210 protein-coding genes, 1 tRNA gene, 1 other RNA gene, 14 pseudogenes and 3 riboswitches (1 of these 229 running past the window's edge) are annotated in these 230,686 nt (G+C 36.3%); of the genes and pseudogenes, 162 read left to right on the top strand and 64 right to left on the bottom strand.

From position 1 onward, the window contains the following. The 5 genes from AN957_RS23735 to AN957_RS23715 all read left to right on the top strand — a co-directional run. Nucleotides 1-439: the 3' portion of an 8-oxo-dGTP diphosphatase gene (locus AN957_RS23735; RefSeq protein ID WP_053478810.1), read on the top strand. Its footprint begins 20 nt before the window's first position; only the last 439 of its 459 coding nucleotides appear in the window; its start codon lies beyond the left edge, outside the window; it ends in the stop codon at nucleotides 437-439. Between the two features lie 105 nt (nucleotides 440-544). Beyond that, entirely contained in the window at nucleotides 545-1,438 is an 894-nt protein-coding gene (gene rapZ, locus AN957_RS23730; protein ID WP_053478811.1) for an RNase adapter RapZ, read from the top strand. Further along, the gene (locus tag AN957_RS23725; protein WP_056686424.1) at nucleotides 1,435-2,415 is read left to right on the top strand and encodes a gluconeogenesis factor YvcK family protein; all 981 of its coding nucleotides are present in this window, start codon (nucleotides 1,435-1,437) and stop codon (nucleotides 2,413-2,415) included. The genes rapZ and AN957_RS23725 overlap by 4 nt, the downstream gene beginning before the upstream one ends. A 169-nt stretch (nucleotides 2,416-2,584) precedes the next feature. Then, nucleotides 2,585-3,526 (top strand): DNA-binding protein WhiA, encoded by a 942-nt coding sequence (gene whiA, locus AN957_RS23720; RefSeq protein ID WP_053478813.1) that lies wholly within the window; start codon nucleotides 2,585-2,587, stop codon nucleotides 3,524-3,526. A 35-nt stretch (nucleotides 3,527-3,561) separates the two neighbouring features. Then, nucleotides 3,562-3,819: an HPr family phosphocarrier protein gene (locus AN957_RS23715; protein WP_053478867.1), complete on the top strand. Its 258-nt coding sequence runs from the start codon at nucleotides 3,562-3,564 to the stop codon at nucleotides 3,817-3,819. A 181-nt stretch (nucleotides 3,820-4,000) separates the two neighbouring features. Here AN957_RS23715 and clpP read toward each other — a convergent pair whose 3' ends face one another. Continuing rightward, complete coding sequence (gene clpP, locus AN957_RS23710; RefSeq protein ID WP_053478814.1) at nucleotides 4,001-4,606, bottom strand: ATP-dependent Clp endopeptidase proteolytic subunit ClpP; 606 nt, start codon at nucleotides 4,604-4,606, stop codon at nucleotides 4,001-4,003. A 270-nt stretch (nucleotides 4,607-4,876) separates the two neighbouring features. Here clpP and AN957_RS23705 point away from each other — a divergent pair. Next, nucleotides 4,877-4,948: transfer RNA gene (locus AN957_RS23705), tRNA-Arg, on the top strand. A gap of 90 nt (nucleotides 4,949-5,038) precedes the next feature. On the opposite strand, the gene AN957_RS23700 is transcribed toward AN957_RS23705, so the two are convergent. Further along, on the bottom strand, nucleotides 5,039-5,593 hold the full coding sequence (locus AN957_RS23700; RefSeq protein ID WP_082446724.1) for a site-specific integrase: 555 nt from the start codon (nucleotides 5,591-5,593) through the stop codon (nucleotides 5,039-5,041). A gap of 238 nt (nucleotides 5,594-5,831) precedes the next feature. Between AN957_RS23700 and AN957_RS27920 the strand changes: the two are divergent. Further along, a pseudogene (locus tag AN957_RS27920) lies at nucleotides 5,832-5,984 on the top strand (DUF1064 domain-containing protein); the annotation flags it as partial. Nucleotides 5,985-6,066: 82 nt separating this feature from the next. After that, nucleotides 6,067-6,324 carry a tyrosine-type recombinase/integrase gene (locus AN957_RS29255; protein WP_082446722.1) on the top strand — a complete coding sequence of 86 codons (258 nt, stop codon included), beginning with the start codon at nucleotides 6,067-6,069 and terminating at the stop codon, nucleotides 6,322-6,324. 57 nt (nucleotides 6,325-6,381) lie between these two features. Here the strand turns inward: AN957_RS29255 and AN957_RS27915 are convergent, their stop codons facing one another. Further along, a complete protein-coding gene (locus tag AN957_RS27915) occupies nucleotides 6,382-6,558 on the bottom strand; it encodes a hypothetical protein (RefSeq protein ID WP_156319181.1) in 177 nt (58 codons plus the stop codon). Between the two features lie 730 nt (nucleotides 6,559-7,288). On the opposite strand from AN957_RS27915, the gene AN957_RS23690 reads away from it, so the two are divergent. The 6 genes and pseudogenes from AN957_RS23690 (at nucleotide 7,289) to AN957_RS23670 (ending at nucleotide 13,702) form a co-directional block, all read left to right on the top strand. Next, the gene (locus AN957_RS23690) at nucleotides 7,289-7,552 is read left to right on the top strand and encodes a hypothetical protein (protein WP_053478817.1); all 264 of its coding nucleotides are present in this window, start codon (nucleotides 7,289-7,291) and stop codon (nucleotides 7,550-7,552) included. Between the two features lie 819 nt (nucleotides 7,553-8,371). Beyond that, nucleotides 8,372-10,195, top strand: a complete 1,824-nt coding sequence (locus AN957_RS23685; protein WP_053477617.1) for a reverse transcriptase/maturase family protein — start codon at nucleotides 8,372-8,374, stop codon at nucleotides 10,193-10,195. Nucleotides 10,196-10,828: 633 nt separating this feature from the next. Further along, nucleotides 10,829-10,978: a hypothetical protein gene (locus AN957_RS29040; protein WP_321172084.1), complete on the top strand. Its 150-nt coding sequence runs from the start codon at nucleotides 10,829-10,831 to the stop codon at nucleotides 10,976-10,978. A 15-nt stretch (nucleotides 10,979-10,993) separates the two neighbouring features. After that, nucleotides 10,994-11,236, top strand: a pseudogene (locus tag AN957_RS29035) (phage holin family protein); the annotation flags it as partial. Between the two features lie 6 nt (nucleotides 11,237-11,242). Then, the gene (locus AN957_RS23675) at nucleotides 11,243-12,154 is read left to right on the top strand and encodes a GH25 family lysozyme (protein WP_053478818.1); all 912 of its coding nucleotides are present in this window, start codon (nucleotides 11,243-11,245) and stop codon (nucleotides 12,152-12,154) included. A gap of 309 nt (nucleotides 12,155-12,463) precedes the next feature. Next, nucleotides 12,464-13,702, top strand: coding sequence for an IS110 family RNA-guided transposase (locus tag AN957_RS23670; protein WP_056686422.1), 1,239 nt, complete (start codon nucleotides 12,464-12,466; stop codon nucleotides 13,700-13,702). Nucleotides 13,703-14,020: 318 nt separating this feature from the next. Here the strand turns inward: AN957_RS23670 and AN957_RS23660 are convergent, their stop codons facing one another. Both AN957_RS23660 and AN957_RS23655 read right to left on the bottom strand, forming a co-directional pair. Continuing rightward, nucleotides 14,021-14,926: an anti-sigma factor family protein gene (locus AN957_RS23660; protein ID WP_053477618.1), complete on the bottom strand. Its 906-nt coding sequence runs from the start codon at nucleotides 14,924-14,926 to the stop codon at nucleotides 14,021-14,023. After that, the gene (locus tag AN957_RS23655) at nucleotides 14,923-15,411 is read right to left on the bottom strand and encodes an RNA polymerase sigma factor (protein ID WP_212139252.1); all 489 of its coding nucleotides are present in this window, start codon (nucleotides 15,409-15,411) and stop codon (nucleotides 14,923-14,925) included. Before AN957_RS23655 ends, AN957_RS23660 begins: the two co-directional genes overlap by 4 nt. 525 nt (nucleotides 15,412-15,936) lie before the next feature. On the opposite strand from AN957_RS23655, the pseudogene AN957_RS23650 reads away from it, so the two are divergent. The 3 genes and pseudogenes from AN957_RS23650 to AN957_RS23640 all read left to right on the top strand — a co-directional run. Continuing rightward, nucleotides 15,937-16,704: pseudogene (locus AN957_RS23650) on the top strand (IS110 family transposase); the annotation flags it as partial. 245 nt (nucleotides 16,705-16,949) lie between these two features. Further along, nucleotides 16,950-17,414 (top strand): GNAT family N-acetyltransferase, encoded by a 465-nt coding sequence (locus AN957_RS23645; RefSeq protein WP_053477620.1) that lies wholly within the window; start codon nucleotides 16,950-16,952, stop codon nucleotides 17,412-17,414. A 295-nt stretch (nucleotides 17,415-17,709) separates the two neighbouring features. Further along, nucleotides 17,710-18,114: pseudogene (locus tag AN957_RS23640) on the top strand (transposase); the annotation flags it as partial. A gap of 28 nt (nucleotides 18,115-18,142) precedes the next feature. Here the strand turns inward: AN957_RS23640 and AN957_RS23635 are convergent. Next, nucleotides 18,143-18,583, bottom strand: coding sequence for a cytidine deaminase (locus AN957_RS23635; RefSeq protein WP_053477621.1), 441 nt, complete (start codon nucleotides 18,581-18,583; stop codon nucleotides 18,143-18,145). Nucleotides 18,584-18,792: 209 nt separating this feature from the next. Then, the gene (locus tag AN957_RS28255) at nucleotides 18,793-18,966 is read right to left on the bottom strand and encodes a hypothetical protein (RefSeq protein ID WP_180320708.1); all 174 of its coding nucleotides are present in this window, start codon (nucleotides 18,964-18,966) and stop codon (nucleotides 18,793-18,795) included. Nucleotides 18,967-19,070: 104 nt separating this feature from the next. On the opposite strand from AN957_RS28255, the gene AN957_RS23630 reads away from it, so the two are divergent. The 3 genes from AN957_RS23630 (at nucleotide 19,071) to AN957_RS27905 (ending at nucleotide 20,001) form a co-directional block, all read left to right on the top strand. After that, nucleotides 19,071-19,289, top strand: a complete 219-nt coding sequence (locus AN957_RS23630) for a hypothetical protein (RefSeq protein WP_053477622.1) — start codon at nucleotides 19,071-19,073, stop codon at nucleotides 19,287-19,289. Nucleotides 19,290-19,291: 2 nt separating this feature from the next. Continuing rightward, nucleotides 19,292-19,531: a YolD-like family protein gene (locus tag AN957_RS23625; protein ID WP_053477623.1), complete on the top strand. Its 240-nt coding sequence runs from the start codon at nucleotides 19,292-19,294 to the stop codon at nucleotides 19,529-19,531. 317 nt (nucleotides 19,532-19,848) lie between these two features. After that, nucleotides 19,849-20,001, top strand: coding sequence for a hypothetical protein (locus AN957_RS27905; protein WP_156319152.1), 153 nt, complete (start codon nucleotides 19,849-19,851; stop codon nucleotides 19,999-20,001). Nucleotides 20,002-20,099: 98 nt separating this feature from the next. Here the strand turns inward: AN957_RS27905 and AN957_RS23620 are convergent, their stop codons facing one another. Beyond that, complete coding sequence (locus tag AN957_RS23620; protein WP_053477624.1) at nucleotides 20,100-21,077, bottom strand: exonuclease domain-containing protein; 978 nt, start codon at nucleotides 21,075-21,077, stop codon at nucleotides 20,100-20,102. A gap of 289 nt (nucleotides 21,078-21,366) precedes the next feature. On the opposite strand from AN957_RS23620, the gene rpoN reads away from it, so the two are divergent. The 8 genes from rpoN (at nucleotide 21,367) to eno (ending at nucleotide 30,429) form a co-directional block, all read left to right on the top strand. After that, nucleotides 21,367-22,698 (top strand): RNA polymerase factor sigma-54, encoded by a 1,332-nt coding sequence (rpoN, locus tag AN957_RS23615; protein ID WP_053477625.1) that lies wholly within the window; start codon nucleotides 21,367-21,369, stop codon nucleotides 22,696-22,698. 13 nt (nucleotides 22,699-22,711) lie between these two features. Continuing rightward, a complete protein-coding gene (locus AN957_RS23610) occupies nucleotides 22,712-22,969 on the top strand; it encodes a glutaredoxin family protein (protein ID WP_056686411.1) in 258 nt (85 codons plus the stop codon). Between the two features lie 116 nt (nucleotides 22,970-23,085). Beyond that, nucleotides 23,086-24,108: a sugar-binding transcriptional regulator gene (locus tag AN957_RS23605; RefSeq protein WP_053477627.1), complete on the top strand. Its 1,023-nt coding sequence runs from the start codon at nucleotides 23,086-23,088 to the stop codon at nucleotides 24,106-24,108. Between the two features lie 46 nt (nucleotides 24,109-24,154). Beyond that, nucleotides 24,155-25,162: a type I glyceraldehyde-3-phosphate dehydrogenase gene (gene gap / locus AN957_RS23600; protein ID WP_053477628.1), complete on the top strand. Its 1,008-nt coding sequence runs from the start codon at nucleotides 24,155-24,157 to the stop codon at nucleotides 25,160-25,162. A gap of 197 nt (nucleotides 25,163-25,359) precedes the next feature. Then, nucleotides 25,360-26,544 (top strand): phosphoglycerate kinase, encoded by a 1,185-nt coding sequence (locus AN957_RS23595; protein ID WP_056686408.1) that lies wholly within the window; start codon nucleotides 25,360-25,362, stop codon nucleotides 26,542-26,544. A gap of 286 nt (nucleotides 26,545-26,830) precedes the next feature. Then, a complete protein-coding gene (gene tpiA, locus AN957_RS23590; protein ID WP_053477630.1) occupies nucleotides 26,831-27,580 on the top strand; it encodes a triose-phosphate isomerase in 750 nt (249 codons plus the stop codon). Next, nucleotides 27,573-29,108: a 2,3-bisphosphoglycerate-independent phosphoglycerate mutase gene (gpmI, locus tag AN957_RS23585; RefSeq protein ID WP_056686405.1), complete on the top strand. Its 1,536-nt coding sequence runs from the start codon at nucleotides 27,573-27,575 to the stop codon at nucleotides 29,106-29,108. Before tpiA ends, gpmI begins: the two co-directional genes overlap by 8 nt. Nucleotides 29,109-29,133: 25 nt before the next feature. After that, the gene (eno, locus tag AN957_RS23580; RefSeq protein WP_053477632.1) at nucleotides 29,134-30,429 is read left to right on the top strand and encodes a phosphopyruvate hydratase; all 1,296 of its coding nucleotides are present in this window, start codon (nucleotides 29,134-29,136) and stop codon (nucleotides 30,427-30,429) included. Between the two features lie 155 nt (nucleotides 30,430-30,584). Here the strand turns inward: eno and AN957_RS23575 are convergent, their stop codons facing one another. Beyond that, the gene (locus AN957_RS23575; protein WP_056686402.1) at nucleotides 30,585-31,544 is read right to left on the bottom strand and encodes a nuclease-related domain-containing protein; all 960 of its coding nucleotides are present in this window, start codon (nucleotides 31,542-31,544) and stop codon (nucleotides 30,585-30,587) included. A 150-nt stretch (nucleotides 31,545-31,694) separates the two neighbouring features. On the opposite strand from AN957_RS23575, the gene secG reads away from it, so the two are divergent. The 6 genes from secG (at nucleotide 31,695) to AN957_RS27470 (ending at nucleotide 38,233) form a co-directional block, all read left to right on the top strand. Then, a complete protein-coding gene (gene secG, locus AN957_RS23570) occupies nucleotides 31,695-31,928 on the top strand; it encodes a preprotein translocase subunit SecG (RefSeq protein ID WP_053477634.1) in 234 nt (77 codons plus the stop codon). 111 nt (nucleotides 31,929-32,039) lie between these two features. After that, nucleotides 32,040-32,786, top strand: a complete 747-nt coding sequence (locus AN957_RS23565; protein WP_053477635.1) for an alpha/beta hydrolase — start codon at nucleotides 32,040-32,042, stop codon at nucleotides 32,784-32,786. Between the two features lie 21 nt (nucleotides 32,787-32,807). Beyond that, entirely contained in the window at nucleotides 32,808-35,156 is a 2,349-nt protein-coding gene (rnr, locus tag AN957_RS23560) for a ribonuclease R (RefSeq protein ID WP_056686399.1), read from the top strand. 474 nt (nucleotides 35,157-35,630) lie between these two features. After that, on the top strand, nucleotides 35,631-36,098 hold the full coding sequence (gene smpB / locus AN957_RS23555) for an SsrA-binding protein SmpB (RefSeq protein WP_053477637.1): 468 nt from the start codon (nucleotides 35,631-35,633) through the stop codon (nucleotides 36,096-36,098). A gap of 149 nt (nucleotides 36,099-36,247) precedes the next feature. After that, nucleotides 36,248-36,607, top strand: a transfer-messenger RNA (tmRNA) gene (ssrA, locus tag AN957_RS27205). 268 nt (nucleotides 36,608-36,875) lie between these two features. After that, a protein-coding gene (locus tag AN957_RS27470; RefSeq protein WP_156341160.1) for an IS3 family transposase occupies nucleotides 36,876-38,233 on the top strand; the annotation gives its coding sequence in 2 pieces (ribosomal slippage) (nucleotides 36,876-37,329 and nucleotides 37,329-38,233; 1,359 coding nt in all). A 245-nt stretch (nucleotides 38,234-38,478) separates the two neighbouring features. Here AN957_RS27470 and AN957_RS23540 read toward each other — a convergent pair. Beyond that, a complete protein-coding gene (locus AN957_RS23540) occupies nucleotides 38,479-39,705 on the bottom strand; it encodes a PIN domain-containing protein (protein WP_056686384.1) in 1,227 nt (408 codons plus the stop codon). A gap of 546 nt (nucleotides 39,706-40,251) precedes the next feature. After that, a complete protein-coding gene (locus AN957_RS23535; RefSeq protein WP_056686382.1) occupies nucleotides 40,252-40,449 on the bottom strand; it encodes a helix-turn-helix domain-containing protein in 198 nt (65 codons plus the stop codon). Between the two features lie 206 nt (nucleotides 40,450-40,655). Between AN957_RS23535 and AN957_RS23530 the strand changes: the two genes are divergently transcribed. The 7 genes from AN957_RS23530 to AN957_RS23500 all read left to right on the top strand — a co-directional run bounded on the left by AN957_RS23530 (nucleotide 40,656) and on the right by AN957_RS23500 (nucleotide 51,829). Beyond that, entirely contained in the window at nucleotides 40,656-41,966 is a 1,311-nt protein-coding gene (locus tag AN957_RS23530; RefSeq protein WP_172797674.1) for a helix-turn-helix domain-containing protein, read from the top strand. Nucleotides 41,967-42,325: 359 nt separating this feature from the next. Further along, nucleotides 42,326-43,156, top strand: a complete 831-nt coding sequence (locus tag AN957_RS23525) for a Mu transposase C-terminal domain-containing protein (RefSeq protein ID WP_056686378.1) — start codon at nucleotides 42,326-42,328, stop codon at nucleotides 43,154-43,156. Continuing rightward, nucleotides 43,149-45,872: a TnsA endonuclease N-terminal domain-containing protein gene (locus tag AN957_RS23520; RefSeq protein ID WP_075209235.1), complete on the top strand. Its 2,724-nt coding sequence runs from the start codon at nucleotides 43,149-43,151 to the stop codon at nucleotides 45,870-45,872. The genes AN957_RS23525 and AN957_RS23520 overlap by 8 nt, the downstream gene beginning before the upstream one ends. After that, nucleotides 45,872-46,993: an AAA family ATPase gene (locus tag AN957_RS23515; RefSeq protein ID WP_056686377.1), complete on the top strand. Its 1,122-nt coding sequence runs from the start codon at nucleotides 45,872-45,874 to the stop codon at nucleotides 46,991-46,993. The genes AN957_RS23520 and AN957_RS23515 overlap by 1 nt, the downstream gene beginning before the upstream one ends. A gap of 40 nt (nucleotides 46,994-47,033) precedes the next feature. After that, nucleotides 47,034-48,557, top strand: coding sequence for a TniQ family protein (locus AN957_RS23510; RefSeq protein WP_056686376.1), 1,524 nt, complete (start codon nucleotides 47,034-47,036; stop codon nucleotides 48,555-48,557). Between the two features lie 706 nt (nucleotides 48,558-49,263). Beyond that, nucleotides 49,264-50,526 (top strand): hypothetical protein, encoded by a 1,263-nt coding sequence (locus AN957_RS23505; RefSeq protein ID WP_056686373.1) that lies wholly within the window; start codon nucleotides 49,264-49,266, stop codon nucleotides 50,524-50,526. A 52-nt stretch (nucleotides 50,527-50,578) separates the two neighbouring features. Beyond that, nucleotides 50,579-51,829 (top strand): HEPN/Toprim-associated domain-containing protein, encoded by a 1,251-nt coding sequence (locus AN957_RS23500; protein ID WP_056686370.1) that lies wholly within the window; start codon nucleotides 50,579-50,581, stop codon nucleotides 51,827-51,829. A gap of 216 nt (nucleotides 51,830-52,045) precedes the next feature. On the opposite strand, the gene AN957_RS23495 is transcribed toward AN957_RS23500, so the two are convergent. Then, nucleotides 52,046-52,318, bottom strand: a complete 273-nt coding sequence (locus AN957_RS23495; RefSeq protein WP_056686367.1) for a hypothetical protein — start codon at nucleotides 52,316-52,318, stop codon at nucleotides 52,046-52,048. A gap of 216 nt (nucleotides 52,319-52,534) precedes the next feature. On the opposite strand from AN957_RS23495, the gene AN957_RS23490 reads away from it, so the two are divergent. Together AN957_RS23490 and AN957_RS23485 are read left to right on the top strand one after the other, a co-directional pair. Continuing rightward, nucleotides 52,535-54,133: an ATP-dependent nuclease gene (locus tag AN957_RS23490; RefSeq protein WP_056686364.1), complete on the top strand. Its 1,599-nt coding sequence runs from the start codon at nucleotides 52,535-52,537 to the stop codon at nucleotides 54,131-54,133. Beyond that, on the top strand, nucleotides 54,120-55,205 hold the full coding sequence (locus AN957_RS23485; protein WP_056686363.1) for a UvrD-helicase domain-containing protein: 1,086 nt from the start codon (nucleotides 54,120-54,122) through the stop codon (nucleotides 55,203-55,205). The genes AN957_RS23490 and AN957_RS23485 overlap by 14 nt, the downstream gene beginning before the upstream one ends. Nucleotides 55,206-55,372: 167 nt before the next feature. On the opposite strand, the gene AN957_RS29250 is transcribed toward AN957_RS23485, so the two are convergent. Further along, nucleotides 55,373-55,594 (bottom strand): DUF6980 family protein, encoded by a 222-nt coding sequence (locus tag AN957_RS29250; protein ID WP_425388948.1) that lies wholly within the window; start codon nucleotides 55,592-55,594, stop codon nucleotides 55,373-55,375. A 274-nt stretch (nucleotides 55,595-55,868) separates the two neighbouring features. Here AN957_RS29250 and AN957_RS23475 point away from each other — a divergent pair, with 274 nt between their 5' ends. The 15 genes and pseudogenes from AN957_RS23475 to AN957_RS23420 all read left to right on the top strand — a co-directional run bounded on the left by AN957_RS23475 (nucleotide 55,869) and on the right by AN957_RS23420 (nucleotide 73,076). Continuing rightward, entirely contained in the window at nucleotides 55,869-56,912 is a 1,044-nt protein-coding gene (locus AN957_RS23475) for a Wadjet anti-phage system protein JetD domain-containing protein (RefSeq protein WP_056686358.1), read from the top strand. Next, a complete protein-coding gene (locus AN957_RS23470; protein ID WP_056686356.1) occupies nucleotides 56,890-58,455 on the top strand; it encodes a hypothetical protein in 1,566 nt (521 codons plus the stop codon). Before AN957_RS23475 ends, AN957_RS23470 begins: the two co-directional genes overlap by 23 nt. Beyond that, a complete protein-coding gene (locus AN957_RS23465; protein ID WP_056686354.1) occupies nucleotides 58,452-59,207 on the top strand; it encodes a DUF6063 family protein in 756 nt (251 codons plus the stop codon). Before AN957_RS23470 ends, AN957_RS23465 begins: the two co-directional genes overlap by 4 nt. Beyond that, nucleotides 59,191-63,534, top strand: a complete 4,344-nt coding sequence (locus AN957_RS23460) for a coiled-coil domain-containing protein (RefSeq protein WP_056686350.1) — start codon at nucleotides 59,191-59,193, stop codon at nucleotides 63,532-63,534. The genes AN957_RS23465 and AN957_RS23460 overlap by 17 nt, the downstream gene beginning before the upstream one ends. Nucleotides 63,535-65,104: 1,570 nt before the next feature. Continuing rightward, nucleotides 65,105-65,671, top strand: coding sequence for a DUF2441 domain-containing protein (locus AN957_RS23455; protein ID WP_053477649.1), 567 nt, complete (start codon nucleotides 65,105-65,107; stop codon nucleotides 65,669-65,671). Between the two features lie 44 nt (nucleotides 65,672-65,715). After that, a complete protein-coding gene (locus AN957_RS28200; protein ID WP_172797673.1) occupies nucleotides 65,716-65,892 on the top strand; it encodes a hypothetical protein in 177 nt (58 codons plus the stop codon). Between the two features lie 482 nt (nucleotides 65,893-66,374). Beyond that, the gene (locus AN957_RS23450; RefSeq protein ID WP_053477650.1) at nucleotides 66,375-67,235 is read left to right on the top strand and encodes an alpha/beta fold hydrolase; all 861 of its coding nucleotides are present in this window, start codon (nucleotides 66,375-66,377) and stop codon (nucleotides 67,233-67,235) included. 345 nt (nucleotides 67,236-67,580) lie between these two features. Beyond that, entirely contained in the window at nucleotides 67,581-67,670 is a 90-nt protein-coding gene (locus tag AN957_RS28700; RefSeq protein WP_231690137.1) for a hypothetical protein, read from the top strand. A gap of 515 nt (nucleotides 67,671-68,185) precedes the next feature. Beyond that, a complete protein-coding gene (locus tag AN957_RS23445; RefSeq protein ID WP_053477651.1) occupies nucleotides 68,186-69,001 on the top strand; it encodes a TrmB family transcriptional regulator in 816 nt (271 codons plus the stop codon). Between the two features lie 61 nt (nucleotides 69,002-69,062). Continuing rightward, on the top strand, nucleotides 69,063-69,785 hold the full coding sequence (locus AN957_RS23440; RefSeq protein WP_053477652.1) for an alanyl-tRNA editing protein: 723 nt from the start codon (nucleotides 69,063-69,065) through the stop codon (nucleotides 69,783-69,785). A gap of 44 nt (nucleotides 69,786-69,829) precedes the next feature. Continuing rightward, entirely contained in the window at nucleotides 69,830-70,570 is a 741-nt protein-coding gene (locus AN957_RS23435) for an AzlC family ABC transporter permease (RefSeq protein WP_053477653.1), read from the top strand. Beyond that, a complete protein-coding gene (locus AN957_RS23430; protein WP_053477654.1) occupies nucleotides 70,543-70,863 on the top strand; it encodes an AzlD domain-containing protein in 321 nt (106 codons plus the stop codon). The genes AN957_RS23435 and AN957_RS23430 overlap by 28 nt, the downstream gene beginning before the upstream one ends. A 3-nt stretch (nucleotides 70,864-70,866) precedes the next feature. Beyond that, nucleotides 70,867-71,037 (top strand): Tn3 family transposase, encoded by a 171-nt coding sequence (locus AN957_RS29245; protein ID WP_142108462.1) that lies wholly within the window; start codon nucleotides 70,867-70,869, stop codon nucleotides 71,035-71,037. Nucleotides 71,038-71,167: 130 nt separating this feature from the next. Next, nucleotides 71,168-71,554 carry a DUF1801 domain-containing protein gene (locus AN957_RS23425; RefSeq protein WP_231690139.1) on the top strand — a complete coding sequence of 129 codons (387 nt, stop codon included), beginning with the start codon at nucleotides 71,168-71,170 and terminating at the stop codon, nucleotides 71,552-71,554. 226 nt (nucleotides 71,555-71,780) lie between these two features. Further along, nucleotides 71,781-73,076, top strand: a pseudogene (locus AN957_RS23420) (IS110 family RNA-guided transposase). Between the two features lie 560 nt (nucleotides 73,077-73,636). Here AN957_RS23420 and AN957_RS23415 read toward each other — a convergent pair. The 4 genes from AN957_RS23415 to AN957_RS23400 are packed head-to-tail and all read right to left on the bottom strand — an operon-like array spanning nucleotide 73,637 to nucleotide 75,994. Then, a complete protein-coding gene (locus tag AN957_RS23415; protein ID WP_053477656.1) occupies nucleotides 73,637-74,362 on the bottom strand; it encodes an ABC transporter permease in 726 nt (241 codons plus the stop codon). Beyond that, nucleotides 74,359-75,084 (bottom strand): ABC transporter ATP-binding protein, encoded by a 726-nt coding sequence (locus AN957_RS23410; RefSeq protein WP_053477657.1) that lies wholly within the window; start codon nucleotides 75,082-75,084, stop codon nucleotides 74,359-74,361. The genes AN957_RS23415 and AN957_RS23410 overlap by 4 nt, the downstream gene beginning before the upstream one ends. Then, entirely contained in the window at nucleotides 75,085-75,549 is a 465-nt protein-coding gene (locus AN957_RS23405; protein WP_056687291.1) for a DUF3021 domain-containing protein, read from the bottom strand. Nucleotides 75,550-75,559: 10 nt separating this feature from the next. Beyond that, a complete protein-coding gene (locus AN957_RS23400) occupies nucleotides 75,560-75,994 on the bottom strand; it encodes a LytTR family DNA-binding domain-containing protein (RefSeq protein ID WP_053477659.1) in 435 nt (144 codons plus the stop codon). 820 nt (nucleotides 75,995-76,814) lie between these two features. Between AN957_RS23400 and AN957_RS23395 the strand changes: the two genes are divergently transcribed. Continuing rightward, the gene (locus AN957_RS23395) at nucleotides 76,815-77,135 is read left to right on the top strand and encodes a hypothetical protein (RefSeq protein WP_053477660.1); all 321 of its coding nucleotides are present in this window, start codon (nucleotides 76,815-76,817) and stop codon (nucleotides 77,133-77,135) included. A 327-nt stretch (nucleotides 77,136-77,462) separates the two neighbouring features. Further along, nucleotides 77,463-78,053: a histidine phosphatase family protein gene (locus tag AN957_RS23390; RefSeq protein WP_056686346.1), complete on the top strand. Its 591-nt coding sequence runs from the start codon at nucleotides 77,463-77,465 to the stop codon at nucleotides 78,051-78,053. A 109-nt stretch (nucleotides 78,054-78,162) separates the two neighbouring features. On the opposite strand, the pseudogene AN957_RS27465 reads toward AN957_RS23390, so the two are convergent. Continuing rightward, nucleotides 78,163-79,506 (bottom strand): annotated as a pseudogene (locus tag AN957_RS27465) (IS3 family transposase). A 237-nt stretch (nucleotides 79,507-79,743) separates the two neighbouring features. On the opposite strand from AN957_RS27465, the gene AN957_RS23375 reads away from it, so the two are divergent. The 5 genes from AN957_RS23375 to AN957_RS23355 all read left to right on the top strand — a co-directional run bounded on the left by AN957_RS23375 (nucleotide 79,744) and on the right by AN957_RS23355 (nucleotide 84,717). Further along, a complete protein-coding gene (locus tag AN957_RS23375) occupies nucleotides 79,744-80,328 on the top strand; it encodes a TetR/AcrR family transcriptional regulator (protein WP_053477663.1) in 585 nt (194 codons plus the stop codon). 15 nt (nucleotides 80,329-80,343) lie between these two features. After that, a complete protein-coding gene (locus AN957_RS23370; protein WP_056686340.1) occupies nucleotides 80,344-81,123 on the top strand; it encodes an aminoglycoside adenylyltransferase domain-containing protein in 780 nt (259 codons plus the stop codon). 886 nt (nucleotides 81,124-82,009) lie between these two features. Beyond that, nucleotides 82,010-82,687 (top strand): hypothetical protein, encoded by a 678-nt coding sequence (locus tag AN957_RS23365; RefSeq protein WP_056686338.1) that lies wholly within the window; start codon nucleotides 82,010-82,012, stop codon nucleotides 82,685-82,687. A 267-nt stretch (nucleotides 82,688-82,954) separates the two neighbouring features. Next, on the top strand, nucleotides 82,955-83,515 hold the full coding sequence (locus AN957_RS23360) for a hypothetical protein (protein WP_053477666.1): 561 nt from the start codon (nucleotides 82,955-82,957) through the stop codon (nucleotides 83,513-83,515). Nucleotides 83,516-83,694: 179 nt separating this feature from the next. After that, nucleotides 83,695-84,717: a Gfo/Idh/MocA family protein gene (locus AN957_RS23355; RefSeq protein WP_056686335.1), complete on the top strand. Its 1,023-nt coding sequence runs from the start codon at nucleotides 83,695-83,697 to the stop codon at nucleotides 84,715-84,717. A gap of 152 nt (nucleotides 84,718-84,869) precedes the next feature. On the opposite strand, the pseudogene AN957_RS27460 reads toward AN957_RS23355, so the two are convergent. Then, nucleotides 84,870-85,184 (bottom strand): annotated as a pseudogene (locus AN957_RS27460) (transposase); the annotation flags it as partial. A gap of 288 nt (nucleotides 85,185-85,472) precedes the next feature. Between AN957_RS27460 and AN957_RS23345 the strand changes: the two are divergent. The 3 genes from AN957_RS23345 to AN957_RS23335 all read left to right on the top strand — a co-directional run bounded on the left by AN957_RS23345 (nucleotide 85,473) and on the right by AN957_RS23335 (nucleotide 88,025). Continuing rightward, nucleotides 85,473-86,096: an SGNH/GDSL hydrolase family protein gene (locus tag AN957_RS23345; RefSeq protein ID WP_056686332.1), complete on the top strand. Its 624-nt coding sequence runs from the start codon at nucleotides 85,473-85,475 to the stop codon at nucleotides 86,094-86,096. 71 nt (nucleotides 86,097-86,167) lie between these two features. Further along, complete coding sequence (locus tag AN957_RS23340) at nucleotides 86,168-86,896, top strand: SGNH/GDSL hydrolase family protein (RefSeq protein ID WP_056686329.1); 729 nt, start codon at nucleotides 86,168-86,170, stop codon at nucleotides 86,894-86,896. A 184-nt stretch (nucleotides 86,897-87,080) separates the two neighbouring features. Next, nucleotides 87,081-88,025 (top strand): LCP family glycopolymer transferase, encoded by a 945-nt coding sequence (locus tag AN957_RS23335; RefSeq protein WP_056686326.1) that lies wholly within the window; start codon nucleotides 87,081-87,083, stop codon nucleotides 88,023-88,025. 1,000 nt (nucleotides 88,026-89,025) lie between these two features. On the opposite strand, the gene AN957_RS23330 is transcribed toward AN957_RS23335, so the two are convergent. Then, on the bottom strand, nucleotides 89,026-89,544 hold the full coding sequence (locus tag AN957_RS23330) for a GrpB family protein (protein WP_056686324.1): 519 nt from the start codon (nucleotides 89,542-89,544) through the stop codon (nucleotides 89,026-89,028). Between the two features lie 262 nt (nucleotides 89,545-89,806). On the opposite strand from AN957_RS23330, the gene AN957_RS23325 reads away from it, so the two are divergent. From AN957_RS23325 to AN957_RS23310, 4 genes are all read left to right on the top strand, one after another. Continuing rightward, a complete protein-coding gene (locus AN957_RS23325; protein WP_053479329.1) occupies nucleotides 89,807-91,102 on the top strand; it encodes an IS110 family RNA-guided transposase in 1,296 nt (431 codons plus the stop codon). A 1,163-nt stretch (nucleotides 91,103-92,265) separates the two neighbouring features. Then, nucleotides 92,266-92,883, top strand: a complete 618-nt coding sequence (locus tag AN957_RS23320) for a GNAT family N-acetyltransferase (protein ID WP_245637808.1) — start codon at nucleotides 92,266-92,268, stop codon at nucleotides 92,881-92,883. A 406-nt stretch (nucleotides 92,884-93,289) separates the two neighbouring features. Then, nucleotides 93,290-93,688 (top strand): cytidine deaminase family protein, encoded by a 399-nt coding sequence (locus AN957_RS23315; RefSeq protein ID WP_056686321.1) that lies wholly within the window; start codon nucleotides 93,290-93,292, stop codon nucleotides 93,686-93,688. Next, on the top strand, nucleotides 93,654-93,833 hold the full coding sequence (locus AN957_RS23310; RefSeq protein ID WP_056686318.1) for a hypothetical protein: 180 nt from the start codon (nucleotides 93,654-93,656) through the stop codon (nucleotides 93,831-93,833). The genes AN957_RS23315 and AN957_RS23310 overlap by 35 nt, the downstream gene beginning before the upstream one ends. Before the next feature lie 529 nt (nucleotides 93,834-94,362). On the opposite strand, the pseudogene AN957_RS27895 reads toward AN957_RS23310, so the two are convergent. Next, nucleotides 94,363-94,535 (bottom strand): annotated as a pseudogene (locus tag AN957_RS27895) (IS110 family transposase); the annotation flags it as partial. Nucleotides 94,536-94,827: 292 nt separating this feature from the next. Beyond that, complete coding sequence (locus AN957_RS23305) at nucleotides 94,828-95,724, bottom strand: helix-turn-helix transcriptional regulator (protein WP_056686315.1); 897 nt, start codon at nucleotides 95,722-95,724, stop codon at nucleotides 94,828-94,830. 96 nt (nucleotides 95,725-95,820) lie between these two features. Here AN957_RS23305 and AN957_RS23300 point away from each other — a divergent pair, with 96 nt between their 5' ends. Beyond that, entirely contained in the window at nucleotides 95,821-96,276 is a 456-nt protein-coding gene (locus AN957_RS23300) for an effector binding domain-containing protein (RefSeq protein WP_056686313.1), read from the top strand. 440 nt (nucleotides 96,277-96,716) lie between these two features. After that, nucleotides 96,717-96,941: a GNAT family N-acetyltransferase gene (locus AN957_RS29240; protein WP_082446714.1), complete on the top strand. Its 225-nt coding sequence runs from the start codon at nucleotides 96,717-96,719 to the stop codon at nucleotides 96,939-96,941. An 81-nt stretch (nucleotides 96,942-97,022) separates the two neighbouring features. On the opposite strand, the pseudogene AN957_RS23295 reads toward AN957_RS29240, so the two are convergent. Both AN957_RS23295 and AN957_RS23290 read right to left on the bottom strand, forming a co-directional pair. After that, a pseudogene (locus tag AN957_RS23295) lies at nucleotides 97,023-98,254 on the bottom strand (IS110 family RNA-guided transposase). 247 nt (nucleotides 98,255-98,501) lie between these two features. Next, nucleotides 98,502-99,101: a helix-turn-helix domain-containing protein gene (locus AN957_RS23290; RefSeq protein ID WP_075209231.1), complete on the bottom strand. Its 600-nt coding sequence runs from the start codon at nucleotides 99,099-99,101 to the stop codon at nucleotides 98,502-98,504. Nucleotides 99,102-99,230: 129 nt separating this feature from the next. Between AN957_RS23290 and AN957_RS23285 the strand changes: the two genes are divergently transcribed. The 4 genes and pseudogenes from AN957_RS23285 (at nucleotide 99,231) to AN957_RS23270 (ending at nucleotide 103,468) form a co-directional block, all read left to right on the top strand. Next, entirely contained in the window at nucleotides 99,231-100,112 is an 882-nt protein-coding gene (locus AN957_RS23285) for a DMT family transporter (RefSeq protein WP_056686309.1), read from the top strand. A 233-nt stretch (nucleotides 100,113-100,345) separates the two neighbouring features. Further along, a pseudogene (locus AN957_RS23280) lies at nucleotides 100,346-101,184 on the top strand (tyrosine-type recombinase/integrase). Between the two features lie 292 nt (nucleotides 101,185-101,476). Then, entirely contained in the window at nucleotides 101,477-102,490 is a 1,014-nt protein-coding gene (locus AN957_RS23275) for an ornithine cyclodeaminase family protein (RefSeq protein WP_056686306.1), read from the top strand. Nucleotides 102,491-102,505: 15 nt separating this feature from the next. Then, nucleotides 102,506-103,468 carry a threonine ammonia-lyase gene (locus tag AN957_RS23270; RefSeq protein ID WP_056686303.1) on the top strand — a complete coding sequence of 321 codons (963 nt, stop codon included), beginning with the start codon at nucleotides 102,506-102,508 and terminating at the stop codon, nucleotides 103,466-103,468. A 1,109-nt stretch (nucleotides 103,469-104,577) separates the two neighbouring features. Here the strand turns inward: AN957_RS23270 and AN957_RS23265 are convergent. Beyond that, nucleotides 104,578-105,834, bottom strand: coding sequence for an MFS transporter (locus AN957_RS23265; RefSeq protein ID WP_380000388.1), 1,257 nt, complete (start codon nucleotides 105,832-105,834; stop codon nucleotides 104,578-104,580). A gap of 393 nt (nucleotides 105,835-106,227) precedes the next feature. Here AN957_RS23265 and AN957_RS23260 point away from each other — a divergent pair, with 393 nt between their 5' ends. The 3 genes and pseudogenes from AN957_RS23260 to AN957_RS23250 form a co-directional block, all read left to right on the top strand. Further along, nucleotides 106,228-106,650: an ester cyclase gene (locus AN957_RS23260; protein ID WP_053477842.1), complete on the top strand. Its 423-nt coding sequence runs from the start codon at nucleotides 106,228-106,230 to the stop codon at nucleotides 106,648-106,650. 48 nt (nucleotides 106,651-106,698) lie between these two features. Then, nucleotides 106,699-107,280 carry a TetR/AcrR family transcriptional regulator gene (locus AN957_RS23255; protein WP_053477674.1) on the top strand — a complete coding sequence of 194 codons (582 nt, stop codon included), beginning with the start codon at nucleotides 106,699-106,701 and terminating at the stop codon, nucleotides 107,278-107,280. 305 nt (nucleotides 107,281-107,585) lie between these two features. Continuing rightward, a pseudogene (locus AN957_RS23250) lies at nucleotides 107,586-107,826 on the top strand (MOSC domain-containing protein); the annotation flags it as partial. A gap of 101 nt (nucleotides 107,827-107,927) precedes the next feature. Here the strand turns inward: AN957_RS23250 and AN957_RS27185 are convergent. After that, the gene (locus tag AN957_RS27185) at nucleotides 107,928-109,193 is read right to left on the bottom strand and encodes an MDR family MFS transporter (RefSeq protein ID WP_075209229.1); all 1,266 of its coding nucleotides are present in this window, start codon (nucleotides 109,191-109,193) and stop codon (nucleotides 107,928-107,930) included. A gap of 1 nt (nucleotide 109,194) precedes the next feature. Beyond that, complete coding sequence (locus AN957_RS23240; protein ID WP_053477676.1) at nucleotides 109,195-110,118, bottom strand: ArsR/SmtB family transcription factor; 924 nt, start codon at nucleotides 110,116-110,118, stop codon at nucleotides 109,195-109,197. Nucleotides 110,119-110,465: 347 nt separating this feature from the next. Between AN957_RS23240 and AN957_RS29235 the strand changes: the two are divergent. The 5 genes and pseudogenes from AN957_RS29235 to AN957_RS23220 all read left to right on the top strand — a co-directional run. After that, a pseudogene (locus AN957_RS29235) lies at nucleotides 110,466-110,901 on the top strand (tyrosine-type recombinase/integrase); the annotation flags it as partial. A 266-nt stretch (nucleotides 110,902-111,167) separates the two neighbouring features. Beyond that, a complete protein-coding gene (locus tag AN957_RS23235) occupies nucleotides 111,168-111,644 on the top strand; it encodes a CarD family transcriptional regulator (RefSeq protein ID WP_053477677.1) in 477 nt (158 codons plus the stop codon). A 1,094-nt stretch (nucleotides 111,645-112,738) separates the two neighbouring features. Further along, entirely contained in the window at nucleotides 112,739-113,194 is a 456-nt protein-coding gene (locus AN957_RS23230) for a VOC family protein (RefSeq protein ID WP_053477678.1), read from the top strand. 206 nt (nucleotides 113,195-113,400) lie between these two features. After that, on the top strand, nucleotides 113,401-113,778 hold the full coding sequence (locus AN957_RS23225) for a VOC family protein (protein WP_053477679.1): 378 nt from the start codon (nucleotides 113,401-113,403) through the stop codon (nucleotides 113,776-113,778). Between the two features lie 357 nt (nucleotides 113,779-114,135). Continuing rightward, the gene (locus AN957_RS23220) at nucleotides 114,136-114,597 is read left to right on the top strand and encodes an NUDIX hydrolase (protein ID WP_053477680.1); all 462 of its coding nucleotides are present in this window, start codon (nucleotides 114,136-114,138) and stop codon (nucleotides 114,595-114,597) included. A 308-nt stretch (nucleotides 114,598-114,905) separates the two neighbouring features. Here AN957_RS23220 and AN957_RS23215 read toward each other — a convergent pair whose 3' ends face one another. Further along, nucleotides 114,906-115,574, bottom strand: coding sequence for a Crp/Fnr family transcriptional regulator (locus tag AN957_RS23215; RefSeq protein WP_053477681.1), 669 nt, complete (start codon nucleotides 115,572-115,574; stop codon nucleotides 114,906-114,908). Between the two features lie 69 nt (nucleotides 115,575-115,643). Between AN957_RS23215 and AN957_RS23210 the strand changes: the two genes are divergently transcribed. Next, on the top strand, nucleotides 115,644-116,378 hold the full coding sequence (locus tag AN957_RS23210; RefSeq protein ID WP_053477682.1) for an HAD-IIB family hydrolase: 735 nt from the start codon (nucleotides 115,644-115,646) through the stop codon (nucleotides 116,376-116,378). Nucleotides 116,379-116,876: 498 nt separating this feature from the next. Here the strand turns inward: AN957_RS23210 and AN957_RS23205 are convergent, their stop codons facing one another. Continuing rightward, nucleotides 116,877-117,392 carry an undecaprenyl-diphosphatase gene (locus AN957_RS23205; RefSeq protein ID WP_053477683.1) on the bottom strand — a complete coding sequence of 172 codons (516 nt, stop codon included), beginning with the start codon at nucleotides 117,390-117,392 and terminating at the stop codon, nucleotides 116,877-116,879. Nucleotides 117,393-117,645: 253 nt separating this feature from the next. After that, nucleotides 117,646-119,208, bottom strand: a complete 1,563-nt coding sequence (locus AN957_RS23200) for an alkaline phosphatase family protein (RefSeq protein ID WP_056686300.1) — start codon at nucleotides 119,206-119,208, stop codon at nucleotides 117,646-117,648. A gap of 224 nt (nucleotides 119,209-119,432) precedes the next feature. Here AN957_RS23200 and AN957_RS23195 point away from each other — a divergent pair, with 224 nt between their 5' ends. From AN957_RS23195 to AN957_RS23185, 3 genes are all read left to right on the top strand, one after another. Next, nucleotides 119,433-119,657, top strand: coding sequence for a hypothetical protein (locus AN957_RS23195; RefSeq protein ID WP_056686293.1), 225 nt, complete (start codon nucleotides 119,433-119,435; stop codon nucleotides 119,655-119,657). Between the two features lie 402 nt (nucleotides 119,658-120,059). After that, nucleotides 120,060-120,533 (top strand): GNAT family N-acetyltransferase, encoded by a 474-nt coding sequence (locus AN957_RS23190; protein WP_056686290.1) that lies wholly within the window; start codon nucleotides 120,060-120,062, stop codon nucleotides 120,531-120,533. Nucleotides 120,534-120,744: 211 nt separating this feature from the next. Further along, nucleotides 120,745-121,185 carry a YrvL family regulatory protein gene (locus AN957_RS23185; RefSeq protein WP_053477687.1) on the top strand — a complete coding sequence of 147 codons (441 nt, stop codon included), beginning with the start codon at nucleotides 120,745-120,747 and terminating at the stop codon, nucleotides 121,183-121,185. 347 nt (nucleotides 121,186-121,532) lie between these two features. Here AN957_RS23185 and AN957_RS23180 read toward each other — a convergent pair whose 3' ends face one another. Then, on the bottom strand, nucleotides 121,533-122,003 hold the full coding sequence (locus tag AN957_RS23180; protein ID WP_053477688.1) for a CD3072 family TudS-related putative desulfidase: 471 nt from the start codon (nucleotides 122,001-122,003) through the stop codon (nucleotides 121,533-121,535). Continuing rightward, the gene (locus tag AN957_RS23175) at nucleotides 121,993-122,568 is read right to left on the bottom strand and encodes a CD3073 family putative ECF transporter S component (protein WP_056686288.1); all 576 of its coding nucleotides are present in this window, start codon (nucleotides 122,566-122,568) and stop codon (nucleotides 121,993-121,995) included. Before AN957_RS23175 ends, AN957_RS23180 begins: the two co-directional genes overlap by 11 nt. A gap of 291 nt (nucleotides 122,569-122,859) precedes the next feature. Between AN957_RS23175 and AN957_RS23170 the strand changes: the two genes are divergently transcribed. Together AN957_RS23170 and AN957_RS23165 are read left to right on the top strand one after the other, a co-directional pair. Continuing rightward, nucleotides 122,860-123,159: a GNAT family N-acetyltransferase gene (locus AN957_RS23170; RefSeq protein WP_075209225.1), complete on the top strand. Its 300-nt coding sequence runs from the start codon at nucleotides 122,860-122,862 to the stop codon at nucleotides 123,157-123,159. A 311-nt stretch (nucleotides 123,160-123,470) separates the two neighbouring features. After that, complete coding sequence (locus tag AN957_RS23165; RefSeq protein WP_056686279.1) at nucleotides 123,471-124,523, top strand: NosD domain-containing protein; 1,053 nt, start codon at nucleotides 123,471-123,473, stop codon at nucleotides 124,521-124,523. A gap of 363 nt (nucleotides 124,524-124,886) precedes the next feature. Here the strand turns inward: AN957_RS23165 and AN957_RS23160 are convergent, their stop codons facing one another. Beyond that, nucleotides 124,887-126,506, bottom strand: a complete 1,620-nt coding sequence (locus AN957_RS23160) for a PucR family transcriptional regulator (RefSeq protein ID WP_056686277.1) — start codon at nucleotides 126,504-126,506, stop codon at nucleotides 124,887-124,889. A gap of 1,241 nt (nucleotides 126,507-127,747) precedes the next feature. On the opposite strand from AN957_RS23160, the gene AN957_RS23150 reads away from it, so the two are divergent. The 9 genes and pseudogenes from AN957_RS23150 to pdxR all read left to right on the top strand — a co-directional run bounded on the left by AN957_RS23150 (nucleotide 127,748) and on the right by pdxR (nucleotide 139,090). Next, entirely contained in the window at nucleotides 127,748-129,115 is a 1,368-nt protein-coding gene (locus AN957_RS23150; protein ID WP_056686268.1) for a hypothetical protein, read from the top strand. A gap of 25 nt (nucleotides 129,116-129,140) precedes the next feature. Beyond that, nucleotides 129,141-130,364: an amidohydrolase family protein gene (locus tag AN957_RS23145; RefSeq protein ID WP_053477693.1), complete on the top strand. Its 1,224-nt coding sequence runs from the start codon at nucleotides 129,141-129,143 to the stop codon at nucleotides 130,362-130,364. A gap of 148 nt (nucleotides 130,365-130,512) precedes the next feature. Then, nucleotides 130,513-132,294: pseudogene (fdrA, locus tag AN957_RS28695) on the top strand (acyl-CoA synthetase FdrA); the annotation flags it as partial. A 30-nt stretch (nucleotides 132,295-132,324) separates the two neighbouring features. Further along, the gene (locus AN957_RS28690; RefSeq protein WP_380000472.1) at nucleotides 132,325-133,575 is read left to right on the top strand and encodes a YlbE family protein; all 1,251 of its coding nucleotides are present in this window, start codon (nucleotides 132,325-132,327) and stop codon (nucleotides 133,573-133,575) included. Continuing rightward, nucleotides 133,575-134,429 carry an oxamate carbamoyltransferase subunit AllH family protein gene (locus AN957_RS23130; RefSeq protein ID WP_056686258.1) on the top strand — a complete coding sequence of 285 codons (855 nt, stop codon included), beginning with the start codon at nucleotides 133,575-133,577 and terminating at the stop codon, nucleotides 134,427-134,429. The genes AN957_RS28690 and AN957_RS23130 overlap by 1 nt, the downstream gene beginning before the upstream one ends. A 22-nt stretch (nucleotides 134,430-134,451) precedes the next feature. Further along, nucleotides 134,452-135,414: a carbamate kinase gene (gene arcC, locus AN957_RS23125; RefSeq protein ID WP_053477695.1), complete on the top strand. Its 963-nt coding sequence runs from the start codon at nucleotides 134,452-134,454 to the stop codon at nucleotides 135,412-135,414. A gap of 220 nt (nucleotides 135,415-135,634) precedes the next feature. Beyond that, nucleotides 135,635-136,855, top strand: a complete 1,221-nt coding sequence (locus AN957_RS23120) for a dicarboxylate/amino acid:cation symporter (RefSeq protein WP_053477696.1) — start codon at nucleotides 135,635-135,637, stop codon at nucleotides 136,853-136,855. Nucleotides 136,856-137,335: 480 nt separating this feature from the next. Continuing rightward, nucleotides 137,336-137,536 carry a hypothetical protein gene (locus AN957_RS23115; protein WP_231690140.1) on the top strand — a complete coding sequence of 67 codons (201 nt, stop codon included), beginning with the start codon at nucleotides 137,336-137,338 and terminating at the stop codon, nucleotides 137,534-137,536. A 120-nt stretch (nucleotides 137,537-137,656) separates the two neighbouring features. Then, nucleotides 137,657-139,090 carry a MocR-like pyridoxine biosynthesis transcription factor PdxR gene (gene pdxR / locus AN957_RS23110; RefSeq protein WP_053477698.1) on the top strand — a complete coding sequence of 478 codons (1,434 nt, stop codon included), beginning with the start codon at nucleotides 137,657-137,659 and terminating at the stop codon, nucleotides 139,088-139,090. A gap of 85 nt (nucleotides 139,091-139,175) precedes the next feature. Here the strand turns inward: pdxR and AN957_RS23105 are convergent, their stop codons facing one another. After that, nucleotides 139,176-139,937: a MerR family transcriptional regulator gene (locus AN957_RS23105; protein ID WP_056686255.1), complete on the bottom strand. Its 762-nt coding sequence runs from the start codon at nucleotides 139,935-139,937 to the stop codon at nucleotides 139,176-139,178. Nucleotides 139,938-140,254: 317 nt separating this feature from the next. On the opposite strand from AN957_RS23105, the gene AN957_RS23100 reads away from it, so the two are divergent. After that, a complete protein-coding gene (locus tag AN957_RS23100; RefSeq protein WP_156319153.1) occupies nucleotides 140,255-140,545 on the top strand; it encodes a hypothetical protein in 291 nt (96 codons plus the stop codon). Nucleotides 140,546-140,589: 44 nt separating this feature from the next. Continuing rightward, nucleotides 140,590-141,126, top strand: coding sequence for a PadR family transcriptional regulator (locus AN957_RS23095; protein WP_056686252.1), 537 nt, complete (start codon nucleotides 140,590-140,592; stop codon nucleotides 141,124-141,126). Between the two features lie 158 nt (nucleotides 141,127-141,284). Here the strand turns inward: AN957_RS23095 and AN957_RS23090 are convergent, their stop codons facing one another. After that, nucleotides 141,285-142,154, bottom strand: a complete 870-nt coding sequence (locus tag AN957_RS23090; protein WP_056686249.1) for a cation diffusion facilitator family transporter — start codon at nucleotides 142,152-142,154, stop codon at nucleotides 141,285-141,287. Between the two features lie 210 nt (nucleotides 142,155-142,364). Here AN957_RS23090 and AN957_RS23085 point away from each other — a divergent pair, with 210 nt between their 5' ends. The 3 genes from AN957_RS23085 (at nucleotide 142,365) to AN957_RS23075 (ending at nucleotide 144,844) form a co-directional block, all read left to right on the top strand. Then, complete coding sequence (locus AN957_RS23085) at nucleotides 142,365-142,856, top strand: arsinothricin resistance N-acetyltransferase ArsN1 family A (RefSeq protein ID WP_380000407.1); 492 nt, start codon at nucleotides 142,365-142,367, stop codon at nucleotides 142,854-142,856. Nucleotides 142,857-142,879: 23 nt separating this feature from the next. After that, the gene (locus tag AN957_RS23080) at nucleotides 142,880-143,329 is read left to right on the top strand and encodes a MarR family winged helix-turn-helix transcriptional regulator (RefSeq protein ID WP_053477704.1); all 450 of its coding nucleotides are present in this window, start codon (nucleotides 142,880-142,882) and stop codon (nucleotides 143,327-143,329) included. 150 nt (nucleotides 143,330-143,479) lie between these two features. Next, nucleotides 143,480-144,844: an FAD-dependent oxidoreductase gene (locus AN957_RS23075; protein ID WP_245637807.1), complete on the top strand. Its 1,365-nt coding sequence runs from the start codon at nucleotides 143,480-143,482 to the stop codon at nucleotides 144,842-144,844. 51 nt (nucleotides 144,845-144,895) lie between these two features. On the opposite strand, the gene AN957_RS23070 is transcribed toward AN957_RS23075, so the two are convergent. After that, a complete protein-coding gene (locus AN957_RS23070; RefSeq protein WP_425388947.1) occupies nucleotides 144,896-145,366 on the bottom strand; it encodes a VanZ family protein in 471 nt (156 codons plus the stop codon). Nucleotides 145,367-145,633: 267 nt separating this feature from the next. Here AN957_RS23070 and AN957_RS23065 point away from each other — a divergent pair, with 267 nt between their 5' ends. Genes AN957_RS23065 through AN957_RS23055 form a run of 3 tightly spaced genes read left to right on the top strand, consistent with a single transcriptional unit; the run spans nucleotide 145,634 to nucleotide 148,149 of the window. Further along, nucleotides 145,634-146,341 (top strand): ABC transporter ATP-binding protein, encoded by a 708-nt coding sequence (locus AN957_RS23065; protein WP_056686239.1) that lies wholly within the window; start codon nucleotides 145,634-145,636, stop codon nucleotides 146,339-146,341. 1 nt (nucleotide 146,342) lies between these two features. After that, entirely contained in the window at nucleotides 146,343-147,404 is a 1,062-nt protein-coding gene (locus AN957_RS23060; RefSeq protein WP_056686236.1) for an ABC transporter substrate-binding protein, read from the top strand. Beyond that, nucleotides 147,379-148,149: an ABC transporter permease gene (locus AN957_RS23055; RefSeq protein WP_053477709.1), complete on the top strand. Its 771-nt coding sequence runs from the start codon at nucleotides 147,379-147,381 to the stop codon at nucleotides 148,147-148,149. The genes AN957_RS23060 and AN957_RS23055 overlap by 26 nt, the downstream gene beginning before the upstream one ends. Nucleotides 148,150-148,204: 55 nt before the next feature. Here AN957_RS23055 and AN957_RS23050 read toward each other — a convergent pair whose 3' ends face one another. The 9 genes from AN957_RS23050 to AN957_RS23010 all read right to left on the bottom strand — a co-directional run bounded on the left by AN957_RS23050 (nucleotide 148,205) and on the right by AN957_RS23010 (nucleotide 158,242). Continuing rightward, nucleotides 148,205-148,888, bottom strand: coding sequence for a response regulator transcription factor (locus AN957_RS23050; RefSeq protein WP_056686233.1), 684 nt, complete (start codon nucleotides 148,886-148,888; stop codon nucleotides 148,205-148,207). Then, entirely contained in the window at nucleotides 148,885-150,261 is a 1,377-nt protein-coding gene (locus tag AN957_RS23045) for a HAMP domain-containing sensor histidine kinase (protein ID WP_056686230.1), read from the bottom strand. The genes AN957_RS23050 and AN957_RS23045 overlap by 4 nt, the downstream gene beginning before the upstream one ends. Nucleotides 150,262-150,426: 165 nt before the next feature. Then, nucleotides 150,427-151,794: a guanine deaminase gene (guaD, locus tag AN957_RS23040; protein WP_056686227.1), complete on the bottom strand. Its 1,368-nt coding sequence runs from the start codon at nucleotides 151,792-151,794 to the stop codon at nucleotides 150,427-150,429. Nucleotides 151,795-152,028: 234 nt separating this feature from the next. Next, nucleotides 152,029-153,117: a GerAB/ArcD/ProY family transporter gene (locus tag AN957_RS23035; protein WP_056686224.1), complete on the bottom strand. Its 1,089-nt coding sequence runs from the start codon at nucleotides 153,115-153,117 to the stop codon at nucleotides 152,029-152,031. 25 nt (nucleotides 153,118-153,142) lie between these two features. Further along, nucleotides 153,143-154,237 (bottom strand): GerAB/ArcD/ProY family transporter, encoded by a 1,095-nt coding sequence (locus tag AN957_RS23030; protein ID WP_056686221.1) that lies wholly within the window; start codon nucleotides 154,235-154,237, stop codon nucleotides 153,143-153,145. Nucleotides 154,238-154,277: 40 nt separating this feature from the next. After that, on the bottom strand, nucleotides 154,278-154,502 hold the full coding sequence (locus AN957_RS23025) for a hypothetical protein (RefSeq protein ID WP_053477715.1): 225 nt from the start codon (nucleotides 154,500-154,502) through the stop codon (nucleotides 154,278-154,280). Continuing rightward, nucleotides 154,502-155,677: a Ger(x)C family spore germination protein gene (locus AN957_RS23020; protein WP_056686218.1), complete on the bottom strand. Its 1,176-nt coding sequence runs from the start codon at nucleotides 155,675-155,677 to the stop codon at nucleotides 154,502-154,504. Before AN957_RS23020 ends, AN957_RS23025 begins: the two co-directional genes overlap by 1 nt. Before the next feature lie 32 nt (nucleotides 155,678-155,709). Next, nucleotides 155,710-157,269 carry a spore germination protein gene (locus AN957_RS23015; protein ID WP_053477717.1) on the bottom strand — a complete coding sequence of 520 codons (1,560 nt, stop codon included), beginning with the start codon at nucleotides 157,267-157,269 and terminating at the stop codon, nucleotides 155,710-155,712. Nucleotides 157,270-157,453: 184 nt separating this feature from the next. Next, nucleotides 157,454-158,242: an ABC transporter ATP-binding protein gene (locus AN957_RS23010; RefSeq protein ID WP_053477718.1), complete on the bottom strand. Its 789-nt coding sequence runs from the start codon at nucleotides 158,240-158,242 to the stop codon at nucleotides 157,454-157,456. A 120-nt stretch (nucleotides 158,243-158,362) separates the two neighbouring features. Here AN957_RS23010 and AN957_RS23005 point away from each other — a divergent pair, with 120 nt between their 5' ends. After that, nucleotides 158,363-159,376 carry an NAD(P)/FAD-dependent oxidoreductase gene (locus AN957_RS23005; RefSeq protein ID WP_053477719.1) on the top strand — a complete coding sequence of 338 codons (1,014 nt, stop codon included), beginning with the start codon at nucleotides 158,363-158,365 and terminating at the stop codon, nucleotides 159,374-159,376. Between the two features lie 42 nt (nucleotides 159,377-159,418). On the opposite strand, the gene AN957_RS23000 is transcribed toward AN957_RS23005, so the two are convergent. Then, the gene (locus AN957_RS23000; RefSeq protein ID WP_053477720.1) at nucleotides 159,419-160,414 is read right to left on the bottom strand and encodes an ABC transporter substrate-binding protein; all 996 of its coding nucleotides are present in this window, start codon (nucleotides 160,412-160,414) and stop codon (nucleotides 159,419-159,421) included. Nucleotides 160,415-160,564: 150 nt separating this feature from the next. Here AN957_RS23000 and AN957_RS22995 point away from each other — a divergent pair, with 150 nt between their 5' ends. Beyond that, nucleotides 160,565-161,611, top strand: a complete 1,047-nt coding sequence (locus AN957_RS22995; protein ID WP_082446703.1) for a FecCD family ABC transporter permease — start codon at nucleotides 160,565-160,567, stop codon at nucleotides 161,609-161,611. Beyond that, complete coding sequence (locus AN957_RS22990) at nucleotides 161,611-162,630, top strand: FecCD family ABC transporter permease (protein WP_053477721.1); 1,020 nt, start codon at nucleotides 161,611-161,613, stop codon at nucleotides 162,628-162,630. Before AN957_RS22995 ends, AN957_RS22990 begins: the two co-directional genes overlap by 1 nt. Nucleotides 162,631-162,781: 151 nt before the next feature. Here the strand turns inward: AN957_RS22990 and AN957_RS27890 are convergent, their stop codons facing one another. From AN957_RS27890 to AN957_RS22975, 3 genes are all read right to left on the bottom strand, one after another. Further along, a complete protein-coding gene (locus tag AN957_RS27890) occupies nucleotides 162,782-162,919 on the bottom strand; it encodes a hypothetical protein (protein WP_156319154.1) in 138 nt (45 codons plus the stop codon). A 536-nt stretch (nucleotides 162,920-163,455) separates the two neighbouring features. Then, nucleotides 163,456-165,570, bottom strand: coding sequence for an MMPL family transporter (locus AN957_RS22980; protein ID WP_053477723.1), 2,115 nt, complete (start codon nucleotides 165,568-165,570; stop codon nucleotides 163,456-163,458). 115 nt (nucleotides 165,571-165,685) lie between these two features. Further along, complete coding sequence (locus AN957_RS22975; protein ID WP_056686215.1) at nucleotides 165,686-166,261, bottom strand: TetR/AcrR family transcriptional regulator; 576 nt, start codon at nucleotides 166,259-166,261, stop codon at nucleotides 165,686-165,688. A 256-nt stretch (nucleotides 166,262-166,517) separates the two neighbouring features. Here AN957_RS22975 and AN957_RS22970 point away from each other — a divergent pair, with 256 nt between their 5' ends. The 4 genes from AN957_RS22970 (at nucleotide 166,518) to AN957_RS22960 (ending at nucleotide 171,271) form a co-directional block, all read left to right on the top strand. Continuing rightward, complete coding sequence (locus tag AN957_RS22970; RefSeq protein WP_056686213.1) at nucleotides 166,518-167,117, top strand: TetR/AcrR family transcriptional regulator; 600 nt, start codon at nucleotides 166,518-166,520, stop codon at nucleotides 167,115-167,117. Between the two features lie 29 nt (nucleotides 167,118-167,146). Then, on the top strand, nucleotides 167,147-167,302 hold the full coding sequence (locus AN957_RS27165; RefSeq protein WP_082446701.1) for an anti-repressor SinI family protein: 156 nt from the start codon (nucleotides 167,147-167,149) through the stop codon (nucleotides 167,300-167,302). Nucleotides 167,303-167,360: 58 nt separating this feature from the next. Further along, complete coding sequence (locus AN957_RS22965) at nucleotides 167,361-167,747, top strand: PilZ domain-containing protein (protein ID WP_053477726.1); 387 nt, start codon at nucleotides 167,361-167,363, stop codon at nucleotides 167,745-167,747. A gap of 116 nt (nucleotides 167,748-167,863) precedes the next feature. Further along, entirely contained in the window at nucleotides 167,864-171,271 is a 3,408-nt protein-coding gene (locus AN957_RS22960) for an MHYT domain-containing protein (protein WP_056686211.1), read from the top strand. Between the two features lie 196 nt (nucleotides 171,272-171,467). Here AN957_RS22960 and AN957_RS22955 read toward each other — a convergent pair whose 3' ends face one another. Continuing rightward, nucleotides 171,468-172,043, bottom strand: coding sequence for a helix-turn-helix domain-containing protein (locus AN957_RS22955; protein WP_056686208.1), 576 nt, complete (start codon nucleotides 172,041-172,043; stop codon nucleotides 171,468-171,470). 16 nt (nucleotides 172,044-172,059) lie between these two features. Continuing rightward, complete coding sequence (locus tag AN957_RS22950; RefSeq protein ID WP_053477729.1) at nucleotides 172,060-172,779, bottom strand: EAL domain-containing protein; 720 nt, start codon at nucleotides 172,777-172,779, stop codon at nucleotides 172,060-172,062. 346 nt (nucleotides 172,780-173,125) lie between these two features. Between AN957_RS22950 and AN957_RS22945 the strand changes: the two genes are divergently transcribed. From AN957_RS22945 to AN957_RS22930, 4 genes and pseudogenes are all read left to right on the top strand, one after another. After that, nucleotides 173,126-173,851: a LytR/AlgR family response regulator transcription factor gene (locus AN957_RS22945; protein WP_053477730.1), complete on the top strand. Its 726-nt coding sequence runs from the start codon at nucleotides 173,126-173,128 to the stop codon at nucleotides 173,849-173,851. A 60-nt stretch (nucleotides 173,852-173,911) separates the two neighbouring features. After that, nucleotides 173,912-174,202: pseudogene (locus tag AN957_RS27160) on the top strand (BCCT family transporter); the annotation flags it as partial. Between the two features lie 99 nt (nucleotides 174,203-174,301). After that, nucleotides 174,302-174,760 (top strand): MarR family winged helix-turn-helix transcriptional regulator, encoded by a 459-nt coding sequence (locus tag AN957_RS22935; protein WP_053477732.1) that lies wholly within the window; start codon nucleotides 174,302-174,304, stop codon nucleotides 174,758-174,760. A gap of 2 nt (nucleotides 174,761-174,762) precedes the next feature. Next, nucleotides 174,763-177,900, top strand: coding sequence for an MMPL family transporter (locus tag AN957_RS22930; RefSeq protein WP_056686202.1), 3,138 nt, complete (start codon nucleotides 174,763-174,765; stop codon nucleotides 177,898-177,900). A 48-nt stretch (nucleotides 177,901-177,948) separates the two neighbouring features. Here AN957_RS22930 and liaG read toward each other — a convergent pair whose 3' ends face one another. Further along, the gene (liaG, locus tag AN957_RS22925; protein ID WP_053477734.1) at nucleotides 177,949-178,794 is read right to left on the bottom strand and encodes a LiaG family protein; all 846 of its coding nucleotides are present in this window, start codon (nucleotides 178,792-178,794) and stop codon (nucleotides 177,949-177,951) included. Nucleotides 178,795-179,016: 222 nt separating this feature from the next. On the opposite strand from liaG, the gene AN957_RS22920 reads away from it, so the two are divergent. Beyond that, nucleotides 179,017-179,538 carry a sigma-70 family RNA polymerase sigma factor gene (locus AN957_RS22920; protein ID WP_056686199.1) on the top strand — a complete coding sequence of 174 codons (522 nt, stop codon included), beginning with the start codon at nucleotides 179,017-179,019 and terminating at the stop codon, nucleotides 179,536-179,538. Next, nucleotides 179,531-180,853 carry a DUF4179 domain-containing protein gene (locus AN957_RS22915; RefSeq protein WP_056686196.1) on the top strand — a complete coding sequence of 441 codons (1,323 nt, stop codon included), beginning with the start codon at nucleotides 179,531-179,533 and terminating at the stop codon, nucleotides 180,851-180,853. Before AN957_RS22920 ends, AN957_RS22915 begins: the two co-directional genes overlap by 8 nt. Before the next feature lie 34 nt (nucleotides 180,854-180,887). Here AN957_RS22915 and AN957_RS28940 read toward each other — a convergent pair whose 3' ends face one another. Further along, entirely contained in the window at nucleotides 180,888-181,019 is a 132-nt protein-coding gene (locus AN957_RS28940) for a hypothetical protein (RefSeq protein WP_269745974.1), read from the bottom strand. Between the two features lie 187 nt (nucleotides 181,020-181,206). Here AN957_RS28940 and AN957_RS22910 point away from each other — a divergent pair, with 187 nt between their 5' ends. The 3 genes from AN957_RS22910 to AN957_RS22900 all read left to right on the top strand — a co-directional run bounded on the left by AN957_RS22910 (nucleotide 181,207) and on the right by AN957_RS22900 (nucleotide 183,658). Then, entirely contained in the window at nucleotides 181,207-182,034 is an 828-nt protein-coding gene (locus AN957_RS22910; RefSeq protein ID WP_056686193.1) for an amino acid ABC transporter substrate-binding protein, read from the top strand. Then, nucleotides 182,021-182,719: an amino acid ABC transporter permease gene (locus AN957_RS22905; RefSeq protein WP_053477738.1), complete on the top strand. Its 699-nt coding sequence runs from the start codon at nucleotides 182,021-182,023 to the stop codon at nucleotides 182,717-182,719. Before AN957_RS22910 ends, AN957_RS22905 begins: the two co-directional genes overlap by 14 nt. 204 nt (nucleotides 182,720-182,923) lie before the next feature. Next, nucleotides 182,924-183,658 (top strand): amino acid ABC transporter ATP-binding protein, encoded by a 735-nt coding sequence (locus AN957_RS22900; protein ID WP_056686190.1) that lies wholly within the window; start codon nucleotides 182,924-182,926, stop codon nucleotides 183,656-183,658. 46 nt (nucleotides 183,659-183,704) lie between these two features. Here the strand turns inward: AN957_RS22900 and AN957_RS22895 are convergent, their stop codons facing one another. The 5 genes from AN957_RS22895 to AN957_RS22875 form a co-directional block, all read right to left on the bottom strand. Next, nucleotides 183,705-183,905 (bottom strand): hypothetical protein, encoded by a 201-nt coding sequence (locus AN957_RS22895; protein WP_056686187.1) that lies wholly within the window; start codon nucleotides 183,903-183,905, stop codon nucleotides 183,705-183,707. Between the two features lie 59 nt (nucleotides 183,906-183,964). Next, nucleotides 183,965-184,699, bottom strand: a complete 735-nt coding sequence (locus AN957_RS22890) for an ABC transporter ATP-binding protein (RefSeq protein WP_056686184.1) — start codon at nucleotides 184,697-184,699, stop codon at nucleotides 183,965-183,967. Then, a complete protein-coding gene (locus AN957_RS22885) occupies nucleotides 184,696-185,394 on the bottom strand; it encodes an ABC transporter permease (RefSeq protein WP_056686180.1) in 699 nt (232 codons plus the stop codon). Before AN957_RS22885 ends, AN957_RS22890 begins: the two co-directional genes overlap by 4 nt. Nucleotides 185,395-185,473: 79 nt before the next feature. Beyond that, nucleotides 185,474-186,343 (bottom strand): ABC transporter substrate-binding protein, encoded by an 870-nt coding sequence (locus AN957_RS22880; RefSeq protein ID WP_056686177.1) that lies wholly within the window; start codon nucleotides 186,341-186,343, stop codon nucleotides 185,474-185,476. Continuing rightward, a complete protein-coding gene (locus tag AN957_RS22875) occupies nucleotides 186,340-187,275 on the bottom strand; it encodes a helix-turn-helix transcriptional regulator (RefSeq protein WP_245637806.1) in 936 nt (311 codons plus the stop codon). The genes AN957_RS22880 and AN957_RS22875 overlap by 4 nt, the downstream gene beginning before the upstream one ends. A gap of 221 nt (nucleotides 187,276-187,496) precedes the next feature. Between AN957_RS22875 and AN957_RS22870 the strand changes: the two genes are divergently transcribed. The 3 genes from AN957_RS22870 to AN957_RS22860 all read left to right on the top strand — a co-directional run bounded on the left by AN957_RS22870 (nucleotide 187,497) and on the right by AN957_RS22860 (nucleotide 190,481). Continuing rightward, nucleotides 187,497-188,246, top strand: a complete 750-nt coding sequence (locus AN957_RS22870) for a FixH family protein (protein WP_056686174.1) — start codon at nucleotides 187,497-187,499, stop codon at nucleotides 188,244-188,246. A 152-nt stretch (nucleotides 188,247-188,398) separates the two neighbouring features. Next, on the top strand, nucleotides 188,399-189,163 hold the full coding sequence (locus AN957_RS22865) for a DUF4931 domain-containing protein (protein ID WP_056686170.1): 765 nt from the start codon (nucleotides 188,399-188,401) through the stop codon (nucleotides 189,161-189,163). Nucleotides 189,164-189,305: 142 nt separating this feature from the next. After that, nucleotides 189,306-190,481: an FtsW/RodA/SpoVE family cell cycle protein gene (locus AN957_RS22860; RefSeq protein ID WP_053477746.1), complete on the top strand. Its 1,176-nt coding sequence runs from the start codon at nucleotides 189,306-189,308 to the stop codon at nucleotides 190,479-190,481. A 28-nt stretch (nucleotides 190,482-190,509) separates the two neighbouring features. On the opposite strand, the gene AN957_RS22855 is transcribed toward AN957_RS22860, so the two are convergent. From AN957_RS22855 to AN957_RS22840, 4 genes are all read right to left on the bottom strand, one after another. Beyond that, nucleotides 190,510-191,577, bottom strand: coding sequence for a Ger(x)C family spore germination protein (locus AN957_RS22855; RefSeq protein WP_053477747.1), 1,068 nt, complete (start codon nucleotides 191,575-191,577; stop codon nucleotides 190,510-190,512). Further along, the gene (locus AN957_RS22850) at nucleotides 191,574-192,665 is read right to left on the bottom strand and encodes a GerAB/ArcD/ProY family transporter (protein WP_053477748.1); all 1,092 of its coding nucleotides are present in this window, start codon (nucleotides 192,663-192,665) and stop codon (nucleotides 191,574-191,576) included. The genes AN957_RS22855 and AN957_RS22850 overlap by 4 nt, the downstream gene beginning before the upstream one ends. 18 nt (nucleotides 192,666-192,683) lie before the next feature. Further along, nucleotides 192,684-194,177: a spore germination protein gene (locus AN957_RS22845; RefSeq protein WP_053477749.1), complete on the bottom strand. Its 1,494-nt coding sequence runs from the start codon at nucleotides 194,175-194,177 to the stop codon at nucleotides 192,684-192,686. Nucleotides 194,178-194,310: 133 nt separating this feature from the next. Next, the gene (locus tag AN957_RS22840; protein WP_056687286.1) at nucleotides 194,311-195,237 is read right to left on the bottom strand and encodes an ABC transporter substrate-binding protein; all 927 of its coding nucleotides are present in this window, start codon (nucleotides 195,235-195,237) and stop codon (nucleotides 194,311-194,313) included. Nucleotides 195,238-195,462: 225 nt separating this feature from the next. Here AN957_RS22840 and AN957_RS22835 point away from each other — a divergent pair, with 225 nt between their 5' ends. The 5 genes from AN957_RS22835 to AN957_RS22815 all read left to right on the top strand — a co-directional run bounded on the left by AN957_RS22835 (nucleotide 195,463) and on the right by AN957_RS22815 (nucleotide 199,476). After that, a complete protein-coding gene (locus AN957_RS22835) occupies nucleotides 195,463-196,464 on the top strand; it encodes a FecCD family ABC transporter permease (RefSeq protein ID WP_056686168.1) in 1,002 nt (333 codons plus the stop codon). Then, nucleotides 196,464-197,519, top strand: a complete 1,056-nt coding sequence (locus AN957_RS22830) for a FecCD family ABC transporter permease (RefSeq protein WP_056686165.1) — start codon at nucleotides 196,464-196,466, stop codon at nucleotides 197,517-197,519. The genes AN957_RS22835 and AN957_RS22830 overlap by 1 nt, the downstream gene beginning before the upstream one ends. A gap of 95 nt (nucleotides 197,520-197,614) precedes the next feature. Continuing rightward, nucleotides 197,615-198,445, top strand: a complete 831-nt coding sequence (locus tag AN957_RS22825) for an ABC transporter ATP-binding protein (protein ID WP_053477752.1) — start codon at nucleotides 197,615-197,617, stop codon at nucleotides 198,443-198,445. Beyond that, nucleotides 198,438-199,238: an IucA/IucC family C-terminal-domain containing protein gene (locus AN957_RS22820; protein WP_056686162.1), complete on the top strand. Its 801-nt coding sequence runs from the start codon at nucleotides 198,438-198,440 to the stop codon at nucleotides 199,236-199,238. The genes AN957_RS22825 and AN957_RS22820 overlap by 8 nt, the downstream gene beginning before the upstream one ends. Then, nucleotides 199,231-199,476, top strand: coding sequence for a YusU family protein (locus AN957_RS22815; RefSeq protein WP_056686159.1), 246 nt, complete (start codon nucleotides 199,231-199,233; stop codon nucleotides 199,474-199,476). Before AN957_RS22820 ends, AN957_RS22815 begins: the two co-directional genes overlap by 8 nt. 66 nt (nucleotides 199,477-199,542) lie before the next feature. Here the strand turns inward: AN957_RS22815 and AN957_RS27155 are convergent, their stop codons facing one another. Beyond that, nucleotides 199,543-199,674, bottom strand: coding sequence for a YuzL family protein (locus AN957_RS27155; protein ID WP_075209222.1), 132 nt, complete (start codon nucleotides 199,672-199,674; stop codon nucleotides 199,543-199,545). Nucleotides 199,675-199,888: 214 nt separating this feature from the next. On the opposite strand from AN957_RS27155, the gene AN957_RS22810 reads away from it, so the two are divergent. The 29 genes from AN957_RS22810 (at nucleotide 199,889) to AN957_RS22665 (ending at nucleotide 229,544) form a co-directional block, all read left to right on the top strand. Then, nucleotides 199,889-202,270 (top strand): 3-hydroxyacyl-CoA dehydrogenase/enoyl-CoA hydratase family protein, encoded by a 2,382-nt coding sequence (locus AN957_RS22810; protein WP_056687283.1) that lies wholly within the window; start codon nucleotides 199,889-199,891, stop codon nucleotides 202,268-202,270. A 56-nt stretch (nucleotides 202,271-202,326) separates the two neighbouring features. Next, nucleotides 202,327-203,502 (top strand): acetyl-CoA C-acetyltransferase, encoded by a 1,176-nt coding sequence (locus AN957_RS22805; protein WP_056686156.1) that lies wholly within the window; start codon nucleotides 202,327-202,329, stop codon nucleotides 203,500-203,502. Nucleotides 203,503-203,708: 206 nt separating this feature from the next. Further along, on the top strand, nucleotides 203,709-205,493 hold the full coding sequence (locus AN957_RS22800) for an acyl-CoA dehydrogenase family protein (protein WP_053477756.1): 1,785 nt from the start codon (nucleotides 203,709-203,711) through the stop codon (nucleotides 205,491-205,493). Between the two features lie 338 nt (nucleotides 205,494-205,831). After that, nucleotides 205,832-206,191 carry an arsenate reductase family protein gene (locus tag AN957_RS22795; protein ID WP_053477757.1) on the top strand — a complete coding sequence of 120 codons (360 nt, stop codon included), beginning with the start codon at nucleotides 205,832-205,834 and terminating at the stop codon, nucleotides 206,189-206,191. A 69-nt stretch (nucleotides 206,192-206,260) separates the two neighbouring features. Further along, entirely contained in the window at nucleotides 206,261-206,644 is a 384-nt protein-coding gene (gcvH, locus tag AN957_RS22790) for a glycine cleavage system protein GcvH (protein WP_053477758.1), read from the top strand. Between the two features lie 104 nt (nucleotides 206,645-206,748). Then, nucleotides 206,749-206,988: a YusG family protein gene (locus tag AN957_RS22785; protein WP_245637805.1), complete on the top strand. Its 240-nt coding sequence runs from the start codon at nucleotides 206,749-206,751 to the stop codon at nucleotides 206,986-206,988. Nucleotides 206,989-207,222: 234 nt separating this feature from the next. Then, nucleotides 207,223-207,579, top strand: a complete 357-nt coding sequence (locus AN957_RS22780; protein WP_075209220.1) for a toprim domain-containing protein — start codon at nucleotides 207,223-207,225, stop codon at nucleotides 207,577-207,579. Between the two features lie 6 nt (nucleotides 207,580-207,585). Next, complete coding sequence (locus tag AN957_RS22775; protein WP_056686153.1) at nucleotides 207,586-207,894, top strand: thioredoxin family protein; 309 nt, start codon at nucleotides 207,586-207,588, stop codon at nucleotides 207,892-207,894. 129 nt (nucleotides 207,895-208,023) lie between these two features. Then, a complete protein-coding gene (locus tag AN957_RS22770) occupies nucleotides 208,024-209,295 on the top strand; it encodes an MFS transporter (RefSeq protein ID WP_053477848.1) in 1,272 nt (423 codons plus the stop codon). A 150-nt stretch (nucleotides 209,296-209,445) separates the two neighbouring features. Then, the gene (locus AN957_RS22765) at nucleotides 209,446-209,784 is read left to right on the top strand and encodes a hypothetical protein (RefSeq protein ID WP_053477762.1); all 339 of its coding nucleotides are present in this window, start codon (nucleotides 209,446-209,448) and stop codon (nucleotides 209,782-209,784) included. A gap of 88 nt (nucleotides 209,785-209,872) precedes the next feature. Further along, a riboswitch (SAM riboswitch) is annotated at nucleotides 209,873-209,975 on the top strand. A gap of 151 nt (nucleotides 209,976-210,126) precedes the next feature. After that, the gene (locus AN957_RS22760) at nucleotides 210,127-211,443 is read left to right on the top strand and encodes an O-acetylhomoserine aminocarboxypropyltransferase/cysteine synthase family protein (protein WP_056686150.1); all 1,317 of its coding nucleotides are present in this window, start codon (nucleotides 210,127-210,129) and stop codon (nucleotides 211,441-211,443) included. A gap of 165 nt (nucleotides 211,444-211,608) precedes the next feature. Beyond that, nucleotides 211,609-211,716, top strand: a riboswitch (SAM riboswitch). A gap of 150 nt (nucleotides 211,717-211,866) precedes the next feature. Then, the gene (locus tag AN957_RS22755; RefSeq protein WP_053477849.1) at nucleotides 211,867-212,892 is read left to right on the top strand and encodes a methionine ABC transporter ATP-binding protein; all 1,026 of its coding nucleotides are present in this window, start codon (nucleotides 211,867-211,869) and stop codon (nucleotides 212,890-212,892) included. Next, nucleotides 212,885-213,550 (top strand): methionine ABC transporter permease, encoded by a 666-nt coding sequence (locus AN957_RS22750; RefSeq protein WP_056686148.1) that lies wholly within the window; start codon nucleotides 212,885-212,887, stop codon nucleotides 213,548-213,550. Before AN957_RS22755 ends, AN957_RS22750 begins: the two co-directional genes overlap by 8 nt. Before the next feature lie 16 nt (nucleotides 213,551-213,566). After that, a complete protein-coding gene (locus tag AN957_RS22745) occupies nucleotides 213,567-214,406 on the top strand; it encodes a MetQ/NlpA family ABC transporter substrate-binding protein (protein WP_053477765.1) in 840 nt (279 codons plus the stop codon). A gap of 230 nt (nucleotides 214,407-214,636) precedes the next feature. Then, nucleotides 214,637-214,831: a YuzK family famiily protein gene (locus AN957_RS22740; RefSeq protein ID WP_053477766.1), complete on the top strand. Its 195-nt coding sequence runs from the start codon at nucleotides 214,637-214,639 to the stop codon at nucleotides 214,829-214,831. 460 nt (nucleotides 214,832-215,291) lie between these two features. Next, the gene (gene sufC / locus AN957_RS22730; RefSeq protein WP_053477768.1) at nucleotides 215,292-216,077 is read left to right on the top strand and encodes a Fe-S cluster assembly ATPase SufC; all 786 of its coding nucleotides are present in this window, start codon (nucleotides 215,292-215,294) and stop codon (nucleotides 216,075-216,077) included. Between the two features lie 18 nt (nucleotides 216,078-216,095). Further along, a complete protein-coding gene (gene sufD, locus AN957_RS22725) occupies nucleotides 216,096-217,406 on the top strand; it encodes a Fe-S cluster assembly protein SufD (RefSeq protein WP_056686145.1) in 1,311 nt (436 codons plus the stop codon). Next, nucleotides 217,406-218,635, top strand: coding sequence for a cysteine desulfurase (locus tag AN957_RS22720; protein ID WP_053477770.1), 1,230 nt, complete (start codon nucleotides 217,406-217,408; stop codon nucleotides 218,633-218,635). Before sufD ends, AN957_RS22720 begins: the two co-directional genes overlap by 1 nt. Then, the gene (gene sufU / locus AN957_RS22715) at nucleotides 218,625-219,056 is read left to right on the top strand and encodes a Fe-S cluster assembly sulfur transfer protein SufU (protein WP_053477771.1); all 432 of its coding nucleotides are present in this window, start codon (nucleotides 218,625-218,627) and stop codon (nucleotides 219,054-219,056) included. Before AN957_RS22720 ends, sufU begins: the two co-directional genes overlap by 11 nt. 95 nt (nucleotides 219,057-219,151) lie before the next feature. After that, nucleotides 219,152-220,549, top strand: coding sequence for a Fe-S cluster assembly protein SufB (gene sufB, locus AN957_RS22710; protein ID WP_053477772.1), 1,398 nt, complete (start codon nucleotides 219,152-219,154; stop codon nucleotides 220,547-220,549). A 268-nt stretch (nucleotides 220,550-220,817) separates the two neighbouring features. Then, nucleotides 220,818-221,657, top strand: coding sequence for a DUF72 domain-containing protein (locus tag AN957_RS22705; protein WP_053477773.1), 840 nt, complete (start codon nucleotides 220,818-220,820; stop codon nucleotides 221,655-221,657). Nucleotides 221,658-221,722: 65 nt separating this feature from the next. Then, nucleotides 221,723-222,025 (top strand): YunC family protein, encoded by a 303-nt coding sequence (locus tag AN957_RS22700; RefSeq protein ID WP_053477774.1) that lies wholly within the window; start codon nucleotides 221,723-221,725, stop codon nucleotides 222,023-222,025. A 200-nt stretch (nucleotides 222,026-222,225) separates the two neighbouring features. After that, nucleotides 222,226-223,311, top strand: coding sequence for an HD-GYP domain-containing protein (locus AN957_RS22695; RefSeq protein WP_053477775.1), 1,086 nt, complete (start codon nucleotides 222,226-222,228; stop codon nucleotides 223,309-223,311). A gap of 147 nt (nucleotides 223,312-223,458) precedes the next feature. Further along, nucleotides 223,459-223,665, top strand: a riboswitch (Lysine riboswitch). A 29-nt stretch (nucleotides 223,666-223,694) separates the two neighbouring features. Further along, nucleotides 223,695-224,462 (top strand): Na+/H+ antiporter NhaC family protein, encoded by a 768-nt coding sequence (locus AN957_RS22690; protein ID WP_082446693.1) that lies wholly within the window; start codon nucleotides 223,695-223,697, stop codon nucleotides 224,460-224,462. Between the two features lie 308 nt (nucleotides 224,463-224,770). Beyond that, nucleotides 224,771-225,973 (top strand): ABC transporter substrate-binding protein, encoded by a 1,203-nt coding sequence (locus tag AN957_RS22685; protein WP_053477776.1) that lies wholly within the window; start codon nucleotides 224,771-224,773, stop codon nucleotides 225,971-225,973. 245 nt (nucleotides 225,974-226,218) lie between these two features. Continuing rightward, on the top strand, nucleotides 226,219-227,094 hold the full coding sequence (locus AN957_RS22680; RefSeq protein WP_053477777.1) for a branched-chain amino acid ABC transporter permease: 876 nt from the start codon (nucleotides 226,219-226,221) through the stop codon (nucleotides 227,092-227,094). A gap of 12 nt (nucleotides 227,095-227,106) precedes the next feature. After that, entirely contained in the window at nucleotides 227,107-228,054 is a 948-nt protein-coding gene (locus AN957_RS22675; protein WP_053477778.1) for a branched-chain amino acid ABC transporter permease, read from the top strand. 1 nt (nucleotide 228,055) lies between these two features. Further along, the gene (locus tag AN957_RS22670; RefSeq protein WP_056686142.1) at nucleotides 228,056-228,844 is read left to right on the top strand and encodes an ABC transporter ATP-binding protein; all 789 of its coding nucleotides are present in this window, start codon (nucleotides 228,056-228,058) and stop codon (nucleotides 228,842-228,844) included. Continuing rightward, a complete protein-coding gene (locus AN957_RS22665) occupies nucleotides 228,837-229,544 on the top strand; it encodes an ABC transporter ATP-binding protein (protein WP_053477780.1) in 708 nt (235 codons plus the stop codon). The genes AN957_RS22670 and AN957_RS22665 overlap by 8 nt, the downstream gene beginning before the upstream one ends. A gap of 40 nt (nucleotides 229,545-229,584) precedes the next feature. Here AN957_RS22665 and AN957_RS22660 read toward each other — a convergent pair whose 3' ends face one another. Then, complete coding sequence (locus AN957_RS22660) at nucleotides 229,585-230,532, bottom strand: M23 family metallopeptidase (RefSeq protein ID WP_245637835.1); 948 nt, start codon at nucleotides 230,530-230,532, stop codon at nucleotides 229,585-229,587. Between the last annotated feature and the right edge of the window lie 154 nt (nucleotides 230,533-230,686).

Here is a 230,686-nt window from a genome sequence, read left to right as displayed (position 1 = left end):
TGTATTGTTGAAAGATGATCAAGTATTGCTTTTGCAAAAACCGAGTCGAGGCTGGTGGGTAGCTCCTGGAGGAAAAATGGAGCCTGGAGAATCAGTTAGAGATTCATGTATCCGGGAATTCAGAGAGGAAACGGGGGTATACTTGCGCAATCCGAATATAAAGGGGATCTTTACCTTTATTATGAAAGAGGGCGAAAAAGTTCTTTCTGAATGGATGATGTTCACCTTTTTAGCGACAGAGGCTGATGGACTGAACCTAGATGAGTCGGAAGAAGGGAAAATTCTGTGGCACCCATTTGAGGAAATCAAGAACCTTCCAATGGCTGCAGGTGACTATCATATTCTCGAATACATGATTCATGGAAAAGGAATGATTTATGGTACGTTCACTTATACACCAAATTTTGAACTACTAAGCTATAGATTAGATCCGAGTTAAAGCCTCGGCGAGCCTAAAGATTTTCAGAGGAATGGTATCGAGCTAGTGATTCATTCCGGGCGCAAATACGCCAAGGCGATTTTGTTATACAGGGGGAAAATAAAAATGAGTACAGGCGCAGTGAATGAAACGCAAATGGTCATTATTACGGGGATGTCAGGTGCTGGAAAGACAGTTGCCATTCAAAGCTTTGAAGATCTAGGATTCTTCTGTGTGGATAACCTGCCGCCAACACTCTTGCCTAAATTCCTTGAATTGATGAAGGAATCGGGGAATAAGATGAATAAGGTTGCATTAGTCATGGACCTTAGGGGACGTGAATTCTTTGACCATTTGTTCAAAGCACTTGATGACCTTTCAGAGACTTCATGGATCACACCGCAAATTCTTTTCTTAGATGCGGATGATTCTACGTTAGTTAGAAGGTATAAGGAGACGAGGCGGTTTCACCCACTCGCTCCATCTGGTCTTCCTCTTGAAGGAATTAAGCTTGAACGTGAGCTTTTAGAGGAATTAAAAGGAAGAGCACAGCTCATTTATAATACAACACGATTAAAGCCAAGAGAACTTCGTGAAAAAATACTTACGGAATTCTCAGTAAATAAGTCAACTTTATTTACTGTCAACTTGATGTCCTTTGGTTTTAAACATGGATTGCCGATTGATGCTGACCTTGTTTTTGATGTGCGATTTCTTCCAAATCCTCACTATATTGAACATATGCGGCCAAAAACGGGATTGGATGAAGAAGTCTCTACCTATGTATTAAAGTGGTCAGAAACACAGAAGTTTCTTGAAAAGGTAACAGAGCTCCTTAGCTTTATGCTTCCTCATTATAAAAGAGAAGGGAAAGCGCAGCTCGTTATTGCTATCGGATGTACGGGCGGCCAGCATCGTTCAGTAGCCTTGACTGAATATATTGGGGAGTACTTCAAGAACGAGTATCATACCCGAATTACGCATCGTGATATTAAGGGGAGAAGGGAAAAAGAGAAATGAAAAACAGACAGCCAAGAATTGTCATCATCGGAGGGGGAACAGGATTGCCTGTTCTATTAAGAGGACTGAAGCAGTATCCTGTTGATATAACTGCTATAGTAACTGTTGCTGATGATGGAGGCAGTTCAGGGAGACTGAGAAATGATTTACACATTCCTCCTCCCGGTGATATACGCAATGTTTTGGCAGCACTGTCTGATGTGGAGCCACTAATCGAAGAAATGTTTCAGCATCGTTTTAAGACGTCGACTGAACTTTCAGGTCATTCGCTGGGAAATTTAATTCTTGCAGCCATGACCTCGATTACGGGGAATTTCGTTCATGCGATTCAGGAAATGAGTAAAGTATTGAACGTAAGAGGGAAGGTCTTGCCCGCTGCGAATCAAAGTGTCGTTCTACATGCGGAGATGGAAGACGGGACAGTCGTTTCTGGAGAATCCAAGATTCCTTACTCCGGGAAAAAAATTAAGAAAGTATTTTTAACACCTAAGCATATTAAACCTCTTCCTGAAACGATTTCTGCAATAAGGAAGGCCGATTTAATCATCATTGGCCCAGGAAGTTTATATACGAGTATTCTACCAAATCTTCTCGTGCCAAAGCTCGGGCATGAGGTTTGCCGCGCCAAGGCAAAAACGGTATATATTTGCAATCTTATGACCCAGGCGGGAGAAACATTTAACTATACAGCAAGCGACCATGTAAAAGCGATTTATGATCACATGAGCTGTGCGTTTATGAACACGATTCTTGTCAATAGTGAGGATATCCCTGACGATATTCAGGAGCGATACAGTGAAGAAATGTCAAAGCCGGTAATCTTTGATACAGAACGCCTTCAGGACTTAGGTCTGGAAGTGATTCCTGGAGAAATCGCGAGTGAAAAAGACGGTGTGATTCGTCATGATACAAAAGTGGTCGCAGAAATGTTATATTCATTACTTATAGATGAAATGAAAAAACGAAATAACAATTAGATGGTTTAGCGGAGATGCGCTTTTCTATCTGTCTAGCTGCAGCGCCTAGGGCTCGAGGTCATAAGTCAATCCGTCCAGAAGGTTAAAGAACAACCTTCCAGCCGGCTCGCCTTATGCTTGTCGCCGATAAGCGGGCGCCCTGCGCTTTCCTAATAAGGGTGGTGAGAATATGTCTTTCGCTTCGGAAACGAAAAAGGAATTAACGAATCTGGAGGCAAAGGATTGCTGTGGAAAAGCGGAATTATCAGCGCTTATACGGATGAATGGCTCGCTTTCATTTTCCAACAGAAAATTAATCGTTGATATTCAAACAGAAAATGCAGCGATAGCAAGAAGAATTTATATCCTGATTAAAAAAAATTATCATGTACAAGTAGAACTGCTCGTTCGAAAGAAAATGAGGCTAAAAAAGAATAATGTCTATATTGTTCGTTTATCAGAGAAAGCCAGTGAAATTCTGGACGACTTAAAAATAATAAGCGAGGGCTTTGTTTTTACACACAATATTTCGGAAGCATTGATTAAAAAGAAATGTTGTAAGCGCTCTTATCTTCGTGGTGCCTTTCTGGCCGGGGGATCTGTTAATAACCCAGAAACTTCATCGTATCATTTAGAAATTTCTTCACTTTATAAGGAACATAACGACTCTTTATGTGAATTGATGAATACATTTAATTTAAATAGTAAAACGCTTGAGCGAAAAAAAGGCTTCATCACGTATTTAAAGGAAGCTGAAAAAATTACCGAGTTTTTGAGTGTCATTGGTGCTCATAATGCATTGCTTCGATTTGAAGATATACGGATTGTCCGTGATATGAGAAATTCAGTGAACCGACTTGTCAATTGTGAAACAGCGAACTTAAATAAAACGATTGGTGCAGCCATACGTCAGGTCGAAAATATACGATTTATTGATGAAACAGTTGGCCTTCATATTTTGCCAGATAAGCTAAGGGAAATTGCTGAGCTGCGGGTAGCCTACCAGGATGTTACGTTAAAAGAGCTTGGTGAAATGGTTTCAGGAGGAAATATAAGTAAATCAGGTATTAATCATCGTTTAAGAAAAATAGATGAAATTGCTGATAAACTGCGAGCAGGGGAATCGCTTTAAAAAAATTATGATTCGATATGGGAGGAAAGGAAGAAATGTTGGAAAAACAGGTTGAAGTAAAATTAAAAACAGGATTGCAGGCACGGCCTGCCGCACTTTTTGTGCAGGAAGCCAATCGATTTTCATCGGATGTCTTTCTTGAGAAAGATGGAAAAAAAGTAAATGCTAAAAGCATCATGGGCTTGATGAGCCTTGCTGTTAGCTCAGGGTCAGTCATTACGTTAATTGTAGACGGTAAGGATGAAGCAGAAGCACTTGAAGAACTGTCTAAGTATATTCAAAAGGAAAATTAATCGAAATCGCGAAGAGTCTGGAGCTTTATTCCAGGCTTTTTTTTTGGATAAAAAGCAAAATGCTCGATAAAATAAAAAATCTGCTTGATAAAATGAAAAGCATCTTCATGAAAGGAATGATAAAAAAACACATGAGATTTCGCAAACGAAATCTCATGTGTTCTCAATTATCAAACCTATTTTACTTCTCTTTCTTATCTGCAGCAGGCTTGCGTGTAATAATTTTATCAACTAATCCGTATTCTAATGCTTTTTCAGCAGTCATGAAGTTGTCACGATCTGTATCTCTCGCAATCACTTCAAGTGGCTGACCAGTACGTTCGGAAAGAATTGTGTTTAGCTTATCACGAAGGAAGAGAATGCGTTTAGCAGCAATTTCAATTTCAGTTGCTTGCCCTTGAGCTCCACCTAGTGGTTGGTGAATCATTACTTCACTGTTTGGAAGAACGTAACGCTTGCCTTTTTCACCAGCTGCAAGCAGGAATGCACCCATAGAAGCAGCCATACCTGTACAAATCGTTGATACATCTGCTTTAATGTACTGCATTGTATCATAGATCGCCATACCAGCAGTAATGCTTCCGCCTGGGCTGTTAATGTATAATGTAATATCTTTCTCAGGGTTTTCAGCTTCCAAGAATAATAATTGTGCAACAATCGAGTTGGCAACATTATCATCGATCGCACTTCCAAGCATGATAATACGATCTTTTAATAGACGGGAGTAAATATCGTAAGCGCGCTCTCCACGGTTTGTTTGTTCAATAACTGTAGGGATTAGGTTCATCTCATTATTCCTCCTTTAATTAAGTAAGGGTAACATACAAATGCCATATATTTTTCCATTGATGTATGTAATCTCATGATACACTGTTGGTCAATAAAGGTCAAACAATACACTTCCACAAAACAGGATTATTATTCGACATCTTCCTTCTAATATATATCTCCGTTTCCATCATTCCCGCTCTTCCGGTTTTTAAACAAAAGATTCCTTGCAAAGTTTGAAAAAATCGCATATAATCTATATTTGTAACGCAAATGCATATTACACAATGCCCTCGTGGTGCAACGGATAGCACGTGAGATTCCGGTTCTTAAGATGTGGGTTCGATTCCTGCCGAGGGCGCTAAATTATTGATAAAGATGGGTTTTTCAAGTATTTCGGTTGAGAGTGTCCAACTTTTGTCCGAATACATTGAAAAACCCATCTTTTATTTCACTCAATTTTCTCTAACCAAGCACTCATAAAATGATTAACTTTTTCATTGCTAAGTTGCTCAGAACGCTTGGACATATGGCCATAAGTATTTAATAAAATTGTTTTATCTGTATCTCCAAGACGTTCACCAATATAATTTATATCTGCAATTCCAGATTCCAACAAAATAGCTTCATGAGTATGCCTAAACATATGCGGAGTAACATGCATTAGTTCGTGTCGCCTACATAACGTTCTAAGCATATCAGCGTAGTTTGGCATTTTTACCAATTCTCCTAAAAATTTAGGTCTCTCTTTCATTTTCATAACCCACTCAGAGCGAATTCTATTCCATTCTTTTAATCTCTCAATAGTAAAGTCAAGTACAATCACTCGTTCCCCACTTTTCCCTATCTTGGTAGTTGGTTTTACAACATATACCTCAGACACCCTAAAAAGTGTTTTATCGATATTTAATGTATTAGCGTCCAAATCTATATCATTTAACGTAAGTTCGCAAATCTCCCCAATACGGGCTCCTGTAGCGACTAAAAGATGAAGTAGTGAGGATATTCAACTAGCCAGTCCTTTTTTGCATGCTGGATTAATTCAAGATATTGTTCTAACTCAAGAAAAGGGCAGATAGGATCACATTTGATTCACAAGCAGAGTCCATCTACTACAACTAACTAAAATACTTAAAACACGCTAACCATATCAAAGTCTTTAAGCTTTAACCAAGACATTTGCTTCAGGAAGGGTTTAAAAAAATGGAAAGACATAAAGCCCCATTTATTAAAAAGCTGACTTTGAAGTGACAAAACTGGATGGCAGTACTCAAATAATTGTTGTAAAAGGTGCAATCACAAAAGAATTTGCAATCAAACAAAATCTTTTTGAACTAAAGTACATGGATTCAATTACTCTTTTGAAATATGAATATGGTCAATTTGTGGAGGTGTAAAGAGTAATCCGATGAATGCCAAGCACTTTAAAGCTCCAGGAGCACATTAGTAAATTTACGATCGATAAAGAACTAGCAGCATATCTTTTCCAATCAAGGAGAGGGCAGGACCGAATACACAGGGTTCAGGCCTGGAAGATACTTAACGCAAGAAGTAGGGCTTGAAGAGATAGGCACTCACACATTGAGGAAGACGTTCGGATATTATTTTTACAAGCAATATAAGGATGTGGCTGCGCTGCAGGAGATATTTAATCATAGCAGTCCGGCAGTTGCGGTGAGATATATAGGTATTACGCAGGATATCATCGACGAAAAGGTGTATGGGTTTAGTTTATAGACTTTGTATTATGTTTCCTAAAAAAAATCCCTTCTTTATGAAGAGATTCTAGTAACTTTATTTTTTCTTCAGCAATTCTATAATTCTCATTTGCATTACGATCACGATTGATATTAAGAAAATAAAAACAAATGACACTCCAAAAATGGCTGTTGGATCAATGAGAACAAGCAGATATAACATGATAAAGGCACCAAAAGTAATTAATAAAGTACTGGCAATATATTTACTCAAATTTACCCCTCCGAACTGGTTTATATCATAATTATAACAGTTTGGAGGAAGTGCATATTATGAATTATTATTGAGTTTACTGTTGAGAAAATAGAATCAATTGGATATCCAATCAACTCTTTAGTTTTTGATACTTACAAATTTCGAATCCTGCATTAAAAATTGAAATTACCATAATGAAGAAAAATAGGATTTGAATAAACGAGTTAGCAGACCAATATCCTATGAAGTTCATAAAAACCAGAATTAAAAACAACAGGGCTGTAGTAACAGAAATTATAGATCGAAGTTTGTTATTCATAAAATGCTCCTCACAAATCAAATATGTAAACAATATATAATGTAAAGTTAACATAAATAAACGAGGATTTAAACCTAAAATTTAACAAAAAGACTTATGAAACAAAAGAATTATTATGTTTCCAATTTATTAAATGAAAAAACAGACTAAATTAGTCTGTTTACAAAAAAGTACTCCATATAGCCTTAAAAAAGATTCCTAGTCCACCTAAGAATACACCTAAACAAGCTAAACTCAATGGGGATCCCCATTTAATTTCTGGCATAGATTTAACCTCATTTCCTTGTAGTTCCAGTTGTAGTTATAGGAAATTATACCATAATTTTCATAATAGGGAAGTTGTTTGTAAAAGAATTATTAAGTTTATTAGGTTAGGAGGGAGTTTATTTGGAGAAAAAGAACGTTTAGAAGGATTGATGACAGCAATTTTTGAATCTACTCGCCAACAAAGGCTATGGAATTTATGATCGAGTCGATATTGATATGGATGATTTCATGTTTTTACATCGTTTGGCTGAAAAAACAAATCAACTGCAGAAGGAAATTTCTCATTGGAAAAAGGCATTCGATAATGAAAATAAAATTGCTGGTCATCTCCAGAAGAAAGTTGAATGCTTAGAAAAGGAACTTAGATCGTATCAAGAAATTGCCGATATAAGTGAAATCGGAATTGCAGGAGCTGAAAGAAATTAATAATTTAGCAATTTGTTAAAAGAAAGGGTTATAACATTGCATCATATTAAGGTAAAAGAGTGCAAAAGGTGGTTAAAATAACTAGTCTAGACAGAAATTCAACCATCAACCTAACTCCTTTCAAATTCAGTATTTCAATAATCTAATAATAAATTTTGATTATTTACCTAGTATATCTGAACTGTAAATTCATTGTTAATTATCATGAAGCAAATTGTTAGATGAATCGATCGTCTACTTAATAAGCATTATGTTGTGCGCCCATAAGGGCAGATAAGAATTCGCTGTGTGGCAACAGCGTAGGTTAAAATTCACAATCTATACCTATCATCAATCATCTTATCCGAAAGGGAAACCAGACGGGGAGTGTAGCATGGTGAATAATGCCATAAGTTGGCGAGATTCTACGTCACGACTGAATGGCTAGATGAAATATGTAAATAAGGAAGAAAGCTATACTGCTTGAATGATAGTCTAAGGACGATGATGCTTGCGCATGAAGAATGGAATCTGAAACTTCATGAGAATATGGGGGAGGTGTTGGAACACTGCACCAAACCAAGTGAATCATATTCTTCCATCTACCATCAGTAGAAACAGACGAAAGTCACTTCCGACATTACAATAAGCTATGTTTTTATCTGTCTAAATGGGGATTACCTAAGTTGGAAAGCCTTTTGAGGCTATGATAGTTGTATCTGAATATCCAATAGGGTAACGGAGTTTCCGTAGTAGTCTGAGATAGGGAAAGCCTATTACATGGCGAAGGGAAACAGTTTGTCGAGTTTGATACGAAAATGGGTCAATGCGGGAGGCATTATGAGAAATCCGATATTAGTGTTAAACACTCTATCTTCCAAAGCGAAAATAAAAGGATATCAATTTGAACGCTTGTATAGGAATCTATACAATCCTGAATTTTTTCTCAAAGCTTATGGGAAAATATATGCCAAAACAGGGAATATGACTGCTGGTTCTGATGGAAAGACAGTTGATGGTATGAGCATTGAAAGAATTGAACGTATTATCGAGAGCCTAAGAAATCAAACCTATAGTCCAGTGCCTGCAAAACGTGTGTATATTCCCAAGAGTAACGGAGGAAAAAGACCTCTAGGAATTCCGTCTTTTGAAGATAAGCTTGTTCAAGAGGTAGTTAGAAACTTATTGGAAGAGATATATGAACCTGCTTTTTCACCCAATTCACATGGATTTAGACCAAGAAGAAGCTGTCACACAGCACTTCTACAATGTAAAAATACTTTAACACATACAAAGTGGTTTGTAGAAGGTGACATCAAAGGATTCTTTGATAATATTGACCACCATATTTTAATAAACATTCTTCGCAAAAGAATAAAGGACGAAAAGTTTATTAATCTAATATGGAAGTTCTTAAAAGCTGGCTATCTTGAGGATTGGAAATTTCACCAAACATACAGTGGAACCCCACAAGGTGGGATAATCAGCCCAATATTATCTAATATCTATTTAAACGAATTGGACATTTATATCGAGGAATATAAAGCTTCCTTCGATAAAGGAACCAAAAGAGCAGCTAATAAGGAGTACATGAAAATAAGCAAAAAAATACATGAACTCAAGAAAACACTTCACAACGAATGGCAAAATCTTACGGAAGAAAATAGGTTTAATTACAAACAGGAAATCAAAAACCTGTACAACTTACGAGGTACTATGCGGAGAACGGTTCAGAATGACCCTAATTTCCGAAGAATACAGTACGTAAGATATGCCGATGATTTCCTTATAGGAATTATAGGAAGTAAACAGGACGCCGAAAAGGTTAAGGAAGACCTAACAAGATATCTAAAGGAAAAGCTTAACTTAGAGCTATCACAAGAGAAAACCCTAATTACCCATAACAAGAAGAAAGCACGTTTCTTAGGATATGACATCATGATTTCGCAGGATGAATCCCTCAAAGGAGGTACTTTCAAGGGACAGAAAATTACTCGCAAATCTGCAAAAGGTAAATGCTATCTCAGTCTACCTAGAGAGAAATGGATTAACAAATTATTATCTCTAGGTGCGCTTAGAGTGTCCTTCGGACATATCTGGAAGCCAATACACCGTACCTACTTAAGTAATCTTGAAGATATTGAAATAATCAGTACGTACAACAGCGAAATTGAAGGACTATATAATTATTACAGAATGGCTTTCAATGTTAGCAATCTTCATAGCTATTATTATGTAATGAAATTTAGCTTTCTTAGAACAATGGCTCAGAAATATAAGTCATCGGTAGGTAAAATGGCTAGTAAATACAGAGTTCATAAGGATTTGGGTGTAAAATTTGAAACCAAACAGGGTGTTAAAATCCGACTATTTTATAGCAAAGGTTTTAAATACAACCTATCCGTTTTAAGAGAAGAAGGAATGGATTTTAGAGAGCAAACAGCTATGTACGGTGGAAGGACTAGCTTAGTAGAGCGCCTACTTGCGAATAAATGTGAATGGTGCGGAGCTGAGAACGTACCCATCGAAGTTCACCATGTGAGGAAAATAAAAGACCTTAAAGGCAAAAAGTTATGGGAGCAAAATATGATAGCGAGAAGAAGAAAAACCATGACACTGTGTAAAGAGTGCCATGTAGACTTACACGCTGGAAGACTAGATTGACAAATGGAGAGCCGTATACATCGAGAGGTGTACGTACGGTTCGGAGGAGAGCGTTTGGAAACCTATCATAGCAATATGACAAGGCGCTGGGCGCTTATCCTACGCCGAGCAAGCGACTAGCATCCACCATTGCCATGTGAACAAGGTATGTTTTATCCAAAGCTCCAACCTAAGATCTGTTAATTGGTTAGAAACTTTATCAATTTTTCCCCCTAATTGGTCCAATGTTAACACCACTTCATAATTTTTAATAATAGAGTACCCATGGAAAAAAATTTATGATATCGGTTTAAAAAATGTGATAAGTTATATATTTTTTGTCGTAATACGATTTTTAAAATGATAGTATTGATTCCTTTTAGGTATAATATTAGTCGATTGATATTTCATATGGTGCTAAGCGAGTATGTTTAATCAATTTTACTGTTGGACCATAAGGAAGTTGATATGTTAAACGGTCTTTTCTAGTTGAAACATGATGTCCAGTTGAAGGCTCTATATCGAATGTAATCTTATGATAAAGCCACGGAAGCCATTAACTCTTTTAGTCTCAATTACATCAACTTTCCAAAGTTCAATCTCTGGAGAGAACGTTGTGAAAATACCGCTCTGGGATAATTTTATGAGAGTATGGTGGAAATATGGAGAAACTTTTCAATTTGTAACAGCATTATTGCAGGAGCAGTCCAATTCCTATATGGGAATTGGACTATTTTATTGACTATTTTACTTGTTTTAGCCATTCTTGATTTTATAAGTGGAATGGCTGCTGGCTTTGTTTAAGGAAATTTAAAAAACAAAGTGGGCATGATTGGGATTGTAAGGAAAGTTTTCATCTTTGTAATGGTAGCTGTTGCGCATTTAATAGATCTATTGCTAATTGAAAGCGGTTTAGAAACAAAAGCATTGGTAATGACTATGGTTATTGTGTTTTACGCAGTAAACGAGATTTTATCAATAACAGAAAATGCAGGACGGATTGGTCTTCCAGTGCCAGAGCAAATTAAGAGTGCAATCGTTGTCCTTAAAAGGAAAGGATGATAGAAAATGACAAAGAAATTAATCGTTGATATTTCTCATCATCAACCTAATAGTAAAATCAATTGGGAGCAGGCTGCCAAAGAGGTTGCGCTATTTGTTATTCGTACACAATATGGCACCTCTACGATTGATCGAGAGTATAAAAAGCACGTTGCTTCTTGCAAGCAGTATGGGATTCCATTTGGACATTATATTTACACGCTATTTAAAGATAAGAATGATGCTATCCGTGAAGCAAAAGACTTCCTAAGTAGATGCGACAAAGATGCAAAATTTTTAGTTGTTGATGTAGAGGTACAGACCACAAAAACAAAAGCTGAAATGGCTCCAGCTACTCAAGTATTTATTGACTATTTAAAGGCTAACGATAGCAGACCAGTTGGGTTATATACTGGACACCATTTTTACAAGCCATATGGCATGGATAAAGTAAAAGCAGACTTCCTGTGGATTCCACGTTATGGCAAAAATGACGGAACCCCATCCAAAAAGCCTGATTACGCTTGCGACCTATGGCAATACACTGAAAAGGGTCGTGTGAACTGGTATGGAGGATATTTAGATCTGAACCAATTAAACGGTAGTAGATCATTGGAGTGGTTTATTGGAGTTGAAAGTATGCCACCAGCTCCTACAGAAAAACTAATGTGGGGTAAAACTGAATTTAAAAAGGGGCAAATTGGTCGTGTAACAATCCTCAAACCAATAAATTTATGGATTGATAATGAAGAAGGGAAGCTTGAAATGGTGCGTATCTTAAAACCTGATGATCAGTTTAGGGTATATGGATATCGTGATAAATATGGCGGGCAGTATGATGTTGGCGGGGGACATTGGGTCACAAAGATGGATGGTTATATCAAGTATGAGACTCCATCTAAAGCTTTGTTAGCCCAGGCAGCAGAAGTTTATAGTTGAATACAAAAAGCCCATCTCAAACGAAATGGGCTTTTTATGTCTTACTTAAGAAAAGCGCCCGATCGTAATATAAGTTTAACCAGTTTTTACTGGTTGAATTTTTTTTATTTAGTTTTATTATAGCGGTAGTCGGAGTAGAACGTAGCGCCCGTGGGACTTGATCCCGTCCGCAAAACTGTTCACTCCCTACTTGTATAAGCATGTTTCAGGCTGGTTGGGACAATGATCCCGTTTAACAAGCGAACCTATGACAGTACAAGCAGCTCTAGGGACAACCGACTAATCTTAATTTCCAAGGAGGAGATGATGATGAATCCAGTAGTAGGGCTGGATGTTTCTAAGGGGGAAAGTCAGGTACAAGCATTCTTGGATAAGGGTCAGCCTTTTCGTAAAAGTTTTAGTATAAAACATACAGTGGAGGGCTTTGAGAATTTATTAGGATTCTTAAAAGAGATTGAAAGAGTAGCTGATGGTAAGCAACCTTCGGTTATATTAGAATCAACAGGACATTACCACTCTCCTGTTATTCAATTTTTGGAGGAACAGCAATATGTTTATATTATTGTGAATCCCCTTATCTCTCATCGTGCAAGGAGTACAAGTTTAAGAAAGGTAAAAACAGACGCTGTCGATGCCTATCTTCTTTGCGAACTATACTACAAAGAAGAAGTTGAGCCGTATAAGAAAAGAGGTATTCAACTCTTATACCTTCGTAATCTTACAAGGCAACAAGAGACAATTTCAAGTATCTCTGCACAAACCAAGGTACAGCTTCTAACAGTGCTAGATCAAATATTCCCTGAATATAGAGGTGTCTTTGGTAATTTATATTCAAAAGTCTCATTACAGACTCTTTTCTTATTTCCTACTTCTGAACTTGTACTAAATACTACCGAATCCGTTTTAACTGAAAAGATTGTATCGTTATGTACCAGACGTTCAGAAAAGTGGGCAAAAGAAAAAGCACAAAAGCTTATTGAGGCTGCAGTACGAAATCCATTTCAAAGCAATTTGTATGAAAGCCATATATTTAACCTAAAGATGTTTATTACCATTGTTCTTCAATATCAAGAGCATCTATCACAACTAGAAACTGAAATAGATGCCCTCGCTAAAGAAATTGAAGAATATAAGATTATCCAATCTATCCCTGGTATCGGAGAAAAGATTGCGGCAACAAACATTTCCGAAATTGGAGGAATAGATCGGTTTAATCATCCTAAAAAGTTAGTTGCCTTTGCAGGAATAGATCCTAGTGTTTACTCTTCTGGAAGGTTTACAGCGACCAACAATCGCATAACGAAAAGAGGATCTAGAAGGTTAAGGCAAGCATTATATATGGCTGTATACTGTGGAATTCGAGATGCCCGTAAACAAAAGACGAGCGATACCGTTATACCTCGAAACAAAAGATTAAGAGAGTTTTACGATAAAAAACGCGATGAAGGTAAACCCTATAGAGTAGCAATAATTGCTTGTGCTAATAAGCTTTTACACTTGATTTATGCACTTTTAAAGAACAAAACCATCTTCCAAGAGTTAGCTTAAAAACTATATTTAACAACATAAAACAAAACCTTCCAATAATGAAAATCAGGAAGGTTATTTGGCATACTCATCTTTAGTATATCATCTAATTTTTCATTTTTTATTGAAAAATGTTGACAACTATTAGCTGGTTTTGTTGAAGATGGACTCTGATCAGTAGAATTTGGGGTTTCAACCAATTCAAAGGATACTTTTTGGCCATGTTTTAGAAATCTGAATCCATCAGGAAACCTTTCCGTATCAAGTAATATAGAACTGAAATTAAGAAAAGAATCGCTGATTGGTGAGTCTATTATAAACAAGTGAAAGCAACAACTATTATAAAGTGCTTTTCGGCTTCTTGATTGATAATTTTTTTAATATGCTCCTTCCAGCTAACAACGCAAAATATAAAGAAATTGTGACTAGTAATATTGCATAAAAGTCTCGTCTAGCAAGGTAAGTTGTAGAGTGAAGACCTTTTATAAGTAAGTGAGCAAACAGGTAGGAGATAGGCAATAGAATAATTTTTTCTAGTCCATTTCTTATTTTTTCGTTCTTACGGAATATGGCCAATCCAATTCCACAAATAAGTAAAAATACTATAGCAAACAACACATAGTAGCTTAAAACTAGCCGAGGTAACGTAATGACAGAACCATCCGTTATTGGATCTCCATAAATTAAAATATTTTCACTTCCATCGGTATTGTAATAATAGATTGAAGCGACCGTTTCTCCATTCGGGTTTAAGACAGTATTTTCTAGGTTGTTTTTGCTTATTTTCTGGTGCCAGATCGTTTCCCATGTAGTTATATCATAGACATAACCTGAATTGTCTGCTACTGGATATTGTTCTACATGGAATCCAGAGACTTCTTCACTAAATTTCAAAAGTACAGTTCCGTCATCCTTCTTAATGATTGAAACCGCATTTTCATTATAAGAAATGTATGCTGGCGCTGTCAGATAAGCCATTGTAACCACTGCAAAAACCAATGTTACCATGACTGAAAGAATAATCGTTAGCAGCTTTTCCCTTCGCAATGTATTTTGTATGTTTCTTAAGGGAGCTATATCGGTATCTACTGGCAGTTCTTCAAGAGTCCTCATTTCTTCAAGTCGTTTTTTGCAGTTTTCACAAGAAGCTATATGTTCTTCAACTATATCTCTAGTATCTTGACTTGCCATATTCTCGACATATAACGGCAGTATATCCCTAATCATATTACAGCTAATTTTCATTGATAATCCCCCAATCGCGCTTTAATCTTTTCTCTAGCACGGTGATAAGTAACACAAGCCCAATTATCACTTTTTGCAAACAATTTGCCAATTTGCTTAAATGACAGTTCTCCAAATACACGGAGCGTAAAGACCTTTTTATATGGCTCTTTTAAATTCTGGATAATTTCATGTACCTTCATAGACGCTTCTGAAGTGGTTATTTCTTGTTCTACATTGTCTCCACTAGCTGGTTCTGGAACCGACTCAAAATCTACAAAGCTTTTTTTCTTACGCAAATAAGAGTAATAACTGTTTTTGGCAATTTGGCATAACCAAACACGGATATCACTATCCCCTCTGAAACTGTCTAGCGATGTTAATGCCTTCATAAAAGTTTCCGAAGTGACATCTTCAGCGATATGCTTATCGCCAGATAAACTATACACATATAAAAATACATCTTTAAAGTATGTATTATAAATATCCTCAAGCTGTGTCACCATCTCACCTCCTTACATATAAGACGCGATAAACTCAAATATCTTACAAAAATATAAGAAAAACCGAACAAAGTACGCCCGATCCTTTTTTCTTCTACCATAATTATTGGGTCCTGTAGTCGATACTTCTTCCCATGTATTCCTTTATAATATTCAGGGACCATTTCTCCTCCACATTGTTCACAATGAAATCGGTTTAGTTTAAGTGAAATATATACAATCTTTATACTAACTAATATCTTATTACCAAGCGATCTTCAACAATCTGGCCCGTTCGTATTATAAGGTCAATCAGAAAAGAAAATATTTCTGGTTGACCATTTTTTATATCGATATATGATTACGGTAGCCGAGGTAGAACGTAAGCGCCCTTGGGACTTGATCCCATCCGTTAAACAGTTCACCCCCTACTTGTAGAAACTTGATTGAGGCTGGTTGGGACAATGATCTCGTATAACAAGCGAAGCTATGATACTACATGGAGGAATAGGGGTTACCGGTTAATCGATTTTCAGGAGGAGATAAATGATGAATCCAGTCATAGGTCTGGATGTGGCAAAAGGTGAAAGTCAGGTTCAGGCATTTTTGGATAAAAAGCAACCGTACAAAAAGAGCTTCAAAGTAGCTCATACTCTTGAAGGGTTAAGTAATCTTCTTGATTTTATTAGAGAAGTAGAAGATATATCAGGGGGGCGTCCTCCTATTGTGTTAGAATCCACTGGACATTATCACACACCAATTGTCCAGTATTTCGAGGTCAGAGGATATTTGTTAATTATCGTGAATCCTCTCCTATCGTATCGGGCTAAGAGTTCTAGTTTACGCAAGGTAAAGACTGATATCATAGACGCTTATCACCTCTGCGAGCTGTACTATAAAGAGGACTTAGAGCCTTATAAACAAAGAGGAATCCAGCTCTTAAACCTTCGTAATCTTACAAGACACGAAAATATTACAGGCATGTTTGTACAAACCAAACTGCAATTTCAGGCAGTTCTCGATCAAGTATTTCCTGAATACAATGGAGTTTTCGGAGCCTTATATTCGGATGTTTCTTTACTAACTTTACAGGCATTTCCCACTTCAGAGGAAGTTTTGGAAGCAAGCAAAGAAACCATCGCTAACAAAATAAAAGAGTTCTGTAAAAGTCGTTCACAACAATGGGCAAACAGTCAGGCAGAAAAACTAATGGCTGCCGCAGCACAAAACCCATTTCAGAAAACTTTATATCATAGTCTTTCTTTAAGTTTGAACATGTATATTAATATGCTTCTTGAATACAAAAAACATCTATCTGTAGCTTTGAAATAAAGACGTACTGTTTATAAAAAAGATGTACCGTTTTAAAGAAAGTCATACCGTTTATAAAAATGATGAGTCGGAATTATCTACACTTCAGTTTTTCTTATTGAACTAACACGGCAGGTTAGCGTAATAAATATCAGATTTTGAATAGTTAATTTTAAATTTAGAAATATGTTATTATTTCACATAAGAGTATATTGCTTTAAATAATTTTAAAAGAACTTTGGAGGAACAATATGAATATAAAGTTAGCTACGCTAGAGCAAGTTAATCAAATAGAAATTTTATATCAAGAGCTTTTTTTTAAAATGTCAAACTTTCAGCCCAAATATATAAAGCCTGCAAAGCAGGATGTAGAGTTTATAAGGAAAACAATCAATGAAAAGGATTCGGATATTTTATTAGCTGAAATTGATAACTGTACTATAGGTTTTTTACTTATTCAAGAACTAATCACACCATCATATACGTGTTTGGTTGAACACAAATACGCATTTATTCCAGATATAATTGTTGGAACCAAATATCAATCTCAAGGAATTGGTTCAGCTTTGTTATTAGAAGCAAAAAAATGGGCTGAAAATCGAAATTTAGATTACTTAGAGTTGAATGTACTGTCTGAAAATATTGGTGCTATTACTTTATATGAAAAGCAAGGATTTATAGATGTGAGCCATACAATGCGCTATGAATTTAATTGAAAAGACATAGGGAGTATTAGTGTGTTAAGAAACTAATTAATTCTGTTCAGTAATTGGGTCGTATTGTTAAAAATCAGAAGGAATTTTTGAGAAGGAAGTTGAAATTAATGATATTCTTCAACTAACGGGGGCTTTTGTTGAAGAAGGAACAAAAAATGATCAAACTTTTTTATAAAAGAATCTTTCAATTTAACACAAGAAGAGCATGTTTTGATTAATCTTTTTTTCAAAACATGCTCTTTTCTTTTGTTCGTTTATCAAGGTTAATAACATTTTTTTAATTAAACTTTATTTCAAAGCTACACTATCCACGCTTGAAGACGAGATAGATGCTTTAGCAAAGCATATTGAAGAGTGTAAGATTATCCGGTCCATCCCCGGCATCGGTGAAAAAATCGCTGCCACGATTATTTCTGAGATTGGGGAAATTGATCGGTTTAATCATCCTAAGAAACTAGTAGCATTTGCCGGAATCGATCCGAGTATCTTTGAATCTGGTACATTCAAAGGTACTTTAAATCGAATTACCAAAAGAGGCTCTAGCAGACTAAGACAGGCCTTGTATATGGCAGTTAAATGTGCCATTCGAGATTGTCGCAAGCAGAAAACGACAGATGAAATTATTCCCCGTAATAAGCGATTACGAGAGTATTACGATAAGAAACGTGAAGAAGGAAAACCCTTTAAAGTAGCTGTGATATAAATATTTCTATATTAATTGGTATAACTTAATCCTTAGAGTAATGCTCAAGGGTTTCAAAAGGATAAGCGTTTGTCCAATGATAAGGTTGTAAGTTTTCTAATGTTACAAACTTCAAGCAATTATCTGGAGTTGTAACGCCTACTTTTACATCTGTCCCCCAAAATCTAAGTCTTTCTTGACAAACACCACAAGGTGAAAGTACTTTAAATGGACTATTTTCGTCATCTCTTACTACACATAAGCAATGTGATACACAAGAATTAAATTTATGTGCTTCACACATTGCTCCAACCTCAATGCATAAATCAACGCTACTATTTGCTGTTTCTATAGAGACACTTGTTAAAAATTTACCATCATCAGTATGAATTACTGCTACACCACCCCAACCTGTAGGATATCTCTTGGTTATAAATTCCGTCGCTATATTATACATTTCCGTCTCTATACTTTTTACTTGGTTCATACTCTCACTCTCCGATTTATATGTTTATGGTAATTATAAGATAATTATCATTGTTACGCTAACCTCTTCGTATGCTCTATAACCCTTACTCCATTAAATGGCCCGAATGTTGAACAAAGCTAATGACGATTTTTCCACTAAACTGCTGTGTTAGATAAACAATCCAAATTAATGAGCCCTTCCGGTTGGAGGGGCTATATACAAATATTTTATTCTCCATTCATTATCTTAACTAGTCGTAAATTCTTTTTAGACGGGGTTTCGTATATAACCTTTGAAGTGTCTTTTTGAATGAACATACCTACCAGTGCATCTTTTAAACTCTGTACATGTTCTGGTAGCATCATGACAGTCAACTTTATAGTTTCACGGTCTTTTTTCATTAATTCCATCTCCTTTTCGTATATTATATGCGAACGTTAGTTCTTTATTCAACTTGAAACCGAATGAACGTTCGTATAAAATGATGGTAAAGGAGGTCAGATTGATGAGAAGTTTACTATTAAAGGCGGCAGCAAGTGGGGCATTATTAGAAATGATTTACCAGGACTGTAAGGGGAATATTAGCCAGCGAAAAATTAAGGTGTTATCAGTAAACGAGGAGTCATTTAAAGCCTATTGCTATATTCGGAAACAGCAGAGAACCTTTAAAATAAGTAACATCTTATCAGTCGGGCAAGTAAACAGCCTAAGTAGAGGGGCATAATTATGGCTAAAGTTAAGAGAAAACGACCAACAAGGGATGAATTCGAGTTAGAGGAGATTGGAAATACACTTGTAGAGGCATATGATGAAAAAACAGAAGTAATTTTAGATGTTTGGGAAAAAGGAACCGTTCAGGGGAATATTATAAAAATGGATAGCCGCACAAAATTAATTTATATCGAAAAGGATTCAAAGGTTACTAAAGTTCCTTTTATGGACATAATGAAAGTTTCGGTATTATAAAGTGGAGCTCCTCTCATTTGAGAAGAGCTTTATTTATTCCACCAAATCTCCCCAGAGATTTTTCTCTGTACCGTTAGTGCTCTTGCGATTCGTAGCAGACGTAGTCTTCATCTCCAACAAACTCCACCATTTATTGAGATCGATTACAAACAAACCATGGCAAAAAACATTCAAAAAGTCAAAAGATATACAAAGTTATCCACATATAATCCACAATTTGCACTTATTTGGGTGACAAATCCACCTTATCGAAAGAAAAAGCTTTAGCAGCTATGTGAAGGTCTGAAAAACCAAATCTACCTATGGGAGGACTTAAAATGAGTGTTCAGACAATGTCGATTAAGGAATTCATGGCTGGGAACAGTATAAATAGAAGGAAACAGAAAAAGGCTGGTAAATTGGTTAGAAGAATCGGTACATCTATTGCGATGCAGGATTGGGTTCGTTTCCTGCAGAGGGCGCTACTTTAATTTAGAAATATCATAGCGAAAAGCCGTAAGCCCAAACGTTTCATGGGTTTACGGCTTTTTTTCAGCTACAAGCCCGTAGGCCTCTTTCTCCATTAAAACTAGTTCAGTACATATTTTTTGCGTACGATAGATGTTAGAATTAATCGGCAATCTAGCAGTTTTCTAAACTTAGTTTCCGTGAGAATTTCAATATTCCTTCCTGCTTCAATTAGCTCATAAGCTTTTCTTTCCTTTGAGCTTAATCCGCTGCTTCCAACAAGTAAATGATCCTGTTTTCCAACGACAAGATAATTTGTTTTAGAACTTACTCCACTTTTAATGATTCCTCCTAGGTTAACTACTCTTTGCATGGCTTCCTCACGATCCATTGTTAATTCACCAGTAAAAACAAAATTTTTACTATAAAAAGGGTGGTGAATATCAAAATCGTTAGTAGATGGAATCATGTCTTTTGTGGATATTTTGGCGAAATTCTTTTTTCTCTTCTTAAATTCCGTTTGAATCTTTAATTCTGAGAATCGTTTTATCGGTATTGAACTATAGGTACTAATATAGGTATGGATGGATTTCCTTCTTTTTGTTTCCATGCATTTTAAAACTAATTCCGCACATGCTCTCGCATCATCTAAGGCGTTGTGGTGATTATTAAGAGTTATGCCAAACCTTTCTGCACGGTCTTTTAATGAGCTGCCGATACCTTCCCCACTACACGCGCGAGTACTTATTGGAATACTGCACACATAGTCGAATTCAGGAACTTCAATTGAATAGGTTTTCAAGCAATTTCTCAATACATTCATATCGAACTGAGCATTATGTGCGACAAATAAACTCTCATTATGAAAATAATGGCTAATCTCCCCCCACACTTCATCAAATTTTGGTGCGTTCTTTAAATCATCAAAAGAAAGACCATGTATTTTTGACATCTCTTGATCGAGTTCGAGGGTAGGAGGCTGAATCAGATAATACTTTTCGTCAATGATTTTATTGTTCTGGATGAATACCATTCCTAAAGAGCATGCACTGTTCATATGGTTATTGGCTATTTCAAAATCAATCGTTATGAAATCCATTTGGCTTCCCCCTTTTAGTTTAAAAAATAATTAAAGTTATAATAATCCCACATGGATTTAGAAAATGACAGGACAAGATTTAAACTTATCATAGTTGAAATAAAAAGTTAAAATGAATGGCTTGTATGCTTAAATCATTGAAGAATCTTCTCTATTATTATAAAGTGATTGAAGCATTCACTTCATCCCTTTTTTGTTTTGAACAGTACTGCAAGACTTCCCTATGACAATATTTTTCCATACAACATTCCTTCCCGTTATTGTAAAATGAACACGAGGGGGGATTAAGATGAACTTACAAGCAGGGTTATGGCAGCAGCAGACTTTAAAGCTAACGATGACGCAAGAGCTTACTCAGGCGATTGCCTTGCTGCAATATAATACACAGGAGCTTTCTGCATTTTTAGAGAATAAAGCTTTGGAAAACCCCTTATTGCAGATTGAGCCTGGCAATGTGCAAGCCATGGACCCCCGGAAGGATCGAGTGAAGCCAACTCGCAAGAAAGTGGATAAAGATAAGCAAAACTGGATTGAACAGATTGGGGAAACGGTGACTTATCTAGATGAATATTTAAAGTCACAGGTAGATCTCAATCGATTAACTATAAATGGAAAAAAAGTATTTGACTATTTAATTGAGTGTATCGATGAAAACGGTTACTTTCGTGCAGAGGTAAGTGAAGTAGCCGCTCATTTTAAACTATCGGACGAAGAAGTCTATGAACATCTTAAACTATTGCAAGGATTAGAGCCCGCTGGGATCGGTGCCCGGAATTTGCAAGAATGCCTCTTATTGCAATTACGGCGCTGTGAGAAGAGGAATGTACTCGCAGAAGAAATCATAGAAAAGCATTTCCTTCCTTTTGCTGAAAAGAAATGGAAGGATATATCAAAATTGCTCAATGTAAAATTGAATGAGATTCAAGAGGTATTCGATTTCATTCAAACATTAAATCCAAGACCAGCTTCCTCCTTTCAACACGAAAAATCTGCTTACATAGTGCCAGATGTTGTGATTAAGTGGGATGGGGAATCCTTTACAGTAAGTATATTTGATGAGGCATTGCCGAAAATTAGCTTTAACAGCGCGTACTATGAAAAGTTCTCGTCTAACAATGATAAGTCAGTCAATCGCTTTATTCAGGAAAATCAGCAGGATTATCAATGGATCATGAAGAGCATTGAGCAAAGAAAAGAAACATTAACAAAGGTTTCTTTGAAGATAGTAGAAAAACAGCGGGACTTTTTTATGAATGGACCTGCATACTTACGACCAATGACAATGAAGGAGATTGCGGACGAACTTGAAATTCATGAGTCAACGGTCAGTCGTGCCGTTAGAGAGAAGTATGCGCAAACCCCTTTTGGAACGTACGAATTAAGATCCTTCTTCTCAAGCACGATAAAGACTACATCAGATGAGAATACCTCATCCAAGCAAGTAAAGACGATCATTAGCCAATTGGTAGAAGGCGAAAACAAACAAAAGCCATTATCTGATCAGGAAATCGTTCATTTGTTAAAAGAGCAAGAGGGGATGGTTGTTTCGCGTAGAACAATTGCGAAATACCGGGATCAGCTCGGTATTCCTTCTTCATCAAAACGAAAACGCTATGAATGAAGGGAGAATAGCAATGAACAAAAGTACACTTGTGCTCTATACACGCAGCCGTTGTTCATTATGTGATAAAGCGAAAAAGATCATCCTAGAATTACAGGAAGAATGGGATTTTATTCTGGAAGAAATTGATATTGATACGAGCGATGAATTAACTGAAAAATATGGAATCATGATTCCGGTTGTTGAAATCGATGGAGAAGAAATTCAATTCGGACAAATTGATCATCTAACCATTAGTGAAGCGTTTTCAGAAAAAAGTAAATCTTTTTAATTGAATTCACTTATTACTCCTGTTAAAATGTAGTTATAGCAGGAGTGATTTTTTTTGCTTCAATCGGGACATAATATGTCTACGGGGGACAAAAAATGTCCAGGAGGATAAAATCAATGGATTCATTAATTGATGTTCAAAAAAGATTATTGCCTGATTTATTAACCATTATGCAAAAGCGCTATCATATTCTTCACTACATTGGGCTAATGGAACCTGTTGGGAGAAGGAGCTTAAGTCTCAGTTTAGGCTTAACGGAAAGGGTATTAAGAAGTGAGGTTGAATTTTTAAAAGACCAAAATCTGATTGCCTCTTCAACCGCAGGGATGAGCTTGACTTCTGATGGTAAAGATTTACTTGATAAATTAAGCGCTGTCATTAGAGAAATCTCAGGAATTAGTGCCATGGAGGAGAATCTGCAGCGTAAGCTTGGCATTCAGAAGGTCATCATCGTCTCTGGTGATTGTGATGATTCACCATGGGTGAAAACGGAATTGGGCAGAGCTGCTGCCAATCGGATGAAGTCCAATCTTACAGGGGAAAATATTATTGCTGTAACAGGCGGCTCAACTATTGCAGCCGTGGCAGATATGTTAACCCCATTAGACGCTTCGCAAAGCTGTCTTTTTGTCCCCGCAAGAGGCGGAATAGGTGAGGATGTAAAAAATCAAGCCAACTCCATCTGTGCGGCAATGGCTGACCGGACGGATTCCAAGCATCGTGTCCTGTATATCCCAGATCAAGTGAGCCAGGAGATGTATGAATCCATTATTAAGGAACGGGAAATTAGCGAAGTTCTGAAAATGATCAAGTCAGCAAGCATGGTTTTACATGGGATTGGAGACGCTATTACAATGGCAGAACGCCGAAAATCAAGCAGCGAAGATCTAGCAAAAATTAAAGGTGCACAGGCAGAAGGGGAAGCTTTCGGCTATTATTTCAATAAAAATGGCGAGGTCGTTCATAAAGTTCAAACGATTGGACTCCAGCTGCAGGATCTTTCTGCTATTCCGGATGTCATTGCAGTTGCAGGAGGAAAAACGAAGGCAAAGGCGATTGCCGCTTATATGAAACAAGCACCGCAATCAACCGTACTCGTAACGGATGAAGGTGCAGCAAAATGTTTATTAAAAGGGTAAATACCCTTTTTCAATACAATTTTATCCGACAAGGGAGGAAGTTAAAATGGCAGTAAAAGTTGGTATTAATGGATTTGGAAGAATTGGTCGTGTAGTTTTTCGTGCAGCATTAAAGAACCCTAATATAGAGATTGTCGCAGTAAATGATTTAACAGATGCAAACATGCTTGCACATCTTTTAAAATATGATTCTGTGCATGGAACATTAAATGAAAATGTATCTGTTGATGGAGATTATCTTGTAGTTGGCGGACATAAAGTAAAAGTAATCGCAGAACGTGATCCTGCTCAGCTTGGATGGGGAGACTTAGGTGTTGAAGTGGTTATTGAATCAACAGGTCGTTTTACGAAGCGTGAAGATGCAGCGAAGCATTTAGAAGCGGGGGCAAAGAAAGTCATTATTTCTGCACCTGCTACGAATGAGGATATTACAGTAGTTATGGGTGTAAACCATGAAAGCTATGATCCTGCAAACCACCATGTCATTTCAAATGCGTCATGTACAACAAACTGTCTTGCACCTTTTGCTAAAGTTCTGAATGATAAGTTTGGCATCAAGCGTGGAATGATGACAACGATCCACTCTTATACAAATGATCAGCAAATTCTTGACTTGCCGCATAAAGATTATCGTCGTGCACGTGCGGCAGCGGAGAATATCATTCCAACGACAACTGGGGCTGCCAAAGCTGTTTCCCTTGTGTTGCCTGAGTTAAAGGGCAAATTAAACGGTGGAGCTGTACGTGTACCAACTCCAAACGTTTCTTTAGTTGATTTAGTTGCTGAGCTTGAAAAAGAAGTAACAGCTGAAGATGTAAACGCAGCATTTAAAGCAGCGGCTGAAGGAGAATTAAAAGGCATTTTAGCATATAGCGAGGAGCCATTAGTTTCTAGTGATTACAATGGAGATCCTGCATCATCTACGATCGATGCCCTTTCTACAATGATTATGGAAGGCAATATGGTAAAAGTCATTTCTTGGTATGACAACGAAAGCGGCTATTCTAATCGCGTTATAGATCTTGTAGATTATATCGCACAAAAAGGCTTTTAAAATCTTAATAAAATTCCTTGGAAAGTTTTAAACATATTGGAAATTGAAAGTGCAAACGTCTATAATGATATATGGTAAAGGGGAGCGGGGAACAAACCCCTCTCCTTTTTCTATGAAGAGTTTTCGCAATTATTTTTGCATTGGTGTAAGCCTAAGCAAGTACTACTTATTTGTAAACATGTGGGGGTCATTTTGCGATGAACAAAAAAAGCGTTAAAGATGTGGATTTAAAAGGGAAAAAGGTATTTTGCCGTGTGGATTTCAATGTACCGATGAAAGATGGCAAAGTGACTGATGAAACACGAATCCGCGCTGCACTGCCAACGATTCAATACTTAACAGACCAAGGAGCAAAAGTAATTCTAGCCAGTCATCTTGGACGTCCAAAGGGACAGGCAGTCGAGGAATTGCGCCTGACACCGGTCGCAGCTCGTTTGTCTGAGCTTCTTGGAAAAGAAGTGAAAAAAGCAGATGAAGCATATGGAGATGAGGTTAAAGAAATGATAGGAACAATGAACGAGGGAGATGTCATGCTTCTTGAAAATGTTCGTTTCTATCCTGGCGAGGAAAAAAATGATCCTGAGCTAGCGAAGGCTTTTGCTGAATTAGCCGATCTTTATGTGAACGATGCGTTCGGAGCAGCACACCGTGCCCATGCTTCAACAGAGGGAATTGCTCATTATCTTCCAGCTGTATCAGGACTTTTAATGGAGAAGGAGCTAGAGGTGTTAGGAAAAGCTCTATCTAATCCAGAGCGCCCATTTACAGCGATTATTGGCGGGGCAAAAGTAAAGGATAAAATTGGCGTGATTGAAAATCTGCTTGATAAGGTAGATAACTTAATCATTGGCGGCGGCTTGGCTTATACGTTCGTAAAGGCAAATGGACATGAAATAGGAAAATCACTTTTAGAAGAAGATAAAATAGATTTAGCAAAATCATTTATGAAGAAAGCGCAAGAAAAGGGAGTTAACTTCTATATGCCAGTTGACGCTGTCATTGCTGATGACTTCTCCGTGGAAGCAAACACAAAAACGGTTGCAATTGAGGAAATTCCAGCCGATTGGCAAGCGCTTGATATCGGACCGAAAACGGCTGAAATTTACAGCGATGTGATCCAAAATTCAAAGCTAGTCATCTGGAATGGACCGATGGGTGTGTTTGAATGGGATAAATTTGCTGGCGGAACAAGGGCTGTGGCTGAAGCATTAGCAGAAGCTAACGATACATATTCCGTCATTGGCGGCGGGGACTCTGCAGCAGCTGTAGAAAAATTCTATCTTGCAGACCGCATGAGCCATATTTCCACGGGCGGCGGTGCTTCCCTAGAGTTTATGGAAGGCAAGGCTTTACCTGGTGTAGTTGCGTTGAATGATAAATAGAAAAGCGGAAGCGGCTTGTTAGCCCGACAAGCATAAGACGGGTCCAAGTAGAAGGCGTTCTTTGCCTTCAACTTGGGAACGGCTAATGACCTCGAGGGTCTAGGCGCTGGAGCTGGACAGAGAAAAGCGGAAGCGGCTTGATCAGGGGCGACAAGCATAAGGCAGTCCAGCAGGAAGGTTGTACTTTAACCTTCTTGATGGAATGACTAATGACCTCGAGGGTCTAGGCGCTGGAGCTGGACAGAGAAAAGCGAAATAAAAATATTGCATGAAAGGATGTACCATTATGCGTAAACCAATCATTGCAGGAAACTGGAAAATGCATAAAACCCTTCCGGAGGCGAGAGCATTTTTAGGAGAAATTAAAGGCTCAATTCCAGATGTGGATAAAGTTGAAACGGTTATATGTGCCCCAGCTTTATTTTTGGAGCGCTTAGTAGGCTCTAATGTAGGTATTGGTGCACAAAATATGCATTTTGAAGAAAGCGGTGCTTTTACAGGGGAGATCAGTCCTGTGGCACTAGAAGATATTGGTGTAAAATATGTGATTCTCGGTCATTCTGAACGCCGTGAAATGTTTAATGAAACAGATGATGCAGTGAACAAAAAAACATTGGCAGCTTTCAAGCACAACCTAACTCCGATTGTATGCTGTGGAGAAACGCTTGAACAACGGGAGAATGGCGAAACAATGGCATTTGTAGGCTCACAAATAGAAAAGGCATTGCAAGGCTTAACTGAGGAACAAGTGAAACAAACGGTTATTGCGTATGAACCAATCTGGGCAATTGGCACAGGAAAATCTTCTACTGCTGAAGATGCAAATGAAGTATGTGCACATATTCGCCAAGTGGTGAAGGAGCAATTTTCTCAAGCTGTAGCAGATGCTGTCCGAATTCAATATGGCGGCAGTGTGAAGCCTGGAAATATTAAAGAATATATGTCTCAGCCTGATATCGATGGCGCTTTAGTAGGAGGCGCTAGCTTAGAAGCACAATCGTTCCTGCAATTATTGGAGGCAGGGCAATATGAGTAAATCACCTGTTGCATTAATCATCCTAGATGGCTTCGGGTTAAGAAATGTGCAAAAGGGAAATGCAGTATCTCATGCGAAGAAGCCAAACTTTGACCGTTATTGGAATGAGTTTCCTCATGCGACCTTAACAGCTTGCGGGGAAGCGGTCGGTTTGCCTGAAGGACAAATGGGGAACTCAGAGGTTGGACACCTGAATATTGGTGCTGGTCGTGTGGTTTATCAAAGCCTGACAAGAGTAAATGTGGCGATTCGTGAAGGCAAGTTTGAGAAGAATGAAACCTTTTTAAAGGCTATTAACCATGTAAAAGAAAATGGGACAAATCTTCATTTGATGGGCTTACTTTCAGATGGAGGCGTCCACAGCCATATTAATCACCTTTATGCGCTGCTTCATTTAGCGGCAGAAGAGGGCGTTAAAAACGTCTATGTTCATGGGTTTTTAGATGGACGGGATGTGGGACCACAAACGGCTGAAGGGTATATAAAAGCAGCTGAGGAAAAAATGAAGGAATATGGTGTCGGTGAATTTGCGACGATTTCTGGCCGTTACTACTCTATGGATCGGGATAAGCGATGGGAGCGTGTAGAAAAATCATACCGCTCGATGGTTTACGGGGATGGCCCAACCTATTCGAATGCGATTGATTTAGTAGAGGATAACTATCGGCATGGGATTTTTGATGAGTTCGTCATTCCATCAGTAATTACTAGAGAAAATGGGGAGCCTGTTGCAACCATTCAGGATAATGATGCTGTTATTTTCTATAACTTCCGACCGGATCGGGCAATCCAAATATCAAACACGTTTACAAATAAAGATTTCCGTTCGTTCGATAGAGGGTCAAAGCATCCTGATCACCTATTTTTCGTTTGCTTGACTCATTTTAGTGAAACGGTTGATGGCTATGTGGCGTTTGAACCAAGCAATTTGGATAATACACTTGGCGAGGTACTATCCCAAAATGGCTTAAAACAGCTGCGAATTGCAGAAACTGAGAAATATCCGCATGTCACCTTTTTTATGAGCGGGGGACGTGAAGCGGAATTTCCAGGTGAAAAGCGGATTTTAATCAACTCCCCAAAGGTCGCTACATATGATTTAAAGCCAGAAATGAGTGCATACGAAGTGACGGATGCCTTACTAAAGGAAATCGAAGCGGACCAGCAGGATGCGATTATTCTTAACTTTGCTAATCCTGATATGGTCGGCCATTCTGGGATGCTTGAGCCTACCATTAAGGCGGTAGAGACTGTTGACGAATGCCTTGGGAAAATTGTTGATCTCATCGTTAAAAAAGGTGGAAAAGCAATTATTACTGCTGACCACGGGAATGCGGATGAAGTTGTTACGTTAGATGGGCAGCCGATGACCGCCCATACGACCAATCCGGTACCTGTGATTATTACGGAAAATGGTGTAAAACTTCGAGAAGACGGCATTCTTGGTGATCTTGCGCCAACCGTGCTGGATCTTCTTGGACTTGAAAAACCAGCTGAAATGACAGGAACAACATTAATAAAAAAATAAGTTGAATTTAAAGGAGAGAATAAATATGCCATTTATCCAACATGTATATGCTCGTGAAGTTTTAGATTCTCGCGGAAACCCAACAGTTGAAGTAGAAGTGTTAACAGAATCAGGATTCTTTGGCCGTGCAATGGTTCCATCTGGTGCATCAACTGGTGAATACGAAGCAGTTGAGCTTCGTGATGGCGACAAGTCACGCTACCTTGGAAAAGGTGTTCAAAAAGCAGTAGACAACGTAAATAACTTAATTGCTGACGTTGTAATCGGTATGGATGTAACGGATCAAGTCGGCATCGACCGCACGATGATCGAATTAGATGGAACAGAAAACAAAGGCAAACTTGGTGCCAATGCAATCCTTGGTGTTTCAATGGCATGTGCACATGCAGCTGCTGAGTCTGTAGGTCTTCCTTTGTACCGTTACCTTGGCGGATTCAATGCGAAGCAGCTTCCAACACCAATGATGAACATTATTAATGGTGGATCTCATGCTGATAATAACGTGGATTTCCAAGAATTCATGATTATGCCTGTAGGCGCGCCTACTTTTAAAGAAGCGATCCGCATGGGTGCGGAAGTATTCCATTCTTTGAAGAAAGTTTTATCTGGCAAAGGCTTGAATACAGCTGTAGGTGATGAAGGCGGATTCGCTCCAAACCTTGGTTCAAACCGTGAAGCATTAGAGGTTATTATTGAGGCAATTTCCAATGCTGGCTACGAAGCGGGCAAAGACATTTACCTTGCAATGGATGTTGCTTCATCCGAGTTCTTTAACAAAGAAACTGGCAAATACGATCTTGCAGGTGAAGGCCGCACAGGCTTAACTTCAGAAGATATGGTTAACTTCTACGAAGAGCTTGTGAATGAATTCCCGATCATCTCGATTGAAGACGGCTTAGATGAAAACGACTGGGAGGGCCACAAGCTTCTTACTGAACGGATCGGCGGAAAAGTACAGCTTGTTGGGGATGACCTATTCGTTACAAATACAAAGAAATTAGCACAGGGAATTGAGCAAGGCGTTGGCAACTCAATCCTTATCAAAGTAAACCAAATCGGTACGTTAACAGAAACATTTGATGCCATCGAAATGGCGAAGCGTGCAGGCTATACGGCTGTCGTTTCTCATCGTTCTGGTGAAACAGAAGATGCAACTATTGCTGACATCGCTGTTGCAACAAATGCAGGCCAAATCAAGACAGGATCTATGTCCCGTACTGATCGTATCGCAAAATACAACCAGCTTCTTCGCATCGAGGATGAGCTTGGGGATTTAGCGGTTTATGATGGATTGAAGTCTTTCTATAATTTGAAGAAATAAGTTTGTCAGGGCGGCCATTGTGGCCGCCCCTTTTGGTGGTTTGGCGAATATAATTGGGGTAACGGCGAATATATTTCATTTTTGTCCAATATAATGTGGCTGACGGCGAATATATCATTTTTTTGTCCAATAAAATCAATCTGACGGCGAATATCTCACTGAGGATGGTATACTCTCCCTTTGTTAGCCCCTGAACTTGGCAGATTCATTCGCATAAGCAGCTTGGATGCCATATCTACGGATGATAAATGAGTAAATTCACGAAATTGCTTGTTAGACATCGTTGAATTTAATGAGAGAAAGTAATCTTTTACTGCCTCAACATGTGCATTTTTATCAAAACACCCACATTTTTCACAAAACCATTTTTTCCGTAAGCGAACCATCCCAAATGATAGGCAATTTGGACACTGCACCCCTGTTTTCACATCTGATTTAGTCAATACGTATTTCTGCGAAATATTCTGATCACTTGGAACATGGCTTTTTAAAAGCAATTTACACAGTTTCCGCAAGTGCTTCATTTCAATTACATCTTTTTTATACGCCTTTCCAATTTCATTTAGACGATCTAGCAGATTATATCCATGCACGATCCTTTTCAAAAGTGATTGACTGCGAGAATTGGTTTTTAAAATGGTTGAGGGGCTGCTGAAAGCAACTAAATAATCGATGGGAATCTGAGAGTAGCCATAACTGTTGAGAAATGTGCTTAATTGCTGCTGATGCCATTTGGTTTGAGAAATGGGATTTTGGAAGCCCTCTTCTTTATCATTAGCTGTGCGAATAAGTTGGTTAAACGAATCTTCAAGAAGCAGTGTACCGTAGAAATTCTTGCATTCGAGGATAAAAGCTAGATGGCGGCTGAGGACTAGATAATCGATTTGAAAATGGTGAGGACCATTAGGAAGACACAAATCATGAAAAATAAAGTAATCTTTATCCGGGAGGAAATCTAAGTAGTAGGATAATGCTCGTTCCCCGTTATAACCAGCTAATCTTTTTCTTAAATCCTCCTTTATCTCGGCATATTTGGCATGATCTATAGGTATACGCCGCATTAATGCCTCCAATTTTAAAATGCTGCTTGGTTTCGATAACTCTTTTACAATCAAAATAATCACTCCTTTCCCGATAAATTCGATCTCGAGTAGAACCATTCCTTCTACGAACTATGACCAAATTCTGAATTCTATTGCCAATAAAACACAACTATGATAAAATTAGTGATACTGTAAAAGGTTCGTTTCAGGAGGTGGGCTTTTATGCATGCACTATTAATCACGCTATTGGTTATTGTATCTGTCGGACTTATTGTTGTCGTACTTCTGCAATCAGGTAAAAGTGCTGGTTTATCCGGTGCCATTTCTGGGGGAGCAGAACAGCTTTTTGGAAAACAAAAAGCACGCGGGCTGGATCTGATTCTTCACCGTATTACAATTGTTCTTGCAGTCCTATTCTTTATTTTAACTATTGGAGTATCCTATTTCGCGTTATAAAAAATTGCCTGGCCTTCATTAGGTCAGGTTTTTTTCGTTTGCTTTGTTAAAAATAACTATTAATCAAACGTTTGATTAAACGAATTTTACATAAAAAGGGGTATCATATAGATGAAAATTGTTACACCGAAGCCGTTTACTTTTGGTAATGGGAAGCGAGCGGTGCTGTTGCTGCACGGTTTTACAGGAAATACAGCGGATGTACGCATGATGGGCCGTTTTTTAGAAGGGAAAGGCTATACATGCCATGCACCGCAATACAAAGGGCATGGTGTGCCGCCAGAGGAGCTTGTTCATACGGGGCCAGAAGACTGGTGGAAAGACGTCATGGATGGCTATGAATACTTGAAAAATAAGGGTCATCAAGAAATTGCTGTGGCAGGACTATCATTGGGAGGCGTATTTTCCTTGAAATTAGGTTACACTGTACCTGTTAAGGGAATTATCCCCATGTGTGCACCGATGCATATTAAGAGTGAAGAAGTGATGTATGAAGGGATTCTTCAGTATGCCCAACAATATAAGCAGCTAGAAGGGAAAACTGAGGTGCAAATAGAACAAGAGATGGCTGAATTTCAAAAAACACCGATGAATACATTAAAAGCACTTCAAGAATTAATTGCTGATGTTCGCAATCATGTGGATATGATTTATTCTCCAACTTTCGTTGTTCAAGCAAGAGAGGATCATATGATCAATACGGACAGCGCGAACATTATTTATAATGAAGTGGAGTCAGATTTGAAAGAAATCAAATGGTTTGAGGAATCAGGACACGTAATTACGCTTGATAAAGAACGAGATCAGCTTCATGAAGATGTGTTTCAGTTTTTAGAAAAGCTAGATTGGGAAGAATAGAAGAAAAGGAGGGGATATTGAATGGAAAATAATATCCAACAAATTATAGATAAGCTCCTGTACTATATGAAGGATGAGGCTTATAAGCCGCTTACCGTACAGGAAATGGAATCCGCATTTGGAATTGAGGATTCTTCCGATTTTAAAGATTTTGTAAAAGCGCTTGTGATGATGGAGGAAAAAGGTCTCGTTGTACGAACAAGAAGCAATCGGTACGGCCTGCCAGAGAAGATGAATCTCATACGCGGGAAGTTAACTGGGCATGCTAAAGGCTTTGCCTTTGTCATTCCAGATGAGCCGGGAATGGATGATATTTTTATCCCGCCAAATGAAACGAATAACGCGATGCACGGAGATATCGTTCTTGCACGTGTTAGTTCAGAGACATCTGGCCAGAGACGAGAAGGCACTGTTATACGCGTTTTAGAGCGTGGAATCACGCAGATTGTCGGGACATATACAGAAAGTAAAAATTTTGGATTTGTGCTTCCTGATGATAAGAAATTCACCAGTGATATATTCATCCCGAAAGCAGCTTCTCTTGGCGCAGTTGAAGGTCATAAAGTAGTCGTTAAGCTGACAACTTATCCGGAAGGAAGAAAAAGTGCAGAAGGGGAAGTCGTACAAATCCTCGGTCATAAAAACGATCCAGGTGTTGATATTCTTTCTGTTATCCATAAGCATGGTCTGCCAATGGAGTTTCCGGATGAAGTACTTGAACAGGCAACAAACACGCCTGAAACAATTGATCCAAATGATCTGGCAAACCGCCGGGATTTAAGGGATCAAACAATCGTCACGATTGATGGGGCAGACGCTAAGGATTTGGATGACGCTGTTACTGTCACGAAGCTTGAAAATGGCAACTACAAACTTGGTGTACATATCGCAGATGTTACCCATTATGTTCGTGAGGATTCACCGATTGACCGTGAAGCAGAAGAGCGCGCAACAAGTATTTATTTAGTTGATCGCGTTATTCCAATGATTCCTCATCGCTTGTCCAATGGGATCTGCTCATTGAATCCGAAGGTTGACAGGCTAACACTTTCATGTGAAATGGAAATAGCTCCTAGTGGAGAGGTCGTTTCGCATGAAATTTTCCAAAGTGTGATTAAAACAACGGAGCGAATGACTTATTCGGATGTGAATAAAATTCTCGAGGACCAAGATGAGGAGCTCATGAACCGTTATGAGCCACTTGTACCAATGTTTCAGTTAATGGAAGAGCTCGCACAAATTTTACGAAATAAGCGAATGAAGCGTGGAGCGATTGACTTCGATTTTAAAGAGGCAAAAGTGATTGTTGATGAGGAAGGCAAGCCAAATGATGTTGTTATTCGTGAACGTTCAGTTGCTGAAAGGTTAATCGAAGAATTCATGCTAGCAGCAAATGAAACGGTAGCCGAGCATTTTCATTGGATGGAGGTACCATTTATCTATCGAATCCACGAGGATCCGAAGGAAGATAAGCTAAGAAGATTCTTTGAATTTATCATCAATTTCGGTTATATCGTGAGAGGAACAGCGAATGCTGTTCATCCGCGTGCCTTGCAGGAAATTATTGAGGAAGTCCAGGGCAAGCCAGAGGAAATGGTTGTTTCTACGGTTATGCTTCGCTCGATGCAACAGGCAAAATACGATCCAGAAAGCTTGGGTCACTTTGGATTATCAACAGAATTTTATACACATTTCACATCGCCGATCCGCCGGTACCCAGATTTAATTGTGCACCGATTGATCCGTACGTATTTAATTGAAGGCAAGCTCGACCAAGCTACAAGGGAAAAATGGAATGCACAGCTTCCTGATATTGCTGAGCACTCTTCAAATATGGAGCGGAGAGCAGTCGAGGCAGAACGGGAAACGGATGAGCTGAAAAAAGCCGAATACATGGAAGATAAAATTGGCGAGGAATACGACGGGATGATTAGCTCTGTGACAAACTTTGGAATGTTTGTTGAGTTGCCGAATACAATTGAAGGTCTCATCCACGTAAGCTATATGACCGATGATTATTATCGTTACGATGAGCGCCATCTAGCGATGATTGGCGAACGGACGGGCAACGTGTTCCGCATTGGCGATGAAATTACTGTCCGTGTTGTAAAAGTGAATAAAGAAGAGCGTTCAATTGACTTTGAAATTGTCGGCATGAAAGGAACACGCAGACAAGAAACAAGTGACAAACCAAAGATTTTCCGAACAGGCAGCAGTGAGCGCAAGCCACGTAAAGGCAAATCCGAACAAAGTGCAGGAAGTCGTAATCGTACAGACTCTGGCGCTAGCGATGGAAAGAAAAAACCAAAAAAGAGTAGAAAGTATTACGAAAATGCGCCAAAGGCAAAGCGTAAAAATAAGAAACGCTAACTAGCTCAGCATTGGCCAAATCACGAAAATGGATTTGGCCAAACTTTTGGATAGGAGTCAGCTAGAGTAAACAATATGTGGAAATAAGTGGATGCAGTGAATTAGAGCCCTAATGTGGTAATAAAAGTAAAATCAGGTTACTATAATGAAGGTTAGAGCCTGTAAATGGGTAAAAAAGGTAAATGAGGGCATGAAAGTAGAGTTTAGAGCCTGGAAGTGGGTTAATTTGGTAAATACCGGTTCCAAAGCAAAAGAAAGAGCTTGAATATGGAAATAAAAGTAAAAACGGGTCACTAAAACAAGTTTTTATAGAATAAATAGGAAATGATAGCTGAGAAGAAAACAGTCTTTGTCTTATGTGGGAAAGGCTCTTCATTGAGCAGTCTCTATTTTTTTGGTACAATATAGAAAACGAATTCTATCTGACAGCCCCCAAAAGTACTGACAGATTAGAAGAAGTAAGGGGGAAATGCAATGCCAAAAGGCGCAGGGAAAATGATCGCGCAAAATAAAAAAGCTTATCATGACTTTTCAATAGAAGAAACCTACGAAGCTGGAATTGTCCTGCAGGGAACAGAAATTAAATCAATTAGACAAGGGAAAGTTAATTTGAAAGATTCCTATGCAAGAATTGAAAAAGGGGAAGTTTTTTTAATTGGGATGCACGTCAGTCCATATGAGCAGGGCAACCGCTACAACCATGATCCGCTTCGAGAAAGAAAGCTGCTTCTTCATAATAAAGAAATTAGCAAACTAATTGGAGAAACGAAAGAAATTGGCTACTCACTTGTCCCATTAAAGCTTTATTTGAAAAATGGATACGCAAAGGTTTTAATCGGTCTCGCAAAAGGGAAAAAGAAATACGACAAGCGTGAGGATCTGAAAAAGAAAGAAGCCAAACGTGAAGTGGAGCGTGCTTTCAGAGAAAGACAAAAAATGTAATTACAAAAATTTACAATTGAATTTGTAGTTATATATGCTATAATAATAATTGTCAAAGCGAGTGACATTAACAATCTTTAGCTCAGCTACTTGAGCATTCCGGATGTCGTCAGCGTGCAGAATGAGATTCGACGCAGACCTATTACAATGGGGACGCTACGGATTCGACAGGGATAGTTCGAGCTTAGGTTGCGAGTCGAGGGGATCGGCCTCGTTAAAACGTCAAAGCCTATAACTGGCAAACAACAAAACAACTTCGCTTTAGCTGCTTAATAGCGCTTAGCGGTTCGTCCCTCCATTGCCCATGTGGTAGGGTAACGGACTCACTCTAAGTGGGCTACGCCGGATTCCACCGTCTGAGGAAGAAGGAAGAGAACAACCAGACTAGCTGACTGGACGCCTGTCGATAGGCAGAAGGGTTCAGCGAATCATGAATATGTCGACTACACTCGTAGAAGCTTAAGTGCCGATGTTTCTGGACGAGGGTTCGACTCCCTCCGTCTCCACCAAATACATATTTGGTGGTTTTTTATTTTTGTGACTTGAACCATAATATTGCCGCTTTGGCAACTTTATGCTTCAAAAAACTTTTGGCAAATATATGCTTCAATAAATTTAATATAGAAGAAAGAACTGTAAGTTAAATCTTTACCTCCTTTTGTAGATTTTATATATAGTCGCGAAGTTTATAAAAAGTTTGATCAAAAATCCTGTGTTAATATTGAGCTGCACCCCAATTGTTAGACACCAACTAACAATTGGAGGTGCAGTTTTTATATGGCTAAATTTACTTCAGAAGACAAAGTACAAGCAGTTAGTCGTTACTTAAATGGAAATGAGAGTTCATATGAAATAGCCAAATCTTTAGGAACTAATCATAAGGCAATTCTTAAATGGGTTAAACAATACGAATACAATGGTGTTGATGCATTTATAAAGCGATATACAAATTACACACAACAGTTTAAACTAGACGTACTAAATTATATGATTGAACACGGTACGTTCTTTGTTGAAACAGCTGCTATCTTTAATATAGCGGCACCGTCCACAATTCTTGTTTGGAAAAAGCAATTTGAAACACAAGGATTAGATGCCCTTCAATCCAAGAAGAAAGGATGTCTATCCATGAAAAAAGAGTCTATGAAACAAACAAATCAATTACCAGCCGAAGGATCTGTCGAAGCTCTGGAAGCACGTATTAAGCAGCTTGAAATGGAAAATGCGTATTTAAAAAAGTTGAATGCCTTAGTTCAAAACAAGGAAAAATCACCAAACAAGACAAAGCGCAAGTAGTCTATGAATTAAGGCATGAGTTTCCGGTGATAGAATTAGTGAAGCTAGCTGGGATCCATAGAAGCACATACTATTATTATGTAAAACAAATGGATAAACCCGATCCAGATGCCGATTTAAAAATCGAAATAAGCGCTATTTATGACGAACATGAAGGTCGTTATGGATACCGTCGAATTCGTGATGAATTAGCGAATCGTGGTAAAAAAGTGAATCATAAAAAAGTACAAAGAATCATGAAGGAATTAGGTTTAAAATGCCTTGTACGCATGAAAAAATATAAATCTTATAAAGGGGCAGTAGGTAAAATTGCGCCCAATATTTTAGATCGTCAATTTAGAGCGGATCATCCGAATGAGAAATGGGTAACGGATATTACAGAGTTTAAATTATTTGGAGAGAAGCTTTACTTTTCACCTGTATTAGATTTATTCAATGGGGAGATTATCACATACACGATTGGCTCTAGACCAACGTACTCTCTCGTATCAACGATGCTGGAACAAGTACTAGAACGGTTGCCGGAAGATCACCAGCTACTTATGCACTCAGATCAAGGTTGGCAGTATCAAATGAAGAAATATCGTCAGGCTTTACAAAAAAGAGGAATCACCCAGAGTAAGTCCCGTAAGGGAAACTGTTATGATAATTCCGTTATGGAGAATTTCTTTGGTATCATGAAATCAGAGTTTCTCTATTTGAAAGAATTTGAAAGTGTAGAACATTTTAAACTAGAACTAGAAAAATATATCGAGTACTATAACAACAAACGAATTAAGGCTAAATTAAAAGGCATGAGTCCGATACAATATCGGACTCATACCCAATCCGCTGCCTAATGAGATAACCGTGTCTAACTTTTAGGGGTCACTTCACAAAGCAGGATTTTTTCTTATTCCACAATCGGACCAAATTGTGGAATAACTTTATTGAAGAAAAGTGATTGGTAAAAAGAAATTGTGAGAGTTTTTACTTAATCTCACGTCTCGGAATAGTAAAAAAATAGAAAGAAGAAGAGAAGCCGATTTCATGTTTAGAGTGAAATCGGCTTCTCTAGATTAAAACTTTATTTAGCACTCATTAATTAGTACTCATATTCATATTCACGGAACATATCTGTATGATCAATGTTTTTTGTAGCAATTATATCAACATTTAGATTGCCGACTTCAGTTCCTTTAATATATTCTTTCAAAGAGAATGTATCCTCGTCTAATTCGTTATCTACATTAATAGGAATAAGGAATATAACACTTTCTTGAACTTCCATTGTATCAGTTGCTGCATGATAGAATTTATCATTTCTGTCATCATGGGCTGGATTATACAAGTAAACCTCTACATCCATCTCCACTTCAAGATCAACTGCAACAGTGATGTTACCTCCATATATATCAACTTCAATTAATTGGATATTATTCACCTGCCCGTACATAGATGGGGAAACATATCCACCCATATAATAATCATCATGTATATCATTGGTTTGAAAATCTGACAGATGTTGTTGAGCTTCAGAAATAATTTCTTCCGTGAATAATTTGGTAACTAACTCTTCCGCTAACCCTTCATTTAATTCTTCATAAAGTTTATCAAACAATTTTTCAGACAATTCAATTGAATGTAATTCATAAAATAAATCCTTTACCTTTTCATCATTATGTACAAGAAAATCATGGACAGTTTTGTATGCGATCAGATTATTATTACTGATTTTTGGGTGCAAATTATAAGGCTGCTCTACTGGGCTTTTTTTCGCTTCATCATCCCCAAATTCTCTAGTATTGTTAGAAATAAAATAGCAATCATCTAAATTGTTTTTTTTTATGTAGACTTGATAAGAACACCAAATAATAGCATCCCTTATTTCTTTTTTAGTTATCGTTATTTTTTGATCCTTATTATTTTTCATTTCCGTTTTCGTTATAAATGGAGCTTTTTCATACATATCAATCTCTACAATATATTTCAATACATCACCATCATACGGAATTATCTCCATTTGTTCTGCATCTTGTATTTCAACGAACCTTGAGGAGAAAACCTGTAATACCACGTCCAAGTCTACATCAATTTCAAATTTTTGCATTGCAATTTCTAAAAATGTATTAATTTTAGCAAATGACTCACTTATAATATTAATTTCTTTTTCTAAGAGGTTTTTATGTGCTCTAAAAATTTCCTCATATACTGTATCATTTATATATATTTTAACATCATCATGTTTTGCTAAACTTAGGAGTATTCGATTTTTCCCTTTTATAAGGAATGGATCTTTGTAAAATGCGTTTGAATCCAAAAAGATATTCATTTTATTGCTACCTCATTTCCATAACTATCTACCTACTATTATATCTTGTTGAAGATTGATTAAGGAGTTCATATTCAAGTTTGATCAAAAATCCTGATGTGATAATGTAGAATTTTTCCTTGTTCAGCAATCGGGCACTTTAATTAAATAAGCATTTATTTTATATAAGGCTTTTTATACAAGATTTTATGCATAGATATATAAAGCCTTGTTTTCAATTCAAAAAATATATTGCTGTAAACAACATTTAATTAATTGCCAAATACATCTAAGCAGTTTTAATTTATACTTTGAACCGTTAGTAGAGTAAGAGACCCTAACTATTTTCCTGTATATTTAATAGTTCGCCATTATGACATAAATTTCCCTCATCTACTTTTCTGCCCCCCTAGCTCATAAAGAAAAAACACAATTAGCAAAACTAAAATAACTGAACCCAGTTCAATACCGAGTCCAGTCCTCTTAAGCTACCTAATTAAAAAAGCCAAACTACTTTGATTCATTCATATTTACCTTGGTCTTTTGGATTAAACATTTACCTTACCGTTACTGACCTTTTAATAACCAATCAGTAGTTACCCCATATTCTTTACTTGCAGCAAGTATAGTGTCAATCGATGGCTTAGTAGTTCCCTTTTCAATATGGCTTAGTGAACTTTGCTTAATGCCAATACTATTAGCAAATTCAGCTTGGGAAAGGTTCTGTGTGATCCTAAGACTTTTTAATCTCTCACCCACCGTCATTATTTATTCCTCCTTAAAAAGTTTTTCGAAATGGGTTGAAATAATTATAGATATAACTATATTATAGATATATCTATAATCAGATAACCCATCTATTTATTTTAAATAAAAAATTGTCTTTCTGCACCATTGTATGATAATGGATGTTAATTTTTTGTTGGTAATGGATTATATTTTATTAATTGCTAATAATACCCAAAAAGGTGGTGTTAACAATTAATAACTTAAAGGATAGATCTTTTTTATATAATATAACCCCCGAAAAATTAGGCACACCATTTGTTGAAAGTTTGAATAGTTATATTGCGCGTATTGCGGAAATGCACTGTGTATCAGTAGGTGATTTGTTTTCGAAGATAATAATACCCATTTTGAATAAAAACTATCTTAACAACATTGCTAAAAAAGGAGGTGATGGTTTTTATAAATCAACCAGTAGCGTAAATGGGATTGGATTATTAGCAGAAGAATTTGTAGAGATTTTTTCATTCCTCACTTCAAGACAAGATATAAGAGAGACTACATTGCTTTCTTGGAGTTCCATATTTACAACCAGGGGACTGAGTAAGAAAAAAAGACATTGGTGCCCATGTTGCTATCGAGAACAATTAGAAAATAATCAAATAGTGTATGATCAATTGGTCTGGAGTATACAACCGTACAATTATTGTTTAATTCATAACATTGAACTTATGAATATTTGCCCAAAATGTAATTCTGAAATGTTTTTTTTAGAAAGAAAGTCAAGGCCCGGATATTGTTCAAAATGTTCTGATTGGCTCGGAATAGAAACAAATTATATTTACTCTGATTGCAGTAAGAAAGAGTTTATTATAGGAAATATGCTAATCAATACGCCAGAATATATTAAAAAGACTGGGGAAAATGGAATACCTAAAGCATTAACTTACTATGTCGAACAATATTTTGAGGGATCAATAAGTCTTGCAGCAGAAGAGATTGGTATACCCAAGACTACTCTTTGGGGATGGATTAAAGGTAAGAGTTTACCTCCCTTAGGATCATTAATAGAAATTTGTATTTATCTAAATTTAAGCATATGTGAATTCCTTGATATGACAGAATTACCGTTGTTCGATAGGGGATTTTTGAAGTGTAGGGGAGAAGTTAAATCAGTTCCATTAACTAGAAAAAAGGATCATTCAGTTATAAAACAAAAAATACATATGATAATAAAGCAAAATGTTCCTATGTCTTTAACTAAATTGGCAATTATAGTTGGTTGTGATAGAAGGCTTTTATCTAAACAATACCCTGTAGAGTGTGAAATTATAAAGCAAAATTACTTGAAATTTGTTAGAGAAAAAAAGAAACAAAGGTACACTCTGATAAAAAATAAAGTAGAAGTAGCTATTACCTGCCTTATTAAAGACGATATGTATCCGAGTAGAAGGCAGGTAGAGTCCTTATTAGAACATAAGTACTTAATAAAAGAAAAAGAAGTTGCAATTATTTGGAAAGAACTAACTGGTATTGAATATCCAAGAAATATTTGATTTTTATACAATAAGATTGTGGAAGTAATTTCATAAGGTTAAAAACATTAATCTTCAAGCAAAGGTGAAATTGAAAGAAAAGAATTTTATCAGTTTTATACAAGCGCTTTAGTGAAAAAGCTATACAAAAAATTGAAGTTATTCACATTTAGAACCAAATCGAAAGGTTGGGAGTAGGCGAAAAATGTATTTGGTGTCTACCCTTCAAAGAAAATGAGATTAATCAGCTTAGTGAAGCTTTCTATTCCCTAGTAAATCAAGGTGTTTATCCAAGCAGCAGAAGAAATTTTAGGGAACGGATTACTTAAAGAGAAAACATTACAGGAATATTGGATTGAATTAAAAAAGGGGTTATATGTATGATGAATAACATTAAATCATCAAAACCATTTGAAAATGCAATTATTATTCACACTTGCCTTGATATCCAAATTTACAGTATAAACAAGAAACTTCCATTGGGGAGGCCTTGGTTAACAATATTAGTCGATGACTTCTCAAAAAGAGTATTAGCTTTTTATTTCTCTATCGATCCACCGAATAATGTAACTAACTCAATGGTTATTAGGGAGTGTGTTAATAAGCATTCCACACTACCTACTTCTATAATATTAAGTGGAGGAAAAGAGTTTAAAAGTGTCCAATTCCACAGTACCTGGATTGAATTAGGATGCACACTTATTAAGTATCCAATGATTGTTAAAAGTATTTTTAACACAGAAAATTTATTTCGAATTATAAATAATTTCTTAAAATCTCACAAACAAGAACAGTCTTTATGGTTAGCCGACAATTTAAAAAAATCGCTGTCTCTGTTGTTATATGAAGTTTATGACACAATGCATCAACCTGAATTAGGAACTAGTCCAAGGGATCTATTTCATAAACTAGATGATTTTCGAAAAAGAAACATAAATTATGATGAGGAATTCCAACTCCTTCCTCTTCCGATAGTTAAACGAAGGGTTATTCCTGGAAGGGGAATAAAAATAAATAATTTATTTTATTGGGCTAATGATTTTATCCAACCAATATTTAAAATGGAAACGGTTTTCGTTAAATTTGATCCTCTAAATATTGATATTGCATTTGTTTGCATAAATGATAGTTGGAAGAAGCTTAAGCTTTTAGGTTATGAAACAGAAAAAACTAATAGCATAAAAATGAGGAGTATCAACATACATGATTAAAGATTTTGATTTGTTTTGCTATAAAAAAGGGATTACTGATGACACGAAAAATTATATCAATAGCAGTATCAGAAATTCAGAACCATCTCGAAGAGTTCGAAGCGGAAAGGGAAATGTTAGGGGATTTTACTCAAGTAAAAAGATGGGGCTAACCATACAATTCGAGAGTCACACACTTGAACTATGTGGAATCTATTTAATGGAGTTTGATAAAAACGTTTATGAATTTTATGATCAACCTGAAAGTTTTACTATTAATTATATGAAGAATGGTAAAAATAGGGGTCATAGATACACAGCTGATTTTTTTGTTATTTCAGAGGACTTTATAGGTTGGGAAGAGTGGAAAACGGAAAAAGAGCTATCCAGGATGATTGAAGAATCACCAGAACGATATTGCCTAGATGAAAATGGACAGTGGAGATGTCCACCTGCTGAGGAATTTGCGAAGAAAAAGGGTCTATCTTTTAGAGTTCGATCTTCAAAAGAAATTAACTGGAACCTACAAAATAATATCCGCTTTTTAGAAGATTATCTTTTAGAAGAAAATCCTACGGTTTCTTTAACAAGTCGAAACATTATTCATAATTTTGTTCAATCAACACCAAATACAACCTTAGCTGATTTGTTATCAATAAATGATGCTACATTTAATGTGGATGATATTTATAAACTAATGATACTGGGGGAAATTTATGTAGATCTCGAGCGTTTTCTTGTCATAAATTTCGACAAATTTCCTGTGTATTCTAATAAAGAAATTGCCAATGCTATATTTAACGCTGAAGAATCAAAAAGCAACAAAGGAAACGGAAATATCGACAACTTGGTGAATGTGGAAGTTGGTAAGAAGATTCTTTGGAGTGGAAATCTATGGACAGTGATTAATGTGGGAGATACAGAAATCTCTCTTCTAGATGAAACAGAAAAAATTATTCCATTACCATTAAACGCTTTCGAAGAGTTAATTAAGATGGGTAGTATTAAATCCTTGGATAATGAAAGTTCAACAAGATATGAAGAGTCAGATTTAATGGATATTATTAGATCAGCAAGTCCAGAAACTCTGGCGGAAGCTAATGAGAAGTACTATAAGTATAAACTTCACAGGGAGGGCGAGTTTGTAGATGTTCCACTAAGGACTTTAAGAAGTTGGAAACAAAAATTCATTAAAGCCGAAAAAAAATACGGAAAAGGCTTTTATGGCTTTATTCCGGAAAATCATAAAAAAGGGAATAAAACAGAGCGATTAAGTGGCGATGTGATTCAATTAATGGATAGGTATGTAACGGAAGTATATGAGAATAAAAAACAACGAAATAAATCTTCAGTTTACATTTCATTTAGAAATGAGTGTATTGAAAAAGGGTTTGACCCTCCAAGCAACAAAACTTTCTTTAAGAGAATCGAAAACCGCCCTAGTTACGAGCAAGATAAAAATCGTAGAGGACCTAAAGCAGCTTATGATAAAGAGCCTTTTTATTGGGAATTGTCCCTTTCGACACCTAGACATGGAACCAGACCATTTGAAATTGCACATATAGATCATACTGAACTTGACATTCAACTTATATGTTCAAAGACTAAGAAAAAATTGGGGAAACCATGGTTAACTTTATTAATAGATGCTTATTCAAGAAGAGTGTTAGCATTTTATTTAACCTTCGATCCCCCTTCATATAGGACCTGTATGAATACGATAAGGGAATGCGTTAAGAAGTACTCTCGACTTCCAAAGACTCTTGTAGTAGATGGAGGAAAGGATTTCCAAAGTGTTTATTTTGATACTTTGCTAGCAAGCAACGATTGTCATAAAAAAACAAGACCCGGTGCTAAACCTAAGTTTGGATCTGTTTGTGAGAGATTGTTTGGCACAACTAATACTATGTTTATTAACACTTTAGCTGGTAACACACAATTATCCAAATTAGTTCGTCAAATGACAAAAGATTTTGACCCACGTAACTTAGCTATCTGGACTCTAGAGGTATTATATGAATATTTGTATCAATGGTTTTATGAGATTTATGATCAACAACCTCACACCACTCTTAACCAAAGTCCACGTGATGCTTACCAACAAAATATAAGAAAAACTGGTGAAAGAAAACAAACATATATTAGATATGATACAAACTTTGAGATGCTTACCCTGCCAACAACTACAAAAGGGACTGCTAAAGTTCAACCTGGACCGGGAGTTAAGATTAATAACTGCTATTATAATTCGTATGAGTTGAAAAATCCATCAGTTGAGGGAAAACAAATTCCTGTACGGTATGACCCATTCGATTATAGTAAGGCATATGCTTATGTTGGGAATTACTGGGTAACACTTCATTCGCAATATGAATTAGAGTTCGAAGGAAAGTCAGAGAAAGAAATAAAACTTGCTACTGCAGAAATAAGGAAGAGAAAGTCACAAACAAAGAAAGAAAAAATTAATGGAGTTTCAGCTTCAGAATTAGCAAAGTTCTTGGTTAACGCCGAATCGCATGAACTATTGGAAACTCAAAGGCTGAAAGATGAAGCCCTTAGGAGGTCATTAAGAGTTATTGATGGAGGTAAAAACAAATATTCGAAAACTAATATCTATAAGGATTATGAAGATGAAAAACATACTTCTAATCATAAGAAAGTTACTACACAGAATAAAACTGAACTTAATAAAACGGAAGAAAGCCCACGATTTGTAATGTATGAGGAGTTTTTCTAATGGATAAGAATTTTCCAAAAGAAATATTATTCCAATCGATCGAAGAAAGAATCAATTATTTTAAAAATAAAAGTGTTGCTCATCCAACTTTAGTTAATGCTTATACAGACTTAATGGATAAAATTGAAGTTGCGGATAATGGTAAAGTCTTATTGGTCTATGGTCCGAGTGGAGTAGGTAAATCAACATTATTTAAAAAAGTAAAAAACGAATTTCTAGGAAGATACCATGAGGAAATGATAAAAGATAAAGGATTGATTCCAGTTTTAGCCGTGGAAGCATTCGCCAATGAAGATGGTAAGTTTGATTGGATTAATTTTTATACTGAGGCATTAGAAGAACTTAAAGACATTTTAATTGATGAAAAGAGATTGCCTTTAAATGAGCTTGGATTAGAAGTATCAAATAATCCAAACGAAAAAACAAAGAGAAAGTTACGCAAGTCCTTGGAGAATGCGATTAAATGTCGAAAAGTAAAAGTTATTTTAATTGACGAAGCTCAACATATGACTAAAGTAGGGAGTTCAAAAGGATTAAGAAATCATATGGATGCAATAAAATCATTAGCATCCAAATTTGGGGTCCCAATAATTTTGTTTGGAACTTATGAGCTACTAAGTTTTAGAAATATAAATGGTCAATTAGGAAGAAGAACTAAAGATATTCATTTTCCAAGGTATAATTCGGAAAACAAAGATGAAATAGATGCTTTCAAAAATGTTCTTTGGTTTTTTCAAAAGGCGTTTCCTTTGCACCAAGAACCTAATCTTATAGATGAATGGAAGTATTTTTATAAACACACTATTGGATGTATCGGTACTCTTAGGGATTGGTTGTACGATACCTTTCATTATAAGATGAAATTTAATGAGGACACGAAGACTTTAATGGTCAACGATTTTAAAAAATTTGAACCAACAATTGATCAAGCATACATAATGGCATTAGAAATTACAACAGGAGAAAATAACCTAACGGTAAAAAGGGACGAAAAGGAAGGGAAGCTCGAAGCTTGGTTGAATTTGGATCAAGAAGATGAGGAAGAAAAACCGAAAAAGAATACTAATAAGAGACCAGGAGAGAGAAAACCAAAAAGGGACAAGACTGGGACTGATTTTTAAATAAATAATTAGTCCCAAGATTGTAAAGTGGGGGTTAAATATGTTTCCGGTTAATTATAATGACTTTGATTTGGACGATATTAATATACCTCCAAGAAGTAAATTGTATAACATAGAGCCCATTGGCTTGGGAACTCCCAATGTAGAGAGTTTAACCAGTTATATTTCTAGGTTAGCAGAATGTCATAATTTGAATATAGCAACATTAGTATGCAAAACTTTTACTCCTTATATCAATACTCAAAGTAGGAAAAGGGATTTTATTAAAGGCTCAATAGGACCGAAAACTAAGTATATTAATGGTAACAGTCCAATTAGTCTGGAATATGTCTCTGCATTAGAAGCTTTGACGACTAGAAACGATTTAATATATCTAACAATGAATTCATGGTCTGGTCTATTTTCCAATAGTGTCATAGGAGAATCGAGGAAATGGTGTCCAAATTGTTTAGAGGAAGCAAAAAACAAAGAAAATGAAATTTATGAACCTCTAATTTGGTATATTAAAGACATTAAATTGTGTGATAAACATCAAGTAAACTTAGAAGATAGCTGTCCGAAATGTGGGAGAAATTTGGGTTTCTTGCATAACAACTTTTTTGCTGGTTATTGCCAGTATTGTTTAAGTTGGCTAGGGTACGAAAGTCAAAATGTCACTATTAATAATCGGAAGTATCAGGAATTCTTATTGAATTCCTTTAAACCATTAATTGCAAATGCCATACATTTAAACAATATTCCTACAAATTTACGAATAGGATTAATATTAAAAAAAGCTATAAAAGATAACAATTTCAAAAGTATCAGTGAATTTGCTAATTTCTTTGGCCTTGAAAAAGTTATAATGAGAAAGTGGATTAATAACAAAGGAAAGCCCTCGATTGATTCTTTGTACAAGATCTTCAATAAGACAAACCAATCAATCTATGAAATGTTTGGTACTAGTTTAATTGAACAGTTGGATGTAAATATAGAAAAGCCCATTATTATGAAACGTAGAAGACTAACTCGAGATGAAATAGAAAACGAATTAATGAAAGAAATAAAGAAGAATTATTATAAAAGTCTTCATAAACTCTGCGATGAAAAAGGGTTTAATATTCAAACAGCAAAGAGGAATTTTCCAGATTTGTGTGAGGAAATTAATAATGCCAAACTAAAACAAAAAAGAGAATCAAACGAACGTGAAAGAGAAAAGATTAAGGGTTTTCTTTTGGCTGCTTTAGAAATGGAACATCCTCAAAGTTTGCAACAGTTTTCAATAGAATTCGGAATTCCAGTATTAAAAATAAAAAAGTATTTTCCAGAATTATCAAGGAAACTGATAGAGCGATATGGAAGTTATGTAACTAAGATGCAAAAGTTAAAATCTGAAAATATTAAAAGTGAAATAAGAGAGATTGTTTCTGACTTGCATAACGTTGGTGTTTATCCAAGTGATAAAGCTATTAGGAAAAAGTTATCTCATCCATATTGTTTAGTAGTCCCTGAATATAGAGAGGTTTGGAAAGAACAGTTAGTTTCATTAGGCTATAATAAATTTAAGGATGTTCTTACAAAATAAAATATTCCAAGCCTTCTTGTAAAAAATTGGATCTTAGATTTTCAATACTAGCCCAGAATCATATCAATACTTGGTATATCAATGATTGGCGAGAATATGATTCAAGGTTTGGCATTATAGTTCAAATTTTTTTGTGACGTAAAGCATAAAATTTCCATTTGGAAATCTTATGCTTTATTTTATTTTATTTTTTTAGGAAATTTTTTCTTGATTATACATAAATAGAGTAAAACCTAATTCGTTACACTACCTAAGTAATTCCTTTTTTTTAATTATATTAACCGAATTGTCAATTTATACAAGGAAATTGTGTATAATTATGTTGAAATATGTAGTTTTCCTCTATTTACTTTACATAATTAGGCGCACATCCTATAAATAATAGAGTAACAGGAGTAGGTAGGAAAGGATTTCGGATTTTTTGAAGGCATTAAAATGAGGTTTGGCTTACTTTGGTCTATGTTAACTGCCTACTCTTTACTCTATTGCTAAGAGGCGTAAGGGTAGGTGCTTTTCAAAAGAATATGTAAATAATAGGACTTTTTTATTGTGGGAATGTTCTAGTGGCCATGCCTGAATGGCCAGTGCAAATAACATTAAAAGCGGAAAGTGGCGTCCTCGCGGTAAAATAAAAATGACAAGACAACAAGTAAAATCAGAACAGTAAGGTTTGTTTTAGTAGAGGAATCTATTGGGGGAAATTTTTATGGGCGTTAAATTTATACCAGAAAACATAGAAAGTGAAATTAGGGACTTACTGACTTTTTGTAATAATTACAAGATTGAGTATGATTTTGAACATGGATATGTATTTGATGAGGATTATGATTACGCGGATGAAGATGAAGACGAGGATATAATTATTAATGATGAAATTGAATTTAATTTGTATCTACCACGTTCGGATTATGAAGAATGTAATTTTACATTAGGAGAAGTCCTTGAAATGGCAAGAGAAGCTAAAAATTGCATAAAGGTAGATGAATATGGATTCATCGGTAAAAAATTAGCTTTAGTACGAATTGATAGCTTTCGTAGAGAAGTTTTGACAAGAATAACTGATGAAAATCCTCATGTTACATCTCTTACAGAAATAATTGATGACCAAGAATATGAGATAAATATTGTTGAAGGGATAACAAGTTATGGTCTAGCTTTAGCGATAGAGAAGAAATATAACAAATATACCCCACCAGTTGATTATAATGATATGTTTATTGAAATCCGTGCCGAAAGTGATTTGAACCATGATATAATCAATAGCCTTGTACAAGCCTATATGTTTGAGATTAGGTCTACATTAAAGGTGGAAATTCATATATCTCCACGCCCATATTATGATCCTTGGGAGGACGATGAAAACGAAATTGATATCTCATCAACTCCACTAAAATTAAGGCCTTTGTTAAGAGGTAAGGGGATAAGTGAATTAATAGATTTATATAATTCTACTCTACCCACCCAAAATGCTGAGATATTATTACTAACTTATGTAAAAGTAATAGAGTATGTTTCGCAAAGTGTTATCCAGAAAGACCTTATTGCATCAACACTAACAAAATTGTCTAGTCGAAGAGCACTATCACCAGATGCTACATATATTCTAGAATTGAATAAAATATTCGATAACCACAGAAACAATAAAAAAGACCATCAGGCAATTAAACTGACAATTGAAACTTGTTGTGATATTCATGAGATTGTTCCCTCTGCTCCCCAATTTTTAAAAGTAACAAATCGACTTACACTGGATAGTAAAGAAGATGTCAAACAAAAGGCAATAGAAGAAGTGGCTTCTGCAATTAGTCAGACCAGAAATATGTTTGCCCATGCAAAAACTAATTATGATTTTAAGGGAATGGAGTGTCCAGCTGAGCAACTACATGAATTTGCTGAATGTGTAGATATTCTGGCACAACAAATAATTAGATGGTTTGCTAGAGAACATGAGGATAATAGAGTGGTTTAATTTAAGGTAATCTTTGAGTAGTAAATTCTTAGAGGGAGGTTTAGGTGAAAAAATGGGGCATTATGCTACATTGACTGTAAATGGCTTTCAGCTTTATTCATCTAAAAGCTATGTGTATCCCGAACTCATGACTTTGTTTAGGGAATCAGATAAACAAATACAAAACTGGATTGACGAAGATAATGAAGAATTTATTTCCTATAGATATGTTAATTCAGTAAAAAATATCAAGTTACGTTTAGATATTATGGGATTTAACTTAAACAATTCTCATAATGATTTTATGACGAATAATGACTATGAATATAATGTACCGGTATATGAAGATGAACAAATAGACGACCAAGTGCTTTCTGGATATACATTTGATAGCTGGCTAAAAGCAATGAAAAGTATTATTTTTAATAAGCTCAGTATTTATGAATTAAAAGACAAATTTTGTAATTTCAAAAAGAACAATAGCCCTATAGAAACCTATATTTTGAACGAGCATTTTGATGGTGAATCATTTTTTGGTTTTGAATCATCAGATATAAGATTTATAATTAGAAGTCTATTGGAATTATTCAGCGACGAGGATAAATTTATTTTAGATTATACTGACCTTATAGACGGTGGATATTGTGATGAAACTGATGAGCTTAGTAAGGAATCAATAGATTTATTATCTAAATCTTCCTTAGCTAATCAGAAGACCATTATTATAACAGAAGGATCTTCGGACATAGCAATAATCAAAAGAACGATGAAGGTATTGTATCCGGATGTTTTAGATTATTATTCCTTTATGGATTTTAGTACCCCAAAAGCATCTGGTAGTGCAGCATCACTTGTAAATTACCTAAAAGGATTTATCGGCTCAGGTATTAATAACAAAGTTATTGGTCTTTTTGATAACGATACTGCTGCTATTGATGCAGTAAAAAATCTAAAAAATATTAAGATACCGTCAAATATAAAAATCTTGCACTACCCAGAGTTAGATATAGCAAACCACTATCCTACATTAGGACCTACAGGAACTATAAAAACAAATGTCAATGGTTTAGCAGGTAGTATCGAATTATATTTGGGGACAGATATTTTAATGAATAATCAAAATGATTTTACTCCTATCCAGTGGAAAGGGTACAATTCTTCATTGAATCAGTATCAAGGAGAAATTGTCGATAAGGAAAATTTACTAAAGAAATATTATGATTTACTAGATGATATAGAAATAGGTAAATTACCTAATTTAGAAATACATGATTGGTCAGGAATGGAGAAAATCTTTGATATGATATTTAAGGCATTTGATTAAGTTTACAGAGTATGAATATATAATAGCTCATCGCTTTTTATAGTGATGGGCTTATTTTTACTCCTTCTTTAAATACATCTACACCGCATAGTAATCAAAAACTGCATTTTGATGGTGAGGAAAAAATAAAAAACGGTAATTTCACACAAGATTTAGGGCTCTAGACTTGGAGAGAATAGATTCTCCTCAAATATATTATCTGTAGTCTACTTGACCTTAAAAATTCTGTCCAATTAAGTGTAGCCTATCCAAATTGCTAATATCACGTACTGATTTATTTTCTACTTTTGCGGTCATCCCTAGGGCATGATAAAGAATTCTAAAAACTAGTAATTCTGTAATACCCGTTAGGTTTGCTGTACTTCCACTTAATGTTTCAACAATACTGTAAAAGTCTTTTTTGATTTGAAAAATTTCTTTACATGAGATTGAATGTAAATTTGTTCGAATATATGTATCCATTTCTATAAAAGCATTAGAAAACTTCATGTGCTATCCCCTTTTTCATGATTTTCTTTTATAACCAATTCTATTAATTATTTTTTAATCTCACAATTCGAAAATTTCTATTAGTGTCATTTTTCTTACATTTTTCAACAAAATCTGATAAGTTAGTAAAATAATGTATAATTACTAATTGGAACAATCTTCTAAATATAAAGCGGGATTACTAAATGGTATTAATAAATTAATGGGGTGTAGCAATTGATAGAAAAAATTCTAATTAAAAATTTCAAATCAATCCAAGAACTGTTTATGCCACTTAAAGAATCTATGAACATTATTGTCGGAAACAATGAACAGGGTAAATCAACTATACTTGAAGCTATTAATCTGGCAATGAGTGGCAATCTGAATGGTAAAAGTATTTACAATGAATTAAACCCATATATTTTTAATCATGCAGCAGTAGCTGATTATATTTCAAAAATAATTAATCGTCAGAACGCTGAACCACCAAAGATATTAATTGAAGTCTATTTAAAGGAAACAGAACAAACCATTAATTTAAAAGGAACTAATAATTCACGAAGAGAAGATTATTGTGGTATTAGCCTTTCCATTGAGTTTGATGAAGAATATGCAGAGGAATACAAACAATACATAAAGGATTGGGAACAAATTAAAACCGTCCCGGTCGAGTATTACAAAGTAAATTGGTTTTCATTCGCATATAATCAGATCACATCAAGAAGTGTTCCGGTTAAATGTTTATTAATTGATACAACGAAAAGCAGTGCAATGTATGGTGCTACAAGATATGTATCAAATGTAATTGGCGATACGCTAGAACTAAAAGACCGAGTTGCTCTAACATTAAACTATAGGAGTTTAAAAGAAAGGTTCTCGGAAATACCATCAATTTTGGATTTAAATGAAAACCTTTCACTTAAAACAGGAGAAATATCGGACAAAGAACTAAAGGTTTCATTAGATATTTCACAGAAGAATGGCTGGGAATCAAATTTAACAGCATATTTGGATGATATTCCTTTTGACTTAATTGGTAAAGGGGAACAAAATGCTGTTAAGTTGAAACTTGCACTAGAAACACGGGCAAAAGAAGCTCAAATTATACTAATCGAAGAACCGGAAAACCACTTGTCCTTTACAAACATGAGCAAATTAATAAGTGAAATAAATAAAAAGTGTGAGGGAAAACAAATACTGGTTACGACCCACAGCACTTATGTTCTAAATAAGCTAGGATTGGATAATGTGATTTTATTAAATGAACAAAAACATATGAATTTAAAAGAGTTGAATGAAGATACATACGAATATTTTAAAAAACTTCCAGGTTATGATACGTTAAGACTTTTATTGTCAAAAAGAGCTATTTTAGTCGAGGGTCCATCAGATGAATTAATTGTTCAAAAAGCCTATTTACTTAAGCATAAATGTTTGCCGATTGAACATGGAGTTGATGTCATAACCGTGAGAGGACTTTCGTTTAAAAGATTTCTTGAAATTGCTGATATGCTAGGAAAAAATGTGGTGGTAGTTACAGACAATGATGGAGATATTGAGCAAAACATTAATAAGAAATATATAACATATTTAGATGACCACCCAACTATTAAGATTTGTTATGGTAAGAACACTGATTATCCAACATTAGAACCCCAAATATGTCTATATAATGACCTGGATTTATTAAATAGAATCTTTGGAACAAAGAAAAAAAGTAAATCCGAAATGATGAAATACATGGAAAAAAATAAGAGCGACTGTGCAATGATGATTTTTGATACAAACGAAGACCTTAAAATACCGGAGTATATACAAGATGCAATTAAATAATAAAATAATTATTGCTGCAGCTGGGTCTGGAAAAACAACCGAATTAGTAAAAACAGCTATTCTGAATGGGAAAGAACGTATTTTAATTACAACTTTTACAATCGATAATTCGGAGGAAATTAGAAAGAAATTCTTTCAGGAATTAGGCTATATTCCCACCAATGTAAAGATTCAAACCTGGTTTTCATTCTTATTGCATGAGTGTGTCAGACCCTATCAAAATGTATTATATGACAAAAAAAGAATCGAAAATATTGAATTTGTTTCTGGTCAATCTTCCCAATGGATTGTAAAAAGCGATATTGAAAGATACTATTTTAAATCAGGAAACCGTATCTACACTGATAAGATTTGTGACTTTATTTGTCGTGTTAATAAGGAATCAAAAGGTGCTGTTATTAGTAGATTAGAAGGATTATACGATATTATAATGATAGACGAAATTCAAGATCTTGCAGGTCCAGATTTGGATTTACTGTATTTATTGCTTACCACCAATTTAAAAACAATAATGGTTGGAGATAATCGTCAAGCAACATATTTCACTAATAACGCAAGAAAAAATAAAAGATTTAAAGGTGAACACATTTTTGAGTTATTCAAAAATTGGGAGTCAGAAGGATTATGCCTAATAGAATATAGGCAAGAATGTCGAAGAAGCAATCAACTTATTTGTGACATGGCTGATTCACTCTATCCGGATATGCCGAAAACAATTTCTTTGAATGATAACGTTACTGGACATGATGGTTTGTTTTTTATCCGTACTAAAGATGTTCAAAGTTATGTAGAGATGTATTCACCAAAAATCCTTCGTTATAATAAAGTGACAAAAACACTAGATAATCTTCATGCCTTAAATTTTGGAAAATCAAAAGGGTTAACATTTGACCGGGTACTCATATTATGCAACGGACCTATCAATAAATATTTAAAAACGGGCAATGTGGAAGCTGTAAGTAAAACTAAGGCTGGATTTTATGTTGCATTAACAAGAGCAAGGTACAGTGTCACATTTGTTACTGATGAAAAAAAAGTTTTAAATCCGTTCCTACAGGAATATATTTTTTAATATCTTTGCTTAATAAGGGATGTAATTGGCAAATGAAAAATGCAGAAAATATTTGAAGTCAGAAAAGCCAAAATATGCTAGTTTCTTATAAAAACTTGCATATTTTAGGCTTTTTAATTTTATTTTTTATAGTGTTAAAACACCCGTTAGCGTTAGGGCGATGTTCTCTATAAACATCGCCCCCAAACTTGAAATATTGTTAGAAGTTCAATAGTTAAGTTAAAAACCATTAAATCATAAAAATTATTTATATATATACTTTTATCCTTGTACCACTCACCAGATATATGTTTTTTGGGTATATTTTGCTCAAACGAATTACTATACCCTAATTTTTCTAAAGACTCCAACCATAATCTCCTATTCGAGCTATTACACTTAGTACACATCAAGGACAATAAATGATATAGATAGTTGAAATACGACTAGCATCTTGCATTACTATCCCATATTCATCATAGATTTCATTATTAATAAATTATTCTATCAAAACAATCACTCAGATAAATGTGGGCATTCAGAAAAATAATTGTTTATAATTGGTAGTAAGGGTGTTAAAGTTTGGAATATATTTAGGTCTATATATCCATAGCTCGTTATTTACCTGTGAAAACATTCTCATATTAGGCATTAGAGAAGATGTGGAAGGTGGAGAAGGCAAAGATGAAAACAACCATCGAACAATATATAGCAAATTTTAAAAAACTACGATTTGAAGTAATGGAGCTCGAATTATATTTGAAAAATGAGGGGTTAAGAACACCCCTGTTTTATAAAGAAATGGCTAATATCATTCTGGAACTTGTGGATGAAGGAAAAGTAAAACCAATAAAATCATCCCAATCCTATTCAATGGATAGCCGTATTCTAAATCGATATGAAAAAATAAAACAAAGGGCAAAAAATGACTATCTGAAAGACGAAATGTTGACCAATTATCATACCATTATATCAATGACTTATTATTTAAATAGGCCGGATCAATATAAAAAGGAAAAGAGTCAATTATTGGCTATTAGCCAATTCCTGACGAATAAAAGGAAAAGTGAACCGGTATTGTCTGTAAATGAACGGTCCTACCAATTGTTTGGAGATGAAAAGTTGTTATTCAGCAAAAAAGGAAAAAAGATTCTAGCTAATATCGGCATCACATACCAGCACTTATGCTGCTATTTTACGTATGAACCCTTTTTTTACTACAGCGTAACACAGGCTGAAAACAACGCCATTTTAATCGTGGAAAACAAGGACACCTTTTTTAGCTTGAAAAAGTTATTACAAGAAGGGAATTATTCGTGGAATGGAATTCGATTTTCTATGTTGGTGTACGGAGAAGGGAATAAGATTACCCGCTCCATAGACTATATGGATGAATTGCAAGTTCCGGTGGAAACACCGATCTATTATTTCGGGGATTTTGACCCAACAGGCATCAGTATTTTCTGCCGAGTGCAGTCATCGTGTGATAGGGAAATTAATTTAATGACCTCATTTTACAGGGAAATGTGGAAACGGAGAAAAGACGGCAAGGTCCAGAAGGAGCAGGAATGGAACGAGGAGGCCATCACCCGTTTTTTGAGCAACTTTGATAAAGAGGAACAACAGTTCTATCTACGGTACCTGAAAGAGGATCAATATATACCGCAAGAGTCATTAAGTATAGAGGTGTTAAGGGGGCTTTCGGATGGAATTGAAAAAACTGTTTGAAGGGATGAATGAACGCTACCAGAACTTAGTACTTTTCTTGCCGGTCTATGAGTTAAACCAAGGCAAAAATCCAAAGTTTAAAGATTTAGACCTAATGGAAATAGGGTTTGGTGTCTTACTGTTTATGTTAGAGAAGATGCTAACCGAACGTGGAAATGTAACGAACGAACAGTTGAATCAGTTTTTAAGTCAATTAATGAACGAGATGTATCAGGAAGCCTATACTCATGAGGAAATTAATGAACTGAGAAACTATATTGTGGATGAAAAGCTGCGGAATAACGGCCAAGACTTTATCTACGACTATATGGACTATCAGAAAAAAGAAATCCAATATGTTCGGTTTAAATTAATTGAATATGACAACTGGACCTATGCCGACCACACCAATAAAGAAGTAAAACTTTGCCTATCCGATAAAGGAATTGAATTACTGTTTAAAACGAAAGAGTACTTTTCTGAGATGCAAATCTCTATTACTTTATTATATTTTAAACAACAGTTGGAAAAGGGTGCTTACTCACAAGTTTTAAGCATTGCGAAAGAGTTGTTGTTCCAAATTGACACCCAAATCCGGGCGATGGATGAGTACGGGGAAAGGATTAAGCGAAACGTGCTATCTGCCTTTAACCAAAAGGAAATGAAGGCACGACTTCAGCGATCCTATGAACAAACAAAAAACGAAAGAGAACAAATCGCCGACCTGCAGGAAAACGTCGATCGGGTCAAAATGAACTATATCAACGGTGTATTGGATAAAAAGGGAACCAAAAACTATGATATTGTTCTAGAAATAGACAGGCTATTGCAGCAGGCTGCACCGAGACACGAAAGGTTGTTCGCAAAAAAATTCAGGCTGCTTACTACGTTGACTAACTCCATTCAAAGATTAATAGAAAATGCCTTTTCGAGACATTTTCATTTTGAACAGGAGGTTTTGGAAAACTGGGTTGAGAAAAAAATCACGGAAGAAAAAATCCGGAAAATTTTAAAACCTATAATGCCCATCAAAGTGCCAAAGGCATATAATCCTCTCCTCTCTTTTGCTCCACAATCGATTCGGAGGAAGACTGAAGATCTGGAGGAAGAAATCATTGAACTAGATGAAGAAGAGGCGCAAAAACAAAACCAACTCGTTGAATTGAGGGAAAAACAAGAATTTGTACTGGATAAAGAACTTCTTAAATTCATACTTCTTCCCTTGGTCGATAAGGAGTTTTATTTTGTATCTGATGGTTTAGTAAGTCTAAGGAAAACCAATTTTATGGCGTATGTCGACTTGGAGGAAAAACATCAACAACGTTTTTTGGAGCTCAGCATTGCCTTGCATCAAAGCGATTACAAAAAATTCGAACTCATAAGCGAAGAGGAATTGATATGGGATACCCGGGAAACCCGGTTATTGTGTGAAATGACAAGAGGACATCGAGGGTTGCTCAAAATACAGGAATTTGAGATGTATGAAACCAACAAAACCTATACCTTTTTGGACGGCACCATCATCACAGATTATGTCATACGACGGAAGGATGAAATGGAATGATTTATGAAGAAGATGTGCTGATCAAAGCCTATCAACTGCACCAACAGTTAATGACCAAAGGGGAAATACAGAAAAAGAAGGATGCCGATCTGTTCCGTCTGTATTCAGACCCGGATATTCGCGAAGTCCTGCAACGTGTGTTTTTGCCGATTGACCAGGCGATCATTGTGAAAGTGGAGGAAACGCTCTATTTTGTTCCGGAAGTGCACAATAATGCTTTCAGTTATACCAACGAGGAACTCAGAGAAAAAGGGAAGTTTCGTGACAATAAAGAACTGTACTTGGCACAGTTTATCTGGATACTTGTCATTTCGGAGTTTTACGGCGACCAATTTTTGCTGACAGGGGAGACCCGTTCCTTTGTGAAAGTGGACGATATTTTAAACAAAGCCAAAGAATGGATGGGCAAATTCAGCCAAATTCCGGAAGAGGAACAGCTGGAATTAGCTTATCGATATGAATTGAATATCCCTTATTTACTGAATGAATGGCACAACCTTTCGGAAGTAACTAATAAAGTCAAAGAATTGAGGAAAGCACGGACGATGGATTATGGTTTTCTATTAAAAGCGCTCGGCTTTCTGGAGAAAGAAAAAATGCTTGTGGTGAAGGAAGAACAAGAAATTGTAATGATGGAAAAAATGAAACACATTATCGACCACTATTATCATCAAGAGAGCCGGATCAATGAGATTAAAAGTCTGTTGAATGAAGTGAATGAGAGGGTGCCTGATTATGCCGAGAGTCAATAAAGTGCGATTGTCCAATATCCGATTAGATGACAAGAATAAGATTATCACCGATAAGACCTTTCACATATACGGGGGGAGCAGTCTCTTTTTATTAGAAAATGGCGGAGGAAAATCAAGCATCATCCAGTTTATCCACCAGTTGATTTTACCTAATCATCAGATGGGTGAAAGAAGTATGAAAGAAATGGTTCCGGTTGGCCAAACCATTCACATTGCGGCAGAATGGGTACACGAAGATGAACAGCGCTTTCCCTTTGTGACCGGCTTTTGCTTCGAAAATACTGGGAAGAAAACTGCCGATTCAAAGGATGAATACCAATATTTCAATTACATCATTGAATATGACTTTGAAGGGTCATACCGGATAGAAGACTTGCCTTTTATCATTGACCGTAAAGTGGCCAATTACAACGTGCTAAGAGAAAAACTGAAAAAGTCGAAAGGGGTCAATCTGCCTCCCACCAACACCCGTTATCAAGAGGAATTGGAATCCTATAACATCCTTTCTACCGAATGGAAAAATATCTCATTGGTCAACAGTTCGGAGGGCGGGGTAACGGACTTCTTTGGTAAGGCCAATACGACCCAACGGCTATTGGAAAAGCTCATAATACCGTCCGTACTGGAGAGCTTGTATCCGGATGAAAAGGAAAGGTATTCCTTCAAAGAATCTTTCCGCGAATATAAGGATAGTTTAATGGAACTTCCTAAAATGAAAAAAAATCTGCAGGATTATGGAGTGATTAATAATAACGCCGGCGGTATTATACAGGTTTGCAAAGATTACAATGCACTCAAACAATCCCTGATTGAGTCCCAAACGCTATTATCCAGACTGTATTTCACGCTTTTGGAAAGTTCCAAAGCCAATGCCTTGGAATTAGAGGGTATTGCCTCCGAATTAATAAGGCTGGCAGATACGAAAAAGGAGCTGGATTGGAAAATTCGTTCGTATGATGTGTTCCTTCTTGAAAAGAAATATAAGGAAGCTAAAGAAAAAGCGGCACTGGATGAGGAAACGTTCACTAAAACTGTGGTGAATCTGGAAAGTGAAAAGCGTAGGGAAAAAGAACAGCTGGCGGCAAGAGCCTACCAGGATTATCAGACGAACCAAACCAAGCTTGCCAAAAAGACAAGTGAATTGGAGGCAGCGCGGCTCGAGGGAGGAGAACGGCAAAAGGAATTAGGAAACATTCGAAACACCTTATCCCGCCAATTCTATTATTTGTATCAGCAAAATCAAAAGGCGGAACGGGACTTGAAAGAGGAACAAAATCGCATTAAAAGGGAATGGGAAAAAGTTCAAGATATCTTGACCGAGACTAATCAGGAAATGGAAAAGCTGGGGAAACGCCAGGCAGTTCTTCAACATCAGGTGGAAACCTATGATAAAGACCTTATAGGGTTGAAACAGGGATTGATTGAGGATTGGAAAGAGGACGAACATGCCACACACCACCATTTAAAGGAAAAGCTAAGCGCTGTTGTTAAGGAAGAGGAGTTATATAAGGCACAAGCGGAACAGTGCAGGAATCGGATTAATGACCTTGACCAGCTATTGGAACAATGCAACACGAAAGAAAAACTGACGCGAAGAGACTTGGATGAAGCGGAAGCTGCTTATGACAAATTTTCTGAAAGAGAAAGACTCTTAATTGATAGCACCTATAAGTATGTCACGGTACGAGTAGGCAATAGCTTGTTTGAGGACAGGGCTCTGATTGCAATCAGGTTAGAACGCTTGAAGAGTCAGTACGATGATGAAGCGACTCAGTTATCCATTCAAATGGATGAGATAGGACAAATCCGTGCCATTATTGAAAACAAAGGATACCATATTCACCAAGAGTTAGAGAGGGTCAAAGATTACCTGGTTCAGAGAGACAACGAGGTACTACTCGGAGTGGAGTGGATTACAAAATCAACAATGGATGATACCTCGAAAAAAGAACTCTTGAAGAAGAACCCGTTGCTTCCATTTTCTATCCTGGTTGAGGACGTGCAGCTAACGAAAGTGAAAACCACTCTTGGCCATTATAAAGAAGAGTTGACCATCCCAGTCATTTTAATAAACAAGTCACAGATGGAAATAGAACCGGAAAAGGACTCTACCTTCCAGCTAAGTGAATCCGCCCACATCTTCCACCATTTCAATACGCGCTTAAAGGCCGAAGACTGGGAATCCTATTTGGTTGAGTTGGAACAAAAGTGGGGCGATCTTGACCTCAAACGGAAAGAAATAAAGGGGAAATTACAGGAACTGCAATTGTTTGAACATACCCTTAAAGACTTTTGGAAGGAATATACCCCTCATTCCCGCAAGGACCTTTTAGGTCGGGTAACAGAGTTGCGAGATGCCCTCCGAAAAATAGGGGAAGAAAAAACGGAGCACAACAAAGAAAATGAAGCTCAATCTACTTCTTATTCAGAAGCTGAATCCCAAAGAAACGAAAAAGAGCAACTCCGAATAAAGTTGGCTGGGGATACAATAAGGCTATCGGATTTTATCAAAAGGTATCAATCCATTCCCACTGCTCGGAAAGAATTGGAACAGCTAACAAAACAACTCGAGGAATTAGGGCGAATTAAAAATGCTCTTAACCAAACTTCCCAAGAATGGGAATCAGCAGGGGGAGCGGTTCAAGAGAAAATTACCCAGCTTCAAAAAAGTTTCATGCTTCTAAAGAGGGACCTGGAGGATTATGAAATAGCGGAGGCCGAGGAAACAACGCCTGCGACAGAAGTGGAGTATAAGGATACACTTGAAAGGTATAAAGCGTTTCGAGAACAATATAGTTCAGAAAGTAGACAACTGGAAATTCTGGAATCGACCCAAAACCATTACAGCGAATTGGTCAAACGGGCAAAGGAAGACATTCATAAAAACGGATTTACAGTGGAATCAATGGAGAGATTGATTCTCGAATATGACCCATACTTGTTGGAGCAGATTGAATATAACATCTCTGGATTGGAAGAACAGCTTGAAAAGGATAGGGATCGCAAGGAAGGTTCAGGAAAAGAACTAGCCAGTGCAAAAACTGAGTATCATACACGTGTGGAGCTATTAGGGGAGAAGGGCATTTACCCATACGGGACGGAAGCCAAAGCGGAAAAAGAATTGTATGAAAGCGAGTTGACTATGGCCAAATCAAACGAAGGTCGGTCTATGGAACGGCAGGCGGCATTACTGAAGCAACAATTCGGTAACCAGGCTGCAATTGAGGATTTGGAGACGACGAAGGATATGCTGATTGCTTCTGCCTCCCAAAATTTATTGGAGGAAGGACATTGGAATCGGCAGAAACCGATTCAGTATGTCAGAACCATTCGGTATGATATGGGTGTTCACAAGTCAGGAATGGAGCTTAAGAGAACGGAATTACTGAAAAAAATCGACGAACTCAAAGAAGATGTCCGTGAAACCAACAATACCCAGTTGTTACAGTTAACCTTTGATTTGTCCAAAATACTCGACAGTTCCATTGAAGATTATCAAGAAATCATCCGCACCTTTGAAAATCTAATGAACTATGTTCAAGAGTTAGAAGCAGGCATTGAACTGCAAAAAGCTGAATTGGATCAGCGGAGCGAAGAGTTGGTGGAACAGATGTATGACCGGGCCGTAACGGTTTATAAAAACATTATGGAAATTGCAAAGAGTTCTCAAATTGAGGAGAAAGGAGAAATTACTTCTCTGTTCCAAATCAGTTGGCATAAAAAATCCATTGAGGACGCGAAGATGGAAATAGACCGGTTTATCCAACGGTTACTCGAGGACCTCGTAGCAATGAATGAGCGGAATGCCCCTGTAAAAGAAATGGATGAACTGTTTGAAAAGCGGGTCAATATGGTGGATATTCTCAACTGCTATGCAGAAACATCCCGTTGTATCATCAAAACGCTGAAGCATCGGAATGAGTTGCTCAATAAAAATGATTATTATACCTGGGACGAGGTATGCAAGTGGAGCGGTGGGGAAAAACACGCCACCCAGATTTCCTTGTTTATCGCTTTGATTAACCACTTGCGGAGAAAACGATATGCAAAGGAAAATGCTTGGAAATTTATCATCTTGGATAATCCATTTGGTAAGGCCAGTGCTGACTTTGTGGTAAAACCGATGGTATCCCTTGCGAACAAAACCAACACTCAATTATTCTGTTTTACCGGCATTAAAGAGAAAGCCATCCAAAGGGAATTTGAGACGGTCATAAGCAACCAATATGTCGAGCAAAGAGGTCGACTGCTGCTACGTACAGAAGAGAAACATAAGGATCCTTCAATGGCCGAACTTGATACCATTTTTTTTGTGAAACAATATTAGGATATTAAGATAGAAAGCTGTATCGGGATCACCTGTTCGGAGAACCAAAGGTGCCTGAATTTTAAATCAGCATTATAAGGAAAAATGGATTCATAATAAGATTCAGAGAAGAGTCTTCTAACTTTCTCTTTATCGAACTTTCTATATGCTTTTCGAATTTCCAAATAGTATAAGAGATCCAGATAAGCTACATGCTAGTTATGTTCTTCCATAAGGGCGGGTTTCAATAGGTTTCCCCATTTTTTTTATAAGATTTAAATTGATAGTCGTCTATTAATAGCATTATTTAAATGCCAAATATAAATAATAAAGTGAAATCTCATTTAGGAAACAATCTAATGAGATTTCACTTTTTTTATCAAATTTTTATTCTGAGTGTCTATTGTAATATTTCTTATAAAGGAAATCATTTTTCAGATCCTTTTCACTAAGTAGAATATGTCTGCTCTAAGACAATTAGTGCAAAGTGTTATCAAATTATCAATATGAACTTTTTTTACCCTCGTTTTTTATCGGAATAAATTCATCCATCTCGACTGTTACATTTGGTGCTGTTAATTCTATATCAAGAATATTCAAGAACTTTAATACTGATTTGTTTGATGGTTGACTTAGTATTGCCCTGAACTAACTAATAAATTAATAATTCTACATAGGGTTTATGTAGAGAAGAATAAGAAAATTAGAGATGAAAACATTAAAAATGAAATAAAACAAGTTGTTTTTGAATTGCACAATAATGGGATTTTTCCAGGTGATTCATCTATTAGGAGAAAATTATCTAATCCAAATTGTTTAATGGATCCTAAAGTTAGGAGGATTTGGAAAAAGGAATTAGAGTTATTGGGTTATAAAAAATGATTAAAGTAACCTATATGGTCAATACTTAAGCTGTATTATTAATCAGAAAAATGCTTTTCCCCATTTAAAATTGGGGATTTTTTTATTAATTGTTTCCAAAAATACTACTGAACCATAATTTTGCCAGGAGTATTATTTTGACTCAATAAAGTTGCCGAAAGTATATAGAAGTTGAGGTGCACGTAAAAATTGAAGACATAATCAGTTTCGAATATTGCTACAAGATTAAAAAAATATAATAGAAATGCTGTTATATCAATGGTTGGCAAGGATATACTTCAAAGTCCGGCAAGATTATGGTTCAAGTCACAATTTTGTGTTGTGACGTAAAGCATAAGTTTTCCGTTTGGAAAGCTTATGCTTTATTTTTTTTTAGGAAATTTTATGCTTTATTGGTATTATCAACAGAACACAAATTTACAATGTTAAGGTCTCAAACTAGCATTAGCTTACCTTTTTATTGTCAAAAATTTCTATTTAGTTTCAACAGTATTATTATCATTTCACTAATTTTTTAATCGATTTGTTGAAGGTGTTTAAAAACACTAATCATATTATTCAATTAAAGGGCCATTTAATGGAGGAGGAATATCAGGAAAATTGAACACTATGGAAATAATAGTTTCTGATTTTTTTGAATAAAAAGGTATCTAATTGCAAATGAAGAATACTTAGTGTTAGATAAATATCGTTAGAAAGGTAGAACATAATGGCTGAAACTTATGTGTATCATGTAGTTACCGAAATACCTATGAAGCTTGGACAAATAATATTTTTTGATAATAATCATTATAATGGTGTTTATAATCGGGTTATGGCTTGTAAAGACATATTAGATGGCAAAAAGCCTAATGATAACTTTACCAAATTTATAAATTCAAATTTGGAATATTGGAAGGTTAGAGCATACAGAGAATTAGCATTGGAAAAGGTTAGAAAAGAAAAATATCCAAACTATCCTTCTAGAATGTCATGTTTATACACCTCCAAAACTTTATCAGATGCAGAAATGTGGGCTAATTCTTTTATAAATGGTGGTAGAAAGGTTTATCAAATAGTTAAATTACGAACAGATGGTAAGGTATTTGATGGTGATGCGTATAACGTATTTGACGGAACTGATAATGCTGAAGAAAATGAAAGAAATGCAAATTGCTATTGGAGTAATAAACCTAATAAATTTGGTAAAGAACAATTAATTGAAACGTTAGTAGATGGCAATATAGAAGTCGTAGAAATAGTAAAGGAATTTCCCAAAACGGGCGCTTTACAGTAAGAATTACGCTCTCTGTTTATGATAAAGAATAAGAGTGATAATTAGTGAGTAAAACAGTTACTTTTTCATTTAAAAGTACCAAATATGAAGGAACAGAGTCAAAAGAGACATTTACTTTTGAAAATTTAGGTATTGCCGAGGATATGGATGTTAAATCAATAAAAGTAGAAATAGAAAGAATTTTTCAGGCTTGGGTTTGGGATAAACTTAATATTTCTTAAAGTATAGTTATCGATGAGGAAAACGTACATAGTGCAGATGATAGTCAGTAACAAAGAGAAATTACTGTAGTTTTGTAAAAAAGACTAATCATTTAAAATAAAATCTGATTATTAAAAATTAAGATTGATCATTAATAATAAAGTTTGATTAAAAACCCTGTGTTGATATGAAAAATTTTTCTTTTTCAACAATCGGGCCATTTAATTGAATAAGACTTAAAACAAAATTGTATATTTATAGGTAGCTCTTTGTAGCGAAAAAATTACTAATATGGAATATATTTACATGATTATTTGGGAGGTTTATGTGCAGAGATAATAAAGTTGTTTAATTTACAATAAAGTCACTTAAAAAATAATATAGTTGTTTAAAAATCCTTCTTCCACCATAGAAGCTGATTAGTTGAAGAAGGATTCCTTCTAATATATGGAGAATTATTTGTTAATAGCAAAATTAAAGGATGGATATAAGAGAGGACTATATGAGTATATACAAAACACAATCTGGAAGAGAAATGTCACTAAAGCTTTATGATGCTCAATTGAAGAAATTGGATTATTCATGTAAGGATATTTACGTTCATACTCGTTTTGGAAGAACACATATCATTGAAACTGGCAATCTATCGGGAGAACCATTGTTAGTATTTCATGGTGGGAATAGTACGACTGCCTATAATTTACTAATGTACAGATTCCTGCTTAAGGATTTTCACATCTATGCGGTTGATATTATTGGCCACCCTGGAAAAAGTGATGAAGTTAATCTCTCTCATAGCAATTATGATTATGGAAAGTGGGCAAGTGATGTTATTTCAGGGCTTGGATTTGATAAAATAGCATGTTTTGGGGTTTCGTTTGGAGGCGGAGTTTTGGCAAAACTGATGTGTATCGCACCTGAAGCAGTAAAAAAATCCGTATTAATTGTACCATCAGGTATTAATAATGCCTTTCCAATCAGTACTGTGAAAATGATGATACCACTACTCAAATATAAACTAACAAAGAAAGAAAAATATATAAAAGAAACAGCTTTATTTATGGCTATTAAAGAAGAAATTCTTGATAAAGATACTTTGGATATGGTGAAAGATAGTTTTGATCATGTAAAAACAAAAGTAGGGATGCCGTCCAATGTGAGTGAAAAATTAATGCAACAGTGTAAAGCACCGACACTTATTATGGCAGGTGAAAAAGACTGTTTATTTCCATCGAAAAAAGTATTACCAAGAGCAAAAAGAATCATACCAAATAACACGGCTCATATGCTAAAAGGGTGTGGACACATGCATATGATGTCAGAGCGTGAAAAGAAAATGATCGTTGATTTCTTAAGTGCTTAGTAACTTTAAAGTACTTTATTATTCATTTTTGAATGTAAATACATTTATATGAATAGAAATTAAACAACTTTAAGGAGCCTTACTACAATAAAATGTAGCAAGGCTCGTATCTTTTAAAACAAAATTAAATAACTTTATTATCACTAAACAGTTTAAGAAAATGGATGTTAAGTCTCTTACTATAAGCAAAGTAGGGATGAAGTAGCACATCGTTTTTTTTGTAGAAATCCTCTTCCTGAATATGGGCCACTGGCACCTAGTGAGGAAGAACTAAATTTATTTGGGGATGTTACAAATTTAAAGGTATTAGAAATTGGTTGTGGAAATGGGCATTCCATACAATATATGGACCAACGGAATGCAGGTGAATTATGGGGATTAGATCTGTCAAATAAACAGATTGATGCAGCAAAAAACATTATTAAAAAATTGTAATTCACCGGTAAAGTTATTTGAATCGCCAATGGAGGATAATCCAGGTTTACCGACTAATTATTTTTACATTTTTTTCTATATGGGATACTGCCGACAAAACGTGCATTTTGTTCGCTAAAAAGAAGAATTAGGATATTTTATATTGCCTTCTTGTTTAGGGTCCTGATTAAAAAACATATCAATTAACATTTGTAAACGTTAAATAACTCTCGCTTTATCATGTAACTGACCAAAAATATAAAAGAATTATCTTATCAAAATAATTACATCCAAGGGCAACCAACAATAACTATTGTTTTTGCCTTTTTTTAATAGACTCAGCAAAAATAGTTCTTGACTCCCAATGTTTATTTCAAATATTCTAACTAACTAAGACTTAAGACGAGCAGCTTATAAAAAACGAAAAGTGTACAGTAAGAAAATCTTATTGAAATTTTTTTGGTATTTGTTGACAAGAATATTTTAATACATTTAAATAGTAGGTAACACAATAACTACTAAAAGAAAGGGGTATTATGGAAAATATTTATAAGGAACTTCAAAACTTAGGATTTTCCCAGTATGAATGTAAAGCTTATATAGGTTTACTAAAAAATTCGCCAATTACAGGTTACGAAGTAAGTAAACGTACAGGTGTACCGCGTTCAACGATTTATGAAGTTTTAGGTAAATTGCTTGATAAGAGAGCTATCTATACAGTTCCTTCAGAGCCTGTTAAATACTCACCAGTACCGGCTAAAGAGTTGATCAACCGTTTGAGGAAAACTTTTGAAACTTCCTTTGACTATTTGGAAAAAGAATTAACTTCTCTAGAAAGCGAACGGGAAACGGATGTTATCTGGCGAATTCGCGGAAATGATCATGTAATAGAAGAAATGTTAGCCATCATTAACCATGCAAAAGACGAATTATGGCTATCAATTTGGGAGCCTGAAGTCCCGGAAATAAAAAAGGCGATCGATCGGAAGGTAGCGGAAGGGGTCAATGTGTTTACCATCCTGTTCGGATCTCCAAAAACTCAGCTAGGATTGACCTATCATCACAATTACATGCCTCCGGATATTGTTCAAGAACGGATGGGAGGACATCTAAGTGTTGCTGCACGTGATGGTGAGGAGGTTGTGATCGCGAATTTTACGGAAACTGCCTCTCCTTGGGCCGTAAAAACAAAAGATCCGGCACTTGTACTAGTTGCAATTGAATACATTAGACATGACATAATGATTGAGGAAATTACGAAGGAGCTTGGTCCAGATAAGTTGGATGCACTTTGGCGTAGAAATCAAGACCTCATTCAAGTAGTAACAGGTAAACGGTTCGAGTCATCATGAACCGTATTTTCATCCATTATTAATAGTAGTTAGTATAGTAACCCCTAAAGGAGATGATTAAATGAATACACGTGAACTTTATTTGGACGACAGTTATTTAACCTCTTGCACTGCGAATGTAGTGAAACTGGAAGGAGAGAAGGTATCACTTGATCGAACAGTTTTCTATCCGACCGGAGGAGGGCAAGAATATGATACTGGACTGCTCATACAAGGGGGGCAAACATTCGAGGTTTACCAAGTTAAAAATGAAAAAGGCGAGATTATCCATTATGTGAAAAACGCTGATCAGCTAAAATATGGGGAAATAAAAGCAGAAATTGATTGGGAACGAAGGCAAGGGTTGATGAAACATCACTCCTTATTGCATATTCTGGGAGCGGTCGTATACAAGAAATACAATGCTTTATGTACTGGGAATAAAATATATCCAGATCGAGCAAGGATCGACTTTAATAACCTTCACGATTTATCCGATGAAGAGTATCAAGAAATAGTAAATGAAACGAATAAAATTATAAAAGAAAACCACCCCGTGGCAATTCGATATGTATCTAGAATGGAGGCAGAAAATATCCCTGGTTTAATTAAAACAGCTATTAACTTACTGCCAGCTTCAGTTACAAGAATTCGCTTAATTTCCATTGATTCCATAGATGAGCAAGCTTGCGGGGGGACACATGTTTCAAATACTGGAGAGATAGGGGAAATGGCCCTATTGAAAGTGAGTTCCAAAGGGAAAAACAATAAACGACTGGAAGTTGCTCTCGTTACCCCTGGTTGAGGTTAAACAATTTTATATAATTTGCTCTATAGGGAGGATTAAGGTTGAAACTTAAAGAAGAAGTTGTTTATTTAAGTGGTGAAGAGAGTTTCCTAAAAGGGGTGAAAGATTGCTTACCGACTGTTCTTGGTTATTTAAGTATAGGGTTTGCAGCAGGCGTTGTACAAAAAACAGCAGGCCTAAGTATAATCGAAATTACACTCATGTCTTTACTTCTCTATGCCGGATCAGCTCAGTTTATTGCTGCCGGGATGTTGGTTTCGGGAGCTCCAATCATGTCGATCATATTGACGATATTTATTGTCAACCTTAGATATCTCTTATTGAGTGCAGCACTTGCACCCCATTTTCGCCACCTGGGGACATGGAAAAATACCTTACATGGATTTCTATTAACAGATGAAACGTTTGGTGTAGCCACAAGTTATCTTTCTGATAAGAAATACGCAAGCAACAGATGGATGCTGGGATTAAATCTAACAGCCTATCTGAACTGGACATTAGCAAATGTATTAGGAGGATTATTTGGAAAATGGATACCGAATCCAGAGGAATTCGGGCTCGATTTTGCCTTGCCGGCGATGTTTATCGGACTGCTCGTATTACAGATAGTCAGTCGTTCTGAATTCCGGATAGATCTCCTTGTTGTGACAGGGGCTATTCTATTTACTGTATGCACAAGCTTTATCTTTTCAACGGGAATTAATGTTATTTTGGCAACGGTTGCAGCCGCTGCTTTAGGGATGGTGATGGACAAATGGAAATCCGCCCAGAAGTCTTCTTAATTATCATTGGAGGAGCATTAGTGACTTTGATACCCCGCGTTTTCCCTCTAGTCTTCCTAAGTAAAATAAATATACCCGATTGGGGATTGCATTGGTTGAGACACATACCAGTCGCTATTATGGCTTCATTGATAGCTGAGGAATTATTGCCTTTAGGTGAAAAGAGCGGATGGGAACCGATGCGACTTTTGGCAGCAGTTGTATCCCTCATAATTGCCATTTTCACCCGAAGTCTTTTGTTGACAGTAGGGTCTGGTGTTGTCACTTTGTTCTTATTATACAAGTTTTTTTAAGCAGTGAAATCAGCTGAAGCGACAAAAGAATTTAAGAAACATAATGCCCTAAAAGAAGAATTGCTCCCACACATTTCACCTTTAGGCTGGGCACATATTAATCTTCTTGGAGAATATAAGTTTGATTCATATAGGTTACCAGCTAATATGCTGAGACCCTTAAATAAAAATTAATCTATAACAGGGGTAGCGTCAGGAAACCGCATTTATCTTAACCATCCATAACGGATGACTTTACAGTATTCAATGTGAGAGGGGACTAAATAATAATGACTAAAAATAAAATTCAGGTGAAAGTAAGAAGTTGATTGATTCTGAACAGGTAGCAGAATTTATGAACAACCTTGTACATCCACTTAAAGAAGAAATAGAAGAGGTTCGAAAAATCATTTTAAGCACTGATGATAAAATTACAGAACATATTAAATGGAACGACCCTAGTTTCTGTTATGAAGGTGAAGATCGAATTACATTTAATCTTAATGGAAAAGGATTTATTCGACTCATATTTCATTGTGGGGCTAAGGTAAAAGAACGAAAGACCAATGAGCCTCTGATTTCAGATCCTAGTGGTGTATTAGAATGGATAGCAGCTGACAGAGTTATGATGAAATTTACTGATAAAAATGACATTAAAGCTAAAGAAGAAAAACTTAAAGAAGTAATAACAATGTGGCTCAAAGTTATTTAAGATAACAGAAAATTTAAGTAATTTTCGGAATGATCCCATATTTTGTTATTCAATTAAAGGGTGCAATACTTCAAGTAGGAGATTGCTCCTTTTTTATTTAACTAAAGGGGCAGCATTCCTGTAATAACTGAAAATGAGATTTGTACGAAAAATGACCTCTTGATAAGATGAATATGTCCTGAGCTGGCCAGCTAAAAAGGACAAAACATCATTCGGAGGTCATACAATGAATTATAACCAAAATCATAAAATAGCTCAAATTACTTCTAAAACCTTGATAATTGGAATTGATATTGCCAAACATCATCATGTAGCTAGAGCACAAGATTATCGAGGAATAGAACTTGGTTCTACTTGCTTTTTTGATAATATCAAAGAAGGTTTTAGCACCTTTATGGAGTGGATTAATTAATTAAAAGAGATCTATAAAATGGAATCTGTTATAACTGGAATGGAGCCTACAGGACATTATTGGCTAAACTTAGCTCATATTTTAAAAGAAAAACATATTAAGTTCGTGACGGTTAATCCCCTACATGTCAAGCATAGTAAGGAATTAGATGATAACTCGCCAACTAAAAATGATGTAAAAGACGCAAAAGTCATTGCACAGCTAGTCAAAGATGGTAGATACGCTGAACCAACCATACCACAAGGTGTTTTCGCAGAACTTCGTGTGGCTAAAAAATTACGTGATCTATTAAGTATAGACTTACAGATCGTGCAAGGACAGGTCCATAACTGGATTGATCGCTACTTTCCAGAGTTCTTTGACGTTTTTAAAAGTTGGGAAGGAAAGGCAGCTCTTCACTTACTAAAATTTGATGCGTTACCTCATGAATTAGTGAAATACTCAGACGAAGAATTACTCATCTATTTAAGGCAAGAAGTGAAACGAAGTATAGGGATGAAGAAGATTCAAGCTCTAAAAGAAGCTGCCAATCGCTCGATTGGTATACGTCAGGGTGTCATGATGGCCAAAATGGAACTAAGAACATTAATTCAAAAATATGAACTCATTCAAGCCAAGTTCGAAGAACTTGATCATTCACTGGATACCTTACTTCAAGATATACCAGGAGTGAACCAGATGTTAGAGATTACAGGAATTGGACGAGATACAGTGGCAGGTTTTTACGCTGAAGTAGGTGATTTAAGTGAATATAATCATCCTCGTCAAATAACCAAATTAGCTGGACTCAGCCTAAAAGAAAATACATCAGGTAAGCATAAAGGGAAGACCAAGATTACGAAACGTGGTCGGAAGAAATTACGGGCATTATTATTTCGCGCATCTATGATCCTAGTAGCGAAGAATAAAGCCTTTAAAGCTCTTCATCATTACTACACAACGAGATCAGAAAATCCGTTGAAAAAGATGCAGTCTTTAATAGCTTTATGTAATAAACTCATACGAATTCTCTTTTCTATTGGCAAGAAACAGTTTGTGTTTCAGGAAGAAAAGATGTTGAAGGATATTCCCCATATGCACTCAGTTATCGATGTACAAATAGCAGCTTAATATTCTATAAAATTTACTTTTAATTAATAGATTTGAATGATTGAGCAAACAAAATCAGCATAGGATTAGTCGGCAAAGCAACTAACGTAAGGACATAGATCCTGTGGGGCAGCATGACCGACATCCACCTTATGGAAAGGTTGAACGAAGGAATGTAGGAGCGAAGACTTTGTGAGACTTGGGAGGGTTGACCCCCATAAGATATGTGGACATCCATTGGTGCGTACATACCTATTCTTCCAACTTTTTGAAAATAAACGAAAGTTGGCTAGTTTCTTACGCTCTTTTTCTTCATAAACTGCATATTTGTTTTCTTTTCATACTCATCAAAACTATTATCTTTAACAAGTTGTATAGGAATATTAAGAAAAATGGCGAATACAAGAGATAATTGTTTGTTTATTGAGGGAGTTTAGTTGAAGAAGACATAGATTTTTCTTAACTACAAAAAAGAGGCTTCTCAAGTTCAGCGAACTAATGAGAAGTCATACCAGAGTCACCTATACCTATTATTTTAATCTTCGCTTTCTAATATTCCATTTCACACACTAAGTTTCCCCTTAATACCTCATTTTCTTCCTAAACGCACCAATCGCAATCACATATAAAACCACTGTATATCCAACTACCCATATTAAAGGAACCAACATCTCACCGTAATCCCCCTGTAGAGCCAATCTTGTTACTTCCACAGCATGAACAAATGGAAGTACACTCGCAACATTCTCAAATACTCCACCAATCATGTCTAATGTGAACCATGTACCACTTAACCATGTTGCGATATTAACAAACAAAGCGAATATGCCACCTACCTGTTTATCAGTAAAAAATGTTCCGAGCATTAATCCAAACCCTAAATAAAGAAGCGCATTAACTAAAAGTACTGCTATAGCTACTATCACATTCCAATCAAACTTTAAATCTAAGAAATACGCCGTAATAAAACAAACTACTATTTGCATCATAGCAATTAAAATTAGTGGGATTGTATAACCAATAATATAGTCAGAAGGTCTTAATGGCGAAACAAATATCCGCATTAAAAATGAGCTTCCCTTGTCTTTTCCAATTAGCATACCTGAAAATAAAGTCAAAAATGCAAAACTAAACACAATGACACCAGGAGTGAGATTTTCAATTTTATATAGCTCCATTGGCATATTTTGTTGCATAATCGTGAATAACCACATAACGACGACAGGTAGTCCGATTCCAAACAATATGGTTAATGGATCACGTATTATTTCCTTTTGATTTCTCGATGCAAATGCTAAAAACCTCATTTAACTCCCTCCTCTGTTAAAATTAAGAAAATATCTTCCAAACTTTTCATACTATGTTGTTTTTTTAATTCACTTGCAGTGCCTAATGCTTGCAATCTCCCTTGGTGCATAATACCGATGCGATCCGCTAAAGCTTCTGCCTCATCCAAGTAGTGGGTTGTCAACACTACAGTAACCTTCCCTTTTAGAGTCTCTAACACTTTCCAAAGCTCACGGCGTGCACGAACATCTAACCCAAGTGTTGGCTCATCTAAAAATAAAATCTTAGGTTTGGAAATAAGCGCCATCGCAATACTTAATCTGCGCTGCCAGCCTCCTGACAATGTTTTTGCTTTAGTTTTAGCCTTATCCAATAAACTAAATTCCATCATCATCTCATGCGACATCTTTCTTGCTTTTTCTTTTCCACTACCATAAATCCTTGCAATGAATTCTAGGTTTTCCCGCACTGTTAGGTTCGGTGCTACTGCGGTTTCCTGTGGTGACACATTTATATTTTGCTTGACGGCTTCAGGTGAGGTAATAATACTATCTCCCAATAAAAAAGCATCTCCTTCAGTGGGGATTAGCATACACGATAGCATTTTAATAGTTGTTGTTTTTCCGGCACCATTTGACCCAAGCAAAGCAAAAAATTCACCATTATCTATTTCCAAAGATAAATGGTCCACAACCATTTTATCTTTGTATGCCTTCTTTAGATTTTTTAATTCTATAGACATTTATCTTCCTCCTATCTCCTTACTTTTTAGAATTGCATTAATTCGTTCAATATCCTTTCTTGAGATTGATAGTTGAATCCAGTACGTTATGACGTAAACTCCTACAAAATTAGCTAGTAAAATGAACCAGCTCATAGGAGTCTGTGGTGTCCAGCACAGTATAACAACAGTTAGCCACACTGCACCTGTTGTAAAAAAATGGGTCATATACTGTTTCATTAATCCCCAATGGTCTATGTTAAAAATGAACGAACCTAGGGCTAGTGCAACACCAATGAACCCTGTTAAAATAAATTGTGTTAATACAGCTGTCAACTCCGTATCAAATAACTCACTGAATTCATCTGATACAGGTATAAACGCACCTTTTCCTAAAAATAAGGAAATGATAATCTGTGTGATTTGTCCCAAAAAGACACCAATAATAAAACCTATACATACTCTACCTAGAAGCCTTTTTACCATCTCTTCCACCTCAAATCCCCAACTGTTTTTTAATTTTTGATACATACCGACGAGATGCGAATGTTTTAATATCGCTCTTCAGCAAAACACCTATTGTTCCGGTAAGGCTAATATCCAAACTAACAATCTGATTACGATTAATTAGTTCCGATTGGGAAATCCGAATAAATTGGTTCAATGCTAATTTTTCTTCCAACTCATACAGTCGCATACGAATGGAATATGTATCATGATTTGTTTGTACATAGACCTTTTTGTTTTCCGAGTAAATTCGAATGATCTCATCCGCTTCAACAATGATTGCTTCTTCCTCAGAAAACACCGTTAGTTTTTGGTTTTTTGATATCTTTTTCATCACGCTTTTCACTTCATCGGTTATTTTATCGGTGATAATAATGACTTTAGGTTCTTTATAGGCTGAATCAATTTTCACTTCTATTTCCATAATTAATATCCTTTCCCTACTGTAAAATGCTTTTTCTAGACAGTAAATAGATTTAAGACATTCGGTCAATATAGAGTGACAAACGGTTATTTCTTATACTAAAAAATTTAACAAAATCTATTAAATATTAATATATCGTAAAAGATACATTGATTGGTGTCTATCTACATGCAACAAAAAGAAGGCTTCTCAAAAGTTCACTGATCTAATGAGAAGCTTTCCCAGGGTCTCTTTTCACCTTTTCCCCGTACTATTTCCAAATCGATTGCTAGAGTTTAGATAAAATCTTTAGTATCAATTATCTCAATACCATTTGACTGAGTCATGTTCAAATTAATATATATTACCCAGAAGTAATGAAGGACTTCGAGAAAAAAGCATAGAAAACATTTTCAACGAAGAAAGAAATTACACTTATTATTATATAAGAGCATTAGAGGGAGTTAGATTATATTATGAAAAAAATGAGGATACTGGTGAAAAGATGAAAAAGAACCTATTAAATAAGGCTTCCCAAAGGGATAAATTTCGCTATTCTTATTCAACTATTGGTGCTTTAGTTGAATAAAACATAGGTTATTAAATGACTCTATTGTTATATTTTTTAGTATAGTGAAGTATCTTAGATCAAAAATTAAACAACTATATATAACCCCCATCCTAAATTTAATACGTGGTTATGCTTGTTAAACTTTTAAAATTAAATAACTTTATTGTCTTTTTTCAGAAGGACTTAAAATGAATGTACAGACGATGTCGATTAAGGATTTCATGGCTAGGAACAATATAATATAGAAGGAAACAGAAAAAGGTTGGTAAATTGGTTAGAAGAATTAGTACATCTATCGCAGTACCAGTGATTATGGCAGAGCCACCATTCACAGCTACTACAGAGGTGGTACTAGCCACAGCGAAAGAATGGATGGGGCAACATACACTATCACCATTAGCACATGTGTTGGATCCGGTAGTGGATATATTAGTTGCACTAGCCTTCTCTGTTGCTAGTTTGGTAATTGTAGATGCATGTTTTCTATTTATGTTTGGAAGTGCGGAAAGAGCATGGACCATAATTCAAAATGCTGGATTAGGTTATGTACTAATTCAAGTATCCCCTTTAATTTTGAACGTATTAAAATAGGTTGGTAACGCAGTGTAAAATAATTGAAAATTAAATTCGTCAACAAATACCAAATTTTAATATTTAGATAAAATAAAAAACCCTTAGAATTGGAGATTGTGAAGAAATACACTTAAGCTAACGGTGCAGGTTAGTTGAATAAGGAATATCTATAGAAATGTAAGATTACATGGTAAAATAGCGAAAAGAGGCTGTGTCAAATATGGATATTTCTTTAACCAATAAGATTAATATAAGATTTTAAGAAAGCCCATTTTAGTAAATTTAAAATAAAGTTTGCTAAAGATAAGTTCAATTTGGATTTAAAAGATATAAGGGGGAAAAGACATGCAAATACTATTAATTCGACACGGAGAATCGGAAGCAGATATTTTAAACGTACATGAAGGAAGAGCTGATTTTGAATTAACGGAAAGAGGTAGAAGGCAAGTGGGAAGTTTAGCACAAAAAGTAAAAAATAATTTCCCACCAGATTTTATATGGGCAAGTACGTTAAAAAGAGCACGCGAAACCGCTGAAAAGTTAGGAGAAACTATTGGGTGCCCAGTGCAATTGGAAGAAGAATTAATGGAATTTAATAATGGTGTACAAGCTGGATTATCCTTTGAAGAAGCGAAAAAGTATCCAGAGCCAAAATTTTTTCATGTTCGTTTTGAAAATGGAGAATCATTCATAGAATTTCGAATGAGGATTGAAACGATATTTTCTAAGATTGTGACAGAAAATAAATATGAACGAATTGCGATTGTTGCTCATGGCGGGGTAATTAATAATATATTACGTGCTTTTTTCCAAATGCCAATCAACATGGATTATTATTTTAAAATCGGAGATACAGGAATTAGTTTAATTGAACTTACTGATAAGGAAAAGGTAATTCACTTTATAAATGATACGAATCATTTAGAGAATATATAGGATAACTTTGTTAAAAATTTTGTTCAATCTTTTTTATAAAAAATACGATATTAAATCAATAAAACCCCACCTTTGAAGTGAGCCCTAAAAGTTAGACACGGTTATTTCATTAGGCAGCTTGGGTAAAATGAGTTCGGTATTGCACCGGACTCATTTTAAATTTTGCCTTTATTCGCTTTGTATTATAGTAATCGATGTATTTTTCTAATTCTATTTTAAAATGCTCTACACTTTCAAATTCTCTCAAGTAGAGGAACTCAGATTTCATAATACCAAAGAAATTCTCCATTACAGAGTTGTCGTAACAGTTTCCTTTACGAGACATACTCTGGATGATCCCTCTCGATTCAAGTGTGTGGCGATATTGCTTCATTTGATAAAATGCCAGCCTTGATCAAAATGCAGAAGTAGCTGGTGGTTCTCAGGCAAATGTTCTAACATATTTGAAACAAGGGAAAGGTTGGTCTAGAACCAATTGTGTACGTAATTATTTCCCCATTAAATAAATCTAAAACAGGCGATAGATAAAGTTTCTCACCGAATAATTTAAATTCTGTAATGTCTGTTACCCACTTTTCATTTGGAGCATCTGCCGTAAAATTACGGTCTAAAATATTCGGCGCAATTTTACCAACTGAACCTTTATAAGGTTTGTATTTTTTCATACGTATGATACACTTTAACCCCAATTCTTTCATAATACGTTGAACCTTCTTGTGATTCACTCTTTTTCCACGATTCGCAAGCTCATCACAAACACGGCGATAGCCATAACGCCCTTCATGTTCTTCATAAATTGCCTTTATTTCCACTTTTAGATCGGCATCTTTATCTGGACGATTCAAACGTTTCACTAAATCATAATAAGTGCTACGTGGAATGCAAGCGAGCTTTACGAGTGCTTTCACCGGATATTTATGCCTTAATTCATAGACTACTTGCGCTTTGTCTTGTTTGGTGATTTTTCCTTGTTTTGAACTAAGGTACTCAACTTTTTTAAATACTCATTTTCCATTTCCAATTGTTTAATACGTGCTTCCAGCGCTTCAGTATAGCCTTCAACTGGTGCTTGTTTTGATAGTTTATTGAATTCATTTTTCATGGATGGACGCCCCTTTTTCCTTGATTGAAGGGCATCTAATCCTTGAGATTCATATTGCTTTCTCCAAACACTATTTGTTGAAGGGGCAGGTATTTTAAAAATCGCTGCCGTCTCGTTTAAGGATGTACCATTTTCAATCATAAAATTAAGTACATTTAGTTTAAACTGTGAGGTGTAATTTGTACATGGATTAATAAAAGCATTAACCCCATTGTATTCATATTGTTTAACCCATTTAATGATTGCTTTATGATCAGTCCCTAGAGATTTGGCTATTTTATTAAAACTTTCATTCCCATTTAAGTAGCGCTTAACTGCTTGTAATTTTTCTTCGGCAGAATATTTAGTCATAAAAAAAACTACACCTCCAATTGTTAGATGATGTCTAACAATCGGGGTGCAGTTCACGTTTAGAACAATCTTTTTTTCAAAACGGTGGGGTTTTTATAACGTAAATCAACGTTTGCAGCATTCTTTTAATCAAATTTTATTGCAAAGCTACATTAAAAAGTATTTACTTTCATATGTAATTCATTTACATTAAATAAATAAATGTTTATTTATTTAATGTATTGTGAGGGATGATGAATGGCAAGAACAGTCAACAATCAACAGCGACTAGAGAAGCGAAATGTCATATTAAAAGAAGCAAAAAGGCAATTTCCAAGAGAGGGGTTTTCTAAGACTACTCTTTCTAGTATAGGGCAGGCAATAGGTATTAATCCTGCTACGATTTTACTGTATTTTCCTAACAAGAAGGACTTGTTTGAGTATACCGTTAAAGAAGCATTTCAGGAGACCAGAAAAGGACAACTTTATTTACCAGAGAGTTTAGAACTGTCAGAACAATTAGAGCAGATGGTGAGGCATCACGTGAGGCAATATCGTGAAGATCCATCAAACCTACGAATTTTACAATATCTGTTTTCCCAATCTGGTAGGTTTCCAGAGTTAGAGCAAGAAGCAGTTTCCATCACTTATGAGTTTGTGGAGAGAATGACTGGATTGTTGAAGAAGCGCTCTAGATTAAATGAAACCGAACAAGAACTTCGTAATAAAACGTGGGCTTATTTATCTTTCCTAAGTGGATTTACGATGATTATGCTTGAGCCTGAAAAATATCCATTATGGGAAGGGATTGTAAAACAAGGAGTTAAGCTAATTGAAACATAAAGGAGTTAAAGAAACATGATCCATAACGAAGTCAAGAAAGTAATGACGCTATATAGTAGCAGGTTGAACGAAATGTTTCCAAATCAAGTTCTTGGAGTCTATTTATATGGCTCAACTGTTATAGGTGCCTTTCATCCTGAAAGCAGTGATATTGATTTTGTTACAGTTTTTAGTCGGGAATTGACAGGCGAAGGGTTAATAAAACTATCGCACCTTCATAAGGAGGTTAAAGCTAAAAGTCCATTGGTCAAAAAGTTTGAATGTGAGTACTTATCTTTGGATGAGCAGAATCAATTACAGTTACATAAATCTTTCCCGTTTTTTGAGGGTACAAAGTGTAAGGGAAAAAGAAAGCTTATGAAAATTGCGGTTTATCAGCTTGTCCATGATTCATATGCTGTTTACGGTCCGAATTTTTCTACTTATTACTCAAATATAGATTGGAAGGATGTTATGCAGGAGATGGAGTACAATCTTAACTACTATATAGCGAGTAAAGCTTCCCGAAGCTATTTGTTTTTATTCGATTTTTGGATTGAGTTCATTGTATTAACCTTATGTCGAGTGTACTATACATTGAAAACAGGAAAGATTACATCAAAGGAACTGGCCTGTGCAGAAGTGATCAAGGACTTTGATTTAAGGTATTCTGACATTCTTCATGAGGCACTTAGAATTAGAGGGAGAGTTCAAGCCAAGTCCAATTATAAAAATCGATGGGAACGAAAGAATGCAACGATCCATTTTATAAATTCTTTAAGAGAGTATTGTAATCAAGCTTTTTTATCTAGATAAATATGGAATTGATCCCGCTTTTTTTCACAAAAGGCAATTTCATTAATCCTGCTGCTTTAACTAAAGGGCCAGCATTCCTGTAATAAGTGAAAATCAAGCTTGTGTAGGGATCGCTTCGGAGATCTTTCTTATTGTAGAAAAGAGTCAGGTGTGCGGCCGAGCCTAGGTCGTATCATATAGCGGGTGGGATTCCCGCCGATTAAGAACTAGCCATTCGCTCGTAGCGAGTCTTGGAGGACTAAAGGTAACTCTAGTCTTTAAGCGTAGACAGTTAGGTAGCGGGCCGAAAGCCAAATGGTTGAAGGGATGGAGCTCCATAAACTTTAGTAAACCGAGAGGGCTGATGCTTTACCTGCAGCAGAAAGCTACATTTAATCCTTCGTCAAAGGCTAGACGGATTAAACCTCTCTGGAGTCAGAGACCTTGGCACGTTACACATTGATATGATACGGCAACTCGGGAGACCCTATCGGTCTTTTCTTGTTAGAAGAGTATGGTGTACAAGCGATACAAAGTAAGGAAACCAAACGCCGATATAGGGAGTCGGATAGCAGCGTAGTACCAATGAAGTTGGGTAATGCCGATGGAGGAAAGGCTAGCTACCAGTTATCACCCTTACTGGGGACACATTAACTACACTCAGAGGTAGGAATAACAATGGAAACAAGACTAGTAAGGATAGCAGAATTAGCAATATCTGAACCTAAAAGATTAGCTATATCTGTGAATGGTAACTAGGAGGAGCCGTGTGCGTTAATTGCGCAAGCTCGGTTCTCTTCTACTCGACTAGTGAAAGAAGCAGCAAAGGGGCTTTATCCTTATTTCATAGACATTCCATATTTATATTGATAGAATAATCAGAAATATATTAGAGGTGGAATAAAATTTGAAGAAAATAATAGGATGCCTACACGCACATTATTCAAATATTGAGTATATCGAAAACGCACTCTCCCCATATGACATTGAATTAATACATTTTGTTGACCCCGCATTAATGGTTCGAGTGACAACTGATGAGAACTTCAAAGAAGCTGATGCTCAAAATAAAGTTAAGGAGCAAATAGAGTGGATCGCCCAAAGTAATGTTGATGCTATTCTCATTACTTGCACAAACTATATAGCAATTTTACAGGAAGAACAACTCTCAATATCAGTGCCTATTATCAAAATTGATGAACCCTACTTTGAATATATCTGTAATATAGAGCAACCCCAGATAATCCTATTTACAAATCCTGCAACAGTTAATGGGACTATGGAGAGACTCAATCAATATGCTTACAAACATCAAAAATCTCTAGATATAGAGGTAATTGTCATTAATAATACTTTTGAATTGATAATGCAAGGTCTAAAACAAGAATATAATCAAGAAATTTCTAAGTTATTGAATACAATTATTAAAGAAGATAAGATTATCTCCGTCGCTCAATTATCAATGGTTGATGCTTCCAAGGAAGTTGAGTATATGACATCTAAGTCTATAATTAATCCTTTGGATACATTAATTTCTTCCATTGTTAATAAGATCGAAATGGACAAGAAATCATTGGTATTATAATTTATCCTTATTGAAGTAACGAAGCAGCATTCCTGTAATGATGAAAATGAATGTTGAATATAAAACGTCTCAAACCATTGATATCACTGGTTTTGAGACGTTTTTTTAACTGTTTAAAAGCTGCGCAAAACTTCCATTAACACTAATTGCCCATCGTAAACCCCTTATTGAACAACGGGAGGTCAGTTGGATAAGTTATAACTTGCCTTATGGGGACGGGTGAATTTTAGAGAAATGTTAAAAATAACCTAAGTAGGAGGTGAGAAATTGAAAAAACAATATTTTGTTCAATTCTCAGACGATAGTATAAAAGACGATTTTGCCCTTCCAAAAGATATGTTTAAATCAATGGATGTCGGAATTAGAGACATAGATACGGACTTTCTTTATACATTGGTTCAAAATATGTTCAGCTTTCCTGTATTCTTTGTGCTGGAATCTGTGATTTTTGAACATATTGAAAAGATTATTTTGGAAAGGAATATCCCTTACTATAAGTTTGCTTCGGACGGTATTATTATCAAAATTGATTCGGTTGACACACTAGAAGTGATTTGTAGTAGTACGGTTGATTTAGTTTTAAATGGATTGAGCGTGTTTATTTTCTTTGGACAAGGACTTTCTGAAGGGAATTTAGTCCCAACAAGAAACTGGGATAAACCTATTGAATTTAAAAATCTAGATTTTGAAAAGGTCGATACATTTATTGATGTACACGAGGTTGGACTCACTATATTTAGTAAGAATGACAAATACAACTCCCCTAAAAAAATTACACACTTTATATCAGAAGCCTACTCGCTTGATTTGGAGAACAGCGATATTTAATTAGCTTAAATAAGAACAAAATCAAGGACCTTGATTGAGGTCCTCAATTTATACTAGCTTATATCAACAATATTATTTAACAGAGCTTTTTATTAAAGGGCCATTTTCTTGAATAAGCAGGACTTCTTATTAAAATATCGAAATAGTTTTAAACAAGGAGTAAAAAAGGAGATGAAAGTATGAGAGTAGGCATTATAGGAGGTGGTTTCGGCTTAAGAATTCAAGCACCTATAATCAAAGTCCATCCTTCTATGGACGTGTCGGCTGTTTGTACAATGAACCGGCATCAATTGCCAAATGAAATATTAAGTTGGGAACCCCCCCCAAAACATTATCTAGACTGGGCTCAAATGTTAAATAAAGAGAAGATGGATATTTTATTTGTGAGTTCTATGCCAATACATCATTATGAAATAGTTAAATATGCAATAAAAAAGGGAATAAATATTGTGTGTGAAAAGCCATTTACTATGAATAGTAACGAATCAAGAGAGTTACTAAATCTTGCCACGGAAAATAATGTTAAGATTTTAATTGATTTTGAATGGAGATACTTACCTATTCGTCAGAAAGTAAAAGAAATAATTGAGAAAAACCATATTGGTAAAGTTATTCACTTTGAATATCATATTTCATCCCCTCGATACCAATATCTCCAAAATAATAAATTAGGTTGGTTGGGAGAAAAACAGAAGTTTGGAGGAATGTTAGGGGCATTAGGAACACATATGATTGATTGTTTGAGTTGGTTAGTAAAGGACGAAATAGAAGATTTGAGTGGTTTTGTATATACGCACGTTCCACAAGCTGTAGGCGAACATAGAGAAGCAGATGATGCTTTCTTTATACACGGTAAAATGAAAGGTAACTCCACTTTTTCCATTCAATTAATATCAGGAATTAATCACTCATTTGGAGCAAATTTAAGAGTTTTCGGAAGTTTAGGAACAGTAGCCTTACATAATGATCAAGAACTTTATTTTGGAAAAACAAACGAAAAATTAAATGAAATAAATGTTATAAAACCAGAAATACCAGCTCACCAATTATCAGGAGAGGCAATTGCTTATTTTCCAGCCTTTTATCCATTTTTAGAAAAAGTTTATGAATATATGGCTTTCGAAAAGTTGGATCAAGATCTTCCTACAATCGTGGACGGGCATAAAAATCAAGTTATTCTAGATAAAGTTTTAGCAAATTAATGATTTCCTTATTCCACAAAACCAGCTAATAGTTGTCAACATTTTTCAATAAAAAAATGAAAAATTAGATGATATACTAAAGATGAGTATGCCAAATAGCCTTCCTAATTTCATTATTGGAAGGTTTTGTTTTATGTTGTTAAATATAGTTTTTAAGTTAACTCTTGGAAAGTAGTTTTGTTCTTTAATAGTGCATAAATCAAGTGTAAAAGCTTATTAGCACAAGCAATTATTGCTACTCTATAGGATTTACCTTCATCGCGTTTTTTATCGTAAAACTCTCTTAATCTTTTGTTTCGAGGTATAACGGTATCGCTCTTCTTTTGTTTACGTGCATCTCGAATTCCACAGTACACAGCCATATATAATGCTTGCCTTAACCTTCTGGATCCTCTTTTAGTTATGCGATTGTTGGTCGCTGTAAACCTTCCAGAAGAGTAAACACTAGGATCTATTCCAGTGCTTGCTTGTTTAATAGATGTGCAAGAGATGTAAACTTTATTTTAGGATCAGACTTTGCTAATTCTGCTATCCTTCTGCAGTTAGCAGTGAGCTTTATCTTTGCAGCTTTATCTTATAAGTATATAGAAGAGCCATTCAGGCGCAGCGGATATAAGACTATGTTCCGACGTGGACGAAGAAACCCAACTTACCGAAGTTACACCCGTCCTGTTTTTCTGGTGAGCATACTTCTTGTCTTTCTCATTTTGATCGTATTCAGAATCTCGCTTACCAATTCTGAAGAGGAATCTCCGGTGGCAGAAGAGACATTGCACTATATGCAGCAGGAGAAAGTAGATAAAGCTGCACTGGATAAATTAGGACTAAATGAAGGTACCGATGATCAAACAGAAAAAGTTAATGAACAGAATCAACCATCTTCCATAGATGAAGATACTCAATTGGGAAAGGGAATTACCGTGATTGGGGATTCCGTCATACTGGGTGCGGCTTCTTATCTAGAGAACATACTTCCGGGGGTTGTTATCGACGGCGAGGTTGGCCGTCAGATGATACATGCACAGGGTGTTATTGATCGGCTCAAAGAAGAGGGGAGATTAGGTGACCGAATCATCATTGAACTCGGAACCAATGGATCCTTCAATACGAAGCAGTTGCGTAATTTACTATATTCGCTCAGTAATGCCGAACAAATTTTCTTAGTGAATACACGCGTTCCAAGAGAATGGCAAGATACCGTTAATGAGGATATTACAGAGGTTGCAAAAGAGTTTAGCAATACGACTGTAATAGATTGGCATTCAGCCAGTGAAGGAAAGGACTATTTCTTTACTCAAGATGGAGCGCATTTGAAGTCGGAGGGAGCCAAGTATTACGCCTCAATTATTGCGGAAGCCGTAAAAGGGAAAAGTCTGTGAAAAATTTTCGAAACAGAGATCGTAAAATAAATGAAATCCATAACTATAAATAAGTGAAAGGAAGAAGAGGAATGTCACTAAGGGGGAAAACGATTATAGCCATCATAGTACTTGCCGTTTTCGGCATTACGGTTTATTACCTAATACAGCAAGAGCAAGATGTTACATCAGTTCCAAATATACCACTAATGAAAGAAGAAGTAGATGAACAAAAAGAAAAATTTAAAGAACAGACTAAACCAACACTGACAGAAGAAGCATCTAACCAAAAAGTAAAAGTAAAAGAACAGACTAAACCATCTTCTATGGTTGAAGATACCCAATCAGGAAAAGGGATTACCGCGATTGGAGATTCAGTCATCCTGGGTGTGTCCTCTTATCTGGAGAACATGCTACCGGGCATTGTAATCGACGGCAAGGTAGGTCGTCAGATGACACATGCGCAGGATGTTATTGATGAACTAAAAGCACAGGGGAAACTGGGGGATCGAATCATCATTGAGCTCGGAACCAATGGGCTATTCAATAAGGAAAAGTTGCGTAATTTGTTGCATTCACTTAGCGGAGCAGAGCAGATTTTTTTAGTAAATACTCGAGTTCCTAAAGATTGGCAGGATACCGTTAATAAGGGTATTACAGAGGTGGCTAAAGAGTTTAGCAATACGACTGTAGTAGATTGGTATTCAGCCAGTGAAGGAAAGGATGATTACTTCACTCAAGACGGGGTGCATCTGCAACCTAATGGTGCCAAATATTACGCTTCGATTATTGCGGAAGCTGTGAAAGAGGCGAGTCGGTAAAAATTAATGCTATCTTGAATGAATATAAAAATTTGTTTTTATTTATGAAGGGAACTTCTAGCAAGTAAATGGACCTTTAAACAACTAAAGACGTTCCTATCATAATAGGAAGAATTAGCTTTAAAAAGGTAGTGTCAAAAATAATGCAATCGTTTAGCTATTACTGATAAGAAAGAGGATATATATGGGAAGAATAAGAAGGAAGAGCAAAATTAAATGGAAAAGGGCTATCTTGTTTGGAATGGTCTTATTGCTAATCATTAGTGGTTTATTTGGTTACAGCATTTATCGTACCACTGCAAAATCAGTAAACAATATGTATAAACCACTGGATATCGATTCAAAACAACTTTCATTTGCTTCACAGGATCCAATATCAATCCTACTGTTAGGTATAGATGAACGACCTGGTGATATTGGGCGTTCAGATTCTATGATTGTCATAACAGTTAATCCAAAGACAGAAACATCTACGATGGTGAGTATCCCTCGTGATACAAGAGCATTCATTTCATCCAAGAACTCCTATAATAAAATCAATGCGGCATATGCGTATGGCGGAATTGAAGAAACTGTCCAAACGATAGAACAGTTTTTGAATATTCCAATCAATTATTACGTTAAGGTAAATATGGAAGGGTTTAAGGATATTGTAGACGCGGTTGGCGGTGTCACAGTGAATAATCCATTTGCTTTTACCCTTGAAGGTGTTCATATACCAAAAGGAAAACAACATATAAATGGGGACGTCGCCCTTAAATATGCACGGATGAGAAAAGAGGATCCTCGCGGTGATTTTGGTCGACAGCAGCGGCAACGTGAGGTTATTGACCAAATCATACATGAAGGGTCACGATTAAATTCATTAGCTAACTATAAAAAGATATTAAAAGCACTAGAAAAAAATGTTCAAACGAACTTAACACTGGATCAAATGATTGCTATTCATCGCTCTCATAAAAGTGCTGCTAAGAATATTAAAGAAATAGAAATTCCGGGTGAAGGAGGAAAGGTTGGTAATATATGGTATTATATTGTGAGTGAAGAAACGAGAACGCAATTATCGAGCGAACTTCGTGAACAATTGAAACTACCAATAGAGGATTCTGCTAACAAAACGCAGACATAATACGGTGAGATGAAGTAAAAGGGGCATTTAAAGGAATTGTTTCATCATTAGGGTATATGTTTTAATAATACGTATTTAAATTAATATATACTGTTAAAAATCAAATAAAGGATAAAGATTCCTATTACATAAAAATAAAGCATAAGTTTTCTAAAAAATATTTAAATATAGATGATTTACTCGATTTAATAAAAATATAAACGAAAACGAAGCTGAAAATATGCTTTGTGATCATCTTGAAGTCATGTGGCTCTAGCGTGGAAAGCTTATGCTTTATTCAATGGAAAAGTTATAGTGTACGTCACATTGTGACTTGAACCATAAAAATGTCACTGTGACATGCTTTTGCTTTAAAAGTATAAGTGACAAACCTATGCTTTAAAATGTCACGAGAGTTTTAAATTTATTTAGTGCCTATTACCATTTTTTTATTTTGAGATAATTTACAATCAAAGAAATTCAAAAAGATATTCCCCCTATTACAACATGAATAAATGCTAGCTAGCTTTGAAAAAAGATTAATTATTTAAAATGAAGATTGATAATCTATTATAAAGTTTGATTAAAAATCCTTTGTTGATATGCAGGATTTTTTCTTATCCCATAATCGGGCCATATTGTGGAATAACACCTTTGTAGAAAATTGGATATTTATGGTAATATATGCATCATATTGTGAAGGAATGTACTTAAACAAACGAAGCAGGTAAGTTTAATAAGGAAAGCGATAAAAATAGGTATAAGAGATATTGTTAATTACACTCAAGAGGGGGTTACTAACTTATACAACTTAACTATAAATTATTAAATAGAATATGGATATAAATTGTTGAAGTTAATGGTTTATTCCGACCATAATGTGTAATAGAAGAGAAGTTGCTTGTTTAACTAACGGGAAATAAGAAGCTGAAAAGCCACGATACTTTTATAATAGAAAGCTTAAAATTGTAGAAAAAACAGAAGTAATTCTTCTGTTTTTTCTAATAGGTGAAAATTATTATTAACGGAGTATCCAATGCCATTTAATTGCGTCATTTTCAACATTTTTGACAAAATCGTCCTTCCCGTCCCCATATCCATCAATATCATTTGGATACTGTTCGGCAAGTTTGCTCTTTAATTCCCCATACTGCATGCAAACTTCTGGGTGTTCGCGAAGGTAATCTCTAAATGCTAAGTGCCTTTCAATTTCTTTTATGTTGTTAAATTGAAAAGCGTGAATTTGGTGAGTGCGATTATCTCCACCTTTGCGGAAATACCTTCTTCCAGGGATCCCGAATTCCCCCATAACTTCATATCCAATGTCTTGGAATTGGTTAGAAAACGAGTCCAATTTATTAATATCATTGACAACAAGTAAAATATCAATAACTGGTTTTGCTTTTAGTCCTGAAACTGATGTACTTCCAATATGAAAACTATTCACCAATTCTTCTTGAAGGATAGTCCTAATAGACTGTTCTTCATTTTGATATTCGCTGCTCCAATTCTGATTAAAATCTACAACTTTTATAATCATTAGACACACCCCCTTCTTTGAATTTTATTTCGCTAGATTAATTTTGTATATTACGCCAGTATATAAAAAAATAGACTATTTCAATTCTTAACTCAGTAACAAAAAATCTACTATTTTTTTATTTCCTTATTATACTAAAGGGGCAGCATTCCTGTAATGAAGGAAAATGGAGTTTGAACAAAAAAATAACCTCTTGGTAGAATAAGAGAGTCCTAAGCCGGCAAGCAAAAAGGACAAACTCAAAAAACCAGGAGGATATGGAATGAATTATAACCAAAATGATAAGATTACTCAAATTACTTCTAAGACTCTAATTTTAGGCGTTGATATCGCGAAATTCAAACATGTGGCACGGGCACAGGACTACAGAGGAATAGAATTCGGATCACCTTGTTATTTTGAGAATACTAAGCAGGGATTTCAAGTGTTTCTCGAGTGGATCTTTCAATTAAAGGAAGATCAGGCCATGGAAAAAGTGATAGTAGGTATGGAACCTACTGGCCACTATTGGTTAAATCTAGCTCATATACTAAAAGAAAAAAATATAAAATTTGTCGCAGTAAACCCGTTACATGTAAAGAAAAGTAAGGAACTTGACGACAACTCACCGACTAAGAACGATGTGAAAGACGCTAAAGTCATCGCACAGCTGGTCAAGGATGGGAGATACGCTGAACCAACGATTCCACAGGGTGTTTATGCAGAACTCCGCGTGGCGAAAAAAATACGTGATCTCTTAACTGACGACCTTCAAACGGTACAAGGTCAGATTCACAACTGGCTAGATCGCTATTTTCCTGAGTTTTTAACAGTCTTTAAGAGTTGGGAAGGGAAAGCAGCCTTGCAATTTTTAAGGCTAGGAGCTTTACCACATGAACTAATTCATTTCACAGATCAGTACTTATTGGATCATTTACGAAAAGCAGTTAGTCGGAGTGTAGGACTAAACAAAATACTAGAGTTAAAACAAGCAGCTAGAGAGTCCATCGGACTGTGCCAAGGTTCTAATATGGCCAAATTAGAACTAGCGACTCTGCTTGATAAATATGACTTGATACAAGAGAAGTTCGTAGAACTTGATAATAAGATTGATAACCTAATTGAACATATCCCTGGCGTTCAACAAATGTTAGCTATTAAGGGAGTAGGAAGAGATACAGTTGCCGGCTTCTTTGCGGAAGTTGGAAATCTTCAAGACTATAATCACCCTAGACAAATCATAAAACTAGCTGGATTGAGCTTGAAGGAGAACACCTCTGGCAAGCATAAAGGGCAAACAAAAATCACAAAACGAGGTAGGAAGAAACTGAGGGCTCTCCTCTTCAGGGTTTGTATGATTATGGTCGCGAAGAATTCGGCCTTTAAAGCGTTGCATGCCTATTATACGCAACGCTCGGACAATCCACTCAAGAAAATGCAGTCCCTGATTGCTTTATGTAATAAGTTAATACGTATATTCTTTGCCATTGGCAAGAAACAAATTGAGTTTAGTGAAGAGCGAATGTTAAAGGATATCCCTCATATGAGAGCAAACATAAAAGTTGAAAAAGCAGCTTAATTCAGGAACAGTACAATAGAAAAGAGTTTTAGTGTTAAAAGTCTCGTACATTTGAAGCACGGATTAGTCAGCAAAGCAACTAAACTTCGGGCAATGACCCTGTGGGGCAGCATGACTGACATCCACCTCATGGAAAGGTTGGACGAAGGAATTTGAGAGCGAAGACTCTGTGAGGCATGGGAGGGTTGACCTCCATGAGAAATGTGGACATCCACCAGTGCAATCATATTTTGACTCATCCACCATTTTTTGTAAATGCGTGGCTAATGAGCAACAGTCTTTTTTTCTTTGAAAGCCCAAATTTATCCTTACGAGATAAATCCAACCATAGTAGAGAGCATTTACTCTAAAATAACATTCTATAAAATACTGAGAAAACGTGAGTTTTCACTTTGTTTATTGAGGGAGTTTAATTCAAGAAGGAAATAATGAGTGTTATGAAGAATGGTGAAAGACAAGAGGTGTTTTTATGTTTAAATTTATAAGTAAGAAAGTACTAATAATTTTAATCATATTCCTTATGCTTATCTTTGGGATTTTTTTTGTAGCAAATCTAAAAATAGAAAACAATAAAAACCTTTTAACTTCTATTTTGGTGAAATACTGAAAATCCAAAGATATTTTAGATTTATTGTGCAGTACTATTGCTACTATATATGTCCTGAATTTTCTGTTTTTTCATTTCGCCTTTTAGAAAAAATAAAAGCACTTCCATGATATCGATTTAATTCTAATCATTCGGTTACATGGAAGTCTAGTGGATATCCTACAACTGTTTGAGCACTAGAAGCAACTACGACTCTAGATACACCGTTATCCGATGCAGCTTTAAAAATATTGTATAACCATTTATGTTACTCTCTATTAAAGATGTATAAAAATCTGCATCTGGAGAAGGATCTCCTGCTTTGAAGTAGATGTTTACTAGAATTAGGTGAAGGAACTATGGAAAAAGGTTAGAAAAACAAAAAGATTAGAAAATAATAGGGGAAATATGGTATTTTTAATTAGAATTTTAATTATAGGGGGTAATAAATATGACGTTATTTTCACAAACGATAACTGACTATTAGAAATCGCAATTTTTAAATGGAGACGTTATCTACAGGGATGAAATCTTTACGGTCACCATCAACCCTGACCTGAGCCAAGACAGTCGAGTCATGGTGCTGGAAATTACTGACGGCCGGGTTTTGGCAGTCCTAACGCCTGTGATGGTCGATAAGTTAGACCTTTCTAAAGGACATGAACTGTCTGAGCTGGTCTTCCGTCAGAAATTGAATGAAGCAGGAGTCACACTGCATGGCGCAGACTATCTTTTTTATTTTTCAGAAGCAGAAAAGAACGTCTTGCTGCAAGAAAGCCTGGAAGGTACATTGCGCCAATTAACAGAACAAGATGATGTGGTTTTCTCAGAGTTCGAATCCTCCGCCTCGGAACAAGACTTGGATGATGCTTATGTGGAGTTGGATCACTGGGCAGTGTTTGGGTCTTTTGATCAAAACCGTTTGGTCTGTGCTGCCAGCATGTATCCTTGGGAAGAAGATGTGCAAATTGCGGATCTCGGCGTCCTAACTCTGACACTTTTTAGAGGAAAAGGTCATGCACGCAAAGTGGTGCGTTCAATCTGTAAGTACGCCTTTGAGCAGGGATATGAACCACAGTACAGATGTCAGCTTGATAACGAGGCTTCTACGGTACTAGCTAAAGCAGCTGGTTTAACGCTGTTTGGAAAGTGGGATGTGATTTCCCCTGACTGCACGGTCGGAGAGTCCGAGTAGGATAGGTCCGGGTTAATATTTGTTACGCTCGCTCTTCCAATAAAAAATCGGTTTTTAATTTAGGGAATCATTTCGCTTAATAAAATCCTGGTCCATATAAACAGTCGTTGTCTCTTCTTGTCAAAATCAAATCTCTGCTTATTTTGAGGGTGCCTCCCGAACACCTTCGAAAAAACCTTGGGGTGTTTTTGCATTAGAAAATAGAATAAGTTACCCCGCTGAAGGATGGGTTAAATTTACACGTTTCAGGTAAAAATCCAAGAGATAAGGATTTATACGAGAAATTATCATTCTATACTCATTTACTAGAGAGGAGTATCATTTAGAATTATCTATTCAATGAAAAGGAATGGTATTATATGGTGATGAAGATAAAATATATTTGTATAAAAGGAGGTTTACACTTATGAATCATAAGGAATTAAAAAAGATTGCAACTGCAGTTACTTCACCTACAGAATTAAATGATTTTGTTGAGTACGGAGGTGTTGGTGCAGCCATTGAAACCGTAGATGGTAATATCTATACAGGAATTAGCATAGATACAGCTTGTTCCATGGGTTTTTGTGCAGAGCATGCAGCGGTTGCAGACATGTTGAAAAATAGCGAATTTCAAATAAAAGCTTTAGTTGCAGTTGACTCGGAAGGAAATGCTGTTCCACCTTGTGGACGGTGCCGTGAGTTGATCAGTCAGCTTTCAAAAGGAAATTTAGAAGCTGTTGTAGAGGTTGAAAATGACACGCTTGTTTTATTGAAAGAGATTTTGCCGTATGACTGGAAAGCCACTCGAGGCAGAGAGTGGTAATTGGTTACTAAGTATTTATAAAAATATTAATACAGAAAAAAAGAAAGGCAAAGATTTTACGTTAGATACCAAAAATGAAATACTTAGAATAAGGAGTGCTATTCCTCATATGGCAGTATCAAAGAATGTAAAAATAGCCGGTTGATTATGTTTTAGATTAGATTAAGTAGTTAGATACTAAAGGTGTAGGAACATTTGGAGCACGGATTAGTCAGTAAAGCAACAATACTTCGGGCAAGGACCTTGTGGGCCAGCGCAACTGACATCCACCAGTAGTATCATATTTTTACTAGTAACCCAATTTCTGTAAGGTGTTGGTTAGTAAACTATGAGTCTTTTTTCTTCAAATGCCCAATTTTATCTTTGTAACCCAACTTTATCCATACAGAAGATAATCTTTGAAACAAATTACTATGAAAATCTAAGAAAACACGAAAAATCGTTAGATTTTACATTCTTTATTGAGGGAGATTGTTGAAGAAGCTTTTTGAACGGGCAGATTCGTATGAAAGATTAGTTTAACGAAAATTGCGAATTTTTCTGTGGTTTGTCTACATTTTTCATTAAAAAACCATTAATCTTCATGTTATACTAAAAAATGTTCATAACAAATAGCCTTCCACTTCATTTATTTTGGAAGGTTTTTCATTTTATTGATAGATGTAGTGGTTAATCTATATCTTGGAAAGTTTATTTACGCATGCAATGATAGCTACTCTAAAAGGTTTTCCTTCTTCTCGTTTTTATCATAAAAGCTGCGTAATTTCTTGTTTCTAGGGATAATCTTATCAGTCGTTTTTTGCTTTCTTGCATCACGAATGCCACATAGGACAGCCATATACAACGATTGCATATATGACAATTCTTGAATCCTCATCATCCGAATAATAATGTATCTTCAGCATTTTTAAATAACGTAAATAATCACCATGTATGTATGCATACTTTCTAACTGTTTTATTACTACCCCTTAAATTTTTATCCAAAAGATACAAAGCAACATCTTGTATAGGAAGAAAAAATTTTCTGTAATGGTATAGTAAATATTGTATTATCCATTTTTTATTATCCTTGCTTTAAAGACTCTAATCCCCATGTTTTTATCTTTTCATTCATTTGAAGTTAATTAATTAAAACTATTATCTATAAAAATTTCTTACCTCATCCATATATTTTATAAAATTGTTAAAAAATGAAGCAGGCGATACAACTTTGACGAATTTACCATAACTTAGAAGAGTATTATATCCAAATACATTATCATTTAGAGGATAGATTACAGAATACCATGTATCATCTACATTCTTAATGTTTTCTCTACCTAGTAATTCTAAGAATTTATCAATAACTAATTTATTTACTAATAGAGTAACTCGAACTTTATTTTTTTCCATCCATTCACCTCCATTATAGGAGAGTGGTCGATATTCTCTTTTCGAGAAAGTGCCTATGATACTAAGGTTTGACATTCTTGCAAGTTTGTAAATATTAAATCGTTCTGTGGAATAACAATAGGCGTCCATGTACCAGCTTTTGTCTTTATATACAACTCTATATGGTTCAGTAGTCTTTTTTGATTCTTCACCTTGTGAATTTATATAGTTAAAACTAATCAATTCATTATTTCGTATAGATGAAAGTAAATCCAAAACAAGTTTTCTTAACTCTGTATTTCCTTTTGAAAGAGACAAGTCTATTTCAAAATCTGGAGTTTCTCCAATTTTATTTAACTTTAGTATTGCATTAAACGTTGAGTTATCATCTAGTACTTGTAGCCTGCTTTTTAAACTTGTTTCAATTGACATCAACTCCGTTTTCGACAACGGAGGTTTATTTAACTCAACTGAATCGCTCAAATATATACCACCATTTTTACCTTTTTCACAATACAGAGGTATTCCAGACAAAGTAAGGTCGTCTATATCTCTCATAATTGTTCTTATGTTTACATTGAATTTTTCAGATAATTCTTTAGCTGTTGTTTTTTTATGGTCTATTAGGTAAGAAATTATTCCCATATGCCTATCTATTTTCATAAAATCTACCTCACAAATTTTCTTTTTTAATATGACATACAGTTGTCATATTACCTTTGATAAGATTATAGCATAAAACAAAGGGGGTTAATGACCATGAAAGTTAAAAGCAGAGAAACATTTAAATTAATTGGTAGGAGTATTGAGATACAAGGGCAAGGAGTAAATGATGAAAATTACTCGAAAGAAAAAACAGAGTTCTATAAGGAATTGTTTAATCAAGGCATGATGAAAGAACTTATGCCTATTTCAACAGATAAAAAAGGATATGCAGTTATTATTCCAATAGATAACGGAATAAAATACTTTGCGGGTGTTGTATCAGATGATTATAATGACAGATATGAAATCTTAGAAATATCTTCACAATCTTATGTAGTACTTACTAAAAATGATGGAATTTCGAGGCTCTTATTTGATAAACTTGAAAATGAGTTTTTTACAAATGAAGACAATGCTTCAAAATATAACGGAAAAGAAATTCTTGAAGTTCTTTTGAATGGAGATCCAATGAATGCCGAAGTTGAATTGTGGGTGCCAATTAACAGTTAGGTTTTGAGACTTAATTTTAAAAAGAGGCCGGGACAAAACTAAATTATCCACTTCTAAATCCGAATAATATACTTTACTAAACACGTGAAAAATAATAAAAACCGAACTACTCTGAAGCTCTAAAATAGAGTTTCAAATAATAGTTCGGTTTTTTCATTTGCTGAAAACCTTATGTCCCAGCCTCTTTTTTAGATTTCTTTAATTTACTAAACTTTACTTCCTGGGTAAATGCAGCAAGTACTTGAAAATCTGTAACTCTAAAATAAAGATCAGTTTATACCAAGATGCACGATTGAGTCCGTTAAAAATCAATTCAGAAGCATTTGGTTCAACATATAAGAGAGAAGTGAAATTCTCACTAGAATCTGTTGCAGAGCGATTAAAATCAGTTAAGGATAGATTTATTCTAGATGCTTTTAATTAAAATGGTTCGTTAGTTAATAGTTTCTTTTATACGTGAAAACAGTCTCAAAACTAGTCATAAAGGGTATGTTTTCGGGATATATGTATCACCAGAAGGTAAAGGTAAGGGTTTGGGAAAATTACTAATGATTGAACTAATAAGGATGGCGAATAATTGTGATGGTTTGGAACATATAATTATTGAGCTAAACCAGCTAATAGTTTGTCGACATTTTTCAATAAAAAGTTTAATAACCTCATGATATACTAAAAATGTTCATGCCAAATAACCTTCCGTTGTATAGTAATTGGAAGGTTTTGTTGTATTTAGTTAGGTATAGTTCCTAAGCTATATCTTGGAAAAAGGTTCTGCTTTTTAGTAAGGCGTAAATCCAATGTAAGAGTTTGTTTACACATGCAATAATCGCTACTCTAAAGGGTTTTCCTTCTTCTCGTTTCTTATCGTAAAACTCTCGTAGTCTTCTATTACGTGGAATGATTTCATCAGTCGTTTTCTTTTTTCGGGAATCCCGAAAACCACTTTGAACAGCCATATACAAGGCGTGGCGAAGCCTACATGAGCCCCGTTTGGTTATACGGTTTACCGATGCAGTAAACTTTCAGTACACACTAGGATCTATTCCAGCGAATGCAACTAACTTCTTGGCATCATTAAACCGATCTATCTCTCCGATTTCAGAAATAATCGTTGCAGCGATTTTTTCTCCGACTCTAGGGATAGGTTGAAGGATTTCATATTCTTCAATTTCACTAGCGAGGGCATCTATTTCATCCGCAATATTGGATAGATGCTCTTGGTATTAAAGAACAATCATGCCCAAGATTTCAAGGTTAAAAATATGACTTTCGTAGAGATTGTTTTGAAAAGGATCACGAAGGGCTGCTTCTCTTAACTTCTGTGCCTTTTCCTTTGACCAAGACTCCGAACGACTCGTACATAATGAAGCTATTTTATCCGTTAACTCTTTTTCACTCACACTTAATACAGCTTTAGAAGTAGGGAATTCTAGTAAAGTAAGCAATGACACTTTCGAATATAGGCTTCCAAATACCCCCGATACACAGGGAAAACCTGATCAATTAAAGAATGAAGTTGTATCTTTGTTTTAGCTGATATTTCCCCAATACTCTCTTGTTGTTTTGTTAGATTACGAAGGTTTAATAGTTGAACTCCACGCTTCTTGTAAGGTTCTAGCTCCTATTTATAAAACTGTTCACAAAGGTGATAAGCATCAATTGCATCTGTTTTTACCTTTCGTAGGCTTGAGCTCTTGGCTCTATGTGAGATAAGTGGATTGACAATAATATAAACATAATTTTGTTCCTCTAGAAACTGAATGACGGGAATATGATAATGACCAGTTGATTCTAAAACAACCGAAGGTTGATGACCACCAGCAGTCTTTTCCACATTTTGAAGGAATTCTAATAAGCATCCTAAACCTTGAATATCGTGCGTAATACTAAAACTCTTGCGATATGGTTTACCTTTATCTAAAAACGCTTGAACCTGACTTTCTCCTTTTGATACATCCAGACCAATCACTGGATTCATTACTTTTCTCCTCCTCCTAGAAATACAAATTAGTCGGTAACCCCTATAGCTCCTTGTAATGTCATAGGTTCGCTTGTTAAACGGGATCTTTGTCCCAACCAGCCTGAAACATGTTTATACAAGTAGGGGGTGAACAGTTTAGCTGACGGAATCGAGTTCCACGGGTGCGACGTTCTACCCCGACTACCGTAATAATAAGACCATAAACAAAAAGGTCAACCAGAAAAATAAAGTTGGGGAGGGCTATTTAAACTAATGCTGGAGTTAGTACGAATAAAATATGATTCGGTTCATCACTTTTGTTCAAAAATCGGTGTTTAACATTCGGTGGAATGCGTACGACATCTCCTTCATTTAAAAAATATTCTGTGCCTTCTAGTTCAACGTACGCTTGTCCTTTCATTACGACAGCAATTTCTTCTTGGTTGTCGTGTGAATAGTGACTTTCTGTAGTGCTTGCGTGTGCCTTTAAATCCATCATTAAGAGTTCAATATGTGCTTTCATGAAGTCTGGTGTTAACACATCATAGACAATATGATCACTATTCTCGCGATATACTTTCTTTCGATCATGTTTTCTCGAAATGAGCGAATCTGTATCAATTTCATTAATGAAGAGGGTAAAGAGTGGCACATTTAATGCTTGCGCAATCAGTTTTAGTACACTTAACGAGGGATTTGCTTGTCCTCTTTCTATTTGGCTAATAAGTGAAGTGCTAATTCCTGCATATTCGGCGAACTCACGAATTGTCATACCATTCTTTTTACGATAATTTAATACCGTTTGCCCGAGGCGATGATTGGTCATAGTAAAGATCCTTTCTAAAATAATGTATGTTTCATTCATTTTGTGCTGACATACTAAACATGGAGAATTAGTACTTTTATCGATTACATAAATATTTTATACTTACGTTTGTACATTATAATGTATTAATTTTATTATTGTAAACGAACATCTAGGGGGGAAACAGAATTGAAATCACCACTTATTTCTTACATAACTCTATTTTTGGGCGTATTTGCATTATCGACTTCAGCGATCTTTGTGAAATTAGCAGATGCACCCGTGACAATTACAGCATTTTATCGGATGCTTTTTGCAGCAGTAATGCTTTTGCCATTTTTATTAGTTAATAAAAAGAACAGACAAGAATTACGGTTGTTGTCAAAAAAACAATGGGGACTTGGATTATTATCAGGTGTATTTCTAGCAGCCCATTATGTATTGTGGTTTGAATCATTAAATTACACATCTGTAGCAAGCTCGACGGTTATCGTCACATTACAGCCACTCTTTTCGATGGTTGGCGGCTATTTTTTATTCAAAGAGCGATTTAGCAAAGGGGCTATAGCAGGCTGCCTCGTCGCGATTGCCGGAAGTATTGTCATTGGATGGCGAGATTTTCAAATTAGTGGTCAGGCATTATTTGGCGATATACTTGCTTTTATCGCGGCAGGCATCATAACAGCCTACTTCTTCATTGGTCAGCATGTGCGTAAAAGGCTATCCCTTATCCCATATTCAGTTATTAGTTATGGGAGCAGTACACTACTTTTAGGTGTTTTTGCATTCAGTCAGCAAACCCCCTTCTTCAATTATTCTGTACAAACATGGTGGTCCTTTATTGGATTAGCGTTTATTGCAACAATTTTAGGGCAAACAATTTTCAATTGGTTGTTGAAATGGCTAAGTACTTCAATTATTTCAATGAGTATATTAGGAGAGACAATTGGAACTTGTATACTCGCTTATTTTATTTTGGATGAGGTCATTTCATTACAACAAGGTATGGGTATCGCACTCATCTTAATCGGTCTAGCATTATTTTTACTACAGCAAAGAAATAACGAATAAACAATAGAGATTAATTGGCTGTAAGAGAATAGATTTAATTGAAGAACATTTATAAGAAGAATTCTTTTAAAATAACTCCTTTGTTCAACTATCGGTCGCAATTCTTTAATAAGAATCGCATTTCTTAATGAACTAACTGGGGCAATTACTTAATAATATACTATAAAACTAGTATATTTTAGAGTTTTCAGGTGAATACTGTTAGTAAAAGGACGATCGGGGAGTTGTTCATTATGCTTGTATCTGAAGCCTGGAATCTATATAAATCAGATAAACAAATACAGGGATATTCTTCTCAAACATTAAAGGTATATAAAGTGCAAATATACTTGTTGATCAAATACTTTGGAGATAACAGGATTACTGATATTACAACAGAATCTATTAAACTATATCTGGGAGAAGTTGCAGCTGAGTTAAATGCATCTAGTCTCTGCCATCAGATACGTTTTATAAAACGTTGTTTAAATGGGCTCAAGAAGAGAAGTATGTTTCAATTAACCTGCTATCTACCATTAAAGAATCAAAGCCGGAGAGTAGAATTCCTAAGTTTTTAAAAGAAGAGGAAATTGAATTACTTCGTGAAGCCTGTAATACTACTTTTGAGAAAGCGTTATTTGAGTTCATGTATTCAACCGGATGTAGGATTGGAGAAGTCGTAAACCTAGATAAGCATTCCATCAACTTTGCCGAACAGTCTGTTATCGTTTTTGGAAAAGGGAAAAAAGAAAGAGAAGTGTATTTTAACACGCGATGTAGTATTTGGTTAAAAAGATATTTCGAAGAAAGAACGGATGATCAACAAGCTCTGTTTGTAACGATTCGAGCACCTCATCGAATGAGTATTGCACAGATGAGATATGTGATAAAAAAAGTCTCAAAGAGAGGTGGAATAAATAAGTGCATTCATCCACATCAACTTAGGCATAGCTATGCAACTACACTTATAAATAATGAAGCACCATTAGAGGACATACAGAATTTAATGGGACACGAAAAGAGTGAAACCACCCGAGTTTACGCTTATCTAAGTGGACATTTAAGACGTGAGTTATATAAGCAGTTCTTTTAATTGCTGATCTGATACAGCACTTTTTATTGTGCTAAAGGAGCAGTTTAATTGAACAAGAAAAACATTTACGATGGGTAGTTTTACGATTCTCTATTGAAACTTTAATAATATTCATGATATATTAATGCTAATAAAATAACACGGTGCTGTTTTTATCCCCGGGTAAAAACTATTAAAAAGCATTGAATCTCATTCCCATTAGGGCCTATTTTTAGGAGGGGTGAGATTCAATGCTTTTTGTTTTTTTAAAGTCATCATTGTTATTTAGAAAAGCAAAAGGAGGTTAAAATCAATGTTTAAAATCAGAGTCTTAAGTAATGAGGATGTTAAACAGGTATTAAATGTCAAGCAGGTGATTGATTTAGTTGAAACAGTTTACAAATCAAAAAGTGATAGTAAAGCAGAAACCTGGCCAACCATTTTTTATGATTTTGAACCAGGTAAGGCAGACATGGACATTAAATCAGGTTATTTAAAGAGCGAAAAGCTATTTGGACATAAGACAGTAACATGGTTTGGTGATAATGAAGAAAAGGGCATTCCTACTTTAATCGGAGTTATTAACTTGTTTGATGCCGAAACAGGTAAACCTATAGGAATAACAGATGCTTCGTTCATTACTGGGATACGCACAGGAGCTTCTGGTGCTATTGGTGCTAAATACTTAGCCAAAGAAAATTCTAAGAATTTACTTGTCCTAGGAGCAGGAAACCAGGCAATTTTTCAGATTGCAGCTACATTAACAGCATTGCCAAATATAAAAACAGTAAGGATAGCAGCAAGAAATAAAATAAAACTAAAAAGTTTTGTCAGCGGGATTTCTCAAAGGCTACAACAAGAATTCGGAATAGATACAGAAACGATAATATTTGAAGAGGTTGAATGTTTGGAAAGTGCAGTTAAAAACAGTGACATCATCATAACTGTGACGTCTTCAAAAGAACCGTTAATAAAACATCAATGGGTACAAAAAGGAACACATATTTCATGCATAGGAGCGGATATGGCTGGAAAACAGGAGATAGAATCAGAAATCATGTCAAAAGCAAGTATATTTGTAGATGATAAGGAGCATTGTGTTCAGGTTGGTGAAATTGAATTACCCCTTAAACAAGGCATAATCACAGAGAGTAATATTGCTGGGGAGATAGGTGACTTAATCCTAGGAAAGATTAATGGAAGGTCTAACGATGAACAAATAACGGTATTTGATGCAACAGGAATGGCACTTTTAGATATTTATACAGCAAAATTTGCACTGCAAGTTGCAGAAGAAAAAGGTCTTGGAATAAAATCAGAAATTTAGAAGGAGATATAAATAATGAGTTTTAATTATAATCATGTTAAAAATGCTTATGAACGTATCAAAAAGTATGTGCCAAATACACCACTTGAGGAATCTTTTTACTTGGGAGATGAAAGTAAAAAATATTTTTTTAAACTTGAATCTTTTCAAAAAGTAAAAAGCTTTAAAATCCGGGGAGCTTTAAATAAAATGATGACCTTAACTAAAGAGGAAATGAGCCATGGAGTTGCAGCAATTTCTTCAGGAAACCATGGAAGTTCCGTAAGTTATGCAGCTTCAATCCTTGGAATAAGTAATGTAAAGATCATTGTTCCTAAAACTACACCCCAGAGTAAAATAGACAAAATCCAATATTTTGGGGCTGAGGTTATGCTTTTAGGCAATAATTATGATGAAGCTCATTCATTAGGAATGGAATTTATTAAAAAACATCAATTAACTTATATTGACGCTTACTATAGTGATCCAGAAATTTATGGCGGTCAGGGTACAGTTGGGATTGAAATTCTAGAGCAGAATAATGACATTGATACTATCGTAGTACCGATAGGAGGAGGGGGGCTGATTACAGGAATAGCTGTTGCAGCTAAAACTATAAAACCAGGAATTCGTATCATTGGAGTCCAAACAGAAGCATGTCCTGCCATGATAAAATCTTATGAAGACAATATTTTTTATGAAGAATATCCAAGCGAGGAATCATTATGTGATGCTCTTGTTGGAGGGGTTGGTAAGCTGAGCTATTATATGGCCAAAATTTACGTTGATGACTTTATAGCTGTATCAGAAGAGTCTATTGCTAAAGCAGTTAGTTTCATGGCAAAAAAAGAAAAGTATATTGTGGAAGCAGGGAGTTGCACTACAGTAGCTGCTGTTATGGATTACAGAGAGCGAATTGGAGGGAAAAACATTGCTCTTGTTTTATCTGGGGGTAATATAGACGGTGATGTATTGACTTATATTTTATCTAAGTATTAAAATGTGCGTTTCATTGGCAGAAAATAAGACAACCAAATAAACTCCTTTCCTGATCAAACTCTAACTATGAAAGAAAAAAACTGCTATAAACTATTGTAATTGTAGGCTTTCCTTAATAAAGGATAGCCTTTTCATATGCCAAAATCTAGGTAGTATTCTTATAATAAAATACCTTTGAAAAGCAAGTTTGTGAAACATTACACTTAAACAATCGGGTGCTAGAGTTCAATAAGTGCGAGCCATCGTTGCAACTACTGCTCTTCCACAATCGGGCTCTTTGATTAAATAAGAATTTATTTTAAATAAAGCTTTATATAAAGGTTTTTATACATAACTTGTATATAAAGCCTTGATTTCTATTCAAAAAACATACTGCCGTAAACAACATTTTTTAATTGCCAAATACATTTTTAATTTAGTGAATTCTTAATAAGTCATTTTTTATTACAATTTCTCAAGATTAAAACATTCTAATATGGTTTTTTTGTGGTTATTCTTAAGTGAATATAACTTTGCCTAAAATAAATTTATGAAGATTACATTTGCCAAGAATACAAAAACTATTATTGAAGATGGTATTTTTTCTTTTTTGAAAGAAAAGTTAGTCGAACATCGGTGTTATAAATCCTTAGAGCCCCATAGCTTGGCAATTGAATGATTCAAAACTAGGCAATAAAATGGTTCATTTCACATTTTGTTGTGTGACTTAAACCATAATTTTGCCGTTTTGGCAACGATATGCTTCAATGTACTTTTGGCAAAATTGTGCCTCAAAAGAGAAGAACTGTAGATTATAAATCTGCAGTTCTTTTATTTTGTTTCTGGCATTTAACTAATGTATGTTTTGGCAGTATATTTATTAATATTCTTGAATTATTTTTCAAAAACAACAAACTGTATAAACACTTACATCTATACATAGCTTTTGAAGTGGCTCTTATTCAACGAACGGGCCATTTAATATGGAAATTGATAATCTTCTCTTAAATATAAAAAGGTTAGAAAAAAGGAGAAATAAACGTGAAGTCTCTGAAATTAAGTGAAAAGGAGATAGAATTAATTTCTACCCCTTTTTGCTTAATTTTTTAAAAATATCATCTACTTTGAAATTACTTCTGCATATCCTTCTTAGAAAGACGGTAGGTAGCCATCCAAAATATAAGAGCCAAAGCACTGACAGAGATACCGAATACACATACACCTTTCCAGCCATAATTTGCGTATATGTTGGTTGAAATTATGGAACCCGTGGCACTGCCAACAGAATAAAAAACCATGTATGCAGCAGTAAGCCGACTTCTTGCTTCAGAACGGACTGTAAAAATCATACTCTGATTGGTGACATGAACTGCTTGTACAGCAAGGTCAAGAAGGATAATGCCAATAATTAATACGAGAATTGAATAGTTAATAAAGTAAATAAAGAACCATGATGCTATTAGTAACACTAATGCTACAAACGTTGTAAGTTCTCCTAATCCTCGATCAGCCAGTCGCCCAGCCCGTGCTGCAGCTAATGCTCCAGAAACTCCAGCCAGACCAAATGCTCCAATAGCAGTATGTGAAAATGAGTAAGGTGGAGAACTTAACGGTAACACCAATGAAGTCCAAAAAGTACTAAAAACAGTAAAAATCAAAAGTGCCAATATCCCACGAATAAGAAGAATCCTTTCTTGAACAAATAACATTAGAACGGAATGTAACAACTTTGGGTAGGTTAGAGATGGACGCTTGTAAACCGTACCCGGAAGTTCTTTGTGTAATAAGCCAATCAAAATCAGAATTAATACAGCTGAAGAAAGGTAGACAGAACGCCAACCTCCAAGATCAGCCATTATGCCAGCAAACGTCCTTGCCAGTAAGATGCCAATGACAACTCCACTTGTAACGAAACCAACTACTCGTCCACGCTCAGCAGGAACAGCCAACGTTGATGCATATGCGACTAGAGTTTGTGTAATAGTGGCAAGCAAACCTACCACTGCAATACCAATGAAAAACACTATACTGGTAGGAGCTATACCAACAACAACTAACGCAACAGCTAACATTAACATTTGACCCATAATCACATGTCGTTGGTTTAATAAATCACCCAGAGGGACCAATAACAGCAGTCCTAATGCATAACAAATCTGAGTAATTGTAATTACGATTCCAATGGTCGATGGGGTAATAATGAATTCAGTAGCTATTGAGTCGAGTAATGGATGGGCGAAATAGATGTTAGCAACAGCCATACCACAAGCTATCGCTATTAATAGTTCTGTATATCTAGACAATGTTGAATTGGATGCTATTTGTAACTCATCCGTTTTTGTAGCAAACTCTTCAGTAAATTTTATATTTTTATCGTTACTATCCAATTTAGTATATCTCCTTTCATTAATTTTACCGATAAGTATAATATACCGAATGGTATTAAATGATGCTTTTTAAGCATAATCTTAACTTATTTAGGTGTCAAGTTAGTTTTGAACATTATTTATTGTTCATCAAAGAGTTTGGAAATTGACATATGAGGTTATATGCATAACCTTAATTATTTTAATTAGAGTTAAATGAAAAAAACACTCAATATTGACAAAAAGAATATAAATGAATAAAATCAAAATATACCAATTGGTATAATATGAGGAGGTTCTGATATGATTGGAAATGGAAAATTTGATAAGGACGTAGCGATTGATGAACTGAATCAAACAATAGATATAAATGAATTGAGAGATGAAGCATCTTTAAAAAGAACGCCTTCATCAATACAGACTAACGAACAGATTATAAAAAGTTTTTTTGAAGTTGTAAGATCGGGTAACAAACCTGAACAAGCCGAAACCTTCATGGCAAAAGAGGTAAAGGCTCATCAAATGAATTCAGAAAGTATGGTGACGATAATAAGATCACCCAAGAATTATGCAGAACATATAAAAGAAATGTTGGATATATGGGGAAACTTTAAAATTGAAATTCAAGAACTTCTTTCTCAAAATCAGAAGGTTTATGTTAGATGGAAACAGATTGGAATGCATATTGCAGAATATGAGGGCTACCCTCCTACAAATAAAGAAGTTATTGAAATAGGTAGTGCCGTATACCAACTAGAAAAACAAAAAATAGTGGAGTATTGGATTCAAGTGGACAGACTTGGAGTCATTGAGCAGATAAAACGAAATCAAAAATAAGATTGCTATCAGTAAAGAAATTTAGTTTTTTGCGAAGGAGGATTTATCATGGTTCGACAACGTGAATTTGATAAAGAAAAAGCATTGGACGATGCTATGGAACTTTTTTGGGAGAAGGGATACGCTGCCACATCGATTAGTGATTTAACAGCCACTATGGGTATACAACGACCCAGTTTATACGCAACTTTTGGAGACAAAGAGAAACTGTTTGAAGCTGCTTTGCGTAAATATACAAACTTGCATGCCTCCCTCATTAGAAAAAAACTACAAAACACTACATCTGTGAAGGAAGCATTTCGTAATCTATTTGAAGAAATGATAGAAGAAGAGTACAAGAACAAAGTAAGTAAAGGCTGCTTTTGTATTAATACAATTGTAGAGCTTGCCCCACACGATGAAAAATTTGAAATACTTACGAGGGAGCATGAAATGTATCTTTCAGTCATATTTCAAGAAACCCTTCTAAAAGGTATTAAATCAGGTGAGTTAGAAAGCAACCTAGATGTTAAAGCCTTAGCTCAGACATTAGTTGTTGCATTAATTGGAGTTACTGTTTTATTGAAATCTCATCCGGAGCGATCATTCGTAGATAAATCTGTAACTTTAATATTATCGTTAATAAAATAAATGGAAGAAAGTTCGAATAAATGGAGCTATATCTTTAATAAGCATTTTTCCAAAAAAAGATTAAAAGAAAGAAAATTGGAGCCAAAAAACCTAAATAATATATTCCGCAATCGGGTCATTTTCTGGATTAACATCTAGAAAATGTGAATGTTTGTACTGAAATTAATCTGGTAGGTTAGTAAAAGAAGTCTGCAACAAGTGATAATATTAATAATAGATAAATTAGTAACAAGGAGATGTGCGTATAAGTGGATAGTAGTAAAGCTATAAGGTTGGAGAAATTTTCTATTGGTTTACCCAAAATAATGAAGTACGGGAGCGATAAAGAAATAAATACAGGAATTTGTAAACATACAACTGAAGAAGCTCTCTAAAAAAAGAAGGATTCCTTGGAGATGGAGTTGCGGATTTACGATATCATGGGGGTCCCGACCGTGCCGTATGTGTATATCCCTATGAGCATTATTCACTCTGGGAAAAAGAATTTAAGAAACCATTTCCCCATCAAACTTTGGTGAGAATTTAACCGTAACAAATATGCTTGAAGAGGTAGAAAATGATCATTCTTTTTTTATACAAACCAATCTTAAATCTGCTGAAAAAGAATCCATTCTGATCAATCTTTTTTCAAAATGGATTCTTTTTATTTATCGTAAAATGCTGGTTTGTGAGTTACTTTTAATCAATCTTTTTTCAAAATCAACATTAGAAGTTGTGTTTTTATTTTTAAAAAGATTAACACCACGCCAGAAGAATAGAATGCTCAGTATTGAAATGAGAGCCATTGTTAGAAAAAAAGCAGTTCCGCTAAATTGCTTTAACATAAAGCCTCCGAGCATTGGCCCGATAAAACTTCCTAAAGAGTTAAAGCTCTGTGCTCCATAATACGTTCCCCGCAATGCTTTTGGCGTAATTTGATCAATAAGTGTATACTCTGCCGGTATCACAAGTACTTCCCCTAGAGTAAAAATAATCGTCGAAATAACGAACATAACCGCATTCCCGGAAAAAGCAAACAATAACATGCCAAAAGCTGTAAAAATACATCCGATTATTATTGTAAATAATGGTGTTCGTTTTTCTGCCCATCTTGTTATTGGATATTGCATGGAAATGACTCCAACGCTGTTTGCAATCAAGATGATAGCAAACAATTGAACACCATTCGTGAAATCATTTTCCAAATATTGTGATACAGGAACCGACCATTGTCCATGTACTACCATGCAAATGATTCCTCCAATAACAAAGTAGAGGAGGATAGTGTCTGAGCGCAGTACACTTAAAGATTTCCTTAAAGTTATCTTTTCTGTATCTTGAGCCTCTATTTGTTTAATACCAAATCGTTTCAATAATATATGAAGAAGAATAGTGAATCCTAAATATAGACATGCTGCAATAAGAAAGGGAACTTCATTTGCAGACAGTGCAAGATAAGCTCCGATTATTGGGCCAATTGCAAAACCGAGGTTGTTAACTACATATCGAAGGGAAAAGACGCGAACTCGTTTATCCGCATCGGTGACATCTCCCATTAGTGCCTTAGCGACTGGCGTAAAGAATGAGTTGCTTAACCCTATTAAGATCACTAATATGATGAGAAAAATTGGTGTTTCAGCAAAAACAAAGCCCAAAAAAGAAAACGATGATAATAAAAGGGATGCAAGCAATACCTTCCTTCTCCCTATCCTATCTGACACAACACCTGCTATGAATCCTCCAAACGTTGCCGCAAGAGGACCAGCCCCAACAGTAAGTCCTATGACTACAGGATCCATATGAAGTTCTTTCACCAAATAGATAGGCAAAAATAACAGACTCATTGATTGAGCAAGCGCGATTAAAAACGTACCAAAAAGAAGTGTATGTACGATTGGATGATATTGTTTTAAGAACAGATTGGCTTTATTCATGTTATACTCCACCGTCATTGTTCCTAATATAAGCATTGATCAGGTTTTGCATTTGCTCCAGTCCTTCCTCACGCAGACTGTATTGGTGAATAAACTTACTTCCAAAATAGTGAGTCCTGATCAATCCTGCCCTTCTTAAAATGGACAAATGGTGGTTGGTAGTGCTTTTTGCGAGTCCAATATAACTTTGAATGGCCGAAAAATTTTGCATTCCGGAATGCAAAAATCGCAGTATTTTTAAACGATTCTCATCAGCTAAAGCATGGGTAACAAATGTTAACTCCCAAGGCAGTTCGTTAGCATCATTTGCTGCAGATTTTACTGGATATAGACAAGTGCATATAGATTCGAAGTAATCGAGTATCGTTGCTGGACGGCAATGATATTGCGGAATGAGAAAAACGGTTTTTAACATTTCATTTGGTTCAATTCTAATTCCATTTGTCGCTTCTTCAATTAAATTAATAGATGATACTTTAGAAATCAGGTCCCGTTTTTGTCTTGCATCATCCTTTAATTGTTCAATAATTCTAGGATCAATGTGCTGAAAGTACTGTACATCCCACTCTGATAATAGGTATACCATTCGATCACGCAGTTCTTTTAAATTACCAGGTATATTGTTAATCCAGGGAGCCAATCGTTCATATAAATCACCAGGTGGCTGGTCTTGAAGCCATTTGATAAATTCTTTTGGAGTTCTCTCCCCAGGGCATTGCCAAACTAATAAATTGATTCGATGCAATACTTCTAATCGGTCATCTTCCAGCTCAGCTGCGAAATGAGGATGAAGTTCTGTTTTAACGGAATTATGCCAGTCTTTACTGAGGGAGAAATTGCGATGCTGTTTGAAATTGATGTAGTGATACAAGCTTGTAATAAGTTCGTTAACAGGTGAAAAATCTACAATTACTTGAAAAGACATAAAGTTCTACCTCCTTGGAACAATAATCAGTTCGATGTTTATGGAACAAATTTTATATATAATAACATAAGAAGAATAAAATTGTAAATGTTATATTTCTAGAATATAGTTTTTTTAATTGGTGGTTAAAAGAAAACCTGATGATCATAAAATGACCTCAGGTTTTTCTTTTTGCATACTTAAAAACACATTTCAATAAGTTGAAATTGGACTAAGCCCGTAAGTATATTTGACAACACTGATTCTATGCATGCAAGCTTCTGATGGTATTTTATACATTGACAAATGTGTTTTAAGGGAGTGCTGAAGTGTTTTAGCACGCACCGTATAAGCCTCACTTACTTGCGTCAGAAAGAGAAATTGAACATCTTAGTGAAGCTTGTCATACTTCTTTGGAGAATGCGTTATTTGAATTTATGTATTCGACAGGCTGCCGTATTGGAGAAGTTATAAAATTGAATCGTGATGATATTAGTTTTTTAACGAATTCAGTTATTGTTCATGGGAAGGCGATAAAGAAAGGGGAGTGTACTTTAATACCCGTTGCTACATTTGGTTAAAAAGATATCAAGATGAGCGAGATGATGAGGATTCTGATTGTTTATTACGGAAAGAAGGCCAAACAGGCGTATGAGTATTGATAATCTGAGATATATTATCAAACGCATATCAAATCGAGCTGGGATAAAAAAGTATACATCCTTATCAATTACGACACAGCTATGCTACACATATGTCAACAATGGTACGCCACTTGAAGTGATTCAGAGCTTACTTGGTCATGTGCGATTGCTGAACAAGGCAGTCGCTTTTTGTGTTATTTGCGCAGGAAGGTTTTATATAGAATAATAATATTAAGGTAGTAGAGGTTTCAGATTATACGCGGGAAAATAAACCTTCCCTTTATTGGTAATCCGACACGATTCCTATTGTTTTTGCTTTTTCTGATTTTTAATGAAAAAGTAGTTGACGTTGAAAATTAATTTATGATAAAATTAAAAATTTGATAAAAAATAATATATATGTTAAGGTTAAGAAGGTTACCATATATGGAGGTGGATTATTTGTTTCAAATTGGCGATAACATTGTTTATCCAATGCACGGAGTAGGTATAATTAAAGCCATAGAAGAAAAGGAAATCTCAGGGGAAAAACAACAGTATTATGTCATAAAAATGTTAATCGGTAATATGCAAGTCATGATTCCTACGGGTAAAATGTTGAGTTCAAGTATACGCCCTGTTACTGACATAATTGCATTAAAACACATCATACACATTTTTCATCATGGAGAATCAGATAGATTACTGCCGTGGAAACAAAGGTATAAAGTGAACACGGACAAAATAAAAACGGGTAAAATACAAGAATGTACTGAAGTTGTACGTGATTTAATGCGTATGAAGAAAGAAAAAGCACTTAATGCAAGCGAAAAAAAAATGTTAGATAACGCACATCAATTTTTGATTAGTGAACTGGGATTAATTAAAGGGATTACTGAAAATCAAATAAAAAGTTTCTGTTAAGATTAATTTAAGATAATGTATTACATCTCCCGAAAATATCCTGAATTTTTTGGGAATATGTTTATTATTAAAAGTAAATCTTTTCAAAGACATTCAACTTCTCCAACTCACCTTTAAAGCATTAACCTCTTTTGTTATTTCTACAATCTAATCCATTTTTATTATTTAAATTTCTTTTACGAATGTTTGAAGTTTCATCAAATAACTCGATAAAATAGTCACTTGATTTTTGCAATCCTGATTCACACTGGCACGGACAAGGAGCCGTAAGGATGAAAGAGAGGTAGGGCTTTCATTGTTTTAGGTATACAATATATTATTTAAGTCATTATTTCTAGAAGAAAAAACAATCAATCTCATCTCTATCTTTAAGAATTTTTTACATCTACTGAGACAGTGAATAGTAATTGTTTATCTTCTTTACGTAAAAGAGAAAAACGAATTGGTAACACCATATGGTCAACTACAAAAATGGTTTCCAGACCAGGAAACCATTTTTTATTTTATTTACATAACAATAGTAAAGATTACTGGGACAGGTCCCTTGTCCCATGAGACTACTTGTCCAATACTCTATCCCTAGCAACTTTTCTCGAACGAGTGAGTTGCCATCTAGAAGAACAAAGGAACCACCCACTCTCCACAAGAAGAGACTAAAAAAGGTCACGTATTAATAGATCCAATAGCAGCTTTTTCTTGTTCCTGTTAAAGGAGATATTATTGATGACCCAGATTTTGATTTAAGAATTCATAATGGATATGAGGTTGGAAAAGTTACCCTAAATTATGAGACAAATGAATGCTATGTATCCCTACATCCACTTGCAATTGAATTAGAAGAAATTAGTATCAATGACTATATAGGAAAATTTGTAGCACATGAATGGCGTATTGTTTCAAAAGATGAATTATTAACCTGCTAAAAGAGAAAGATTCACCGCATACCACTTCATGTTATTGAAGTAACGAAGCAGTATAGTATAAGAGAATGAAGATATAAATACTCCAAAAGTCGTAGGATAGTTCAAACTATTCTCCGTCGTAGACTCCTTTACTAAATTGTATGCTAAACCTAATAAAAGGAGGGTAAATAGATGATTAGAGGATTATATGAAGCACATTTACCAGTAAGTAATTTAGAAAAGTCGATTGAATTCTACAAAGGCTTAGGCTTAAAGTTAGCAATAAGGTATGAAAAGATAGCGTTTTTTTGGATAGTAGAGAATAATAGCTGGATTGGTTTATGGGAAAGTGACCAAGGTGTTAATACAAAATATCATCCATCCTTAAGACATATAGCGTTTAAGGTAGATTTTGAGGATTTAAAAAATGCAAAGCAATGGTTAAAGGAACGGGGCATTGATATACGTGAAGAGTTCGGTTTTAAACCTACTGAACCAATTTTAATTCCAGATCAAGCCCATGCTATGGTGTATTTTCATGACCCAGATGAAAATTCATTGGAATTTATCTGTAAACTCCCTGCAGAGCCTGAGAACAAGCCAGATATGTACTTAAGTGAGTGGAAAAAACTTAAAGGCATTAATTAAACTACTTTAAGAGATCCATAAAAAGGATGTTATATAATGCACTAAAAGCAGAAGGGTACTTATGTTCAAAATCAGCTACCATACAGGAAAGCTTTTTTGTTCAACAAACGCGGCATTTAGGAAAGAAAAATTCTAAAAGAAATTAATAGAATTTAAAGATTAGAAAAGAGTTTTGAACAATCTAATTAATGATGAGAGGGATTATGATGGCATTTAGAATTGAGTTTTTTGTAAACGATATTGAGAAATCAGTAGTGTTCTATCAAAATATTTTAAGACTGAAATTATTACAACAGGGAGAAAACAGCGCGAGTTTTATTAGTGATGAATCTCATCTTCTTTTAACGTCATTTGATGTTTTAGAGGACAATCATTATTTTAAAAAACATAACTTCGCTAAACTTGGTGGTGGTGTAGAATTTATAATTATAACGGATCAAGTTGAAGAGTTATATAAAAGTATAAAACAAAAAAAACCCAATTCAATTGAATCAGATTTAAAACAACAAACTTGGGGGATGGTCGATTTTAGAGTCATTGATCCTGATGGTTATTATATAAGGGTATCCTCAAAAAGAAAATAATAGCATTAAGATTTTATTTATTAATTTCAATAAATAACTTTTTATAAAATAATCATGGCAGTAGAAAAAGGTAAAGTTTGTGATGGAATTCACTTAAACTATAGGGTGCGTTAGTTCAATCAGAATTAGCATTGAGATTATATTTAGTTATCCCATTAAAGGGCGATTTAGTTAAAGAAAAATATACTATTTTGCATCAATGTTTCTGTTTTAGTTACTTCATTGAAGGGCGCAATTCTGCAGCAAGAATTCGCTCTTTCTTTATGGAAAGTGCCATTATCTGGAATGGAAGAAGGGTTTATTCGCGAGTGAATCGAAACAATTAAAGGGTATTGATTAACGATTTGGAGGATTGCAATGAAAAAAGGAATAATACGACCACTGGTTATTTGTATATTTCAAAAAGACGATTCCATCCTTGTTGCAGAGGGCTATGATTCAGTAAAAGGTGATTATTATTACCGTCCTATAGGAGGAGGAATTGAATACGGAGAAAAAAGCGCAGAAGCTTTAATAAGAGAGGTACAAGAAGAAATTGAAACTGATATTTTTAATCTCAAATATTTGGGGACTCTTGAAAATATCTTTACTTTTAACGGGGAAGTAGGACATGAGATTGTACAGGTATACGATGCATCATTTGTTGATATCTCTTTTTATACCGAGGAATTGTTTGAAGGTAAGGAAGATGACGGGAAAATATTTAAAATTATGCGTTTGCCTATAAGTAAGTTTCAAAACGGTGAATTACGACTTGTTCCTGATGGCCTTTTAGATTTGATCAAACAGAACAACAGAATTGTTAAGTCACGTAATTAGCAGAAACGGAAAGCTTTAGTTAAAAATATTAATTTATTCCATTATCGGACGCTTTCCTAGAATAAGGAAAGTTTTTTTCGTTAAAGGGGCAGATTTTTGAACACATTTGCAGAAATATTTGTAACCTTTATGGGGAAATAATTCAACAATAGAATTTAAAATTACCTAGACCGAATCAAAGTAAAGGAAAGAAGGAGAGCTCTTTTGGGTATACATTTAAAATAAGTTGGACATCATTACCCCCTTAGATTTTATTAGTCTAAAGGGGGGATTTTTGTATAAAATGCAGCTGTGAGAATAATAATAGATTATTTATATCGGATATCCTCCGCTACTATAGATAATCTCTCAAAATCTAGAATTTTTATTTTTTCATTGTTTCTTTCAATTATTTTTTCATCTTCCCAGCGTTTTAAAACTCGGTTTACATGCCGGTTAGTTGTGCCAATTAGATTGGCGATATGATGATTGTTCTCAACTATTAAGTATCCATCATAGGTATTCTCGGTATGTGTTGTACATAAATATGCAGCAAGTTTTATACTAACGGAAGATAAGGCATTTACACGAGATAATGTTGTACAAGTTTTTAATTTAAACGTTAACTCTTTTAATAATAGTTCAGTAAAGGCAGGGTCTTTTTTTAGAGATTGTTCATATAGCTCAGTTGGTACAAATATAAATGTACATGCTTCAGTAGCATGGCAATTAGATTGAATGTCACAATGCTGAAAAATTTCAATATCTCCTAATATAGAAGGAGGTGTACAGCGACGAAGCAATAATTCTTTTCCATTTATCTCAGGGCTTGTTACATAGTAAGAACCATTAATTAAAAAATAAATGCCTTTAACTTTCTCGCCAACGGTCAAAATTGATTCATCTTTTTTAAATGAAAGGACTTGAATTGCGATTTGGTCTTTTTCGGATAATGAGTATTGGTAGATGTTTTTAAATTGTTGAACGGCAGTTTTCATAAAAGGGACACCTGTCCTTTCAAAAGATCATAATCCTTTATTATACTCGAATTAAGGAGTGATGAAGAAATGAATTTTGTATTTGATATAGATGGTACCCTTTGTTTTGATGGAAAAACAATTGAATTAGATATTCAAGAAGCAATTGAACAATTAATTGTTGCTGGACATAAAGTGATATTTGCTTCTGCAAGACCAATCCGTGACCTGCGCCCTGTCTTACCGGGAAAGTTTCATCATTTTCAATTAATTGGTGGGAATGGAGCCTTTACAAGTTTTGAAGGGAAAATAGAATGTGTGTCTTTTGATGAAGATACCAAAATTGAATTATATAGTTTTATTGAGAAATATAACTGTTCATATTTGGCGGATAGCGATTGGGATTTTGCATATACAGGGGAACAAGGTCATCCTATTTATCATCATATCAATCAAGTCGATGCAAAAAACATTCAGTTAAAGGAACTGAACAATCTTTCTAAGCTTGTGTTATTTAATGTAGAGGATTCTTTATTGAAGGAACTAGCTACTTTACCAGTGTCCATTACACGATATAAGAGCGAAGATATTTATGATATTAGTCCTCATGGTATTAATAAGGTGAGAGGTATACATAATTTCGGTATACGTGATTTTATTGCTTTTGGTAATGACCAAAATGATAAATGCTTATTTGAACAAGCAATACATAGTGTATGCGTTGGAACTCAAGATGTAAAAAAATATGCAAGTGAAGTGATTTATAAAGAGGATGTAGCAAAAAGAATTAGAAATTTTTTGAGGCAGGATATACCTTGTGTATAAATTAATCAAACTTTGTACTATCGTATTCAACTTAACCAAGCTTATAGAAGTTGATTGTTATTCAACAATCGGGCGCATTAATTAAATACGAATTTATTTTAAATAAGGCTTTATATCCAAGATTTTATACATAACTTGTATATAAAGCCTTGATTTCTATTCAAAAAACATACTGCCGTAAACAACATTTTTTAATTTAGTGAATTCTTAATAAGTCATTTTTTATTACAATTTCTCAAGAGTAAAACATTCTTATATGGTTTCTTTTTGTATATTCTTAAGTGAATATATCTTTGCCTAAAATAAATTTGTGAAGATTATAATTGCCAAGAATACAAAAACTATTATTGAAGGTGTTATTTTTCTTTTTTGAAAGAAAAGTTAGTCGAACATCGGTGTTTTAAATCCTTAGAGCCCCATAGCTTGGCAATAGAATAATTCACAACTAGCAATAAAATGGTTCATTTCACAATTTTGTGATTTAAAGGGTATGATTTCTTATTTGACAGCATTATATTTAATACAGCGGGCAGTTTTATCTATTATGATGCTAGTCATGCTGGAAATAAAGGCACTTCCGATAATATCAGATGGATAATGATGTCCTACCCAAATACGTGAGAAGCCCGTCAAAACAGATAGAACCAACATGATTGAACCAAGAACACGGTCATATAGAAAGATAGAAGTTGATATAGCAAATACAAGCAGAGTATGTTTACTTGGAAATGAAGAACCCATTTTTGAAGGAATAAGTATCCCGACTTGGCTTTTCATAAACGGACGTGGTTTAAAATAAAATAACTTAATCAAAATGTTAATTAATAAAGTAATCCCCGCTGATATCACCGCATTACAAGACGCTTTTTTGTAAGAGTCATTTCTAAACCACATGTAAATCAATACAAAAATATACACATAACGAATCTTTTTTGATATCAAAATCATCAGAAAATCAATTGGAAAACAACGTCCAGAAAGCTGATTAATCGACTTAAATACTTTGTAGTTCATTAAAGATCCTCTCCTTACTTTGTAGATAAAAGGTGGGGTATTCATTCACTATTTGTATGGTAATAATCGATTTTCACGTACATGGATATATATTTGGTATCAAATGAGGAAGTATCTAAGCAAATAATAAAAATGGGTATTCCAGAAAAGTACCCTAACGGTACAGGCATGCCAGAATACTTCCGATTAGTTCGGCCGCCATCGCAGAAGCAATCTTTGCTGCCACTTCGGACAACAACTTCATTTTTAACTCTCATTCTAAGAGGTCCAATATCCATTTTTTTAAATCAACAATACGTAAATTATCTATGCTTTTATTGGTTCCTGTAACAATAATAGGAGTAAGAGAGTCATTTTTATACATCGAACCATGGGCACCTCCACCTGTATGTTCAGGAGAACTTTCTCCAATAAATTCATAACCAGGTTTGGCATCCACTATTAGGAACTCTCCTTTTTGTGAATGTAATGCACCGTACAATCTAGCTAATCCATCAGGATAATCACCATACTTTATTTGATTGTTATTTTTTATAGTCAAATCAAGAATTGAGCTATTTCCTTTTATAGACCAAGTTTGATTATAAGCATCTTTAAAAGCTCCTTCGGGTTTGAATTGAAATACCCCATCCTTGTCCCATGACTTCACTTGAATCATGTTGTTTTCCTTCCATGCAATCCATGCGATACGTTCATCTGCTAACAACCTATTTGCAATATCTTGCAGAGAAAAATCTTCACTGATCTTATAAATATATGCCATTCGTTCATTTGCTGTAATAACAAGTTCATCATTATTACGTACAGGCTCATTAAGTTTTAAAATATTGTAGTTCGAAAGAGCTTCTCTTAAATCAATTAAAGCTTCATTTTTGTTTTTTTTAACTGAAGATTGCTTGCTGTCTCCGATGATAATCCAAATTATATTTTCTAGCGCACTTTCCCAATTTGGAAAAACATTTAATATTTCTTGTAAATTCTTATCAAGTTCTTCAATGCCTTCAGTCGTCTTAGGTCCTTTTCTATGAACTTCATGATCATTTACTGGAAAGTACATAATCGTGAATTCGGGAAGTATGTTCTTTTCTAAAAGATATTTTAATTCTTGCGCTGCAAATGCATCATTAAGCCCTAACCGATTTAATAAATGTATATTTTTTTCGTCTTGACGAATAAATGCACCCACTGACAATCGCTTTGGTCCAAAGGTTTTGTATGTATTCGGCAATGCAGTAGTCTTCGCTAAGACCTTTGGAATCTTCAGCGTGTGCTCATAATTTCCGCGATAAATGATAGAGTTAATAGAAGCTGTTTGTTTTCCCCTTTTGTCTAATACTTCGTGAATGGTCTCCACATTAGGGCTGAGGTCCACATTATTAAATTGGTACAATGAGTCTTCAGCAAACTGAGTAACCCCAATCTTCATCATTTCGAAAAGACCATTTCCATAATTTATAGTACGTTTTTCATCTCCGTCATACCATACAAGACCTGGAATTTTATGTTTATCAGGGTAAGTACCGGTTATTAATGAGCTGTCAATTGTAACTGACATTGTTGGATAGGAGCTGACTAAGTATTTATTATATTGGCCATGTTTTACAAAAAAATCCAAGGCAGGTGCCTTCTTCTCTTCAATCACTTTCTTTAAAGGTTCATCCATTAATGAATCAATGATAAGAAGAACAATTTTAGGGGAGGTTTTGTTATTCATTTGAATAGCCATAGGGTTATTTTGATCTTCGTTATTTTTATAAGCAGAGCAGCCAATTAATAGGATGGAAAGAAATACGATAAAAATTGAGCGAAACCCCATCATCATTCCACCTTCATATGTATATTTTCATATGTTCTTTATTTTCTACGATTTCTTTCATTTCTATGAATTATTATTTACGGTGAATAAGGTATATCGTTAACAAACAATTCGAAAAAGATTTTTTCTTTATCTTATAGTCGGAGTTTATTGGAAGAGGTATTAGTTTATTAAAACCAGAATATATTTATAGCACTCTAGACTAAGGGTAAGGTGGTATTGGAATGGATAAAAGAGTTCTATTTGACTTTGAAATTGAGTTTACTAACGGGGGTGGAATTCAAGGGCAGGAATTCCGCCTAGATATTGATGGAGATGACATATCTGACGAAGAGTTAGCTAGGTATATTGTAGAAGATATGAGGTTGCTAATGGTTGATAAAGTAAGGATTCTTAACAAGAAAATTATTAACGAAAAACATAAACGAAGACCTGCTGATGAGAAATAATATTTCTTGAAGTTTTAGCGCCAAACTTAAGTGGCTTTTCTTTTTATGGGCGATTTTTTAAAAATTTATAATACTAAAGAGAAACATTTCTGTAATTACTCAAACCTATTTTTGTAATGCAATATGAAATAATCAAACATTATTATAATAAATTGTTATTATCAAATAGAAAACCGTTATTTTGAACTATCCTTTTTCAAAATAACGGCTTTATTAATTATTGCTAATATAAGGAATTCAAATGGGGTTTAATCAATCTTTATTTTACAGCTATAGTAACGGGACAGTTTTCTTTAACAAGGATAAAATAGAATGTGGTAAAATATGGTTATAGCATTAGGGATACGGTTATTGATTTTAGAATTACGTTGTAAGTTTATACACAATTAAAGGGGAATTAAGATGAAAATACGTTTAGTGAAAGGGTCAGACTACTATGTAATATCTCCACTAATCAATAAGTGGTGGGGAGGAAGGCAAATGTCTGATATGTTACCGAAATTATTCTTTGACCATTTTACAAATACAAGTTTCGTTGTTGAAAAGGAAGGAGAAATTGTAGGTTTCCTAATTGGCTTCCTTTCTCAATCTTATTCTAATGAGGCGTATATTCACTTTATTGGAGTTCACCCTGATTATAGAAGACATAACATCGGAAAAAAATTATACAACGAATTTTTTAATAAAGTTAAACAAAATGGTTGCAAAATTGTCCGTTGTGTAACGTCTCCTGTCAACAAAGTTTCGATTGCTTATCATACTAAGATGGGGTTTGTAATTGAAAAGGGAGATAAAACAATTAATGGTGTTTCCGTCAATACTGATTATGATGGACCAAATCAAGATAGAGTATTATTTGTGAAAGAGTTAGTTTAATTAATAAACCTTCTTATTCTATTAAATGGCTCGATACTTCAATAAGGAATATTGCTTATTTCTTTTTCCATTAACGAAGCAGGTTTGTTAAAGAACCGAAACATTCCTATCTTTATAAAAAGCTGAAACTCTATATTAAGGTTTAGAAGTGATTATAAAATTTTATACTTAAATAACAAGGCAGAATACTAACAGAAGGAGAAATAGACTTATGCCAGAAAAAAATGATTCATTTCGTGAAATGAATTTAAAAGATAAGACGGCAACAGTTGCAGGAATAACATTGCTCATTATCCTTGTGTTAGGTTTTGTATTGGGACTTTATTTCTTTGGACTGGCAGGGATTTTTAAACTGCTCGGTGTTCATTATAAATCTATTTGGTCATTGGTTGTTTTTGTTGTCAGTTTTTTTATTCTAGGCATCATTTTCGAATTGTTTTCCAAAACAATTTTTAAGCTGTCCGTCCGAAATATAACAAGGGAAATATGGGTCTTTTTCATCCGAATCAGTTTTGAAGTCACAACAAACTGGCTAGTCTTGTTTACAGTGGATGAGTTTATGCATAGTATTACACTTTCATGGAAAACAGAGATAATTATTGCATTGTTAATTGCCCTAATTGAAATTGCTTTTGATAGTGATAAGGATTAAGCTGCCAATAGTGATTGACTTGTATCTTTCCTATCTTGATGGTTAGCTAGCATTTATTTGGTATAGATAGTTTCCTTGTATTGAAAATAACGGAAGTTTAGTGAAGGGAAAATTAATTATTTATAAGATGGAGATCATACTTTAATTATTCCATTATCAGGCACTTCAATGAAATAACTATGGGGCACATATTATACATGAATAATATGTGCCCTTCCTCCTCTTATTTTGGCAAAATTGGGTGATTAGACTTGGAGAAAACTAAAACTACAAAAGCTATGAGAGGATAAGACAAAAACTTAAAAAGATGTAAGTTTATAAAAATGATTGATCATTTGGCCAATATTTTAGTTACTCTTAATATAATTCTCCTTACTATTGAAAATAGGATTTTTATGATCCGGAAGGTACCATTCAGTAGCAATAGCTATCTGCTGTTCGCTAAAGAGCTTTTTTAACTCTTCCATAAAGACTCCCTTGGTCATGTCACAGGAGGGACTGCTTTGAATGCCTAGAATACCAGTGATTTGATAGTCGCATTTTTTGTATTCCGTCAATTGTTCGAGAACTGGCAATAAAATTTTTCGACAGTGCTGACGATATTCTTCATTATCATATTCCTCATAAGTCATAGATGGACGTTCTAATCCTAAAAATGTGAATTCGGGACAGGGCAGCTGTATAACCCCTAGTCCTTCCTTTTGAATCCAATCTAATACTGTAGGGATTGCACCAAAACTCCGTGCTTCCCCTTCTATGACCGTGTTTTGATTAAAAATGCAATGGGATACGAGCAGAATTTTTTTATTACGCTGCATGGCGGTCATTTCCTTTATATATTTTTTGGAACATTGGTAATTTGATAACGATAAACATGACTAATAAACAAGTAATAATTTTATCTACAAAGTTGCCGGTGATTCTTGATATAAAGGTAGAAGCAAAAATACTTTCACCAGCAGCTCTCATCCATAAAACGATAACATCCATCCCGCTTCCATCTAAACCGCCAAAGACAGCTACAGCAATAGGGGTTCCTATTAGTGGTGCAATAATAGAAAGAAGAATTCCTGTTATAAGTGCAATATACCATTTAGTGAAATTGAATTTTCTTGCCATGAGTCCAACTACAATTGCAATTGCAACATTAACTAATCCGAAAAAGAAAGCTGTTGGGCTTGTTGTAACCCCCAAAACAACATTTGTTAACAAACCGGTTAAAGCCCCCCACCAAGGCCCAAATAGAACAGCCATTAATACTGTTCCGATTGTATCAAGAAATAAAAGTGGGATTTTCATAGCTGAAATGATTGTTCCTAATATAACATTCATAGCAATACATAAAGCACCATAATTTAAAATAACAGTTTTTCTATTACTCATATAAACTTCCTTTCTAATTCTATTGATAAGCAACTAATTATTATCACTTTAACTAAAAAGTTAGAATGACATTTATCACAAATGTGTTATTTATCGAAAATAACTATTAGTCATTATCGATTTTATAGATAAAACAAATAATGATTTACGTCCTGTAATTCCAATCGTTTTTATGAAAAACAATATTTCATTCGTTAGAAGAGAAATTCCCAAAAAGGAAGGGCACTTGGTAAAATAGTTATTTTATAACATGAAATTATATAGAAGAGTCATCTTTCTGTTTATGCAGTAATAGAAAAGGAGTTAGGAAGAGTCATCGGCGCAGCTGGATTTAATGTCCTAACAACATTAAATGAAGTTGAATTGATTTTTCATTTTGCGAAAAATGCGTGGGGGAAAGGTTACGCTAGAGAAGCGGCAGCAGCATGTGTTCATTTTGCGAAAATGAACCCGAAAGTAATGAAAATTTACGCCTCAGCTGATCCAAAAAATACAGGTTCATTGAAAATCTTAGAGAAAATTGGATTTAAGTATAAAGGAATGAAATGGTTTGAGGATACGAACCAGGAAGAGGCATATTATGAAATCTAGGTAAGTTAGAAAAAGGGTTGTCTGCAATTATTAAATTGGGGCAGCCTTTTTTCAATGTAAGTATGAATGAAAAATAAACTCATAGTGCCAATAAAAATATTTATGATAAACGATACGAGTGCAGGTAGTTTTTTTTATAAAAGAGGCGATAAGTAAAGTAAAAGAAGAGCTGCTTAGACTAATGTATAAATGGATCTAAATCCAAAAAAAGAAAAGGAAAAATGAAATTTTCATAATTATTACATATATTCCACACAATTATTAGATACACTCACAAAGTGAACCAGCATGAAAGCGAGGATAGTAATGAAATGAAAAGAATGATTTTTACAATGTTTCTCCTCGTTTTAGGGTTTTGCTTGCCTGATGGAGCCGAAGCAGCAAGTACATTGCAATCTAAAATTGATGCAGCCTCAAAGGGTACTACTATTGAAATAAGGGAGGGGGAGTATAACGAAACAGTGAATATTTCTAAGCCCATAACCTTAATAGGAAAGGGGAAAGTCCTGCTGCGCTCTTGTGAGGAAGAGCCGGTCATTGCCATTAGTGGTGAGGGAGTTATTCTCAAAAATATCAAAGTAGAGTACTGCGGTGATAGAAAAGAAGACATGGCTGTTTTTGTAACTGGTTCTAACCATATTTTAGAGGGAATTGATATTGAAACAAGAGGTGCGGGAATAAAACTTGATCGTGCAGCTGACGTGAAGATAGAAGATAGTAAGATTGTTGGCGAAAAGCAAGGAAATGGAATTGATTTATGGAAATCCTTTAGAAACACCATAACAAATATAAAAATTTCTAATGTGGCTGACGGAATTTATTTAGAACAAAGCGAAGAGAATATATTGTTCCAAAATACGATTCAAAATTCACGTTATGGGATGCATCTTATGTTTTCAGACGATAACTTACTTAATGAAAATGTATCTAAAGCTAACTCAACTGGTGCAATGTTGATGGAATCAAATCGAACCGTTGTAAGTAATAACAAGTTGTCCTTTAATAACAATAGTGTTCATGCTCAAGGACTATTACTTTATATGGTTTCTGACACAATGGTAACCGGAAATACAATTATTTCAAATCGAGTAGGTATATATATAGAAGAAGCTGAACGTAATCAAATAGATAATAATACGATTATGGATAATTTTGTAGGGATACAGTTTGAAGATGCAAATGGGAATACGGCTGAAAGGAATACCTTTGTTGGAAATGTTAATAACGCTCAGGCGATAGAAAGTCTTGAGCTCATCATCGTAAAGGGAAAAGCAAAAGAGATCCGGCTTCTAAGCAATAAACTGACGAGTTTAAAAGGTGTCGAATATGGGAAATTTACAGTGGCACCAGTTGAACATGTGTAAACTGCTTCCTCGATAAACAAACAATATTAAAAGCTTGTTATCTTCTATTAAAAATAATAAGTGCCTGTAACTGCCTGTTATTTGTAGATATCCACTTAGCAAATGACAGGCGGTACGGGCACGTTTTTTTTATATTATGGTTTCTAACCATTTAATCATTCTTACATACAGTTTTTATAATTCTGGCAAATGGGTATTCTGTCATAATCATGTTCCATATACTAATCCTCCGCCGTGTATATAGATAATCGTTTTTCCTTTCTATTTGTTTTAGATCTTATAAATGTTGCTTCTAAGGCAAGAGTTTGAATTTCTCCATATTTTATTGTCATTTTATTGTACATAAAATGGACAGCCTTGCCGTTATAAAGTTGTATCTATAAACTCAAGTAAGCGCAAGCCAATATTAATTTGCAAAAGTTCCTCGGGATTCTCAAAATTAATATTAGCTAGTTTTATAAGCCGTTCAATTCGGTATTTTGCCGTCTTTGGGTGAATGAATAACTCCTCTGCAGTCGTTTTGAAGTTTTGGTTATGATCTAGAAAAACCCTTAATGTCTTATTAAGTTCTGGTTTGGTTTTTTGAATTTCTAATATTTTTTCAGGTACAAATTTTATTAATTCATCAATATTATTTGTTTCCAAAAATAATTGGAAGATTCCTAAGTCCTTGTAGGACACGATTTTATTTTTTTGGCCAGTTAGTTTTAATATCTTTAAAATGTTGTTTGCTTGTTTATTTGCCAAGTGTAAATCAGTTACATTTGATTTGTTGCTGATTCCTATATTAAAGGATAATTGTGAATAATAGGATAAGGAAGTAAAAGAGTTGATGGCTACAGTTATTTTTTCGGAAAATCCTTGATCGTTATCTGAATTACAAATGAGAAAGATAATCTTATCCTTTTTTACCAAACTTACAAATTTGCTCCAACGGATTGAGATATAATTCGATAGGGTATTTAAAATAGATTCAGAATCTTCTCGTTTTACTTTTTTTCTGTTGCTCTCCACCGAAAGGTCAAATATGACGAGATGGATATTGTCTTTCTTGCTAAGATTCAGGAAATGCAATATCTCTGCTAATTCTTCCTCTGTTTGATATCGTGCATAGATTAAATCATTAATGATCTCATTTAAATGACTGAGATTTTGCTGCTGCAATGCATACTTCTTTAGCAGTTCCATTTGAAGAGAACTTACTGTATTTTCTATAGCCATAAAATCATCTTCAGTCGTCTTTTGATTTAATTCATGGATGATTAATCGATAAACATCTGTTCCTAGTGAAGGGATTTCTACCGATAATTGGGAATAGTGTTGAGCTGTAAGATCTGTATGAGAAACTACTTGTCTTTGATATTCAAAATTAGTATAGCGTTTTTTGGCCAGCTTGGTCGATTTACTTACATGAAAGTCACCTAATTCTAGATTTATACTTCTGTATATAATGGAATTATTTTTAAAAAGACTGACAGGATTAGGGATGAGATCCTCTAATAAAGCAAGTATATCTTTTAATCGTGGCTCTCTGAGTGCCATATTCGTGAATTGATTGCTAATCATGTAATAGCGGTCTAGCAGAACTTTATTTTTATTAATTAACGTTTCCATGACACTCAAAATAATGGCTTCGTACCGTGTTTCTTTTTGGATTTTTATCAGGGGGATTTGATTCACATTGCATTCCTCAATGAAATGTGCTGGAATCTTCTTTACTAAACGATCTAATTTAACAATGAAAGCTGCGATCCCTATCGTATTCGCTTTTATAAAAAATTTTTTCGTTTCAGTCAATGAAAGATTTTCAAGCGCAAAGAAACTAGTTAAGCATACTTGTCCAAAGTTCCCCCAAGCTTCAATATCAGGAGCTTCCATAACCATTATCCCAGTCACTTCTTTTTGCAAGCCTTTCATTCCCGCAATTAGCTCGGATTCATATAAAGACTCAAAGTCAAGTATATCTCTAACTGTTAAGGTCATATCTTTACCTCCCATCGAACGTAGAAGTAGTTTTTTATATACTAAACTAAATAAATATAAAAGGAAACTTTTTATCTTTAAATAATAAAAATAGCATTCCATAAATTTAGTCCCTTTGAGATAAAATATACTCCTGACTCTATACATAGCGGATAAAGACGAATGTAATTGACAACGTTTACAATGAAGTTGGGTCATCATAATGAAATCACTCCCTAAAGTTTAGACTTTCCCCCGGATATTTCGTCATACTTTGAGAGTGGTGGTTATAACAATTGATCGATTGTAAACACTGCTTAAGCACTTAGTTGTGCGCCCATAAGGGCAGCTAAAAATTCACTGTTTGGCAACAGTGTAGGTTAAAATTCACAGTTTAAAACCTATCATCACCCACCTTATCCGAAAAGGAAACTGGACGGGGAGTGTAGCATGGTGTGGAAAGCCGTAAGTTGACTAGTGTCTAAGTCACGACTGAATGGCTAGATGAAAATTGTAAACAAGGAAGAAAGCTAAACTGCTTGAACGATAGTCTAAGAGCGATGATGCTTGCGTGTAGCGAAAGGATACTGAAACGCTATATGGGTAAAGGCGAAATAATGAAACTCGGTATGGAGCCAAGTGAACTTTATCCACTCAACTGCCATAAGCAGAAACAGACGAAAGTCGCTTCCGACATTACAAAAGCTATGTTTTTATCTGTCTAAATGGGGATTACCTAAGTTGGAAAGCCTTTTGAGGCTATGATAGTTGTATCTGAATATCCAATAGGGTAACGGAGTTTCCGTATTAGTCCGAGATAGGGAAAGCCTATTACATGGCAAAGGGAAACAGCTTGTCTAGTTTAATACAACAAAGGTTAATGCGTGAGGCATTATAAAAATCTTTAATAAGTATTAAACACTTCAAATTGATAGACAAGTGGAGAGCCGTATACATTGAGAGGTGTACGTACGGTTCGGAGGAGAGCGTTTGGAAACCTATCATAGTAATATGACAAGGCGCTGGGCGCTTATCCTACTATGATCGATCTCGTATTTACTTCATTCCCTAGATATATACCATTCTAAAAAGAACGGAGGTTTTAGATAGAAGAAGAAAATAAGCAAGCAATAGTAAGAAATCTTTCATTATGATGAAATTAATATTCTGAACCTTTTTCTTACTCTGTAAAGAAAATATATTTCAGTGGATTAAACGATCAGTTATTATTCTTATCAAACATTAAGAATGGAGGTCTCCAAATGGCATTTAAAAAGCGTAATCTTTATTCAATAACAGCAGCCATCCTATTTATGCTGATATCTGGATATCAAGTATTTGCAGCAGGAGTAGATGAAGTTAAAATTCCAACTCCTACTGGTTTTCAGGCGATTTTAGTCATTGTTCCAATCATTTTGATTATTGTACTTTTATTCATGAAGGTGGACATGCTGGTTGCTGGTTTTGCTGGCGGTGCATTAGCCATGTTAATAGGTGGTATTGGGATTGCACAGGCCAACGAAGAGTTTTTAAAGACCATACCACAAATGCTTTCTAATACTGTTCCGGTTGTAAACTCAGCCATTGCTATGGCTGTATTCGCATCTGGCGGGTATACTGCAGCGTTAAATCTAGTTCGACGTAAAATTGGCAACAAGAATGAGTACATGGCTGCCTTTATTGTCATTCTACAAGCTGCTGCAACGTATATGTCTGGTGTTGGCGGCGGTACGGCTATGGTAATTGCGCCATTAGCGTTTGCAGCCGTAGGTGCAATTCCTGAATTGATTGCAGCTATGTCTATAGCTACAGCTGTAGCATTTACGACTTCACCAGCATCTCTTGAATCAAGCGTTGTCTCTAAGTTATCTGGTATTCCAGTTGCTGAGTACGTTGGAACAATGAGATGGGTTACATTGCTATTTGCAGTGATCGCAGTAGTGTTAGCTTTCTATGGCGCGAAGAAGAGGGGCAGCTTGTTCGTCAGCAAAGAAAGTGAAGAATATGCTGCGATGAGCAATGGTCAATTATTTAAAATTACGATTCCTGCGATTTTCATGCTATTAGCGATTATTGTCGGACCATTTATTAATAAGGCGTTAGACTATTCACTCATTAACCCTCTTGTTTATACAATTGGTACTGTCGCATTAATTTTCATTTGTACTAAATTTAACTTAAACCAGACTACAAATTCTTTAATTGATGGATCTATTTATATTCTTACGAGATTATTTCAAGTCGGTATTTTCCTAGCGTTTATCAACCTTATTAGTAATACTGGAGCATTCCAAGTTATTGCTAGTGCGGCTGGAAATGCTCCAACTGCATTAGTTGTTCCTGCTGCTGTGTTAGCGGGTGTTTTAATTGGGATCCCTGCGGGAGCATTTGTTGGTTCTATCCTAGGATTAGTCCTGCCGATCGCTGTTTCATTAGGTTTCTCACCTTTAGCAATAGGCTTTGTCACAATTGGTGTTGGATTGGGAAGTCAATTAAGTTTTGTTAACATAACCATGCAAGCATTATCTGCTGGTTTCAAACTTCCTATTATAGAAGTAGTAAAAGGCAATGGTAAATGGGTTGGATCTGCAATAGCATTACTTCTTGTATTATCATTTATTTTATCTTAATAACCTTAAAATGGAGGGAATTAATATGGATATCTTAATCAAAAAGGCACGACTTGAAGAAGGTGCAGAGTTACAAGATGTAGCAATTAAAGATGGCAAAATAGCAGCTATTGGGCATGCGATTGATGCAGATGCGAAGCAAGTAATCGAAGCAAATGGCAAGGTATTGGTTCCTGGATTTATTGAAGGGCATATTCACTTGGACAAAGCATTAATTGCTGACCGCCTTCCAAATAAATCTGGAACATTAAAGGAAGCCATTGAGGTTACTGCAAAGTTAAAACCAACATTTACAAAAGAAGATATATTAGATCGTGCACAACGTACAATTGAAATGTTAATCGTAAACGGTACAACTCATATTCGTACTCATGCTGAATTTGATCCTTCACAAGGCTTCACAGGATTTGAAGCGATCATGGAATTAAAGGAAAAATATAAGAGTTTTATCGATATGCAAGTTGTTGCATTCCCGCAAGAAGGAATTTTTAAAGCACCAGGAACAGAAGAAATGATGTTTCAGGCAATGGAAGCCGGTGCAGATGTAGTGGGGGGAATTCCATATAATGATTCTCCTGCAAAAGAACATATTGATTTGGTATTTGAAATTGCTAAAAAATATGGCAAACCAATTGATTTTCACCAAGACTTCAAAGACGATCCAGAAGGGATGACAATTGAATATATTTGTGAAAAAACAATTGCTGAAGGTTATGAAGGACAAGTTTCACTAGGTCACGTAACGGCATTAGGAGCAGTTCCTAAAAAACAATTAGAACCAATTATTGAAGGTCTAGCCAAAGCCCAAATTAGTATTATGTCTTTACCAGCTACTGATTTGCATATGGGTGGACGTAATGATGAATATAATGTTAGACGCGGTCTTACGCCAATTCGTGCGTTACGTGATGGTGGAGTAAATATGTGTATCGCTACAAATAATATTCGTAATGCGTTTACTCCTTATGGAACAGGCGATCTTGTTCAAACAGCCATGCTAGCCATTCCTACAGCACACTTGGGAGGTGCAGCAGATTTACCGACTGTTTTACCAATGATCACAACGAACCCAGCTAAGGCTCTTGGTATAAAAGATTATGGGATTGAAGTTGGACACACTGCTAACCTTGTTTTACTAGATACAGAATCTGTTACAAACGCGATCATCGATCTGCCAACACGATTGTTCGTTATTAAAAATGGACGAGTTACAGTAAAAACTGAAAAGATTGTAACAGTTTATCGATAATAAAATGACGAGTCCCTATTTGTTGCCTGAACATTTAGGGGCTTTTTTTACACTCAAGCCTTTTCATTTAAATTTCAATGAATCTATTACAGCAAGTTTTTATCTATAAGAGATAACATACGATTGTCTATTTTATCTTCATGTAGCGATGGAAACACTTACAGTCAACTTTATAATTAATACGAGAAAAGGAAAGGGGAATATTTTTATGCTGCACACAATTATTAAAGAAAATAGTTATCAAGATTCCATCAATTTGATGTTATTAACGAATTCTGTTAATGGTTTAGACGGAGTAAATAAAAGTTCCATCATGATGGGAACGGACGCAAATAAAGATATTTTTAGAAATTCCGGATTACTTACACCTGAAGCAGAATCTGCAAAAGGGAATGATATGGTAATTGTTGTTGATACAGATGACGATGCTGTTATGAATCTGGTATTAGCAGAAACGGATCGTTTTCTAAATGACCTATCTGTAACAAAAGAGTCAGGCGGATTAAAGAGTGTGAAAAATTGGAAGGATGCCCTAGAAGCACTTCCTGATGCAAACTTAGTCCTATTCTCTATCCCTGGAGAATACGCTGCGGATGAAATTGAAAAAGCACTAGACTATAATCTTAATGTTTTCTCTTTCAGTGATAATATTTCTATTGCTGATGAAGTAAGACTTAAGAAAAAAGCGCATGAAAAAGGTCTATTGCTAATGGGACCTGACTGTGGAACAGGTATTATTTCAGGTATTCCAATGGCGTTTACAAATGTAGTAAACAAAGGAAATATAGGTATTGTTGGAGCTTCGGGAACAGGTATTCAAGAAGTAACAGCTATGATAGACAAATTAGGCGGCGGTGTTGTTCACGCAATCGGGACAGGCGGCCGTGATTTAAGTGATAAAGTGGGAGCAATTACAGTGAAGGATGCCATTGTTGGTCTAGAGCATCATGACGCCACTGAAGTGATTGTGGTCATTTCTAAGCCACCTGCTCCACAGGTAAGAAACGAAGTTGTCCAATTGCTTCACGATGTAAGCAAGCCGGTGGTAGCGATTTTCCTTGGAGAAAAACCTGATCACCACGAAGGCAGTGTGTACCTTGCACACACATTAGAGGAAACAGCAAGAATCGCTGTGGATCTGGCGAACGGACAGTCTGTGAAATCAAATTATTACGAGCCTGCTGCTCATCATGTAGAAAATCCTCTGCCAGCGGGTAAGACAGTCAAAGGACTATATTCAGGCGGTACATTAGCTGCAGAAGCAGGTATGTTAATTTCTGAATCATTAGAATTAGGCGGATTGGTTAAAGAAGAGGGATTTATCTTAAAGTCTCATGGTTTTGAAGTCATGGACCTTGGAGATGACATCTACACACAAGGTAAACCACATCCGATGATGGACCCTGAAGTTAGAATGAACAAAATTAAAGAATATTCAGTAGATCCTTCTACTGGCGTGATTCTGCTAGATTGTGTATTAGGATATGGAAGTCATCCAGATATGGCACAAGCATTAGCTCCGGCAATTAAAGAAGCCATTGCAGTGGCTAAAGCAGATGGAAGAGACTTGCATTTTGTAGGGACTGTTGTAGGGACAAAACAGGATCCACAGGACTTCAATCAAGCTGTTGCAACATTAGAAGAAGCAGGTGTTATTGTTGAAGAGAGCAATGCAAAAGCTGTTCAATTAGCACTTAAATTTATGGGTAAAGAATTAGTTGAAGCAGATAAGCAAGTGATTCCTTACAGCAAAGAGAAAAATCCTTTACCTGCACTTAGCTCAGCTGTTGATGAAATGCTAAATACGATGCCTCGGGTAATCAATGTTGGTCTTGAAAGCTTTAATGAACCAATTATTAAATATGGTGGTCAAAGTCTTCAATTCAATTGGAAGCCTGTTGCAGGAGGAAATAAGAAGTTAATCAAGATCTTAAATGCTTTACGTAAAAAAGAAGAAGAAATCAATGCTTCAAATGAAAAGGTGATTGATAGAATCAAGAATTCTCAACCATTCCTTGTAGATGTAGTATCTGCAAAATCAGTTATTCCAGAACTAAATGGAAAAGTATTGCTTCATGCAGGCCCACCAATTACTTGGGATGAAATGACTGGTCCAATGCAAGGTTCATGTATCGGGGCATCATTATTTGAAGGCTGGGCATCTACGGAAGAAGAAGCAAGAAAACAACTTGAATCTGGAGAAGTTACTTTCATGCCATGTCATCATGTTCATGCTGTTGGACCGATGGGCGGTATTACTTCAGCGAATATGGCTGTGCTAGTTGTAGAAAACAAAGTAGATGGCACGGTTGGTTACTGCACAATGAACGAAGGAATCGGTAAAGTTCTGCGTTTCGGAGCATATTCCCAAGAAGTAGTCGATCGCCTACACTGGATGGCAAATGTTTTAGGACCAGTTTTAAGTCAAGCTATAAAACTTAAAGGTGACGGAATCAACCTAAATGTTATGATTGCAAAGGCCATTACAATGGGAGACGAATTCCATCAAAGAAACATTGCGGGATCTCTAGTATTCCTAAAAGAAATCAGTCCTTCTATTGTTAAGCTGGATATTGAAGACAGCACGAAGGAAGAAGTGATTCAATTCTTGGCAGATACGGATCAGTTCTTCTTAAATATCATGATGGCGACAAGTAAAGCAATCATGGACCATGCGAGAAAGATAGAAAGTGGTACAGTTGTTACCACATTAACTAGAAACGGTAAAAACTTTGGTGTTCGTATTAGCGGAATGGGTGATCAATGGTTTACTGCCCCTGTTAACACACCAAAAGGATTATATTTTACAGGATACTCAGAAGAAGATGGAAATCCTGATATCGGTGATAGCGCCATTACTGAAACAGTCGGCGTCGGCGGTATGGCAATGGTAGCTGCACCAGGTGTTACTAGATTTGTTGGTGCTGGCGGCTTTGAGGATGCATTAAGGGTATCTAATGAAATGGCGGAAATCAGTATTTCACATAACCCTAACTGGAGTATTCCAACTTGGGACTTCAAGGGAACTTGTTTAGGAATTGATATAAGAAAAGTTGTGGAAACAGGCATTACACCAATCATTAATACCGGTATTGCCCATAAAAAAGCTGGAGTAGGACAAATCGGTGCTGGAACAGTAAGAGCTCCTCTAGCATGTTTTGAAAAAGCGTTAGAAGCGTATGCAGAAAAACTAGGAATCACAGTTGAATAATGATTTCTAATTCCTTAGAAATTGAATATGGGGTAAAGAGCAATTATTTACCCCATATTTTATATGAAAATTCTGTTGGGAACATTCACAGTGTTTTTCAAACTAGCTTTAATCTTGTATTTCATGACCAATTAGTGCATGTCGGGTCTTTAGGGACACCAGTGTCCGCATTTGGGGTCAATATTCCGGGAAACAGCCTTCAACAGCTGTTAAACAGAATTTCAGCAGGAAATTCTGTTCGATATGAAGATGGAAAAATCATGATTGATACATCAAATCATGAGGTGAAGATCAAACTGGATAAGCTTTCGGAAGTAGATTTGCGGTTAAGTCATCTTCCAATCGATAGGGTGGATGTAAAAAACAATGAAATATTTAGACTAATCAATCAAATTGACTTCCTTGGGGATTCAGGTGTTATTCAATCTGCCAAAGAATCATCCTTGCTAAATGAATTCATCTCTGCACAGTCAGATCATAAGAAGGTTATCAAAGCCATTATAGAACATTTTTTTGGCAGAGGAATTGGTTTGACTCCAAGCGGTGATGATTTTATTTCCGGTCTGATTATGGTAGAGTCATGCTTTTCAGATGATTCATCTTGTAGAGAAGAGCTGAGTGAGTTCTTAAGTAGGCATTCTTCAACCACTGATGTTAGTCGCAGTTACTACCAATGCCTGCTGAATGGCTATGTTAGTGAAAGTTTTAAGCATTTACTAAACAATTTATCTGGAACGGTTGAAATTGCTAAAGCCAGAAGACTTGTGAAAAACGTAACAAACTACGGTCATACTTCAGGGATCGATACTTTATTTGGTATCCAAGTCGCATTAAAGAAGCTGATGCAGAAATAAAAATTTGAGGAGTGTTATATAGATGGGAAAAAAAATCGTCGTTGCACTAGGCGGGAATGCAATCTTAACTGATGACCCCACTGCACTGGGACAACAAAAGGTATTAAAGGAAACAGCTGAAAAACTAGTAGCATTAGTAAAGCAAGGACATGAATTAGTAATCAGTCATGGAAATGGACCACAAGTTGGAAACTTGTTAAACCAGCAAATGACTGCTGACTCTGAAATAAATCCTGCATTGCCATTAGATTCCTGTGTTGCCATGACTCAAGGCAGTATTGGATTTTGGCTGCAAAATGCTATGAATGAAGCGCTTAAAGAGGAAAATATTGATAAACAGACGGCTTCAATTATTACTCAATGCTTAGTTGATAAAGATGATCCTGCTTTTATGAATCCTACAAAACCAGTTGGGCCTTTTTTAACAGAAGAGGAAGCAAAAACCGTTGCGGAAAAAGATGGGTCCGTTTATATAGAAGATGCTGGCAGAGGATGGCGTAAGGTAGTTGCTTCACCAAAGCCGCTTGAAATTATTGAATACCCGATAGTAGAAAACCTTGTGAAAAATGGATTTATTACAATTTCAGCCGGCGGCGGCGGAATTCCAGTTATTAAAACAGAAGAAGGAATCAAAGGTGTTGAAGCAGTAATTGATAAGGATTTCGCTGCGGCAAAACTAGCTGAACTTGTGAAGGCAGATTACTTGATTATTCTTACTGGTGTTGATTATGTGTTTATTAACTATGGTAAAGAAAATCAGAAAAAACTTGAGGACGTTACTCTTACTGAATTGAAGGAATATATCAATCAAAATCAGTTTGCAGCAGGAAGTATGCTGCCAAAAGTTGAAGCTGTTGTTAATTTCTTGGAAAATAGTCCAAATGCAAAGGCAGTTATTACTTCATTAGATAATATCGCAAATCTCAAAGATGAGCTAACTGGGACAGTCGTAAAGAATAACAATTATTTAGAGAATGCCATTTAGTTTGTCATACTATAATAAGAGTTCTAAAAGTAGAGTAGTAGTTTAGAAATGAATTTTTTATCATGCTTTTTTATGGGACTGGAGAAATATCTAATTGTGTAGTCTCCAGTTCTTTTTCTTTACAAAAATATTTAAAGTAAAAGCCGCTAAATAGATTGTAAATCTGAAAAAAATAAATTAATATGATCCAGACACTCTTATAAGATCTAGGAGAAAAAATATGAAAATAAGAATGAACATAACCACTCAGATTATTCTAGCGACTATTCTTGGCGTATTATTTGGTGGATTCTTCGGAAAATTCATGACATCCATTGATGTCTTTGGAAATATATTTTTACGGTTGATTCAAATGTCCATTGTTTTATTAGTCATGGGACAGATTATTGAAGCAGTTGGTGGGTTAAATCCAAGGAAATTAGGAAAATTAGGATTTAAAACGGTCATTGTTTTTATCACTTCATCTTTCCTGGCTGCCTTATTTGGTATGGTAATAGGAGTGTTATTTAAAATAGGGAAAGGAATTGATTCCACTCTACTCTCGGACAATCCACTGCCAGAAATGGGTACAGCAAGCTCTATAGAAGATACGATTCTTAATTTTTTTCCTACAAATATAATTAACTCTATGGCGCAAGGATCGATTGTTCAAGTTATTATTTTTGCCATCATTTTTGGACTGGCATTAAGTTATGTCAGGTTAGATGACAAAGAAAACAAAATATTTCAAGGAACAGTACAGTTTAATTCAGTCATCTTAAAATTGGTTACCTTAATTATGAAGATTGCACCAGTGGGAATATTTTTTATAATAGCCTCTACTATCGGAAATATGGGTTTGCAAGTTTTACTTCCATTGGCAAAGTACTTATTAATTTATTGTTTGGCCACTTTTATATTTCTATTTATGTGGTTTCTATTTGTTTCCTTATACTGTAAAGTAAGTATGGTTAAATTAATCAAGAATATGGCTCCAATGTCTATTATGGCTTTAACTACTACATCTTCTGCTGTTACTCTGCCAATTGCTTTAAAGGATGCGAAGGAGAAACTTGGAATAAGTGAAAGAATTACAAAATTAGTCCTTCCATTAGGAATGTCACTCAATAGTAACGGGTCAGCTATGCATATGGCAATTACATTAGTCACAATTTCACAGATTGCTGGAATTTCATATTCAGGTGGAGAATACTTTTATCTTGTTATTTTAGCAACATTAGCTTCCCTCGCAAATGCTGTAGTACCAGGTGCGGGATTAGTATCATTGTCTATTGTCGTTCCACAATTGGGATTGCCAATTGAGAGTATCGCCCTATTTGCTGGAGTAGAATGGTTTGTTGGCATGCTGCGCACGATTTTAAATGTTGATTCAGATACTTTAAGCGCATTTATTATTGCTAAAAGTGAAAATGAAATCGATTATAAAATTTTCAATCAATAAATGGCTTAATTTAAACGTTTATCATTCTAAGTAATTTATTGATTTCCATACTATAAAAGGCAGGTACCGACTCTTTATTAGGCTAAGGAAAATATATTCTCGCCTGAAAGTTAAAGAAATGAGCGTTACGTCATAAATTTAACATCTACATAAAAAATGTGGATGTTTTTTTTTGTTGACCTTAACGATTTATGATGCATCTCAATATTTTTGTACAAAAAATGTAAAAAGGCATTTACTAAAATAATAGGGGCAAATGTGTAATTTGTTAATGTTAAATATATCTAGACATCAATCCAACTTATTATTCCCAATCACGTTTAATTGAAAGAAAAAGAAAATAATATAAAAATGAATAGAAAGAATATTCAAATGGATGGCGAAAATTATTCAAAAGTGGATGGGTCAATTCCTTTTCATTTATTTTATACTGATTACTTAAATGTAGTGGAAGTAAATCATTTTTTATAGAGGTGGACGATGACGATGAAAATATTAATTGCCTTTGTCTTTATTATTTTGATAATCGCCTTGGTTGGGACTTTAATGGTAACGCGGAAGACGGATGAAAAATATAGCGAAACGACGAAAAAAAATACGACTAATTTAACGTTCATATATGTTGCGGTTATTTTTTTGTCTATTATCGCCCTTGGTGTGTACATTAGCTTTTTCGCTTAAAGGAGTTCGCTGCAACATTATATGGATCAGGAGAATTCAATACGTGATCTAATTATCGTTATAATAGATAAAAGTAACGAAAATTAGATCACAATTTTGAATGAAAAGAGATGGAATGAAATGGACTGGAATCTTGATCGAAAGTCTAAAAAACCGATATATAAACAAATTGCTGAATATATTGAAAATGGAATTGCTGATGGGACCTTTCCGCCAGATAAACCTCTTCCATCGGAGAGATACTTAGCGAAAGAGCTAAATATCAATAGGAGTACAGTTGTAGCTGCATATGATGAGATTGAATCAAATGGTTTAGTTCAACGAATTCGCGGAAGTGGCACGATGATAAGTCAGGATATATGGGGGATAACAAAAAAACGTATCCCTAGTTGGAACAGATACATAGAAGCCGGTTCATTTTTGCCAAATTTGCCGCTCACCCAAAGAATACGTAAAGAGATGGAAGAGCAGAAACTAATCAATTTAGCGAGCGGTGAATTATCAGAGGATCTTTTTCCGACGAATGCATTAAGGGAGATTACGTCCACTCGCTCTTTTATCGGCCGGTTAGGTTATGATCATCCTCAGGGGAATGCAGGATTAAGGACGACTATTGCAAAGCATGTGAAGGAGTTCCGGGAGATTGAAACAAATCCCTCCTCTATTCTAATTACTTCTGGGGCACAACAAGCTTTACATCTAGTCGTTCAATGTTTGTTAAAGCCTGGGGATGCTGTGTTAATAGAAGACCCATCCTATCATTACAATCTTCCGATATTTCAAACAGCAGGTATAAAAACGTACTATTTACCGGTTAATGATCAGGGGATAGACACTGATGAGTTAATAGCGTTACATAAAAAACATCGCATTAGAATGATATTTTTAAATCCAGCTTTTCAAAATCCAACAGGCACTTTACTAAAAACGAGTCAGCAGAAAGCTATTTTGGAAATATCCTCTGAACATGGAATACCTGTAGTGGAAGATGATCCGTATAGTTTAACGTCTTTTAACGGCGAAGGAGTTTCAACATTAAAGTCGATGGATACGCATGGAAATGTCCTATATATTAGTTCTTTATCGAAGGTTGTTGCTTCGGGTCTTAGAATTGGTTGGATTATTGGTCCAAGATCGGTAATAGAAAGATTATCTGATGCCAAACAGCAAATTGATTTTGGACATGCGAGCTTTACTCAATGGATCGCTAACGATTTTTTAGAATCCGCACATTTTCATTCGCATATTCAGAAATTAGTGAAGGAATTAGAGAAGCGGCGGAATCAAATTGTCTCTAGCCTTAATTACTATTTAAAAGATCAAGTGGAATATACGATTCCTCAAGGTGGAATCCATATTTGGTGTAAATTAAAAAGAGACGTTGATGAAATGAAGTTATTGGAACATGCGATTAAGCGGGGAGTCATTTACGTACCTGGAGTTACAATGGGATCCCGAAAAGGGTATGTGCGATTCACTTTTGCAAGAGAAAATGAGAAGGCTATCGATGAAGGAATCAAGCGCTTTGCAGGTGCACTAAATGCTGCCAAATAAAAAGAGAATCATGATTGCGTTCATGATTCTCTTTTTTTACTATATATTCTTTATTAATATATCATCAATAACCATATTTCTAGTTCTATTCTGTTTGTCTCATACAATATTCCATTGCCTGGTTAATCCATTGTTGTTCATCTTCTGTGAATGGGGAAGGGGTCATGTTTTCAAGTTCCTGAATATCGAGTTCTTCGACGTTTGCATCAGCTAGTTTTTGAATCAAATCTTCACCAAGAAATGCAAAAGATGCTTCAATATATGTTTTAATCATTTCTTGTACTTTTGGATCCTCAACAGGTTTGCCGTAAAGCTGTTTTACTTCCTTAGCTAATTGAATAAAGGTTTGATCTAAGGTGGTTTTCTCTTCTTCCGTTTTTTTCGACAATTCTTCTACAATATCCGCTTGCATGTGCCGTTCCATCCATTCCTTTTGTATATATTCTGTTTGCATGCTATGGATGAGGCTGAATAAGATGGCACTATCTACTTCCCCTTCTTCCTCTAGTAACTTAGTAATTCTCTTAATTGCCGCCATTGATAGTTCGATTTTTTCTTTTTCTTTTTCTAATGCTTGTAAATGGAGAGATAACGTTTCATTTAAATCATTAGTAAAACTCGATTCATGTAATAAGTGAAGGATTTTATCCAGACTATACCCAAGAAACTTTAGACTTACGATTTTCTGCAAGGTGAGGATATCTTGGTGATTGTAAATGCGATGTCCTGACGTTGGATTCTTTTCTGGCTGTAAAAGACCGATTTCGTCATAGTAATGCAAAGTACGAATGGAGATTCCTGTTTTTTCTGAAAATTCACCTATGGAAAACTTATTATTTTCTTTCATCTAAATTCCTCCCATAAAAAAGTATAGGTTCATTATAAAACCTGACGTGGCTGTAGGTTCAAGTGGGAAAGTGAAACAAGAATCAATTTAATGTTTCACTTAGCCGAAGCAAGCACTTTTAATCACAATTAGTGCTTTGCCATTCCATCCACTGAGAAAAAAATATTAATTGCCCTTAAAGTATGAAACTAGTTTTCACCTATAGAAATGTTAGTTAGAAGATTTATTAATTGACTTTATATAAAAATATAGAATAAAACAGGAAAATAATTTAATAAAAGTACTCTAATTACAGTACATTGATTAAAGTATTATTAATGCAAACAATAGCAAATGGTGCCACGATTACACGTGAAATGATGTACATGCCATATGAATGGATGAGCTACATTTCACCAATGTATTACTCAGTACAGGCATACTTCGCAAATCTATACGGCAGTGTTAGTCCAAGTCCATATATTTGGTTAATGGCTGCTGTTGGTGCAGTTGCGATGTTCATTAATATTGCTATCGTCACCTTTTTGCATAAACCAATGCCAGTTGAGGAAGTAGAGGTAAAGACCGAAACAGAAGATGTAAAGAATACAGCTGAAGTCACAGCTTAGTTTTGCTAAAATAAGAGGAAACTCTTCTTGAAGGAGCATAGAGTATGTCCATTCAAATTTTTATATTGAGCAAACTGATGGAGGATAATAATTATCCATATAAATTAAAAAAACAGCTTTCAGAGCCTATTCCCTTGGATGAATTAGGCGGGCTGACAGAAAGTAAACTGTACTATCATTTTGATTCATTAGCTAAAAAAGGTTTAATTGAGCCGGTTGAAATTATAAAAGAAGAGCACCGGCCAGATAAGCAAGTATTTGCGATTACGGATAAAGGTCGTGAAGCACTTCCGAAATTAATCTACAAAATGTTTGAACAGGCAGAAGGCATTAAGGATATGGTCGTTGGCTTAGCAAACATGAAATATGTGGATCGTGATCAAGTAGTAGAAATACTGGAAAAAAAATTAAAAACTATCAAGGATGGCTGGGAGAGAATTAGTCATTTTGAGCAGGTGAAGACAGGCAAGGAGTCCGAGACAATAAGAGAGTTTTTGAGCGGCTATCTTTCAACTAAAACAGAGCACACAATAGAATGGCTTGAAAGATTAATTATTCACATTAAACAAGGGGAAATATAATGGCGATCGTACAACTGAATGTAGTGAAATGAGCCGAAGTGCGTATCTAATAATTATCTTTATAAAAATAGAAGCTATGTGAAAACTACTATTCACATAGCTTTTGTCTGTCTTATTATGTCACTTGATGTGTGAGGAAAAAAAAGTCAATCAATCAGTTAATTCGGCTCCACATGAACATGTACATCATAAACCCCGTAATCCTTCATCATGACTTTTTCAACATGGGTAGTGATATCATGCGCTTCTTTAATATCCAATGTGGAATTTACAAGAATGACAACATCTATGACCTCATTATTCCCGTAATATCTTCCTTTAATTTCTTTTATTCCTTTCACGCCATCTACTTTTGTGATTACTTCCTGATAGAGTTGAATTTTCTTTTCATCAAATCCATCTGAAAGCTCATGAGAAGCTTGTTTAAAGATGTCCCAGGCTGTTTTGCAAATTAATAGTCCGACAATAATAGCAGTTATTGTATCCAGCAAGGGCATCTTTAATTGAGACCCGAGTATGCCTACGGCTGTTCCTATACTCACCCACGCATCTGAAAGGTTATCTTTTGCCGCTGCCATAACGGCTTTGCTATTAATTTGATTAGCTAACCTTTTGTTGTAAAGGTACACAACATACATAGCTAGTGCAGAAAAAATACCTACATAAGCCGCCATAATATCGGGTGTTTCTTTTTCTCCTTGAAACATAGAGGTGATCGCATCGATCAACACTTCCAGACCTACTGCAGCCATAATAAATGAGGCAACCATTGAGGCAATCGTTTCACTTTTCCAATGTCCATACCGATGATCTTTATCAGGCGGTCTTTGTGATAACTTCAGTCCGATGAGTACGGCAATCGATGCAATGATATCGGTTGTATTGTTAAGCCCATCTGCTTTTAGAGCAGCAGAGCCACTCATATAGGCAATGACTAATTTTATGATAGAAAGGCAGATATAAGCGAGAATACTAATGATTGCCCCGCGTTCTCCTAATTTTAGATCTTTATATTTTTGCTCTTCCATTTTCTTTGCCCCCCATTAACCCTTGACCATGATACAACTTAAAATAGGGGTGGGTCTAGAGCAACCTTTTTGTACTATTTTATATAAGTAAGTGAGAGGCAAGTAAGTTGCGTTTGGGAAAAATCTATATGGTAAAAAATAATTGCAATATGCAAATTATTAATATATATTTATAATTATTAGAATGTTGGTATTTATTGGGGGGATATGATGACAATTGTAAGAGAGGCCACTTCAACGGATTTATTATCGATCGTATCTATTTACAATGAAGGGATCGAAGACAGAATAGCAACATTAGAAACAGAGACAAAGGACTTACCTTACATGCAAGAGTGGTTTGATAAGCATAAAAATCGCTATAAAGTACTTGTAGCTGAATATGAAGGCAATATTATCGGCTGGTCCTCGTTAAACCAATATAATAACAGATGTGCCTATGCGGGCGTGGCAGATTTGTCTGTTTATGTTGCCCGTACCTTCAGGGGGAAAGGGATTGGGAATATGCTGTTAACAGCCATCGAAAAGTGCGCAAAAGAAAATCATTTTCATAAGATCGTCCTCTTTACTTTCCCTTTCAATCAGCTGGGGCAAAGTTTATATCAGAAAAAAGGCTATCTTGAAGTTGGTGTGTTCAAAAACCAAGGTATACTTGATGGAAAATACGTTGATGTAATGGCTATGGAAAAATTATTAAAGTAAAAATTGATTAGAGGTGATAGGAAGTGGAAAATCTTCGTGAATTATTTCAGATTATGACGAGACGTTTTGGATTTTTAGATAAAAACTGCTGCAGTGTTGGCGGAGTAAATGTTTCAATTATTCATAGCCATATTTTATACGAGATCGATAAACAGCATCATCCCTCTATTCAGCAAGTGGCAGAAACATTAGGGACAGATATTACGACGTTTAGCCGGCAAATCCAAGCTTTAGTTAAAATGAATTTAGTAAAAAAGACACCACATCCAGATGATAAAAGAGTTTATATTCTTTCCTTAACTGTTGAAGGAAAATATGTTGCAACTACAATTGATCAGCAGATGAAAACATATTTGAATGATGTATTCTCACATATGAATGAATTTGAAAAAGAAACAGTCATTCGTTCCATTAAACTATTAAATGAGGCGATGGCGAAAACAAGTAATTGCTGTACGACCCCAATGAGGTAAACCCTCATGATTTAATACTTGCATTTTGCAAATAATAAATAATAGGATTGCACTTGCCAGAGGTTATTTTTAGCAGAAAAAGAAATGAGCATTTTTTAACTTGGAATCATAAGGCTTAAAAATAAATCAAGCGAAATGAGGAGAATTACGATGTCAAATGTCATTCATACACAAGGATGCTGTTCCACACAAACATCACCTTTTATCACTAAAACTGTAAAAAATGATAAATTACCAGTCGCCATAATAGGTGCAGGCCCTGTAGGCTTAGCGGCTGCAGCTCATTTAGCCAGTCGCGGAGAGTCTTTTATTTTGCTAGAGGCGGGGAGTCAGGTTGGAGCAAATATTTTAACTTGGGGACATATTCGATTATTCTCTCCATGGCGTTATAACGTTGATAAAGCTGCAAAGAGCTTGCTGGAACAGAATAATTGGACATATCCTGATTCAGAAAAATTGCCAACAGGAAAAGAACTTGTTGAACAATACTTAAAGCCACTTGCCAATCTTCCTGAAATCCAGCCATATATTCAGCTGCAGACAAAGGTATTATCGGTTGGAAAAAAAGATATCGACAAAATTAAAACGCTGAATCGGGAAAATGTGCCCTTTGTCATCTATACAGAGTCAAATGGAACATATAAAATTTTTGAAGCTAGAGCTGTTATTGATGCAACGGGAACATGGGGGAATCCGAACCCTGCGAACTCAAGTGGTGTATGGCTTAAGGAGGAGAAATCACTCCATGAACAAATATTTTATGGAATCCCAGATGTATTAGGGAATGAAGAGAAACGGTATGGAAATAAACGGGTAGCAGTTGTAGGCGGTGGACATTCAGCGATTAATACATTACTGGATTTAGCAGAGCTTACAAAGAGGTACCCTGAGACTGAAATTTATTGGATCATGAGAAAACAACTTGTTGAAGATGCCTATGGCGGGGAAGAAAAGGATGCACTAGCTGCACGCGGTGAATTAGGTAGTCGTATCCATCGTTTAGTTGATAGGCAGAAAGTAAAAGTGATTACTTCTTTCCGAATTCAGGAGGTTAGAAAATCCCAAAAAGGAATGGAGATTACAGGTATTAAGAATGGCGAGGATAGTATTCTGAAAGGAATAGAAGAAGTCATCGTAAATACAGGCAGCAGACCAAATTTATCAATCTTAAGTGAAGTAAGAGTTTCAATGGATCCAGCTGTAGAAAGTGTGGAAGCTTTAGCACCACTTATTGATCCGAATATTCATAGCTGTGGCACTGTTCGCCCACATAGAGAAAAAGAGCTCCGCCAGCCCGACAAGGATTTCTATATCGTTGGTGCGAAAAGCTATGGACGTGCTCCAACATTCCTAATGGCGACAGGATATGAACAGGTAAGATCAGTTGTAGCCTATCTTTGCGGGGATCTGGAGTCTGCAGAAAAAGTAGAACTTGATTTGCCTGAAACGGGTGTGTGTAGTGTAAGCTTTAATAAGAAAACAGTTTGTTGTGATGATTCATGTTCATGTAATTAATAAAAAGGGAAGCTTTGGCTTCCCTACCACAATCGCTAATTGTAATGAAAATTACCAATTAGCGATTGTTACTAAAATTGAAATACATAAAACCGGTATCCCAACTAAAGCGGAAGCAACGGTTATTAGCTTTCTTACTCGATGCCCATTTTTAAAAATTTTCTCCAATACTAAGTAAATCAGTATCCCGATGAACCCCCCTAGAGAATTTAAAATAAGGTCATCAATATCACTTGCACCAATAGCGAATAAATATTGAATGATTTCTGCCCCTAAGGACAAACCACAAATGATTAAAAATGTTTTAATCACTTTCCTTTTAAAAATCATCAGATAAATCCCTGCAGGAACAAACATAAGTATATTTCCCCACACGTTAACATCTACCCATTTGGTGCGGATTCCATCATCAACATGTATATAACTGCGGATGGTTTCAAAAGGGATAAGATTTACGCTTCTATAGCTGCCCCTTGATAAAAATAGCAAATCTATTAATAAAAATAGATAAAAAATGAGCATTGTCCAAAATAAAAATGGATATATTCCTTTTTTCATAGTTAAACTCCTTCTAGAATCTTTACCCTTTAACTTAATAGACGAGTGGAAATAGGTGAAACCCTACAAGGAAGTATTCATATTTTTTGTCACATTTTCGCCATAATTTTATAAGCAAGGTGTGATTGTCATCATAAGTAATGAGAAGCATTATCAATTACAATTCTAAATGAAAACTATTATCATTTAGGGGATTGATCATACTCGACAAAAAAATACTAGGGGAATGCTATGAACGTACTACTAGAGTTTGATTCTGTGTCGGTTAGGTTTTGCGAGGAGGAGGTAATTGAAAATCTATCTTTTTCTTTGAGACAAGGGGAATTGATTGCATTATTAGGCCCTTCTGGCTGTGGGAAAACAACGATATTAAATATTACTTCAGGCTTGATAAACGAAACTGGAGGGAAGGTTAGCGTTCATGCTAAAAAGTTTGGTTATGTATTTCAAGAGCCAAGATTACTGCCATGGCGAACAGTTATAGATAATATTTTATTTGTTATGAAGGAAAAAAATAAAACAGTCAAAAAGCTGAAGGCAATTGAAATATTAAGAATGGTTAGATTGGATCATGTTGCTGACTATTATCCTTCTAAATTATCGGGAGGCATGAAACAGCGTGTCTCAATCGCTCGTGCACTAGCAACCCATCCTGAACTTATATTAATGGATGAACCGTTCTCCGCACTTGATCCAAAATTAAAAAATGAACTTCAGCAAGATGTCATTCAATTAATTGATGAAAATCATATCGGAATCATCTATGTCACACATGATCCGTTGGAGGCACTGAGACTGGCTGACCGAATTTTAGTACTGTCAAGTCAAGGCTGCTCAATCATACATGAAATGAAAGTGGCGAAAAAAAGAAATGAAAGAGACTACGAATTTTTATCACAAGTTGAACTAGAACTCAGGAAATGGGTTGGGGGGATTTAACGTGGAAAAACTATATAAGAACAACATTCATTATCTACTCGTATTCTTCTTAATAATCACAGTATTTTTAACAGGATGTTCACAATCAACTGAAAAAGAGTCAGCTGCTCCAGCAAATGAGGAGCCAGGTAAGCAAGAAGATGCAGCAGAGAAGTTAAGTGAACTAACCATACAAGCACCATTAGGAATCTCAATTGCTGCACCTATTTACAAAGTGGTGGATGATAATCATTTGCAGGAATATACGAATCAATTAAATTATATGCCTTGGAAGAATCCAGATGAGCTTCGTGCGCGAATTAGTGCCAATCAAGCAGATATATCAGCTGTCCCAACATATGTTGGAGCCAATTTATATAATCGTGGGATGGACCTAAAGCTGATGAATGTGTTAATTTGGGGTATTTTGTATGTAGTAGGTCCAAATGGTGAACAAGTGAGCTGGGAGCAATTAGAAGGGCAAACCATTCATGTTCCTTTCAAAGGCGATATGCCAGATTTAGTTTTTCAATATTTATTAAATAAAAATGGCATTGATCCAACAAAGGACATAAAGATAGAGTATGTTTCGTCCCCGCAAGAAATTGTTCAGCTTATGATTGCAGATAAAGCAAAATATGCAGTTGTTCCAGAACATGTAGCCACATTATCTGTTGTAAAGGGGAAACAGGAAGGAAAGAACCTTGCAAAGATTATGAATTTGCAGGAGGAATGGAAAAAAGCAACGGGAAGGGATTCTTTTATCCCACAAGCTGGTATCCTCGTCTCCAATTCATTAATTGAGGAACAGCCTGAATTGGTAGAGGAAATACAAAATCAATTTGAACAAAGTGTTCAATTTATTAATGAAAATCCGTCAGAAGCTGCAGCGATTATTAATAAAATGAATGAGGATGTACCAAAGCCGATTATTGAGCAGGTCATTCCTTCGTTAAATTTACAATTTGTTTCAGCAAAAGATGCAAAAGACGATTTAGAGTTTTTCTTTAATGAGCTTTCAACGCTTTCTCCTGAAATTATTGGGGGGAAACTGCCGGATGCAGGCTTCTATTACGAAAAGTAAAAAACGATTCATTCGAACCTTAGTTATCTTACTATTACTTTGTATTTGGCAGGTATGCTCTTATTTTTTGCCTAGTATATTATTGCCTTCACCTATCGAAACGTATGATGAATTTGTAAAATTAATCATTAATGGGGAATTAATTAGCCAGCTAGCTCAGTCTGGCTTCAGAATGCTTATAGGGCTAGCGATTGGCATCATCATTGCCATTTCTAGTGGATTAATTGCAGGAAAGTTTGAAGTTGTCTATGAAATCTTTCGCCCAATTTATTCTATGATTATGGGCTTGCCGCCGATTATTGTCGTTGTATTAGCAATGGTTTGGTTTGGAACAAGCTCGGCTGTCCCCATTTTTGTTGTGAGCGTGCTCGTTTTTCCTGTCATTTATTTAAATACGGCAGATGGCTGGCGAAATATTGATAAGCAATTACTTGAGATGGGGGCCATTTACAAAACCTCGCCCCTTCAAAATTTAAAGCACATTATTCTGCCAGGACTGGCTGTCCCGATTATCTCAGCGCTTTCATTAGCGGCTGGTTCAGCTGTACGAATTACAATTATGGCAGAATTATTAGGTTCTAATTCGGGGATAGGCTATTCCCTTGCATTGGCAAGAGTAAATATTAACACAGCGAAAGTATTTGCTTGGACGATTATTTGTATATTAATTATACTTATCCTTGATCATTTTGTGCTTAATCCAGTAAAAAATTATGTACTTAGATGGAATAAACAAGGGACTTAAACTTTTTAAAGCTAATCTAACACAATATTAAGTGGCTGTTAGATTAGCTTTTCTATTATAATGTTCCTTTCCCAGCCCATTTATATCCAACTCCCCAAACCGTTAACAAGTGATTATCAGCAGGAAATCCGGCTTTTCGAAGCTTTTCTCGTAAATTTCGGACGTGAGAGTCGATGGTCCGGTCTTCGGTTGAAACTTCGTATCCCCAAATAGAAGTAATTAAATGCTCCCTCGTAAAAACCTTATTTTGGTTCGTTAGAAATAAGCTCATCATTGCAAATTCCTTAGGTGTTAATAATATCTCCACCCCATTATACAGGAGCTCATAAGAGTTTTGATCAAGAAAGAGACCGCGATAAGAGATTTTTCCCGTTTCATTTTTTTGTCTCCTTAAAACGGCTTCAATCCTTGCGATTAGCACATCTTCGTCAAATGGCTTAGAAATATAGTCATCCGCCCCATTATTTAATCCTTTTACAACATCCGTTTTATCACTCATAGCCGTTAGCATAATGATAGGGGTGTCCCACGTTTGTCTGATTTTCTCACATGCATCTAATCCATTCATTTCAGGCATCATAATGTCTAAAAGAATTAAATCAACCGGATGTGTTTCTAAATAGTTTATTGCCTCACGGGCAGATTCCTTTTTAATACAATGATACCCGATAGGAGATAAGTATAAAGATAATAAATCAAGCATCATTGGTTCATCATCGACGAGTAAAAGCGTCTTCATTGTTTCAGTTCTCCTTTAAAGATTAGTTCTACCTCGGTTCCTGCATTTTCTTTGCTTTTCACATGTAGTTCAGCCCCATGCGCCTGAACAAGTTCTTTTACAATTGCCAGCCCCAGTCCCGTGCCGCCTAAAGAGCGTGTTCTTGATTTTTCTACCCGATAAAAACGATTAAAGATGAGTGGAATCTCCTTTTCTGGAATGCCTTTTCCATTATCTTGGATAGAAATATGAATCGATTTTTTATGTTGCCAAGCCTTTAGTTTGATGTCTGCTCCTGCTTGAGAATACTTGATGGAATTGTCTAGTAAATTGAGTATAATCTGTTCAAGTCTCAAAGGATCTGCTTGTATAAATATATTTTGCGGGCATTGCAGTGTGAAATTTATGCCTTTCTCTTGAAAAGCAAGGGATAGCTTCTGCTCCATTTTTGTAAAGAACGGCCTTAAATCGATACGTTCTTTTTGGATGGCAAATGAATTTTGGTCAATTTTTGCTAGATCAAATAATTCTTTGATTAATACAGATAATCGATTTGTTTCTTCCACAATAATATTTAAATATTTTTCTCTTTCTTCATCAGGAAGTTTTCGTTTCTGAACGATATCTGCGTATCCTTTGATATACGTTAAGGGCGTTCTCAGTTCATGGGAAATACTAGCCAGGAACTCATTTCTTTCTTGTTTTAAATAGTTTAAATCTCTTGATAATAATTCGATGGATTTTGCTAAATCACCTAACTCATCATCAGAGGCTATAGGTAAAGAAACTGAAAACTGGCCTTTACTCAATTGCGATGTGGCTTCTTTCATTTTTAGCAGCGGCTTTGTTATTCCTTTTGAAAGAAAGATGATAATAATAATGGTCAGACATACGGAGATCCATCCAGCTAAAAGAAAGTGCTCATTTAGTCCTTGTATGAGCGAATGGACAGATGCCGTATTTTCAAACATGAAGACATAGGCTATTAGCTGTCCGTTGACTTCTACTGGGCTAATGGTGGCGATATAGGGTTCATCTTTCCAGTTGTCTTCAACGATTTGCCCCTCAGCTGTAATTGGGGAAGCAGGTAGTTTCAAGTATTTCTTTAAAGACGCAAATTCGGATGAGGAATTGAGCACCTTTCCATTTTTATTGGTGATAATTACATCAGTCATTGATTCGGATTCCATTAAAACAACGTGATCAATGGTTTCTTTATTGAAATGCTTTTCAAGGATGGCTCTATGTGAATTTCCCCTTGCTTGCAGTGCTTTAAGTTCTTCTTCCACTCTAGATTCAGCAATGCCCATATGTAAAAAGAAAAACATGACAGTGATCAATCCAAATATAATCAAGAAAAACAATATCCCAAGCTTTATAGAGAGTTTCTTCAATCTACTCACCTAATTTCAATCAATTACTTTTATTCTACTCTAAAGTTGTGAAGAATTTATGCAGAGGTAGTGGTGGACATGAAAATCACTGGATTTTTTTAGATTTAAAAAGCGCATTCGTGAGGGAATACGCTTTTCTTATGATAATTATTAGTAGTTCTATCATTACATACGTGAATGAACTTTCTCTCCTTGCACCCAGACTTCACGGATGTTTTCTGGCCGGACCAGGTACATAATTTTATGAAAGACATCAAATAAATCCTCATTTGCACTATAGATAGGAAGCTTTGCAGATGCGACAGTTGTATCGATAATTTGTACATCCCAAGCATAGTTTTCTTCTAAGCGTCCAATGGGTAAGCTCAGGCTTTCTCCGCCGCCAGCGGTAGCGAAAAAGAAGGCTTCATTCATTGTGATTCGTGAATTTGGCAATCCGCGTTTTTCAGCAGGCAAGGCTGGGTTCACGCCATCATCTAACATTCTGGAAGATATAACAGCTTGTCTGGCATTATCGAATAGACTAGGTGAATAACCTCCAGATACGTCAGATCCTAAACCAATTTCAACACCCTTTGCATGTAAATGGGCGATGGGGATGACACTATTGGCAAAGTAGGCATTGGAGATTGGACAATGACTAACAGCAGTGCCTGTTTTCGCAAATAATTCTGCATCATCGTCATTTAAGAAATTACAGTGTGCCATGACTGACTTCTCTCGTAATAGACCAAAATCATGTAAAGCAAATGCGTCATTTTTATCGTAACGATCTTGAACATAGGTATGTGCCCAATCGCTTTCACTGCAGTGTGATTGGATGTATGTATCATGCTTTGCAGCTAGTTCGCCTAATCCCTTTAAAGCTTCATCCGTACAGCTTGGAATAAACCGCGGTGTAACTACAGGGTATACCCCTTGTTTCACTGATTTTGCCAATTCGTTAACGGCTAGGATAAATTCTTCTGTATCTGCTAATGCTGTTTGCGTATCTGCATCACGATAATAATCTGGGTTTTGTTCAGGATGATCCATGACAACTTTTCCTACTAAACCGCGCTGTCCTTTTTCAGCACATAGTTTTGCCAGCAGCAAACTAGCTTCTTTATGAACGGTTGCAAAATAAAGTGCGGTAGTTGTTCCATTTGTTAGGAGGGTAGTAACCACATTTTCGTAGATTTTTTTTGCGAAATGTATATCCGAAAATTTCGACTCAAGCGGGAAGGTATACGTGTTTAACCAATCATAGAGCGGAAGATCTAAGGCTGTTCCAGATTGGGCCCATTGCGGTGCATGAACGTGTAAATCGATAAATCCAGGAAAGAAATATTGACCTTCAGCTAAATGATGGAATTGTTCTGTATCTGAGTAAGAATCTATTAATATTTGATAGCCTTCTTCTTCTGGTGCAACAATTTTTTCAATCATGCCATCAGTATTAATACAGAATAAATGATCTTTTAATATTTTTACTTCCTTTGGTGAGCTGCTAGAAAAAGCAGTTCCTTGAAAAACTTGCGTGTATGAAATCATAGTTATCCTCTTCCTTTGCTAAACGTAAATTCGATCATTTGATGAGAAACCGATAAAACTGCCACCTCGAATAAGCTGGTTGAGGATACCAATACCCAAACCTTTTAAAAGGAATGGCAGCTTGTACCCTAAAAGTATAACCTAATTATTCACATTCCTTAAATATTAAAAGTGTATAAAGGTGGCAAAGGCTGAAGTACTCCTGAATGCATATGGCAGATAAACTCCTAATCATTAAATTTCTAAGCTCTTTGATTTCTTCCTTATCACAGCCATTCCTAATATAAATAAGGGAATGAACGTCTGCATGATTGGAAATAAAAACGGGAAAACAGTTATATCTATATGATTGTTTACCATTAAATTGGGCACTGCCCAAAAACTAACTTCTACTATTAAAATGCCAATCGGCCAAACAATCGGTTTATAATCAGATAATTTTAGCCATTGAGCTGTTGTTAAAATTGTAACATAGTAGAAAACAGTAATTTTTATAAATGTTCCTAATATCCATATCGCAATGATAATAGGTTCGATACTTTCAATGAAATCTCCAAGGTTTACTAATTGAGTGGCTGATAAAAAAGGGTAAATGTAAAATTCAGTATTTTGATTTAGAATAAACAGAACTGTAATGTTTGTTATTATAAAAGTGACTAAAATTAAAAGAACAGTAAGGATACCCCATTTCATCCCCTTAGAATCTGATAAGGAGGGGAGGAGAAACACAATTAGGAATAGCTCGCCAAACCATATTTGAGGTATAATTGCCCCTTTTAAAGAGGGAAGGAGTCCATTTTCTAATATCGGAAAAATATTTGAAGGTTCTAATTGCGGAAGTAATAAAAAAATAATAATAAATACCGAAAAGACAAAAATCGGAAAAAATAATTGGGCAACTCTCCCAATTACTTCTATCCCGGCAATGACTGTAAATGCCGAAAGTAAAAGCATTGTAATCATAATGACACTCACAGGTGTTTTTATAAAGAATACCTTTATAAATTCTGCATAGGTTCTAGTAATTTGCCCGGATGCAATGAGAAAGAAAGTGAAATATAGAAAACCGAGAAGTTTTGTAGCAAGCGTGCCAATTGTATGCTCACATATTTGAAAAAATGATTGCCGAGGGAATCGTTTTGATAATTGAATCACAATGATAACGGTAAAAAAGCCGATGATTGAAGCCCAAATAGGAGAAAGCCACAAGTCTTTCTTTGCATATTTCGCTGTAATTGAAGGAACTGTAAGAATAGCTGTTGCTAGAATTGTCAAATACATCATCATCCCCATTTGTATGGAGGAAATTCTCCCTTTGTCCATAACCCCACTCCTTTCATCGAAAAAATTATATCTTCACAGGTTTTACTTTTTTCTTAATACTAGAAATGCCTAATAAGAGTAATGGAATTAGAGTCTGCATTAATAAGCCAAGAAAAGGATTGACGGTTTCATCGTGATGATTGATAACCATTAAATTTGGTAAAGACCAGAAGCTTAATTGTACGATTAGAATGCCGAGCGGCCATACGATTGGCTTGTAGTCAGTCAGATTTAGCCATTGTCCGATCCCTAATGCAGTCACATAATAGAAAACCGTTATTTTTACAAACGACCCCAAAATCCATAAAGCAATAATTAGTGGATCCATATTTTCGATGAAATCACCTATGTTAACAAATAGAGTAGCTTTTAAAAAGGGGTAAAGGGTACCGGCTATGTTTTGTCCTAAAATAAAAAGAACAATTAAATTTGCTGTTACAAAGGTGAACAACACCATAAATATCGTAATCATTCCCCATTTCCTTCCCTTACTTTGATCTGATAAAAATGGAAAGAGAAATATGATTAGGAAAAATTCACCAAACCAAATTTGAGGGATGATGGCACCTTTTAAGGAAGGGAGGATTCCGTCTTCCATAATAGGCAATAGATAACTTAAATTTAGTTTAGGAATTAATAAAATAATAATAATAAAAATAGAAAAGAAAAAAATAGGGAAAAAAATCTGTGATACTCTTCCAATTACTTCTAACCCTCCAATGACGGTAAAAGCGGCAAGAACGGTCATTGAAATAACAATGACACTTATTGGTGTTTGAGGTAAATACACAGTTAATATAAAATCTGCGTAGCTTCTAATAATTTGCCCCGTAACATAAGCTAAAAAGCAAACATAAATAAATCCTACTAGCTTACCTATATAAAGCCCTGCTGTATGTTCACATATTTGAAAAAATGATTGCTGCGGATAGTTTTTAGACAACCTCATAACAATAAATAAGGTCATAAATCCAACAAGTGAGGCCCAGATTGGAGAAAGCCATAAATCTTGTTTAGCATACTTCGCAGTTATTCCGGGAACTGTTAAAATCGCAGTGGACATTATTGTTAAATACATGATCATCCCCATTTGCAAAGAGGAAATCTTGCCCTTCTCCATTCCTAAACCTCCAATCACAAGAAATCAAAAACAATTAAATTTATAGACTTTCCATGAAATTGCCAAATGGTTGAAATATACTTTCAAGCAGTGTGACTGGTCCTGGTAAGTTGGGAAGATCAAAAAGGGAAAGAGCTCCAGCTATTATAAGTAAAATAAAAAAGGTGATCCTATCTTTTTTAGGATAAGTTTTTATTGTTTTCCACTCATATAAAATGATGACCCCAATAATTATCAGGACACAAAAGAATATTCCCCATTTCACTATTTTTTCACCTCATCCTTAGGCAGCCCGCTAGGAGTACTTGTATATCCAGGTCTGCGAATATTGGCATTAACATCCACACTTACTTCTATTTGGGGGAATATCTCATTCCATCGGTTTTTCACCTTTTTCCATTCCTTTGGATAATGGTGATGAAATTCTGTCGCAAAATCAATAATATCAATATTAAATTCTTTCTGAAGCGGATCGATTGCTGCTTCAATCCGATGTTTTATATTTTTTCCAAAATCAATTTCTAACCTCTTAATTGTTTCAGGATCCATTAAATTTAGCTTGGTTTCATTTTGAACCACATCTCCTTCTGCTTGTACTTTAATCGTCATTTTCCATTTATCTTTTGATATCCTTGGCTTTAGTTTGACATCAGATTGTACTGGACTAACTGATATCTCTTCCTCTTCATTCCCAGCTTTAAAGGAAATGGTGCTATATTTTAGCATATTTTTTATCCACATGATTCCACGTGTTTCATATTCTCCTATCGTGCCGATCATTTTATCTTTCGAAAATATAGCGGAACCTGAAATATAAGGTATCGATTCATTTTCTGTTTTCCCTTTATTTGGAGGGTAAACTTTTATAAGCGGAAGCACAGCGTTTTGGGCATCACTTGTCAACATTAAATCCAAGTCCTTCATTGTTACAGGAAGTCCAATTTTGAAATCTAATAGCTCTTTAAGTACCTCTCCGGAATATCGTTCTAAAGGGGGCAGTAACTGAAGAACCTTTTCTGTATCAGCTTTACTAACAAACATAAATGCTCTGCCGCGTGGCTCCGGATGGCGCACTAAGAAATCGAACTGCTCCCGAATTCCGTTTTCAGCGAGTCCCATACCAAAAATGAAAACTTTGCATTGCCCCCAAAAGATTGTTCGAGGCAGCACCATTTGAAGTTTCGAAACAGCATCTGCCAAATTGCTGCCAATACCTGTCCGAATTAATGTCAAATCTCCTCCGCCTGTCCCCAAGCCGCCGCCGCCACTGAGTGCCCGAGGGATAAATACTTGCGCGGTAACTTTAATCTGATTATCCTCTGTTAGGTCTATTGCTGTCGCAGTTATGATAGCTATATCATTGACTTCTACGCGATCCCAGCAGCCGCTGAGCATAAAAATACTTAGAAAAAAAGAAAGAGATAGGAAAAAACGCTTCATATTATATTTTCTCCTTTGTAAATAAAATTAGGCTATTCTCCTCCTTTAGTAGGATCAGGTTTTAAACCAGGAGATTGACGATGTTTGTTATAATCACCCGTTAAATGAGGACGCGTATTAAGCTTCCACCATGGGGATCTTATCAAAGTATCTTTCAGTTCCGTACCTTTTAATGGAGCTAAAGGACTTAAATAAGGAACACCAAAAGAACGAATGGTTGATAAATGAACAATTATTGCAATAATCCCCATCATAACTCCGAGAAGACCTAATGCCCCAGCCAAAAAAATAATGGGGAAGCGCAGGATTCGAAATCCGATGCCCATCGCATATCGTGGAATCATGAATGAGGCAATGCCAGTAATAGCTACCACAATAACCATTGGTGCTGATACAAGCCCCGCTTGGACAGCTGCTTGTCCAATAACCAATGCACCGACGATACTGACTGCCGCCCCAACTTGTTTCGGTAATCGAATCCCCGCTTCTCTTAAAGCTTCGAAGGTAACCTCCATCATGAGGGCCTCTACAAGGGCAGGAAAGGGAACGGCTTCTCGTGAAGCAGCTACACTTAGCAATAGAGCTGTAGGGACCATTTCATGATGAAAAGTTAAAATAGCGACATATAGAGATGGGAGCAACAGTGAGATAACTAGAAATAAATAACGAAGCCAACGAACAGCCGTACTAACTAGAAAGCGTTGATAATAATCTTCATGTGATTGCAAAAGCGAAAAAAATGTAGTTGGGACGACTATAACAAATGGTGTCCCATCAACTAGAATAGCAACTCTTCCTTCTAGCAAATTGGAACAAACAACATCAGGACGCTCCGTACTTAATATTTGCGGAAAAGGGGAGTAGGGATTATCTTCTATTAATTCTTCAATATATCCACTTTCCAAAATCCCATCGATTTTAATCCGTTCTAAGCGATTGTGTACCTCTTCTATAAGATTGTGATTAGCAATCCCCTCTATATAAGAAATAACAATCTTCGTTTTTGTAAGCTGACCGATAAATAATTCCTGCATTTTAAGAGAAGGACTTTTGATAATCCGTCGTAATTGAGATGTACTTACATTAATTGTTTCCGTAAAACCTTCTCTTGGCCCTTTAATTCCTACTTCAGCAGACGGCTCTCCAATTCCGCGTTTTTCCCATTTTGCTAGACAGAAGGAATATCCAGTATTAATTCCATCACTTAGCAGCAGAGGATTCCCTGTGGAAATAGAATCAATGCATTTGGAAAGGGAGGTGAACTTTTGTATGTTGGTAACAGGAATTTTATTTTCGAGCATATTCATTATTTCGTTTGTATTTTTTACAGTTGCGTTCATTAATGGCTGAAGGATTTGTTCATCTGTTTCTTCCACATTTGCCAGCCCATCGATATATATGAAATAGGCTTGATACATTCCTCCAATTAAAAATGGCCGAATAACTACATCTGAACAATTGGCATATACAGAACGAAAATAGTCTATATTTTCATCCATTTTGTTTGACAAAGAACCATGATCGTCTAATGAATCTATTTGTGGCTGAATTCCTTTTCTTCTTCTCAATAGGCTTTTCACACGGCGTACCAAACATTTTTCCTCCAATAAAAAAATCCCTGTTAATGACAGGCTTTCTTAGTTATCCCATAAATTCTTCTAAGTTATGCATGTGATTAAATAATGAAGAAACTTAGGGTGGAGGGGAATAAGGAGAATAATGTATACCTAGAATCAAAAAAAACTGTAGATACCTCTACAGTTTTTTAAACATATTTTACTTTTTTATCAAATCATACGTCACACACATCGGTTTCCCTGTCCTTGGGTCACGGCTTATTTCTGCGTCGATATGAAAGACTTTTTGCAATATATCCTTCTTCATTACCTCGTCACTTGTTCCAGCCTTAATAAGATTGCCATCCTTTAAGGCGATCATGTTGTGGGAAAAACGGGCAGCATGGTTTAAGTCATGTAAAACCATGATAATGGTTCGATTTTGTGTTTCGTTTAAGTTTTTAAGTAGCTCCAAAACTTCTAATTGATGGGCCATGTCAAGATAGGTGGTGGGCTCATCTAAGAAGATAATTTCGGTTTCCTGTGCAAGGGCCATAGCAATCCAAACACGCTGTCTTTGACCGCCTGATAGGGAATCTACAGTCCGAAATTTGTAATCAAATGTATTTGTTACTTGTAAAGCCCAATCGATGACTTCATAATCTGCCTGTGATAATTTTCCGAACCCTTTTTGATAAGGAAATCTTCCATATGAAACGAGCTCGCCTACCGTTAGACCGGTTGCACTATCTTGGGTTTGCGGCAAGATAGCCATTTTTTGTGCTAGTTTTTTTGTGTTTTCCTTTGCAATGGATTGCCCGTCTAATAAAATACTTCCTTTAGAGTGGGGGATAATACGTGTAATTGCTTTTAGCAAAGTGGATTTTCCACAGCCGTTTGGGCCGATGATGGTCGTAATTTCATTGCTATTAAACTGTATATTCATTTGGTTAACGATGATATTTTCTTGATAACCGACAGATAAGTCTTTCGTTAATAGACGATTCATGCCAAAGCCTTCCTTCATGAATTCTTTTCATTCATTATTGAGTTGTATCTAAATTCATCTTATACTAGTTGATAATGAGAATCAATCATTAATAGACATTAGGGAGTGGGGACTGCAACCATGGAGATATTTGATGTAACCATAATTGGCGGCGGACCAGCAGGTTTGTATGCAGCTTTTTATAGTGGATTAAGAGAGCTAAAAGTAAAAATTATTGAGGGACAGCCTTATTTTGGCGGGAAGATGCAATTATATCCAGATAAAGTTGTATGGGATGTTGGGGGACAGCCGCCTACTTTAGCTTGCAAGCTTTTAGATCAAATTATTCGCCAAGGCTTAACATTTAATCCCACTCTCTGCCTGAATGAAAAAATAACGAGTATTGAAAAACAGGAAGATGTATTTATTGCGCGTTCAGATAAAGGAGAGCATTTTTCTAAAACGATTATCCTGGCCATTGGCGGTGGGATGTTCTCCCCGCAAAGGCTGACGATTTTTGAAAATCACCTTGAAAATGTGCATTACACATTAAAGGCTCCAAGCTTTTATAAGGATAAAAGAATTACCGTTTCTGGTAAAGGGATATCAGTATTTGATTGGGCAAATGCGTTGGCAGATGTTGCTCAAAAGGTAACGATTATCATTTCTGAGGGTCAGGAAAAAATTCCTGCAGAGCTTCTCAAACAGTTAACAGAGAAAGCAGTTGACATTTTTGATCACTCTACGATTGCTCATGCAGAAATGAATGATAATAACCGTATTATATCTTTGCGATGTGATAGTAAGGAAAAAAGCACAACACATCAAGTGGATGAAGTGCTGATTAATTTAGGCTATGACAGGGATTTTACATTACTCAGAAATTGCCAGCTTCCAATCCAAACAGTAGAAAACAGCTATATTGATGGACAGCCAAATGGGACAACCTCTGTGCCCGGCTTATTTGCGATTGGTGATATTATTAAGCATAACGCAAAACTAAATTTAATCACTGGTGCCTTTCAAGATGCAGCTAATACAGTAAATGAATTGACGCAATTTATCGATCCAAAGGCACGCAAAACAGCGATGGTCTCAACTCATAATACTGTGTTTAAGGAGAGAAACAAAGAGATCCGCCGAAAACTAAACTAACTAATAAGGGCTATCACAATGAATGTGATAGCCCTTTATCAATTATTTTACGATGCTTTTTAAAATGTTATCGATCATTTGTTCATTTGCAATTGCACCAGTGTACAACCAGCTTTCGTCAGGAGAGAATTCGTATACATTGCCTGCCTTAACTGCAGGAACACTCTTCCATAATGCATCGCTTAAGGAAGCAGATCCGCTTGCTGCATCACTGTTAATAAGGAATAGATGATCTGCATCAAGTTCAACTAACTTTTCTAAAGAAATCGCATTCCAGTTGCTTTCTCCACTAGCTGAAATTTCTTTCACGACTTCTGGCACCTTTAATCCTAAATCCTCGTACATGACTGCACCGCTTGATAAGTTTTCACTAACGACGAAGAATTTTCCGCCTACTAGCCAAATTGCCGCAACAGAAGGATTCCCGACTTTATCTTCTATTTCTTTCTTTGCTTCCGCAGCTTTTGCTTCATAATTTTCTAATACTTTCTTTGCTTCTTCTTCCTTGCCAAATACTTCACCTACACGAAGAAGCTCATCACGCCAGTCATTGTTTACCTCTGTACCGATTACATATGTAGGGGCTATTTTGCTATATTGTTCGTATTTTCCGCCTTCAACCATACTAGCAGAATCCATAATAATTAAATCGGGTGAAAGCTCTTGAACCGCTTCAAATGGCAGATCGTGAGGGATTGTAGGGATTCCTTTTAAATCACCTTGTAAATAGCCTTGGATGCTAGCTCCATCCTTTACACTCCATTGAGCGACAGGCTTGATTCCTAATGCGACTAAATTATCTTCAAGATACGATGCAAGCACACGCTCAGGATTAGCCGGAATAACCACTTCATTGCCCATCGCGTCAGTTAATGTCCGTTCAGCTGCAGTCTCTTTATTTGTATCTTGCTGTTCCATTTTTTCTTGAGAGGATTGATCCGTGTTCTTGTCACCATTTCCGCAAGCTGTAAGTGACAATGCAACAAGTCCAGCACCCATTAACTGAATGAATTTCCTTTTACTTATTATATTACTCATTGGAATCCTCCTAAAATTATGTTAAAATACAATTGTTAATTATTAATTGATAACGATTATCGATTTCAATTAAAATATAAAACCATCAACTTGTCAATAATATTTATGAATTAAATGTGGACAATATTTGAAGGAAGAAGCTTACATATTATGAGTCAAAGAGAAAAAAACCATTCTGAATTAGTTAAAAATAAGATACATAGTAATCGATTACTTGGATCGCTCATCGTATTGGGTGGTTCGATTTTGCTTTTATTTTCAGTCATCGCATCCATTCATTTTGGGGCAGCAGATCTTAGCTATCACACCGTTTGGAACGCGTTGTTTGATTTTGACATTGAAAATTCCTCACATGTCATTATTAGAGAATTACGGCTTCCGCGTGCGATTGCGGCTGTCATTGTTGGTGCAGCACTGGCAGCTTCGGGTGCGATTATGCAGGGTATGACGAGAAATCCACTCGCTTCCCCCTCGATTATGGGTGTAACATCGGGATCCTCTTTTCTGATTGCCATTGCTTTCGCGCTCTTTCCAGCGATTTCTTATTCTGGCTTAATTACATTTTCATTTATTGGTGCAGGTCTGGGAGCTGCTTTGGTGTTTGGGATTTCTTCTTTATCCAAAGGGGGAGTGACTCCTGTAAAGCTTGCGCTTGCCGGATCAGCAATCACATCATTGCTTAGTGCATTATCAACAGCCATTGGGATTAAATACAATGTGTCGAAGGACATAAGTTATTGGTATGCTGGGGGTGTATCTGGCGTACAGATGCAGCAATTAATGTATGTCCTTCCTTTTGTTGCTGGAGGATTAATCCTTGCATTACTCATCTCTCGTTCCATTTCCATTTTAAGCTTGGGTGAGGAGATTGCGAAAGGTTTAGGCCAGAATACAAGAATCATTAAACTACTAGGAACGGTAGCAGTTTTATTTTTAACAGGGGCTGCTGTTTCTATTGCTGGAATGATTGGATTTGTCGGTCTTGTCATCCCGCATATTACCCGTTTTTTAGTCGGGGTAGATTATCGGTGGATCATTCCTTGCTCAGCTATTCTTGGGGGGATTTTGTTAGTTGTTGCCGATATTGTCGGACGGATGGTAAATGCTCCTTTTGAAACACCAGTCGGTGCGGTAACTGCGTTAATCGGTGTGCCGTTCTTCCTTTACTTAGCTCGTAAAGAAGGGAGAGGACTATAATGCAATTATCGAAAGATCAGCATAAATTTAAAATCCTCATGATTGTAACAAGTATTTTAATAGTCATTGTTTTTCTTCTTAGTATAAATGCAGGCTATCTTAAAATTCCCTTGAATGAAGTTTTTGCTACACTTATTGGTCAAGGGACATCGAAAAATGAACTGACGATATTTGATTTCCGCCTCCCAAGAATTATCATGGCCCTTCTAGTCGGGATGGGAATTGCTGTTTCAGGCGCAATTCTCCAAGGCGTTTCACAAAATCCGCTTGCAGATCCAGGCATTCTTGGCATCAATTCTGGGGCAGGATTTGCTGTTGTCTTATATATGTTTTTCTTTCAAGGAACGGCATTTTTTACAGGGATGCTATCGATCTTTATCATGCCGCTGACTGCATTAGCAGGGGCATTTATCGCAGCATTAATGATTTACTTGCTCTCCTGGAAAAATGGAACAGTGACACCTGTTCGATTATTATTAGTTGGGATCGGAATAAATGCTGCCTTTGGTGCAGGATTGATCATTTTCCAAATGAAAATGGATTCGATTGATTTTATGAAAGCCATCATATGGATCTCAGGGACCATTTGGGGAACGAACTGGACCTATGTATGGGCGCTTTTGCCTTGGCTGCTCATTCTTATTCCGTTTGCAGTATATAAGGCTAGATTTTTAGATGTATTGCGCTTGGGTGATCCTATTGCCATAGGGGTCGGTGTTCGAATAGAGAAAGAGAGAGTAATCTTACTGCTTGTCGCTGTCGCTCTAGCTGGTGCCAGTGTATCAGTAGGAGGCGGTATTACTTTCTTAGGGTTAATCGCTCCGCATATTGCAAGGCGTCTCATTGGTGCAAGACATACAAAGATTATCCCGCTAACTGCGGTAATTGGTGCATTATTGCTGCTCACAGCTGATACGCTGGGCAGAGTCGTTATGGCACCAATGGAATTGCCAGTGGGTTTAGTTGTATCTATTTTAGGTGCACCCTATTTCATTTATTTATTAGTGAAAACAGTGTAGGACGTTCAGAAAGTAAATCTTTCTGAACGTTTTTTTTGTAGGTTTTGTCGAAAAATCGATATTTCGGAAATTTCGTAGATACTAAGAAAATAACGGATTACAAGAAATTCATTTGAGTAAGTGAAATGTTAATATTCACTCCCTGAAATTTTTATTGGTTATTTTCATCTTCGGAAGTTTCGTTGTTATCTTCCTCATGTTTATTTTCGTCATTATCTAATTGTTCAGTGAGTTTTTCTTGTACTTGCTCTTGTACAGTTTTAATTTTTTCTTCTAATTCAATCAGCATATTTTGCTTTCTTTCGATGTTCACTCCTATATTGTTGTCTTGTTTAATTTCGCTTTTAAGTATATTTTTTTGACCCTCTTTGGGGCAGAGGTAGCCCACTTTTTATTTAATGCTTCATTGTTAAATGAAATTTTCACAGCGAATTTCTCCTTCCTTTTTTTATATCGGTAAAATCCAGTATATCTGAAAATGTTTTCTACTTAAGGGCAATATTATATTTGATTAAAGATTATCAATCTTACAATCAAATACTTGAACTATATTTTAAATGGCACTAACCTTTAAAAAGCAACATTAGAAAGCATAGCACATGGTATTGTTCAAATTTGTAACTTAATGATTATAGACTCTTAATTAGCAAGACCATAACGAATAGCCAGCTTAGAGACTTTTTAAAAATTGAATCAGCTGCGACAGCAACTAGAATATTGCATTCAATGAAAATGCCCAATTCGGGAATGAAGAAGGGAAGAGTGTATCAGCTAATCCTTTTTGATAAATAAAAAGCCGATAAACATGGTTTATCGGCTCAACAATTAATTAGCTGTCTCTTTCTTGCTATCTTTATCTTTCTCAAACAAAACAATTAGTCCAGGCAATAAAACCCCTCTGACTAAGAATGTATCTAGTAGAATCCCGACTGCGACAATGAATCCAAATACAAATAATAATTGGACGGGTTGTGTCATTAAGACAGCAAAGGTCGCAGCAAGGATAATTCCTGCTGAAGAAATGACCCCTCCGGTATTGGCAACAGCAATTTCTATAGCTTCCTTGACAGAATGCTTTCTTCGCTCTTCTTGGAATCTAGATATTAAAATAATATTGTAGTCAATGCCAAGCGCAATTAAGAACACAAAGGCATAAAGTGGAACACGGTTACTAATGGTGCCAATATCAAAGATTAGATCGGTTAAGAACATGCCTAAGCCTAAAGCGGCAAGGAAGGAAACGAGAATCGTGCCCATCATATAAATTGGCATTTTAATCGATTTCGTCAACACAATTAGCATGACAAAGATTAATATGGTTTCTAGGAGAACAATCAGAAGGACATCCTTATTATTAACAGACCGATCATCCACTTTAGTGGCTGTTTCCCCTGCGAAGTAAAGTTCTCCTGCAAGATTGCTGTCAGCCACGATCTGTTTCGCATCCGCTATCATCGTTTCCAATGCATCGATTGTCTTAACGGAATATGGACTTTCCTCAAAGGTAAGGCTGTAATTAATGGCCTTATTATCTTCAGTTTTTCCGTTTATTCGAACATTGCTGACAAGCGGCTGATCCATAAGTTCAGCTTTTAATGCTTCTTGCTGCTCAGCACTAACCTCATCTTTTGCTTCGAATAATACGGTTGTCGGAGCCAAATCGCCCTTTTCAAACTTTTTCTCTAAAATTTCATAGCCCATCCTGGATTGCATATCTTCAGGGAAAGACTTCATTGTATCAAATTCATATTTGAGATTAAACATATTGCTTGCAGATAAAAGGAGAAAGGCTCCAATGACTACTACGGATAATCCAGGTTTTTTCACGACAAAACGGCCAATTTTACTCCAAATGGAATTCGTTTTGACTTTTGTATCCCCCACTCGCGGAATTTTAGGCCAGAATGACTTTCTTCCGAATAGGGTAAACAATGCTGGGACAAGGGTAATGGACGCCAGCATGATAATCGCCATGGTTGTGGCAAAGGTCGGAGCAAAGTTGCGATAATCTCCTAGTCCTGCAAAAAATAATACGAGCATGGCAGCTAATACGGTTCCGCCAGAGAAGAAGACAGGCATACCCGTTTCTCTCATCGCTGCCTTCATCGAGCTGAACTTATCTTCATGTACCTTTAGCTCTTCACGATAACGAGAAAAGACAAATAAGGAATAATCAATGACCGCAGCAAATAAAAGAATTGATGCAATTGATATGGTTTGATTACTAATATCTAATCCTGCTTTTCCCATTATGCCGAGTGTCTGCATGACAATTTCATAAACGAAGACAGCGGCTAACAGCGGGATTAACGCTAATAACGGTGAACGGTAGATGACAATCAAAAGGATAAGAATTAATCCTACAGTTGATAAAATCAGGACAACATCTGCTCTTGAAAATAAATCAAGCGAGTCTGTAGCAATTCCTGCAGGTCCTGTCACATATAAGGTTAAATCAGATGATTCTTTTACAATAACCTGAATGGGCTCTAATGAAGCTTTTAGTTCTTTCGTCTCTAAGGAAGAGTCAAATGTTAATGGAATTAAAGCAGTTGTCTTATCTTCTGAGAAAAATCCAGCTGCTGCTTGAGGCGGCAAGGCAGATAGAGGAATCACTTGCTCGACTCCTTCAATATCTTCACTCTCAATTTTATCTAAGAGCTCAGCCAACTGTGTAAGTTCCACTTCTCCGTCTTTAGACTGAAAGACAAGAATAGCTGGAGTACCATCATTGTCTTTAAAGTACTCATCTACCTTGGTTTGCGCAATAACAGATTGGGCATCTTCAGGCAGGGAGGCAATTCTTGAAACTTCATAATCCTTTACATTTGGGGCAAATACGGCTAGCGATATTGTGGCCACTAACCAAATAGATAAAGTGATCCACATTCCCTTTTTCGTTGTGACACGGTCCGTAATGGCTTGTAAAATTGATTTCATATGTTTACTCCTTTCATATTTTATATAGAAAAGGTGACAGTTGTGTCACTTTGATAAAAATAAAAATTACACGATTGTCACTGTCATTATCTTTTAAAAGTGACACAAGTGTCAATTAATTATTTGTGAACATTCCGTGACTGATAATTTCTTTAATGGATGTGACCCATTCGGAATGTGGAATTCCGAAATGATTAGGAATGGCAATCGTTTGAAAAATAAACCCGAGAATTAATCCATCAGCAATATGAGCTTTTAATTTCTTCTCATGTTTGCCTAAGTTAATAAAACTCTGCAAGTGTGTATACATCTCTAAATGGAGCTTATCTAAATGAGCCTTATTTTCTCTCACCTTTTCATTCACGTTTACAGGAATTTGCACAGCGATTTTTATCAGCTGCTGAACCTCAGGCATGTCAAAGATAAGGTTCATAAGGAAATCAAACTTCGCCTCAAATCCTTCACAGTGTTCAATTTTTTGTAAATCAGTTAAAAATTGATTCAATTCAGTAATCATATAGTCGGTAATTAATTCTTCTTTATTCTCATAGTACTTGTACAATGCTCCTCTTGAAACTTTCAATCGATCTGCCAGCAAACTAAAGGTAAATCCTTCATAGCCATGAATAAGAAGAAGCTCTTTTACTGCTGAAAATAACTCATCCATTGAAAACTTTCGCTCACGTGCCATTTGCTCACCTCCATCCTTATTATAGTAAAATACTGTAGATACACAAACGCATTGTATCTTGTTTCTAATAAATATTAAAATTAGAAGAGGTTCAACAGAAAACTAGGTGAGCATTTCAATATGGAGAAGCAGTTGAAATGTATTCGTTTACTAAAAAAACAAAAAATTCCAAAAATAACATTGACTCAGCAAATGCTTCATAAGATAATAATACTCATGAGTAATATAAAATATTTACAGCTTGGAGATGTCACTAATGGGCCAAAGAGGGAGAAAAAAGGGATCGAATGGAGAACAGAGCAGAGCACTCCTGTTAAGTATCGCTGCAAATGAGTTTGCAAAGCATGGTTACCACGATACGAAGGTTAGTTCTATTGTAAAAAGGGCTGGTTTGACTCAGCCAACCTTCTATCTTTATTTTCAAAATAAAGAAGCGATATTTCAAGAATTAGTCGAATTGTTTAGAGAGAACTTATTTAGTCTCACAAGGAAAAGCCGCCTGGAACCTGGAATCGAATTAACCTCTTTATCTGACCGGATTGCATACGGTCTAGCAGGAATTTTTATCTTCTTCAAGGAAAATCCTGATTTAACAAAAATCGGGTTCTATGAATCTGCCATTGCCGAAGAGATAAAAAAGGAGCTTGCTATACAAATTGAAGAAAATCTTACATCAGAAGTACAGAATGGCTACTTTAGTCAGGCGATTGATATGTGTATTTTTGCAGAAAGTCTTGTTGGAATCATTGAACGCTTGACTGTTACTAAATTATTGCCTGGTTTAAAGGGACCGAATAGTCTTGCCGAAGAGATTGTTGATATATTCTTGAACGGAATCATTAACAAGAATAGCTGAGGAAAACGATCATAGGGGTTGAGAGTTGGATGAATTCGATGAAGAACGTGCAGCATAAAGAGCTAGACAAAGAATGGATTGCTCTTATTCTTCAGGCGAAGCAGCTGGGGCTTACTACGGAGGAAGTACGGGCATTTATTCTAGGAACACAAGCAAAGTTAATGAAAAAGTTAGAACAAAAGTGACCCATTTTTTTGCAAAATAATAGATGTTCTATGACAAAGTATAAAGGGCGGTAAATGTATGAGATTCAAGAGAGATGAGGGCTTCCGTTTTTCATTTGGTACACCAATTGCTGCTTTTTTTTCGATCGATGAAATGAATGGAAGTAAAGTTGGAACTTCAGAAGGAGAGGCAAGGCTGATTGATTTAAGTCCAAATGGGATGAAATTAAACACTTCAATTGATATCCCGATGTCAAATCGAGAGGATGTAAAGATTACTGCCAGATTCAAATTCTCTCAATTAGAACACTGCATACACGGGAAAATCATATGGAAGCAAAAGGCAATCAATAGTTTTTTTTATGGCATTCAATTTTCATTGGATGAACAAGAGCGAGAAGAAATGATTAGAGATCTAAAGCATTTTGCAAAACAGCAATATAACAAAAACAACACCACTTATTAAAATAACAGCAAATCCCCTATGTCTAAAGTCACAGGGAGATTTGGTAATAAAACACTAATTGTCTAACTGAAAGGAATCTTATATGATGAAGGCGGTGAAATAAAAGGAGTGGTTAAGTGACATACATAGGATTATATAATGATGAGCTTGTCCTTTTATCGATATTCATTGCCATCATTTCTTCATATGCCTCATTTAATATTTTCTCCCGAATCCCCCAATCAAAGGGGAGTAATCAGCTATTTTGGTTAATGACGGGTTCTTATATATTGGGCTTGGGAATATGGACAACCCACTTTATTGGCATGCTTAGCTTTGATATGCATGCTCCTGTTACTTATCATTTAAAGCTGAATGCATTCACTTTACTTTTGGGGATGGCTGTTTCTTTCATTTGTTTCTATATTGCTACTCATTCAGAGAAGAAATTTTCTTCTCTTTTCATTTGTACATTAATTCTTGGAATTGGAATCATTGTTATACACTATATTGGCATGGAATCCATGCATACAAATGTGGTCATGAGTTATCATTATTTCTTTATTATTTTGTCCATGCTCATCGCTTTAGTCACAACAGGGGCTGCCCTTTTTCTATTCTTTCGTAAAAAAATGAACAATCAGAGGGTGTTAAAGCTTTCAGTCAGTTCCATCATATTAGGAAGCGGGATTATTGGTACGCATTACACGGCGATGCACGCCGTCACGCTAAACGGAGATCCTACTTCGTATGAAGATGAGAATATGACGCATTTTGACTATGCACCCTATCAAATCTCAACCGAGGCTTTAGGCTATGGACTTGCGATCGCTGTCATGCTTATAATTGCTGTCGTTATTTCTTTAGCATATTTTGATAAAAATAAAGCAGAAAGGCTTCATAAGCTATCAAATGCTCACTATAAATCACTTGTTGAACACAATCCGGATTTAGTTTTCAGTGTGAATGTCAATGGAGTCATTACGAATGTAAATCCAAAAGGAATTGAGATGTTAGAGGAAAGCCGCGAGAACATTATTGCTAGAAATCTATTTTCCTATTTTCATGATGCTGATAGAGAGAGGGTTAAGCATCATTTTTATCATTTGCAGGACAAGAACCAAAGTGATTTTGAAGTGCTGATCAAAAATGGAAAAGACAAATGGATTCCCATTGTTATTACCTTTGTTCCGATTATTGTTGATAAAAAACTTATTGGGATCTTTGTGGTGGCAAGGGATAATTCGGAATTAATCAAATACAAGGAACAGATGAAGAAAGCTCAAAGGGAATTAATAGAGACAATACAAAAGCAGCAAGGGTTAATTTTTAAGTTTATTAAACTTGAAAATCGTTTTATTCATACACTATGTGATGGTGAATTACTTTACAGAGTAGGTCTAACTCCAGATAAGGTAATTGGAAAGGAACTTCATCATTTTCTTTCTTTAAATGAAGCTGAAAAAAGTCTACAGGCATATAAGAAAGCTTGGGATGGGGAAATTACTAAGTTTGAGGCAAATACAAACGGGATTGACTATTATATCTATCTAAGTCCTGTATTTCGAGATGGTGAAGTAATCGAAGTGATTGGTTCAGGTATGGATATAACGGAGCGGAAAAAGGCTGAGAAAATTCAGCAGGACAATGAAAAATGGTACCGAAATATATTAAATATGATGAGTGAGGCTGTGCTCGTCTATGGAGCAGATGATCATCATATTGGTTTAAACGATAGTGTTTATCAAATATTTAACTTAAAAAAAGAGGATTTTGAGAAGCAAACAATCCATCAGCATACGCTGTCACTCGTAAAGGAGGATGGCTCTCCTTTACCGAATGAAAAGCTTCCGATCCGTATTACACTTGAAACGGGGAAGACAATAACAGGAGAAATTATTGGAATCAAAAAAAAGAATCGAACGAACTGGTATTCTATCAATACAAAATTAATTAACCCAGAAGACCGAAATGCTATTCCAAAGGTACTAATGACGATGTCAGATATCTCTGCAATAAAAAAACAGCAAATTAAATTAAGAGAGTCTCAGGCATTACGAAAGACTCTTATCGATAGTTTGCCGATCGGTGTTTTAGTAGTTGATAATGATTGGAATATTGCGGCCCTGAACCGGCCATTTTGCCAAATATTTAAGATTGAAGAGCCAATAAAGAATATTATTAGGAGTAACAAATCATCATGTTATCAATATATCTATTCGAATTTGAAAAATAATGAGGATAATATTTTGGACATATTATCTGCTGGTGAAGCGACTGTTGATGAAATTGAAATGGATGATAACCGAATGATTAAAAGAAGTTATTTTCCTTTTATTATAGATGAAGAAATTAAGGGGCATTTATTGACATTTGAAGATATCACGGAACGGAAATTAATGGAACAAGGCTTGATTAAGGCAAAGGAGGAAGCAATCAAGGCTAATTTAGCAAAATCCGAATTTCTTTCAAAAATGAGTCATGAGCTTCGTACACCATTAAATGGAATATTAGGGTTTTCTCAATTATTAGAAATAGACGAACAGCTAAGTGAGCAGCAGCAAAAGTTTGTTCAGGAAATTTTAAAGGGTGGAAGACATCTATTAGATTTAATTAATGAAATATTGGATCTCTCAAGAATCGAAGCAGGAAAGTTTAAAATTACAAATGAAACAGTAAATTTAAGTATGCTGATTGATGATTGTCTAAATCTATTAGTTCCAGCAGCCAATAAAAAAGGCATTAAAATCAAGAAAATTAAAGATTGTGATGACAGATATGTATTTATAGATGAAGTTCGCTTTAGACAGATCCTATTAAATTTATTGGAAAATGCAATTAAGTATAATAATAAAAATGGTGAAATTACGATATCATGTGACTATAATGAGGGACTTCTGATTATTCACGTAATCGATAATGGGATTGGCATTCCGAAGGAAGAGCAGCAGCGAATCTTCGAGCCTTTTTACCGCTTAGACCATCATCATACGATTGAAGGAGCGGGAATCGGTCTTGCGCTTGTTAAGCAGCTTGTTGATTTAATGGGTGGAAAAATGGGTGTTTATAGTCAAGTTGGCGAAGGCAGTGATTTTTGGTTTAGTCTCCCAATTGAAAAAACAAGCGTGATTGAATCAAAGAAAGGCTCTGATTTTCAATACAGATCCCTAGCAAGAGACGAAAACTATCAAATTTTATATATTGAAGATATTTCCTCTAATCGGGAGCTTGTATCAGAAATTCTCTTGAATGAACAGGGAATTACCTTATTCGCAGCCGAAACGGGTAAAAAGGGACTAGAAATTGCTTGTGAAAAAGAGCTAGATTTAATCCTATTGGATATACATCTCCCTGATATGAATGGACTTGATGTGTTGGACCAGTTAAAAGCAGATCCTAAAACAAATTACATTCCAGTTATTGCATTAAGTTCAAATGCGATGCTAAACGATATTAGCAAAGCGATGGATAAAGGAGTTAAGGAGTATATAACAAAGCCTATTCAAGTTTCTACATTCCTTGAGACAATTTCAAAATATTTGTAAGAGGATAAATTACCTAATAACTAGCACACAAAAAGCTTGGGGCACTTTAGTATTTCATAGTACCCCAAGCATTTTAAGTTATGGATTTACACTCTCTGCTTGGTTAGTCTGTCTAGCGTAAATTTTTTTTATTGCAAATCTTGCTATTGACTGAGCAATTTGGTTTGCTGTATGGCAAAATCAATAAGATTTGCTATTAAAGAGTATTAATAATTTTTTTGTATCTTCGCTCAACACTGATGGCACTGCGGTTCATTAACATGCCGATATCTTTGTATTTATACCCTTGAGAACGCAATTCTAAAAGCCTGTAGTCTTCTTTTGTTGTCCATGTTTGATACGTTCTTTTCTTTGTTATGCATTTATCCTTCATACGCTCCTCTGCCACCCAGTCAGGTTCAGGCAGAAGGGTTTGTGGTTCTATGTTTGAAAATTGTACTTTCTCTTTATGAAGAGCAGCCCAATTCCAAAAGTCGGAGGGGTCAATAAAATAAAATTTTCTAGATTGCCTAGTAATCTTCTGGGAAAAGGGCAATCCGTGTTTTTTTGTCCACCCTCTTACAGTAGCCCGATCTACTTTTAATATTGCAGCTAATTCCCCTATTGTAACAAGACCCGTATGCTGTCTCGTATTAGATATTTTTAGCCTTGTCATCTTTACACGAATAGATTCATATGAACGCTCTAGCTTTTGGGCAATTGTAGATACTTTATACATTCCGATGTTATCTTCCAGAAAAAGGAGCTCATCATCTGACCAAATCTTACGCACGTAGTAGCCTCCTCATTTAGATAGTTTCTGGTTTTCCTAATAGATAGCCTTGAGCAAAAGGGATATTCAAGGCGATTGCCTGTGCTAAATCTTTATTTTTCTCCACCCCTTCTAAAATTAGCTCCATTTTTTGCTTTGAATATTGAAGCAGAAGGGCCACCATTTGCTGCTTTTCTTTCGATTTATGAAGATTATTTGCAAAGTAGCGATCAAGCTTAATAAATTGCGGAGAAAACTCGATGATTTTACGTAAGGATGCCCCGCCTTTTCCAATGTCATCTATGGCAATACGAAAGCCATACTCCTTAATAATTGCTATTTTCTCTTTAAATTCAGATAGATCCCATATAGAATCTTCCTTATCTGTTTCACTAAGTTCGAAAACAACCTTTTCTTCAATATGAGGGAAGTTTTTTTGCAATTGATGAATAAAGTTTTCAAAGTTTTTATGTAGAATTGTTGAGGGATAGATATTAATAAACAACAATTCCTCTTTTAAGCGATCGATAGGAAAGCAGCTTATGGCATGTCGGATTGCCTTAGTGTCCAATTCATATAAACAGCCGTTTTCTCTGGCTAATTCGAATGCTTTTTCGATATTCCCGTTGCAAAATCCATTTGGAAATCTTAGAAGTGCTTCATAGCCAAATACTTTCCAATGGTTTAAATTCCACATAGGCTGATAAACACTTTCAATGCTTTGATTCTCTATACGTGCTAACATATCAATGCTCATTTTTTATCCCTCAATTTCCAATGCCATCTTGTTGTTAAATAATATAATTAATGTAACTTTTATCCCATGCTCTGTCGAACGCTTAAAAAGCATGAAGAGTAGAGAAAGGGACTGTTTGGACTATTTTCAAGACAGGTTAAAACAAATTAAAGACATCTTACGGTATTAATTTACAAAAGACTTCAAAATGGTGGTTATAAATACCTATTTTTTTGGGGGAGTTGTGGATTGGACAATTCGTGACATGCCTGATATTCTATTTGGATGTGTACAAGTCATAAAGGAATAGTATTATTTATATTTGAAAACGATAAAGCATATATGCAGGTCTTAATAGGGGATGAGCATGGAGAAATTTAAAGTAATTATTGCAGATGATGATCACCCTTCAAGAATGATATTGATGCATTTTATCCAGCTCCTCCCGGAATACGAGGTTGTTCAGGAAGCATCAAATGGAGAAGAATTCATTCAATTCGTAATGAAGGAAGAGCCAGAAATTGTTCTTGTGGATATTCATATGCCTGGTTTAAATGGAATGGAAGCGGTTAAGATTTGCAAAGAAAGGCTGCCAGCTTTACAGGTCATTTTCACAACGGGTTATGATGAATTCGCCGTGGAAGCATTTAATATTTCGGCAGCGGACTATATTGTAAAGCCAATAGAGCGTACAAGGTTATTTATAGCTTTGGAAAAGGCTAAAAAACTCATTCAGTTGAATAGCGGTCCAAATCAATTAAAGAAAACGGTAAACAAGCTAGCAATTAAATCAAATAATACCTTTCTATATCTTTCAGTGGATGATATTCTTTATGCAGAAAAAGAAGGGCGAAAAACGATTCTTCATACGAAAAACAGCTATTTCGAAACATCTGAATCCCTCCAAGAGCTTGAAGGGAAGCTGCCAAATCAATTCTACAAAACCCATCGATCTTTTTTAGTTAACTTAAAAAAAATAACAAAGATTGTATCGTCCGGTGAAACGTATTTAGCCTATTTCAATTGCACAGAAAAGATTGCTTATATTTCTAAGCTGAAAATAAACGACGTCCATCGATCAATGGGAACTTAAAGGGCACTGCAATCCTAATAGGAGAGCAGGCCCTTTTTTTAAAACTTCTGCTTTGTAAAGTTCATTCATTTCATTATTGCTCGAGTATCCAGAGGAAGAACCATTCGTGAAGTTATTATTGGCGTGTTATTGCTCCCTGCTCTTGTTAGTTTTTTCTGGTTTGCTGTATTTGGGACTTCATCCATTGAGGTACAACATGCAGGAAATGTTGATTTAACCAAATATGCTACAGAAGAAGTTTTATTTGCTGTCTTTAGCGAATTTCCTTGGTCAATGTCTTTGTCAATCTTAGCCATCTTCCTTATTGGTATTTTTTTTATTACGTCGGCTGATTCAGCGTTTTTTCTTATTGACAAAAAAAGCATCCTTTTAGTAAAGTTAAATTCGTTAATAGTTAATGAGTTGAACAATTAAACAGTAGAATTAGTTTAATCGAGGTGAAGGATAACGTTGTTAGAGAATATACAAGAGCTTATTGATCAATATATCGATTTGTCTTTTTCTGTTCATCGAAAAGGAGAATCGCTCATTAGGGATCAAATCGGCAGTGATCTTACAAATGATCAGCATTATATATTGAGGTATATCAGTCAAACTGAATCATGCACCTCATCGGAATTAGCTGAAGAATTTGATGTGAAAAAGAGTGCCATAACAGCCATTATCAACCGAATGTGGGAGAAGGGGTTGATTCAGAGAACACGTGATGAGAAGGATCGCAGAGTGGTTTATCTTACATTAACGGAAAAAGGAAATCAGCTGTATGTAAATTGTGAGGAACGGATTTATAAGCTTGTAGAATCTTTTATTAAAAAGTTTGATCCTAAGGAAATTAAGCAATTTCTTGAGACATACAAAAAATTAAACCAAATACTAATAGAGAGTAAAGACTACAAGGTGGAGGAATAGGGATGCATCAAATTATAAAAAATAAGTGGATAGTCATCGTTGCCTGGATCGTTATTGCTGGTGGTCTATTTATGGTTGCGCCAAACATGGCTGAGCTTGTCCGTGAAAAAGGACAGATTACTGTTCCTGATGAATACTCTTCCGCGCTTGCAGGGGAAATAATGGCAGATGTAGCCAAGCAAGAGGGCGGAGGAGATGAAACCCAAGTTGCATTAGTTTTTCATAATGAAAAAAAACTAACAGCAGAAGATATGAAGGAAGCGGAAAAAGCGATCCGCATTCTTGAAAAAGACAAGGATTTAGGAATAAATGAAATCCTAACCCATTTCAATGAAAAGTCTTTAAAGGAACAGCTAGTTTCAGAGGATGGAAAGTCGATTCTTACCTCCATCACCCTTAACTGGAATGACCGCGAACCAAGTGAAGTAAATGATGCTTTATATAAAGCCATAAAAGATATAAAAGTGGATCACTATTATACTAGTGAATGGCAGATAAATGAAGATCTAATGGCAAGTTCTGAAGAGGGATTAAAGAAAACAGAGGGAATTACTGTTGTCTTTATCTTAGCTGTATTATTGCTCGTGTTTAGATCTGTTATTGCTCCAATTATTCCTTTAGTGACGGTTGGATTATCATATCTGGCTTCACAGTCGATTGTATCATTCTTAGTTGATCGATTTGATTTTCCCCTCTCCAATTACACGCAAATATTCTTAGTTGCGGTCTTATTTGGGATTGGAACGGATTACTGTATTTTATTACTTAGCCGCTTTAAAGAAGAGTTATCACAGAGCGAAAGTGTTGCCGAAGCAATTGTTGCAACATACCGTAATGCTGGGCGTACCGTATTCTTTAGCGGTGTAGCAGTTATGATTGGGTTTGCGGCGATTGGATTTTCACAATTTATTCTTTACCAATCTGCCGCTGCTGTTGCGGTAGGTGTGGCGTTATTGCTTATTGCATTATTCACAGTTGTTCCATTTTTCATGGCAGTCTTAGGACCAAAGCTCTTCTGGCCGTCGAAAAGCAAAGCAGAGCATGGGGAAAGCAAGATTTGGGGTGCAGTTGGAAGATTTTCATTGGCTCGTCCTTTCATTGCTTTGCTCATTGTAGCTGCAGTTTGTGTCCCATTCCTAGTCACTTATGATGGAGAGCTATCTTACAACTCATTAGAAGAAATTAGCGGAGATGTTAATTCAATTAAAGCATTCAATGCGATTGCTGATAGCTTTGGACCAGGTGAATCCATGCCAACACAGGTCGTTATTAAAAATGATGAGGAAATGGATTCCGCTGAATATATCGGATTAGCTGAAAAGATTAGTAAAGAGCTGGAAAAGATTGATCTAGTTGACACCGTACGTTCAGTTACAAGGCCAACAGGTGAGCCGATCGAGGACTTCTTTGTTGCGAAGCAGGCTGAGACACTTGAAGAGGGCTTAGGTGAGGGAAAAGAAGGAATCGATAAGATTAGTGAGGGCTTAAACGAGGCTGGCACCGAATTATCTAAATCAGAGCCAGAATTAAAGAAGGCTACAAATGGGATTAATGACTTAATTTCAGGAACGAGTGAACTTCAATTAGGATTAAAAGAAATTCAAACAAATCTAGCGAAGATTGAAAACGGAATTCGTCAAGGGACAAAAGGTTCTGATGATATTAAAGCAGGTTTAGCCCAGTCTAAAAAAGGTGCAGAGGATTTACTTGCCGGTTATAAAGAACTCCTTGGAGGATATCAAAACATACACGGGAACTTACAAACGATTACAGCAAATTATCAAAAAGTGAGTCAAGGATTGACGGCTTTATCTGCGGGAATTGCACAGGCAAATGACGGGATGTATGGTTATTTGGAAAATAAGTATACAGACTTATCAGCTGATGACCAATATCAAAAGATGAAGCAAACGATATCGGGAGAACAAGGTCTGCTTAAACAGCTTAGTGGGTTGTCTGCCAATATAAATGAATTAAATACAGGGCTTGCTAAAGTAACTGAAGGAATGGCTGGAGCCAATACCGGATTTGAAAAAGCAATGGGCGGCCAAGGTGGTTTGGCGTCAGGTCTGGAACAATTAATTAAAGGTATTGAGGCACAGCAAGCTGGATTTAATCAGCTAGCCAATGGGCAAGGACAGATTATTAAAAATATGCCAAAGGTAACAAATGGATTAAATAGTGTGAATGATGGGCAGAAACAGCTTCTTGCAGGCTTTGGCGATCTTGGCGGCCAAATCGGCCAGCTAACAGATGGGCTGGACCAAAGTGCAGAAGGATTGAATAAAGTTTCTGAGGGATTAGAATCTGCACAGGATTACCTTGCTGGATTGTCTAAATCCGAAAATATGGATGGTTTTTACTTGCCGTCAGAAGTATTGGAAAGTGAAGACTTTGCCCAAGTATTTGATACGTATATGTCAAAAGACCGTAAAGTGATGACGGTTGATGTTATCTTTAAAGCGAACCCGTATTCTAATGAGGCAATTAATCAGGTTGATGAAATAAAAGATGCTGTTGTAAGAGCAACAAAGGATACGAAGTTAGAGAACGCAGTGGTAGCAGTAGGCGGAATTACGAGCACGAACGCTGATTTAAGCAAAATGTCTGATCAAGACTATTCTCGTACAGTTGTTCTAATGCTCGTCGGAATTTCGATTATTTTGGTATTCCTATTCCGTTCCATTATTATGCCTGTCTATATTATTGGTTCTTTAATTCTGACTTATTTTACATCCATGGCAATCAATGAAGCTATTTATGTCAATATTTTTGGCTATACAGGCATAAGCTGGGCGGTTCCGTTCTTTGGATTTGTTATACTTGTTGCCCTTGGGGTCGATTATAGCATCTTCTTAATGGATCGATTTAATGAGTACAAAGATCTTTCTGTGGCAGAGGCCATGCTAATTGCTATGAAAAAAATGGGAACAGTCATTATTTCGGCTGCGGTCATTTTAGGGGGAACATTTGCTGCGATGATGCCATCTGGCATGCTATCACTGCTGCAAATTGCTTCAATCGTAATTGTTGGTTTATTCTTATATGCATTTATCATGCTCCCGCTGTTTATTCCAGTGATGGTGAAAAACTTCGGAGCAGCCAACTGGTGGCCGTTTAAAAGAAGTACTAATGAATAAAAGAAAACCGGATGGGTATCTTCATCCGGTTTTTCTTAATATTAATATTTAATAAATTTTAACCATTCCGCTTGTAATATTTACATCGATAGAATGTTTTCCAGAACCTATCATACCTTCAATCTTATTTTTCTCAACGACTTTATCAGTAAGTGGGAGGTCACAATCGATATAGCCGCTGCTCATTTCCCCGTTAAGCTTGAAATTGGCATCGTCAGGAAGATCAAGCTTAATTTGCCCTGAGCTTGCCCTTAATTGAATATCATTTACAAGCTTATTCAATTGAACGTCTAGCTGCCCCGATGTAACTTCTGCTTCAAGCTCCCCTTGGTAATTGTCTATTTTTATTTTCCCGGAACTCATATCAATCCTACCGGAGTCAGTAATTAGTGTATCAATGTCAATCATGCCAGAAGAACCTTTATGGATAAATTCTTTTGTGCTTACGTTTGTTAGGTCAACCTTTCCAGAACTCATATTTATTCTCAGTTGTTCAAGTTCGGTTGAAGGACCCTCAAAATTCAAATAGCCAGATCCTACATCGATTGCCATATTGCGGTTAAAGTCTTCAGGAATGTAAATATATAGCTCTGGTGTGTGGTTAAAAATCTTGAAGCCATCGAACCATTTGCGGCTATACTCAACCTTAATTTTGTCCCCATTTCTCTTTACATCTACTGCACCTTTGCCATCGAGATCTGCTTTAATATCATTTCTTTTTTCAGGGATGATTGTAGCCTTTACAGAGGATAGGTTAATTTCAACCATCTTAATATTATCTGCTGTTGCTGAAGTTGTCTCGTCTTTTGCGAATGGCAGCCAGCTTCTAATATTTGAAGTGAGTAATACATAGAGGCCAATCAAAATAATAAAAATGAGAAATATTCTTTTCAATGATATCCCAACTTTCCTTTGCAATCATTTTTGTTACACTTATTGTATGACATAGAAATGATGAAAACATTGAGCCACAGCACGAATTGTCTCTAAGACTAGAGGCTTATTCGGGACAGGGGATCAGGTTCCAATTTTATTGTAATCGAAAAAAAAAAATTATAAAAACTTTTTGCAGAGTACGAAGTCTAATACATAGAACGAACATGGGGAGGGCATGATGTGAGCTTTGAAGAAGTTGTACAGAGGGCCATTCGAGGGGATGACCAGTCCTTTCTTGCAGCCATCCAAACGGTGAAAATAGATTTGTATAAAACTGCGTTAGCTTATTTGCGGAAGGAAGAGGATGCATTGGAAGCTATACAGGAAGTAACCTTCCGTGCTTATAAGGGGTTGAAAGACCTTAAAGTGCCAGGCTACTTCAAAACATGGATCATTCGAATTATGATTAATTATTGCAATGATACATTAAAAAAGCAGAGGAGAATCATTTTGAATGAAGAACTGCTGCTTGCAGAAGGCGAGGCAGAAGATCATACACTTCTAGAGATCGAAGAAGCGATGCAAAGATTGGATGAACGCTCCCGCGAAATTATTACGTTGAAATATTTTCATGATCTAAAAATAAAAGATATTGCACTAACACTCGATTGCCCTGAAGGAACGGTAAAAACATGGCTGTTTAAGGCTTTAAAATCTTTGCGGAAAAATCTGGATGAAAAGGGGGGAGTCTCTCATGTTTGAAAAGGAAGAAAAGAACCTTTCCGAATTGAAAAAAATGTATGAAGACCTGCCATTTCCAGAGGATAAAATTGATGAAGCAATTCTTTCAGGCTTTAAAAAAGCAAAAGAGAAGCCCGAGGTTATAAATAAACCCCGTCAGAAAAAGTGGCTTTTATCCGGATTAATAGCTGCTGTTTTTATAATCGGCTTTCTCACAAGTATTCGAGTTTCTCCTGTTTTTGCAAGTTATGTTTCAAGTATTCCTGGCATGGAAAAATTAGTTGAGCTAATTAGTGATAATAAAGGATTAATGCTGGCGGTTGAGAATGAATATGTACAAGAAATCAATACGGCGCAAGAAAAAAATGGTTTGAAGGTGACGTTTGATTCGGTAATAGCCGATGAAAAAGGAATGGTGATTTTCCAGACAATCGAAGCAAAAAAGAAACAAGAAAAATTCTACGTGAACGATTTAAAGCTTGAATCAGCTGATGGGACTGAACTGCAGTTAGGCAGTTATAGCTATGGTGCCCATAAGCCACATGGTGAACTGAGAACAACGGAAATGGCAACAATGGATTTCTTTTTTGAGGAGCCCTTGAAAACAAAGGAGTTTACTCTTACTTTTACCGTTGAAACAAATGATTATGAAGAAGACTTCCAGTTTCAGTTTACATTGGAAAAGCCGTTAAAAGCAACAAAGTCAATTGAAATGAACAAAACGATTTTAATTGAAGGACAGAAAATAACCATCAAAAATATTAAGATTTATCCTTTGCGGGTGGCAGTGCATGTTGTGATGGATCCGGAAAATAGCAAGAGAATTTTTACATTTGAGGATATTCGCTTGGTGGATGAAAATGGAGAAGCATGGACGAAAATTGCAAATGGGTTTACTGCCAGTCAACTAAATGATAATGAACATATTCTTTATTTACAAAGCAATTATTTTAAAGAGCCTAAAGAGTTATACCTTGTGATGAATAAACTGCAGGCTGTTGATCAAGAGGATGCTTATGTAAAGGTAGATATAGACAATGAGAAAATCATTAATCAGCCAAAGGGGAATATGCTGACAAATTTGAAGGTCGAAAATGGGAGAATTTCTTTTATATTGAATACGGAAAAGGAATTTAATCATTCTCTCTTTGTTTCGATGAGAGAAGCGGATGGAAAAGAAATCGATAGCAGCTCTTTTTATTGGACAGGAGATAATAATGGAAAGAGAGAGATTGGGGTAGAATTTCCACCCGGTTCGTATAAAAATCCACTAGAGCTTAAACTGTCAGCTTTTCCTGCTTGGATCGAAGGAGATGTGAAAATAAAGGTGAAATGAACAAGACCCGGCTTTCGCAGCGAAAGCCGGGCCTTTATTCATCATTCGTTTTTGCATGCTGATCCTTATTCCTTTTGTTCCCCTTACTATTATCTCCACTCACTTCTGATTGATTGCCCCTAGGCGAACTTTGATTGTGGCTCCCTTTATTATCCTTTTTCGTCATCATTACTCCCCCTTTCATTTTTCATAGTTATTCTTCTTCTGCTCGATGTATTTTATGTATGGATCAAGTAGTAATAAGAACAGGATTGGAAAAGATAAGAAGGAAAGAATATTTCTTTTGACAGAACCGTGCACATACACTAATATTATTAATACCAATAAAACTTATAGGAATTGAGGGGTTAAAAGTGAGAAAGTTTTCATTATTAGCACTATTATTTAGTTTTGTATTAGTGATTTCCGCTTGCGGTACAAATAAAGCAAATCCGGAATCTGAAGGCAACAATGCAGAAAAACAAGAGACACAAACTGAAGATCTGATGGCAAAAGTAAAGGATGAAGGAAAACTGGTAGTTGGAACAGAAGGCACATACCCTCCATTTACGTTTCATGATGATAAAGGGGAATTAACCGGGTTCGATGTGGAAATTGTAAAAGAGGTTGCGAAGCGCCTAGGAGTTGAGCCGGTATTTATGGAAACACAATGGGATGCAATGTTTGCCGGCTTAGATTCAAAGCGTTTTGATCTGGTTGCGAACCAGGTGGGAATTCGTCCAGACCGTCAGGAGAAATATGACTTTTCTGATCCGTATATTACCTCTGCAGGTGTATTGATTAAGCATGTGGATAATGAAGCTGTTACGAGTTTTGAAAATATTGAAGGATTAAAGGCAGCACAATCGATGACAAGCAATTACGCGGATATCGCAAAATCTCATGGGGCAGAAATAGTTGGTGTTGAAGGCTTTAACCAAGCGATTGAATTAATTAACTCCAAACGAGCAGATGTAACTATTAATGATAATCTTTCTTTTCTGGATTTTAAAAAGCATAAGCCAGATGCACCGGTCGAAATTGCAGCAACTTTAGATGATGCTTCCCAAAGCGGCTTAATGTTTAGAAAAGGAAGTGAGACGCTTATTAATGAAGTGAATAAAGCATTGAAAGAAATGATAGAGGATGGAACGTATTTAGAAATCTCAGAGAAATGGTTTGGTGAAGATGTTCTTAAATAGTATAATTGCTGATCCAGAGCGCGTTTCACGGCTCATAGATATTGCTCAAAGTTCCCTTCAGCCTTTGCTGAAGGGAGCCATTTTATATACGATTCCCTTAACGCTCATTACGTTTGTTTGTGGACTTATTTTGGCTGTTTTAACGGCTCTTGCACGTATATCTTCAGTTAAGCCGCTGCAAATCATTGCGAGGATTTATGTATCAGCGATTAGAGGAACCCCGTTACTTGTGCAATTATTTATTATTTTTTATGGGCTGCCTACGATCGGTGTTGTGATCGATCCATTTCCTTCTGCAGTGATCGGCTTTTCATTAAATGTAGGAGCGTATGCGTCTGAAATAATTCGTGCAGCTATTTTATCTATACCTAAAGGACAATGGGAAGCAGGATATTCAATCGGGATGTCCTATCCTCAAACACTGAAGCGCATCATTCTTCCGCAAGCTTCGCGGGTTTCATTGCCGCCGCTGTCGAATACCTTTATTAGTCTAGTGAAGGATACGTCTTTAGCAGCTATGATTTTAGTAACAGAAATGTTTAGAAGAGCACAAGAAATTGCCGCAACCAATTATGAGTTCCTGCTTCTCTATTTAGAAGTTGCCCTCATCTACTGGGTTATTTGCTTTATTCTATCCATTGTTCAAGGAAGATTGGAAAAGAGAATGGACCGGTTTGTTTCGTAAATATCAGAATTTATAAGTTTTGAGTCAGAGAATTGTCTAGCTACAGCGCCTATCGCCTATCAAACTTCGGGTCTCCTCCCTACGATAAGTCAAAATCGGTTCGCTCACGCTCACCGTGTTTCCTTTATATCAGTCGGAGCCCCTCCAGTTTGTACGGCGATGGTCAAGGCGCTTACGCTTTTCGTAAGATAAAGGAGTATTTCAATGATTAGTATTAAAGGGTTATACAAGCGATTTGATCAGCTTGAAGTATTAAAAGGAATAGATTTAGAAGTAGAAAAGGGAAAGGTTGTTGTTGTGATTGGTCCCTCAGGATCAGGTAAAACGACGCTTCTTAGATGCCTAAATATATTAGAAACGCCAACCTCCGGATCAATAGAAATCGAAGATCAAACTTTGGATTTTTCCAGTTCGGTATCTAAAAAAGCCATTCCTCCATTTCGCCGCCTGACAGGAATGGTATTTCAAAGCTATAATCTATTTCCTCACATGACTGCTCTTGAAAATGTGATGGAAGGACCAATTACAGTTAAGAAAGAATCCAAGGAAGCTGTTAGAAAAAAAGCAGAACAGCTTTTATCTAAAGTTGGTTTAGGAGATAAGCTTGATTATTATCCATTCCAATTATCGGGTGGGCAGCAGCAGCGTGTAGGCATTGCCAGGGCGCTAGCGATGGAGCCTAAAGTCATGCTCTTCGATGAGCCAACATCTGCGTTAGACCCAGAACTCGTCGGCGAAGTGCTGAAAGTAATGAAGGACCTTGCAAATGAAGGAATGACGATGATTGTTGTTACACATGAAATGCGGTTTGCGAGAGAAGCAGCAGATGAAGTCATTTTCATGGATGGCGGATTTATAGTGGAACGAGGAAAGCCGGAGGATATGTTTACTTCTCCAAAAGAAGAAAGAACCAAACAGTTTTTGAGATTAATTCAATAAGAGAAATCCTCGCTGTAGACGCAGCGAGGATTTTTTTCTATACAATCTAACCTTTCGAAGAAGTATCCGATTCTGCTAGATTGTAGTAGTCATATTCATCTTTAATAAAATGTATAACGGTTAAAAGGATGCCGATAATGAAGCAGATAACTGTTATACTGGATAATCCGAGTAGGATATACACGATAAGTGTTGAAAGAATCGTTAAGAGAAAGCCGGTAAGCGGAGCTTTAAGAGGAATGCCCATTTCTAATCCTTGCCTCCAATCAAATAAAGAAACAGCATATTTGAATCTATGCTGTTTCTTTATTCAATATGCAGACTCATATCATGAATGAATGGAGAGGCATATTGATTGGGATTATTCAATACATTAGCGGTTGAGCCGATTTGTACAATGTGACCGTCCATTAGAATAGCCAATCGGTCACACATAAATTGGATCTCTGTAACATCATGGCTGACAAAAATTGTTGTTGTTTTCGTTTGTTTGATGATCGCTTTAAAATCTTTCAACAGCTTCACTTTAGTCGGGTAATCAAGAGCTGTGAATGGTTCATCTAAATACAGTACTTCAGGGTCAAGAATTAAAGCCCTTGCTAAATTGACTCTTTGTGCCTCGCCACCAGACAGCTGATGAGCATTTTTCTTGGCAAGGTGGGAAATGCCGAATTGTTCAAGCCAGAAATCAACCTTTTGTTTAATCTGTGACCTAGGCACCTTTCGGATTTTTAATCCGGCGGCAACGTTTTGGAATACAGTTGTATCAAAAATTAAGGTTTGCTGCAGAACAACTGCCCATTTCCTTCTTTGTTCTAATGGGATTCTGCTAATGGGCAATTCTGCATTTTTGTAATAAAGCTTTCCACCAGTCGGGGCTTGCAGGCAGGATAAGATTTTAATAAGTGTGCTCTTCCCTGCTCCATTTGGCCCCATCATTCCAAGGATTTCTCCTTGTGTAATAGAAAGTGATGGAACAGAGAGAATCGTTCGATCCTTATTCGTATATTGAATATTTTCTAGACGGATCATTGGATTCATCGCACTCTGTTCCTTTGCTGTAAATTTGTTAAAAGGAAGGTGATTATAAAGGCTAAGCTCATTAATAGGAAAGAGAGAGCTAATGCGACATCGAAGTTTCCTTTCGATACTTCCATGACGATGGAGGTGGTTAATATCCGCGTTTCGCCTCGAATATTCCCTCCGACCATCATGGCGGCCCCCACTTCAGCAATCACGCGGCCGAATCCCGCAATAACTGCAGCAAGAATGGCAATTTTGACTTCTCTTACTAACAATCGTACGGTTTGAAGCCGTGTGGCACCAAGAGCTTTAATTTGTAATAGCATTTTTTCATCCATTTGCTGAAAGGCACTGCAAGTAAGTCCAATGATGATGGGAAGTGAAACGAGAATTTGCGCCATGATAATGGCAAATGGACTATATAATAGAGAGAATGACCCTAAAGGGCCTGAACGCCATAATAACATCGTAATCCAAAGTCCAGCTACAACTGGAGGGAGCCCCATTCCGATATTAATCAAGATGAGGACAAACCTTCTGCCTGGGAAAGATGTCAGACCTAATATGACACCAGCAGGTATTCCAATGAATGTACTGATTAAGACGGCTGTTAAGGATACCCTTAAGGTTAGCCAAGTAATCTCAAAGATTTCAGGATCACCTGAAATCAGCATTTCTATTGCTTTTTTCAAACCCTCTATTAAAAGATCCATAATCATTCCAGCTTTCTAACATGTGTCTACACCAAGTGGACAAAACTAGTAAATTTGTACACGGTTGGTTTCTTGCACCCTATTCTGTGTATGGGAAGAATAGGGGTTCGCCATATTCTTCTTGGCCGAATTCTTCGATGACTTTTTGTGTTTCTTCATTGATCATGAAATCAACAAACTTTTCTGCGCCTTCACTAAATACTTTGTCATGCTTCTCAGGGTTTATCTGCATCACATGGTAAATATTTAACAAGTCTTCATCGCCTTCAACAAGGATTTCTAAATCTAAGCTTTCCTTTTGTGCTAAGTATGTTGCTCGATCAGTAATGACATATCCTTGTTTTTCAGCAGCTACTAGAAGGGTATTACCCATTCCTTGTCCCGTTTCTGCATAGCTAGTATTATCCCCAGGTGTAAGTTCAAGTGACTTCCAAATATCTAACTCTTTTTTATGTGTGCCGGAATCATCTCCTCTAGAAATGAAGACAGCTCCATCATTAAATAGCTTTTGGAATGCTTCTCCTACTTCCATTCCTTTTATACCTGCTGGATCATTAGCCGGACCAACGAGAATGAAATCATTGTACATGACACGTTTCCGATTGATGGCATCTCCACTGTCAACAAGCTCTTGTTCTGAATCGGGTGCGTGAACAAGAAGCACATCAGCCTCTCCCTTTTTTCCCATTTCTAACGCTTGCCCCGTACCAACTGCAATCGGCTGTACATTTGTATTACTTTCTTCTTCAAACATTGGAATTAATACATCAAGCAAGCCGCTATCCTGGGTGCTTGTCGTTGTTGCTAATATTAAATCCTTAACCTCTTCAGCTGCTTTTGGCTGTTCTTCTTGTTTGCTGCTTGTCTCATCTGTCGAATTTGAGCATGCTGTCATCATGAAAATGAGCATTGCGATCAAACTGAGTGAGAAAATTTGTTTTAACTTCATTTCGTTTTCCTCCAAACTTTTGTTTCATACATGATTTGTCCTAGTTCAGTACCATCATAGCCTTCAGTGCTGCAGATGCTATCTTTAAAATCAGTCAGCTGCAGAATATCGATTAAGTGCTCCAATGCTTTCTCGTTCTTATTCGTCCATCGGAGCACGAGATCAAATTTTTCCTTTGCGATCGGAATAAAGTGTAAATCCAGCTTATTTGCAGCAGAACGAATGCCAAAAGTTGCGTCTGCTATTCCACCGCTAATATAGGAAGCAGTCGCTAAATGATTCCATTCCTCAAGTTCATAGCCGACAATATCAAAAGGATTAATATTTTCATCTGCTAACAGTGAGTCAAATAGAAAGCGGGTTCCTGCACCCTTTTGACGATTCACAAAACGAATATTTTTCCTCGTAAGGTCTTTAATGCTAAGAATGCCTTTCGGATTTCCCTTTGCAGTAATTAAGCCTTGCTCTCTTCCCGCAAGCCGCAATACGGTAATTCTTTCATGAATGAAGAGCTGCCGGATAAAAGGGAGATTATATTCTTTTGATGTAGGATCTAACAAATGCATTGCCGCGATGTCACAGTTTCCTTTGTAAAGCATCATTAAGCCTTCGAGACTTCCGATATAGGTTGGCTGAATGGTGAGTGCAGGTGATTGGCCCGTTATATACTTGATGAGCTGTTCAATTAAAAAATCGTGGCTGCCTGCAATATGTAATAACTGCTCTTGAAAGGGAGTGTTTGCTGATTCAAGAGCAGGAGATGGTCTGCCAGCATCCTTAAATCTATTAATCTCACTTTCCACAACCCTCATTTTATTTCCCACTTTAAAAGCATGGAGCTCTCCGCGTTTAATCAGCTCATAAACCGTATTTTTGGAAATCTTAAACATTTTTGCAATTTCATCTGGCGAATAAGTCTTTTCGTGTATCATAATCACCCTCCCTTGCTCCTTTAATAAAATACAGAATTTATGGATAATCCACTGTGATTTATGTTATGTTTTATCAAGTTTTGTTGACTTTTGTATGATGTTGTCACAATTTGTTCAAAATGTTTAGAGGACTAATAGCGTCTATTTCATTCTTTTAACACAACTCCCATGTATAGTTACGTTAGTAAAGATAGTCATTTAAAAAGAAAGAAGGAATTAACTTGAAAAAAACAATCTTTGCCATTTTTATGGCCTTTATATTTTTAGCAGGGTGTGGGCAAACAAGTGAAGATCATACAAGCGGAAAGAAAGAAGAAGCTCCGGCACCAATCGATGCGGTAATCGAATTGCCCGAAAAAGGAGAGCCGAATGCAGAAGTTGCTATTGCTGTAACGGTTTCACAGGGAAAGAAACCAGTTGAAGATGCGAGTGAAGTGAAATTTGAAATTTGGAAGGAAGGCAAAAAGGATGCAAGTGAAAAGGTAGAAGCCAAGCATTCTGAGAATGGCAAGTATACGATTACCTATACATTTTTAGAAGATGGACTCTATCACGTTCAATCCCATGTAACTGCAAGAGACATGCATACAATGCCAACGGAGACAATCCAGATTGGCAAAGTTGAGGAAGGTCTACATGAGCATAGCGAAGATGCAGCTGAAGAGGGGCATCACCATCATGGAGAAGTTGAAATTCAGTTAGAAAAGCCGGAAGTAATCAAAGCAAAAGGTCAAACTCCGTTGGCTGTTCTTTTGGAAAAAGATGATAGCCCTCTTACAGATGCAAGGGTTCGATTAGAAATTACACAGCAAGGTTCGAATCCAGCTTGGGTAGATATGGAGGAAGCGACTGATGGAGAATATAAATCTGATTACCAATTCCCTTCTGGCGGAACATATACAATAACAATTCATGTTCAAAATGATGCTGGACTTCATGAACATACAGAGGTTGAAGTAACAGTTGAATAAATAGAGAAAAAGCGCATCTTATGGTGCGTTTTTTTCTGCATCTATGTGCCTGACAAACATTTTTCAATCAAGCTATAAAAGCTTTCTTCTCGCCAATTCTTCCACATAGTTTTAAAATAAAGTTAGACAGATAGAAAAGCAGGTGGGGGAAAATGACGAATACACATTTACACTTTAATACTGGCATTGGCAGACAGAAGCCGAATAGTATTCGCAATAAAGAGCAAAGCTGCCCTTTTTGTGCAAGAGATCAGCTGACAGATTTAATAGCAGTTGACGGTCCAATTATTTTATTAAAAAATAAATTTCCTGTTTTAGAAGATACGTATCAAACCGTTTTGATAGAAACGGATCAATGTGATGGGGAACTATCTATGTATCCAGAGGAACATTTACTAAAGCTGATTCGTTTTGGTTTAACCCATTGGCTAGGAATGACACAATCTGGTGAATTTCAATCGGTCATATTCTTCAAAAATCATGGTCCATTATCCGGAGGAACGATCGCACATCCTCATATGCAAATTATTGGATTAAACCATCTAAATTATCAAGAAAAGGTTCAAGCGAGTGATTTTGAGGGAATAACAATCGCTGAGAAGAATGGGACGATATTTTCGATTTCTACCGCTCCAAGAGTGGGCTTCTATGAGTTTAATGTGAAGCTAGGGGATATTCAAGATATTCAAGCATTTGCTATTTATATTCAAACAGCCGCCCATTATATTTTGCATGCCTTTCCTTTTAGCTGCAGCAGCTATAATTTATTTTTTTACGAATGGAATGGGCAAATTTATGCAAAAATTGTTCCGAGATTTATTACAACCCCGTTATTCATTGGGTATTTTATCCCGCAAGTTCCAAATAATATAGAATGGATGAGAAATGACGTTCAGGAGAAATATTTCAGAAAATAAAAATGTTGATTAGAAATTATCACCATTCACATTTTCATAGTTGAGATTTGCTCCTGTAAAAAATATAATTGAACTTTGGACAAAGGAGAGAGTCCATAGCTGGACCCGTCTTTTTATGATCTTTTATTAACGGGAGAACGATATGACTTCAAATAAAACAGCATCACCCCCTCGGCTTGATTTTGGGTTAATATTAATCTTATTTTTATTATTTTTGGTTAGCTGCATTTCGATTTATAGTGCCCAGACGACAGGACAATATAAAGAGAATTTTCTCTTAAAGCAAATAGTTTGGTATATGGTAGGCACAGGCATTATCGCAGCAGTCATCACATTGGATTCAGATCAGCTAAAAAAAATATCTTGGTATGCGTATGGCTTTGGATTATTCCTGCTCGGTTTTTTAATTGTAGCTCCAAGCGGTATCGCCCCTGTCATCAATGGGGCAAAGGCATGGTTCAGGGTGCCTGGCATGGGGTCGCTCCAGCCATCCGAGCTTGTTAAAGTTTTTATCATTCTGGCGCTTGCGAAGGTCATTGATGATCATCATCAAAAGAATCGGATTAAAACAATACAAACGGATCTTTGGCTGCTCGTGAAAATCGGGCTATTCACGATGCTGCCGCTTTTACTAGTAATGCAGCAGCCGGATCTTGGAACGGGTCTCGTGTTCATTGCCATCATGCTCGGAATGATTTTTATTTCCGGCATTACGTGGAAACTGCTTGCACCTATTTTCGGCACAGGTATTACCCTGATCTCTGTTATTTTCTATTTTGTACTCTGGCAGCCTGATATTTTAGAGAAATATCTAGGCGTAAAGGAATATCAATTCGCCAGGATCTACTCATGGATCGATCCTTATAATTATCAGAGTTCGACAGGGTTTCAATTAACGAGATCTCTTCTTGCCATTGGTTCAGGAGAAACAACTGGAAAAGGCTATGGAACGAGGGAAGTTTATTTACCGGAGAGTCATACTGACTTCATTTTCAGCATTGTTGGCGAAGAATTTGGTTTTATTGGGGCAAGCATTTTAGTTAGTTTGTTCTTCTTACTCATTTATCATATTACGAGGGTGGGGATGGAAACAAAAAATAATTTCTATACTTACATTTGTATAGGTGTTATTAGCATGATTACCTTTCACGTTTTTCAAAATATTGGAATGACCATCGGCTTGCTGCCGATTACAGGTATTCCGCTGCCATTTATCAGCTACGGCGGCAGCTCTTTGATGGGGAATATGCTAGCAATGAGTTTAATCTTTTCAATCAGTTATCATCATAAAAAATATATGTTCTCAAACAATGATTAAAGAGCGGCGCCTAAAGCAGGCTCCGCTCTTATTCAACTACGCCAGTTTCTACAATATTCACATCTGTTTTGATCTTAAAGGTTAGTCTCTTATAATCCTCTTCCCACTTTTTAAAGTCATAGCCTCTAATTTGTTTTCTATGATAAAAGCCGAAACCAATGGGGTCAATACCCTGTTCTTGAAATTGTTTTACTAAACTTAAGCATTCTTTATTTACCTCTTTTTCGAGTGCCTTCTCTACTTCTTTCACGATTTGTGGTGTGATTTTATCACCGGTATATTCTGGGATTACCCCTTTTATTTTGATATGAATCACTACTTGAGAAGGGTATTTTTTTGATAGTTTTATTTTACGTTTGGAAGCGATACTTTTAATTTCTGCTTCTTTGTCTATTCCTAAATCCACTTTAAAACTGCCATTGCTATGCCTATCTGCAAGCAGTTTAAAGAAAAACATTTTCTCTGTTGGCAGGACATGGACTTCCCGATCCTTTTTAAATAGACTTAATCCACTAATTTCTACTTCTTTGTTATTTATTTGGCGTAATTCTGGAAGGTATGGATCCTTTCCTTTTGTATAATAATCTCGTATAAAGATGTGTAGGTTTGTTTCTGGAAGATCCCTATACCTCATATTATGTTCAATCAGGTTATTCAGATAGTCTGAGTTTCCGCGTGGACCGTATTCCCCTTTTAAAATTTGCAAAGCACTCCCTGACGATGTTGCTAGGAAATTTCTTGCACCAATGCTGGGATCTCTCTGATAGTTATCAACGAAATCTATAATACCTCTATCAGCAAGCTTATCACCAAAAATGGTCACCATTAATCCGCCAAGGTGAAGGGGTTCGGAAGATTGTCTTTGGATGTTTAAAAGAAGATCTCTTCTTAAATTTGCTGTTGCTGTAAACGTCTTATTCTCTGTTGATTGATCAGGAAGGTATTCTTGAATAAGGACGGTGCCAATAAATGTATCATCTTCGAGTTCATCGAATGCAGAAGCAGCTTCAATATTAATATCATCTATAATCGATTTTGGGACACAACCAGTAGTAAATAACATCAAAAAGATAGGGATAAAGAATAGTTTTTTCATTTTTTTTTCACCTTCTTAACAATTAAGACCATAACAAGCAAGAGGGGGATGTAGAGAAAGGTAAAGATGAATCCTGCTTTTCCTGTGTAATCATTGATAAGTCCTACTTGTTCGCGTGTATCAATAAAATTAATCACAATTAAATTGGTAATGGAGATTAAAAAAACTCCTTTTTTCTGCTGTAAATTAAATATTCTTTTTAGCAGTCTTGAGGCAACCCATAAAGAAATACAAAAGTTCGGAAGAATGACTAAACTCCATGTAGCGATGCCAATATATTCAAAGCGTTCAACAAATGGCATTTGTACAATTTTCCACATTGTCAATGTTGCCCATATGGATTTTCTCAGCTGTTCTTCTGAAAAAAAAGAGAGTGTCAACATCATTAATCCCGTGTATAGAAGAGTTGTTGTCAATATAGCTAGATGTGCCCATTTTTTTGACTTTTGCGGGTTCTTAATGAATGGATAAAAGAATAAAACAATTTCGAACCCAATGAAGGTGAGCGACATATGATAGGACCCCAATAAGATATCTTTAAAGGAGTTATCCAATATGGGCAATAGATGTTCAAAATTGGCAAACTTTAAATTGAATCCAAATATAAGAAATAAATAGGCAGGTAACACAATGCCGAAAAAGGCAATGCCTACCACTGTTCGGAATCCTCCATAAATGATGTAGATACAGAGAAGCAAATAAGCTAGCGTAAACCAGAAAATGCTCATCGTTGGAAACATCCAAACTTGGATGACCTCAAGATAGGAGCGCAGGATGGTTAAAGAATAGGTGAAAAAATAAAAAACAAAAAACGTGCTTAAAAGCTTCCCAATAAAATTTCCTGCTACGTATATATGTGCAGTGACGAGGTCACCATCAACCGTTTCCATAATTTTGTACATCATCCAGACAATAATATGGATTAATGACCCAGCGATTAGAACCGATATCCATGCATCTTCATTAGCATATTGAGCAATCAGCCGCTGATATCCGAGAACGCCAATTCCAATTTGCATCGAAGTGATCATATAGAACACAAGAAATGGAGATATCTTAAATCTATCCTCAATTGGCAGATTAGGCATTATGTGTCACCTCCAAGCCTATTCATCAATATCCTTCTTTTCCGTCGCTTTCTTTTTATTGTAACGGGTGCGATTTTTTGTTCTTAAAAAAAGTGGACGCAGTGTTTGTTTATTAAATGGAAGTCTGATAAAAGCATCCTTTAAGTCTGTTGCCCTAGGCGGGTAAAATGGCTCTAAAAAGGGCCGTCCTAAGGAAGTCAGGCGAATTAAATGGGTTAGCATAATACAGAAGGCGAATACAATGCCAAGTAAACCCCAAAGCTCTGCGAAAATGAGAAAGGGGAAGCGCAATAGACGGATCGTGTTGCCCATTTTATATACGGGTGTTGTAAAGGAAGCGAGCGCGGCTAGGGCGACAATAATAAGAAGAACATTACTTGTTAACCCTGCCTCAACAGATGCTGTCCCGATTACAATTCCTCCAACGATACCGATAGTCTGTCCGACTTTTGTCGGGAGCCTTGCTCCCGCTTCTCTTAAGAGTTCAATCGTCAATTCAAGAAATAAAGCTTCAAGTATTGGAGGCAATGGAATTTGTCTCCTTGAAGTAACGAGGGTTCCTAATAAATCTTTTGGAATTAATTCATAATGATAAGAAAGAACTGCGACATAAATGGGCGTAACGAGTAAGGAGAATAATACTGCACATCCCCTTATTAATCTGAAAAAGGAAGCTAATATCCAATTTAAAAAGTAATCCTCAAATGAACTGAAGAATTCAATTAAAGTGGTTGGTGCAATCAGAACATGCGGTGAACCGTCAACAACAATCGCAATTTTCCCCTCAGCTAAAATGCCTGCAATCCTGTCGGGACGTTCTGTATCTAATAATTGCGGAAAAGGAGAGTTGGAATTATCGCTAATTAACTGAACGATATAGGAACTATCCGTAATTGCATCAAATTCAACCTCACTTATTCGCTGTTTTACTGTATTTATATTATCTTCGTTTGTAATCCCTTCCATATATAAGACAGCAACCTTTGTTTGTGATAAGCTGCCTAGGGTGTATTCCTCGATAATTAGCTCTTTTACAGGCAATCGCTTCCTAATTAAGTTTAAATTTTGTCCTAGGGATTCAACGAATGCCTCTTTTGGTCCAATGACAGAGAACTCGATTTCAGGAGGACTTAAGCTGCGGACAATCTCTTTTTGGGTTGCAATAAATGCAAAATGCTCTGGTTCAGAATCAATTGTCAGCATAATATACCCATTGAGTATTTTTTTATCAATTACCGTTTGATCATTAGATATTTCTACATCAGCGGATGGTACAGTCTTTTTAATATCCTCAAGCGTTTTCAGCTCTCCTTCTAATAAATAGGGGAGGACGCCTTGTTGGATGATTTGCTCATCTACTAATGTAGCTATGAAGGTAAGGCAAAAGTGAACATTACTCTTTTGATTTATATAATTAGATCTGGTAAAGTCATTCGACTTTTCTAATGTTTTTTCCCAGTCTGCTTTATTTGGTTTCGTTTCATTTTGTTTTTTATTTAACCATCTTTTCATTCATGATCACCGTCAGTTTTGGCATTACAATTATTGTTACCGTAATTGGAAAAGTTATGAATCGTACCCAAAAAAGATAGGAGAATAAATGAAAATAAAAAAGAGCCCGCAGTATCTGCGGGCAGGATTATCATTATTTTAGAAAGTATTTCTCGATATCATCTAGCATTAAGTTTGCAGCCTTTACTCCGCCAGCAGTATTCCAAATGATGTCATCTACTTTCTGGATTTTTCCTTCTTTAACAACGTTTAAATTTTTGAATAATGGATCGTCAAGCCATTCCTTTTCAAGATTGCTTGCTTCACCGTCACCTGTTTCGTAAGTAAAGTAGAAAAGTACGTCTCCCTCCATTGCTGGGATTCGTTCTTTCGTTGCATTTGTTTCTGCGAAGTCATCAACATTTTGACTTTCAGGACGGGCAAAGCCGATTTGGTCTAATATTACGCCAGAGAAGGTATCTTTATGGTAGATTCGGACGTCCCCAGCTATAAAGCGGACCATAGATATTTTTTGATTGACTTTATCTCCTAGTTTCTCTTTTAAATCTGCAATCCTCTGATTGTAGTTATCAATGACCTTTTGCCCTTCTTCTTCCTTATTTAATGCTTTTGTGTACAGCTCAAAATTTTCTTGCCAATTTCCACGTAATGTTTCTGCGAACACAGTTGGAGCAATTTTACTTAGCTGTTCATATATTTTTTCCTGACGCATTTTATTTCCAATAATTAAATCTGGTTGAAGACCTGCTATTGCTTCTACATTCACTTCACTCTCTGTACCAACAACCTGAACATCCGTTAACTCATCAGCAATATGCGGATACCATGGGTCACCTGTCCATGATTGAACGGCTCCTACTGGTTTTACCCCAAGAGCTATAAGTGCCTCTGTACCTTCATTTGTTAGAATAACCACTTTCTTTGGTGTGTCTTTAATTGTGGTTGAACCCATCGCATGTTCAACTGTGTAGCCTGAATCCCCAGCGGTTATATTATCGTTACTCTTTTCTGCTTTTTCATCTTTATTATTTCCACATGCTGCTAATAGGAGCAGGGACATAATTGAAATAATAGCAACTAAAAATTTAATGTTTTTCAATGTTGGGACCTCCTAATTTATTATACCGATGATAATGATTTTCAATTACTAATTTATCATAATTTCCCTTCGCAAATATGTCAATATTTAATTGAAAATGATTTTCAAACTCATTGACATGTAGTTTTCCTTCTAATAGACTTGAAAAAGGGAATACATTTATTTTTAGATAGGAACGGTTCCGCTATGTTATTAAAATCAAATTTGCAAAAATGGAGCGGCTTATTATTTGCTGTGATCCTCTTATTACTATTAATGTGTGTAAGTATTGTATATGGATATACAGATACAACCTGGAAGATGGCGATTGATGCATTTACATCCTTTGATGGGTCAAATGAACATCTTATTATCCAAACAGTCAGGCTGCCACGAGCGCTTATTGCTGCTGCAGTTGGAGCAAGCCTTGCAATTGCAGGTGTCTTATTACAAACAATAACGAAAAATCCACTGGCAGCTCCTGAGATTTTTGGGATCAATGCTGGTGCTGGTTTTGCGGTTGTCATAACAGTTACACTCTTTTCTTTGAGCAATCTTCAGATTTTTACATGGATTTCTTTTCTTGGGGCAGCTGTTTCTTTTCTTCTTGTTTATATTATTGGATCTATTGGCAGGGATGGGTTAACCCCGATGAAGCTTACATTAGCAGGAGCGGCTATGAGTGCTATGTTTGCATCGATGACTCAGGGATTTCTTGTCATTAATGAAACGGCACTTGAACAAGTTCTATTCTGGCTAGCTGGGTCTGTATCTGGCCGAAAGCTGGAAACACTACTTTCTGTTCTGCCATACTTAATAGTAGGATGGGGCTTAGCTCTGCTTATTTCTAATAAGTTAAATGTCCTATCAATGGGTGAAGATGTTGCAAAGGGTCTGGGATTAAAGACTGGCATGCTAAAGATATGGTCCGGGCTGATTATCGTCCTTTTATCTGGAGGAGCAGTAGCGGTAGCAGGTCCAATTGCTTTTATAGGAATTGTCATCCCCCATATCACACGTGCAGTTGTAGGAATTGACCACCGCTGGGTGATTCCATTTTCAGCTCTCTTTGGCGGAATGCTGCTTCTTATAGCTGACACTGCTTCTCGGTTTATTATTATGCCGCAGGAAGTGCCGGTTGGTGTAATGACAGCTGTTATCGGAACTCCTTTTTTTGTATATATCGCAAGAAAGGGGTTCAATAAATAATGAGGAAATATCAAAATTTTCGTGTTTTTAAAGAGAAAGTTTCTTTTTTAGTTGATCGAAAAGCGTTAACAGTTGTTATCTTATTATTACTCGTTATGGCTGGTGTATTCATCTTTAGTACAGGAACTGGTGAGATGAGGATTAGCCCAATAAATGTAGTGAAAGTTTTCTTTGGAGGCGGCTCAGATATGGAACAGCTTGTTGTCCAATCTTTCCGTTTACCAAGAATTATCGTGTCATTAATGGTTGGAATCGGTCTGGCGGTAGCAGGTGGAATTCTTCAAGGAATTATACGGAATCCGCTCGCTTCTCCGGATATTTTAGGGATTACAGGCGGGGCATCCGTAGCAGTTGTTGGCTTCTTAGCTATTTTTAGTGATGAAAGCAATGCTTTAACTGTGAGTATCCAATGGCTTCCGGTCGCGGCTTTTGCTGGAGCGACTATCATTGCATTTCTTGTTTACTTCCTGTCATGGAAGGATGGCGTTTCACCGATTCGTTTAGTTTTGATTGGAATTGGCATTTACAGCTTAATGAAAGCATTGACTACACTTATGATGCTTCTAGGTCCAATCTATCAAGCGAGTCAAGCGAATATTTGGATTACAGGTACCGTGTACGGATCAAACTGGAGTAATGTAGCTATATTAGTTCCGTGGATTTTAGTATTGTGTGTTGTGGCATTCATATTAGCTAGAAATATAAATATCCAGGAACTTGGTGACGATATTGCCACTGGAGTAGGAAGCAATGTTCAACGATATAGATTTCTCCTTCTTATGGTTAGCACCGCTTTAATCGGTGGTTCAGTAGCATTTGCTGGGGGAATTGGCTTTGTTGGCTTAATGGCACCCCATATGGCTAGAAGGCTGGTAGGATCCTCTTTCGGGGCACTGCTTCCAGCATCAGCATTAATCGGTGGAATTCTTGTGATGATCGCCGATTTGATTGGTCGGACACTATTTTCTCCGCTTGAGATTCCTGCAGGTGTATTTACAGCCAGCATAGGTGCACCATACTTTATTTACCTTCTTTTTAAAACAAGAAATGGGTAAAAATACTTTTGATAAATAATAAAAAAATGAAGCTACTAGAAAAAATAGAACAGTTGGTAATTAAAATATGAAACTGCAAAAGGAGAGGGCAGACGATGAATACAAACCAAGCGATTTCAACAAAACAATTAACACTGTCATATGGGGACACCACAATCATAAATGAGCTTGATTTGGAAATTCCTAAAGGGGAAATCACTGTTTTTATCGGTGGAAATGGCTGTGGGAAATCAACTTTACTTCGCTCTATTGCTCGTCTCCTTAAGCCTAAATCAGGTGCAGTGTTATTGGATGGGGAAGCTATTGCCAAGTTATCGACGAAAGATGTAGCGAGAAAAATGGCGATCCTTCCACAATCACCTTCTGCGCCAGAAGGATTAACGGTGCTTCAACTTGTCAAGCAGGGAAGATATCCCTATCAAACATGGCTAAAACAATGGACATCTGAAGATGAAGAAAAGGTGAATAATGCATTAGAAGCAACTGGGCTTATGAAATTAAAAGATAGAGCCGTGGATTCGCTTTCAGGCGGACAGCGGCAACGAGCTTGGATCGCAATGACGCTTGCTCAAGATACAGATACAATCCTTCTTGATGAACCGACAACCTATTTGGACATGACCCATCAAATTGAAATACTCGATTTATTGTTTGAGCTAAATGAAAAAGAGCAAAGAACGATTGTGATGGTGCTGCATGATTTAAACCTTGCTTGTCGCTATGCGCATAACGTTGTTGCGATTAAAGATCAAAAGATCTATGCTCAAGGAAAACCAGAGGTTGTCATAAATTGCAGTTTGGTGAAAAATGTGTTTGAAATGGAATGTGAGGTTACGGTTGATCCTCTATTTGGGACACCATTATGTATTCCTTATGGAAAGGGACGTTGTATCTTAAAGCAGGAAAGGCTTTCTAGGAATGGGTAATATACTTTCCGACTACCAGAGAAGTGAACTTAAGCAGTTTCGTGTAACAACTAATAGAAATTCATCAGCGCTTTCGGTGCAAATAGACAACCTCCTTGACGAACAATCAATGAGACAATACCTTAGACAGCTTGGCAAACATATTGGTGCTGCAAATGATAAAGTAACTGCATCCATATTTATAAAACGATATGCACTTCTTGCGGTTGCTTATTTATATACAATGACTTTGAAAAATGCGAAGCTCAATATTTCTTTCGAGAATGTCTCGTTTGAAACAGATGAACAAGACGAACTATGGCTGCCCAACTTTTACTTTAATGACTTTCATATGGAAACATTGATAGAAAATCGAGAAAAATGGCGAGAAACATGCGTGCATTCCTTATTCAATAACCATCTATATCCAATTTTTGATTGCCTTTCAAGAGTAACGAAAGTATCCAAATTAATACTATGGGAAAATATCTCCATATATATTTTTTGGTTATATGAAACCATTTTACAAAGGGAAGAATTGACTGAGGAAGTTATTCTTCGTTCAAAGGAAGACTTTCAATATCTTCTTTTTCAGGCTCCTGGTTCATTATTTGGCGGCTATAACGAAAATCCGCTAAAGAAATATTATAATGAGCGTATATATATAGAAGAATATGAAAAAGAGGTTAGACCGAGAAATACTTGCTGTTATTCTTACTTAACCAGATCGAAGAAACGCTGTACATCATGCCCGCAGGTTTGTACAGTACTTCCGAGTGAAATGCAAAGAAGGGATGAGCAATCGGATGAATGAGGCATTGAAGGTACAAATGGATGGATTGTTAGAAAAGTATACAGAGCTGCTGTTAGGTGAAACGAGTCCGGAGCTGAAGGAGCAAGTTCAAGCGTGGGTTCTCTATTCTCATATTGCTAAAACGATGCCTCCGCTTGTTCAACATTGGAACAGTACATATCCTGATGCGAAGGAAGATATGAGAAAGCTGATTGCAGAAATTAAAGCCCTTAATGAACAATATAGAAATAAAAAATAATATTATTGTAATCATAAAAGCCGTTTCCTAAATTCACAGGAACAGCTTTTATGACAAGTTCTTTTATTATTTCTTATATTGATTATTTTGGCTGTTCACCTTTCCGCCGCCATCTGCCTCAACTGTTGGTCCAGCGTCTCCTTTTACACTAGCTGCGCTAACCCCTGCTTTGGAAGGGTTCTTCTTTCTTCGTGCCATTCACTCTTCACCTCCACTTTTAGCCTATCCAAAATAAGAGAAACAAATTTACAATAATAATTTTTTAAAAATTTCCTAATTTCAGTTAGGAAATGATTGCGTAAATTTTTCAAATATTTTATAGTTATAGATAACAGGACTCATTCGAGCAATTTTTTTTGACGGAAAAATGAATGAATATTCATTCAAAATGCAAAAGGGGGAAAAGAAGTTGATCCAGCAAATTAAGAAAGCTGCAGTTCTTGGATCTGGTGTCATGGGCTCAGGCATTGCTGCCCACTTAGCAAACATTGGAATTCCAACTTTATTATTGGATATTGTACCTCGGGAATTAACGGATGCAGAAAAAGCAAAGGGATTAACCCTTGAGGATAAAGCAGTCCGCAATCGCATAAGCGAATCAGGAAAACAAAAGTTATTAAAGCAAAAGCCGGCACCGCTTACTTCTAAAAAGAATTCCGCATTAATCGAAGCAGGAAATTTTGATGATGATATGGAGCGCCTAAAGGATGTAGATTGGGTTATTGAGGTCGTTGTTGAAAACCTCAATATTAAAAAACAAGTTTTTGAAAAAGTAGACCAATATCGTAAGAAGGGCAGCATCATTAGCTCTAATACCTCCGGAATTTCTGTAGAAGCGATGGCGGAAGGACGGTCTGAAGATTTCCAAGAACATTTCCTTGGAACACATTTCTTCAATCCACCGCGTTATTTAAAGCTATTAGAAGTGATTCCTACGAAACATACAAACCCAGCTGTTCTATCTTTCATGAAGCAATTTGGAGAAGATGTCCTTGGCAAAGGGGTTGTTGAAGCAAAGGATACACCTAACTTCATCGCTAACCGGATTGGAACGTATGGACTACTGGTCACTGTTCAAGAAATGCTTAAAGGCGGCTACAGTGTTGGGGAAGTAGATTCCATTACAGGTCCAATGATTGGCCGCCCGAAAAGTGCTACCTTCAGAACACTTGATGTTGTTGGTCTTGATACTTTTGCTCACGTAGCAAATAACGTATATGAGCAGGTTGATGGTAAAGAAAAGGAAGTGTTTGAAGTTCCGGCATTCATGAAGGCGATGCTTGACAAAGGATGGCTTGGAAGTAAGTCAGGGCAAGGGTTCTTTTTGAAACAAGGGAAAGAAATACTAGAGCTGGATCCGCAAAGTTTAGAATATGGTCCGCGCAAAAAGCTGAAAACAGCTGCAACTGAGTTAAGCAAGCAGGAAAAAGGCACGGCAAACAAAATGAAAGCGCTTGTTTACGCTGATGACCGTGCAGGCCATTTATTATGGAATATATTAAGTCCAGTGCTCATTTATTCAGCACAATTGCTCGGTGATATTGCCGATGATGTGGTTGCAATCGACCGTGCGATGAAATGGGGATTCGGCTGGGAGCTAGGTCCATTTGAATCATGGGATGCGATCGGCCTAGAAAAATCAGTTAAGAAAATGGAAGAAGCAGGCCTTGAAGTTCCAGCTTGGATTAAAGAGATGATCGAAAAAGGATTCACTTCTTTCTACAAAGAAGAGGACGGGGACTTATTCTTCTATGACAACGGCGAATATATGCAAATCCAAGAAAACCCAAAGGTTATTAACTTAAAGCGCCTGAAAAAGAAACATGGTGTTATAAAAAAGAATAGCGGTGCAAGCCTTATTGACCTCGGTGATGGTGTAGCACTTCTTGAATTCCACTCTAAGAGTAATGCGCTAGGTTTAGATATCATTCAAATGATTAACTTTGCTGTTGATGAGGTGGAAAAAAATTATAAGGGACTTGTCATCGGCAACCAAGGAAAGAACTTCAGTGTTGGTGCAAACTTAGCGATGATCTTAATGGAAGCACAGGATGACAATATTTACGAGCTTGATATGGTTGTTCGTCACTTCCAGCAAGGTATGATGAAAATCAAATACAGTTCTAAACCTGTGGTTGCAGCACCATTTGGTATGACGCTTGGCGGAGGCTCAGAGGTTTGTCTTCCTACTGCACATATTCAGGCAGCTAGTGAAACTTATATGGGTCTAGTTGAAGTAGGTGTAGGTCTTATCCCTGGCGGTGGCGGAAACAAGGAGCTTTATATAAAGCATCTTAACTCCATGCCAAGCGGGGTAGAATTCGACCTTCAAAAAGTGGCGAATAAAGTATTTGAATCCATTGCGATGGCGAAGGTTTCTACTTCTGGAGAAGAAGCGCGTGATAATAACTTCTTAAACTTTGCTGACGGTATTAGTGTTAATGGCGACCATCAGCTTTATGATGCGAAGCAAGCTGTTCTTTCACTCTATGAAAACGGCTATAAGTCTCCGGTTCGTAAGAAAATACCGGTTGTCGGAGAAACAGGCTATGCAACTCTGCTTCTAGGTGCACAAGCCATGATGTATTCCGGTTATATTTCTGAACATGATTTAAAAATTGCGAAGAAGCTTGCCTATGTTATTGCAGGTGGGAAAGTACCTTATGGCACGGAAGTGGATGAACAATACTTGTTAGATTTAGAGAGAGAAGCATTCCTAAGCCTTGTTGCTGATCCGAAATCACAACAGCGTATGCAGCATATGCTGTTGAAAGGAAAACCGTTACGCAATTAATAGCTTGATAGAGTTAGAGAATTAATTTTGGCGCAGTAGGAAAGAGAGGGAACGAAATGAGAGAAGCGGTAATCGTTGCAGGTGCTCGTACTCCGGTCGGCAAAGCAAAAAAAGGCACATTAGCAAATGTAAGACCGGATGATTTAGGTGCCCTTGTCGTTCAAGAAACGTTAAAGCGTGCAGGGAATTATGAAGGCAATATCGATGATTTAATTATTGGCTGTGCGATGCCTGAAGCAGAGCAAGGGTTAAATATGGCCCGTAATATTGGGGCATTGGCTGGTCTGCCATACACGGTTCCAGCTATTACAATTAATCGTTATTGTTCTTCAGGGTTAAATGCCATTGCCTATGCTGCTGAAAAAATTATGATCGGCCATGCAGATACAATCATTGCAGGTGGAGCTGAATCAATGAGCCTTGTACCAATGATGGGGCATGTGACTCGTCCAAATGCGAAGCTGGCTGAAACAGCTCCGGAATATTATATGGGAATGGGGCATACAGCAGAGGAAGTTGCAAAAAAGTATGGAATCTCACGTGAGGATCAAGATGCTTTTGCTGTAAGAAGCCATCAAAAAGCGGCTAAAGCGATTGCAGAGGGAAAGTTTGCCGATGAAATTGTGCCGGTAGATGTAACTTTGAGATCTGTTGGCAAAGATTATAAATTGGTGGAAAAGACCATTCAATTTAGCCAGGATGAAGGGGTTCGTGCGAACTCAACTGTAGAAGCACTTGCAAAGCTCCGTCCGGCATTTTCAGTGACGGGTTCAGTAACAGCAGGAAATTCTTCACAAACAAGTGATGGAGCTGCAGCTGTTATGGTCATGGATCGTGAAAAGGCAGAGTCGACAGGCTTGAAGCCAATGGCAAAGTTCAGATCCTTTGCTGTTGGTGGTGTGCCACCTGAAGTAATGGGAATTGGACCGATTGTTGCCATTCCAAAAGCGCTTAAGCTTGCAGGATTGGAGCTTTCTGATATTGGCTTATTTGAGTTAAATGAAGCGTTTGCCTCACAATCGATCCAGATTATTCGTGAGCTTGGTCTTGATGAAGAAAAGGTTAATGTAAACGGTGGAGCGATTGCACTTGGCCACCCGCTGGGATGTACAGGCGCAAAACTTACTTTATCCCTAATTCATGAGATGAAGCGCCAGAATCAGCAATTTGGAGTAGTTACGATGTGTATCGGCGGCGGAATGGGTGCTGCTGGGGTATTTGAATTACTTTAAATATTTATAAATAAATACTCTTTTTTAAAAGATAACAGCTTTTGACCCAGATGTGTGAATTGACACTTTTGGAAAAAAAGTTTGGTTGACTGGAGCAGAAGTCAACCTTTAACCAACTATGTTTTAATTTGCAACATTGTTTGTGAAACGGCCTAAAAACGGGAGCCATTCGCGGTTCCTCTTATAACAGAATGGAGGAAGAAAAAATGACTAACAATACAGATAATATTATTAAAGGCGGAAGCTTTTTAATTGAAGATGTAACGTATGAGCAAGTGTTTACTCCAGAGGATTATACTGATGAACATAAAATGATTGCGAAAACAACAGAAGACTATGTTGTAAACGAAGTTTTGCCGCAAGTTCCATATTTAGAAAAGCATGAATTTGAACGTTCGGTAAAATTATTGCAGCAGGCTGGGGAACTTGGACTATTAGGTGTGGATGTCCCAGAAGAATATGGCGGTCTTGGCTTAGATAAAGTGAGTTCAGCATTAATCGCTGAAAAAATGTCTATTGCTGGCGGATTCTCGATTACACATGGCGCACATGTTGGTATCGGCTCTTTACCAATTGTCCTTTTCGGAAATGAAGAACAAAAGCAAAAATATCTTCCTGCTTTAGCGACAGGTGAAAAAATTGCTGCTTATGCATTAACTGAGCCTAGCTCTGGATCCGATGCGTTAGGGGCAAAAACAGTAGCAAAATTAAATGCAGCTGGAACGCATTATGTATTAAATGGCGAAAAGCAATGGATTACAAACGCAGGCTTTGCTGATGTATTCGTTGTTTATGCAAAAATTGATGGTGATAAATTCTCTGCTTTCATTGTTGAAAAGGAATTCCCTGGCGTTTCAACTGGTGCTGAAGAGGAGAAAATGGGAATCAAGAGTTCATCCACTCGAACATTAATTCTTCAAGATGCAGAAGTTCCGGTTGAGAACTTGCTTGGGGAAATCGGCCGCGGACATATCATTGCTTTTAACATTTTAAATATTGGCCGTTACAAATTAGGAGTTGGTGCACTTGGTGCTTCAAAACGTGCATTGGAAATTACCATTCCATATACAAATCAGCGTCAACAATTTAAAACACCAATCTCTTCTTTTAACTTAACAAAAGAGAAGCTATCTACAATGGCTTCAAAAACATATGCAGCAGAAAGTGCCATCTATCGTACAGTTGGTTTGTTCGAGGATCGTATGAGTAAGCTTTCTGATGAAGAAGCAAAAACGGGTAAAGCAGTAGCCCAATCAATTGCTGAATATGCGATTGAATGTTCTTTAGGTAAATTCTTTAATACGGAAGTCCTTGATTATGTTGTTGACGAAGGTGTTCAATTGCATGGCGGCTACGGCTTCATGGAAGAATATGAAATCGCACGTGCTTACCGTGATTCCCGTATTAACCGTATTTTCGAAGGAACAAATGAAATTAACCGCTTATTAGTACCTGGCACATTCATGCGTAAAGCATTTAAAGGTGAGCTTCCATTATTCGAAAAAGCAATGGCGCTGCAGGAAGAGCTTATGATGATGATGCCAGAAGAGCCTGGTGATGCTCCATTAGCTCAAGAAAAATATTTAGTGAGGAATGCGAAGAAAATTGGCTTGCTTGCTGCAGGCTTAGCTGCTCAAAAATACGGCAAAGCATTAGACCAAGAGCAAGAGGTATTAGTGAATATTGCCGACATCGTTTCTAATGCATATGCAATGGAATCAGCTGTTCTTCGTACGGAAAAAGCAATTGAAAAAGAAGGGGTGGAAAAGAGCAAACAAAAGCTTCTTTATACACAAATCTTCTGTCAAGAAGCATTCAACAAAATTGAACAAGATGCGAAGGAAACACTTGTTGCTGTTGAATCTGGCGATACACTGCGTATGATGCTTTCATCTTTACGTAAATTTACTCGCCATACACCAATTAACGTAATTGCGAAGAAGCGTGAAGCATCAGAAAAACTAATTGATGCAGAGAAATTTGTTCTATAATTATTTTATAAAAATGCGGCTCCCTTCATTAATGGAGGGAGCTTTTGAATGCGGTATTAATAAAATGCTAGATAAAATTGATTAGCAGCTAGATAAATACAAAAGAATGCCCGATAAAATGGAATAGATGCTAGATAAACTCAAAAAGTTACTCGATAGAATTAACATCCTGCATTTTTTCCTAAAAATCTTCGTGTAAATAGAAGGATAAAAGAGAATTTTGTCGAATTATCATCTGGAGTCATCCGTTATGAAATATACTATAATTATGATAGTATTTATTTAAAGACAGTTCCTTTATTTTTAAAATGGGACATGATAATCTAGGTGGTGGGACAGTGAGTCTAACTTTTTATTGGTACCCGAAATGCGGGACATGCCGAAAAGCTAAGAAATGGCTCGATGACCATAATTTAGCTTATGAAGCAATACATATTGCAGATAATCCGCCTTCTGCTGACTCCTTAAGAAACTTGTATGAAAAAAGCGGCTTAGAAATTAAGAAGTTCTTTAATACAAGCGGTCAGAAGTACCGTGAGCTCGGCTTAAAAGATCAAGTTAAATCATCAACAGATGATGAGCTGCTTAATCTTTTGGCATCCGACGGAATGCTTATTAAACGTCCGATTTTAACGGATGGGAATAAAGTGACGGTTGGCTTTAAGGAAGAGGATTATGAAAAAACATGGCTTGCGTAAGATTGCCATGATGGAAAAGAGATCGATACTACGATCATAGTTTGAAATAAAAAAATGGAGGGATTTGGAATGAACACACCAAAGGAATTACGTTATTCAGAAGAGCATGAGTGGGTAAAAACAGAAGGTGAGCAGGTTCGTATTGGGATTACTGACTTTGCTCAATCTGAGCTTGGAGACATCGTTTTCGTTGAGCTTCCAGAGGTAGGAGACATCGTTTCTGCAGACGAGCCATTTGGAAGTGTAGAATCAGTTAAAACGGTATCTGAGCTTTATGCACCAATCAGCGGAAAAGTTGTTGCTATTAACGAGGATTTAAGCGACAGCCCTGAATTTGTTAATGAATCTCCATACGAGAAAGCATGGATGATTGTAGTTGAACCATCTGATGCAGGTGAAATTGATAACTTAATGACTGCAGAACAATACGAAGAAATGGTTAAAGAAGACTAATAAAATGGGAGGTGCTGCATATGCGGTACCTCCCTTTATTTGGTTTTTTTATTTCTTTAGAAAGGGAAACACTATAACCAATAGAACGAGAGAGGATGGTTATTGTGGTATTAAAGAATAATAAAATTGATATTACAGATCGTGTGGTTGGAAAGTTGAAGGATGGAGAAATTGAACTATATTTAGAAAATGAAAGAATAGGGAGTATTCGTCTGCCTCAAGAGCCTGCCATTCAGATGGACCATCATTTTGAAACAGATAGGCAAAAGATTTACCAGCATGTAACAACGACAGAAAGTCCGCAAGCACGTTATACAGATTGCGACGAGGGTGGCTGGTGTTAGTATGAACAGCGGGAACGTTTCCGCTGTTTATTTATTTTATTTAGCTGAGATGAATGGATATAATGGATGAATAAGAGTAAGCCTATTTACTATAGTATTTTTACTTAGCAGGAGTTGAACACCATTATCTCGAATATTGAATATGGTATGATAAAGTTACACATATCAATTGGATTTTGCTTTCTAACATATTAGGCTTATCCCAAAACTCCAACTCAGGTTCAGGTGATGAATATGAATGAAACATTTCCAGAGAAGGTTATTATTGTAGAGGGTACTTCGGATAAAAGAAAGGTGAAAGCAATCGTAAGTGAGCCTGTCGAGATTATTTGTACAAATGGAACCATCAGCCTGACTAAGCTTGATGAGTTAATTGAAATGCTGCTTGATAAGGATGTATTTATTTTGGTTGATGCAGATGATGCAGGTGAAAAGCTTCGGAAACAATTTAAAAGAGAATTTCCGGAAGCTGAGCATCTGTATATTGACCGGATGTATCGGGAAGTAGCAACCGCACCTGAGCACCATTTAGCAACTGTGTTATTGGGTGCCAATATTGATGTAAATATGGAGTTTTTAGATAGAGGATGATTTGTTTTGCAGGAATGGTCACGGAAAATGATAAGTGAGGCATTAGCAGGAGATCAGGTAAGCTTGATTTACTTATACACTCCATTATGTGGAACCTGCCAGGTGGCAGGGAAAATGATGACGGTAATAAAGGAGCTTTTGCCAAATCTCCCAATTGGAAAAACGGATTTAAATTATATGCCAGATGTAGCCGAAAAGTGGGAGATCGAAAGCGTTCCATGCTTGCTTATTTTTAAAAAAGGAATGCTTGAAGAAAAAGTGTATGCTTTTCAGTCGGTTCCATATTTATTAAACAAAATAAAGAGCTTGATCTAAAAGAGTTAGGTGGCAAACACCTAACTCTTTTTTTTATTTTCGAAATTCTCGAACTAATATATTTACAAAACCTTCCTTGAGGGATTATTATATTTAGGGATGCGAAATATTGGTGGAGCAGGTGTGAAAATGGCGTTTTATCAAGAATGGGCCAGCCAAATTAAAGGGTATAATCGCAATATTCGGCTAGCGTTTATGGCAAATATCTTTACGCAAATCGGCTTTGGCATCTTTATGGTTATTTATAATTTCTATATCAGGGAATTAGGCTATAATGAGCAAATTAACGGGCAAGTGATATCGATGACCGCGCTTGCGACAGCTATCGCACTCGTACCGGCAGGTGTCTTCAGTGATCGAATTGGAAGAAGAAAAGCGATGCTATATGGGGCTGCAGCAACCGGACTTGTCTTACTATCTAGAAGTGTAATCGAAGCTCAATCCTTATTAGTACTAGCTGCTTTTGCAACTGGCTTGGCGACTGCTTTCTTTCAGGTTTCGGGGATTCCTTGGCTAGCAGAAAATTCAAAGCCTGAACAAAGGGTTCATTTATTTAGTATTCATTTTGCTGTCATGACAGGGGCAAATGTCATTGGAAACTTAGGCGGCGGCATATTAACTGATTTATTTTCCATAATGACAACAGAATTAAATAGTATTCGTTTTACCCTGCTGATTGGAAGCATTATCTTCCTAATAGGCATTATTCCAGTTACAAAATTTAATGAACAACGTGATCCGAGAAAGAACAGAAGGGACAAGAAAACCGTTTCAGTAAAACCCATTTTTAATAAAAATGAGCATGTGAAAATTATCTTTCTATTTGCATTCGCGCAGCTGTTAATTGGTGTCGGTGCCGGATTAGTCATTCCATATTTAAATTTATATTTTGCTGATCGTTTTTCAGCTTCTAATTCAGCAATCGGCTTGATCATTTCAATGGGCCAAGCGGCAACGGCAATTGCAATGATTATTGGACCAATGGTTGTTAGGAAGTTTGGTGAAGTGAAGGCGGTTGTTATCCTTCAACTATCCTCCTTGCCGTTTCTGCTAATGACAGCATATACGGAAAGTCTTTGGCTGGCAGCAATCGGCTTTTTATTCCGGCAAGCCCTTATGAATGCTGGAAATCCAATTCAAATGTCACTAATGATGTCGAAGGTTGGAGATTCGATGAAGGGGTTGGCAAATTCGGTTAACCAGATGGTTTTTAATTTAGGATGGGCCATCATGGGACCTGTATCCACGGGGATTGTCATAAAATACGGTGCATACTGGGGGTATGCAGTCGTATTTACTATTACTGCCTCTTTATACTTGGTAGGATCTGTGTACTTCTTTATCGTCTTTCGAAACTATAATAAGACAAACTCAGCTGTTAAAGTGGCAAAAACGGTCTGAAAAATAAATTAAATGACATATTTCTCAGGAAATGTTCCATAGTTAATGTCGAACGAATCATGCAGGAATCTTTAGTGAATGGAAGAAATAGTATTGTAAGACAAATGGATGAAAAGCCTGCTGTCTATCCGTTTAACCTGGGGTGAGGGCATGAAGGAAGTGACTGCTGCATTTATTCATGAGGTAAAAACAAAAGGGCATTTAGCTGTGTTTTTAAAGGGTGTTACGTTCACTTTATGTATTCGGACAAAGGATAAAATCCTATGTATTCGATTTCAGAATGGGGATGTGAAAATTTGCACTCCTGAACCTACTGATACTTATGATGTACTTATTACTGGCACGGAGGAGAGGATTTGCTCGATCTTAATGGGAAATGAAAAATTAAGAAGTGCAATACGAGCGAAAAATATACTTGTAGATTCTACTTTCAGAAGACTCCTCTTTCTAGAATCATTATTTCTTCTTTCAAAGCAGCGTGTAAGTTAAGTTATAAATAAATTCAAAATTCCACTTGACCTTTAAATTATCAATATGTTATTATTGGAATTAATTAACTGACTGAAAAAACTGAATATTCTTATCAAGAGAGGCGGAGGGACTGGCCCGACGAAGCCCGGCAACCGGTAATTTACACGGTGCTAATTCCAGCAGAGCATGATTGCTCTGGAAGATAAGAAGAGATGATATCAACCCTCTTCTTGTGAAGAGGGTTTTTTTCAGCTCTTCTTTTAAATGGGGTTGTTGTCTTTTAAGTCAGTGATTCTATTGTGATTGCATATCAGAGGATAATGCCTGACCTTCATGCACATAAAAAAGGAGAGATGAAAAATGAGTGGAAAACAAAGAAACTATCGTTTGGAAACAATTGGTGTACATGGCGGGTTACAGCCTGATCCTGTAACAGGTGCAAGGGCTGTACCAATCTATCAAAACAATGCTTACCAATTTAAAAATACTGAGCATGCAGCAAATCTTTTTGGGTTAAAGGAATCCGGATATATTTATACGAGGATTCATAATCCAACAGTAACCGTATTTGAAGAGAGAGTTGCTTTGTTAGAAGGCGGTGTAGGTGCACTAGCCGTTTCAAGTGGGATGGCGGCAATTACGTTAGCAATTCTTAACCTTGCTCAGGCAGGCGATGAGATTGTTGCAGCATCTAACCTGTATGGAGGAACCTACAATCTCTTTGCTGTAACTCTTCCAAAATACGGAATACATGTAAAGCTAGTCGATCCAGAAAATCCAGAAAACTTCAGAGAAGCGATAACAGAAAAAACGAAAGCGGTTTTCGCAGAAACGATCGGCAACCCAAGTCTAAAAGTGCTTGATATTGAAAAAGTAGCTGAGATTGCTCATGAGAATGGGATTCCTCTTCTAATTGACAATACATTTGCCACTCCATATCTTTGCAGACCAATTGAACATGGAGCAGATATTGTCATTCACTCCGCTACAAAATGGCTGTTAGGTAATGGGACGACATTGGGAGGAATTATTGTAGATGGCGGTAAATTCGATTGGAATTCACCAAAATTCCCTGGATTTACAGAACCGGATTCCAGTTATCATGATCTTGTTTATAGCGAGGCACTTGGACCGGTTGCGTACATTACAAAAGCTAGGGTTCAGCTGCTGAGGGATTTAGGACCTGCATTGAGTCCGCAGAATGCATTCCAATTTACACTTGGATTAGAAACGCTGCATGTGCGAATGAAAGAGCATATAGCAAATACGAAAAGAATCATAGAATATTTAGAGGCACATCCTGCTATTAATTGGATTCTATATCCTGGAAGTGAAAATCACCCTGATAAACCGTTAGCAGATAAGTATCTGCCTAAAGGTGCTGGCTCTGTTGTGGTCTTTGGTATATCCGGAGGAAGAAAAGCTGGAGCGAGTTTAATAAATAATTTGGAGCTATGGGCTCATGTAGCAAATGTAGGAGATGCTAAGAGTTTGATCATTCATCCAGCCAGCACGACACATCAGCAATTAGATGAACAAGGGTTAAAAGCTGCAGGTGTACCAGAGGATTTAATTCGTATTTCGGTTGGAATTGAAAATGCAGAGGATTTAATTGATGACTTAGAGCAAGCCATTGAGTCTGCAACAGGGATTACATCGTTAACTTCTAAGGCATAAGCTTTGACATATCTTAGTTTTTTGAAAGTTGGATAAAAATACTATCTTTTAAAAATACTAAATTATAATTTAAATCGTTGACACCCTCAATAAATCCGTGATACGATAATTTTCGTAAATGTAATCACTACTAATTTAAAGTGTTAATTGAATATAGATGTTACGCTCTTATCAAGAGAGGTGGAGGGAAGTGCCCTTTGAAGCCCGGCAACCGTCATGAAAATGAAATGGTGCCAATTCACACAAAGCAAAGCTTGCTTTGGGAGATGAGAGAAAGGACAATAATTATTTTATGCCTTTCTGCTCATTGTCAGAAAGGCATTTTTCTTTTCCAAAAGAAAAATACTAGAATGAGCGCATATATATTAAGGCTTTTAAAAGTGATAAGCAAAATTGGATTTAAAGAGGGTGTGCAGCATGACGATGATTTCAATCAAAAAGGTACAAAAAATATACCCTTCCCAAAAAGGTCAGGTAAAAGCTGTAGATAATGTTAATCTTGAGATTAACGAGGGAGAGATCTTCGGTGTCATTGGCTATAGCGGAGCAGGAAAAAGCACGTTAATCCGAATGTTAAATGGTCTTGAACTGCCGACCGAGGGAACAGTGGTTGTCGCAAATAATGAAGTATCTAAAATTAAGGGTAGCAAGCTAAGAAAGGCACGGCAAGAAATCAGCATGATCTTTCAGCATTTCAATCTGCTATGGTCAAGGACAGTCAGACAGAACATTTCGTTTCCGCTTGAAATCGCAGGTGTGTCAAAGAGGGAAAGAGCGAAACGTGTCGACGAATTAATTAAGCTTGTTGGTCTCGAAGGAAGAGAGGATGCGTATCCCTCACAATTAAGCGGAGGACAAAAACAAAGAGTCGGAATTGCAAGAGCACTTGCGAATAATCCGAAAGTACTTTTATGCGATGAAGCTACCTCCGCGCTAGACCCGCAAACAACAGATGCCATACTTGATTTACTCGTAGATATTAATAGGCGTCTTGGGTTAACGATAGTCCTAATTACACACGAAATGCATGTTATCCGTAAAATCTGTCATAGAGTTGCGGTAATGGAAGACGGAAAAGTAGTTGAAATGGGGCCGGTACTGGATGTGTTTAAAAACCCGCAAGAAGAAATTACAAAGCGTTTTGTTCAACAGGTGACGGAACCGGAGGAAACAAAAGAAACTACTCGGCATTTACATGAAAAATATCCTGAAGGGAAGGTTGTACAGCTGTCATTTGTAGGTGAAACAGCTGATCAGCCGCTAATCACTGAGTTAATCAGAAAACATGAAATAACCGTTAATATATTACAAGGGAAGATTTCGTATACTCAAAATGGATCTTATGGAACACTATTTATTCATCTTGATGGACCCAAAGGCGAAGTAGAGAAAGCAATCGCATTTATTAACACACATCAAGTAGGTGTAGAGGTGATTGCAAATGGATAACTTTCTCGAATTAATTAAATGGGAAAAATTAATTTTAGCAATGAAAGAAACCATTTATATGACATCTATCTCAGTCATTGCTACTTTTCTTATCGGTTTATTGCTTGGGCTGCTGTTGTTTTTAACTGCTAAAGGGAATATGTGGGAGAATAAATTGGTTAACTCCATTATTTCAGTTATTGTGAATGTTTTCCGCTCCATTCCCTTTATCATATTGATTGTCTTGCTTATTCCTTTTACAAAAATTCTTGTTGGTACGATGCTTGGGGCAAATGCAGCATTGCCTGCTCTTATCATCGGGGCAGCCCCTTTTTATGCAAGAATGGTTGAAATCGCACTTCGGGAGATAGATAGGGGAGTTATAGAAGCTTCACAATCAATGGGTGCAAATAACGGGCATGTTATCTTCAAGGTATTAATCCCAGAATCAATGCCAGCTTTAATTTCAGGTATAACCGTAACAGCCATTTCATTAGTTGGTTTTACAGCAATGGCGGGGGTAATCGGTGCAGGGGGACTCGGACACTTTGCATATCTAGAAGGTTTCCAGCGAAATAACTCTATCGTAACAGCGACTGCCACTGTTGCTATCTTAATAATAGTCTTCATCATTCAATTTATTGGCGATTATTTTACAAAAATCACAGACAAACGATAACAAAGGAGAAGAACAAATGAAAAAACTATTTGCCTTATTTATTATTGCTTTATTAACAGTATCCTTAGCTGCTTGTGGCAGTGGTGAAGAAAAAGGATCCTCTGGCGGGGAAAGTAAGGACGGAAATAAAAAGTTAGTTGTTGGGGCATCTGCTGTGCCGCATGCAGAAGTTTTAGAAGAAGCAAAGCCTTTATTAGCTGAAAAAGGCATTGACTTAGAAGTTCAAGTGTTTACAGACTATGTGCTGCCAAACGTTACATTAAAAGATAAGGAACTTGATGCGAATTATTTCCAAACACCGGGCTATTTAGCATTGCAAATGGAAGAAAATAAAGATTTCGACTTTGTAAGTGTGGGTGAAATTCATCAGGAGCCAATTGGGATTTATTCTAAGAAATATGATAGCCTAGAAGATCTTCCAGATGGAGCAAAGATTATTATGAGTGATTCATTTAGTGATCATGGCCGTATTTTACCGATTTTTGAAAAAGCAGGGGTTATCAAGTTAAAAGAAGGCGTTGGAGCAAATGCTCGTGTTGAGGATATTGTTGAGAATCCGAAAAATCTTGATTTCACTACTTTAATTGAGGCAAAATTATTGGCTTCATCTTTTGAAAGCGGTGAAGGCGACGCTGTAGCCATCAACACAAACTATGCGCTAGAAGGTGGAATCAATATTAAAGAAGATGGAATTGCTTTTGAGGGCAGTGATGTTGTTCCAGCTAACTTAGTGGTGGTTCGTTCAGAAGACAAAACTCGAGAAGAAATCAAAACATTAGTTGAAGTTCTTAAATCAAAAGAAATTCAAGACTTTATTCAAGAAAAATACCAAGGTGCTGTTATTTCAGTGCAATAAGGAATGAAGGCAAGTGCAAACAACAAGCACTTGCCTTTTCATTTGTTATTCACATGAATAATGAATGATATATGCGAAATTTGCTCGTATTGTAAGCATGATATAAATGAAAGCGTTTTAAAGGTAATAATTCAATTTTCTGCATTTAATTTCAGCTAATTTCGTCATTGTCTTACATCCAGTGGAGATGTTAAAATTTGAACGTAAATTAAATCGCACAGACGAAAGGATTGGTTTTTATTAACCAGCTACAGTTGAATTACACAAGCGATATGGAAAAGGCAATGCACGGAGCCCATGGTGTAGGGTATGAAACATACAGCAGGAAGCATGAGGTTCGAATGAAGGTCGAAAAAAGACGCCAGGAAGAACATATTAAATGTCAGCAAATGATTGCTAATTTAGAAAAGAAGGTTCATTCCTAAAGCTGCACTATATAATAATGAAGGAAAAGGGAATTCAGTATATATATATTGCTGATTCCTTTTTTTATTTGTTCAGCTTCTCGTCACCACGAAGCAAGCTGTTTCTGCTTTTCTTTTTGCATGAAAGCTCTTATGGTATTATTATACTGAATATTCATGTATTCTTAATAGGTGGACAAGTTATAAAGGATGATTCTCAATTAAATTAATTTTATTACATGAAAAAATGTACTATGGTTAGAATAAATAGGTAAATGATTAGGATTGTATTTTCGGCAAAAGATAGGAAAGACACAAGGTTTAAAGCACTTTATTATTTTTGTATAAAAATGCTGTGAATGGGCTGAAAGAGTTGCTAACAGATTTCATTTGTTATAAGATTGGAATGAGAATAAAATGAGAATAGAAGGTTGCGGCATGGCCGTAATATAAATCTTCTTTTATTGATGGAGGTATAGTAATGGCAGGTTCTAAATTAACAATTAAAGATCTTCATGTTTCTATTGAAGACAAAGAAATATTAAAAGGTGTTAATCTTGAAATTAAGGGCGGAGAAATCCATGCGATCATGGGACCGAATGGAACAGGGAAGTCAACCCTTTCATCAGCTATCATGGGCCATCCTAAATATGAAGTAACAAGCGGAAGTGTTACTTTAGATGGGGAAGATGTATTGGAAATGGAAGTTGACGAGCGTGCACGTGCTGGTCTATTTCTTGCTATGCAATACCCAAGTGAAATTACTGGTGTAACAAATGCGGATTTCTTGCGTTCAGCAATTAATAGCCGCCTTGAAGAAGGAAATGAAATTTCATTAATGAAATTTATCCGTAAGATGGATAGCAAAATGGATTTCCTTGAGATGGATCAAGATATGGCTCAACGCTATTTGAATGAAGGATTCTCAGGCGGGGAGAAGAAGCGTAATGAGATTCTTCAGCTTATGATGATCGAACCAAAGATTGCTATTCTAGATGAAATTGATTCAGGTCTTGATATTGACGCATTAAAGGTTGTTTCAAAAGGAATTAACGAAATGCGTGGAGAAGAGTTTGGCTGCTTAATTATCACTCACTATCAACGTTTATTAAACTACATTACTCCTGACCATGTACACGTAATGATGCAAGGACGCATTGTGAAGTCTGGCGGTCCTGAACTAGCACAGCGCCTAGAGTCAGAAGGATATGACTGGATTAAGAAAGAGCTCGGTATTGAAGACGAAACAGTTGGCCAAGAAGCGTAATTTGTTAGGAGGATCATTATGTCAACAGAAACAAAGTTACCGTTTGATAAGGAATATTTAAGTTCCTTTTCAAAAGAAATGGGCGAGCCGGCTTGGCTAACAGAGCTTCGTTTAAGCGCAATAGCAAATGCTGAGAATTTGCCAATGCCAAAGCCTGATAAAACTAAGATTGATAAATGGAACTTTACACAGTTCAATAAGCATATTGTTAGCAGCGAGGATTTCTCTTCATTAAATGAGCTTTCTGAAGAAGTGAAGACATTAATTGACTTAGAAGCTGCTGATCAAAACTTATATATACAACGCAATAACAGACCATCTTACTTATCCGTATCAAAAGATATTCAGTCCAAGGGAGTTATTTTTACTGATATCTTTACAGCGGCAAGAGAGCATGGAGATCTGCTTCAAAAATATTTCATGCAAGATGGTGTGAAGGTGGATGAGCATCGTTTAACTGCTCTTCACGCTGCATTAGTAAACGGTGGAATTTTCTTATATGTTCCCAAAAACGTTGAAGTAGCAGAACCCATTCAGGCTGTATTTATTCATGACAACGAAGAAGCTACTCTTTTTAATCATGTGATTGTTGTCGCTGAAGACAATAGTTCGGTTACTTATGTTGAAAACTATGTTTCTACAATGGACACTGCAAATGGCGTATTCAATATTGTGACTGAAGTACTTGCGAAAGCAAATGCAAAAGTACAATATGGAGCGGTTGATACCCTTGCGAAGGGACTTACTGGCTATGTGAATCGCCGCGGGATAGCTGATAGAGATGCTCGCATTGAATGGGCGCTTGGCTTAATGAATGACAGCAATACCATTTATGAAAACGTAACAAACTTAATTGGTGATGGATCTTATGGGGATACAAAAACAGTTGTTGTAGGCCGTGGGGAACAAACACAAAACTTCACAACAAGCATCGTACACTTTGGTAAGAATACGGAAGGGTATATTCTTAAGCACGGTGTTATGAAGGACGCTGCTACATCTATCTTTAATGGAATTGGTAAAATCGAGCACGGCGCTTCTAAGTCAAATGCTGAACAAGAATCACGTGTTCTTATGCTTAGTGAAAAAGCACGCGGAGATGCGAATCCAATTCTATTAATTGATGAGGACGATGTAACTGCAGGCCATGCTGCCTCTGTTGGACGTGTCGACCCGCTGCAGTTGTACTACTTAATGAGCCGAGGCATTCCAAAGACAGAAGCTGAGCGACTTGTTATTCATGGATTCCTTGCTCCAGTTGTAAACGCACTTCCTATTGAAGGAGTAAAAAAACAGCTTACGTCCGTTATTGAAAGGAAAGTAAAATAATGGATATTCATGATATTCGTCAACTGTTTCCAATCCTTCATCAGGAAGTCAATGGGAAGCCGCTCGTATACCTAGACAGTGCAGCAACATCCCAAAAGCCAATTCAGGTTATTGAGGCAATAGATACGTATTATCGTGAAATAAATTCGAATGTTCACCGTGGAGTCCACACACTCGGTACAAGGGCTACGGATGGATATGAGGGTGCAAGAGAAAAGGTACGCAAATTTATTAACGCTAAGTCTACAGAAGAAATTATTTTTACTAGAGGGACAACAACGGCTTTGAATACTGTTGCGGCTAGCTACGCAAGGGCAAACCTCCATGAAGGAGATGAAATCGTCATTTCTTATATGGAGCATCACAGCAATATTATCCCTTGGCAGCAAGTAGCTAAGCAAACAGGCGCCGTTTTAAAATACTTGCCTCTACAGGAGGATGGAACAATTTCTCTTGATGATGTAAGAGAAACCGTGAATTCTGACACGAAAATTGTTTCTATTATGCAAGTATCAAATGTGCTGGGTGTTGTAAATCCTATTAAGGATATCGCAAAAATTGCCCATGAAAATGGAGCGATTATGGTCGTTGATGGTGCGCAAAGCACACCGCATTTAAAAGTAGATGTCCAAGATTTAGATTGTGATTTCTTTGCTTTTTCGGGCCATAAGATGTGCGGGCCGACTGGCATTGGCGTATTATATGGTAGGAAACAGCTTCTTGAAAATATGGAGCCGATCGAATTTGGCGGAGAAATGATTGATTTTGTAGGTTTATACGAATCTACTTGGAAGGAGCTTCCTTGGAAGTTTGAGGGGGGCACACCGATCATTGCAGGTGCTATTGGCTTAGGTGCTGCGATCGATTTCTTAGAAGAAGTTGGCTTAGATCAAATTGAAGCTCATGAACATAGACTGGCTGCATACGCGATAGAAAAAATGTCTGCTGTTGAGGGATTAACAATTTTTGGACCGAAGGAAGCAGCTAAACGTGCGGGATTAGTCACGTTTAATCTTGATGATGTCCATCCTCATGATGTAGCAACTGTATTGGATGCTGAAGGAATCGCTGTTCGTGCGGGTCATCATTGTGCACAGCCGCTAATGAAATGGTTGAAGCAATCAGCCACCGCACGGGCAAGCTTCTATCTGTACAATACAGAAGAAGAGATTGATAAGCTTGTAAGTGGGCTTCTCAAAACAAAGGAGTATTTCAGCGATGTCTTCTAACAATTTAGATACTCTCTATCGGCAAGTAATTATGGACCATTATAAAAATCCCCGCAATAAAGGGGTGCTTGAAGATGACAGCTTAACGATTAATATGAATAACCCAACATGTGGGGACCGCATTCAATTAACGTTAAAGCTTGAAGGTGACAAGGTTGTGGATGCGAAATTTGAAGGAGAAGGCTGTTCGATTTCGATGTCCTCCGCCTCCATGATGACTCAAGCGATTAAAGGAAGAAATATTGAAGATGCCTTAAAGCTTTCGGAGGTTTTTTCACTGATCATGCAGGGAAAAGACTATGAAGACGATATTGATCTTGGAGATATTGAAGCATTGCAGGGCGTTGCAAAATTCCCGGCTAGAATTAAATGTGCAACGTTAGCATGGAAGGCTATGGAAAAGGGATTAAAGGAAGAATAAAGCTTTAATTAAATGCTTTAAGCAGATCCTAGCCGATAAATTATAGTTGATTGGACCTTTAAGGACCAATCGCAAATGAATGGAGGAATACGACGATGGCAAAAAAGATGCCGGAAATTGGCGATTATAAATATGGTTTTGCCGATAAGGACGTTTCCATTTTCCGATCAAAACGCGGTTTAACGAAAGAGATTGTTGAAGAGATTTCAAAAATGAAGCAAGAGCCACAATGGATGCTTGACTTCCGTTTAAAATCATTGGAGCATTTCTACAACATGCCTATGCCGCAATGGGGCGGAGATTTAGCGTCATTAAACTTTGATGAAATCACATATTATGTAAAACCATCTGAAAAGACAGAGAAATCATGGGATGAAGTACCTGAGGAAATTAAACAAACGTTTGATAAGCTTGGGATTCCAGAAGCTGAGCAAAAGTATTTAGCTGGGGTATCCGCTCAATACGAATCAGAGGTTGTTTATCATAATATGCAGGAAGACCTTGAAGCACAAGGAATCGTATTTAAGGATACAGATTCCGCTTTACGTGAGAACGAAGAGCTTTTCCGTGAGCATTGGGCAAAAGTAATTCCGCCGACAGATAATAAATTTGCTGCACTAAACTCCGCGGTTTGGTCAGGCGGTTCATTCATCTATGTTCCAAAAGGAATTAAAGTAGAAACACCATTACAAGCATACTTCCGTATCAACTCTGAGAATATGGGCCAATTTGAGCGTACATTAATCATTGTTGATGAAGGTGCACATGTACACTATGTCGAAGGATGTACGGCTCCTGTTTACACAACAAACTCCCTTCACAGTGCAGTTGTTGAAATCATCATTAAAAAGGATGCATATTGCCGCTATACAACGATCCAAAACTGGGCAAACAACGTATACAACCTTGTTACAAAGCGTGCAGTTTGTGAAGCCAACGCAACAATGGAATGGATTGACGGAAATATTGGATCAAAATTAACAATGAAGTATCCAGCCGTTATTTTAAAAGGAGAAGGCGCTCGTGGAATGACACTTTCGATTGCGATTGCAGGTAAAGGTCAGCACCAGGATGCTGGAGCAAAAATGATTCATCTAGCACCAAATACGTCTTCTACCATTGTATCAAAATCTATTTCTAAGCACGGCGGAAAGGTAACATACCGCGGAATCGTCCAATTTGGCCGTAAAGCGGATGGTGCTCGTGCAAATATTGAGTGTGATACGTTAATCATGGATAATCAATCAACATCAGATACGATTCCATATAACGAAATCATGAACGACAACATCTCATTAGAGCATGAAGCTAAGGTTTCCAAAGTATCAGAAGAGCAATTATTCTATCTAATGAGCCGCGGAATCTCTGAACAAGAAGCAACTGAAATGATCGTAATGGGCTTCATCGAACCATTTACGAAGGAACTTCCGATGGAATATGCGGTGGAAATGAACCGTTTAATCAAGTTCGAGATGGAAGGTTCAATCGGTTAATAGATAGTTAAAAATTAAACCACTCACTATTTTGGTGAGTGGTTTAATTTTATAAAACAGTGTACAGAGATAGCAATTGGCTATATCCCATAGCCACCTTCTATGGGATACTTTTGTACTTATGACCACAGCTATTGTCCCATATCCCTTTTCTATATAAAATGTAGGAGTGTTTTCTCTTATGTTTGCACCTATAAAGGATCCTTTTACCATTGGATGAGAGTAGTTTTTACATTTAACTTACAGAAAACAATTGGAGGTGTGCTGATTGATTCTAATTGGAGTAACTGGATGGGGTGACCACGATACCCTATATACAAATCCGATTTCACCAGGTGAAAAGTTAAGGTCGTATGCGAGCCACTTTCCAACAGTCGAAGTGGATGCTTCCTTTTATGCTGTCCAGCCAAAACGGAATGCGGAAAAGTGGATGAAAGACACTCCTGACTCCTTTCAATTTATTGTGAAAGCGTATCAAGGAATGACTGGGCATGAAAGAGGAGAAATTCCATTCCAGGATAAAGGTGAAATGTTTGCTGCTTTTAAGGATTCCTTAGAGCCTTATAGGAATAAACTTACTATGGTGCTTTTTCAATTTCCGCCATGGTTTGATTGCAAAAAGCAAAATGTAGATTATTTACGTTGGTGTAAAGCACAAATGGGCGATATACCATGTGCATTAGAATTCCGGAACCAATCATGGTTCCATCCTGCATTTAAGGATAAAACCATCCACTTTATGAAAGAGGAAGGATGGATTCATAGTATTTGTGATGAGCCACAGGCAGGCACAGGCTCTATTCCGATTGTGCTGGAACCGACGCACGAAGAAAAGGTTTTAGTGAGGTTTCACGGTCGTAATATTCATGGCTGGCAAAAGAAAAATGCTGATAATTGGCGAGAGGTTAGATATTTGTATCGATACAACGAGAGTGAACTTGCTGAATGGGCAGAATGGTTAAAGGTACTAGAAAAAAAGTGCAAAACGGTATATGCAGTTTTTAACAATAATTCAGGCGGCGACGCTGCTGACAATGCGAAACAGCTCATACAAATGTTAAATATTGAGTATAATGACCTTGCCCCTAGACAATTGGAGTTATTTTAAAATTCATTACACGCATTTCCATCCACTAGCATATTTTGATAGAGAGGGAAAGGAGTGTTTGATTTATGATTGACTTGAAACCTGTTGATATAAAGGGGCATACATTCCTATGCGTCTCCGTGGAATTGCCGAAAACAAATTTACTTGTAGTAACAAATGATAAAGGATATATTATGTGTGGGGCACTTGATGTCTCATTACTTAATGAGAAATTAAAGGATCGGAAAGTAATTGCTGGCAGGGCAGTGGGAGTAAAAACCATCGAACAGCTGCTTGAAGCACCATTGGAATCCGTCACGTATGAAGCGGAGTCGTTGGGCATTCATCGAGGAATGATAGGGAAAGAGGCTTTACTAAAAATGGTATAAAGGCATGCCAATGGAGCTGTTCACAAGATTTTGTGAAATAGACTTCAATTGGCTGCCTTTTTTGTTTTCTAATTTCAATATTTTTCGACATAATTAGAGTCTTACCTGTCACTTTTTAGCGAAAAAGGTTATTATAGTTAAAGGTGATAATGAATGAGAACGACATTGGAAAAACTTCGGAAATGTTATAGGAGTAATTTATGCGATTAGTGACAACCTCATCCGTAGAAGCTGGTACAATACTTGCGAAGACCATTTATAATGAAACAGGACAAATCTTGCTTAGTGAAGGTGTTGAGCTGAAGGAGAGTATGATTCAGCGCTTAAATTCATTAGGAATTAGTTATATTTTTATAAAGGATAGTCAAACGGATGATATTGAATACAAAGGAACACTATCCGATCCTATCCGAAGAAAAGCAATTCAAACAATAAATTCGACTTTTTTGGAGATCCAAAAGGATTCAAGTATATCCAGTTCATTTGTAGTTGAAAAGGCATCAAGACGTCTATCCGAATTGATTCGGTTTCTTATGACTGAGTTAGGAAGCAATAAAGAACTATTGAACTTACTTTCAGATGCTTATACATACGATAACTATATCTTCACCCATTCGTTAAATGTCACGTTATACTCATTAGCGCTTGGATTGGAGCTGAAACTTACGCCAAAGGAATTAGAAACATTAGGTTTAGGTGCTATTTTCCATGATATTGGAAAACTGCAGGTGCCGATAGATGTTTTGTTAAAACCAGGAAGATTAACGGAAGAAGAGTATGTTGCAATTAAAGAGCATGCGGAAGCTGGTTTTCAAATTTTAAGGAAGGTACAAACCATACCTCTCTTAGTTGCGCATTGTGCTTATCAGCATCACGAGCGTATTGATGGTTCGGGCTATCCTAGAGGAATTACTGGAAAAGACATTCACTTTTTTGGAAAAATCATTGCTGTTGCTGATGTATTTGATGCAGTAACATCGAATCGTGTCTATCGGAAAGCGATGCTGCCGCATGAAGGCTTAGAAATTCTATATGCAGGTTCTGGAACCTTATTTGAACAGAAAATTGTAGAAGCCTTTCGATTAGCTGTTGCCATCTATCCGGTCGGGATAACGGTAGAGTTAAATGATGGACGAAAAGGAATTGTTACAGGGCAAAATATAGGTTTAGGGGATCGTCCGATTATAAGAATTATGGAGCATAAAGGGGAACAAGTTCCACCATATGAATTAGATTTAAAAATTGAACTAAATGTGGTCATAGCGGAATGTGACACAGCCTTTTAATGCGTACAAAAGTTTAGAAAGATTTCATTAATAAAGAGTATTTTTTATTACGAAAATAGAATGGATACCTTCATTTTTATTATAGAACTTGTCACTAATCTATTATTCTGGTATAGTAATAAACAATTGAATAAACCTTATCATATCCGATGGGGTAGAGGTGCAGAATTTAAGAGTAAGCTGTGTGAGGATGACAACAAGGATCACAGCCTAAAGGGAATTTTGCCGAAGTAAATGAATTTGTGTCAACAATCATTTGCTGGGGTTACTTTGAATAAGGGTAATACTGTCATTATGAAGGACAAGCAGGAAATCTGCTTTACTAAGCCTTCATATTGGGGAGCTACAGGTCGTGATGGAGAATCTTATTACTTATAAGAGTAATGATAGATCACCTCTATCGTTACTCTTTTTTATTTTTTCTATCATTTATTGCATTAATTGGTACGATTCTAACATCAGATAATATAACGGAGTATTCAGCGTTCTCTGCATTTATGCAAATAATCCCGATGAATCTATATGTCTGGGCTACATTAGCAATGGTGTTCATTGTCGCATTCAAAGGGTTAGAAATTGGACCAATGAAAGTGCACGAACGGCATGCTGTAAAGGAAGGGTTGGTAGCAGACCCTACAAAGCCAGCTGCCGGGGAATTGAAAGATGATCTGCCGACAAGCACGAAAGGATCTGTTGGCGACTTGCTATGGTCAATCATTGCTCTTATTGTTGGAACAGTTGGAGCTATGCTTTGGACAGGAATTGCAGGGACCGAAGGAAGCGTGACAGTCTTAACAATTTTTGAAAATACAGATGTGACAAAATCACTCATTCTTGGTGGACTATTTGGATTAATTGTTACATTAGGATTTTTTATCCGCCAAGTCTTTGTTTTAAAGGGAGTGGGTGGACAAGTATTAGGATGGGGAGTTTGGGCAGGAACGAAATCGATGCTTCCGGCTGTGTACATTCTTCTATTTGCATGGGTGATTGCTGATTTAATCGGGCGTCTAGAAACTGGTAAATATTTAGCAGGTATTGCTGAGCGTACGAATTTAAATCCTTCATTTCTTCCCTTAATCCTCCTTGATTTTATAATAATAGCTGGCAGACGTTCGAAAGCCGAGTGGCAGAATATGCAAGTAGAATAAAAGAAAAGGGCTTTCTCTTGATGAGAGGGCCTTTTTATTGTTAAAAAAATAATGATAAGATATATTTTGAATAATTATAATCTTGCTAAAATATTGCTTTGACAGATTAATCTAAAAATATTATACTGTTTTTAGATTATATCAATTAGTCAGATAATACTAGGATTCATCATTATTTTTTTATTAGAAGGAAGAACTGACTATTTGCAGGGGGTAGATGTGAAAGGCAAACTGGTAAATGGACAGACAAAAAAACCTCAATACGATCTAAATGTTCAGAACAATCAGAAATAAAAGGGGGAGTAGAGATGTTTTTTAGAAAGAAAATTACTTCAGTACTTATGGCTTCGGCCTTGGTAGCCGGAGTATTAGCTGGCTGCGGCGGGGAAAAGGCTGGTACAGAGGGTTCAAAAGACTCTGGCGGAGGCGGAGATACAATTAAAATCGGTGCAAACCTAGAGCTATCAGGAGCTGTTGCTTCTTATGGGCAGGGGATTGCCGAAGGAATTGATCTTGCTGTTGAAGAGATTAATAATAGCGGCGGTGTAGACGGCAAGAAAATAGAAATCATTAAAGTAGATAATAAATCAGATGCTGCTGAAGCGACAAACGCTGCTATTAAATTGACAAACCAAGATAAAGTAACAGCTATCATTGGCGCAGCTACTAGTGGAAATTCAGTGGCACAAGCACAAATTGCCAACGATAATAAAACCATTCTACTATCTCCATCTGGAACTAGCCCGAACGTAACAGTTGGAACGAATGGAAAAGTAAATGAATTTGTATTCCGGACTTCTTTTATTGATCCATTCCAAGGAACTGTTGCAGCTAATTTTGCAGCCGGAGATTTAAATATTAAAAATGCAGCAATCTATGCGGATAATGCAAGTGATTATGCAAAAGGTCTAGCTGCATCTTTTAAGGAAACGTTCGAGGCTGCTGGCGGAAAAGTAGTTTCTGAAGAATCTTATGTAGCAAAAGATACAGATTTCCGTTCAACATTAACTCGTATCAAGTCAGCTAACCCTGAATTTATTTTTATCCCTGGCTATTATGAAGAAGTAGGCTTGATTATTAAGCAAGCACGTGAAATGGGCATTACGGTTCCTTTTATGGGCGCTGATGGCTGGGATTCTCCAATTCTTGTTGATTTAGCTGGTGCCGAAGCGTTAAATAACACATTCCTTACAAACCATTATTCAGCACAAGATCCAGATGAAACAATTCAAAAGTTTGTAACAAGCTTCTCAAAAAAATATTCTGGAAAGTCTCCTGATGCATTTAATGCTCTTGGCTATGATTCTGTTTATTTCTTAGTAGATGCAATGAAACGTGCGGGCGATACATCTGATGCAACAAAAATTAAGGATGCTCTTGCAGAAACAAAAGATTTATCTCTTGTAACTGGTGTCGTAACTGTTGACGAATTTCACAACCCAATTAAATCAGCTACTGTTTTAGAACATAAAGATGGGAAGCAAGTCTTCAAGTCTAAAGTGAATCCGTAAGATAGGGCTGGAGAAATGGGGGGATAATGTATCCTCCCATTTCCAATTTAAAGAGAGGAATTCCTGAAGTTAGACAGTTGTCCAGCTTCAGCGCCTAGCGCCTATTGGGCTTCCCTTCCCCTCCTACGATAAGTCAACATCGAATCGCTATCGCTCTTCGTGTTTCCTTTATCTCGTCGGGGACGGTCCAGCCCATACGGCGCTAAGCAAGGCGCTTACGCTTTTCTATTAAGGAGTGAATGAATATGGAATGGATACAGCAATTAATAAATGGTATTTCACTCGGGAGTATCTATGCGCTAATCGCATTAGGGTATACGATGGTATACGGAATAATTAAATTGATTAACTTTGCTCATGGCGAGGTTTTTATGATTGGAGCATTTGTAGGGTTTTATGCAATTGCCGGATGGGGTTTAGGCTTTTTTCCAGCATTACTATTAGCGATGGCCGTCTGTGCCATATTCGGTGTGCTAATAGAGCGTATTGCATACAGAAGACTTCGGAATGCGACTCGAATAGCTGCTTTAATTACAGCAATTGGATTATCTCTCCTCATTCAATATGTCGTGATCTATTTTCGGGGGGCACAGCCAGAAGCTTATCCAGATGCGTTGTCTAACAAAACGTTTGACTTATTTGGGGTGCAAATTAGCAGCCAATCGATTTTGATTCTTTCAGTTTCAATTGTCTTAATGATTTTATTGCAATTTATTGTCCACCGGACAAAAATTGGAAAGGCCATGCGTGCGGTTTCTCATGATATGGACGCTGCTCGTTTGATGGGGATTAATGTTAACACAACCATTTCAGCTACCTTTGCTATAGGCTCTGCTTTAGCGGGAGCAGCGGGTGTATTTTTTGGTGTATATTATACGAAAATTGAACCATTAATGGGGATTATTCCAGGCTTGAAAGCATTCGTTGCAGCTGTGCTAGGGGGAATAGGAATTATTCCAGGGGCAATGGTTGGAGGTCTAGTGCTTGGGGTGGTAGAAACGATTGTTAGTGCATTAGGCTATTCACTTTGGAGAGATGCTGCAGCATTTATCATTCTTATATTAATTCTTTTATTTAGACCGTCAGGCATCTTCGGTAAAAATGCAAGAGAGAAAGTGTAGGTGAGGAAGTCTATGAAAAAGGTAAAAGGATTTTGGCTCTTTCTAATTTTATCAATTGTGCTTTATGTAACGGTTCAACTACTCATCAACGCCGGTATCTTAAATCAATTCTATTCCAATACACTCATCTTTATTGGCATTAATATCATCTTAGCAGTCAGCCTTCATCTAGTCATTGGAATTACGGGGCAATTTTCTATCGGACATGCTGGATTTTTAGCAGTAGGGGCATATATTTCCGCCATATTCACAATGAAATTACAGCTTCCGTTCCCGATTGCGATTTTGGTGGGAGGGATTATTGCTGCATTAGCTGGTCTTATTGTCGGGATTCCCAGCCTGCGTTTAAAAGGCGATTACTTAGCTATTGCCACCCTAGGTTTTGCGGAAATTATTCGAATTGTTTTCTTGAATATTGACTATGTCGGTGGAGCGGCAGGTATGCAGGTTTCTCATTTAACCAATTGGACATATACGTTCATTTGTCTATTTATTACGATTGTAGTCATTATGAACTTTACAAATTCTAGACATGGACGTGCATGTATATCTGTTAGAGAAAATGAAATTGCAGCAGATGCAATGGGCATTAATACTGTATATTATAAAGTTATTGCCTTTGCCTTAGGCTCCTTTTTTGCCGGAATTGCTGGGGGACTGTATGCGCATAACTTCTATATTATCCAGCCAACAAACTTTGGCTTCTTAAAGTCATTTGATATCTTAATTTATGTTGTACTAGGTGGCCTCGGCAGCCTTTCAGGAGCAGTAATTTCTGCTATCCTGCTTACGCTTGTTTCAACCTTTTTACAGGACTATCCTGAAACACGAATGATCATCTACAGCCTGGTGCTCGTTATCGTTATGCTTTATCGCCCACAAGGTTTGATGGGAACACGGGAGATTACAGATATTTTTGGAAAATGGAAAAGCGTAAAGAGTGTGAAAGGAGGCAGTTAGTATGGGGAGTATGCCTTTGCTACAAGTGAGAAATACCGGCATTCAGTTTGGAGGACTGAAGGCTGTTTCGAATGTGAATATGGAAATCCATCGGGGAGAGCTTATTGGGTTAATTGGACCAAATGGAGCGGGAAAAACAACATGCTTTAATTTACTGACAGGTGTATATGTACCAACTGAAGGGTCGATTGAATTTGATGGACAAAAACTGAATGGATTAGCTCCTTATCAGGTTACAAGGAAAGGAATTAGCCGTACATTTCAAAATATCCGCCTTTTCAATGAGCTATCTGTGCTTGATAATGTGAAAGTGGCTTATCATTCCTTAGCTAAGCACTCAATAATAAGTTCGATCTTACGCCTTCCTTCACACTTTTCTGGTGAAAAAGAGATGGAGGAAAAGTCGATTGAATTTCTGAAAATTTTTAACTTAGATAAATATAAAGATGAAGCAGCGAAAAATTTACCTTATGGCCAGCAGCGAAGACTGGAAATTGCGAGAGCTTTAGCAGCGGGACCACGCCTCTTATTGCTTGATGAGCCAGCTGCGGGTATGAATCCGCAAGAAACACATGAATTAATGGAATTAATTGCATTTGTTCGTAAAAAATTTGATTTAACGATTCTTTTAATTGAACATGATATGAATCTAGTTATGGGAATTTGTGAAAGAATTTATGTGTTAGACCATGGACAGCTTATAGCACAGGGAACCCCTGAAGACATTCGCAACCATCCGAAAGTTATCGAAGCGTACCTTGGAGAGGAGGTTACGAACTCCCATGCTTAAAGTGGATCAATTAGATGTTTTTTATGGCAATATTCATGCGCTGAAGGGTGTTTCTTTAGACGTACAAGAGGGGGAAATTGTGACATTAATAGGGGCGAATGGAGCAGGAAAAAGTACACTTTTGAAAACCTTGTCTGGTCTGCTTAAACCTAAGAATGGAACGATTCAATATTTAAGTAATACGATAGCAGGGAAACCTGCTCAGGAAATTGTAAAAGCTGGGATCTCTCATGTTCCTGAAGGAAGACGAGTATTTTCTAATATGACTGTTGAGGAAAATCTAGAACTAGGGGCCTTTTTAAGAAAGGACTCGAAGGAAATTCAAAAAGATATTCAAAAGGTATACACAACATTTCCTCGTTTACTTGAACGCCGTAAGCAATTATCCGGCACACTTTCTGGCGGAGAACAGCAAATGCTAGCGATGGGAAGAGCAATCATGGCAAAGCCAAAGCTCTTATTATTAGATGAACCTTCAATGGGGCTAGCGCCTCTCATGGTAAAAACTATTTTTGAAATTATTGAGGATATTAATCGTGGCGGAACAACCATCCTCCTAGTTGAACAAAATGCTCATATGGCTTTATCTGTTGCAAATCGTGCATATGTCATTGAAACGGGACGAGTAACTGTTTCTGGCACTGCTGCTGAACTCCAAGCAAGTGAAGAAATAAAAAATGCCTACCTTGGCGGACATTAAAAAGGGAGAAGCCCTTATCGGGGCTTCTCCTATTTTGCGATTATTTCTTCCGTGCTTTTAACCGTTCTTGCCTTTCCCATAAACGTAAATGTGGAAAAGGATCATAGGACCATTCTGTATAGCCATTATCTTTATACATGCCATAATGAAGATGGGGAGGAAATTTCCCTGATGTTCCAGGAGGACCATATCCCGAATTGCCGACTCCGCCAATTAACATGCCAGGTTCTACGATTTGTCCAAGCTTTAAATCTTTGGCAAATCCACTTAAATGAGCGAAATAATGATAGTTGTTATTAATATCACGAATTCCGATTCTCCAGCCTCCAAACCGGTTCCAGCCTTTCATTTCTATAATGCCATAAGCAGTTGCCCGTACTGGAACCCCATAATCAGCAAAAATATCTGTTCCTTCATGGGACCTTCTGCCGCCCCAGCCTCTTGCAGCGCCCCACGTATTTTTGTAGTTATAATTGCTTCTAAGCGGGACTGGAAACGCATGGTCATCAAGATCTAGCCGTCCGTATTGTTTATAGATTTTAGCCTTGCCAATAATCAGGCTAACTGTTTTGTCTCGCTTGTAATAATCCCATAAACCGATTTTTAAATTGTCATGATCTGTCCCATATGATAAAAGGTACTTGGCAAAAGCAAAAAGTACATCTGAATCATTAGAAAGGACAGCTTTTCCATCCCCATCTCCATCCATGCCTAACCCATTAAAGAATTGGATGGAGAGCGGATTGTCGTCATTAGGATTAGGATTTAACGGTCCAGCCCACATTTCGGGTTTGAAATAAATGCCTGTAATTCCTTCAGCCTTTGGTATATCCCTTCTAGCTTGTCTTACATTCCGTTCGTATTGGTCAATTGCAGCAAGATAGTACCAAGGAATATTTGTTACGGATTCCATCCTTTTGTATAATTCCATCCGCAATTCATAGTCATTATTTTGATTTGTTTGCGCGTGCCCGGTTAAATTAGGCAAGAATAGAATGGATAAAGCAAAAATACTAATGAGAAAAAGTCGCACAATATTCCTCCCTTCTTTTTACTGCCTTCCAGAAATAGAAGTATTACATTTTTTGTATTTGGGAACTGTCTAGCTCCAGCGCCTATTGGACTTTCTTCCCCCTCCTATG

The sequence above is a fragment of the Cytobacillus solani genome (assembly GCF_001420595.1).
Lineage (GTDB): Bacteria > Bacillota > Bacilli > Bacillales > Cytobacillaceae > Cytobacillus > Cytobacillus solani.
Note: the sequence above shows the minus strand (reverse complement) of the source record. Positions and strands in the feature narration are given on the sequence as shown.

Excerpts from the sequence above, each read along its gene's own strand:
- secG (WP_053477634.1), top strand. The coding sequence starts at position 31,695 with ATGCATGCACTATTAATCACGCTATTGGTTATTGTATCTGTCGGACTT.
- AN957_RS22975 (WP_056686215.1), bottom strand. The coding sequence starts at position 166,261 with ATGGCACGTGAGCGAAAGTTTTCAATGGATGAGTTATTTTCAGCAGTA.
- AN957_RS23230 (WP_053477678.1), top strand. The coding sequence starts at position 112,739 with ATGATTAGAGGATTATATGAAGCACATTTACCAGTAAGTAATTTAGAA.
- AN957_RS22780 (WP_075209220.1), top strand. The coding sequence starts at position 207,223 with ATGAATGAAACATTTCCAGAGAAGGTTATTATTGTAGAGGGTACTTCG.
- AN957_RS22700 (WP_053477774.1), top strand. The coding sequence starts at position 221,723 with ATGATTGACTTGAAACCTGTTGATATAAAGGGGCATACATTCCTATGC.
- AN957_RS23205 (WP_053477683.1), bottom strand. The coding sequence starts at position 117,392 with ATGAACTACAAAGTATTTAAGTCGATTAATCAGCTTTCTGGACGTTGT.
- AN957_RS23495 (WP_056686367.1), bottom strand. The coding sequence starts at position 52,318 with ATGAAGTTTTCTAATGCTTTTATAGAAATGGATACATATATTCGAACA.
- AN957_RS22675 (WP_053477778.1), top strand. The coding sequence starts at position 227,107 with ATGAAAAAGGTAAAAGGATTTTGGCTCTTTCTAATTTTATCAATTGTG.
- AN957_RS23325 (WP_053479329.1), top strand. The coding sequence starts at position 89,807 with ATGAATTATAACCAAAATGATAAGATTACTCAAATTACTTCTAAGACT.
- AN957_RS23655 (WP_212139252.1), bottom strand. The coding sequence starts at position 15,411 with ATGGTGACACAGCTTGAGGATATTTATAATACATACTTTAAAGATGTA.
- AN957_RS23465 (WP_056686354.1), top strand. The coding sequence starts at position 58,452 with ATGATTTATGAAGAAGATGTGCTGATCAAAGCCTATCAACTGCACCAA.
- AN957_RS23070 (WP_425388947.1), bottom strand. The coding sequence starts at position 145,366 with ATGCTCATTTTTTATCTATTTTTATTAATAGATTTGCTATTTTTATCA.
- AN957_RS23595 (WP_056686408.1), top strand. The coding sequence starts at position 25,360 with ATGAACAAAAAAAGCGTTAAAGATGTGGATTTAAAAGGGAAAAAGGTA.
- AN957_RS23275 (WP_056686306.1), top strand. The coding sequence starts at position 101,477 with ATGTTTAAAATCAGAGTCTTAAGTAATGAGGATGTTAAACAGGTATTA.
- AN957_RS23175 (WP_056686288.1), bottom strand. The coding sequence starts at position 122,568 with ATGAGTAATAGAAAAACTGTTATTTTAAATTATGGTGCTTTATGTATT.
- AN957_RS23645 (WP_053477620.1), top strand. The coding sequence starts at position 16,950 with ATGAATATAAAGTTAGCTACGCTAGAGCAAGTTAATCAAATAGAAATT.
- AN957_RS23400 (WP_053477659.1), bottom strand. The coding sequence starts at position 75,994 with ATGGAAATAGAAGTGAAAATTGATTCAGCCTATAAAGAACCTAAAGTC.
- AN957_RS22855 (WP_053477747.1), bottom strand. The coding sequence starts at position 191,577 with ATGAAAAAACTATTCTTTATCCCTATCTTTTTGATGTTATTTACTACT.
- AN957_RS23605 (WP_053477627.1), top strand. The coding sequence starts at position 23,086 with ATGGATTCATTAATTGATGTTCAAAAAAGATTATTGCCTGATTTATTA.
- AN957_RS23305 (WP_056686315.1), bottom strand. The coding sequence starts at position 95,724 with ATGAAAATAGATAGGCATATGGGAATAATTTCTTACCTAATAGACCAT.
- AN957_RS23675 (WP_053478818.1), top strand. The coding sequence starts at position 11,243 with ATGACAAAGAAATTAATCGTTGATATTTCTCATCATCAACCTAATAGT.
- pdxR (WP_053477698.1), top strand. The coding sequence starts at position 137,657 with ATGGACTGGAATCTTGATCGAAAGTCTAAAAAACCGATATATAAACAA.
- AN957_RS23660 (WP_053477618.1), bottom strand. The coding sequence starts at position 14,926 with ATGAAAATTAGCTGTAATATGATTAGGGATATACTGCCGTTATATGTC.
- AN957_RS22800 (WP_053477756.1), top strand. The coding sequence starts at position 203,709 with ATGACTAACAATACAGATAATATTATTAAAGGCGGAAGCTTTTTAATT.
- AN957_RS23150 (WP_056686268.1), top strand. The coding sequence starts at position 127,748 with ATGGCATTTAAAAAGCGTAATCTTTATTCAATAACAGCAGCCATCCTA.
- AN957_RS23485 (WP_056686363.1), top strand. The coding sequence starts at position 54,120 with ATGCAATTAAATAATAAAATAATTATTGCTGCAGCTGGGTCTGGAAAA.
- AN957_RS23240 (WP_053477676.1), bottom strand. The coding sequence starts at position 110,118 with ATGTCTTTTCAAGTAATTGTAGATTTTTCACCTGTTAACGAACTTATT.
- AN957_RS23100 (WP_156319153.1), top strand. The coding sequence starts at position 140,255 with ATGCAAACAATAGCAAATGGTGCCACGATTACACGTGAAATGATGTAC.
- AN957_RS22690 (WP_082446693.1), top strand. The coding sequence starts at position 223,695 with ATGATAGATCACCTCTATCGTTACTCTTTTTTATTTTTTCTATCATTT.
- AN957_RS22900 (WP_056686190.1), top strand. The coding sequence starts at position 182,924 with ATGATTAGTATTAAAGGGTTATACAAGCGATTTGATCAGCTTGAAGTA.
- AN957_RS23515 (WP_056686377.1), top strand. The coding sequence starts at position 45,872 with ATGGATAAGAATTTTCCAAAAGAAATATTATTCCAATCGATCGAAGAA.
- AN957_RS23055 (WP_053477709.1), top strand. The coding sequence starts at position 147,379 with ATGCAGGCTTCTATTACGAAAAGTAAAAAACGATTCATTCGAACCTTA.
- AN957_RS23505 (WP_056686373.1), top strand. The coding sequence starts at position 49,264 with ATGGGCGTTAAATTTATACCAGAAAACATAGAAAGTGAAATTAGGGAC.
- AN957_RS27905 (WP_156319152.1), top strand. The coding sequence starts at position 19,849 with ATGAGTGTTCAGACAATGTCGATTAAGGAATTCATGGCTGGGAACAGT.
- AN957_RS22820 (WP_056686162.1), top strand. The coding sequence starts at position 198,438 with ATGGGTAATATACTTTCCGACTACCAGAGAAGTGAACTTAAGCAGTTT.
- AN957_RS23085 (WP_380000407.1), top strand. The coding sequence starts at position 142,365 with ATGACAATTGTAAGAGAGGCCACTTCAACGGATTTATTATCGATCGTA.
- gpmI (WP_056686405.1), top strand. The coding sequence starts at position 27,573 with ATGAGTAAATCACCTGTTGCATTAATCATCCTAGATGGCTTCGGGTTA.
- AN957_RS22760 (WP_056686150.1), top strand. The coding sequence starts at position 210,127 with ATGAGTGGAAAACAAAGAAACTATCGTTTGGAAACAATTGGTGTACAT.
- AN957_RS22845 (WP_053477749.1), bottom strand. The coding sequence starts at position 194,177 with ATGAAAAGATGGTTAAATAAAAAACAAAATGAAACGAAACCAAATAAA.
- AN957_RS23500 (WP_056686370.1), top strand. The coding sequence starts at position 50,579 with ATGGGGCATTATGCTACATTGACTGTAAATGGCTTTCAGCTTTATTCA.
- AN957_RS23050 (WP_056686233.1), bottom strand. The coding sequence starts at position 148,888 with ATGAAGACGCTTTTACTCGTCGATGATGAACCAATGATGCTTGATTTA.
- AN957_RS28940 (WP_269745974.1), bottom strand. The coding sequence starts at position 181,019 with ATGACGAAAAAGGATAATAAAGGGAGCCACAATCAAAGTTCGCCTAGG.
- AN957_RS23455 (WP_053477649.1), top strand. The coding sequence starts at position 65,105 with ATGGCTGAAACTTATGTGTATCATGTAGTTACCGAAATACCTATGAAG.
- AN957_RS22970 (WP_056686213.1), top strand. The coding sequence starts at position 166,518 with ATGGGCCAAAGAGGGAGAAAAAAGGGATCGAATGGAGAACAGAGCAGA.
- AN957_RS28255 (WP_180320708.1), bottom strand. The coding sequence starts at position 18,966 with ATGAAAAAAGACCGTGAAACTATAAAGTTGACTGTCATGATGCTACCA.
- AN957_RS23475 (WP_056686358.1), top strand. The coding sequence starts at position 55,869 with ATGAAAACAACCATCGAACAATATATAGCAAATTTTAAAAAACTACGA.
- AN957_RS23290 (WP_075209231.1), bottom strand. The coding sequence starts at position 99,101 with ATGAATGAAACATACATTATTTTAGAAAGGATCTTTACTATGACCAAT.
- AN957_RS23310 (WP_056686318.1), top strand. The coding sequence starts at position 93,654 with ATGACTGGAAAGCCACTCGAGGCAGAGAGTGGTAATTGGTTACTAAGT.
- AN957_RS23685 (WP_053477617.1), top strand. The coding sequence starts at position 8,372 with ATGAGAAATCCGATATTAGTGTTAAACACTCTATCTTCCAAAGCGAAA.
- AN957_RS22720 (WP_053477770.1), top strand. The coding sequence starts at position 217,406 with ATGGATATTCATGATATTCGTCAACTGTTTCCAATCCTTCATCAGGAA.
- AN957_RS23540 (WP_056686384.1), bottom strand. The coding sequence starts at position 39,705 with ATGAATATCTTTTTGGATTCAAACGCATTTTACAAAGATCCATTCCTT.
- AN957_RS23190 (WP_056686290.1), top strand. The coding sequence starts at position 120,060 with ATGAAAATACGTTTAGTGAAAGGGTCAGACTACTATGTAATATCTCCA.
- AN957_RS23610 (WP_056686411.1), top strand. The coding sequence starts at position 22,712 with ATGAACAAAAGTACACTTGTGCTCTATACACGCAGCCGTTGTTCATTA.
- gap (WP_053477628.1), top strand. The coding sequence starts at position 24,155 with ATGGCAGTAAAAGTTGGTATTAATGGATTTGGAAGAATTGGTCGTGTA.
- AN957_RS27185 (WP_075209229.1), bottom strand. The coding sequence starts at position 109,193 with ATGAATAAAGCCAATCTGTTCTTAAAACAATATCATCCAATCGTACAT.
- AN957_RS23300 (WP_056686313.1), top strand. The coding sequence starts at position 95,821 with ATGAAAGTTAAAAGCAGAGAAACATTTAAATTAATTGGTAGGAGTATT.
- AN957_RS22945 (WP_053477730.1), top strand. The coding sequence starts at position 173,126 with ATGGAGAAATTTAAAGTAATTATTGCAGATGATGATCACCCTTCAAGA.
- rapZ (WP_053478811.1), top strand. The coding sequence starts at position 545 with ATGAGTACAGGCGCAGTGAATGAAACGCAAATGGTCATTATTACGGGG.
- AN957_RS22875 (WP_245637806.1), bottom strand. The coding sequence starts at position 187,275 with ATGATACACGAAAAGACTTATTCGCCAGATGAAATTGCAAAAATGTTT.
- AN957_RS23335 (WP_056686326.1), top strand. The coding sequence starts at position 87,081 with ATGGGAAGAATAAGAAGGAAGAGCAAAATTAAATGGAAAAGGGCTATC.
- AN957_RS23270 (WP_056686303.1), top strand. The coding sequence starts at position 102,506 with ATGAGTTTTAATTATAATCATGTTAAAAATGCTTATGAACGTATCAAA.
- AN957_RS23725 (WP_056686424.1), top strand. The coding sequence starts at position 1,435 with ATGAAAAACAGACAGCCAAGAATTGTCATCATCGGAGGGGGAACAGGA.
- AN957_RS22695 (WP_053477775.1), top strand. The coding sequence starts at position 222,226 with ATGCGATTAGTGACAACCTCATCCGTAGAAGCTGGTACAATACTTGCG.
- AN957_RS22995 (WP_082446703.1), top strand. The coding sequence starts at position 160,565 with ATGAGTCAAAGAGAAAAAAACCATTCTGAATTAGTTAAAAATAAGATA.
- rpoN (WP_053477625.1), top strand. The coding sequence starts at position 21,367 with ATGAACTTACAAGCAGGGTTATGGCAGCAGCAGACTTTAAAGCTAACG.
- AN957_RS22755 (WP_053477849.1), top strand. The coding sequence starts at position 211,867 with ATGATTTCAATCAAAAAGGTACAAAAAATATACCCTTCCCAAAAAGGT.
- AN957_RS23535 (WP_056686382.1), bottom strand. The coding sequence starts at position 40,449 with ATGACGGTGGGTGAGAGATTAAAAAGTCTTAGGATCACACAGAACCTT.
- AN957_RS23180 (WP_053477688.1), bottom strand. The coding sequence starts at position 122,003 with ATGCAGCGTAATAAAAAAATTCTGCTCGTATCCCATTGCATTTTTAAT.
- AN957_RS22685 (WP_053477776.1), top strand. The coding sequence starts at position 224,771 with ATGTTTTTTAGAAAGAAAATTACTTCAGTACTTATGGCTTCGGCCTTG.
- AN957_RS23440 (WP_053477652.1), top strand. The coding sequence starts at position 69,063 with ATGAATACACGTGAACTTTATTTGGACGACAGTTATTTAACCTCTTGC.
- AN957_RS23320 (WP_245637808.1), top strand. The coding sequence starts at position 92,266 with ATGGTGCTGGAAATTACTGACGGCCGGGTTTTGGCAGTCCTAACGCCT.
- AN957_RS27890 (WP_156319154.1), bottom strand. The coding sequence starts at position 162,919 with ATGCTGATTGAATTAGAAGAAAAAATTAAAACTGTACAAGAGCAAGTA.
- AN957_RS23525 (WP_056686378.1), top strand. The coding sequence starts at position 42,326 with ATGATGAATAACATTAAATCATCAAAACCATTTGAAAATGCAATTATT.
- AN957_RS22805 (WP_056686156.1), top strand. The coding sequence starts at position 202,327 with ATGAGAGAAGCGGTAATCGTTGCAGGTGCTCGTACTCCGGTCGGCAAA.
- AN957_RS23065 (WP_056686239.1), top strand. The coding sequence starts at position 145,634 with ATGAACGTACTACTAGAGTTTGATTCTGTGTCGGTTAGGTTTTGCGAG.
- AN957_RS23145 (WP_053477693.1), top strand. The coding sequence starts at position 129,141 with ATGGATATCTTAATCAAAAAGGCACGACTTGAAGAAGGTGCAGAGTTA.
- AN957_RS23220 (WP_053477680.1), top strand. The coding sequence starts at position 114,136 with ATGAAAAAAGGAATAATACGACCACTGGTTATTTGTATATTTCAAAAA.
- AN957_RS23470 (WP_056686356.1), top strand. The coding sequence starts at position 56,890 with ATGGAATTGAAAAAACTGTTTGAAGGGATGAATGAACGCTACCAGAAC.
- AN957_RS23195 (WP_056686293.1), top strand. The coding sequence starts at position 119,433 with ATGGATAAAAGAGTTCTATTTGACTTTGAAATTGAGTTTACTAACGGG.
- AN957_RS23115 (WP_231690140.1), top strand. The coding sequence starts at position 137,336 with ATGACGATGAAAATATTAATTGCCTTTGTCTTTATTATTTTGATAATC.
- AN957_RS23210 (WP_053477682.1), top strand. The coding sequence starts at position 115,644 with ATGAATTTTGTATTTGATATAGATGGTACCCTTTGTTTTGATGGAAAA.
- AN957_RS22965 (WP_053477726.1), top strand. The coding sequence starts at position 167,361 with ATGAGATTCAAGAGAGATGAGGGCTTCCGTTTTTCATTTGGTACACCA.
- AN957_RS22670 (WP_056686142.1), top strand. The coding sequence starts at position 228,056 with ATGGGGAGTATGCCTTTGCTACAAGTGAGAAATACCGGCATTCAGTTT.
- rnr (WP_056686399.1), top strand. The coding sequence starts at position 32,808 with ATGGAAAATAATATCCAACAAATTATAGATAAGCTCCTGTACTATATG.
- AN957_RS22880 (WP_056686177.1), bottom strand. The coding sequence starts at position 186,343 with ATGAAGTTAAAACAAATTTTCTCACTCAGTTTGATCGCAATGCTCATT.
- AN957_RS23035 (WP_056686224.1), bottom strand. The coding sequence starts at position 153,117 with ATGGACAAAGGGAGAATTTCCTCCATACAAATGGGGATGATGATGTAT.
- AN957_RS22895 (WP_056686187.1), bottom strand. The coding sequence starts at position 183,905 with ATGGGCATTCCTCTTAAAGCTCCGCTTACCGGCTTTCTCTTAACGATT.
- AN957_RS23330 (WP_056686324.1), bottom strand. The coding sequence starts at position 89,544 with ATGATTATAAAAGTTGTAGATTTTAATCAGAATTGGAGCAGCGAATAT.
- AN957_RS22745 (WP_053477765.1), top strand. The coding sequence starts at position 213,567 with ATGAAAAAACTATTTGCCTTATTTATTATTGCTTTATTAACAGTATCC.
- AN957_RS23625 (WP_053477623.1), top strand. The coding sequence starts at position 19,292 with ATGGCTAAAGTTAAGAGAAAACGACCAACAAGGGATGAATTCGAGTTA.
- whiA (WP_053478813.1), top strand. The coding sequence starts at position 2,585 with ATGTCTTTCGCTTCGGAAACGAAAAAGGAATTAACGAATCTGGAGGCA.
- AN957_RS22765 (WP_053477762.1), top strand. The coding sequence starts at position 209,446 with ATGAAGGAAGTGACTGCTGCATTTATTCATGAGGTAAAAACAAAAGGG.
- clpP (WP_053478814.1), bottom strand. The coding sequence starts at position 4,606 with ATGAACCTAATCCCTACAGTTATTGAACAAACAAACCGTGGAGAGCGC.
- AN957_RS22835 (WP_056686168.1), top strand. The coding sequence starts at position 195,463 with ATGTTATTAAAATCAAATTTGCAAAAATGGAGCGGCTTATTATTTGCT.
- guaD (WP_056686227.1), bottom strand. The coding sequence starts at position 151,794 with ATGATTTCATACACGCAAGTTTTTCAAGGAACTGCTTTTTCTAGCAGC.
- AN957_RS23120 (WP_053477696.1), top strand. The coding sequence starts at position 135,635 with ATGAAAATAAGAATGAACATAACCACTCAGATTATTCTAGCGACTATT.
- AN957_RS23410 (WP_053477657.1), bottom strand. The coding sequence starts at position 75,084 with ATGTCTATAGAATTAAAAAATCTAAAGAAGGCATACAAAGATAAAATG.
- AN957_RS27155 (WP_075209222.1), bottom strand. The coding sequence starts at position 199,674 with ATGGCACGAAGAAAGAAGAACCCTTCCAAAGCAGGGGTTAGCGCAGCT.
- sufU (WP_053477771.1), top strand. The coding sequence starts at position 218,625 with ATGTCTTCTAACAATTTAGATACTCTCTATCGGCAAGTAATTATGGAC.
- AN957_RS22830 (WP_056686165.1), top strand. The coding sequence starts at position 196,464 with ATGAGGAAATATCAAAATTTTCGTGTTTTTAAAGAGAAAGTTTCTTTT.
- AN957_RS23630 (WP_053477622.1), top strand. The coding sequence starts at position 19,071 with ATGAGAAGTTTACTATTAAAGGCGGCAGCAAGTGGGGCATTATTAGAA.
- AN957_RS23415 (WP_053477656.1), bottom strand. The coding sequence starts at position 74,362 with ATGAGGTTTTTAGCATTTGCATCGAGAAATCAAAAGGAAATAATACGT.
- AN957_RS22885 (WP_056686180.1), bottom strand. The coding sequence starts at position 185,394 with ATGGATCTTTTAATAGAGGGTTTGAAAAAAGCAATAGAAATGCTGATT.
- AN957_RS23255 (WP_053477674.1), top strand. The coding sequence starts at position 106,699 with ATGGTTCGACAACGTGAATTTGATAAAGAAAAAGCATTGGACGATGCT.
- AN957_RS23450 (WP_053477650.1), top strand. The coding sequence starts at position 66,375 with ATGAGTATATACAAAACACAATCTGGAAGAGAAATGTCACTAAAGCTT.
- AN957_RS22930 (WP_056686202.1), top strand. The coding sequence starts at position 174,763 with ATGCATCAAATTATAAAAAATAAGTGGATAGTCATCGTTGCCTGGATC.
- AN957_RS22680 (WP_053477777.1), top strand. The coding sequence starts at position 226,219 with ATGGAATGGATACAGCAATTAATAAATGGTATTTCACTCGGGAGTATC.
- AN957_RS23390 (WP_056686346.1), top strand. The coding sequence starts at position 77,463 with ATGCAAATACTATTAATTCGACACGGAGAATCGGAAGCAGATATTTTA.
- tpiA (WP_053477630.1), top strand. The coding sequence starts at position 26,831 with ATGCGTAAACCAATCATTGCAGGAAACTGGAAAATGCATAAAACCCTT.
- AN957_RS23160 (WP_056686277.1), bottom strand. The coding sequence starts at position 126,506 with ATGACCTTAACAGTTAGAGATATACTTGACTTTGAGTCTTTATATGAA.
- AN957_RS23445 (WP_053477651.1), top strand. The coding sequence starts at position 68,186 with ATGGAAAATATTTATAAGGAACTTCAAAACTTAGGATTTTCCCAGTAT.
- AN957_RS23130 (WP_056686258.1), top strand. The coding sequence starts at position 133,575 with ATGATTTCTAATTCCTTAGAAATTGAATATGGGGTAAAGAGCAATTAT.
- AN957_RS23200 (WP_056686300.1), bottom strand. The coding sequence starts at position 119,208 with ATGGGGTTTCGCTCAATTTTTATCGTATTTCTTTCCATCCTATTAATT.
- arcC (WP_053477695.1), top strand. The coding sequence starts at position 134,452 with ATGGGAAAAAAAATCGTCGTTGCACTAGGCGGGAATGCAATCTTAACT.
- AN957_RS23315 (WP_056686321.1), top strand. The coding sequence starts at position 93,290 with ATGAATCATAAGGAATTAAAAAAGATTGCAACTGCAGTTACTTCACCT.
- AN957_RS23090 (WP_056686249.1), bottom strand. The coding sequence starts at position 142,154 with ATGGAAGAGCAAAAATATAAAGATCTAAAATTAGGAGAACGCGGGGCA.
- AN957_RS23510 (WP_056686376.1), top strand. The coding sequence starts at position 47,034 with ATGTTTCCGGTTAATTATAATGACTTTGATTTGGACGATATTAATATA.
- AN957_RS23370 (WP_056686340.1), top strand. The coding sequence starts at position 80,344 with ATGATCCATAACGAAGTCAAGAAAGTAATGACGCTATATAGTAGCAGG.
- AN957_RS23105 (WP_056686255.1), bottom strand. The coding sequence starts at position 139,937 with ATGAAAGAAAATAATAAGTTTTCCATAGGTGAATTTTCAGAAAAAACA.
- AN957_RS23185 (WP_053477687.1), top strand. The coding sequence starts at position 120,745 with ATGCCAGAAAAAAATGATTCATTTCGTGAAATGAATTTAAAAGATAAG.
- AN957_RS22770 (WP_053477848.1), top strand. The coding sequence starts at position 208,024 with ATGGCGTTTTATCAAGAATGGGCCAGCCAAATTAAAGGGTATAATCGC.
- AN957_RS22950 (WP_053477729.1), bottom strand. The coding sequence starts at position 172,779 with ATGAGCATTGATATGTTAGCACGTATAGAGAATCAAAGCATTGAAAGT.
- AN957_RS22850 (WP_053477748.1), bottom strand. The coding sequence starts at position 192,665 with ATGCCTAATCTGCCAATTGAGGATAGATTTAAGATATCTCCATTTCTT.
- AN957_RS23670 (WP_056686422.1), top strand. The coding sequence starts at position 12,464 with ATGAATCCAGTAGTAGGGCTGGATGTTTCTAAGGGGGAAAGTCAGGTA.
- AN957_RS23075 (WP_245637807.1), top strand. The coding sequence starts at position 143,480 with ATGTCAAATGTCATTCATACACAAGGATGCTGTTCCACACAAACATCA.
- eno (WP_053477632.1), top strand. The coding sequence starts at position 29,134 with ATGCCATTTATCCAACATGTATATGCTCGTGAAGTTTTAGATTCTCGC.
- AN957_RS23565 (WP_053477635.1), top strand. The coding sequence starts at position 32,040 with ATGAAAATTGTTACACCGAAGCCGTTTACTTTTGGTAATGGGAAGCGA.
- AN957_RS23095 (WP_056686252.1), top strand. The coding sequence starts at position 140,590 with ATGTCCATTCAAATTTTTATATTGAGCAAACTGATGGAGGATAATAAT.
- AN957_RS22915 (WP_056686196.1), top strand. The coding sequence starts at position 179,531 with ATGTTTGAAAAGGAAGAAAAGAACCTTTCCGAATTGAAAAAAATGTAT.
- AN957_RS23235 (WP_053477677.1), top strand. The coding sequence starts at position 111,168 with ATGGAGGTGGATTATTTGTTTCAAATTGGCGATAACATTGTTTATCCA.
- AN957_RS22665 (WP_053477780.1), top strand. The coding sequence starts at position 228,837 with ATGCTTAAAGTGGATCAATTAGATGTTTTTTATGGCAATATTCATGCG.
- AN957_RS22815 (WP_056686159.1), top strand. The coding sequence starts at position 199,231 with ATGAATGAGGCATTGAAGGTACAAATGGATGGATTGTTAGAAAAGTAT.
- AN957_RS28700 (WP_231690137.1), top strand. The coding sequence starts at position 67,581 with ATGGACCAACGGAATGCAGGTGAATTATGGGGATTAGATCTGTCAAAT.
- AN957_RS23030 (WP_056686221.1), bottom strand. The coding sequence starts at position 154,237 with ATGGAGAAGGGCAAGATTTCCTCTTTGCAAATGGGGATGATCATGTAT.
- AN957_RS23520 (WP_075209235.1), top strand. The coding sequence starts at position 43,149 with ATGATTAAAGATTTTGATTTGTTTTGCTATAAAAAAGGGATTACTGAT.
- AN957_RS23000 (WP_053477720.1), bottom strand. The coding sequence starts at position 160,414 with ATGAGTAATATAATAAGTAAAAGGAAATTCATTCAGTTAATGGGTGCT.
- AN957_RS23340 (WP_056686329.1), top strand. The coding sequence starts at position 86,168 with ATGTCACTAAGGGGGAAAACGATTATAGCCATCATAGTACTTGCCGTT.
- AN957_RS23635 (WP_053477621.1), bottom strand. The coding sequence starts at position 18,583 with ATGAACCAAGTAAAAAGTATAGAGACGGAAATGTATAATATAGCGACG.
- AN957_RS22840 (WP_056687286.1), bottom strand. The coding sequence starts at position 195,237 with ATGTCCCTGCTCCTATTAGCAGCATGTGGAAATAATAAAGATGAAAAA.
- AN957_RS23430 (WP_053477654.1), top strand. The coding sequence starts at position 70,543 with ATGGAAATCCGCCCAGAAGTCTTCTTAATTATCATTGGAGGAGCATTA.
- AN957_RS22865 (WP_056686170.1), top strand. The coding sequence starts at position 188,399 with ATGACGAATACACATTTACACTTTAATACTGGCATTGGCAGACAGAAG.
- AN957_RS23020 (WP_056686218.1), bottom strand. The coding sequence starts at position 155,677 with ATGAAGCGTTTTTTCCTATCTCTTTCTTTTTTTCTAAGTATTTTTATG.
- sufC (WP_053477768.1), top strand. The coding sequence starts at position 215,292 with ATGGCAGGTTCTAAATTAACAATTAAAGATCTTCATGTTTCTATTGAA.
- AN957_RS22905 (WP_053477738.1), top strand. The coding sequence starts at position 182,021 with ATGTTCTTAAATAGTATAATTGCTGATCCAGAGCGCGTTTCACGGCTC.
- AN957_RS23225 (WP_053477679.1), top strand. The coding sequence starts at position 113,401 with ATGGCATTTAGAATTGAGTTTTTTGTAAACGATATTGAGAAATCAGTA.
- AN957_RS22890 (WP_056686184.1), bottom strand. The coding sequence starts at position 184,699 with ATGAATCCAATGATCCGTCTAGAAAATATTCAATATACGAATAAGGAT.
- AN957_RS23355 (WP_056686335.1), top strand. The coding sequence starts at position 83,695 with ATGAGAGTAGGCATTATAGGAGGTGGTTTCGGCTTAAGAATTCAAGCA.
- AN957_RS23620 (WP_053477624.1), bottom strand. The coding sequence starts at position 21,077 with ATGGATTTCATAACGATTGATTTTGAAATAGCCAATAACCATATGAAC.
- AN957_RS23215 (WP_053477681.1), bottom strand. The coding sequence starts at position 115,574 with ATGAAAACTGCCGTTCAACAATTTAAAAACATCTACCAATACTCATTA.
- AN957_RS23375 (WP_053477663.1), top strand. The coding sequence starts at position 79,744 with ATGGCAAGAACAGTCAACAATCAACAGCGACTAGAGAAGCGAAATGTC.
- AN957_RS29250 (WP_425388948.1), bottom strand. The coding sequence starts at position 55,594 with ATGTGTACTAAGTGTAATAGCTCGAATAGGAGATTATGGTTGGAGTCT.
- sufD (WP_056686145.1), top strand. The coding sequence starts at position 216,096 with ATGTCAACAGAAACAAAGTTACCGTTTGATAAGGAATATTTAAGTTCC.
- AN957_RS22825 (WP_053477752.1), top strand. The coding sequence starts at position 197,615 with ATGAATACAAACCAAGCGATTTCAACAAAACAATTAACACTGTCATAT.
- AN957_RS22990 (WP_053477721.1), top strand. The coding sequence starts at position 161,611 with ATGCAATTATCGAAAGATCAGCATAAATTTAAAATCCTCATGATTGTA.
- AN957_RS23715 (WP_053478867.1), top strand. The coding sequence starts at position 3,562 with ATGTTGGAAAAACAGGTTGAAGTAAAATTAAAAACAGGATTGCAGGCA.
- AN957_RS23010 (WP_053477718.1), bottom strand. The coding sequence starts at position 158,242 with ATGAATCGTCTATTAACGAAAGACTTATCTGTCGGTTATCAAGAAAAT.
- AN957_RS22980 (WP_053477723.1), bottom strand. The coding sequence starts at position 165,570 with ATGAAATCAATTTTACAAGCCATTACGGACCGTGTCACAACGAAAAAG.
- smpB (WP_053477637.1), top strand. The coding sequence starts at position 35,631 with ATGCCAAAAGGCGCAGGGAAAATGATCGCGCAAAATAAAAAAGCTTAT.
- AN957_RS22860 (WP_053477746.1), top strand. The coding sequence starts at position 189,306 with ATGACTTCAAATAAAACAGCATCACCCCCTCGGCTTGATTTTGGGTTA.
- AN957_RS23405 (WP_056687291.1), bottom strand. The coding sequence starts at position 75,549 with ATGGTAAAAAGGCTTCTAGGTAGAGTATGTATAGGTTTTATTATTGGT.
- AN957_RS23005 (WP_053477719.1), top strand. The coding sequence starts at position 158,363 with ATGGAGATATTTGATGTAACCATAATTGGCGGCGGACCAGCAGGTTTG.
- gcvH (WP_053477758.1), top strand. The coding sequence starts at position 206,261 with ATGAACACACCAAAGGAATTACGTTATTCAGAAGAGCATGAGTGGGTA.
- AN957_RS22750 (WP_056686148.1), top strand. The coding sequence starts at position 212,885 with ATGGATAACTTTCTCGAATTAATTAAATGGGAAAAATTAATTTTAGCA.
- AN957_RS23460 (WP_056686350.1), top strand. The coding sequence starts at position 59,191 with ATGCCGAGAGTCAATAAAGTGCGATTGTCCAATATCCGATTAGATGAC.
- sufB (WP_053477772.1), top strand. The coding sequence starts at position 219,152 with ATGGCAAAAAAGATGCCGGAAATTGGCGATTATAAATATGGTTTTGCC.
- AN957_RS27165 (WP_082446701.1), top strand. The coding sequence starts at position 167,147 with ATGAATTCGATGAAGAACGTGCAGCATAAAGAGCTAGACAAAGAATGG.
- AN957_RS23165 (WP_056686279.1), top strand. The coding sequence starts at position 123,471 with ATGAAAAGAATGATTTTTACAATGTTTCTCCTCGTTTTAGGGTTTTGC.